The following is a 163,864-nucleotide window of genomic DNA, read 5'->3' on the forward strand; positions in this document are numbered from 1 at the left end:
GCTCATAAGCTTTAACCGCTTCGTCGTGGCCCATCGCCAACGTGAAGGAAACAGCGTAGAAAAAGACGGTAACAAACAGAATACCGAACGCGATGTTCATGGCACGCAGGGCTTTATGGCGCGCCACTTCGATGGATTTGTTGCGTGAACGGTATGAGATAACCATCGGGCTTAAGGTCTGAATAAACAGAATCGAGGTCAGCGTAAACGGCAGAGTGATGATCGCATTTTTGATCAGCAGCGCCATCGGCGGCAGTGAACCTGCGTTATGCAGATGCCACATCCCTACCATCGACACGCCAAGCGCTGCCACAACCAGCAGCTTGGTCATTACCATGCCGGTGGAGATTTTAAACAGCATTTGTTCCCCGCGTGACGAGATAGCCACCAGGATGCAAATCAGTACCAGGCCATAGAACGGGCTGTCGGACAGTAAACCTTCCGTCACACCAAACGTGTGCAGATAGGAGGCGCTGTCATTGGTGATGGCGGTGGAATAAACGAACATCCAGATAACCAGCATCACAAAATACAACGCACCTAACAGGATGCCCCAGTTCTTACCCAGATAGCCGCTGATCACGCTCGGGTAGTCTTTACACTCTGGGGACTCAGCCAGCGTGTTGATAAACAGGCGCTGGAACAGGTACATGGCTGGGTAGCCGATGATAGAGGAGAGCAAGAACACCCACAGCCCCATCAATCCTACCTGGACAGGAAGAAAAACAATCCCCGCGCCAATTGCCATACCGATACTCATAATGACCCAGCCGGTGTCCGTGCTGTCGAATTTAATGGCTTCACGCCATTCGCTTTCGGTCATTCCCGCCCGACGTGCCGGAGCAGATGCGTCGAGTATTACGCTACTATTCGTTGCCGTTTCCATAATTTCCCGCTCAATGTGTAGGTAGAGGTTTTTATATTTTTTTCGTACTGCATCAATGCGATACGCAGTACTTAGGTGCAGGTGAGCTATTGGAGTAATGAAGAAATCATACGCGCAGGATCAGAGAAAAACTTCACAAACAAACCCCTTTAATTTCTAAAAGTTAAGAAATATTTTCTCTTTTATATGCATATTTAGGATTTAAATTCTATTTTTGAAGCAGATCACAACAAAAAATGTGCACCAAAGTGCTAATGCTGATCAGTTAACACCTCACCTTCTGCGTTTTTTGTTAAAACAGCAAAACAGATTTAACTGGAAGTCAGAGCGTTGAAGCGATGACCCCGGTCCGGCTGAAAATCGATGAGGCGTTGACGGCTGACCGGGACTGCCCGCAGGGATGCGGGCAGAGGGGACGGCCTGCATGGATGCAGGCTCGGCCCCGACCCGACAGGCAGACGGAATAAGACGAATAGCTCGCGCAGTGACGATTTTCCCGCCGGGAGCCTGGGATGCAAGGGAGGCGGCGGTGAGCCTCCCTTGCACGTTCACGGGTAACGGCGTTTCAGAGAAATGACACCGCTGAGGTGAACGGAAGCCTGAGCAAGAATCACATACTCACCATACATACTTAGCTGAGAGGTATTACACCAAAGTGCACTTTTTTATCATGCCGTATTGATGAATTCATTGCCGGATGGCGGCGCTTACGCCTTATCCGGCCTACAAACGCACCCTTTCATCTCAGGTACAGACCACTTTAATCGCCAGACCACCGCGTGACGTTTCGCGGTATTTGTCGTTCATATCTTTGCCCGTTTCGTACATAGTCTCGATCACTTTATCGAGCGAAACGCGTGGCTCAGATGTGCGACGTAGCGCCATGCGTGCGGCGTTGACGGCTTTTACCGCGTTGATCGCATTACGCTCAATGCACGGTATTTGCACCTGTCCAGCAACCGGATCGCAGGTCAGCCCCAGGTTATGCTCCATGGCGATTTCAGCCGCAATACAAACCTGCGACGGGCTACCGCCGAGCAACTCGGTCAGCCCGGCTGCCGCCATTGAACAGGCTACGCCAATTTCACCCTGGCAGCCGACTTCGGCACCAGAAATAGAGGCGTTCATTTTATACAGCGCCCCTATCGCCCCCGCGGCCAGCAAGTAGCGGGCAATGGAGTTTGCATTCACCGGACGGCGGAACTTGTCGTAATAGGCCAATACGGCAGGGATAATTCCACATGCGCCGTTGGTCGGTGCCGTCACAACCCGGCATCCGGCGGCGTTTTCTTCGCTCACGGCCAGCGCGAACATGTTGATCCAGTCGATAACGTTCATCGGGTCGCTGGACAGATTATCGCTGGAAACCAGTAACCGACGTAATGCTACGGCGCGACGCGGTACGTTAAGCGGGCCAGGCAGGACGCCTTCGGTGTTCATGCCGCGCTCAATCCCGGCGTGCATGACATCCCAGATGGCGGCAAAGCCAGCATCGATTTCTTCTTTGCTGCGCATCGCCAGTTCGTTCTGCATCATCAGACCGGAAACGGACAGCCCGTTACGCTCACACAGTTTCAGCAGTTCGCTGGCGGAATGAAAATTGTAGGGCACGTGTGCTTCAACATCATGCGCCTGACCAAATTGCTCCTCTTCAACGATAAAACCACCGCCGACGGAGTAATAGGTTTTGCTTAATAGCGTCTCGGTGCCGTTCCATGCGGTGATACGCATGCCATTTTCATGGCGCGGCAGCGTTTCGGTGTGAAAGAGGATATTTTTGTCTGGGGAGAAATCGACAATATGCGTGCCCTCTGCAACCGGTAAACGTCCGGTACGGGCCACTTCCTGAATAAAGCCAGCGATTGAATCTATATTAACGTTTTGCGGACTGTTACCGGCCAGCCCCATCATGATGGCGACATCTGTCGCATGACCTTTTCCGGTCAGGGAAAGCGATCCATAAAGATCGACCACAATATGCGTAGCCTTGGGAAGTTCCCCGCTGCTGACCAACAGATCGATAAAGCTTTTACCTGCGTTCATTGGCCCCACGGTATGGGAGCTGGAAGGTCCAATGCCAATCTTAAAAATATCGAATGCGCTAATCATATCCACACCCTCGGATTGCCGTTCAGTGAAGACCAGGTTTCACACTCATTAAGGATCGGGGCGATCCTGAGATCGCCCCGCAAGGGATTACAGCGTGTCGCCACGTACGGCGATGGCTTCAATCTCCAGCTTCACATCCTTTGGTAAGCGGGCGACCTGTACGCAGCTGCGCGTAGGGTAAATTGCCTTATGCTCATCAAAGAACTGCTGGTACACCTGATTAATGGTGGCGAAGTCGTTCAGGTCAGAAACGAAAACGGTCGTCTTCACGATATCGCTCACTTTCAAACCTGCGGACTCGACGATCGCTTTCACGTTTTCCAGGCTTTGACGCGCCTGATCGGACACGTTTTCAGCCACTTCACCGGTCTGTGGACACACCGGGATTTGACCTGACGTCAACACCATGCTGCCCAGATCCACACCCTGTACGTAAGGCCCAATCGCCCCTGGCGCACATTCGGTTGCAATTACTTTTCTCATAGTCCCTCCGGCGTCAGAGCGCCTGGGTGAAAGTACGTGAAATAACATCCTGCTGCTGTTCGCGGGTCAGCGCGTTGAAGCGCACCGCATAACCAGACACGCGGATCGTCAGGTTCGGATAGTTTTCCGGGTGCTCAATGGCATCCATCAACATTTCACGGTTCATAACGTTAACGTTCAGATGCTGACCACCTTCCACATGTGCTTCATGGTGGAAGTAACCGTCCAGCAGACCGACCAGGTTGGTTTTACGCACTCCATCCTCTTTGCCCAGCGCTGCCGGCACAATGGAGAAGGTGTACGAGATACCGTCTTTGGCATAGGTGAACGGCAGTTTGGCAACAGAGGTTAACGACGCCACCGCACCTTTACGATCGCGGCCGTGCATCGGGTTCGCTCCTGGCGCAAACGGCGTACCTGCGCGACGTCCGTCCGGCGTATTACCGGTTTTCTGTCCGTACACCACGTTGGAGGTAATGGTCAGAATGGACTGCGTCGGCACCGCGTTACGGTAGGTTGGCAACACCTTAATTTTCTTCATAAAGCGTTCGACCAGGTCGCAGGCAATGCTGTCTACGCGCTCGTCGTTGTTGCCGTATTGCGGATAGTCGCCTTCGATTTCGAAATCAACTGCCAGACCATTTTCATCACGAATCGGTTTCACGCGAGCGTATTTGATAGCCGACAGAGAATCCGCCGCCACGGACAGACCCGCCATACCACAGGCCATCGTGCGATAGACATCACGATCGTGCAGCGCCATCAGCGAAGCTTCGTAGCTGTACTTGTCGTGCATGTAGTGGATGATGTTCAGCGCGCTGATGTACTGCACGGCCAGCCAGTCCATAAAGTGGTCCAGGCTCTCCATCACCGTGTCGTAGTCCAGCACGTCATCCATCAGCGGTGCCGTTTTCGGCCCGACCTGGATTTTCAGCTTCTCATCCACGCCGCCGTTGATTGCATACAGCAACGTTTTGGCGAGGTTGGCACGTGCCCCGAAGAACTGCATTTGCTTGCCGATAACCATCGGGCTGACGCAGCAGGCAATGGCATAGTCATCGCTGTCAAAGTCGGCACGCATCAGATCGTCGTTTTCATACTGCAAAGACGAGGTGATGATAGACACCTGGGCGGCGTACTTTTTGAAGGCTATCGGTAGCTGCTCAGACCACAGCACCGTCAGGTTCGGCTCAGGTGCCGGCCCCATGGTGTGCAGCGTATGCAGGTAGCGGAACGAGTTTTTGGTCACCAGCGTGCGGCCATCCAGTCCCATACCGCCGATAACTTCGGTCGCCCAGATTGGGTCGCCTGAGAACAGGGTGTCGAATTCCGGCGTACGCAGGAAGCGCACCATACGGATCTTCATAATGAAGTGGTCGATCAGCTCCTGCGCCTGCTGCTCGTTTAAAATTCCCGCTTTGAAATCGCGCTCAATGTAGATGTCGAGGAACGATGCGGTACGGCCCAGCGACATAGCGCCACCGTTCTGAGATTTCACCGCAGCCAGGTAAGCAAAGTACACCCACTGCACCGCTTCCTGCGCATTACGCGCCGGACGAGAGATATCGCAGCCGTATTTCGCCGCCATTTCCTGCATTTGCAGCAGGGCGCGACGGTGTTCAGACAGCTCTTCGCGAAGACGAATCGTGGCTTCAAGATTCTGGCCCCACTCCAGGTTCGACTGGAGATCGGCAAACTGCAGTTCACGCTCACGCACCAGATAGCGGATACCGTACAGCGCGACGCGGCGATAATCACCGATGATACGACCACGACCGTAACCATCCGGCAGGCCGGTCAGCACGCCGGATTTACGGCAGCGCAGCATATCCGGAGAGTAGGCGTCGAATACGCCCTGGTTATGGGTTTTACGCAGTTCAGTAAACTGGTATTCAAAATCAGCATCCATCTCACGACCATAAGCATCAAAAGAGCTTTTGATCATATTGATGCCGCCAAACGGATGCAGAGCACGCTTGAGCGGCTTATCCGTTTGTAGACCGACGATTTTTTCCAGTTCTTGTTCAATATAACCGGCGTCATGCGCGGTTATCGTGGTCGCAATATTGGTATCGAAATCAACCGGCGCATGCGTCGAGTTTTCAATACGGATGCCCGCCATAACTTTTTCCCACAATGCAGTGGTCGCAGGCGTTGCTTCGGCGAGGAAAGATTCATCCCCTTCATAAGGCGTATAGTTGTGCTGAATAAAATCACGGACATTAATTTCTTCTTTCCAGTCCGTACCTTTAAAGCCATTCCAGGCTTCGGCATACAGCATATCGCTGGTATCGATATTTACCTTCATGAAAAATAATCTCTCTGCTGAAATTTAATTATGCAAATTCTACTGGTGTATTAATTTTGCCTAAGGCAATGGCATCACGCGCAATCATTTTCTCTTCATTTGTGGGAATAACCGCACAAATAACACGAGCATCTTTATTAGAGATAATTCTTTCGCCATGGGAATTTGGCAGGCTATTCATTTCGCTGTCGATATTCACCCCTAAAACGGCGAGATGTTCAATAACCAGACGACGAATTAATACCGAGTTCTCACCAATTCCGCCGGTGAAAATAATCCCATCAAGACGATGCAGCGATGCGGCATGTCCGGCGATATGGCGTGCAATACGATGCACAAACGTTTTAATCGCCAGCTGCGCACGCTCATGTCCTTCGTGCCAGGCTTTTTCTAACGTACGTAAGTCAGAGGACAAACCGGAAATACCCAGTAAACCGGACTCTTTATTCACTACGCGCTCAAGGTCGCCGAGCGTCTGGTTGGTTTCGCTGGCAATCCACGCCATGGCGCCGAAATCGACGTCGCCACTGCGTGTGCCCATCATCAGCCCTTCCAGCGGCGTCATGCCCATTGAGGTATCAACGCTCTGTCCATTACGTACCGCACAGATTGACGCGCCGTTCCCCAGGTGCGCCACAACCAGACCGGAGTCATCACTCTGCAGGTCAAGAAGCTCATGCGCCCGTTGAGAAACATAGCGGTGCGACGTGCCGTGGAAGCCATAACGACGAACGCCCAACTCCTCATAATATTTCCACGGTAAACCGTACAGATAGGCCTCAGGGGCCATCGTCTGGTGGAAGCTGGTATCAAATACCGCGACCTGCTGCACGCCTGGGAAAAGGTGCTGAGCAGATTCAATCCCGCTCAGGTTCGCATAATTATGTAGCGGTGCTAATGGCGATACCCGGCGAATATTGTCGATAACTTCGTCAGTAATAATTGCTGATTCGGTAAAGATATTTCCGCCGTGGGCAATGCGGTGGCCAATTAAGGCCACGCTGTCCATTAAATTACGTTTCTCCAGTTCAACGGCAATTGCTTTTAATGCGTCTTCGTAGCTGTGGTGAGCCAGCTTAGCTGGCTCTCCTCCATTAATTGCTATGAACGCATTTTCAGAGTTAATACCGTCTGCAATTCCCGCCATTAAAACTTCACAGTTTGCTGCATCCAGCACTGAGAATTTAATGGAAGACGAACCACAGTTAATAACCAGTACTACCGGAAACTCATTCATTTCACTACTCCGCTCATCCTGAGCTTAAGGATTAAAACAGTTTGTAGACGATGTTCAGGATGGTCAGCAGACCAATCACGGTAACAAACACGTTATCCAGACGGCCACGGTATTTCGCCAGTGATGGCGCTTTACGGATGGCATACATCGGCAGCAGGCAGAGCAGAGAGGCAATAATCGGCGCGCCCATTGCTTCAATCAGGTCCAGGATGTTCGGGTTGGCGTAAGCCACAACCCAGGTGGAGCCCATGATGAAGATCATGCTGATGGTATTAAGTTTGCCGGCAGAAACTTTCGTTTTATCGCCTTTATAACCAAACTTCAGCACCAGACCGTTCAGACCTTCCAGCGTGCCCAGATAGTGGCCGAAGAAAGATTTGAAGATAGCAACCAGTGCGATGATTGAAGCACCGTACTCCAGAACAGTTGCGAAGGTGGACTTCGTACCGGACAGTGAAGCGAAGTGGTTCGCCAGGTAAGACAGCACAGGAATGTTTTGCGCTTTCGCATCCGCCATGTTTGCCGGAGACAGCGTGAACAGGCAGCTAAAGGCGAAGAACATTACCACCGCAACCATCAGCATACTGGCGCGGGAGATGATTTTGGAACACTTCTGCTCGGTAAATTCACGACCGTAATCTTTCTCATACTCTTCACGTTTAGAGACGACGAAGGAAGAAACGATTGGCGAGAAGTTGAAAGAGAACACCATGATGGAAATACCCAGCCATACGGTAACCAGGATGCCGTCATGGCCAGTCAGGGCGATATTGCTGATATCAACCTGATCGATAACCGCAGAGTTCCAGTAAGGAATCAGTGACAGAGAGATAAGCACCAGGCTGGCAATGAACGGCCATACCAAGTAGCTCATCACTTTAACCATCAGATCTTTACCAAACCAGATGACGAATGCCATCAGCAGCAACAGGAACAACGCCACGAAGCCACGGTTCAGCGCGGGCATTTGCAGCTGGTTTTCCCAGAAGGTCATAAAGGTGTTGGTAATGGTGACGCCATAAATCCACAGCAGCGGACAAATCGCAAAGAAGTAGAGGAACGTGATAACCACGCCGCCCGTTTTACCAAAGTGCTCTTCAACCGTTTCTGTGATGTTGCCGGAAGGGTTAGAACCGGAAAGACACAGGCGTGCCAGCGCACGGTGGCAATAGAAAGCGATGGGGTATGCTAACACCAGCATGATCAGAATGGGGATCAGTCCGCCAAAACCTGCGCGGATAGGGAAGAACAGCACCCCAGCGCCGATGGCTGTACCAAATAAACCCAGTGTCCAGGTGGTGTCCGATTTGCGCCAGGACGACTGTTTTGTCTGGCTGGATACAATGCTATCAGTAGTACTCATATCCTATCCTCAACGAAGTATATTAAGCGTCAACTAAACCAGTAATTTGAGATACACGAGAAAGGTCGATATTACCGCCAGAAATAATGCTGACTGTTTTTCTGTTCTGGATATAGCTATCTAATTTCCCGCTTAATAATGCTGCGCATGCCAGCGCGCCGGCACCTTCAGTCACAACTTTATTTCGCTGAATTAATGCCACCATGCTGTTGCGAATTTCATCTTCGCTGACCAGGACAATGTCATCCACCAACTCACGAACAATTTCATACGTTAAAGTACCCGGGCGGGAAACGTCACAACCATCCGCCAGGGTGCCGGTCGTTCGGTGCGTGGTTATTTCTCCAGCGTGGAAAGAAGCCGCCATGCCGTGAACGTTTTCAGACTGTACGCCAATAATTTTAATGGTCGGGTTAATAGATTTAATTGCCACCGCAATACCAGCAATCAGTCCACCACCGCCAATTGGCACAATCACGTTATCGACATCGTACAAGTCTTCCAGAATTTCCAGACCAATAGTGCCCTGACCAGCAATAACTTTTGGGTCATCATAGGGTGGAATAAAGATGCGGCCTTCAGTTTCCACAATCTCGCTAACCTTAGCGATGGTGTCGTTGAAGTTGTCGCCGTGCAGTACAACTTCTGCGGAATAATCGCAGGTTGCCGCTACTTTAGACTTCGGTGCGCCTTTCGGCATCACCACTTTGCCGTCGATTCCGAGCATAGCGCAGGAGAGAGAAACACCTTGCGCGTGGTTACCTGCAGAGCAAGCCACCACGCCCTTACATCTTTCAGCTTCGGTTAATGAACTGAGCTTGTTAAAAGCACCACGGATTTTAAATGAACCGGTACGCTGCATGTTTTCAAACTTGAGGAAAATTTCCCCTTTGCAACGTTCACTAAAATAGTTAGAGCGAGGCATTCCCGTTTTATAAATTTTCCCCGCAAGTCTTTTTTTCGCTTCGAGGATATCTTCAATTGCAACTGGGAGATCGTATGTAATGTGCATTAGAACCTCTTACCTGGGTATTAAAGTAAATAGATAGCCGTGACCATTGTCAGATATAGACAAATGGCGTTTATTTCGTGTTAAAACAAATTTAATCTTTAATCAATTTCAATTAATTGCCTTCGTCTCCGACAATTATATGATGAATACTCTTTGGCTAATTCCACCAAAATAGATGCTGCTTTTTTAATTCGATAATTTTTCGACCACACGGCGGCATAACGCGCGACGGGTAAGGTTTCTTCTACCGGGATAGTAATAAACTGGTTTGAGCCAAACGGAGTGGTCATATCGCAGGGAATTACTGTTAAGAAATCAGCATTGAGAACAAGATTATAAATCGTAACGACAGAGTCTGTTTTAACGATGTTTTCACTGCTGATGCCATTATTCTGTAACGTGGTAAGAAGTTCGCTGTAGTACCCCATATTCGTTTGTGGCAACACCCACTGTTCGTTTTTCAACGCGCTCAGCGAGGTGATGCCGGTGCATGTTCGGGACTTGCTGGCAACCAGGATAAAGTCTGACTCAAAGAGCGGCTCAACATGCAGATCGTGCAGTTTCATCTCATCACTCAGCGTACCGATGGCGAAATCCAGACGTCCGTCACGGATTGCCGGCAAGAAGGAGGAGAGCTGAGCTTCATACATAGAAACCTGCGCCTTTGGGAACACTTCTTTGAATTTTTTAATCATGCCGGACATGATGGTGAAGGCAATCAGTGAAGGAAAGCCAAACGACACATCAACGACCGCATTGCTCGTCATGCTGTTCATCTCATCAACCATGTTTTTCATTTCACGGGTAATAGATTCAGACCATGAGAGCATCACCTGACCTGCCTGAGTCAATGTCACACCAGTATTTTTACGTACAACTAACTCAATACCGAAATAGGCCTCAACATCATTGATGATTTTACTGACAGCGGGTTGAGTTAAACCTAATTCTTTTGCAGCTGAGCCGATAGAACCGCTTCTAATGACTTCCTGAAAGACCACTAAGTGCTGTGTTTTAGGGAGTGTAATAGTATTCATATCGACCTGCGTTAATTACTTTGTTGACGGCAGGAAGTGTACCAAATTAAGCGAACAAGGATATGTGCTACCCCTCACAAATCCCCTTGACTTACATTTTGTAAGACTATCGTTGAAATTTAAATCACTTAATAATCATATAGATATGAATTATCTATCTCACTTTATCCTGATTTTAGTCAAAAAAAGATGGGGGGATAACGATTTTTTATGGCTATAACCCCCCCATTTTTTCCACTATTTTTTAAAACCATGAAAGGCTATATTTCAATCAATTACAGAACAATTATCAGGCAAGATGGCGCTTAAATTTAATAAACAACTTATCAAATTTAATTATATTTTAATGATTATGGCGATTAAATAACGTTATGCATCACATTTTTTCGCCATATTTGTTTGTAAAGAAACATTGCATTTATTAAAATTCAATCTAAAAAATACAAACAATTATCATATGCAACATTATATTAACACTGATTTTGTGCGATTTATTAGCAAGTAATTTTGTGATGGCGATCGATTGCGTTCGATTATTCTCGATAAAAACGTATCGCACAGTGTTTTGTGTTGGTCGTCACAAAATTAGAAATATCCACCGACACATTCCCCTCAGATAAAAGAAATTCGGTGCATAAATAATAGGGATATAAAAATTAGATAAGAAGGAAATAAGCGCCTGCATCCTCGAAAACCAATCTCAATGCTCGCTGTAAAACCTCTGCCGGATGGCGGTGTAAACACCTTATCCGGCCTACAAAACCAGTCTCTCCCCCAGTAGGCCTGATAAGCGCAGCGCCATCAGGCATGGCAACCTGCCCAGAAAGCAAAAAACCCACCGAAGCGGAGTTTTATTAAAGAGTGAAGCTGACCGATAAGCCGCATTCTTTTGAGCATAGCGTCGTGGACAGTCATTCATCTGTCTTACCCAGAAAGCAAAAACCCCGCCGAAGCGGGGTTTTATTAAAGAGTGAAGCTGACCGATAAGCCGGGTTCTGTCGTGGACAGTCATTCATCTAGGCCAGCAATCGCTCACTGGCTCAAGCAGCCTACCCGGGTTCAGTACGGGCCGTACCTTGTGAACCCCTATTTGGCCTTGCTCCGGGTGGAGTTTACCGTGCCACGGACTGTTACCAGCCGCGCGGTGCGCTCTTACCGCACCCTTTCACCCTTACCTGATCCCACTTGCGTGGGCCATCGGCGGTTTGCTCTCTGTTGCACTGGTCGTGGGTTTCCCCCCCAGGCGTTACCTGGCACCCTGCCCTATGGAGCCCGGACTTTCCTCCCCTCCGCCCGTCTCCCCCGAAGAGGACGACGACGAAGCGGCGACTGTCTGGTCAGCTTCGGCGCGCAGTATAGAGGGTTTGCGGGGCAATGTCACCCCGCACTGCGCATTCCTATCGCTAACGTGGCAGCGATGTTTCTTGAGGCGCGATAAATATTATCAAATGCCCCACGGAAGGCCTCTTCCAGCGTGCTGATGCTGGTCAATACGCTAAACACCGCATCGATACCATATTGATGCACTACCTCCACATCGCGCGTCAGGCTGCCGCCAATACCAATAACCGGCTTGTGGTACTTCTTCGCGACATTCGCCACGCCTACCGGCACTTTGCCGTGAATGCTCTGGCTGTCGATCCGCCCTTCGCCGGTCACCACCAGCGTACAGTCGTGAATATGCTCTTCCAGATTGAGCGCCTGGGTCACAATCTCGATACCGCTGCGTAGCTCGGCGCCTAAAAAAGCCATTAATGCCGCGCCCATTCCGCCTGCCGCACCGGAGCCTGGCACATCTTTCACATCGACCCGCAGAGACTTTTTAATAATGTCGGCATAATGAGACAGATTACGGTCCAGTTCGAGAATGCGTTCTTCCGTCGCCCCTTTCTGCGGGCCAAAAATGCGCGAAGCGCCAGAATCGCCGATGAGTGGATTAGTCACATCACAGGCCACGCGAATGGAACAGGTTTTTAAGCGCGGATCCAGACCCGAGATATCGATGGAGTTCAGACTCATCAGGCTTCCACCACCATAGCCAATTTCTGTCCCGTTGGCGTCGCAAAGTTTTGCCCCCAGCGCCTGCACCATACCCGCGCCACCGTCGTTGGTGGCACTGCCGCCGATGCCAATAATGATGCTCTGCGCACCGCTATCCAGCGCCTGCAAAATCAGCTCTCCGGTACCGCGTGACGTAGTGACTAAAGGGTTGCGCTTTTCAGGAGGCACCAACGCCAGACCGCTGGCTGCCGCCATTTCGATAAACGCAGTTTTACCATCTCCAGACATGCCCCAGCAGGCATTCACTTTTTCGCCCAGCGGCCCCGTTACTTGCGCTGAATGTTCACTCCCTTGCGTCGCGGCAATCATGGCTTCAACCGTTCCTTCGCCGCCATCGGCAACCGGAACAGAAACATATTGCGCATCGGGGAAAATTTCCCGAAATCCTTTTTCTATTGCCTGAGCTACCTCGGTGGCAGAAAGGCTTTCTTTATAAGAGTCTGGGGCAATTACGATTTTCATAGTTATGTAGCCTGACTGTGCCGCGCAAGGCAAGAAATACAGGGCGCACATCCGCGCCCTTCTTGTTAGCGAGTGACTTCCACTTTCGCCAGTTTTTCGTAGTAGCATGTGAGCGCACTGTGATCGGCAGTACCCAATCCATCTGCGCGTAGCGCCTGCATCATCTCCATGACTGCTGCAGTCAGCGGCAACTGAGCGCCAACGCCATGAGAGGTATCCAGCGCGTTCGCCAGGTCTTTGATATGCAGGTCAATACGGAAACCTGGTTTAAAGTTGCGATCCATCACCATCGGCGCTTTCGCATCCAGCACGGTGCTGCCTGCCAGCCCGCCACGGATCGCCTGATACACCAGATCCGGATTCACACCCGCTTTGGTCGCTAGCGTCAGCGCTTCAGACATCGCGGCAATGTTCAGCGCCACAATCACCTGATTCGCCAGCTTGGTGACGTTACCCGCGCCAATTTCACCGGTATGTACCACGGAGCCTGCCATCGCTTTCAGCAGATCGTAGTACTTGTCGAAAATCGCTTTATCGCCGCCGACCATCACCGACAACGTGCCGTCAATCGCTTTTGGCTCGCCGCCGCTGACCGGCGCATCCAACATATCCACGCCTTTCGCTTTCAGCGCGTCGCTAATTTCACGGCTGGCCAACGGTGCAATGGAGCTCATGTCGATAAGCACTGTGCCCGGTTTCGCCCCTTCAATAATGCCGCCTTCACCCAGTGCCACTTCCTTAACATGCGGAGAGTTCGGCAGCATGGTGATGATCACATCACACTGCTCAGCGATATCTTTCGCCGTGGCGGCAGTTTCAGCGCCTGCGGCAATCACTTCCGCAATAGATTCCGGGTTACGGTCAGCAACCACCAGCGAGTAACCTGCCTTGAGGAGGTTTTTACTCATTGGTTTACCCATAATACCGAGGCCAATAAAACCAACTTTCATTGTCATGTCTTTATCTCTCTCTACTGTCGATGGTGGTTATTTCTTAAAAGAATCAGCCAGTTTCTGCGTGGCTGAACGGAACACGCCAAGGTCGCTGCCAACGGCAACAAACGTCGCGCCCCACTCCAGATAACGACGCGCATCCGCCTCTACCGGGGCCAGAATGCCGCTTGGTTTGCCGTGTGCTTTCGCGCGGGAAAAAATGTGCTGGATAGCTTTCTGCACATCAGGATGTGACGCATTGCCGAGGTGGCCTAGCGCCGCAGCCAGATCGCTTGGTCCGACGAAGACACCGTCAACGCCTTCTGTCGCCGCGATTGCGTCAACGTTATCAACGCCCTGCTGACTTTCGATCTGCACGATGATGGTGATGTTCTTATTCGACTGCGCAAAGTAGTCCGGTACGGTGCCAAACATATTGGCGCGATGGGATACGGACACGCCGCGAATACCTTCCGGCGGATAGCGGGTCGACGCCACAGCGTTAACCGCTTCTTCTTCCGTCTCAACGAACGGGATCAGGAAGTTGTAAAACCCGATATCCAGCAGGCGCTTGATAATCACCGGTTCGTTGGTTGGTACACGCACTACCGCCGCGCTGTCGCTGCCTTTCAGCGCCATCAATTGCGGAATAAACGTCGAGATATCATTCGGCGCATGTTCGCCATCCAGTACCAGCCAGTCAAAACCTGCCAGACCTAAAACTTCGGTACTGATTGGGCTGGCCAATGCAGACCAGCAGCCAATCTGAATTTGTTGCGCCGCGAGGGCCGCTTTAAACTTATTCGGGAAAATCGTGTTATTCATCGCCTATACCTTTGTTTATTTCTGCAATTCCATACGTTTAATGTCACCGACAATAAACAGGTAGCAAACCATTGCCATCAGCGCCGAGCACCCTACAAACATCAGCGCAGCATTAAATGAGTGCAGCTCGCTCACCAGATACCCAATCACCAGCGGGGTGACGATGGAAGCCACGTTGCCAAATACGTTAAATACCCCACCGCAAAGACCGACAATCTCTTTCGGCGCGGTATCGGAAATCACCGGCCAACCCAGCGCGCCGAAACCTTTACCGAAGAACGCCAGCGCCATCAGCGCCACCACAAGAGCGGTATTATCGGTGTAGTTACACAGAATAATGGTCGATGCGAGCAACATGCCGAGCACTATCGGCAGCTTACGCGCCAGGGTAATGCTGAAACCACGTTTAATCAGATAATCAGAGAACACGCCGCCGAGCACGCCACCGAAAAACCCGCACAGTGCCGGAATCGAAGCCACCAGGCCCACTTTCAGAATCGACATACCTTTTTCCTGAACCAGGTAAATCGGGAACCAGGTGAGAAAAAACCAGGTAATTGTGTTGATAAAATACTGGCCAAAGAACACACCAAGCATCATACGGTTCGTGAGCAACTGCTTGATATAATGCAGTTTAGGACCACCTGACTTCACATCGCCCGGCTTTTTATGGTCCATATCCACGACCGCGCCGTTTTCAGAGATAAACTTCAACTCTTCTTGCGACATGCGCGGGTGATCGGTTGGGTTATGAATAAACTTTACCCACAGTCCGGTAAGCACAAAACCAATCACGCCCATCACGGTAAAGACGTGCTCCCAGCCCCAGGCGAAGGTCAGCCAGCCGAGCAGCGGGGAAAACAGCGCCAGGGAGAAATACTGTGCGGAGTTAAAAATCGCGGATGCCGTGCCACGCTCTTTCGTTGGGAACCAGGCCGCCACGATACGGGCATTAGCCGGGAAGGATGGCGCTTCCGAGAAGCCCAGCATAAAGCGCATGATGAACATTGAAATCCCCGCCCAGGCCAGCGGGAACATGTCCACAAAGCCCTGCAGGAAGGTAAACAGTGACCAGAAGAACAAACTGTAGGTGTAGACTTTCTTCGAGCCGAATTTATCCAGCAGCCAGCCGCCGGGGATTTGCATCAACAGGTAAGCCCAGCCGAAGGCGGAGAAAATGTAACCCATTGAGATGGCGCTGAGATGTAACTCTTTCGCCACTTCAGTTCCGGCAATAGACAGCGTCGCACGGTCCGCATAGTTAACGGCTGTAACAATAAATATTATCAGCAATATTAAATAACGGGTGTGCGTACCTTTCCTTTTCTCGACAACTGTATCCAATATCATTCTATTTACCTCGGGCACATAAAAGGTTTTTATTATTATTTTGTGGGTGTTTCTCGTGATAAATTACCGATAATAAAAATAGATAATAATTTATCTGACGTTATGAAACCGTGATTTAGTATAATCATCAGCACAACGTTAATCATTGTGCAAACGCTCATTAAATTAGCGTTGTTCAATTAATGTTTTGGGCATACGCACACATGCTTGGGCGCTAATGCACACATTTACGTATTGCTACCCCTGGTGACCCGGCCTTGCTGAGTTTAAGTGATCATCGTCACATTCTTCACGTCAAACTCCTGACATTCTTATTTCACGATACCGAATCTTTATTACTTAAAATTAGATTCAAAATATAAATATCCACACTATTATCACCACCTTGTTGGAGAATACTGGACAATGGCCGACATCGAAATCAGACAAGAATCGCCAACGGCGTTTTATATTAAAGTTCACGAAACAGATAATGTGGCGATAATTGTCAATGACAATGGTCTGAAAGCCGGAACGCGTTTTCCGGACGGACTGGAACTCATTGAACATATTCCCCAGGGTCATAAAGTGGCGCTATTGGATATTCCTGTTCATGGCGAAATCGTGCGTTATGGCGAAGTGATAGGCTATGCCGTTCGCGATATCCCACGCGGCAGCTGGATTGATGAATCAATGGTTGAGCTGCCCAAAGCCCCGCCGCTGGAGACGCTGCCGCTGGCAACTAAAGTGCCAGAGCCGCTGCCACCGCTAGAGGGCTATACCTTCGAAGGTTACCGCAATGCTGACGGTAGCGTAGGTACCAAAAATCTACTCGGTATCTCCACCAGCGTGCACTGCGTAGCGGGCGTAGTGGACTATGTGGTGAAAATCATTGAGCGCGATCTGCTGCCTAAATACCCGAACGTTGACGGTGTGGTGGGGCTCAATCACCTGTACGGCTGCGGCGTGGCGATCAATGCTCCAGCCGCCATCGTGCCGATTCGCACCATTCACAATATTGCGCTTAACCCGAATTTTGGCGGTGAAGTGATGGTCATCGGCCTCGGTTGCGAAAAACTGCAGCCGGAGCGGCTGCTGGAAGGCACGCACGATGTGAAAAGTATTCCGGTCGACAGCGCCAGTATCGTCAGCCTCCAGGATGAAAAGCACGTCGGCTTTCAATCGATGGTCACCGATATTCTGCAGGTGGCCGAACATCATCTGGCAAAGCTCAATCAGCGCCAGCGTGAAACTTGCCCGGCTTCAGAACTGGTGGTCGGCATGCAGTGCGGCGGTAGCGATGCGTTTTCCGGCGTGACGGCCAACCCGGCGGTGGGTTATGCCTCCGACCTGTTAGTACGCTGCGGCGCGACCGTAATGTTCTCTGAAGTAACCGAAGTGCGCGATGCCATCCACCTTCTGACCCCACGTGCGATTAACGAAGAAGTAGGTAAACGCCTGCTCGAAGAGATGGCCTGGTACGATAACTACCTTGATATGGGCAAAACTGATCGCAGTGCCAACCCTTCTCCGGGCAACAAGAAAGGCGGTCTGGCAAACGTGGTGGAAAAGGCGCTGGGTTCGATTGCCAAGTCTGGCAAGAGCGCGATTGTCGAAGTATTGTCGCCGGGCCAGCGTCCAACCAAACGTGGCCTGATTTACGCTGCAACCCCCGCCAGTGATTTTGTTTGCGGTACACAGCAGGTCGCTTCCGGGATCACCGTGCAGGTGTTCACCACCGGTCGCGGTACGCCGTATGGTCTGATGGCCGTGCCGGTGATTAAAATGGCGACACGCACCGAGCTGGCCAACCGTTGGTTTGACCTGATGGACATTAACGCGGGCACCATCGCCACCGGAGAAGAAACCATTGAAGATGTGGGTCTGAAACTGTTCGAATTTATTCTCGACGTCGCCAGCGGGCGTAAGAAAACCTTCTCGGATCAGTGGGGACTGCATAACCAGCTGGCGGTGTTTAACCCGGCGCCAGTGACCTGATTATCGAAACGAAAGCCAACGAAAAAACGGGGATTTATCCCCGTTTTTTATGTCTATGTAACAACAAATAAAGTGATAACGTTCGCATTTTAAGAGGTTTTTTTAAACATCTGTTTTTTTCGATTCAAACCCACAAAATAAACCTAACAACATGAAATTAAACGAAATAACATCACCATTGTTTTATGTTATATTTTCGTTTTGATAAAAGAGAAACCTACCGAAAGACGACCTTGTTTTAATGCGATAATCCCCTATTTTTTACCGCTTTGACTTTCTCCGATGTAAAACAGATTATTCATAGGCTCCTGTAATTTACCTCATAAGCATTCTGACCTGAATAAAGAGGGAAGTTATGTATACCCTGAATAAAAATAATGTCGCTTTGGCCTGTCTTATTTCCTGTTTACTGGCAACTCCTGTCGTAGCGAGTGCTGAAGGCCAATCGGACGCAAAGCCTGTTAAATTACGCTACACGTTATGGGACCGTAATCAACTCCCTGGCGAACAACAGCTCGTTAATGAATTCGAAAAAAACAACCCTGGCATCAAAGTCGAAATTGAATTAACACCTTATGACCAATATTTTATCAAGCTAAGTTCAGCAGTCGGTGGAAATGTAGCACCGGATGTATTCTGGATGAATATGCCTAATTTCCAGCAATATGTTAAAAATGGCATGCTGGAACCACTGAGCAATTATCTGAAAGAGAAATCAGCGCCGAAACTGGATGATTTTGTTAAAAGTTCAGTCGATGCCTATCAATACCAGTCGCAGCAATATGCCATCCCAAGGGATATTGATGCAATTGCCGTCTGGTACAACAAAAAAATGTTCGATCAGGCTGGCGTGAGCTATCCCGATAAAAACTGGACATGGGACGATTTAAAACAAAAATCAGTGCAGTTGCGTAAAGGGCTGGATAAACAGTCTTATCCACTGGCAATGGAATTCAGCAGCGGACAGGACAGTTATTTTAACCTGCTATTACAGGCTGGCGATAAGATTGTCCTGCCTGAGGGCAAAACGGATGTTGCCAATGACAAAGCCATCGCCGTCTATCGCGATGTTCAAGGCATGCTGAACGCGGGACTAATCCAACCGCCAGGCGAGATGGAAGCCTCGGATGTCTTCCAGTCAAACCGGGCTGCCATGGTCTACGCAGGCTCATGGTGGGCATTACCCTTCTCTCAAAATGAGCTGATTAAGGATCACATCGGCGTGGTACCAATGCCTAAAATGGCAGAGCAGGCAGGTGTATCCCATAGCCTGGCATTTGCCATGTCAGCAAAAAGTCAGCATAAAGATGCGGCGTGGAAGTTCATTGAGTTCATGAGTTCTGAGCATGCGCAGCAGACGCTGGCTACGGGAAAAGTCGTGATCCCCGCTAACCAAAAAGTGGCCAAAGAGTGGGCTGAAGGCTTTAAGGGTATTGATGTTTCAGCCTATATCGATTCATTGGCTTTCTCACATAAATATCCAACCGCAGGCTCCAATACCGCCAAGTGGAATAGCATCCTGAATGATGGCTTGAAAAAAGTCTGGACGGGTACTGACCCAGAAAAAGTCATGCCTGGTGTTGCAAAACGCGTTGAACGAGAAATGCAGAAATAATCCTGAGGGAGCCATGCTCCCTCTCGCTTTCGCCCACGCAATATATTTTGGTTGCACAGTGAGCATCCCGGAGTCTGTATGAGCTATTCAGATGAAGCTGCATCCCCACAATTACCAGCCAGGGAAGTGCATAAAAAATCCCTGACCAAGCTGGAAAAAGAAGAACGCTTCTGGGGATGGATAATGATTATGCCGTTACTGGCGGGGTTAATTGTTTTTTACTTTACTCCATTCTTCCAGAACGTTTTTTATAGTTTCACCGACCTGGGCGAGTTTCAGATCTGGACGACGATCAGCTTAGATAACTATATTAATTTATTCAGCGATGATGAGTTTCGTTCAGCAATATATAACACCCTGGCCTATGTTTTTATTTGCGTACCGATAATCACCATTTTGTCATTACTGCTCGCAATTGGCCTGAATCAGGCGATTCGCGGTCAGTGGTTGTTTCGCACACTGTTATTTCTACCCGCTGTCACTATGCCTGCGGCCATTGCTATGGTCTGGCAGTGGTTGATGAACCGAAACTTCGGCTTAATTAATCAGATCCTGGCTTTTTTCGATCTTCCGGCCATCGGTTGGTTATCCGATCCCGATGTCGTCCGTCTGAGCGCCTCGTTGGTTATCATCTGGTCGGCTATTGCGCTGAAGATGATCATTCTGCTCGCTGGATTGCAGGGGATCCCCAAACAAATTTATGAAGCGATGTCGCTGGATGGCATCAGCAAATTGCGTGGATTCTGGTCTATTACCTTACCGCTAATGATCCCAACGCTGTTTTTCGTACTGGTGATCTCTTTTATCGAAACGCTGCAAATTTTCGATGTGGTTTATCTGCTGTTTGGCAGTTCATCCATGGTGGACGATCAGACGATGACCATCGCCTATCTCTTCTATAAATACGCCTTTATCTACCATGAAAAAGGGTATGCCTCAGCAATCGCCGTGGTGATTTTCGTTATCACGATGGTCCTGACGCTGCTGCAAATATGGATTGGTAAACGACTTAAAGCACAGTGAGGCACCACGATGTTCATGACAAAACGTGAAAAATGGCTAATTTACGGCTTGATGATCCTCGCGACGCTGGTAACGGTGGTTCCGTTTATCTGGATGATCATCACCTCTTTTAAAACCCAGGCAGAAAGCATCGCCTTTCCGCCGATACTGCTACCCGCCAACCCAGGGTTTCAGGCTTACGGTAAAATCTTGCATGAAATGCCTTTTGGCAGCTTTTACTTTAACTCGATCGTCTCCACGCTGGTCATCGTCATTTTGCAGACGCTGATTGCGGCAATGGCAGCGTACGGTTTCTCCCGACTGCGTTTCAAAGGACGAGATGTCCTGTTTATGCTGTGTATTTCAATTCTGATGGTGCCCGGTCAGATCTTTTTAATCCCACAGTTTTTAACCGTTGAAAAAATCGGTTTGCTGAACTCAATTCCTGGACTGGTGCTACCGGGCTTATTCAGCATATATAGCGCCTTTTTATTACGTCAGTTTTTTCTGTCAGTACCTAAAGAACTGGAAGAGGCAGCCATTATGGATGGGTATAACCATCTGACTATTTTCTTCAAAATTATGCTGCCATTAATTAAACCGGGACTGATTGCCTGCGTCATTATTAACGGATTGTGGAGCTGGAATAATTTAATGTGGCCGCTGATCGTCAACACCTCCATGGATAAAATGACATTACCAGTAGGATTAGCCTCACTTTCTGGCCGCTCAGGCGTGGAATATCCGATGTTAATGGCGGGCGCATTGCTGGCGATTATCCCGATGTTGTTACTTTATATCTTCTTCCAGCGCTATTTTATTCGCGGCATCGCTGGTGCCGGAATTAAAGGATAAGGGGCAGTGTTATGTCAGGTATTCAATTACAGGCAGTAAGCAAAGTCTATCCCAATGGCTTTCAGGCGATCCATGGCGTTGATCTTGAAATCCACGACGGCGAATTCATGGTGTTTGTCGGGCCATCAGGCTGCGCCAAATCAACGCTGCTACGCATGATTGCAGGTCTGGAAGATATCACTCATGGCCATATCGCAATCGGAGAGAAGTGCGTCAACGACCTGCTACCAAAGGAGCGAGGCGTTGCCATGGTCTTCCAGAATTATGCCCTCTATCCCCACATGACGATTTATAAAAATATGGCATTCAGTCTGTTAGGGAAAATGAGCAAAGAAGAGATTGATATCCGCGTCCGGGAAGCTGCACACAAGCTGGAAATCGAAACATTGCTCGACAAAAAGCCCGGTCAGCTTTCAGGCGGTCAATGCCAGCGCGTAGCCGTTGGCAGGGCCATCGTGCGTAAGCCAGACGTTTTTTTGTTTGATGAGCCGCTGTCCAACCTGGATGCAAAACTGCGTGTTTCAATGCGCGTGCGGCTGACAGAACTGCATCGACAACTGCGTCACGAAGGCGTGAGCGCAACCATGGTGTACGTCACGCACGATCAGATTGAAGCGATGACGATGGGAGACAGGATTTGCGTTCTAAATGGCGGTCGTATTATGCAGGTGGATACCCCAGGGAATATTTACCATCACCCCAGGAATAAATTTGTTGCTGGTTTTATTGGTAATCCGGCAATGAATATTATGCTGCTTGATATTGACCCCAGCACTCGTGGCCTGCGCCTGGCTGATAATTTAATCCTGCCATTAAATACGCGCTTGAGTAACCTACTGGAGCAATATCCGCACTCCAGCGTCTGGTTTGGCATCCGCTCAGAGGCCATTCAGTTAGCCTCGCAGCATGATGCCTCGGCGTTCGATGCGCACATTACCAACGTAGAAAGGATGGGCAACGAAGACCTTCTGCATTTTGATATTGGTGAGCAACATATGATCTTACGTATTAACTCCTCACCCGACTGGACCCCACTTCCCGGTGAATCTATCAAAGTGAAATTTAATCTGGAAGCCGCCTTTTTGTTTGATAAAAAACATGAAGAAAATTTGGTCTGACCGTTATTCAGGCTAAGTGAAAAATGAGAGGTTTATATGTGTGCGAATAAAGTGACCGTATTAGTGGTAGGGGCTGGTGCGCGCGGAGAAATATATTCTCGCTATGCGCTTGAACATCCAGACAGAATGCAGGTGGTAGGCGTTGCCGAGCCCAGAGAGGCATACCGCCAGCAGTTTGTCGCACAGCATAAGATTGACCCAAATAACGTGTTTTGCGACTGGCAAGAAGCTGCGGCCCAACCCAAAATGGCCGATGTGGTACTTATTTGCACGCAGGATAATATGCACAAAGACCCTGCCGTGGCGTTTGCTAATCTCGGCTATCACATTCTGCTGGAAAAACCGCTCGCCCCTACGCCAGAAGATTGCCGGATCATTATTGATGCGGTCAAACGCAACAACGTATTACTGGCCGTCGCGCACGTCCTGCGTTACACCCGCTATACGCAAAAGCTGAAATCACTGCTTGATGATGGCGTAATTGGCGATATTGTCAGCATGCAGCATCTCGAACCCGTAGGTTACTGGCATCAGGCGCACTCGTTTGTACGTGGTAACTGGCGCAATGAAGCAGAATCGTCATTTATGTTGTTACAGAAATCCTGTCATGATTTGGACTGGATCCGCTACATCATGAGCGACAACTGCCAGGACGTAGGATCATTTGGTAGCCTGAGTCACTTTGTGAAAGAGAATAAGCCTGCTGGTGCCGCCGACCGCTGCCTTGATTGTCGGGTTGAAGCAACCTGTCCCTGGTCTGCCTGCAAAATTTATCTGGGTGAAAACCACAAATGCACTCCACACTTCCGTCGGGTGCTGACTGCAGATCCTAGCGAAGAGAATGTTCGCCAGGCGCTGCGCGATGGGCCTTATGGTCGTTGCGTTTATCGTTGTGATAATGATGTGGTGGATCATCAGGTTGTTAACTTACGTTTTGCCCACCAACAGACAGTGACCTTTACCATGACCGCGTTTACCAAAATGGAAGATCGAAAAACGCGCCTGTTTGGCACCAGAGGTTATCTGGAAGGTGATGGCGAGCAAATCCGGGTGTTTGATTTCCTGACAGACAAAGAAACAGTGCATCAGATCGAGGAGATCGCCGCTGGCACACAAACCCAGATGGGGGGGCATGGTGGTGGCGATTACTATCTGATGGATCGCTTTATCCACGCAGTGATGGCCAACGATCAAAATATGATTCTTTCTGGCCCAGATGAATCACTGGAAAGTCACTTAATGGTCTTTGCCGCAGAGCGCGCTCGCAAGGAAAACTGTCTGGTTACGCTGTGAAGCCGGAGGAGATGAGGCATGTTTTACGGTGTTGATATTGGTGGAACCAAAACTGAAATTGTCGCTTTTGATAAGGAAATGCAAGTTTGCTGGCGTAAGCGCGTCGCCACGCCAGTGCAGGATTATGAACTCTTTCTTTCGACCTTTACTTCACTTATTGATACCGCCGACTGGGCGACTGGAACGCAAGGAAAAATTGGCATCGGCATGCCCGGTCTTATGGACAGACATACCGGAAAATTACTGTCATCTAACGTGCCATGCCTCACAGGACGCCAGGTGATGAACGATCTGGCCCACCGCCTCAATCGTTCGGTTGAACTGGACAATGACTGCTGCTGTTTTGCACTCTCGGAAGCCCATACCCAGCAGGCTCGCCAGTTCTCCCGAATTTTTGGTGCCATTATTGGCACCGGCATGGGTGGAGGGTTAGTCATTGACGGTCAGTTGTATCGGGGTCGCAACCGAATGGCCAGTGAGTTCGGCCATTTACCGCTTCCGGCAACGTTTATGCGTCGTTATCACTTGCCGGAGTTGAAGTGCGGCTGTGGCTTACAAGGGTGTCTGGAACGCTATCAATCCGGTCCTGGTTTACTGTGGCTCCACAAACACTTCAGTGGAGAACAACTCAAAATGGAGACCCTGCTGGAGCATTATCGTCATGGCAATGCCAGCGCCGTTACAACCATAGAAGCATGGATTGATATGTTGGGTTGTACGCTGGCGCAATTGCAGTTGATTCTGGATGTCGATGCTTTTGTTCTCGGCGGTGGAGTTTCCAACATCGAGGAAATTTATACGTTGCTGCCGCAGGCCATGTCACGTTACTTGTTCCCGGGATTAGAGCCTGCCCGCGTATTCCCGGCCATCCATGGTGCATCCAGCGGGGTTCGCGGTGCCGCATTGCTGCTGGTTGAACAGGGTACGCTGACCCACTAAAACACTGCTGGCGAGAAAATCTCGCCAGCAATTTCAGTTATTCATCCGCAATCACCACATCCACCCCAAGCTGGATTAACGTCCGGTGATAATTTTCAGGGATACCGCTGTCGGTAATCACCCGGTCAATCCCGCTGATTTCGCTAATCATACAGAAACTTTTGCGGCCAAACTTGCTGGAGTCAGCGACTACCGTGACCTCCTGTGCAACCTCACACATTACCTGATTCAGATGTGCTTCTCCCGGATGTGGCGTGGTAATCCCCGCTTCCAGGCAGAATCCATCAACGCCCAAAAAAAGCTTATCAAACCGGTATTGTCTGAGCTGGTGTTCTGCTGAAGGGCCATACAATGAATAGACGCTTTGCCTGACGTTCCCTCCCAGGATCATGACGTCTACGCGCTCAAAATTCGCCAGTTCCCACGCAATGTTGAGCGCATTGGTCATCACCACCAGATCGCGGCGATTCTTTAACATTGGAGGAATGAGCGTGGTGGTCGAACCGGAATCGAGGATTAACGTGTCACCATCTTTCACAAAGCTGGCTGCTTTTTCGGCAATACGCGTTTTCACATCGCGATTCAGCCGGTCCTTATCCTGCAAAGGCCGGTCAAGGGCGAAGTGCTGATTGAGAACCGCACCGCCGTAGGAGCGCATGACGCATCCTTTCTGCTCCAGATAACGTAAGTCGTTGCGGATCGTGACCGATGACACACCAAAATGGACGCTCAGTGGCTCGACACGAACGCTACCCTGATCGCACAGCAGATCAATTATTTGCTCGCGACGTCTTAAGTTATCCAGCATTTCTATTGCTCCATCAAATATTCATGTTGTTTTGTTTTAGCGCTTTAGCACTTTCGTTTTCTTTTGAATATATTACATCAGAAGCAATAAGGTGAATTTGTGCGCACAGACTCAGCGTTTAATTTAACCAAAACTGACTATTTTCTTTCGTTTTAGCAAACCGAAACGAAGAAAACCGAAAAAATGAAAAGACTCAAAACGGGTAAGATGCGAGAAAGAGACGGGAAGCATGCAAAAAAACGAAAGCGAGCTACTAAAAAAGCTCGCTTATGGTTTGTTTTTGTTTAATTGAATGGGATCACATTTTTGAATTTTAGAGCGGGACTACTCAACAATGATCACTTCAACACCGCTGCGGCGTAGTTCCTGCAAGCTCTCCTCTGGGATATCTTCATCAACAATGATGGTATGGATCCTCTGGGTATCAATGATCTTATGCAGGCTGGAGCGGTTAAACTTCGTCGAGTCGGTAACAACAATAATACGTTCAGCCACTTCACACATCCGACGGTTGAGACGCGCTTCATCTTCGTTGTGCGTACTAACACCACGCTCTAAATCAATAGCATCAACGCCAAGAAACAGCATGTCGAAGTGATAATTTTGTAGCGACTGCTCAGCCTGATCGCCATAAAACGATTGTGACTGACGACGTAAATGACCGCCGGTCATCAGCAGCTCAACCCCTTCGGCTTCCAGTAGCGCATTGGCGACATTCATACCGTTGGTCATAGCAATGACATTAGTATGCTGGCGCATCAGGCGGGCAATTTCATAGGTCGTGGTACCGGAGTCAAGGATCACGCGGTGTCCCGGTTGAATCAGCTCTGCGGCTGCTCTGGCAATACTGCGTTTTACTGCCGTATTAAGTGAACTCTTATCTTCAACAGAAGGCTCCACAACAGGCGCATTGCTTTCGCAAATCAGCGCTCCGCCATAGGCACGTACCGCAATCCCCTGCTTTTCCAGAAAAGCGAGGTCGTTGCGAATAGTGACCGTGGAGACGCCAAAAAATAAGGAGAGATCGTTAACCTGAACGCTTCCCTGCTGCCGTAACCGCTGGATGATCTGCTCACGTCTTTCGCTGGTGCCAATAACGCGCTTATCTGCAGAGGACTCGGTGTTACTCATAAGAAATCCTTTAGTTGAACCTTTCGTTTTATTTCGTTTTATCTATTAACGCCTTTCTTTTACGCGAATGCAAGCCCCGCAAGCAGGGAAGAGCCGGACGAACTTACGCTGAAACCTTTCATTGCGTTTCTTTTGTGAAACAGATCGGAAAACTATTATCTTTCGTTTTATTTTTATAACACCATGATGCAGTATTAAATGAAACAAAACGAAAGATTGATGTCGCAGTAATCTGACCTGGAGAGGAAAGTGAAACATCTAACTAAAATGGTCGAGCAGCATAAACGGGGGAAGGCAAACGGGATTTATGCCGTTTGTTCCGCGCATCCAATCGTACTGGAAGCCGCAATACGCTACGCCCATGCCAATCATACACCGCTGTTGATCGAAGCAACCTCTAATCAGGTTGACCAGTTTGGCGGCTATACAGGTATGACGCCAGCCGATTTTCGCAGTTTTGTCTGCCGATTAGCCGACTCGCTTGATTTTTCTCAGGATATGCTGATTCTCGGCGGAGACCATCTCGGGCCAAACCGTTGGCAAAATCTGCCTGCGGAACAGGCAATGGCCAATGCTGACGATCTGATCAAGAGCTATGTCGCCGCAGGCTTTAAAAAAATCCACCTCGATTGCAGCATGTCTTGTGCCAACGACCCGGTTCCACTGACGGATGAAATCGTCGCTGAGCGCGCCGCACGCCTGGCCAAAGTCGCCGAAGAAACCTGTATGGCACATTTTGGCGAGTCTGACCTGGTCTATGTGATTGGCACAGAAGTTCCGGTTCCTGGTGGCGCACACGAAGCGTTAACCGAACTGGCGGTAACAACGCCGGATGCCGCACGTGCAACGCTGCAGGCCCACTATCACGCCTTTGAAAAGCGCGGGCTGGAAGGTATATGGGCACGTATTATCGCCCTGGTCGTGCAACCTGGCGTTGAATTCGACCACACGCACATCATTGATTATCAACCGCAGAAAGCCGTGGCACTCAGCAAAATGGTGGAAGACTACGACACGCTGGTTTTTGAAGCGCATTCTACCGATTACCAAACGCCACAGTCCTTGCGCCAACTGGTGATAGACCACTTCGCTATTCTGAAAGTGGGACCCGCGCTTACCTTCGCCCTGCGCGAAGCGCTGTTTTCGTTAGCTGCCATTGAAGAAGAATTGCTGCCTGCAAAAGCCAGCTCGGGCCTGCGACATGTGCTGGAAAGCGTAATGCTTGATAGACCAGAGTACTGGCAGAGCCATTATCACGGTGATGGCAACGCACGCCGTCTGGCCCGTGGATACAGCTACTCTGATCGGGTTCGTTACTACTGGCCGGACAGCCAGATTGATGAAGCATTTGAACGTCTGGTACGTAACCTGGCGGACGACCCTATTCCACTACCGCTGATTAGCCAGTATTTACCCTTGCAGTACGTAAAAGTGCGCGAGGGAGATCTCAGCGCCACGCCGCGAGAACTCATCATTAACCATATTCAGGACATACTGCAGCAATATCACTGCGCCTGCCTGGGTGCTCCAGATCGTAACGCATAACAAAAAAGAGAAAAATACCATGCCAAACATTGTATTAAGTCGCATTGATGAACGTCTGATTCACGGTCAGGTTGGTGTGCAATGGGTCGGGTTTGCGGGGGCAAACCTGGTGCTGGTCGCTAATGATGAGGTGGCTGAAGATCCAGTGCAGCAAAACCTGATGGAAATGGTACTGGCAGAAGGGATCGCCGTACGCTTCTGGTCACTACAAAAAGTGATCGACAATATTCACCGTGCCGCCGATCGCCAGAAAATTCTGCTGGTCTGCAAATCGCCTGCGGATTTCTTCCGTCTGGTCGAAGGCGGTGTTCCTGTTAACCGTATCAACGTTGGCAATATGCACTACGCCAACGGCAAGCAACAAATCGCCAAAACGGTTTCTGTAGACGCTGCCGATATTACGGCGTTCAACGGGCTTAAAGCCGCTGGAGTGGAATGCTTCGTTCAGGGCGTTCCAACAGAACCCGCCCAGGACCTCTATAAACTTCTCTGAGGGATTCACAATGGAAATCAGTCTGTTGCAGGCTTTTGCGTTGGGTATTCTCGCCTTTATTGCAGGCCTGGATATGTTCAACGGGTTAACGCACATGCACCGCCCGGTTGTTCTCGGGCCGCTGGTCGGCCTGATTCTGGGCGATCTGCATACCGGTATTTTAACAGGTGGCACGCTGGAACTGGTGTGGATGGGTCTTGCCCCACTAGCGGGAGCTCAACCACCAAACGTGATTATCGGCACTATCGTAGGAACCACGTTTGCCATAACGACCGGAGTGAAACCTGAAGTTGCCGTAGGTGTGGCGGTACCGTTCGCCGTAGCAGTACAGATGGGGATTACCTTCCTGTTCTCTGTGATGTCCGGGGTGATGGCTCGCTGCGATCGCATGGCAGCGAATGCCGATACCGCCGGGATTGAGCGAGTCAACTATCTGGCGTTGCTCGCGCTGGGGACCTTCTACTTTTTATGCGCGTTCCTGCCGATTTACTTTGGCGCGGAACATGCCAAAACCGCGATAGATGTTCTGCCAACGCGTCTGATTGACGGCCTGGGTGTGGCAGGCGGCATCATGCCAGCTATCGGCTTCGCCGTACTGCTGAAAATCATGATGAAAAACGTCTATATCCCCTATTTCATCCTGGGTTTTGTCGCCGCAGCCTGGCTCAAACTCCCTGTGCTGGCGATCGCCGCCGCAGCACTGGCAATGGCGCTGATCGATTTTCTGCGTAAATCACCTGAACCTACAGCTCCCGCAGCACAAAAAGAGGAATTCGAAGATGGCATCTAATCAAACGGCTCTGCCGAACGTTTCCGAAACCGAAGAAACGCTGCTGTCAGGCACCAATGAAAACGTCTACGAAGACCAGAATATCGGTGCCGAACTGACGAAAAAAGATATCAACCGTGTTGCCTGGCGTTCAATGCTGTTGCAGGCCTCTTTTAACTACGAACGTATGCAGGCATCAGGATGGCTGTACGGCCTGTTACCTGCTCTGAAAAAGATCCATACCAATAAGCGCGATCTGGCGCGTTCGATGAAAGGCCATATGGGCTTCTTCAACACGCACCCGTTCCTGGTCACGTTTGTTATCGGGATTATCCTGGCGATGGAACGCTCCAAGCAGGATGTGAACAGTATTCAAAGTACCAAGATTGCCGTGGGTGCGCCGCTGGGCGGCATCGGTGATGCCATGTTCTGGTTAACGTTACTGCCTATTTGCGGCGGTATCGGTGCCAGCCTGGCGCTGCAAGGCTCTATTCTTGGCGCAGTTGTCTTTATTGTTATGTTCAACGTGGTTCATCTTGGTCTGCGCTTTGGGCTGGCACACTATGCTTATCGAATGGGTGTTGCTGCCATTCCGCTGATTAAAGCTAACACCAAAAAAGTTGGACATGCGGCATCCATCGTAGGGATGACGGTGATCGGTGCGCTGGTAGCGACCTATGTTCGCCTGAGCACTACGCTGGAAATCACAGCTGGCGATGCGGTAGTGAAACTGCAAACAGACGTGATAGACAAGCTGATGCCTGCATTTTTGCCGTTGGTCTACACATTGACCATGTTCTGGCTGGTCCGCCGTGGCTGGAGTCCTCTGCGCCTTATCGCCATTACCGTGGTGCTCGGCGTCGTAGGTAAGTTCTGTCATTTCCTGTAAATATAAGGGGTTGTAGATGTTAGGTATTATTTTGACGGGTCATGGCGGGTTTGCCAGCGGAATGGAAAAAGCGATGAAACAGATTCTGGGTGAACAGACTCAGTTCATTGCCATCGACTTTCCAGAAACCTCTACCACTGCCTTACTCACTTCGCAACTTGAACAGGCGGTGAGTGAACTGGATGCGCAGCAAGATATCGTGTTTCTGACAGACCTGTTGGGCGGGACGCCATTTCGCGTCGCTTCCACGCTGGCGATGCAAAGGCAAGGCACTGAAGTGATCACCGGTACCAATCTGCAACTGCTCCTGGAGATGGTGCTGGAGCGTGACGGCCTGAGCAGCGAAGCGTTTCGTTTGCAAGCGCTGGAGTGCGGGCACCGGGGTTTAACCAGCCTGGTGGACGAACTGGGACGCTGCCGTGAGGAAAAGCCCGTTGAGGAAGGGATATGACACAGCTACTGCGCGCCAGACGTCTACTGACAGAACAGGGCTGGCTGGACGATCATCAATTGCATGTTGAAGACGGTATCATTGCGGCAATAGAGCCAATTCCTTCCGGCGTTATGGTCCGCGATGCTGAACTGCTCTGTCCGGCATACATTGATACCCACGTGCACGGGGGCGCGGGTGCAGATGTGATGGATGAAGCACCGGATACGCTCGACAAACTGGCGATGCACAAAGCGCGTGAAGGGGTAGCCAACTGGCTACCCACTACCGTCACAGCACCACTACCGGATATTCATAAGGCGCTTGAGCGTATTGCCCATCGCTACCATTCCGGAGGGCCCGGCGCACAGGTGCTGGGCAGTTATCTTGAAGGCCCGTACTTTACGCCGCAGAACAAAGGGGCGCACCCGCCTGAGCTTTTCAGGGAACTGGAACTCAGTGAACTGGATGAACTGATTGCGATTTCCCAGCAAACATTGCGTGTCGTTGCACTGGCACCAGAAAAACCCGGTGCATTGCAGGCCATCGAACATCTGAAGCAGCGCAACGTACGGGTGATGCTGGGACACAGCGCAGCTACCTGGGAACAAACCCGCGCAGCTTTTGACGCCGGCGCTGACGGACTGGTTCACTGCTATAACGGTATGACCGGCTTACATCATCGGGAGCCAGGAATGGTTGGCGCAGGCTTAACCGACCCTCGCGCCTGGCTGGAACTTATCGCTGACGGACACCATGTCCACCCGGCGGCCATGAAGCTTTGCTGCTGTTGCGCCAAAGACAGACTGGTGCTGATCACCGATGCCATGCAGGCTGCAGGAATGCCAGACGGATGCTATACGCTCTGCGGTGAGGAGGTTGAAATGCACAGTGGTATTGTGCGTACCGCTTCCGGTGGCCTGGCTGGTAGCACGCTCTCGGTTGATGCAGCCGTACGTAATATGGTCGAGCTCACCGGGATAACGGCAGAAGAGGCAATTCATATGGCCTCACTCCACCCCGCACGTTTGTTAGGTATCGATCGCCTACTGGGATCGTTAGCAGTGGGAAAACGAGCCGACGCGATCGCGCTTAATAGCGGGCTATATTTACAACAGATTTGGATTCAGGGTCAGGCTCTCCCCCTTTAGACCTTTCATTTTGCATCCTGTTGGCCTGCGGTCTTCGATCGCAAGGCCTTTCTTTTCCTTTCGCTTATGGAAATACCGATCCACATCGCAATCAACCTCTTCTTTATAGATCAATAAGATAACCATATCCTTCGTTCTCACGATCACAAATTTCGTTTTATTTCCTTTTGGATTATTGCTCTTTCGATTTCTTTCCTATAGATTTTAATCAATCGACAAGATGAACAAGTGAAACGAAACGAAAGATAGCGACATTCTCGCCAGCGTCTTATGTGGAATTTACAAGACTAAGGACTTAAGTTATGCCAGAAACCTATACCCCTGTTACCGCGGTAACGGGCACCTGGACCGAAGAAGAGATCCGTCAACAACCAGCCAGTTGGATCCGTTCCCTTACGAATATCGACAACATTCGATCTGCCATTGACAGCTTTCTCGCACCATTACTGCGCAAAAACGATCTGCGGATCATACTGACCGGGGCCGGAACATCAGCATTCATTGGCGACATCATCGCCCCCTGGCTGGCAAGCTATACCGGTAAAAACATCAGCGCTGTACCGACCACCGATCTGGTCACCAATCCGATGGATTACCTGAATCCCGCACATCCGCTGCTGCTCATTTCTTTCGCTCGCTCAGGTAACAGCCCTGAAAGTGTTGCTGCGGTAGAGCTGGCTAATCAGTTTGTGCCTGAGTGTTATCACCTGCCAATCACCTGTAACGAAGCAGGTAGCCTGTATCAAAACGCAGTTGCAAGCGACAATGCTTTTGCTCTGCTAATGCCCGCGGAGACACATGATCGTGGTTTCGCCATGACCAGCAGCATTACCACCATGATGGCCAGCTGCCTGGCAGTATTCGCCCCGGAGAAAATCAACAGTCAGACCTTCCGCGACGTGGCCGATCGGTGCCAGGCGATCCTGACTTCACTGGGCGATTTCAGCGACGGCGTATTTGGCAATGAGCCCTGGAAACGGATCGTCTACCTCGGTAGCGGTGGATTACAGGGCGTCGCGCGTGAATCGGCCCTGAAAGTCCTGGAGCTGACGGCAGGCAAACTGGCTGCATTCTATGACTCCCCGACAGGTTTTCGTCACGGTCCGAAGTCACTGGTTGATAACGAAACGCTGGTAGTAGTCTTTGTTTCCAACCATCCCTATACACGTCAATACGATCTCGATCTGCTGGCAGAGTTACGCCGCGATCGGCAGGCATTGCGGGTTGTCGCGATTGCCGCACAAACCCATGAGGTGATTGAAGCTGGCCCACATATTCTGCTGCCACCAGCACGCACTTTCATCGATATGGAATTGGCGTTCTGCTTCCTGATCTACGCCCAGGTTTTTGCTTTGACGCAATCCATCAATATCGGCAATACACCGGATACGCCTTCTGCCAGCGGCACTGTGAACCGCGTTGTACAGGGCGTTGTTATTCATCCCTGGAACGCCTAAAAGGATCGTTTTATGAGCATTATTTCCACGAAATACCTCCTGCTGGATGCACAAAAAAAGGGCTATGCCGTACCCGCCTTCAACATTCATAACGCCGAGACGATCCAGGCGATCCTTGAAGTGTGCTCTGAAATGCAATCGCCGGTGATCCTTGCCGGGACGCCAGGCACCTTTAAACATATCGCGCTGGAAGAGATCTACGCGCTGTGCAGCGCTTATTCCATCAGCTACGGAATACCGCTTGCGCTGCACCTCGATCACCATGAGTCGCTGGACGATATCCGTCGTAAAGTGAATGCAGGAGTGCGCAGCGCAATGATTGACGGCAGCCACTTTCCGTTTGAAGAAAACGTGAAGCTGGTGAAATCCGTTGTGGATTTTTGCCATGCCAAAGATTGCAGCGTGGAAGCTGAGCTGGGCCGCCTCGGTGGCGTAGAAGATGATATGAGCGTGGATGCAGAAAGCGCCTTCCTAACCGATCCACAAGAAGCTAAACGGTTTGTTGAGCGTACTGGCGTAGATAGCCTTGCTGTTGCCATCGGCACAGCACACGGTTTGTACACCAAAACACCCAAAATCGATTTCCAGCGGCTGGGTGAAATTCGTGAGGTAGTCGACGTTCCGCTGGTGCTGCATGGCGCAAGCGATGTCCCTGACGAATACGTCCGCCGCACGATCGAGCTTGGCGTTTGCAAAGTTAACGTCGCGACCGAACTGAAAATCGCTTTTGCCGATGCGGTCAAAGCATGGTTTGCGGAAAATCCGCAGGGCAACGATCCTCGCTATTACATGCGGGTCGGTATGGATGCTATGAAAGAGGTGGTACGTAGCAAAATCACTGTATGCGGGTCAGCAAACAAATTGATGGCTGCCTGCGAATCATCATAACCATCGTTATATTTCTTTTTTATTCACGAGTGCTATCTGCGTAATGTCAGGTAGCACTCATTATTCGAATAATAGAGGATATGTATTTTTTAATTATGCTGAATGAATTTTCAAATGTGATACTGCAATAATAATATATTTCAATAATCTATATTATTCAATCTTTTTATGGTGAGGATTTAAGTATGAGTGGTCCAAATATTCTATTAACCCGCATTGATAACCGATTAGTACATGGGCAAGTTGGTGTCACATGGACATCCACAATTGGTGCGAACCTGTTGGTCGTTGTTGATGATGACGTTGCTCAAGATGAGATTCAGCAGAAATTAATGGGCATTACTGCTGAAACTTACGGTTTTGGCATCCGTTTTTTTTCCATAGATAAAACCATAAACGTTATCGGTAAGGCCGCGCCACATCAGAAAATCTTTCTGATTTGCCGAACACCACAAACGGTAAGACGATTGCTTGAAGGCGGTATTCAACTTAATGACGTCAACGTAGGCAATATGCATTTTTCTGAAGGTAAAAAACAGATTAGCAGCAAAGTTTACGTCAACGGACAAGATCTTGACGACCTTCAGTTTATAAAAAAACAGGGTGTTAATATCTTTATTCAGGATGTCCCTGGTGATCAAAAAGAACAGATCCCTGATTAAAAGGCTCGGCAACTTTTTCAAAATAAAAGGATTTATTTACTTGAGGTGATCTATATGCATGAAATAACCCTTATTCAGGGTATATCCCTGGCTGCATTAGTTTTCTTGTTGGGAATTGATTTTTGGCTGGAAGCCTTATTTTTATTCAGACCGATTATTGTATGTACTTTAACTGGCGCAATTCTGGGTGATATTCACATTGGCTTGATAACGGGTGGTTTAACCGAGTTGGCTTTTGCCGGCCTGACCCCCGCAGGAGGTGTACAGCCACCTAATCCAATCATGGCCGGTTTAATGACCACGGTTATCGCATGGTCTACCGGCGTGGATGCCAAAACGGCCATCGGCCTTGGTTTGCCCTTCAGCCTTCTAATGCAATACGTAATATTATTCTTTTACTCAGCATTCTCTCTGTTCATGGCAAAAGCCGATAACTGCGCGAAAGAAGCAAACACAAGCGCATTTACGCGTCTGAATTGGCTGACAACACTGATTGTTGCTTCTTCTTACGCCATCATCGCCTTCCTGTGTACATATCTGGCGCAGGGCGCTATGCAGTCACTGGTAAAAGCCATGCCCGCCTGGTTAACACATGGATTTGAAGTGGCCGGAGGCATTTTACCCGCAGTCGGTTTTGGTTTGTTACTCCGCGTGATGTTCAAAGCACAGTACATACCTTATCTGATTGCTGGCTTCCTCTTCGTTTGCTACATCCAGGTCAACAACCTTCTGCCCGTCGCCGTATTGGGCGCAGGCTTCGCCGTATATGAGTTTTTCAATGCAAAAGCCAAACAGCAGGCTCAACCTCAGCCTGTAGCCAATAAAAACAATGAAGAAGAGGACTATAGCAATGGGATCTGAAATCAGTAAAAAAGACATTACTCGCCTTGGCTTTCGCTCGTCACTTCTTCAGGCCAGCTTTAACTATGAAAGGATGCAGGCAGGTGGTTTTACCTGGGCTATGCTCCCGGTACTAAAAAAAATCTATAAGGACGATAAAGCCGGTCTCAGTGCGGCGATGAAAGATCATTTAGAATTTATTAATACCCACCCTAACCTGGTCGGTTTTCTGATGGGATTGCTGATCTCAATGGAAGAAAAGGGAGAAAACCGCGACACCATTAAAGGCTTGAAAGTCGCGTTGTTCGGGCCTATCGCGGGGATCGGTGATGCTATTTTCTGGTTCACCTTACTGCCTATTATGGCTGGTATCTGCTCCTCTTTCGCCAGCCAGGGAAACATACTGGGCCCCATTTTGTTCTTCGCCGTTTATTTGATGATCTTTTTCCTGCGTGTCGGCTGGACGCATGTCGGTTATTCAGTAGGGATTAAGGCTATCGATAAAGTCCGGGAAAATTCGCAGATGATTGCCCGCTCAGCGACGATTCTTGGGATCACCGTTATTGGCGGACTTATCGCGTCCTATGTGCACATTAACGTTGTAACGTCTTTTGCAATCGATAGCACCCACAGCGTGGCATTGCAGCAGGATTTTTTCGATAAAGTATTCCCGAATATTTTACCGATGGGATACACATTACTGATGTACTACCTGTTGCGGGTGAAAAAAGCACATCCAGTACTGTTAATCGGCGTGACGTTTGTACTGTCTATTATCTCGTCAGCACTTGGCATTCTTTAAACGAAAAGAGGATGAAGCGGCCTGCAACATCCTCCTTCAAAGGACTCAAAAAATGCAATATACCCAGTACTGCGACAATTATGACGTATTAAGCGATCGCGCCAGCGAACAGCTAATTACGCTGATACAGAACAAACCTGATGCAACCATCTGTCTGGCAACAGGAGGCACACCGCTTCTCACCTATCGCTACTTTGTCGAAAAAATTAACCAACGTAAGATCGCTCTTGAGCAGGTAGTCTTTGTGAAACTGGACGAGTGGGTCGGTATTCCGCTGAACTCACCAGCAACGTGTGAATCTTTCCTGCAACAACACATCGCTCAACCGTTGGGTTTACGAGCAGAACAACTGGTCGGTTTTCAATCTGAAAATGTTAACGAGCAGGAATGTAAACGCATCACAGAGATTATTGCCAGCCGGGGCGGCCTCGATTTATGTGTGCTGGGAATCGGAAAAAACGGCCATTTGGGGTTGAATGAACCCGCAGAGCTCCTGGAACCGTTTTGCCATATCAGTGTACTTGATGAAAAAACGCGCCATCATGACATGTTAAAAACGGCTGCCAATCGCGTAACTCGCGGCATTACGTTGGGGTTGAAGGACATCCTGAATGCGAAAGAGATCTTGCTGCTGATAGCCGGTGAGGGGAAGTGCGACGCGGTAGAAAAATATCTGTCCGCCACCATTACTACTACTATTCCTGCTTCATTTTTATGGCTACACCGCAATGTGAGTTGCCTGATTGACGGCTCGCAATATCCTGATAAGTAAAGTTTACAGCACTTACCACATCCCCCTTTGTTGCCCCAACGCGTTGCAGTTTGCCTTTTAGCTGCAACGCTTTCAGTAAGTTCTTCCGACATTTCTTCCGACATTTCTTCCGACAAGCCGGTGTTTACTCCAGGACCTGTTACTCTCCCTGCTGTTCCAGAGCGTGCTTATACAACGCATTCTTTTTCACGCCATGGATTTCAGCAGCCAGCGCGGCGGCCTTTTTCAGCGGCAGTTCTGCCTGCAGTAAGGCCAACGTACGCAGCGCATCGGCAGGAAGGTCGTCTTCCTGCGCTTTATGCCCTTCGACAATCAGCACCATTTCGCCTTTACGACGATTCTCATCTTCCTTGACCCACGCCAGCAATTCACCGACCGGTGCACCGTGAATAGTTTCCCAGGTTTTGGTCAGCTCACGCGCCAGCACCACGTAACGGGATTCGCCCCACACGGCAACCATGTCCTCCAGGCTATCCAGCAAGCGGTGGGTAGATTCATAAAAAATAAGCGTACGTGGCTCGGCCTCAATGGCTTTCATCGCATCACGACGCCCTTTCGATTTGGCAGGCAGAAATCCTTCATAGCAAAAACGGTCTGAAGGTAGACCTGCAGCGCTCAGGGCAGCAATCGCCGCACAAGGACCTGGCAGGGGAACAACGCGGATCCCCGCTTCACGACAGGTACGCACCAGATGGTAGCCAGGATCGTTAATCAGCGGCGTTCCGGCATCGGAAACCAGCGCAATGTTTTGTCCTTCCTTGAGCTTCGCGACCAGCGTTTCGGCCTTTTGCTGCTCGTTGTGGTCATGTAGCGCGAACAGACGCGCGTTAATCGCGAAGTGTTGTAACAATAATCCTGTATGACGAGTGTCTTCAGCGGCAATCAAATCAACGGCTTGTAAAACTTCGAGCGCTCGTTGGGTAATATCAGCCAAATTTCCTATAGGAGTAGGTACAATAAAGAGTTGGCCTTGAGAATTATCCGCCGATTCGTGTTGTTTCATTGTGTCGTCCGTATTGCCGATTTAATATTGAGCATTGAGTAAAAAAATATCACTGGATACAGTATGGTACCCTCAACATTTTCTCGTTTGAAAGCCGCACGCGCGCTACCAGTCATTCTGGCAGCACTGATTTTCGCAGGCTGTGGCACCCAGGCGCCAGACCAGAGTGCAGCCCATATGCAGGGCACTGCGCAGGCTGATTCCGGCTTTTATCTGCAACAAATGCAGCAAAGCTCAGATGATAGCAAGACCAACTGGCAATTACTCGCCATTCGTGCACTGCTGAAAGAAGGCAAGAGCCAGCAGGCTATCGAACTGTTTAACCAGCTACCGCAGAAGCTAAGCGATACCCAGCAGCGTGAGCAGTCACTGCTGGCCGTCGAGATTAAGCTCGCGCAGAAAGATGTCGCTGGCGCACAGGCCCTGCTGGATAAGTTAACTCCCGCCGATTTTGATCAAAACCAACAGGCACGCTACTGGCAGGCGCAAATCGACGTCAACCAGGGTCGCCCGTCTCTGACGCTGCTGCGCGCCCTGATCGCCCAGGAACCGCTGCTGGCCGCGAATGCTAAGCAGAAAAATATGGACGCCACCTGGCAGTCGCTGTCGTCCATGACCCAGGAGCAAGCGCAAGCGCTGGTCATCAATGCTGATGAAAACGTGCTGCAAGGCTGGCTGGATCTCCAGCGCGTCTGGTTCGATAACCGTAACGATCCGGACATGATGAAAGCCGGTATTGCGGACTGGCAGAAACGTTATCCGCAAAACCCAGGGGCAAAACTGTTACCAACACAGTTGGTTAACGTGCAGAGCTTTAAGCCCGCCTCCACCAGCAAAATCGCCCTGCTGTTACCACTGAACGGTCAGGCCGCTGTATTTGGCCGGACTATTCAGCAAGGCTTTGAAGCTGCAAAAAACATGGGCACTCAACCTGTCGCAGCCCCTGTTGCTGTCGCACCTGCCGCAGTTCCAGCTGCCGCGACCACCACAGAACAGCCGCAAACGACTGACGGCGTTGCCAGCCCGTCTCAGGCGTCAGTAAGCGATCTGACCAACGAGACGCCGGCTCAGCCAGAAACACCTGCTGTGCAGCCCGCAGCACCTGCTCAGCCAACAACCGCCAGCGCACCGGCGAATCCATCCGCTGAGCTGAAAATCTACGACACTTCATCACAGCCGCTGAACCAGATCCTGACTCAGGTTCAGCAGGATGGCGCCAGCATCGTGGTTGGCCCACTGTTGAAGAACAATGTTGAAGAGCTGATGAAAAGCAACACGCCATTGAACGTCCTGGCGCTTAACCAGCCGGAATCGGTGAAAAATCTGCCGAACGTCTGTTACTTTGCTCTGTCGCCAGAAGATGAAGCGCGCGACGCCGCGCGCCACATCCGCGATCAAGGAAAACAGACGCCGCTGTTGTTGATTCCACGGAGTTCATTAGGCGATCGCGTTGCCAACGCCTTTGCACAGGAATGGCAAAAACTGGGTGGCGGCGTGGTATTGCAGCAGAAGTTCGGCTCCACCGCTGAACTTAAAATGGGCGTCAACGGCGGCTCAGGGATTTCCCTGACAGGCAGCCCTGTGGCCTCCTCTGTGCCAGCCCAACCCGGCGTGACGATTGGCGGTCTGACCATCCCGGCAGCACCTACCGATGCGCAAATCACCGGCGGCAGCGGTCGTGTTGATGCCGTGTATATTCTGGCGACGCCGGAAGAAATTGCATTTATTAAGCCGATGATCGCCATGCGCAACGGCAGCCAGAGCGGAGCAACGCTGTACGCCAGCTCTCGTAGTGCGCAGGGCACTGCCGGCCCGGATTTCCGTCTGGAGATGGAAGGCTTGCAGTACAGCGAAATTCCGATGCTGGCAGGCGCTAACGCACCTCTTATGCAGCAGGCGCTTGGCGCGGTTCGTAACGACTACTCGTTGGCGCGTATGTATGCCATGGGTATCGATGCCTGGTCGCTTGCCAACCACTTCTCGCAAATGCGTCAGGTGCAGGGTTTCGAAATTAACGGTAATACCGGGGCCTTAACCGCAACGCAGGATTGTGTGATTAACAGGAAGTTATCATGGCTCAAATACCAGCAAGGACAAGTCGTCCCCGCCAGTTAACGAGTAAACAGACCGGTGACGCGTGGGAATCCACCGCGCGTGACTGGCTGCTGAGCAAGGGACTGCATTTTATCGCCGCTAACGTGCGTGAACGTGGTGGCGAAATCGACCTGATAATGCGTGAAGGCAACACCACCGTATTTGTTGAGGTTCGCTACCGACGCTCAGCACAGTTCGGCGGTGCGGCGGCGAGTGTGACCCGGAGCAAACAACACAAATTATTACAGACCGCCCGCTTGTGGCTTGCGCGCCACAATGGGAGTTTTGATACTGTGGATTGCCGGTTCGATGTGTTAGCCTTCACCGGAAATGATGTTGAGTGGTTTAAGGACGCGTTCAACGACCGCTCATAGTTGAAGATTCAGAGCCTGGTTCTTAAGGATTAGCGTGTTAGATAGAATTAAAGTCTGCTTTACAGAAAGCATTCAAACTCAGATAGCTGCGGCTGAAGCACTTCCGGATGCAATCTCCCGTGCCGCCATGACGCTGGTTCAGTCCCTGCTCAATGGCAACAAAATTCTCTGTTGTGGTAATGGGACGTCCGCTGCCAACGCACAGCATTTTGCTGCCAGCATGATCAATCGTTTTGAAACAGAACGCCCAAGTTTACCTGCGATTGCACTAAACACTGATAATGTGGTCTTAACTGCGATTGCCAACGATCGCCTGCACGACGAAGTTTATGCAAAACAAGTCCGTGCGCTGGGACATGCAGGTGATGTTCTGCTGGCAATCTCTACGCGTGGTAATAGCCGCGATATCGTAAAAGCCGTTGAAGCCGCCGTGACACGCGACATGACAATCGTCGCGCTGACCGGGTATGACGGAGGGGAACTGGCCGGATTACTGGGGCCACAGGATGTTGAAATCCGTATACCCTCACACCACAGCGCCCGCGTTCAGGAAATGCACATGCTGACGGTCAACTGCCTTTGCGATCTTATCGATAACACGCTTTTCCCTCACCAGGATGATTAAGGAGTACACATGAAGGCATTTTCGCCGCTTGCTGTGATTATCGCTGCACTGCTGCTGCAAGGCTGTGTCGCTGCCGCCGTTGTTGGAACTGCAGCTGTCGGGACTAAAGCCGCGACGGATCCTCGTAGTGTCGGCACCCAGGTTGATGACAGTACCCTGGAATTACGCGTCAATACGGCATTGTCGAAAGATGCCCAGATCAAGAAAGAAGCGCGAATCAACGTGAGCGCATATCAGGGTAAAGTGCTGCTGGTCGGCCAGTCGCCGAATAGCGAACTGTCTGCGCGAGCAAAACAGATTGCGATGGGCGTAGAAGGTACGACTGAGGTCTTTAATGAGATCCGTCAGGGCCAGCCAATCGGTCTGGGCGATGCGTCCAACGATACCTGGATAACCACCAAAGTACGTTCCCAGTTGCTGACCAGCGATCAGGTGAAATCCTCTAACGTGAAAGTAACGACTGAGAACGGAGAAGTGTTCCTGTTAGGTCTGGTGACCGAGCGTGAAGCGAAGGCGGCGGCGGATATCGCCAGCCGGGTAAGCGGCGTGAAACGCGTCACGACAGCCTTTACGTTTATTAAGTAACACGCCTGTAGATGGTGGCATCTTATCCGGCCTACAGAACGTAATCGTTTGTAGGCCGGATAAGCGTCAGCGCCATCCGGCATTTTTTTATTTAGCCCTTTCGCGTAGCTCGGAAGAGGTCAGGATCGAAACCCCTTCATGCCCAGGCGCCAGCGCTTCTGCCAGCATTGCCCGCGCAACATCGCGCGCTTCAATCGACTTCCAGTTACCCGGTAGCAGCCTGAACAACGGCGCTAAAAACATCTCATTCGTCCGCTGTTTGTCCCTATCACCCAGTAGCATTGAAGGCCGGACAATCGTCAGCCGTGGCCAATTCTGCGCGATCAGCGCCTGCTCCATTTCACCTTTCACCCGGTTATAAAAAAACGGTGAATTCGCATTGGCGCCCATCGAACTCACCACCAGCATATGCTGGGCACCTAACCTACGTCCCGTCAGGGCCGTATCTACCACCAGCGTGTAGTCAGCATGGATAAACGCTTCTTTGCTGCCCGCTTCACGCCGGGTAGTCCCCAAACAACAAAAGACAATATCGACCGGATCGGTGACCTGTGCCAAAGCATCGGTTAGCTGCGGATCATGGGGGTTATAGATACCAACCGTATCTGCCAGCGGTCGACGCGTTGGTGCCGTAATGGCATTGACCCGGGGTTCATTGAGCTGCATACGCAGCAAATGTCCGCCCACCAGCCCCGTGGCTCCCGTTATTAACACCTGACTCATCGCTTATCTTCCCCAGGTCTTCAATCACTCTTCTAACTATAGATCACGCAGCCAGTGCATCTTTTTACCGAAGCCCAGCGTGTTGTCCGTAAATTTGACTTCATCCAGTCGAATCTCCCATACGGGCGCTGGCAGCATTCTGGCAACGGGGAAACGGCGGTTGTAGGCTTTACGCGCGTCTTCGCTCTCCTGCCCCTCAAGACGCCGGATTTCCCCTTTGAACTGTACGCCACGAATCAGAGCGACGGTTTTAGGCTGACCGTTTACTGTACCGGCAATCGGCGCGCGTGGTCCGGACATCTGCGCATGCCGCGTTTTCTCTTCGGTCAGCACATAGAACACCATCTTCTGCGCATCAAACAGGTAAAACGCATTGGCGCACCACAATTCACCTTCATGGTGTACGCACCAGGTCACGACGTGCTGCTTTGCCAGCCAGCGGGTCACCGCAGTCAGTGTTTCCATTTCTATTCTCTTTTATACTGTAGGCCTGAAAATTATCACGTCGATGGTAACAATGACACCCTGGTATCTGTACCTGATCCGTACCGCTGACAACGCCTTATACACCGGAATAACCACCGATGTGCAACGCCGCTATAAGCAGCATCAAAGTGGGAAAGGCGCGAAGGCGCTACGCGGAAAGGGGGAACTCACGTTGGCATTTGCGGCGCAGGTTGGCGACCGTTCGCTAGCCCTGCGCATAGAGTATCGCGTCAAACAGCTCACCAAGCGGCAGAAAGAGCGCCTTGTCGAAGGCGAAGGGTTTGAGGCGCTATTAAGCAGCCTGCAAACCCCGGAAGCTTAAAAGCGATTGAAGTGGTCGTGATATTCCACAAGACCCGTCACGCCATCCAGCGCATCGTCCGCCAGGCGATGAACCTGGAACGCGCTTTCGGTGCCCGGCCAGCGGCAACGCAGGTCATGATGGGCCGCCAGCTCAAAGCCAAAGCGGCTGTACAGGGCCGGATCCCCCAGCGTAACCACCGCGGCGTAGCCAAACTCGTTCAGTGAATCGAGTCCTTCATAGACCAGCTGACGCGCCAGGCCCTGCCCCCGGTAGTTTTCATCCACCGCGAGCGGCGCCATGCCGACCCATTGCAGATCTTCACCCTGAACATCGACAGGGCTGAATGCGACGTAACCCACTACCTGACCTTCGTCATCGGTAGCAACCAGACCCAGCGTTAAGAAACCATCTTCACGCAGGTCGTGCACTAATTTCGCTTCCGCATCGCTCTCAAATGAACGGCGCAGTAGCGCATCAATACCAGGGGCATCAATGGGAATTTCAACTCGAATCAGCATGGCTCACCTACCGAGGTCTGTTTGGTTTCTGGCGACGTTTTCATCCCCGCCTCAACAAAATCCGCCAACTGCATCAGCATGACGCGCAACGCTTTAGGCATCTGCTCCAGTTCGATGGCATCCATCAGATTTTTTACGTATAGCCCTAATTCTGTATCACCTTCAATCACCAGACGACGCTGGAAGAAAAGCGTATCCGGATCCTGCTTGCGGGCCACGATCATCAGCAGATCGCTGGCATCGGCGCTAAAACTCACATCCGCATCTGCATTCTGGCTGACGATAAGTTTATCGTTCTCAACAGAGGTATACCATTTGAGGTCAATGTCACGCACATGAATGCTCAGCCAGCGACCTTCGAGAAACTCCAGCTCCCCATCGGCCAGCGCCTGACTAAACTGCCAGCTCAGGACCTGCTCCAGAACCTGGCGCTTCAGCGCAAAGGGCGTCAGTTTAACTGGTACACTCATCAGAGAAGGACCAAATTGTACTAAGCGTGAACGCAGTTTATCCAACACGAGCTTTACTCCCTGTTTCAATAGTCCTGCTATTTTGCCATATCAAATAAACGACATAGCGGCATAAATCAACAATTCGATGCGAAATTGTTACCTCTTTATTGCTGTCACCAATACGACTTTAACTGCCTCAAATCAAAAATTGTCTCAGCAAGGTTAACTAAAATCCCTCTTCGTTAACATTTCTGCGCCCTTCACGGCGCTACGTTCAGGATAAATTATGGAGCTGCTCTGCCCTGCCGGAAACCTCCCGGCGCTTAAGGCGGCCATCGAGAACGGCGCTGATGCTGTCTACATCGGGCTGAAAGATGATACCAACGCCCGTCATTTCGCCGGCCTTAATTTTACCGAGAAAAAATTGCAGGAAGCGGTGAGTTTTGTCCATCAACACCGTCGTAAGCTGCACATCGCGATTAACACCTTTGCGCATCCGGATGGTTATGCGCGCTGGCAGCGGGCCGTAGATATGGCGGCGCAACTGGGTGCGGATGCACTAATCCTCGCCGACCTCGCCATGCTTGAGTATGCCGCAGAGCGCTACCCGCATATTGAGCGCCATGTCTCTGTTCAGGCATCTGCTACCAACGAAGAGGCGATTAATTTTTATCATCGCAACTTTGATGTCGCCCGCGTGGTGCTGCCGCGCGTGTTGTCTATCCATCAGGTGAAACAGCTTGCTCGCGTCACACCTGTTCCCCTGGAAGTGTTCGCCTTCGGTAGCCTGTGCATTATGGCGGAAGGCCGTTGCTATCTTTCGTCCTATCTGACGGGTGAATCGCCAAACACGGTTGGTGCCTGCTCACCTGCCCGTTTTGTCCGCTGGCAACAGACCCAACAAGGGCTGGAATCCCGTCTTAATGAAGTGCTGATCGACCGCTATCAGGACGGGGAAAACGCCGGTTATCCGACGCTATGCAAAGGCCGCTATCTGGTGGACGGCGAGCGTTATCATGCGCTGGAAGAACCCACCAGCCTGAACACGCTGGAGCTGCTGCCGGAACTGCTGGCAGCCAATATTGCCTCGGTGAAAATCGAAGGTCGTCAGCGTAGTCCGGCCTATGTCAGCCTGGTGGCGAAAGTGTGGCGTCAGGCGATCGACCGCTGTATGGCCGACCCGCAAAACTACGTCCCGCAGGCCGCGTGGATGGAAACGCTCGGTTCTATGTCCGAAGGCACACAGACCACGCTTGGCGCGTATCACCGTAAATGGCAGTGAGAGAAGCAATGAAATATTCCTTAGGGCCGGTGCTGTGGTACTGGCCGAAAGAAACGCTGGAAGATTTTTATCAGCAGGCTGCCGTAAGCCAGGCCGACGTTATCTATCTTGGTGAAGCGGTATGCAGTAAACGCCGTGCCACCAAAGTGGGCGACTGGCTCGATATGGCGAAATCGCTCGCTGGCAGCGGTAAACAGGTTGTGCTGTCAACACTGGCGCTGGTGCAGGCCTCTTCTGAACTGGGAGAGCTGAAGCGCTATGTCGAAAACGGTGACTTCCTGCTGGAAGCCAGCGATCTCGGGGTGGTAAACATGTGCGCCGAGCGTAAGCTGCCGTTTGTCGCCGGGCATGCGCTCAACTGCTACAACGCTGTCACCCTGCGTTTGCTGCTCAAACAAGGCATGGTGCGCTGGTGTATGCCGGTAGAGCTTTCCCGCGACTGGCTGGCAAACTTGCTCAACCAGTGTGATGAGCTGGGTATTCGCAATCAGTTTGAAGTTGAGGTGCTGAGCTACGGGCATCTGCCGCTGGCGTACTCTGCCCGCTGCTTTACCGCACGCTCTGAAGACCGTCCAAAAGACGAGTGTGAAACCTGCTGCATAAAATACCCGAACGGGCGCGATGTGCTGTCGCAGGAGAATCAGCAGGTCTTTGTCCTCAACGGGATCCAGACCATGAGCGGCTATGTTTACAACCTCGGCAACGAACTGACATCGATGCAGGGGCTGGTTGATATTGTGCGTCTGTCCCCTTCAGGCACTGAAACATTCGCCATGCTCGACGCCTTCCGCGCCAATGAAAATGGCAGTGCCCCATTACCGCTTGCCGCCCACAGTGACTGTAACGGCTACTGGAAGCGACTGGCTGGACTGGAGCTGCAGGCCTAGCCGGATGCGGCATAAATGCCTTATCGGGCCTACAAATAGCGATCCCGTAGGCCCGATGAGCGCAGCGCCATCGGGCATGTTATATTCGGTGCCCGCCGTATAAAGCTCACTTTGTTAACAACATTCGCTAATCTTTAATGCAGTATTAAAAGATTAACCGGTAACAAAGTGAGCCGTTATGACTGACAAAACTATTCCGTTCTCGGTGCTGGATCTGGCGCCGATCCCTGAAGGATCCTCGGCAAAAGAGGCCTTCACACACTCGCTTGATCTCGCTCAACTGGCTGAAAAGCGCGGCTACCACCGCTATTGGCTGGCGGAACATCACAACATGACCGGCATCGCCAGCGCAGCAACCTCAGTGCTGATTGGTTTTCTGGCTGCCAATACCACTACGCTGCATCTCGGGTCTGGCGGCGTGATGCTGCCTAACCATTCACCGCTGGTGATCGCCGAGCAGTTCGGTACCCTGAACACGCTATATCCGGGACGAATCGATCTCGGGCTTGGTCGCGCACCGGGCAGCGATCAACCAACCATGCGCGCACTGCGCCGCCATATGAGCGGTGATATCGATAACTTCCCACGCGACGTCGCTGAACTGGTGGACTGGTTCGACGCCCGCGATCCTAATCCCCATGTACGCCCGGTTCCCGGCTACGGCGAGCAGATCCCGGTCTGGTTATTAGGCTCCAGCCTGTACAGTGCACAACTGGCGGCCCAGCTTGGTCTGCCGTTTGCCTTCGCCTCGCACTTTGCCCCGGATATGCTGCATCAGGCGCTGCATCTGTATCGCACCCAATTCAAACCCTCAGCGCGGCTGGCAAAACCGTATGCGATGGTGTGCATCAACATTATTGCCGCCGACAGCAATCGCGACGCCGAGTTTCTTTTCACCTCCATGCAGCAGGCATTTGTGAGGCTGCGTCGTGGCGAAACCGGCCAGCTACCGCCGCCGGTAGAGAATATGCAGCAGCTGTGGTCCGCTTCTGAGCAGTACGGCGTACAACAGGCGCTGAGCATGTCGCTGGTCGGTGATAAGGCAAAAGTGCGGCATGGTCTCGACGCCATTTTGCGTGAAACCCAGGCTGATGAGATTATGGTTAACGGCCAGATTTTTGATCATCAGGCACGTCTACATTCGTTTGATTTGGCGATGGATGTGAAGCAGGAATTATTGGGGTAGTACTATTTGTGCCGGATGGCGGCTGCGCCTTATCCGGCCTACTCAATCTCTGTGGGCCCGGTAAGCGTAGCGCCACCGGGCAATTGTTCTACTGGTATACAGGCAACAGATTCACGCTCGACAGAATATGGATAACCGCGTTGCCGATACCGAATACCAGGATCAGCGCAATCATCGGCTTGCCGCCCCAGACACGGAATTTCGGGCTACCGAAACGCTCGCGGGATTTACGTGCCAGCAGCGCCGGAACAATGGCGGCCCAGATGGTTGCCGCGAGTCCTGCATAGCCAATGGCGTACAGGAAACCGTTCGGCCATAGCAAGCCACCGATAATTGGCGGGACAAACGTCAGCAATGCCGTTTTGAAACGTCCCATTGCCGAGTCATCAAAGCCAAACAGATCCGCCAGATAGTCAAACAGACCGAGCGTAACGCCGAGGAATGAACTCGCCACCGCAAAGTTGGAGAACACCACCAGCAGCAGATCCAGACTGCGGCTGTTTAGTACACCGCTCAGCGCCTGTACCAGCACATCAATGTTACCGCCTTGCTGCGCAATACCGATAAACTCCGGACGCGGAATATTACCCATCGTCCCCAGCAACCATACGGTATACAGCACCAGCGCCAGCAGCGTGCCGTACACCAGACACTTAACGATGGTCTTCGGATCTTTGCCGTAGTACTTCATCAGGCTCGGGACGTTGCCGTGATAGCCGAATGAGGCCAAACAGAACGGCAGCGTCATCAGCAGGTACGGCGTATACGAAGCATTGCTTTCCGCCACGTTAAACAACGTTGTGGGCTGAACGTGTCCCAATAAGCTGCCGAAGGTCAGGAAAAAGGTAATCACCTTCGCGCCCAGCACAATTGCCGTCATGCGGCTCACCGCTTTGGTACTTAACCACACAACAAACGCCACCAGTAACGCAAAGCCAAGACCTGCCGCACGCGCCGGAACGTTCAACGACATCTCGGAGAAGGTGTGATGCAGGATCGACCCGCTCGCCGAGATATACGCGTAGGTCAGAATATAGAGAACGAAAGCAATCGAGATGCCGTTCACCACGTTCCAGCCTTTGCCCAGCAGATCTTTGGTAATGGTGTCGAAGCTGGAGCCAATGCGGTAATTGAGGTTAGCTTCAAGGATCATCAGCCCGGAGTGCAGCATACAGAACCAGGTAAAGATCAGCGCCGCCATTGACCAGAAGAACCACGCCCCGGACATGACCACTGGCAGAGAAAACATCCCCGCGCCAATAATGGTGCCGCCGATGATCACCACGCCGCCGAGCAGCGAAGGTGACGTTTGGGTGGTGGTTAGTGTTGCCATTTAGCCATCTCTCCAGTCATTTATATTGTGACTACATCTCAATGTGCTGCACTGTACCAGTACACGAGTACAATTGAAATAAAAAAAGCCCCGATTGTTGAGATCGGGGCCGTATATTTTACTTTACAGCTATAAAGCTAAAAGGCTTATGCATCACCGCCGAAACGACGACGACCAGCAGAGTCATCACGACGCGGAGCAGAAGAATCGTCACGACGCGGACCACGGTTGCCTTCACGACGTTCGCCGCTGAAACGACGACCATCGCCACGACCGCCTTCACGACGTTCGCCGCTAAAGTTACGACCTTCACCGCGACCGCCTTCACGACGCTCACCGCTGAAACGGCCACCGCCACGACGCTCACCACCGGTGTGCGGAACTGCATCGCCAACCAGCTGCATGTTCATCGGCTTGTTCAGGATGCGAGTACGGGTAAAGTGCTGCAGCACGTCGCCCGGCATACCTTTCGGCAGTTCGATGGTGGAGTGGGAAGCAAACAGCTTGATGTTACCGATGTAACGGCTGCTGATATCACCTTCGTTAGCAATCGCACCAACGATATGACGAACTTCAACACCGTCATCACGGCCCACTTCAATGCGGTACAGCTGCATGTCACCAACGTCACGACGTTCACGACGCGGACGGTCTTCACCACCACGGTCATTACGGTCACGAGGGCCACGATCGTTACGGTCACGCGGACCACGGTCATCACGGTCGCGGAATTCGCGTTTCGGACGCATCGGCGCATCTGGCGGCAGGATCAGAGGACGTTCGCCCTGAGCCATTTTCAGCAGTGCAGCTGCCAGCGTTTCGATATCCAGCTCTTCTTCCGGCTGCATTTTCGCCAGCAGAGCACGGTACTGATCCAGATCGCTGCTTTCCAGCTGCTGCTGTACTTTAGCGGCGAATTTTTCCAGACGGCGTTTGCCCAGCAGATCTGCGTTCGGCAGTTCTACTTCAGGAATAGTCAGCTTCATGGTGCGTTCGATGTTACGCAGCAGACGACGCTCGCGGTTCTCAACGAACAGCAGCGCACGACCCGCACGACCCGCACGACCGGTACGGCCGATACGGTGAACGTAAGACTCGGAATCCATCGGGATGTCGTAGTTAACAACCAGGCTGATACGCTCAACGTCCAGGCCACGGGCCGCAACGTCGGTTGCAATCAGAATATCCAGACGGCCATCTTTCAGACGCTCCAGAGTCTGCTCACGCAGGGACTGGTTCATGTCGCCGTTCAGTGCAGCGCTGCTATAACCGCTACGCTCCAGCGCTTCTGCTACTTCCAGGGTCGCATTTTTGGTACGTACGAAGATAATCGCCGCATCAAAGTCTTCTGCTTCCAGGAAACGCACCAGCGCTTCATTTTTACGCATGCCCCACACAGTCCAGTAGCTCTGGCTGATGTCAGGACGGGTAGTAACGCTGGACTGAATACGTACTTCCTGCGGCTCTTTCATAAAGCGGCGGGTAATACGACGAATCGCTTCCGGCATGGTTGCAGAGAACAGAGCGGTCTGATGACCTTCCGGGATCTGCGCCATGATGGTTTCAACGTCTTCGATGAAGCCCATACGCAGCATTTCGTCAGCTTCGTCCAGTACCAGACCGCTCAGTTTGGAGAGGTCCAGAGTACCGCGCTTCAGGTGATCCAGCAGACGACCCGGCGTACCGACGACGATCTGTGGCCCCTGACGCAGGGCACGTAATTGCACGTCATAACGCTGACCGCCGTACAGGGCAACCACGTTCACGCCGCGCATGTGTTTAGAGAAATCCGTCATGGCTTCTGCTACCTGAACCGCCAGTTCGCGGGTCGGTGCCAGCACCAGAATCTGAGGTGCCTTCAGCTCAGGATCAAGATTGTTGAGCAGCGGTAAAGAGAACGCTGCAGTTTTGCCGCTACCTGTCTGGGCCATACCCAGAACATCGCGGCCGCCCAGCAGATGCGGAATGCACTCTGCCTGGATTGGAGATGGTTTTTCGTAACCCAGATCGTTAAGGGCTTCAAGGATAGGAGCCTTCAGGCCCAGATCTGCAAAAGTGGTTTCGAATTCAGCCATGTAGTACGTGTGCCTCAAAATTAATGGCGGCCAGTCTACATAACTCATCATGAAATTGATCTGCAATTTTCATTGAAAAGTGTGAACCGGCTCAAAGTAGGTGTATTAACGAACAACAACGCCCTCACCCGTAAAGGTGATGGCAATCAAAAAAGATTACGGGCTGATGTGTACGTCAGCTATTGCTGGTCCGATTCTGCCAGGTCATCTTGGTCCTGGCCCAGGAGCGATAATTCCAACAATGCGTATCGGTGCTCAACAAAGTTATGAACGTTGTTAGCCACCGCCAGTTTGAACAATGCCGTAGCGTTGTCCAAATCCCCCAGACTTAGGTAGTACTTACCTAAATAGAAGTTGGTTTCACTGAGATGCTCAGCGAGCGAGGTGTTATCCGTTGCGTCCGCCTTCAGGCGTTCCATCAGCGTTGCTTCGCTAATGTTGCCCAGGTAGAACTCGACAATGTTCCATCCCCATTGCTCTTTATCCGATTTCTCAAAGCGTTGCTTCAACGCTTCTTTAGCCTGCTTCTCATCGAGCTTCTGCTCGGCAAGATAAAGCCACAGACTACGGAAAGGATCATTGGGATCGTCTTGATAAAACGCTAGCAGATCATCTTGCGCTAACTTGTCACGACCGCCGTAATACAATGCGATACCGCGATTTAAGTGCGCGTAGTTGTAAGTTGGATCAAGCTCAAGTACAGAATCAAACGCTTCATAGGCAGCATCAAAATTGCCTGCCTGCGTTAAATATATACCTAAGTAATTGAATACTTCAGGCATATCTGGTCGGATTGCCAGCGCTTGTGAAAAATCATTTCGCGCCAGTGCCCTCAGACCGAGACTATCATACAACACTCCGCGCTCATATAAAAGCTGTGCGCGTTCGTCATCGGTTAAAGCCCGACTGGCAAGAATTTGTTCCATACGTGCCAGAATCACTTCCTGCTGCAAAGTCGGTTGCAATGGTACTGCGAGGACTTCACTCTTTCGCCAGGCGGAATTACTGCATCCAGCCAGCGTGAGTGCTGTCGCAACGAAACACCAGCGCAAAAAAGGCTTCATTTCCCACTCCCGAAGACAACGATTGAATGAACGTCCAGGTTCCCCGGTTGCTAACAAGGCATCCTGCCGGGTTAAAGGCCCTCCGCTTTCACGGAGGGCAATGGCAACCTTACTCGCCCTGGCTTGCCGGAGCTTCCGGTTCGCCTGCAGGCTGAGACTGCTCAGTTGCTTCTTTAATGCTCAGACGTACACGGCCCTGGCGATCAACTTCCAGAACTTTGACCGGTACTTCCTGGCCCATCTGCAGGTAGTCGGTCACTTTCTCAACGCGCTTATCAGCGATCTGAGAGATGTGTACCAGACCTTCTTTACCGCCACCGATGGCAACGAATGCGCCAAAGTCAACGATACGGGTCACTTTACCATTGTAGATACGGCCTACTTCGATCTCTGCGGTGATCTCTTCGATACGACGGATAGCATATTTCGCTTTCTCACCGTCGGTCGCAGCAATCTTCACGGTGCCATCATCTTCGATTTCAATGGTGGTGCCGGTTTCTTCGGTCAGAGCACGGATAACAGAACCGCCTTTACCGATAACGTCTTTGATCTTGTCCGGGCTGATCTTGATAGTGTGGATACGCGGAGCGAACTGAGAAATATCGCCACGCGGAGCGTTGATCGCTTGTTCCATCACACCCAGGATGTGCAGACGCGCACCTTTAGCCTGGTTCAGAGCAACCTGCATGATTTCTTTGGTGATACCTTCAATTTTGATATCCATCTGCAGTGCAGAGATACCGTCGCGGGAACCCGCCACTTTGAAGTCCATATCGCCCAGGTGGTCTTCGTCGCCCAGGATGTCAGACAGAACAACAAAGTTGTCACCTTCTTTCACCAGACCCATCGCGATACCCGCAACGGCTGCTTTGATCGGCACGCCTGCGTCCATCAGCGCCAGGGAAGCACCACATACGGAAGCCATGGAAGAAGAACCGTTAGATTCGGTGATTTCAGAAACCACACGTACGGTGTACGGGAATTTATCCAGTTCCGGCATTACTGCCAGTACGCCACGCTTCGCCAGACGGCCGTGACCAATCTCACGACGCTTCGGAGAACCGACCATACCGGTTTCACCTACGCAGTACGGAGGGAAGTTGTAGTGGAACAGGAAGTTGTCAGTACGCTCGCCCATCAGTTCGTCGAGGTTCTGCGCATCACGAGTGGTGCCCAGGGTCGCAGTAACCAGCGCCTGAGTTTCGCCACGGGTGAACAGTGCGGAACCGTGGGTACGCGGCAGAACGCCAGTACGCACGTCCAGGCCACGGATCATGTCTTTTTCACGGCCATCGATACGCGGCTCGCCTGCCAGTACGCGGCTACGAACAACGTTTTTCTCGATAGCGTGCAGGATTTCACCCAGTTCGTTAGCGTCCAGGGTTTCGTCTTCAGCAACCAGAGTCGCGATGGTTTCAGACTTGATCACGTCAACCTGAGCATAACGCTCTTGTTTGTCAGTGATACGGTAAGCATCGCTCAAGCGAGCTTCTGCCAGTGCGGCAACGCGTGCGTTCAGCGCTTCGTTGACGGCTTCTGGCTGCCAGTCCCAACGCGGTTTGCCAGCTTCTTTCGCCAGCTCGTTGATCGCCTGAATCACAACCTGCTGCTGTTCGTGACCGAACACAACAGCGCCCAGCATCTGGTCTTCGCTCAGCAGTTCAGCTTCGGATTCAACCATCAGTACGGCTGCTTCAGTACCTGCAACAACCAGGTCCAGCTTGCTTTCTTTCAGTTCGTCCTGAGTCGGGTTCAGTACGTACTGGTCATTGATGTAACCAACACGTGCAGCACCGATCGGGCCGTTGAATGGGATACCAGACAGAGTCAGCGCAGCAGATGCACCAATCATTGCCACGATGTCCGGGTTAACCTGCGGGTTAACGGAAACAACGGTCGCGATAACCTGAACTTCGTTAACGAAGCCTTCCGGGAACAGCGGGCGAACCGGGCGGTCAATCAGACGCGCGATCAGGGTTTCGCCTTCGCTCGGACGGCCTTCACGACGGAAGAAGCTACCCGGGATACGGCCAGCAGCGTAGGTACGCTCCTGATAGTTAACGGTCAGCGGGAAAAAGTCCTGGCCTGGTTTCGCTTTTTTCTGACCAACAACGGTAACGAATACCGCGGTGTCATCCATGCTAACCATAACAGCGGCAGTCGCCTGACGCGCCATCATGCCGGTTTCCAGCGTAACGGTATGCTGACCGTACTGGAATTTACGAACGATCGGATTAAGCAAAATAATATCCTTTCTCTATTTTTTGACGGCACATTTTTGCGCCATCGTTAATACCCGATCTTCTGCGCATCCTCGCGACTAATGACAACCCTAACCCATAAGCATGAGTAAAGCCTCTCATTAGCCGCGCGAACCTCTGCAACGGAAGATCATTCATAGCAACAATACATTAGTTTCCAGCGAATTGCTGCCATCTGCTGGAAAAAAGGGGCCATGAAGGCCCCCTCTTTCTGAAACTCGAAAGAATTAGCGACGCAGGCCCAGACGCTCGATCAGCGCGGTGTAACGTGCAACATCTTTACGTTTCAGGTAGTCGAGCAGTTTACGACGCTGAGAAACCATGCGCAGCAGACCACGACGGCTGTGGTGATCTTTTTTGTGCTCTGCAAAGTGGCCCTGCAGGTGGTTAATCTGTGCAGTCAACAGAGCAACCTGAACATCGGTAGAACCGGTGTCGTTTGCATCACGACCAAACTCAGAAACGATTTTAGCGGTAGCTTCAGTACTTAGAGACATTTTAAAACTCCAAAGTGATAAGAATGAAAGGATGCCGATCTCTAATTCAGCTATCCCAGTGTATACACTTTATCCTTCAAACTGGCTCTGCGTTGGCTGCGTCCGCTCACCTCAGTCACTTACCTAAGTAATCTCCTGAGGATCCTCAGACTTGCCGCCTTGATGCAGCTCGAAGGATTTTGTGTATACGCCACGCAGATTGTTAAACAATTCACGCGACGTTAAGCGGCAGTATTCTACTCGCAGCGCCCTTTTATCGCAAGACAGAGAGCGCTATGCAGGATACTCAACCACCAGGCGGCGGGGGGCGACACGACCTTCATCGTCCATCTCCCCCATGCCAATAAACTTGTCGTCATCACCTTCCGTCACGCGTACCAGCCCTTCCAGCGGGGCGCCTGTCGTCCGTACCGGATTACCATTTTTAAAGTAAACCGACGATGTTAAAGGCAAATTAACAACAGGATAGTCCGATGCCGGACTGTCCATTGGCATCAGCAAAGGATCAAGCAGTTGAGCCGCCGGAATGTTCTGCTGTTCTGCCTGTTCGACCAGCTCACGCAGGTGTTCCAGCGTGACCATACGATCCACCGGATACTTGCTGACCGTCAGACGACGCAGATACGTTACGTGCGCGCCGCAGCCCAGCTTCTCACCGAGATCGTCAACGATAGTACGAATATAGGTGCCTTTGGAGCAGTGAACTTCCAGCTCCAGTTCGTTACCCTCGTGACGGATAAACAGCAGCTCATAGACGGTAATCGGGCGCGCTTCACGCGGCACTTCAATGCCCTGACGCGCATATTCGTACAGCTTCTTACCCTGATACTTCAGCGCCGAATACATCGACGGAATCTGCTCGATATCGCCGCGAAAAGTCTCCAGCGCGCTCGCCAGTTGTTCTGCGGTGAAGGTTACCGGACGCTCCTGCACGATCTGCCCATCGGCATCGGAAGTGTCAGTACGCTGGCCCAGACGGGCAACCACGCGATAGCGTTTGTCAGAATCCAGCAAATACTGTGAAAACTTTGTCGCTTCACCAAGGCAGATAGGCAGCATGCCTGTCGCCAGCGGATCCAACGCGCCGGTATGTCCCGCGCGGTTGGCATTGTAGATGCGCTTTACTTTTTGCAGCACGTCATTGCTGGACATGCCCTGCGGCTTATCCAGCAGCAGGACACCATGAATATCGCGACCACGACGACGAGGACGACTCATCAGTCCTCCTTGCTGTCGTCCGCTGGGTTCACACGACGCTCATCGTCATGTTTCACCACGCTGGTCACCAGGTTGGACATGCGCATCCCTTCAACCAACGAGTTGTCGTAGAAGAAGGTCAGCTCAGGCACGATACGCAGACGCATTGCTTTACCCAGCAGAGAGCGGATAAAACCAGAGGCTTCCTGCAGTGCCTTAATGCCGTTTTTCACGGCAGCTTCGTCCTGATCGTTGAGGAAAGTCACGAATACTTTGGCATATGCCAGATCACGGGACATCTCAACACCCGATACGGTGGTCATCATACCAACACGCGGGTCTTTGATTTCGCGTTGCAGGATGAGTGCGATTTCTTTCTGCATCTCCTGCGCGACACGCTGCGGGCGACCAAATTCTTTCGCCATAATAAATTCTCCAGACAAAAAAGGGGCATTCAGCCCCTTTTGAAAATAATTCGGTGATTAGGCTGTAGGCCTGATAAGCGTAGCGCCATCAGGCATTACATTGCCGGATGTCGGCGTAAACGCCTTATCCGGCCTACACCCGAACAACCTTAAGCAATTGTACGTTTGATCTCGATGATCTCGAACACTTCGATCATATCGCCAACGCGAACGTCGTTGTAGTTCTTAACGCCGATACCACATTCCATACCGTTACGGACTTCGTTAACGTCATCTTTGAAGCGGCGCAGGGATTCCAGCTCGCCTTCATAGATAACCACGTTGTCGCGCAGTACGCGGATTGGGTTGTGACGTTTAATCGTGCCTTCGGTAACCATACAGCCTGCGATAGCGCCGAATTTCGGTGATTTGAACACATCACGAACCTCAGCCAGACCAATGATCTGCTGTTTCAGTTCCGGAGACAGCATGCCGCTCATCGCTGCTTTCACTTCGTCGATCAGATGATAGATGACGGAGTAGTAACGCAGATCCAGACTTTCTGATTCGATAACTTTACGTGCAGAGGCATCAGCACGTACGTTGAAGCCAACCAGAATCGCGTTGGATGCCGCAGCCAGGGTCGCGTCGGTTTCGGTGATACCACCTACGCCAGAACCGATGATCTTCACTTTTACTTCGTCGGTAGACAGTTTCAGTAAAGAGTCGGAAATCGCTTCTACAGAACCCTGTACGTCAGCCTTCAGCACGATGTTCACTTCGTGAACTTCGCCTTCGGTCATGTTGGCGAACATGTTCTCAAGTTTAGATTTCTGCTGACGAGCCAGTTTAACTTCACGGAATTTGCCCTGACGGTACAGTGCAACTTCACGCGCTTTCTTCTCGTCACGAACAACAGTAACTTCGTCACCCGCAGCCGGAACACCGGACAGACCGAGGATTTCCACCGGAATGGACGGACCCGCTTCCAGTACTTCCTGACCCAGTTCGTTACGCATCGCACGAACGCGGCCGTATTCGAAACCACACAGAACGATATCGCCCTTGTTCAGGGTACCTTCGCGAACCAGGACGGTAGCAACCGGGCCACGACCTTTATCCAGGAAGGATTCGATAACCGCACCGCTCGCCATACCTTTACGCACAGCTTTCAGTTCCAGTACTTCGGCTTGCAGCAGGATAGCATCCAGCAGTTCGTCGATACCGGTACCCGCTTTCGCAGAAACGTGAACGAACTGGCTCTCGCCGCCCCACTCTTCCGGCATGATGCCGTACTGGGACAGTTCGTTTTTAACGCGATCTGGATCCGCTTCCGGTTTATCGATTTTGTTGACTGCAACAACTACCGGCACACCTGCCGCTTTCGCGTGCTGGATAGCTTCGATAGTCTGCGGCATCACGCCGTCGTCTGCTGCAACAACCAGAACAACGATATCCGTTGCCTGAGCACCACGAGCACGCATGGAGGTAAACGCGGCGTGACCCGGGGTGTCCAGGAAGGTGATCATACCGTTGTCAGTTTCAACGTGGTACGCACCGATGTGCTGAGTAATGCCGCCCGCTTCGCCAGAGGCCACTTTCGTTGAACGAATGTAGTCCAGCAGAGACGTTTTACCGTGGTCAACGTGACCCATGATGGTCACTACCGGTGCGCGCGGTTCAGCCGCAGCGCCGGTGTCACGGTCGCTCATTACTGCTTCTTCCAGCTCGTTTTCACGACGCAGGATAACTTTGTGGCCCATCTCTTCGGCAACCAGCTGTGCGGTTTCCTGGTCGATGACCTGGTTGATGGTCGCCATTGCGCCCAGTTTCATCATTGCTTTGATGACCTGAGAGCCTTTGACCGCCATCTTGTTCGCCAGATCGCCAACGGTGATGGTTTCGCCGATCACAACGTCACGGTTAACGGCCTGAGCTGGCTTCTGGAAGCCCTGCTGCAGAGCGGAACCTTTACGCTGCTTACCGCCTTTACCGCCGCGAACCGCTGCACGTGCTTCTTCACGGTCAGCTTTAGATTCAGCGTGTTTGTTACCTTTCTTCGCCGGACGCGCAGCTTTAGTGCTGCGAGTACGACCACGACCGCCTTCAACTTCACGATCGTTCTCGTCTTCAGCCTGGCGAGCATGCTGAGAGGTGGTGACGTGATAATCACTGGTGTCTTCGACAGGTTCAGCGTTATTCACACCATTTTTCTCGTTTTCTTCCGCCATACGGCGAGCTTCTTCCGCTACGCGGCGCGCTTCTTCTTCAAGCTTGCGACGTGCTTCTTCTTCCGCTTTACGCTTCAGTTCTGCGGCTTCATTTTCACGGCGGGCTTTTTCGGCCTGGGCGGTTTTAGTCATATCGTCGGTCTGTTGATTGCTCACTTTGTCTTTTTCCGCAGCTTCACGTTTCGCTTTATCAGCGGCTTCACGCTTAGCTTGTTCTGCGGCCTCACGTTCGGCTTTTTGTTGCGCCTCGCGTTTGGCAGCTTCTTCTGCCTCACGACGGGCTTGCTCTTCCGCTTCACGCTGCGCCTGCTCTTCCGCGGCAAGGCGTTCAGCCTCTTGCGGATCGCGTTTCACAAAGGTGCGTGTCTTGCGGACTTCGATTTGTACCGATTTGCTTTTTCCACCGGTACCTGGAATATTGAGAGTACTGCGCGTTTTACGCTGCAATGTCAACTTATCCGGCGCTGAGCCGTTTTCACGGTTCAAATGCGCCAGTAAGGTTTGTTTCTCTTGTGCGGACACAGAGTCGTCAGCAGACTTCGGGATACCGGCATCAGCAAATTGCTGTACCAGGCGATCTACGGAAGTCTGTATCTCTGCAGCCAGCGTTTTTACGGTTACATCTGTCATACTGTTCCTTCCTGCTACAGTTTATTACGCTTCGTCGCCGAACCAGCAAATATTACGGGCAGCCATAATCAGCTCACCGGCTTTTTCGTCGGTCAACCCTTCGATATCAGCCAGATCATCAATGCCCTGTTCAGCGAGATCTTCCAGCGTACAAACACCACGGGCCGCCAGTTTGAAGGCCATCTCACGATCCAATCCTTCCAGATTCAGCAGATCGTCAGCCGGTTTGTTATCACCGAGGCTTTCTTCCTGGGCCAGTGCCAGAGTGGTCAGTGCGTTTTTAGCACGCTCGCGCAGCGCTTCAACGGTCTGTTCATCCAGGCCGTCAATTTCCAGCAGTTCTTTCATTGGCACGTAGGCCAGTTCTTCCAGCGTCGCAAAACCTTCTTCCACCAGAACGGTCGCGAAATCTTCATCGATATCGAGATATTTGGTGAAGGTATCGATGGCTGCATGTGCTTCAGCCTGATGCTTCGCTTGCAGGTCATCAACGGTCATCACGTTGAGTTCCCAACCGCTCAGTTGTGAAGCCAGGCGGACGTTCTGACCATTACGTCCAATCGCCTGAGCCAGGTTACCGGCTTCAACCGCGATATCCATGGTGTGTTTGTCTTCATCCACCACGATAGAAGCGACGTCTGCTGGCGCCATTGCGTTAATCACGAACTGCGCCGGGTTATCATCCCACAGGACGATATCGATACGCTCGCCGCCCAGTTCGGTAGAAACCGCCTGAACGCGCGCACCGCGCATACCAACACAGGCGCCGACCGGATCAATACGCTTGTCGTTGGTCTTAACGGCGATTTTCGCACGCGATCCCGGATCGCGTGCAGCCGCTTTAATTTCGATAACTTCTTCGCCGATTTCCGGCACTTCAATGCGGAACAGCTCAATCAGCATTTCCGGCTTGGAACGGGTTACGAACAGCTGTGCACCGCGCGCTTCCGGGCGAACTGAGTACAGAACACCACGAATACGGTCACCAGGGCGGAAGTTTTCACGCGGCAGCATGTCTTCACGCAGGATCACAGCTTCAGCATTGCTGCCCAGATCCAGTGAAATGTTGTCGCGGTTTACTTTCTTCACCACACCGGTGACGATTTCGCCTTCATGTTCGCGGAACTGATCAACAACCATTGCGCGTTCAGCTTCACGTACTTTCTGTACGATAACCTGCTTCGCGGTCTGGGTAGTGATACGGTCAAAGGTGACAGATTCAATCTGATCTTCAACATATTCGCCCACGTTCAGACTTTCGTCTTCGAAGCGTGCCGCTTCCAGCGTAATTTCTTTGGTCGGCTGAGTAACTTCTTCTACGATTACCCAACGACGGAAGGTATCGAAATCACCGCTTTTACGATCGATTTCTACGCGAACGTCGATCTCTTGCTCATATTTTTTCTTTGTTGCTGTAGCCAGCGCACTTTCCAGCGCTTCAAAAATTTTCTCGCGTGGCAGCGCTTTTTCGTTGGATACGGCTTCAACAACAGCCAAAATTTCTTTGTTCATCGCGGGCTTTTCACCTCAATCCAGACTGTTAAAAGTGGGGAACCAGGTTCGCCTTCTGGATATTACTCAGCGCGAACACTTCATCTTTGCCTTCGACTGTGACCGTGATCATCTCACCGTCCACCGCTTTGATAACGCCCTGCCATTTACGACGGTTTTGTACCGCCATACGAAGAACCAGCGTGACTTCTTCACCCAGGAAACGCACGTAGTGTTCAGCTGTGAACAGAGGACGGTCGAGACCCGGAGAGGAGACTTCCAGGTTATAGGCAACGGTGATTGGGTCTTCGACATCCATCACGGCGCTTACCTGATGGCTCACATCAGCACAATCATCAACATTGATGCCATCTTCACTATCAATATAGATGCGCAGTGTGGATGTGCGACCACGAATAAATTCGATGCCGACCAGTTCGTAGCCCAGGGCTTCAACTGGCGCTGTAATCATCTCTGTTAATTTTTGCTCTAATGTGGACAAGCCCACCCCCAAGACATAAAAAAAGGGCCTAAAGCCCAGTTATTCTGTAGTCAGATAACAAAAAACCCCGATAAATCGGGGCTTTAGATAACTGAACCCTATAACCGCACCTGCGGTTCGGAGAACCTTCCGAAAGAATTTTTTTCAAATCCAGCTACGAAGGCCTAAGTCTTCACAGTATATTTGAAAAAGAACTCTAAGGGAAAGTGGTTGCGGGGGCCGGATTTGAACCGACGACCTTCGGGTTATGAGCCCGACGAGCTACCAGGCTGCTCCACCCCGCGCCTGAAACGTGGCAAATTTTACTCGTTTTGGGTAAAAAATGCAAATACTGCTGGGATTTGGTACCGAGACGGGACGTAAAATCTGCGCACAGTATATTGATTCACTATGCGTTATGTCAACCTTGTTACGACTATGCAAATCAATGAATGCTGCCCAGCGCTAGCCCAGCAAGATAAATATGCCGCCCACGCCGTTATTTAACGAAATTATCACTAAACTCTTCCTGTCATCCAGAAAAGATGATTAAATGAAAACTCATTTATTTTGCATAAAAATGCAATTAATATAATAAGCCGACCTCTTCACCAGTCTATCAAGCAGGGTTTTATTTTATGACGACGATTCTCAAGCATCTCCCGGTAGGTCAACGTATTGGTATCGCTTTTTCCGGCGGCCTGGACACCAGTGCAGCACTGCTGTGGATGCGACAAAAAGGGGCTGTCCCATATGCATATACTGCGAATTTGGGCCAGCCGGATGAGGATGACTATGACGCCATTCCTCGCCGTGCAATGGAATATGGTGCTGAGAATGCTCGCCTGGTAGATTGCCGTAAGCAGCTGGTTGCCGAAGGGATCGCTGCCATTCAGTGCGGTGCATTCCACAACACCACCGGCGGACTGACCTATTTCAATACCACCCCGCTGGGCCGTGCCGTGACCGGCACCATGCTGGTTGCCGCCATGAAAGAAGATGGCGTAAATATCTGGGGTGACGGTAGCACCTATAAAGGTAACGATATTGAACGTTTCTATCGTTACGGTCTGCTGACCAACGCCGAACTGCAGATTTACAAACCATGGCTGGATACCGATTTTATCGATGAACTCGGCGGTCGCCATGAGATGTCCGAATTTATGATTGCCTGTGGTTTCGACTACAAGATGTCCGTTGAGAAAGCGTACTCCACAGACTCCAATATGCTCGGCGCGACTCACGAAGCAAAAGATCTGGAATTCCTGAACTCCAGCGTCAAAATCGTTAACCCGATTATGGGCGTGAAGTTCTGGGATGAGAGCGTGAAGATCCCGGCAGAAGAAGTGACCGTGCGTTTTGAACAGGGTCATCCGGTTGCTCTGAACGGTAAAACCTTCAGCGACGACGTTGAGATGATGCTGGAAGCCAACCGTATCGGCGGCCGTCACGGTCTGGGTATGAGCGATCAGATTGAAAACCGTATCATTGAAGCGAAGAGCCGTGGCATCTACGAAGCCCCGGGGATGGCATTGCTGCATATCGCCTACGAGCGTCTGCTGACCGGTATTCACAACGAGGATACCATCGAGCAGTATCACGCGCACGGTCGCCAGCTGGGTCGTCTGCTGTATCAGGGCCGCTGGTTCGACTCTCAGGCGCTGATGCTGCGTGACGGTCTGCAACGTTGGGTTGCCAGCCAGATTACCGGTGAAGTGACGCTGGAACTGCGTCGCGGTAATGACTACTCAATCCTCAACACCGTGTCTGACAATCTGACGTACAAACCAGAACGTCTGACGATGGAAAAAGGCGACTCCGTATTCTCTCCGGACGACCGTATCGGTCAGTTGACCATGCGTAATCTGGATATCACCGATACCCGCGAGAAGCTGTTCGGCTATGCGCAGTCTGGCCTGCTGACCGCCTCTTCCGCAACCGGCCTGCCGCAGGTTGAGAATCTGGAAAATAAGGCGAAGTAAAGATTCACTATCTTAAGGCCGCGAAAGCGGCCTTTTTTATGCGCGGAATATAGGATGTCTGTAGGCCTGATAAGCGTAGCGCCATCAGGCGTTGTAATAATGTCGGATGGCGGCGTTAACGCCTTATCCGACCTACAGGATAGCCACAAATAACAGACAAAAAAAAAGACGCTTTGCAGCGTCTTTTTTTTGGAATTTGGTACCGAGGATGGGACTCGAACCCACAAGCCCGTTAGGGCACTACCACCTCAAGGTAGCGTGTCTACCAATTCCACCACCTCGGTACAGAATACTTAGCGTGGGATATCGCTGGTCGGCTGAGCCGGAGCAGCTGGCTGAGTTTGCTCGGTTTTCGCCGGTGCGCTCAGATTTTCCCACTCACTTCCTTTATTGGTCTTATTGCTGTTCATGTTACCCAGCACCAGACTGATGATGAAGAACAAGGTTCCCAATACAGCTGTCATTCGGGTCATGAAGTTACCAGAACCACTTGAACCAAACAGAGTACCAGAAGCGCCTGCGCCAAAAGAGGCTCCCATATCAGCGCCTTTGCCTTGCTGCAGCATGATCAAGCCTACCAGGCCAATTGCCACAATAAGGAAAACTACTAAAAGAGCTTCGTGCATAATCAACCTGTTCCTTGCGGAGTTGCCGCGTACAATGCTTCGACCATTAAAGCGGGAATATTTACTGTTTCCCACTGAAGCGGGTGTGAATACTAACCAAAGCGAATAACCTTCGCAAGGGCAATTTGTTAGCATTGTATCAACTGCGGAAAAAATCGCCATATCAATCAAAAACGCAGCAACTTCTCCCAGCATCTCTGCATAACGGCACGTTGATCTTCAAGATTCGCCCATACCACAACGGGGATTTCACAAATCAGGTCTGTATTTTCTGGCCAGCAGTGAATAATTTGCTGATTCACCAACTCTTCCGCCACCATCGATTCAGGTAACCAGGCCATTCCCATATGGCGCAGTACCATTTCTCGTATCGTTTCGCTTAAACCACTCTCAAATACTTTTTTTAGCCGTGGGCGGACGCGTTGTTCTGCCGACTCAATAATACGTCTGACAAAGGTGTAGTCGCTGTAGCATAGCCACGGAATCGGAGCATGCGGATCATTAAGCGCATCAGCCAACTGGGCTGAAATAACCGGTATAAATCGCTCATACCGCCATAGGGAACGTTTTAACCCTCCGGCGATCTCCAGCCCCGGCTGGGCAGACGGTAAATCGTAGGTTACCAGTAAATCAATTTGCCGGTTCATCAGGGCATTGAAGTGGTTGTCTATCCCCTGGATACTGGCGTTTACCGTAAAGTTTAACTGCGGCTCACTCTGTCGCAGGTAGTTGATCATATCCGGCAGGATATTCACCGACAGCGTATGCAGGCTGACCATCACCAGCGTGTTATCCGTTGCTGGCGTCATCGCCGACAGCTCATGGCTTGCCTCTCTTAACGTGCTGAGAACGTGCCGGGCATAAGGTTCAAAGCGTTCACCATAGCGCGTCAACGTGACGGGGGTCGTTGTCCGGTCAAACAAAGGTACGCCCAGCACCTCTTCCAGCGCCTTTATACGCCGACTCAGCGCAGGTTGAGTAATATGCCGCTGCGCCGCGGCCTGAGAGTAGTTTCCATGCTGGCTCAAGGCCAGAAAATCTTCCAGCCACTTACAATCCACGTTGTGCTCTCCGCCATGCCATAACCGCATCCTCCAATAACAAATCGGTAATAGTCATAGTTATAGTAATGGCTTTATGGTGGGCATCATAACAACAATATTTCGTTTCACCTGCCGACTCTCACCCTCGACGTTTGACAGGACCGCTATGTTTACTTTATTGACCAATGCCCGTGTTTTTTCTCCTGAGGATTTAGGCCTCTGCTCCCTGCTCATTCATGCCGACCGAATTGTGGCGGTAGAAAAAGATATTTCATTGTTTGATGGCATCAACGAGGTCATCGATTGTCGGGGTAAATGGGTTATCCCTGGTATCATCGATCAGCATGTTCATCTTACCGGTGGCGGTGGTGAAGCCGGATTTGCCAGTCGGACGCCCGCCGTCAAGCTGCGCGATCTGATTCAGGCGGGTATTACCACGGTGGTTGGCGTGTTAGGCACCGATGCCATTTCCCGTTCGCCCAAAGATCTCTACGCTAAAATGCAGTCTCTCAACCTTGAGGGATTACGCGCGTTTATGCACACGGGAGCCTACGCCGTTCCCAGCCCAACTATTACGCGATCCATCCGCGATGATATGGCCTTCATTCCGGCAATTCTTGGTGTAAAAATCGCCCTCGCCGATCACCGCGGTTCTTACCCCTCTTTCCAGGAGTTGCTGAGGATAGTGAGCGATATTCGCGTCGCTTCCCTGCTGGCTGGGAAAAAGGGCTTGCTGCATGTGCACCTGGGGAATCTGCCGGAAGGGATGTCGCAACTTATTGAGCTGTGTGATGCGGGTATTCCGATTCACCATATTTCACCGACGCATGTTGCGAGAACTGAACCCTTGTTCGAACAGGCGATTGCTTTCGCCCACCGCGGCGGCCATATCGACGTTACGTCTGGCGGCAGCCGCTTTACACCTCAGGAACAGGCGATCCTCCACGCCTTGGAAGCGCAGGTTCCGGCGGATCGCATCACGATCAGTTCTGACGGCAATGGCAGCGTTCCGCGCTTTAACGCTCAGGGTATCGTTGAAGGTTTAAGCGCGGCACCGGTCGCAGGCAATCTTAACCTGCTTCCTCGCCTGATTGATGTCGGGATTCCGGTGTCACAGGCCATCGCGATGCTGACGGCAAACGTTGCGCGCTCGCTGGGTATTTCCGGGGGCGTGCTCTGCGCCGGAGAACGTGCTGATATCTGTGTACTCAATGATGACCTCTCGCTGGCCCATCTGTTTGCCGCGGGTAAACCGTTGCTGCGGGATGGCGAGTGCCTGGTTACCGGCAACTTCGAGTAAGGGGGCAAGAATGTCATTGCTACTGGCGCTAATCGCCATCATTTTTGCCGGACGTCTGATCCTCAAAAAATATCACCCCCAGTCGGTTCTGTTATTGACCGGGATTGTGCTGTTGCTTATCGCGCATTTTAGCGGAATGACCTCACTCAGTGGCCTGGTGAAAAAGAGCACCGGATTTGGCCCCTTTGACGCCTTTGAGTTTATTCGCGATACCCTGAGCGTGCGTCTCGGCGGCCTCGGACTGCAAATTATGCTGATTGGTGGTTTTGCCACCTACATGTCAGCCATTGGCGCAAGCCAGGTACTGGTTCGGGTGACGTCTCGTCCTTTGCAACGGCTGAACTCGCCTTATCTGCTGCTGGGGCTGGCACTGCTATTGGGTCAATTCCTGTCGCTGTTTATCAGCAGCGCCACCGGATTGGGTCTGCTGTTGATGGCGACGCTTTACCCGCTGCTTACCCGTCTTGGCTGTAGCCGCGCCGCGGTTGCCGCCGTTATCGCCAGTACCTGTGCGGTTGAGTTTGGCCCCGGTTCCGGCAACTCTGTTCTCGCCGCCAAAACTGCAGGCATCGAGGTCGTGAACTATTTCGTGCAGGATCAGTTGCCAATCGTTGTGCCCGTCATTCTTTTCATCGCCCTACTGCATATTGTTGTGCAACGCTTTTTTGACCGTCGGGAAAGTGGCGACAATGCAGCCCAGCAAATGCAGACATTAACGGCGACTGATGAAGCCGACGCACCTATCGCCTGGCTGTTTCTGCCCATGCTGCCGCTGGTATTGATGCTGGTGTGCAGCGATTTAGTATTCAGCTCTCTCAAGATCACGCTGGATACCGCTGTACTGATAAGCCTCGCTATTACGCTGGTTTGTGAGTACTGCCGTCATCGCAAGGCGCGTGAGGTGATGGCTGGCATACAAAAGGTTTTTGACAGCATGGGCAGCGTTTTTGCCACCGTCGTGACGCTGATTATCGCCGGTGAAGTCTTTTCCGCCGGACTGAAAGCCATTGGTGCCGTTGACGCACTGTTGTCACTTTCCGGTGAATTTGGCCTCAGCGCCGCCTCTATTATCCTGCTGATGACCCTGATCACCTTCGCAATTTCAGCGCTGATGGGCTCCGGGAATGCGGCATTTTTCTCCTTCGCACCCATGGTGCCGGACATCAGCCGTCATATCGGTAGCGATATCGCTGTCATGATGTTGCCTATCCAGATCTCGGCGGGTATTGGTCGTACGCTATCGCCCATTGCCGGCGTAATCATTGCTATCGCGGGAATTGCAGGCGTCTCGCCTGTGGATATTGTTAAGCGTACCGCGATTCCGATGCTGGGCGGTTGGCTACTGATGATTGCGCTAACCTTTGCCCGGTCTGGACATCTGCTGGCGGTTCTGCCGTGGCTGGCAGTCCTTGTGCTACTGATGGTCGGTGGTTACTTCTGGCAGCGCCGACGTAAACAGCAGCTTGCCGTACAGTAAAAAAAAGCCGGAGTCTCAGACTCCGGCTTTCACTTTCTTCGGAATTACGCCGCTTTCACAGCATCGGCAATACGGTGGGCGAATTCAGTCACCTGCGCTTCGTCTTCACCTTCAACCATCACACGAATTAACGGTTCGGTACCAGACTTACGCAGCAGGACGCGTCCACGGTTACCCAGCGCCGCTTCCACTTCCGCCATCACCGCTTTCACGTTTTCATGTTCCAGTGGATCGCCGCTACCTGCTGTGTATCGTACGTTAACCAGCAGCTGTGGGAACATTTTCATGCCGCTGCACAGGTCGTGCAGGCTCATATGGTTGCGTACCATCGCCGCCAGCACCTGCAGACCCGCCACGATACCGTCACCAGTAGTGGTTTTGTCCAGCAGGATCACATGACCAGAGTTTTCGGCACCGATACGCCAGCCTTTTTCCTGCATTTTTTCCAGCACATAACGGTCGCCAACTTTTGCACGGGCAAACGGAATACCCAGCTGTTTTAGCGCCAGCTCGAGGCCCATGTTGCTCATCAGCGTACCTACCGCGCCACCGCGCAGCTGACCCTGACGCAGGGCTTCACGGGCGATGATGTACATGATCTGATCGCCATCGACCTTATTACCTTCGTGATCAACCATAATGACGCGGTCGCCATCGCCATCCAGCGCAATACCCAGATCGGCTTTTTCCGCAATCACGCGCGCCTGCAGGGCACGGACGTCAGTGGCGCCGACTTCTTCATTGATATTCACACCGTTTGGCTCACAGCCAATGGCAATCACGTTTGCACCCAGTTCACGCAGTACATTTGGCGCAATGTGGTACGTCGCACCGTTAGCGCAATCCACCACAATTTTAAGTTCATTCAGGCTCAGTTCGTTCGGGAAGGTGCCTTTGCAAAACTCGATATAGCGACCGGCAGCATCAACGATACGCGTGGCTTTACCCAGTTCAGCGGAATCCACGCAGGTGATCGCTTTTTCCATCTCGGCTTCAATGGCTTCTTCCACTGCATCCGGCAGTTTAGTCCCGTCGGTAGAGAAGAATTTAATCCCGTTGTCATAGTACGGGTTGTGCGAAGCGGAGATAACAATCCCGGCCTCAGCACGGAAGGCGCGCGTCAGATACGCAACGGCGGGTGTTGGCATTGGCCCTGTGAATGAGGCTGAGAGTCCGGCGGCAGCCAGGCCCGCTTCCAGCGCAGACTCCAGCATATAGCCGGAAATACGCGTATCTTTACCGATAATAATTTTACGTGAACCATGACGAGCAAGCACTTTCCCTGCTGCCCAGCCCAGCTTGAGCACAAAGTCAGGAGTAATTGGGGCATCGCCTACGCGACCGCGGATCCCATCAGTGCCAAAATATTTACGATTACTCATAGCGTTTTTTTTCCTTTGCAGACAATGTGGCTTCCACCACACGCATCGCTTCTACGGTTTCTTTGACGTCATGGACACGAACGATCTGCGCCCCCTGCATTGCGGCAATCACCGCGCACGCAAGGCTACCGCTCAGGCGTTCAGATGGCCCCACATTCAGTAACTGGCCAACCATTGATTTTCGTGACATCCCAACCAGCAATGGCAGATTAAAATGATGAAACTCAGACAAACGTGCCAGTAATGTGTAGTTGTGAGTGAGATTTTTACCGAATCCGAATCCGGGGTCGAGCAACAATTTATCTTTTGTGATTCCAGCCCGCTCGCAACGTGCTATTTGCTCAACAAAGTAACGGTTTACCTCAGCAAAAACATCCTCATACTTTGGTGCTTCCTGCATGGTTTTCGGCTGCCCCTGCATATGCATCAGGCAAACCGGCAATCCGGTTTCCGCTGCGGCTTCCAGCGCTCCAGGCTCCGAGAGCGATCGAATATCATTGATGATATGCGCGCCAACTCTGGCGCATTCGCGAATCACTTCGGGTTTTGAGGTATCGACCGAAATCCACACTTCAAAACGCTGAGCAATCGCCTCGACCACTGGGATCACTCGCTGCAACTCTTCTTCCACACTCACATCAGCCGCGCCCGGACGCGTGGACTCACCGCCCACATCAATGATAGTCGCCCCGGCGTTAATCATCAGGTTTGCGTGTTTTACCGCCTCAACCAGAGAGTTGTGCGCTCCACCATCGGAAAATGAGTCTGGCGTGACGTTCAAAATCCCCATGACGTGCGGATGGCTGAGATCCAGTGAAGAACCCTGAGCAAAGAGTTTCATAGTTTTATCCCTGGTAAAATCTTGAATATGCAGATAAGAAAAACCCCGGAGCAAGCCCCAGGGTTTTCAATTAAAACACGGTCATCATCAACGATAACTTATTTGTCGCCCAGTTGCTCTGACATAGTGCCAGAGTCCGGCGCACGCGGTTCATCAACCGGACGCGGTGCACTCGGCTTGCCGGTGCTGCCAGAGTTGTTGTTAGAAGAACCCGGTTCTTCCCAACCCGCTGGCGGACGCACGTCGCGGCGAGCCATCAGATCGTCAATCTGCGGCGCATCGATGGTCTCATATTTCATGAGTGCATCTTTCATCGAGTGCAGAATGTCCATGTTTTCGTTCAGCAAACGACGAGCACGGTCATAGTTACGCTCAATCAGCAGCTTAACTTCCTGATCGATAATGCGAGCGGTTTCATCGGACATGTGTTTCGCTTTCGCCACAGAACGTCCCAGGAACACTTCGCCTTCTTCTTCAGCGTACAGCAACGGACCGAGTTTATCGGAGAAGCCCCACTGAGTAACCATGTTACGCGCCAGGTTAGTCGCGACTTTAATGTCGTTCGACGCACCGGTAGAAACATGTTCAGCACCGTAGATGATCTCTTCCGCCAGACGGCCACCGTACAGTGTGGAGATCTGACTTTCCAGTTTCTGACGGCTGGCGCTGATTGCGTCGCCTTCAGGCAGGAAGAAGGTCACACCCAGCGCACGACCGCGCGGGATAATCGTTACTTTGTGCACCGGATCGTGTTCCGGTACCAGGCGACCGATAATCGCGTGGCCAGCTTCGTGATACGCGGTAGATTCTTTCTGCGCTTCCGTCATCACCATGGAGCGACGTTCCGCACCCATCATGATTTTGTCTTTCGCTTTTTCGAACTCAACCATCGACACTACGCGCTTGTTGCCACGAGCAGCAAACAGCGCCGCTTCGTTCACCAGGTTCGCGAGGTCCGCACCGGAGAAGCCAGGCGTGCCACGTGCAATGATTGCCGCATCGATATCCGGAGACAGCGGTACGCGACGCATATGCACTTTCAGGATCTGTTCACGACCGCGAACGTCTGGCAGACCAACCACAACCTGACGGTCGAAACGGCCTGGACGCAGCAGCGCAGGGTCAAGAACGTCCGGACGGTTAGTTGCTGCGATAACGATAATACCTTCGTTACCTTCGAAGCCGTCCATCTCAACCAGCATCTGGTTCAGCGTCTGTTCACGTTCATCGTGACCACCGCCCAGACCTGCGCCACGCTGGCGACCTACGGCGTCGATTTCATCGATGAAGATGATGCACGGTGCCGCTTTCTTGGCTTGTTCGAACATGTCACGCACACGAGATGCACCGACACCCACGAACATTTCCACGAAATCAGAACCGGAAATTGTGAAGAATGGAACCTTCGCTTCACCTGCGATAGCTTTCGCCAGCAGGGTTTTACCCGTACCCGGAGGACCAACCATCAGGACGCCTTTCGGGATTTTACCGCCCAGTTTCTGGAAACGGCTCGGTTCGCGCAGATACTCAACCAGCTCAGCGACTTCTTCTTTTGCTTCGTCACAACCCGCAACGTCAGCAAAAGTCGTTTTGATCTGATCTTCCGTCAGCATGCGCGCTTTGCTCTTGCCGAACGACATGGCACCTTTGCCACCACCGCCCTGCATCTGACGCATGAAGAAGATCCAGACACCAATCAGCAGCAGCATTGGGAACCAGGAAATGAAGATAGAAGCCAGCAGGCTCGGCTCTTCAGGTGGTTCGCCAACAACCTTGACGTTTTTGGTCAGCAGGTTATCAAGCAGCTTCGGATCGTTAACCGGGATGTAGGTCGTGTAACGGTTACTATCTTTCTTGGTAACGTTAATCTCACGTCCGTTGATCTTCGCTTCACGAACCTGGTCCTGATTGACCTCTTGCAGGAAGGTAGAGTAATCAACCTTACGGCCATTAGACTCGCTGGGCCCAAAGCTCTGGAATACTGACATCAGCACAACGGCAATGACCAGCCAGAGAATTAGGTTTTTCGCCATGTCACTCAAGGGATTAACCTCATATTACAACTGTGTTAAAAACAGCGTCAGGATACTCTATATCCAGTTTCTTTCAAACTTTCGTTTGAAATCTGCCGGTTATGGTTTACGCCCGGTCGCTACAATATACACTTCACGCGAACGGGCGCGAGAAGAGTCCGGCTTACGAACTTTGACCTTCGTAAACAGGGAGCGAATCTCTCTTAGATACTCATCGAAGCCTTCGCCCTGGAACACCTTCACTACAAAACTACCACCTGGCGCTAATACATCACGGGCCATTCCAAGCGCCAGCTCTACCAGATACATGGCCCGGGGAATATCCACCGCCGGTGTTCCACACATATTTGGCGCCATATCAGACATGACAACTTGTACTTTACTGTCACCTACGCGTTCAAGTAACGCTTTCAGGACTAATTCATCACGAAAGTCGCCCTGAAGGAAGTCCACACCAACGATTGGATCCATAGGTAAAAGATCGCAAGCGATAATGCGGCCGGTGTTGCCGATCTGCGTAACTGCATATTGCGACCAGCCACCGGGTGCAGCACCGAGATCAACTATCGTCATCCCCGGTTTAAAAATTTTGTCACTTTGCTGTATTTCATCAAGTTTAAACCAGGCACGGGAACGTAACCCCTTTTTCTGCGCCTGTTGAACATATTTATCGCTAAAGTGTTCCTGAAGCCAGCGACTCGAGCTGGCAGAACGCTTTTTACCTGTCATTTCACATTCCCAAAGGGCAGTTCATCGTAACCAATGGTGTAAATTTCTACACAGCTATTTGGTGATATATGGGAGATGGCGGTAGAATGACCCGTTTTCAATCCCAACGTAAGCAAAAATATACGATGAATCTGAGTACTAAACAAAAACAGCACCTGAAAGGTCTGGCACATCCGCTCAAGCCTGTAGTTATGCTTGGCAATAATGGTTTGACCGAAGGGGTACTGGCCGAGATTGAACAAGCGTTAGAGCACCATGAACTTATCAAGGTGAAAATCGCCTCGGAAGATCGCGATACTAAAACCTTGATCGTGGAAGCTATCGTACGCGAAACCGGCGCCTGCAATGTACAGGTCATCGGCAAAACGCTGGTACTGTATCGCCCGACTAAAGAACGTAAAATCTCGCTGCCACGCTAAGAATATCCCAAAGTTGCACACGAAGTTTGTGTAAAACGCGGGGTTTTCCGCTAGCAGGAGAGCAAAATGCCACGCTCTCTTCGTTGATAAAAGGCCGCTATGCGGCCTTTTTCCTTTCTTTACAATGTATCAACATCTTAACCAAGATGCGAATTATAGGTATTCTACCTTCGTCACTTCATATTCCACTTCGCCGCCCGGCGTTTTGATAACTACGACGTCATCCTGCTCTTTACCGATCAGGCCACGAGCGATAGGCGAGTTCACTGAAATCAGGTTCTGTTTAAAATCGGCTTCATCATCGCCGACAATACGCCAGGTCTGCTCTTCATCGTTATCGAGATTCAGAACGGTAACCGTCGCACCGAAAACAACGCGGCCATTGTTCGGCATTTTAGTAACGTCGATTACCTGCGCGTTGGACAGTTTAGCTTCGATATCTTTAATACGTCCTTCGCAGAAACCCTGCTGTTCGCGTGCCGCGTGATACTCCGCGTTCTCTTTCAGGTCACCGTGCTCACGCGCTTCAGCGATAGCGGCAATAATTTCAGGACGGCGCACAGATTTCAGAAAATCCAGCTCTTCGCGCAGTTTTTCAGCACCACGTAAGGTCATCGGGATAGCTTGCATTTGTTATACCTCTTGAACATTCCTGTAGGGGGTAGTTGCTCTCACCCCGGCTGCTAAGCCCACCCTGGCGTGTGTCATGCCAGAGTCAGAAGCAAAAAAATACCGACCCGGGGCTCAAGGTCCCAGGTCAGCTACAATTCTCTATTTGATGATCATTTTACCCTGGAGTTCCTTATGGGTCATCGTTTACTTTTTGGGGCGTTGCGCCGTAGTATGACGGCCTGTTTCCAGGTTGTTAGCGCGAGATTATGCGATTTTCCAGATTTACCATCGGATTGACTGCCAGTATAGCGTTCAGCGTTCAGGCTGCGAACGTCGACGAGTATATCAATCAGCTCCCTGCCGGGGCCAACCTCGCCCTTATGGTACAGAAGGTTGGCGCACCTGCACCCGCTATTGATTTTCATAGCCAGCAGATGGCGCTGCCCGCCAGTACCCAGAAAGTAATCACCGCGCTGGCGGCATTGATTCAGCTCGGGCCTGACTTTCGTTTTACCACCACGCTCGAGACCAAAGGCAGCGTGGAAGGCGGCGTATTGAAAGGTGACTTAGTGGCACGATTTGGTGCCGATCCTACGTTAAAACGCCAGGATATTCGCAATATGGTGGCAACCCTGAAAAAATCAGGTGTGACGCAAATTGCCGGGAATGTCCTGATCGACACCTCTATTTTTGCCAGTCATGATAAAGCGCCCGGCTGGCCCTGGAACGACATGACGCAGTGTTTTAGCGCACCGCCCGCAGCGGCTATTGTCGATAGAAACTGTTTCTCTGTTTCACTCTACAGCGCGCAAAAACCCAACGATCTCGCCTTTATTCGCGTGGCATCTTATTACCCGGTCACCATGTTCAGTCAGGTGCGAACTCTCGCCCGAGGCTCTGCGGAAGCGCAATATTGTGAACTGGATGTGGTTCCCGGTGATCTCAACCGCTATACGCTGACTGGATGCCTGCCACAACGTGCCGATCCGCTGCCGCTGGCGTTCGCCATTCAGGACGGTGCCAGCTATGCCGGGGCAATTATCAAAGATGAGCTAAAACAAGCAGGTATCACCTACAGCGGTACACTGCTGCGCCAGACGTTGGTCAACGAACCAGGAACGGTGGTCGCCAGTAAGCAGTCGGCACCGCTGCACGACCTGCTTAAGATTATGCTGAAAAAATCGGACAACATGATTGCCGATACCGTTTTCCGTATGATTGGTCATGCCCGATTTAACGTGCCGGGCACCTGGCGGGCGGGTTCTGACGCCGTGCGCCAGATTTTGCGTCAGCAGGCAGGCGTCGATATCGGCAACACTATTATTGCCGACGGTTCTGGCCTCTCCCGCCATAACCTGATTGCCCCAGCGACCATGATGCAGGTGCTGCAATATATCGCTCAACACGATAACGAGCTGAACTTTATCACTATGCTGCCGCTGGCGGGCCACGACGGCTCTCTGCAATACCGTGCGGGTCTGCATCAGGCTGGTGTGGATGGCAAAGTATCGGCGAAGACAGGCTCGCTGCAGGGGGTTTATAACCTCGCAGGTTTCATCACCACGGCAAGCGGCCAACGCATGGCATTCGTGCAGTATTTATCTGGTTATGCGGTAGAGCCAGCTGACCAGCGTAATCGCCGTATTCCGTTGGTGCGCTTCGAGAGCCGGTTGTACAAGGATATTTATCAGAACAACTAAATGGGTAATTTGATTGCCGGCTGGCGGCATTAACGTGCCTTATCCGGCCTACAGTGAGACCTGGAAACAAAAACCCCGGCAACATGGCCGGGGTTTTTAATGCGATTAACGCTTGTAGATGAACTCAACGCCTTCTTCGTCGTCTTCGTCCCAATCGTCATCCCAGTCATCTTCCGCTTCGTCTTCGACTTCAGCGAGCTGCTGGCGGTGATAATCATCCCACATGAACTCAACTTTCTCTGGCTGTTTCGCTTCTTCAGCCTGAACAATCGGGTTCTCGATGATAAAGGTCATCACATCCCAGCAGAGATCTTTCACGCCCAGTTGGCTGGCGGCAGAGATCAGGTAATATTTACCTTCCCAACCCAACGCTTCGGCGATAGCTTTCGCTTTCTCTTCCGCTTCAGCCTTGTCCATCAAATCAATTTTGTTGAACACTAACCAGCGCGGTTTAGATGCCAGATCCTGACTGTATTTTTCCAGTTCGCCAATAATGATACGTGCGTTTTCAACTGGATCAGAGCCATCAATCGGATCGATATCGATGAGGTGAAGCAGTACACGGCAACGTTCCAGGTGTTTCAGGAAGCGGATGCCCAGGCCTGCGCCTTCAGCCGCGCCTTCAATCAGTCCCGGAATGTCGGCAACCACGAAGCTCTTTTCGTTGTCCATACGCACCACGCCCAGGCTCGGCACCAGGGTGGTAAACGGATAATCAGCGACTTTCGGCTTCGCCGCGGACACCGCACGGATAAACGTCGATTTCCCAGCGTTTGGCATGCCCAGCATACCCACGTCCGCCAGCAGCATCAGCTCCAGCATCAGATCGCGCTTATCACCCGGCGTACCCATTGTTTTCTGACGCGGAGTACGGTTAACCGAGGATTTAAAACGGGTGTTGCCCAGACCGTGCCAGCCACCTTTAGCGACCATCAGACGCTGACCGTGTTTGGTCATGTCGCCCATGGTTTCGCCCGTGCCCTGATCGATAACACGCGTACCAACAGGTACTTTAATGGTAACGTCTTTGCCACGCTTACCGGTGCAATCACGGCTCGCGCCATTCTGACCACGTTCCGCACGGAATGATTTTTCAAAACGGTAATCGATCAGCGTGTTCAGGTTTTCGTCGGCTTCCAGCCAAACGTCACCACCGTCACCACCATCACCACCGTCCGGACCGCCTTTTGGGATGTACTTTTCGCGGCGGAAGCTGACGCAACCATTACCGCCATCACCTGCAACGACCAGAATCGATGCTTCATCAACAAACTTCATTTTACTCTCCGTAAATCATTCGCCTGAGCGGGGTTGCGAAACCACCGTTTCATGCTTACGTAAACCGCCCCAAATTCGATGACCAATGGCGGAATACATCGCGCCCGCAACCACGATAAACGCACCGAGATAACCTAATAGGTTTAGCATCGGTCTGGCGAAGAAATCGGGCCAGGCCAGTGATAATAAATCTGAAAATAACAACGTAAACAGCGGTGTGAGCGTGATAAGAGCGCTCACCTGCGCCGCCTGCCAACGCGCCATTGCTTCCGCGAGAGCGCCATATCCTACCAGCGTATTCAGGCCGCAGAATATCAGGCATGCCAGCTGCCAGTCGCTGAGCTGCGTGATGACACCGGGTTTAGCCAGCGGCAACAACGCGATCGTACATAAAGTGTACAGTAAAAACAGGATCTGCGGTGATGCCAGGCGGCGCAATAACACCTTTTGCGCGACCCCATAGCTCACCCAGACCATCGCCGCACCGACACCAAAGATAACGCCCCAGGTGTAATCGGTGAGTCGGGTAAAAATTTCGATCAGACTGGTATTAAAAAACAGGACCAGGCCGCTCAGAAGCATAATGGCGCCAATCACCTGCGTGCCGCGCATCTTTTCTTTCAGGATAAAGACGCTGGCGATCATCATACCAACCGGTGACAGCTGACCGATAACCTGCGAAGCCGTTGGGCTCAAATACTGCAAGGATGAACTAAACAGAATGAAGTTACCGAACAGCCCACCGGTTGCGATAGCCAGCAACACCAGCCAACGCGCTTTGCGAAAAATACGCAACGGAGGGAGCTTTTTTTTAACCGCAAGAATAGCGCCAAGGCCAACGCTTGCCATTAAAAAACGGTAGAACACCACGGTAGGAGGCTCCATCACCTCCAGCACTTGCTTCATTGCTATTGGCAAAGCGCCCCAACATACCGCCGTTGTGAGTGCTAACAGAATACCAATGCCTGCCTGCTGCTTCATGCCGTATTCCCTGCAAGGGCTCGTTTCCGGGTTGTCACGGCGCGACGAGCGTATTTACCGGCCGTCGAATGTAAAAAGCCCCGCAACGTGTTGCGGGGCTTTTATCCGTTACCGGGACGCGAAAAACTTATTCAGCAACGATGCTGATGAATTTACGGTTTTTCGGGCCTTTCACTTCAAATTTCACTTTACCGTCTGCTTTAGCAAACAGAGTGTGGTCTTTGCCGCAACCAACGTTGGAGCCAGCGTGGAATTTAGTACCACGTTGACGAACGATGATGCTACCAGCCAGAACTGTTTCACCGCCGAAGCGTTTTACGCCCAGACGTTTAGCTTCTGAATCGCGACCGTTACGAGTCGAGCCGCCAGCCTTTTTATGTGCCATTTAATCTGCTCCCCTTAACTTAAGCGCTGATGCCAGTGATTTTCACATCAGTGAACCACTGACGATGGCCCTGCTGCTTACGGTAGTGTTTACGACGACGAAACTTAACAATTTTAACTTTCTCGCCACGACCGTGAGCAACGACTTCAGCTTTGATAACGCCGCCATCAACGAAAGGAACGCCGATTTTGACTTCTTCACCGTTTGCGATCATCAGAACTTCTGCGAATTCAACAGATTCGCCAGTTGCGATGTCCAGCTTTTCCAGGCGAACGGTCTGACCTTCGCTTACTCGGTGTTGTTTACCACCACTTTGGAAAACCGCGTACATAAAAAACTCCGCTTCCGCGCACACCTTTTTGATGATTCAGAGTGCGCTATAAATATTCACAATAGGGCGCGAATATTACGCAAAACGCGAGCCTTTGACAAGTGCTACCGTCAATACATGAAGAAAAAAAACACAACACGTACGGTAACGTTTATCTACGGCGTTTTTTCAGTACAATCAGCATATATTTATAACCCTAAACCCGACGTTACCTTCCCACACAGTAAGGTAATCGGGGCGAGAAGCCCGGCTTTTGCGATGAATTTAGAAAAAATCAATGAGTTAACCGCGCAAGATATGGCGGGGGTCAATGCGACAATCCTTGAACAGCTCAATTCCGACGTTCAGTTGATCAATCAACTGGGGTACTACATCGTTAGCGGCGGCGGAAAACGCATTCGCCCAATGATCGCCGTCCTCGCCGCGCGGGCAGTTGGTTACCAGGAAAATGCGCACGTTACGATTGCGGCCCTCATCGAGTTTATCCACACAGCGACCCTGCTGCACGACGATGTTGTGGATGAGTCAGACATGCGCCGTGGGAAAGCTACGGCAAATGCGGCGTTTGGTAATGCGGCCAGCGTGCTGGTTGGCGATTTTATCTATACCCGTGCATTTCAGATGATGACCAGCCTTGGCTCGTTGAAAGTGCTGGAAGTCATGTCGAAAGCAGTCAACGTCATTGCCGAAGGTGAAGTCTTGCAGTTGATGAACGTCAACGACCCGGACATCACCGAAGAAAACTATATGCGCGTCATCTACAGTAAGACCGCGCGTTTGTTTGAAGCGGCAGCCCAATGTTCAGGTATTCTGGCTGGCTGTAGCGAAGAACAAGAAAAAGGGTTGCAGGATTATGGCCGTTATCTCGGTACCGCTTTCCAGTTAATTGACGATTTGCTGGATTACAGCGCAGATGGCGAGCAGCTGGGTAAAAACGTCGGTGATGACCTCAACGAGGGTAAACCAACGCTGCCACTGTTGCATGCCATGCGCCACGGCACCCCAGAACAAGCGCTAATGATTCGCCAGGCCATTGAGCAAGGTAATGGTCGTCACCTTCTGGAGCCGGTTCTGGAAGCGATGAACGCCTGTGGTTCTCTGGAATGGACCCGTCAGCGGGCAGAAGAAGAGGCTGATAAAGCCATCGCTGCGCTTCAGGTGCTGCCCGATACGCCGTGGAGAGAAGCGCTGATTGGTCTGGCACATATCGCCGTGCAGCGCGACCGTTAATTCCCTACAGCATCTTCCCTCATCCCGTGCCCTGCACGGGATTTTCTTATAAGTTCCAGTAATCATTTCCCCCTTCCAGATAATCACGCAGAACCTTGGCATATTCTGAATATACACACACTTTACATGAACATTTTAGAATATTCGTTCTTCGGGCGTTATAGTGTCGGCACAACCGATCGTGAAACCGTAAGCCGTTAACCAAAGGAGAGATGAATTGATGGAAAGCAAGCTGATTGACTGGCATCCGGCCGACATCATCGCCGGACTGCGCAAGAAAGGGACCTCAATGGCCGCTGAATCACGTAAAAATGGATTGAGTTCATCAACGCTGGCCAATGCGTTAACGAGACCATGGCCAAAAGGTGAGTTGATTATCGCCCGGGCACTGGGAACTGACCCCTGGGTGATTTGGCCGTCACGCTATCACGATGCCAAAACGCATGAGTTCATCGACAGAACGCGGATGATGAGGAGTCGCAGAGAGAAAAAGAATCCGGAATGAACATTGAGCTGTAACCCCCGGCCAACTGAACTGGGGGTTACAAGAGACGTTGACGATTACTCGCCTTTCACGCGCTCAATGTTTGCGCCCAGCGCACGCAGTTTATCTTCGATGCGCTCATAGCCGCGATCGATGTGATAAATACGGTCGACTACCGTCGTACCTTCAGCAATACACCCTGCCAGCACCAGGCTTGCAGATGCGCGCAGATCGGTCGCCATAACCTGTGCGCCAGAGAGCGTTTCCACGCCGTGGCAAATCACGGTATTGCTTTCGATTTCTGCGTGAGCGCCCATACGGCTCAGCTCAGGCACGTGCATAAAGCGGTTCTCAAACACGGTTTCCGTGATGAAGCCGGTCCCTTCTGCCACCAGGTTCAGCAATGTAAACTGGGCCTGCATGTCTGTAGGGAACGCCGGATGCGGTGCAGTACGCACATTGACCGCTTTCGGACGTTTACCGTGCATATCAAGGCTGATCCAATCATCACCCACTTCAATATCCGCACCCGCATCACGCAGCTTCGCCAGAACGGCATCCAGCGTGTCCGGCTGTGCATTACGGCAGATAATTTTGCCGCGAGAAATTGCCGCCGCCACCAGGAAGGTACCGGTTTCGATACGATCTGGCAGAACGCGATAAACACCACCGCCAAGACGCTCAACGCCTTCGATGGTAATACGATCGGTGCCCTGACCCGTGATCTTCGCGCCCAGCGCAATCAGGAAGTTCGCGGTATCCACAATCTCCGGCTCGCGCGCAGCGTTTTCGATGATGGTGGTGCCTTCGGCAAGCGTTGCTGCGCACATGATGGTGACCGTCGCGCCGACGCTCACTTTGTCCATGACGATATGCGCGCCTTTCAGACGGCCATCAACGGACGCCTTCACATAGCCTTCTTCCAGCTTAATAGTCGCGCCTAACTGCTCCAGGCCGGTAATGTGCAGGTCAACCGGACGCGCGCCAATGGTACAGCCACCCGGCAGTGAAACCTGGCCCTGACCAAAGCGGGCAACCAGCGGCCCGAGCGCCCAAATGGATGCACGCATGGTTTTCACCAAATCGTACGGCGCACAGAAGACGTTCACATCACGCGCATCGATGTGCACAGAACCATTACGCTCAACTTTCGCACCCAGCTGGCTCAGCAGCTTCATTGATGTGTCAACGTCCTTCAGTTTCGGGACGTTTTGGATCTCTACAGGTTCTTCAGCCAGCAGCGCCGCAAACAGGATCGGCAGTGCGGCGTTTTTAGCGCCTGAAATTGTGACTTCGCCCTGGAGCTTAGTTGGCCCCTGAACCCGAAATTTATCCATTATTCTGTTCTCTGTTAAGAATTTATCTTCGCTACCGGCACATCACCCGTAGCTCAAAAACCGTTAAGTTTGCGATCGCGCGCCCATTCCGCTGGGGTAAACGCCTTAATCGACACGGCATGAATGCGGTTGTCCGCAATGTACTCCATCAACGGGCCATAGACCGATTGCTGCTTCTTGACCCGGCTCATGCCTTCAAACATCTCACCCACGGCAATAACCTGAAAGTGACTGCCGTCGCCAGAAACGTGGACTTCCTGGAGGGAGAGTGCATTCATCAGCACGCTCTGAATTTCATTATTTTCCATGGGCTCTTCATTCGTCAGATAGTGAAAACAGCCCAACATCTTAGAGCAAAGTGGCGCTGTCATAAATAAGCAAAAAGCCTCGCTGATAAATCAGACAAGGCTTTAGTGGCAGATCCCCCTCAGGGGTTTTGCCGGATAGCGGCACAAGACCTTATCCGGCCTGGAAAAATTAACGCGGAAGGACGTCGTCAGGCAGATTGTAAAGCTGCGCCAGCGTGTACACTTTATCGTTAACACCAGTGAGCGAAACGCTGTTTCCCTGCTGCTTGCCCTGATTAATCAGATGCAACAGTAACGCCAGACCGCCGGTATCTACCCGGGATACCTGGTTCAGGTCGATGCAGGATACCCCTTTCATCGCCTCAATTCGCGCATCCCATAATGGGTTTAACACGTCCTGATCCAGCTCCCCCACCAGCACCAGCTTGTCGCCTTCACGCGTCCAGGTGAGTGACTGCGTCATTATTTTTTCTCTTCCAGCGTGATTTTCTGCTGAGCAATAGATTTCAGCTGCGCCGTCAGGCCATCAATACCTTTGGTACGCAGCAGGTCGCTCCACTCATTTTGTTTGGTGGTGATCATACTTACGCCTTCAGCAATCATGTCATAAGCCTGCCAGTTACCGGTCTGGGAGTTTTTACGCCACTGGAAATCCAAACGTACCGGAGGACGACCGTTTGGATCGATGATGGTTACGCGGATAGGCACGATGGTCGCATCACCCAGCGGTTGCTCTGGTGCAATTTCATAAGTCTGGCCATGGTACATCGCCAGAGCCTGGCCGTAGGCCTGCTTCAGATATTCACGAAATGCGGCAAAATAGGCTTCACGCTGAGCAGGGGTCGCATCTTTGTAGTAGCGACCCAGTACCAGCGCACCCGCATATTTAACCTGCACGTATGGCAACAGTTCCTGATCGACAACCTGGCGCAGGTAATCCGGGTTTGCGCGGATTTTAGGTTGTTCATTCTTCAGACGGTCAAATGTCTTCTGCGCCGCCTCATTCATCTGTTTGTACGGGTTCGTTTGGTCGGCTGCAGTTGCTGCGCTAAGCGGGGCAATCACCAGCATAGCCACCATCATCAATCGTTTAAACATACGTTGATTCTCCTGAGATTATTTCGTTGCGCCCGCAGGCGTAGTGGCTTCATTATTGCCGTCAGTTGCGGCTGGCGCATCGCCAGAATTCTTATTGTCATCACCTTTACTGTTGCTGTTGTAAAGGAACTGACCAATCATATCTTCCAGCACCATCGCGGATTTCGTGTCCTGAATCGTACCGCCATCTTTGAGGATAGACGTTCCCAGCTCAGGATCTTCAAAACCCACATTCAATGCCAGATACTGTTCGCCCAGCAGACCGGAAGTACGGATGCTCAGAGAACTGGTGTCAGGAATATGGTTAAAACGCGATTCGATTTCCAGCGTCACGCGCGGCAGGTACGTTTTCGGATCTAACGAGATGTCCGATACGCGTCCAACTACCACCCCGCCAATCCGCACCGGAGAACGCTCTCTCAGGCCGCCGATATTATCAAAGGTCGCATAAATCGTGTAAGTCGGCTCAGTACGCATTGAGGTAACGTTCGCCGCCTTCAGGCAAACAAACAGCGCTGCCAGCAGCGCAACCAGCAGGAATAACCCGACCCAAATTTCATTTTTTTTCGTTTGCATGAACTCAATTCCCAAACATCAGTGCGGTCAGCACAAAATCCAGCCCCAGAACGGCAAGAGAGGCGTGCACAACGGTGCGTGTCGTTGCCCGGCTAATCCCGGCAGAGGTCGGGATCGCATCATAACCATTGAACAATGCAATCCAGGTGACCGTAATGGCGAACACCACGCTCTTAATCAGACAGTTAACCAGGTCCAGACGCCAGTCGACGGCATTTTGCATAGCCGACCAGAAGAAGCCTGCATCAATACCCTTCCAGCTTACGCCAACCAGTGAACCACCCCAGATACCCACTGCGACAAAAATAATCGTCAGCAGCGGCAATGAAATGACGCCAGCCCAAAAACGTGGGGAAATCACCCGGCGCAGTGGATCGACGGCCATCATCTCCAGACTGGAAAGCTGTTCGGTCGCCCGCATCAGGCCAATTTCTGCGGTTAAGGCCGACCCGGCCCGCCCGGCAAACAGCAGCGCCGCAACAACCGGTCCCAACTCACGTAACAATGACAGTGCCACCAGCATACCGAGGCTGGTTTCCGCGCTGTAGGTGGTCAGCACCAGGTATCCCTGCAACCCCAGCACCATACCGATGAACACGCCAGAAACAATAATGATCAGCATCGATAAGACACCGACATTATAGAGCTGGCGTATCAGCAGCGGCGCATGTTTGCGAAACTCCGGCTTGCCGACAACCGCATTGAACAACATTAATCCGGCTCGCCCGAACGTCCTGAGGGTTTTTATTCCCCGATGTCCGAGTGATGCCAGCGCATTTAACAACATGGGTGGCTTAACTCCCTGTTTTGAGTAAATCGATGTGGTAGTCGCCCGCCGGGTAACGGAACGGAACCGGTCCATCGGCAATGCCGTCAAGGAACTGGCGTACGCGCGGATCGGCATTTTCTTGTAGTGCCTGAGCACTACCGTAGGCCACTATTTTTTTGTCCGCCATTATATAGGCGTAATCCGCAATACTCAGTACCTCAGGCACATCATGGGATACCACCACACAGGTGACGCCCAGCGCGCTGTTCAGTTCTGAAATCAGCTTCACCAGAACGCCCATGGTGATGGGATCCTGGCCGACGAACGGCTCATCAAACATGATGAGGTCTGGCTCCAGCGCGATAGCACGTGCTAACGCGGCGCGACGCGCCATCCCACCGGATAATTCAGAAGGCATTAATTTGGCCGCACCCCGCAGGCCGACGGCCTCGAGCTTCATCATCACCGTGCTCTTCAGCAACGGCGCTGGCAACGTCGTATGCTCGCGCAGAGGGTACGCGACGTTGTCAAACACATTCATGTCGGTAAATAGCGCACCAGACTGAAACAGCATACTCATGCGCTTACGCACGGTAAATAAACGCGAACGGGACATGGCCGGGACGTTCTCACCGTCAAACAGGATCTCGCCCTTATCCGGGGGGATCTGTCCGCCAATCAGACGCAACAGCGTCGTTTTGCCGATGCCTGATGGCCCCATGATCGCCGTCACCTTACCGCGCGGTACCGTCAGGGAAATATTATCAAAGATGCAGCGGTCACCCCGGGAAAAGCTGACATCGCGCATATCGACTAGATTCGCCACAGACTGCCCCATTGATTCATCCTTTACTATTGCTTCGTTGATCGAAGAGTTTGGCGCTCAATTTAGCCATGAACTCAACATATTTACAGATTATTGCCTGTCCTGGTTAGCGAAAGCTGGCATTTGTTTTACTTTTTAGCCGCATAAAGTCAAAATTAAGACTTCGTTACGGCTTCCAGAAGATCCTTCAAGTGGACCGGCGAGTATACCTGAAGAAAGGACTTTAGATGCTTTTAGCGACGGCGCTGTTAATAATTGGTTTACTTCTGGTGGTCTACGGTGCCGACCGTCTGGTATTTGCCGCATCCATTTTATGTCGAAATTTCGGTATTCCTCCCATTATCATCGGAATGACCGTGGTCAGCATGGGTACGTCGTTACCCGAGATCATTGTCTCCGTTGCCGCATCGATGAATGGGCAACTCGATCTGGCTGTCGGGACCGCCATAGGTTCTAACATCACCAACATTCTGCTTATTTTAGGCCTGTCGGCGCTGATTCATCCTTTTACCGTGCATTCTGATGTTCTGCGTCGTGAATTACCGCTAATGTTGCTGGTAAGTATTTTAGCTGCATCCGTCCTGTATGACGGGCAGTTAAGCCGCAGCGACGGTTTCTTTCTTCTGCTTCTGGCCGTGCTATGGCTGCTATTCATTGTTAAAATCGCCCGTCTGGCCGAGCGACAAGGCAATGACAGCCTGACGCGTGAGCAGATAGCTGAGCTGCCGCGCGAAGGCGGATTACCGGTCGCATTTTTGTGGTTGGGCATTGCGCTGATTATCATGCCAATGGCAACACGTATGGTGGTGGATAACGCTACCGTACTGGCGAACTATTTCGCCATGAGCGAACTTACTATCGGGCTGACAGTGGTCGCCATTGGTACCAGCCTGCCGGAGCTGGCAACAGCGATTGCGGGTCTGCGTAAAGGTGAAAACGATATTGCCGTCGGTAACATTATCGGCGCAAACATTTTTAATATCGCTATCGTCCTCGGGCTACCGGCGTTGATTACGCCAGGTGAAGTCAATCCAATGGCCTTCACCCGTGACTATAGCGTCATGCTGCTGGTGAGCGTGATTTTTGCACTACTCTGCTGGCGACGTCCGCGCCAGATTGGTCGCGGCGCAGGTGCGCTGCTGACCGGCGGTTTTATCATATGGCTGGCGATGCTGTATTGGTTATCGCCACTTCTCGTTGGATAACTGGAAACGCATTATGTCGCACTTAGAGTTGCAACCGGGTTTTGACTTTCAGCAAGCAGGCAAGGAAGTCCTGGCAATTGAACGTGAAGGCCTGGCGGAGCTTGATCAGTACATCAACCAAAATTTTACCCTCGCATGCGAGAAAATATTCAGCTGCCCGGGCAAAGTGGTGGTGATGGGAATGGGGAAATCCGGCCATATCGGGCGGAAAATGGCAGCCACATTTGCCAGCACCGGCACCCCCTCATTTTTTGTACACCCAGGCGAAGCCGCACATGGCGATCTGGGTATGGTCTCGCCGCAGGATGTGGTCATCGCCATCTCTAACTCCGGTGAATCCAATGAGATAGCGGCGCTGATCCCGGTATTAAAACGTCTTCATGTACCGCTTATTTGCATGACCGGTCGTCCTGAAAGCAGTATGGCGCGTGCGGCAGATGTGCATCTGTGTGTTAAAGTGCCCAAAGAAGCTTGTCCGTTAGGCCTGGCGCCGACCAGCAGTACGACAGCAACACTGGTGATGGGCGATGCCCTAGCGGTGGCATTATTAAAAGCGCGCGGCTTTACCGCGGAAGATTTTGCGTTGTCTCATCCCGGTGGCGCACTGGGCCGTAAGCTTTTACTGCGCGTTAACGATATTATGCATACGGGCGACGAGATCCCGCATGTGACCAAAAACGCCAGCCTGCGTGACGCCTTAATTGAGATCACGCGTAAAAATCTCGGCATGACCGTCATTTGCGATGATGCCATGAAGATTGACGGTATTTTCACCGATGGCGATTTACGTCGTGTCTTCGATATGGGCGTTGATGTACGCCAGTTAGGCATTGCCGATGTGATGACCCCTGGAGGCATTCGCGTGCGTCCGGGTATTCTTGCCGTCGATGCCCTGAACTTAATGCAGTCCCGCCATATCACCTCGGTAATGGTTGCTGATGGCGACCAGTTACTCGGTGTGTTACATATGCATGATCTGCTGCGTGCAGGTGTAGTGTAAGAAACTCAAGGATAACGAAAATGAGTAAAGCAGGTGCGTCGCTTGCGACCTGTTATGGACCCGTCAGCGCAGACGTTATCACCCGGGCAGAAAACATCCGTTTGCTGATCCTGGATGTGGATGGCGTACTGTCTGATGGTCTGATTTATATGGGCAACAACGGTGAAGAGCTGAAGGCTTTTAACGTCCGTGATGGTTACGGAATTCGCTGTGCGCTCACTTCCGGTATTGAGGTTGCCATTATTACCGGACGAAAGGCTAAACTTGTAGAAGATCGCTGTGCCACTTTGGGGATCACCCACCTGTATCAGGGGCAGTCAGACAAACTGGTTGCCTTTGGCGATCTCCTTAGCAAACTGGCGATCGCGCCGGAGAATGTCGCCTACGTTGGCGATGACCTGATCGACTGGCCGGTGATGGCTAAAGTAGGATTGAGCGTCGCGGTGGCAGATGCCCACCCTTTGCTGATCCCGCGAGCCGATTATGTCACCCGCATTGATGGTGGACGTGGCGCTGTGCGTGAAGTCTGCGATTTATTACTCCTGGCGCAGGGCAAACTGGACGAGGCCAAAGGGCAATCGATATGAGCAAAACCAGACGTTGGGTTATCATTCTACTGTCGCTGGCTGTCCTTGTGATGATTGGTATTAATCTGGCAGACAAAGATGACACCGCTCAGGTCGTCGTCAATAACAACGAGCCAACCTATAAGAGCGAACATACTGATACCGTCGTGTATAGTCCGGAAGGCGCGCTGAGCTATCACTTGATCGCACAACACGTTGAATATTATTCGGAACAAGCGGTTTCGTGGTTTACTCAACCGGTATTAACCACGTTTGATAAGGATAAAGTACCGACCTGGACGATCAAGGCCGATAAAGCCAAATTGACCAACGATCGGATGCTGTATCTGTACGGCCATGTTGAGGTTAACGCCCTGGTGCCTGACTCTCAACTACGCAGAATTACGACCGATAACGCGCAGATTAACCTGGTGACACAAGACGTCACTTCCGATGATCTGGTGACGTTGTATGGCACAACATTTAACTCCAGCGGACTGAAGATGCGCGGCAACTTACGCAGCAAGAACGCCGAGCTGATTGAAAAGGTTAGAACCTCATATGAAATCCAAAACAAACAAACTCAGCCTTAATCTTGTGCTTGCCAGCTCACTTCTGGCCGCCAGCATTCCGGCATTTGCCGTCACCGGCGATACCGAGCAGCCGATTCACATTGAATCGGACCAGCAGTCCCTGGATATGCAGGGCAACGTGGTGACGTTTACTGGCAACGTGATTGTGACTCAGGGCACTATCAAAATTAACGCCGATAAAGTCGTCGTGACCCGCCCGGGCGGTGAAGACGGTAAAGAAGTGATTGATGGTTACGGTGATCCGGCCACGTTTTACCAGATGCAGGACAACGGTAAGCCAGTGAAAGGCCGCGCCTCACACATGCACTATGAACTGGCGAAAGACTTCGTCGTTCTCACCGGTAAGGCTTACCTGGAACAGCTTGATAGCAACATCACAGGCGATAAGATCACCTATCTGGTAAAAGAGCAGAAAATGCAGGCCTTCAGCGATAAAGGCAAACGCGTCACCACCGTTCTGGTTCCGTCGCAGTTGCAGGACAAAAACAAGGCTCCGGCAGAGAAAAAAGGTAACTGATTCGTTATGGCAACATTAACTGCAAAGAACCTTGCAAAAGCCTATAAAGGCCGTCGTGTGGTTGAAGATGTCAGTCTGACCGTCAACTCAGGGGAGATCGTCGGTCTGCTCGGTCCTAACGGTGCAGGCAAGACAACAACCTTTTACATGGTAGTCGGCATTGTCCCGCGCGATGCGGGTAACATTATCATTGATGACGAAGACATCAGTCTGCTGCCTCTGCATGCGCGCGCGCGTCGCGGCATCGGCTACTTACCGCAGGAAGCATCGATTTTCCGTCGCCTGAGCGTGTTTGATAACCTGATGGCGGTACTGCAAATTCGTGACGATCTGACCAGCGAGCAGCGGGAAGATCGGGCCAACGAGCTGATGGAAGAATTCCACATCGAACACCTGCGCGACAGCTTAGGCCAGTCGCTCTCCGGTGGTGAACGACGCCGCGTGGAGATCGCCCGCGCACTGGCCGCTAATCCGAAATTTATCCTGCTGGATGAACCGTTTGCCGGTGTTGACCCGATTTCCGTTATTGATATCAAACGGATCATCGAACACCTGCGCGACAGCGGCCTTGGCGTGCTGATTACCGACCATAACGTCCGCGAAACGCTGGCAGTGTGTGAGCGCGCCTATATCGTAAGTCAGGGGCACCTGATCGCGCACGGCACGCCAACAGAAATACTGCAGGATGAGCACGTTAAGCGCGTATACCTTGGGGAAGACTTCAGACTCTGATAGGGTAGAAGACTTCACGTCACTGCAGGAGAAAACAACTCTGAACATGAAGCAAGGTTTGCAACTCAGGCTTAGCCAACAACTGGCGATGACGCCTCAGCTACAACAGGCTATCCGTCTGTTGCAGCTGTCCACGCTGGAACTTCAGCAAGAACTTCAGCAAGCGCTGGAAAGTAACCCACTGCTCGAGCAAACCGATCTTCACGACGAAATTGATACCCAGGAAAAACAGGACAGCGAAACCCTCGACACCGCAGATGCACTCGAACAAAAAGAGATGCCTGAGGAGTTACCGCTTGACGCCAGTTGGGATGAAATATACACCGCCGGGACGCCTTCGGGCACCAGCGGGGATTACATCGACGACGAACTGCCTGTGTATCAGGGTGAGACCACGCAATCACTACAGGATTACCTGATGTGGCAAGTGGAACTGACCCCGTTCTCGGATACCGATCGCGCCATTGCGACATCCATTGTGGATGCGGTAGACGAAACCGGTTATCTCACCGTGACCCTGGACGATATTCTCGAAAGCATGGGCGATGACGACGTCGGTATGGACGAAATCGAAGCCGTGCTTAAACGCGTTCAGCGCTTTGATCCCGTTGGCGTGGCCGCCAAAGATCTCCGTGACTGCTTACTGATCCAACTTTCGCAGTTTGATAAAGCCACGCCGTGGCTGGAAGAAGCGCGTCTGATCATCAGCGATCACCTCGATCTGTTAGCCAACCATGACTTCCGCACCCTGATGCGCGTGACCCGGCTGAAAGAAGACGTGCTGAAAGAAGCCGTCAACCTCATCCAGTCGCTTGATCCCCGCCCAGGGCAATCGATCCAGACCGGCGAGCCGGAGTACGTCATTCCGGATGTGCTGGTGCGTAAGCATAACGATCGCTGGGTGGTCGAACTCAACGGCGACAGCATTCCGCGCTTACAGATTAACCAGCACTACGCCGCCATGTGCAATAGCGCGCGCAACGATGCCGACAGCCAGTTTATTCGTAGCAATCTGCAAGATGCGAAGTGGCTGATTAAAAGCCTGGAAAGCCGCAATGATACGTTGCTGCGCGTCAGCCGCTGCATCGTTGAGCAGCAGCAAGCTTTCTTTGAGCAAGGCGAAGAGTTTATGAAACCGATGGTACTGGCGGATATCGCCCAGGCCGTCGAGATGCACGAATCGACCATTTCCCGTGTGACCACGCAAAAGTATCTGCACAGTCCGCGCGGCATTTTTGAATTGAAGTATTTCTTTTCCAGTCACGTTAACACTGAAGGCGGAGGTGAAGCCTCATCCACAGCTATCCGTGCGCTGGTGAAGAAATTAATTGCTGCGGAAAACCCCGCGAAACCGCTGAGTGACAGCAAGTTAACCTCTATGCTGTCAGAACAGGGTATCATGGTGGCACGCCGCACCGTTGCGAAGTACCGAGAGTCTTTATCCATTCCGCCGTCTAACCAGCGCAAACAGCTGGTGTGACCCAACCGATAAGGAAGACACTATGCAGCTCAACATCACTGGAAACAACGTCGAAATCACCGAAGCCCTGCGCGATTTTGTGAATACAAAATTTGCCAAGCTCGAACAATATTTCGACCGGATTAATCAGGTCTATATTGTGTTGAAAGTGGAGAAGGTTACACATATCTCGGATGCAACACTGCATGTGAACGGTGGCGAAATTCATGCCAGCGCGGAAGGTCAGGATATGTACGCCGCCATTGACGGTTTAATTGATAAACTGGCTCGGCAGTTAACAAAACATAAAGATAAACTGAAACAGCACTAACTTGTCCGGGCAGTTAGCGGGTGCAGGACGGCCTGTTGTGTAGCACAACGGGCCATTTGTACAGTTAGCGCTTAGGTGAAATTATGACAAATAACGATACGACTCTACAACTGAGCACTGTTCTTAACCAGGAATGTACACGCGCAGGCGTTCACTGCCAAAGCAAGAAGCGCGCACTGGAAATCATCAGCGAACTTGCGGCAAAACAGCTTAGCTTGCCTGCTCAGGTGGTATTTGAAGCCATTCTGACGCGTGAAAAAATGGGCAGTACCGGCATCGGTAATGGTATTGCTATCCCGCACGGAAAGCTGGAAGAAGACACGATGCGCGCGGTTGGTGTGTTTGTTCAACTCGAAACACCCATCGCCTTCGACGCCATTGATAATCAACCTGTCGATCTGCTTTTCGCCCTGCTGGTCCCGGCAGACCAAACCAAGACGCATTTGCATACGTTGTCACTGGTCGCAAAACGTCTGGCAGATAAAACCATCTGTCGTCGTCTGCGCGCCGCGCAGAGTGACCAGGAGTTGTATCAAATCATCACGGACACCGAAGGTGGACAGGATGAAGCATAACAACCCAATGGCATCCTTTTTTGTCGTTGTGAGGAGAAACAGTACATGGTACTGATGATCGTCAGCGGCCGTTCAGGGTCAGGTAAATCTGTCGCCCTGCGTGCGCTGGAAGATATGGGTTTTTACTGCGTGGATAACCTTCCCGTAGTGCTGTTGCCCGATCTGGCTCGTACACTGGCCGATCGCCAGATTTCTGCGGCCGTCAGCATTGATGTGCGCAACATGCCTGAGTCCCCGGAAATTTTCGAGCAGGCAATGAATAATCTGCCCGAGGGTTTCTCACCACAGCTGCTGTTCCTTGATGCAGACCGTAACACGTTGATTCGTCGCTACAGCGACACGCGCCGTTTACACCCGCTCTCCAGCAAGAACTTGTCTCTGGAAAGCGCTATCGATAAGGAAAGCGATTTGCTGGAGCCTCTACGCTCTCGCGCTGACCTGATCGTTGATACCTCCGAAATGTCCGTACACGAACTGGCAGAAATGTTACGTACCCGACTGCTGGGTAAACGTGAACGTGAATTGACGATGGTATTCGAATCCTTTGGTTTCAAACACGGTATCCCGATTGATGCGGATTACGTCTTTGACGTGCGCTTCCTGCCTAACCCACACTGGGATCCGAAGCTGCGCCCAATGACCGGTCTTGACCGCCCTGTCGCCGCATTCCTCGACAGGCACACAGAAGTACACAATTTTATCTACCAGACTCGCAGCTATCTTGAGCTATGGTTACCCATGCTGGAGACCAACAACCGTAGCTACCTTACCGTAGCCATCGGCTGTACCGGCGGGAAACACCGTTCGGTGTATATTGCAGAGCAGCTGGCAGACTACTTCCGCTCACGCGGTAAAAACGTGCAGTCACGCCATCGTACGCTGGAAAAACGTAAATCATGACCGTGAAGCAAACCGTTGAAATCACCAATAAGCTGGGCATGCATGCCCGCCCAGCGATGAAACTGTTTGAATTGATGCAGGGTTTCGAAGCAGAAGTTTTGCTGCGTAATGATGAAGGAACGGAAGCCGAGGCCAACAGCGTTATCGCTCTGCTGATGCTGGATTCAGCCAAAGGGCGTCAGATAGAAGTCGAAGCCACGGGACCACAGGAAGTAGAAGCCCTGGCCGCAGTGATTGCCCTGTTTAATTCAGGGTTTGATGAAGATTAATCGAGTACACAGAACGTAGCCAGTAGGCCGGATAAGGCGTTTACGCCGCATCCGGCAATAACTACGCTAATACAGATTATTTTCCCGCATAAACGACTCACCACCTAACTGGCGCATTTGGCGCATAATCCAGGCCTGGCGGTTACGCACATAACCAGAAGGCGCATTCGCCTTAAAACGCAAAGGATTGGGCAATACTGCCGCCAGCAAGGCCGCTTCAGACAGGCTCAACCGACTGGCCGGTTTATGAAAATACCGTTGCGCCGCCGCCTCCACGCCAAATATCCCATCGCCAAACTCGGCGATATTCAAATAGACGGTCAGAATACGTTTCTTACTCCAGACGGTTTCCATACCCAGCGTTAGCCCGGCTTCGAGACCTTTACGCACCCAGCTACGTCCATCCCACAAAAAGAGGTTTTTCGCCGTCTGTTGCGATAACGTTGACGCCCCGCGAATGCGGTTTTCATTGCGTTCATTGTGCGCCAGCGCTTTCTCTATGGCGGTGACGTCAAACCCCCAGTGGTCTGGAAACTTCTGGTCCTCTGCAGCAATCACCGCCAGTCCCATCCACGGTGAGATCTCATCCATGCTCACCCAGTCCGAGTGCGCCACATAGCCGAAATCACCGGACAGCCATGCGCCCAGCTGTCGCTCGACCATTACCGCCGAGAAAGGCACAGGCATCACGCTGAAAAGTGCGATGCCCCCGCCCCAGAATACGGCGAGGACAACCACCACCCGCAGAAAAATACGTCGCAGAAAGGCGGTTACTCCTTTTCTCATTCAGTTAGCACCAGCACACGCGATACCAGTTTATCGATGCCACTCGCAGCCTGAGCGATGTCCTGCGCCAGCATATAGGCAGGCGTGGTGACGATTTTGTTGTCTTCATCGACGACAATGTCATCAACCGGACAAGGCACATGCTCAGCGCCCATCTCTTCCAGCACCTCTGCCGTGTCGATATCAGTGCCGATGGTCAGACGCAGCGGGAAGTCAAAAATTTTTGGTAACATGGCAGGCGCAATGCACATAAACCCCAACGGCTTACCCGCCTGATGCATGGCCACCGCCAGCGCGGCTAAATCGCTGTCAACCCGGCATTCGCTGCCCTGACTGGCAAAATTGCTCAGATTTTTGGCCGCACCAAACCCACCCGGCACGATCAACGCATCCAGTTCCGATGAGACTGCCTGCGCAAGTGGGCGAATATCGCCACGTGTGATACGCGCGGCTTCAATCAGCACATTGCGAGTTTCCAGCATCGGCTCGCCGGTCAGATGATTAATCACATCCGCTTGTTGTTTATCTGGTGCGAAACAGACAGCCTGAGCGCCGTTGCGGGCAATGGCCAGAAGCGTGAGAACAGTTTCATGGATCTCTGCACCGTCATACACGCCGCATCCGCTGAGCACTACACCCACTTTTTTCATCGCAATACTCCTTTCTCAACTGGCTGAAACATATTAGTTATTATGATTTAAATGCTACGCTTCACACATTTAACTGATTCATGTAACAAATTATTTAAGATTTGCTATCTTAACTGCGTGCGGCCTGAAAATTAGGGCTGCGCCCTTGTAAACAATGATAATAATTTACGGCGCAGCCACGATTTCCCTGGTGTTGGCGCAGTATTCGCGCACCCCGGTCAAGCCGGGGTCATTTTTTTTCCACGCTCGCCACCCAGGCTTTTAATACTGCCACGTCGTGCTGCCACTCCTGCTTCATCTCTTCAATCCATTCAGCAACGTTATCTTCCCAAGCAGGAAGATCCGGCGACTGGATTTGCTGACCTAGCTGTTGCAGGTGACGCAGCCCCACTGAACCTGCTGCGCCTTTAATTTTATGGCCTTCCTCAACAACACCTTTTTTATCCCGTGCCGTCAGGTTGGACTCCAGCACGCTCAAATATCCCGGCATCATCTTCTCAAACACCGCCAGCCCGTCGGTAATTAACTTCGGTCCCACCAGCTCGAGGTATTGTTCCAACATAGGAATATCTAACAGCGCTTGCGATTTACTGCTTTCTTCAGATGTCACAGTGCTCTCCTCTTCGTTTCGGGTATCCCAGTATTTTTTGATCATGGCGGTTAGCGCCGGAACCGACAGCGGCTTACTCAGCACGTCGTCCATGCCTGCGTCCAGATACTCTTTTTTATCTTTCAGTACGTTGGCGGTGAGTGCAACCAGCGGTGGCAGATCTTCACGGGCGTATTTTTGCGTGAGCTCCCGCGAGATATCCAGACCGGTCATATCCGGTAGCTGAATATCCAGCAGCACCAAGTCATATTCACCCGGCGTAAACATTTCCAGCGCGGCTTTCCCGGTCATCGCGACATCCACGCTGTTGCCTAATTTTTCCAGCACGGAGCGCGCAACAATAACGTTCAGCTCAATGTCTTCTACCAGCAGCACATTCAGGGCTGGCAGCGGCATTTCATCGTCTTCAAAAGCATCTTCAATCTCTTCCGCTACCGCAGGGGCATGCACGGTTAGCGTAAAGATGGACCCTTTTCCTGCCTGGCTGGAAACCGTAATATCACCGCCCATGTTTTTCGCCAGACGCTTCGACACGGCCAAACCAATCCCTGTCCCCGTTGCCGGTTTACCGCCGTTGCTGTCCTTCACCTGATAATACATAGCGAAGATTTTATCCTGCTCATCCTGCGGAATGCCGATGCCGGAATCTTCAACTTCGAAATGCAGCATATTCCCATGGTCATAGCGCGCCCGCACGGTCACCTGCCCCTGCTGGGTAAACTTCACGGCGTTGCTGATCAGATTCCACAGGATCTGACGCAGACGCGTTCCGTCGGTAATGACCTTATGCGGCAGCGGTAACGTCGGCTCAAGCACAAAACGCAGCCCCTTTTGCTGCGCCTGTAGGCCAGAGAGGTTTTCCAGATCCGCCATAAAACTGGTGAAATCGATCGGCTGGTTATCGAGCTGGACTTTACGTCGCTCCATCTTATCCATGTCGATAATATCGTTGAAAATATTCCCCAGCGTCACAGCAGAGACGTGGATTGTTTTAAGGTATTTTTCCTGCTCCGCGGTCAGATCCGTATCCAGCAGGATCCGGCTTAAGCCGACAATGCCGTTAAGCGGGGTGCGCAGCTCGTGGCTGATAGTAGAAATAAAGGTGGTCTTATCACGGCTGGCGCGCTCAAGCGCATCCTGATAACGCTTACGCTCGGTAATATCGCGCCCAAAGCCCATCAGACCATGTCGCTTACCTACGCGGTCATAGTAAGGCACTTTGCGAATTTCAAAGCAGGCTTTGCGCCCGTCCGGGTAGTCCAGCCACTGTTCGTAGGTGAGCGAAACATTATGGCGGAACACCTTCTCGTCGGTCTCAATCACCTTTTCAGCCGCTTCAGGAGAGTAAACGTCAGCCGGTTTTAAGTTCACCAGCTGCTTTTCGCTTTTGCCGGTCAGCAGCTCCATGGCACGGTTACAGCCGGAAAACTCCTTATCTTCATTGCGATAAAAAACCAGATCCGGCGAGGCATCAAGGAAAGAGCGTAAAAAGGAAGACTGTTGCTCAAGCTGGATCTGCGCCTCTTCGCGCTCTTTGATTTCAACCTTCAGTTGCTCGAATGTTTCCTGGCGCTCTGCTTCGGCTTTTTCACGCTCAACAATTTCCTGATTGAGCTGGGCAATATTATCTTTCAACTGCACATTGAGCTTGAGATCTCGCTCGCGCATCTCTTCCAGCTTTTGTACCAGTCGTGACAGGCGTTGCCGGGACTCCTCAAGTTGCTCCACCACCACAGACAAGAAATAGACGGCCCAGGGGGTAATTAACAGACCAAAAAAGATAGAACGGATGACATCAATGCTTTCTACCTGGCCATGCAGCACCATGGTGACAGCCATCTGCACCACAATTGCCAACACGACCAGAGCCAGCGCCAACAGCAGCGAAAAGCGCACCAGACCTAACTTCATCATCAGGTCGACGTAATATTGCGCCAGCATACGGATTTGCTTCATAGAGGGTTCCTTCACGACAACTTGGCACAATAATACTCAATTCTCAGCGTGACGTTGAAGATTGTGCAAGAAATGCGGAGGTTATCGGTGAAATGACCGCGGAGAGGCCATCGTAGGCCTGATAAGCAAAGCGCCATCAGGCAAGCAGGCGCAGATTTCCGGATGTCGGCTTTGCCTTATCCGGCCTACGGAGAGTTAGTTCTCAGGCTGCACCCATGGCGTACCGAGCGCCGAGCCTTGCACACCGTACTTGTTAAGGTACTTATCCAGTTCGACCATGCCGGTCCAGCGATTTTCACACCATAGCGGCGCCAACAGCGTTGGGCGACGCGCGCTGGCGGAAATACGATGATAAATCACCTCCGGCGGCGTATGGCGGATCATCTCCCCTGCGGTAATCGTGTAGTCGTCCAGTTCAATCCCGTTCAGCCGCCCGGCTTCCCAGGCTTTCGCCATCGTACTGCCTTTCACAATATGCAGCGGATGCAGCTTAATACCGTCAACGCCCGTCTCCACCACACGTTCCATGGTTTGCAGGCATTCTGCCTGCCCTTCTCCCGGCAGACCGACAATCAGGTGTGAGCACACTTTCAGCCCGCGCTCGCGTGCCAGTCGCGTAGTGCGTTGGTAGCAGGCAAAATCATGGCCGCGGTTAATACGATGCAAGGTTTTGTCATGCGCGGTTTGCAAACCGAGTTCCAGCCATACCTCATAGCCGAGGTCTTTATACTCGCAAAGCAGATCGAGTACCGCATCCGGCACGCAGTCGGGGCGCGTCCCAACGCATAACCCGACGATACTGGCCTGGCTAACCGCCTGCTGATACATCGAACGCAGCACCTGCACTTCAGCAAAGGTGCTGGTATAGGCCTGGAAATAGGCCAGATAGCGTTTCGCGCGATTGACCAGATGCGCCTGATGCTCAAGCTGCTCGGCAATAGAATGGTGCTGCTGTGCTTCATCGGCAAACGAGGCGACATTGCAGAAAGTACACCCGCCACGTCCGATGGTGCCATCACGATTTGGACAGCTAAAGCCGCCGTGAAGCGTGAGTTTATGAACCTTTTGCCCGTAACGGCGAGAAAGATCCCCACCAAACATATTGACTAATTTCTGTAACTGCATAATCTGGTAGACCGCGCCTTGAAAAGAGGCCAAAGCCTGCCATTTTTTGCCCCAGTCGGCGATGACCTGGATCAATCGCCCTGGCGTGCTTTTATTCATTGCATAACAAATCAAAATAATCGAAATTTCATTCATTCAAAATAAAATTACTTTTCCTTATATCCGACTGTTTTTTTTATCTTCTTATACTCTCAGCATAAAAACAGTATCTTTAAGACGCCAAAACTCCAAAAACCAGCATAAAATGCCAAGCATAGCGATAAACAAAGGGAGGACGGGGGATATACAGCCTTTCTGACAGTGAGACAGATCACACTTCGCTCCCCATCCCCCTTGCGTTAAATCAATGTAAAAAATCCTTAAATTTCAACATATTCATAAAGTTAATCGCCCTATAGCACATTTTTGCATAAATAAGATTGCCATTTGACCTGTGTGTGGATTCCCGATAACGTGGAAATCCGCTGGAAGCTTTCTGGATGAGCAGTCTGCTCATCATATTTATGCAGTAATTGAGATTCCCTCTGAAGCAAGTCCTCAAACTTGTTTGACCTATGCGAAAAGGATAAAGAGGGCGAATGCGAGGTAAGCGTATGACACGCAAACCCCGTCGCCATGCTCTTGGTGTGCCCGTGCGCAACGGTCCAGATGGGAATCCCGCAGAGCCTGGGGAGGTTCACTGATATGTTGTACGATAAATCCCTTGAGAGGGATAACTGTGGTTTCGGCCTGATCGCCCACATAGAAGGCGAACCTAGCCACAAGGTAGTGCGTACCGCCATACACGCACTGGCCCGCATGCAGCACCGTGGCGCAATTCTAGCCGATGGTAAAACCGGCGATGGTTGCGGTTTGCTGTTACAAAAACCTGACCGCTTTTTCCGTATCGTGGCGCAAGAGCGCGGCTGGCGTTTAGCTAAAAACTATGCCGTCGGCATGATCTTTTTAAATAAAGACACTGAACTGGCTGCAGCTTCTCGTCGCATTGTCGAAGAAGAATTACAGCAGGAGACCCTGTCGATTGTCGGCTGGCGCGACGTGCCGACCAACGAAGGTGTTCTCGGTGAAATCGCCCTCTCCTCCCTGCCTCGTATCGAGCAAATTTTTGTCAACGCCCCTGCGGGCTGGCGTCCGCGTGATATGGAGCGCCGCCTGTTCATCGCGCGCCGTCGCATCGAAAAACGCCTCCAGGACGATAAAGACTTCTACGTGTGTAGCTTGTCGAACCTGGTCAATATCTATAAAGGTCTGTGTATGCCGGCGGATCTGCCGCGCTTTTACCTGGACCTGGCGGACCTGCGTCTGGAATCGGCCATCTGCCTGTTCCACCAGCGCTTCTCCACCAATACCGTACCGCGCTGGCCGCTGGCCCAACCGTTCCGCTACCTGGCGCATAACGGTGAAATCAACACCATCACCGGCAACCGCCAGTGGGCACGCGCACGTACCTATAAATTCCAGACACCGCTGATCCCTGACCTGCACGACGCCGCACCGTTCGTTAACGAAACCGGCTCCGACTCCAGCTCAATGGATAACATGCTGGAACTGCTGCTGGCTGGCGGGATGGACATTATCCGTGCCATGCGTTTACTGGTGCCGCCGGCCTGGCAGAACAACCCGGATATGGACCCGGAGCTGCGCGCGTTCTTTGACTTTAACTCCATGCACATGGAGCCGTGGGATGGCCCGGCGGGCATTGTTATGTCCGACGGCCGTTTTGCCGCCTGTAACCTTGACCGTAACGGCCTGCGTCCGGCGCGCTACGTCATCACCAAAGACAAGCTGATTACCTGCGCCTCTGAAGTTGGGATCTGGGATTATCAGCCGGATGAAGTGGTTGAGAAAGGTCGCGTCGGCCCTGGCGAGCTGATGGTTATCGATACCCGCAGCGGGCGCATTCTGCACTCCGCCGAAACCGATGACGATCTGAAAAGCCGCCATCCGTACAAAGAGTGGATGGAGAAGAACGTCCGCCGTCTGGTGCCGTTCGAAGACCTCGCAGACGATCAGGTCGGCAGCCGCGAACTGGACGATGACACGCTCGCCAGCTATCAGAAACAGTTTAACTACAGCGCCGAAGAGCTGGATTCCGTGATCCGCGTGCTCGGCGAAAATGGTCAGGAAGCGGTCGGTTCAATGGGTGATGATACCCCGTTTGCCGTGCTCTCCAGCCAGCCGCGCATCATTTATGACTACTTCCGCCAGCAGTTCGCGCAGGTGACTAACCCGCCGATCGACCCGCTGCGTGAAGCGCACGTTATGTCGCTGGCCACCAGCATCGGTCGTGAGATGAACGTCTTCTGCGAAGCCGAAGGTCAGGCACACCGCCTGAGCTTTAAATCGCCGATCCTGCTGTACTCCGATTTCACCCAGCTCACCACCATGAAAGAGGAGCATTACCGCGCCGACCGCCTCGATATCACCTTCGACGTGACCGAAACCACCCTCGAAGAGACCGTCAAGGCATTGTGCGATAAGGCGGAACAGATGGTGCGTAACGGTACGGTGCTGCTGGTGCTCTCTGACCGTAACATCGCGAAAAACCGCCTGCCGGTTCCGGCACCGATGGCCGTGGGCGCAGTGCAAACGCGCCTTGTAGAACAAAGCCTGCGTTGCGACGCCAACATCATCGTTGAAACCGCCAGCGCCCGCGACCCGCACCATTTTGCTGTCCTGCTCGGCTTTGGCGCGACGGCCATTTACCCGTATCTCGCGTATGAAACGCTGGGACGGCTGATCGACACTCAGGCGATTGCCAAAGATTACCGGACCGTGATGCTGAACTACCGTAACGGCATCAACAAAGGTCTGTACAAAATCATGTCCAAAATGGGCATTTCGACCATCGCCTCTTACCGCTGCTCGAAGCTGTTTGAAGCGGTTGGTCTGCACGATGATGTCGTGGCGCTGTGCTTCCAGGGCGTGGTCAGCCGTATTAGCGGCGCAGGGTTTAGCGACTTCCAGCAGGATCTGCTGAACCTCTCCAAACATGCATGGCTGGCACGTAAACCTATCAGCCAGGGCGGTTTGCTCAAATACGTCCACGGCGGCGAATACCATGCCTACAACCCGGACGTGGTGCGCACGCTGCAACAGGCGGTACAAAGCGGCGAGTACAGCGACTATCAGGAATATGCCAAGCTGGTCAATGAGCGTCCGGCGGCCACGCTGCGCGATCTGCTGGCGATTACGCCTGGCGATGAAGCCGTAAGCATTAGCGAAGTAGAACCCGCAACCGAACTGTTTAAACGCTTCGATACCGCAGCTATGTCCATCGGCGCATTAAGCCCCGAAGCACACGAAGCGCTGGCCGAAGCCATGAACAGCATCGGCGGCAACTCGAACTCCGGTGAAGGCGGTGAAGACCCGGCGCGCTATGGCACCAATAAAGTGTCGCGCATTAAGCAGGTTGCTTCCGGTCGCTTTGGCGTAACCCCGGCGTATCTGGTTAACGCCGATGTCATCCAGATTAAAGTCGCTCAGGGCGCGAAACCTGGCGAAGGCGGTCAGTTACCGGGTGATAAAGTCACCCCGTACATCGCCAAACTGCGCTATTCGGTGCCGGGCGTGACGCTGATCTCCCCGCCGCCGCACCACGATATTTACTCTATCGAAGACTTAGCGCAGCTGATTTTCGACCTCAAACAGGTCAACCCGAAAGCGATGATCTCCGTGAAGCTGGTTTCCGAACCAGGCGTTGGCACCATCGCCACAGGCGTGGCGAAAGCCTATGCGGATCTGATCACCATTGCTGGCTACGATGGCGGTACCGGCGCAAGCCCGCTCTCCTCGGTGAAATATGCGGGCTGCCCGTGGGAACTCGGTCTGGTGGAAACCCAGCAGGCGCTGGTCGCTAACGGTCTGCGTCACAAGATTCGTCTGCAGGTTGATGGCGGTCTGAAAACTGGCGTGGATATCATTAAAGCAGCGATTCTCGGCGCGGAAAGCTTCGGTTTCGGCACCGGTCCAATGGTCGCGCTGGGCTGTAAATATCTGCGTATTTGCCATCTGAACAACTGCGCAACCGGCGTGGCAACTCAGGACGACAAACTGCGTAAGAACCACTATCACGGTCTGCCGTTCAAAGTGACCAACTACTTTGAATTTATCGCCCGCGAAGTGCGCGAACTGATGGCCGAGCTGGGCGTGAAACGTCTGGTGGATCTGATTGGTCGTACCGACCTGCTCAAAGAGCTGGAAGGGTTTACCGCCAAGCAACAGAAACTGGAACTGTCTCGTCTGCTGGAAACCGCCGAACCGCATCCGGGTAAAGCGCTGCATTGCACCGAGAACAACCCGCCGTTTGATAACGGCGTGCTGAACGCTCAGTTGTTACAGCAAGCGAAACCGTTTGTCGACGAGCGCCAGAGCAAAACCTTCTGGTTCGATATCCGCAACACCGACCGTTCTGTTGGCGCGTCGCTGTCGGGCTATATCGCGCAAACGCATGGCGATCAGGGGCTGGCGTCTGACCCAATCAAAGCGCACTTCAGCGGTACCGCAGGCCAGAGCTTCGGCGTGTGGAACGCGGGCGGCGTGGAGTTGTATCTGACCGGTGATGCCAACGACTATGTCGGTAAAGGTATGGCGGGCGGTCTGCTTGCAGTGCGTCCTCCGGTTGGCTCTGCTTTCCGTAGCCATGAAGCGAGCATCATTGGTAACACCTGTCTGTATGGTGCCACCGGTGGCCGCCTGTTTGCCGCGGGTCGTGCGGGTGAGCGCTTTGCAGTACGTAACTCCGGCGCAATCACCGTGGTTGAAGGTATTGGCGACAACGGCTGCGAATATATGACCGGCGGCATCGTCTGTATTCTCGGAAAAACGGGCGTCAACTTCGGAGCGGGTATGACGGGCGGATTCGCCTACGTGCTCGATGAAGACGGTGAGTTCCGCAAACGCGTGAACCCGGAACTGGTAGAAGTGCTGAGCGTGGACTCGCTGGCTATCCACGAGGAACACCTGCGCGGTTTGATTACCGAGCACGTACAGCATACCGGCTCTTCACACGGCGAAGAGATCCTGGCTAACTGGCCAGCATTCTCGGCGAAATTCGCGCTGGTAAAACCAAAATCCAGTGATGTGAAAGCACTGTTGGGTCACCGTAGTCGTAGCGCAGCAGAGCTGCGTGTGCAGGCGCAGTAAGGGGTAGCAGCAATGAGTCAGAACGTATACCAATTTATCGACCTGCAGCGCGTTGATCCACCTAAGAAGCCGCTGAAGATCCGTAAGATCGAGTTTATCGAGATCTACGAGCCGTTTTCCGAAGGTCAGGCCAAAGCACAGGCAGACCGCTGCCTGTCCTGCGGTAACCCGTACTGCGAGTGGAAGTGCCCGGTGCATAACTACATCCCGAACTGGCTGAAACTGGCGAACGAGGGGCGTATTTTTGAAGCAGCAGAACTGTCGCACCAGACCAACACTCTGCCGGAAGTCTGTGGCCGCGTGTGCCCGCAGGATCGTCTGTGTGAAGGATCCTGTACGCTGAACGATGAGTTCGGCGCGGTGACTATCGGTAACATCGAGCGCTATATCAACGATAAAGCATTCGAAATGGGCTGGCGCCCGGATATGACCGGCGTGCGTCAAACCGACAAGCGCGTGGCGATCATCGGTGCCGGTCCGGCAGGCCTGGCCTGTGCTGATGTGCTGACCCGCAACGGCGTGAAGGCGGTGGTATTTGACCGCCACCCGGAAATCGGCGGTCTGCTGACCTTCGGTATCCCGGCCTTCAAACTGGAGAAAGAGGTCATGACCCGCCGTCGTGAAATCTTCACCGGTATGGGCATTGAGTTCAAATTGAACGTGGAAGTGGGCCGCGATGTACAGCTTGACGATCTGCTGAAAGATTATGACGCCGTGTTCCTTGGCGTAGGTACCTATCAGTCGATGCGCGGTGGGCTGGAAAACGAAGACGCTTCCGGTGTGTTTGATGCCCTGCCGTTCCTGATCGCCAATACCAAACAGTTGATGGGCTTTGGCGAAAGCAGCGACGAGCCGTACATCAGCATGGAAGGCAAACGCGTCGTCGTTCTCGGCGGTGGCGATACCGCGATGGACTGCGTGCGGACCTCGGTTCGCCAGAACGCAGCACATGTCATCTGCGCTTATCGTCGTGACGAAGAGAACATGCCGGGTTCCAAACGCGAAGTGAAAAATGCGCGTGAAGAAGGCGTCGAATTCCAGTTCAACGTCCAGCCTTTAGGCGTGGAAGTGAACGCCAACGGTAAGGTATGCGGTGTGAAAATGGCGCGTACCGAAATGGGTGAACCAGATGCGAAGGGCCGTCGCCGTGCGGAGATCGTCGCCGGTTCCGAACACGTTGTTCCGGCAGATGCGGTGGTACTGGCATTTGGCTTCCGTCCGCACAGTATGGAGTGGCTGGCAAAACACAGCGTCGAACTGGATTCTCAGGGCCGCATTATTGCTCCAGAGCGCAGCGACAACGCCTTCCAGACCAGCAACCCGAAAATCTTCGCCGGTGGCGACATCGTGCGCGGTTCGGATCTGGTGGTCACCGCGATTGCCGAAGGTCGTAAAGCGGCAGACGGTATCCTGAACTACCTGGAAGTGTAATACAGCCTCTTAAGGCATCTCATCTGCCCTGGTGGGTGAGATGCCAAATTCCTGCCGCAATACCGCCAAACCTGCCGATTAAGCCAGTCTGACAACACGTTTAGTAAACAGGGCAAATAACCTTTACACCCCAAACAGATCGACATCATGAATAATAACCATGTAAAAATCAGACGAAAACGTTTGCTTTACGTTGAGAACTGTATATTATGCGGCGGATTTTTTGGGCAAAATTCATGGAGGCGTTGTGTCGCAAGACAACAATTATAGCCAGGGCCCCGTCCCTCTGGCGGCGCGAAAAGGCGTAGTTCCACTAACATTTGTCATGTTGGGACTCACATTCTTTTCCGCCAGTATGTGGACCGGTGGCACACTCGGTACCGGTCTTTCTTATAATGATTTCTTCCTGGCAGTTCTCTTCGGTAATCTTCTCCTCGGTATTTACACTGCATTTCTCGGTTTTATCGGCGCAAAAACAGGGCTCTCAACCCACCTTCTGGCACGTTACTCATTTGGTGTGAAAGGTTCATGGCTTCCCTCTCTGCTGTTAGGCGGCACACAGGTAGGCTGGTTTGGCGTTGGTGTGGCCATGTTTGCTATCCCGGTTGGCAAAGCGACGGGAATTGACGTCAATATCCTGATTGCGATTTCCGGTCTGTTGATGACCCTGACCATCTTTTTTGGCATCTCAGCGCTGACCGTTTTATCTATCATCGCCGTGCCTGCCATCGTCGTACTTGGCAGCTACTCCGTCTGGCTGGCAGTGAGCGATGTCGGCGGTTTGGAGCATTTAAAAACAATAGTGCCGCAAACGCCGCTGGATTTCTCCACCGCACTGGCGCTGGTAGTCGGCTCGTTTGTCAGCGCAGGGACGTTAACCGCTGACTTCGTCCGTTTTGGCCGCAACGCCAAAGGCGCGGTGCTGATCGCCATGGTGGCGTTTTTCCTTGGCAATTCGCTTATGTTCATCTTCGGCGCTGCGGGCGCGGCTGCGGTTGGACAGGCGGATATCTCTGACGTGATGATTGCCCAGGGACTGCTGCTGCCCGCGATCATCGTTCTCGGCCTGAATATCTGGACCACCAACGATAATGCGCTGTACGCATCGGGCCTGGGATTTGCCAATATTACCGGCCTTTCCAGCCGTACGCTGTCAGTGGCTAACGGTATTATTGGCACACTGTGCGCACTGTGGCTTTACAATAACTTTGTCGGCTGGCTGACATTTCTGTCGGCAGCGATTCCCCCGATTGGCGGGGTGATCATCGCCGACTATCTGCTGAACCATCGCCGCTATGCCGACTTCAGCAAAGCGCAATTTATTTCCGTAAACTGGATAGCGATCCTGTCCGTTGCACTGGGCATTGCCGCAGGTCACTATATTCCCGGCATCGTGCCCGTCAATGCCGTACTTGGCGGCGTATTCAGCTATATCCTGCTGAATCCACTTTTCAATCGCAGCCTTGCTAAATCCCCGGAGGTCAGCCATGCAGAATAATAACATCACCATTCATCAGGCGCGTTTACAGGGACGTGAAGGGTTATGGCAAATCACGATTGAAAACGGGCGCTTTAGCCGTATTGAGCCTCAAGACGCAGCGACGTTACCACAGGGTGAAGTGCTTGATGCTGAAGGCGGTCTGGCTATCCCACCGTTCGTTGAGCCACATATCCATCTGGACACTACACAAACCGCGGGCGAGCCGAGCTGGAATCAGTCTGGTACGCTGTTTGAGGGCATTGAACGCTGGGCTGAACGTAAGGCAATGCTCACTCACGAAGACGTCAAAGCGCGCGCCATGCAGACCCTGAAGTGGCAGATGGCCAACGGCATCCAGTATGTCCGTACTCACGTTGACGTTTCCGACCCTACGTTGACGGCGCTAAAAGCCATGCTGGAGGTGAAGCAAGAAGTCGCTCCGTGGGTAGAGCTACAGATTGTCGCGTTCCCGCAAGAAGGCATTCTTTCTTATCCCAACGGTGAAGCGCTCCTGGAGGAAGCCGTGCGTCTGGGCGCCGACGTCATTGGCGCGATCCCGCACTTTGAATTCACGCGTGAATATGGCGTAGAGTCGCTGCACAAGATTTTCGCTCTGGCGCAAAAATACGACAAACTTATCGACGTGCACTGTGACGAAATCGATGATGAGCAATCCCGCTTTGTTGAAACCGTTGCGGCACTGGCACATCGCTACAATATGGGCGAGCGCGTGACCGCCAGCCATACCACGGCGATGCATTCCTACAACGGCGCGTATGCTTCCCGTCTTTTCCGTCTGTTGAAAATGTCCGGCATTAACTTTGTCGCAAATCCACTGGTGAATATTCACCTGCAAGGGCGCTTTGACACTTATCCTAAGCGTCGTGGTGTTACGCGCGTCAAAGAGATGCTGGAAGCGGAGATCAACGTCTGCTTCGGTCATGATGACGTCTTCGATCCGTGGTACCCGCTGGGCACTGCGAATATGCTGCAGGTGCTGCATATGGGATTACACGTGTGCCAACTGATGGGATACGGACAAATTAACGATGGGTTGAACCTGGTCACCAGCCACAGCGCGAAAACCCTGCACCTGCAGGACTACGGTCTGAACGTGGGGAATTCTGCGAATCTGGTGATTTTGCCTGCAGAAAATGGGTTTGACGCGGTTCGTCGCCAGACGCCTGCCCGTTATTCCATTCGTCATGGTCGAGTCATTGCCGAGACGGTCCCAAGCCAAACCACACTGCATCTGACGCAGCCAGAAACGGTGACGTTTAAGCGCTAGGTCGTTACATTCCATGTCGGATGGCGTAAGCCTTGCCATCCGACACAGTCTCTCATTCTCAAGCTTGTAATAAGCTGGCGCGGACTTTGATCACCACTTTTTTGATGTCCATCGGGGCCTGCACCACACAACCCGGTTTATGCGGCTCGCCCGGCATAAAAATCACAAATTTTCCCGGCTTCAGTACCATAGCCTGTTCATCGGCAATCTGGCTGCACAGCTGATAATCATCCTCGATGTGCATCTCTTCACAGTGACGAGCAGAATCGGTAATCCCGAACAGAATCCGTTCTTCGCCGGACAACAGCATCTGAATATCAATGTACTGCTGATGCAGCTCCGCTTTCTTATGCTCTGGGCTCTGCGTTGTAAATTGCATGACATTCATAAAAATATTCTCGCCCTGCAACGTGTAGCGCCCAGGCGTCTTCTCCTGCGGATTCGCCGCAATGGCAAGCGTTAACGCCTGCTGCAAGACCGGATGTAATCCGGCAGAAGGCAGTGAATTCAACGCATCTGATATCATCATCATTCTCCCTGGGCCAACAGCGCGGCCCCCAGTAATCCAGCGTCATGACGGTAATGCGCCGCCAGCAATTCCACGTGATAGGCCAAAGGCTCTTGTGCCAGATAATGTTCCACCAGCGCAAGATACCCTTCAGCCAGCCCAACGCTGCCGCCAATCACAACAATCTGGCAATCGGTCGTGGCCTTCACATCGGCAACAAGCCTTGCCAAAGTACGCGCCGAGCGATGGATCAACCGGCTTGCCTGCTCATCCCCCTGTCCGGCACGGCTAAAAATAGTTTTGGCGTCGAATCCGGCAAGCGCGCCTTCGGCAGCCGCCGCTATTCCACGACCGGATGCGATCGCCTCAACGCAACCCACACGCCCGCAGCCGCAAACAGGCCCATGCGGATCGGCCAGCGTATGTCCCAGATGCCCAGCCAAACCGCCGACTCCGGTCAGCAGTGTCCCACCGCTGACGACTCCCCCGCCCACGCCTGTGGAGACGGTAATAAACACCAGATCGCGGTACTCACCACCAAGCGCATCGTACTCAGCCCACGCCGCTGCCTGTGCGTCATTGACGGCCAGCGTCGGCAGGTCGGTGATTTGCTCCAGCGTTTGTGTCAGCGGAAAATGCATCAACCCGCCGAGGTTATGCGGATTCAGCGCCAGTAAAGCCCCCTCACGAATAATCCCCGTCGAGGCGATCGCCACCCGATTAGCACGCCCCTGTAGCGGTGCAACCAGTGTTTGTAACGCGGCGCGCAGCGCTTGCGGCGTTTTACTGGCAGGCGTCGGCAGTTCACGCCGCTCGCGGACTTGCAGATTGTTCTCTACCAGCGCGGCAGCCAATTTGGTGCCGCCAATATCAATCGCCAGTGTGGTCATGACACCGCCTCATGCATCGTAGTGGCGCTCTGTAGCTCAAAGAACGACATATTCTTCCCTTACGGCTATTGCCCGGTTCAGCACCGGGCAATTGGATTAACTTTTGGATTTCACCATGGTGCTTTTGTCACCGCCGAACGGCACGGCCCCGCTAAACGGTCGACCATCAATGGCATCATGCGTACGCAACGCTTCAGGCCGCAGCCAGCGCTGTACACGGGACGGCATATCAAGACCAATCAGCAGGATCACTACAAATGTCAGGCCGAAAGAGAGCGATCCCAGCGCGGTACCCAGATCCAGACGTTGGGCAATCAGCGCGCCGATGATCGGTGCCAAAGCCCCGCCCAGTGCGCCCACGTTATAGGTGAAGCCCAATCCCGCCGCACGCTGATCGGTATCGAAATAGCCGCCAATCAGTTTTGGTAAGATCCCGGAGATCCCCTGGCCGAGCATTTGTTGGAAAAACAGCAGCAACCCCAATACCCAGACGTTTGAACCGCCTATCGCAAACACCGGAATAATCAGCAACTGCGAGGCCAACAGACTGCAGACATAAGCTTTACGCGTGCCCAGCCAGTCACCAAGAAAACCGCCGACGCAACAACCGACCGCCGCACCAAAGCCGCTAAAGAAGAGCACTCTGGCCACCGTGGAAGGATCGTACAGCAGTTCCGTTTTCAGATAGGTTGGCAACAGCGCCTGAATCGGCCACGAGTACAGGAAGGCGAATAGCACGACCACCATCAGCATCACGCCCGTCGGCCAGCGTTTCCCGCTGCTTTGCACCATAAAGCTAATGAAGATAAAGGCGCATATCAGTCCCAGGACCGCCACGATAGCCGCATTTTGCAGGTTGCCAGCAAAGCAGAACCACAGCGCAGTTGCAGCGGCGAGCGTCATCAGAATATTAATTACCCGATGGTCGCCCCGGTAGAGAATGTCCACCATCGTGCGTACCGGCGCTTTGCCTTCGTGTTTTTCTTTCCAGTCTTCCGCTTCCGGAATATTTTTACGCAGCCAGAGGGCGAAGATAATTGGCAGGATGCCGATGAAGAACAGCGCGCGCCATCCCCAGACCGGGACCACCAGACTGTAGACCTGGGCGGCGATCACGGCACCAACGGAAAAGCCGGAAATCAGGAAACCACTGGCTTTGTTTCGCAGATGTTTAGGCCAACTTTCAATAACATAGGTTGCGCTGGAACCATACTCACCGGCCATTCCCATACCGATAACCAGGCGGGCGATAAACATGGTGGTGTAGCCCGGCGCAAAGCCGCAGGCCAGCGTCCCCACGGAGAACAGAATGATGCTGGTGACCATCGCCAGGCGGCGTCCGTAACGATCGCCCATGGCCCCCAACATTAATCCGCCAAACCAACGGGAGATAAAGGCGGCCGAGATCAGACTGGCAGCCTGCACCGTCGTCAGTCCGAATTCGCCCTGCACTTCTGTCAGCACCAGGGCGATTAACACAAAATCGAAACCATCAAGCAAATATCCCAGCCAGGCGGCGGAAAATGCCCGCCATTGTGCCCGATTGAGATGGCGATACCACGGGATGCTCTGGGTAGAAGTACTCATTTTACTCTCCCGACGATTTTTGTTGTTGTGCCGGGTAGTGGCTTTGCCCTACCCGGCCTACGGTCGAAAATCCAGGCCGGGCAAGCGAAGCGCCCCCGGCGACCCGTGATTACGCCTTTTCCGCCAGCAGTTGGTTTGCCAGCGCTTTCAGTTCCGGCAGATATTGTTCATCTACCGGGGCAAAGGGTTTACGGCACAGTGGGACAGAAACCACATCCATATAGTGCAGTACCGTTTTCAGGCCGCGGAACACGCCAACCTTAATGAGCAGATCGATAACCTTATTGCACTCAGTTTGCAGCTTTTGCGCCGTGCGGATGTCGCCTTCTTTGAGCGCTTTCACAATTCCCTGATAGCGCCACCCCATGATGTTGTAAGTGCTACCGATACCGCCATCTGCGCCCGCGAGCAGTCCGGAAGCGAAGATCTCGTCATAGCCGTTATAAAGCACCAGATCGGGATGAGCGCGGCGGATCTGTTCCATCTGATAGAGATCGCCGGAAGTTTGTTTCAGCGCGCCAACGCCAGGTAGCGTCACCAGCGTGTTGATCTGATCCAGAGTCAGTTTTACACCGCTCAGCGCCGGGATGTTATAGACCACCATCGGCAATCCATTAGCTGAATCAATAATTGCGCGGTAGTGGTCGCAATGCTCTTCAAAGCTGAACGGATAGTAAAACGGCGTGACGGCCGAAACTGCATCAAAGCCGTAACGATGCGCGGCGCTCGCCAGCTGTTGGCTTTCTTCGGTGCACACCGTGCCAACATGAGCGATCAGCGTCACCTTGCCTTTCGCTTCTTCGGCCACAATTTCCAGCACCTGCTCTCTTTCAACGCGGTTTTGGACAAAGGCCTCACCCGTTGAGCCACCGACATAGAGCCCATCGACACCCTGACCAATGTTGAAACGCACCAGGCGGCGCAGACTCTCGATGTCCAGTCTCTGTTGGTTATCGAATGGGGTTAACAACGCTGGCATTACGCCTTTTAAATCTCTTGCCATAACGACCTCTGACGATGATTAGTGTTATCTGACTACATACCTTTATACCTGTTATACCAGATCAAATAAGCAGCAATACAATACAGAACGCTTATAGTGCGATCTACTTCACTAAACACTTCATCCTTCGAGCCGCCTCTGCGTTAGCTGCGTTCGCTCACCCCTGTCACATAGTTATCTATGCTCCAGGGAACTCGCTCTCTTGCCGCCTTGATGCAACTTGAATGATTTTGTGTTTAAACGATCGTCGGGATCGCGATCACTTACGCAATTTTTTACTTTTGCTGAAGGCGTGCCAGGTCGCGGAAACGCTGTTGAGGTGTTCTTGCAGTGCGCGGTCAGCTTCTTCAGGATCGCGCTGGCGAATAGCTTCTACAATCGCGATATGCTGCTGATAACTCACGTTATTGTGTTCATACAACTCTTGATCGGCAACGGTTGGACGGGCGGCAATCAGCCAGTCTAACAGCGCAACATGGATAGCCATAAAGATAGGATTGCCCGGGATCTCAGCCAGTACACGGTGAAAATCAACGTCCGAGCGGATGAACAACGTATTGTCATCGAGCGACTGGCTGTTGATCTCCAGTGCTTTAGCCAGTCTGTCGATTTGCTCATCTGTCGCATGTTCGGCGGCGTATCGTACCAGGCTGGATTCAAAGAAAAGTCGCAACTGCTCGAAGTGGGCAATGCCACCGGGATGTGCGAGGAAATCTTTCGCCATACCAGACAGCTCGCTGATGATGGTATCAGCTGAAGGACGCGAAACGCGGGCGCGCTCGCCGTTGTTGATTTGTACCAGACCTTTGCGTTTTAACGCGGCCAGCGCTTCTCGTACAGAAGGACGGCCCACGTTAAAGAAGGCCATCAGCTCCCGCTCAGACGGCAACTGTTCGCCCTCGCCAAATTCCCGACGACGAATCATCTGCTCCAGTTCTTCTTCAACCATTTCAGACAGTTTTTTACGCGCCAACGGGCGATTGCGTAAGCTACGGCCAATGGTGGATGGAGAGTCTTCAGCTTGCGAATCAAATGCGTTCATAGGGTCCATTCAGCTAAGTCGTGGTGACAAACAACAGCGGGTTTATCCTAACACAGGATCGAAAGCAGGGTGAAATGATGGACGATCTGATCCGGCTGGCCTATTGATAATATACGTAACAGCAATATTATTTTAAGCGAGTATCTTCTGCCTCATTTTAATTGAATGGAGTTAAATAGCTTCATGAAAATTATGAATATGAACGTGATAATTTATCATAACCATCTATTTTATAACGATAAATAATTACACCATCGAATTAAAAATAAGATATTCACTCCATAAAAAATGCCCAGAAAAATATAACATCCGTTTTGACAGCAGCGTTATTACCGGATTTATCTTCTTCTCTGACATGGAGTGAAACAATGTTCGGCATCATTATCTCTGTCATCGTTTTATTAACGATGGGTTACCTGATCCTCAAAAACTACAAACCGCAGGTCGTGTTGGCCGCCGCCGGGATCTTCCTGATGATCTGCGGCGTCTGGCTGGGCTACGGCGCGTTGGTCGCTGACGACAAAAGCAGTGGCTATCTACTGGTCGATATTTACAATGAAATTTTGCGTATGCTCTCCAACCGCGCGGCCGGACTGGGGTTATCAATCATGGCGGTGGGCGGTTATGCCCGTTATATGGACAGGATGGGGGCCAGCAGAGCGATGGTTAGCCTGTTAAGTCGCCCGCTCAAGCTAATCCGTTCCCCCTATGTAGTTCTTGCCGCCACCTATGTGATTGGTCAGATCATGGCGCAGTTCATTACCAGCGCATCCGGGTTAGGTATGTTGCTGATGGTGACGCTGTTCCCAACGCTGGTTAGTCTTGGCGTGAGCCGTTTATCCGCTGTTGCGGTCATTGCCACTTCGATGTCGATTGAATGGGGCATTCTGGAAACCAACTCTATTTTTGCCGCGCAGGTCGCGGGCATGAAAATCGCCACCTATTTCTTTCAATACCAGTTGCCCGTCGCGTCGTGTGTCATTGTCGCCGTCGCCATTGCGCATTTTTTCGTTCAGCGTCAATTTGATAAAAAAGCCGCACCGGAAAGTAACGGATTTGCGGAACATAAGACGCTGGAAAACGTACCCCCGCTCTATTACGCCATTTTGCCGGTGATGCCGCTGATCCTGATGCTGGGCTCGCTTGCCCTTGCACAAATGGGGCTAATGAAAGCTGAGTTGAATCTGGTGGTGGTGATGTTGATGAGCATGACGCTGACTATGTTTGTTGAATTTCTGCATAAACATAATCTGCGCGAAACGATGGATGATGTGCAGGCTTTTTTTGACGGCATGGGGACGCAGTTTGCCAACGTTGTCACCCTGGTGGTCGCTGGTGAAATCTTTGCGAAAGGGTTGACGACTATCGGGACTGTCGATGCCGTAATAAAAGGCGCAGAGCATTCCGGTCTTGGCGGTATCGGCGTGATGATCATCATGGCGGTGGTCATCGCCGCCTGCGCGATCGTTATGGGGTCAGGCAACGCGCCGTTTATGTCTTTTGCCAGCCTCATTCCGGATATTGCCGCCGGGCTGCATATTCCTGCCGTAGTAATGATTATGCCGATGCATTTTGCCACTACGCTTGCCCGCGCGGTGTCACCCATAACCGCTGTAATTGTCGTGACATCGGGTATTGCCGGCGTATCGCCCTTTGAAGTGGTAAAACGTACAGCAATCCCGATGGCAGTGGGGTTTGTGGTGAATATGGTAGCCACCATCGCGCTGTTTTATTGATACCAAAGCCAGAAAACAGAACAGGCCCCAAAGGGCCTGTTTTTTATTTCACTCTTTATTTCACTACGCGCAGCGCTGGACGCCCACCGCGAGGCGGTGGCGGAGTATCATCCGGATCGTTGTCGTCGCCATTATCAGGTTTATCGCCATCAATGACCGACATGACCGTTTCACTCTCAAAACCAGACGCGTCGTTGTCGTCATCATTTAAGCTGGCAACATCTTCGTCGTAGGCGGCTTCCGGTTCGAACATCGTACCGGCGCCATTTTCACGTGCATAAATTGCCAGAACGGCAGCCAACGGCACAGACACCTGACGCGGCACACCACCGAAGCGCGCGTTAAAGCGCACTTCATCGTTAGCCAGTTCCAGGTTGCCCACCGCACGCGGTGCAATATTCAGAACAATTTGCCCGTCACGCGCATATTCCATTGGAACCTGCACGTCCTGGAGCGTCACATCCACCACCAGATGCGGCGTGAGCTGGTTGTCCAGCAACCACTCATAGAACGCGCGCAGCAGATACGGACGGCGTGGTGTTAGCTGTGGCAAATCCATACAGGTTAACCCCGGCCCAGACGCATTTCACGTTCAGGCTCAGTCAGAGAAGCCAGGAAAGAGTCTCGTTCGAAGACGCGAGTCATGTACCCTTTCAGTTCTTTCGAACCTGCACCGTTGAATTCAATACCCAACTGCGGTAAACGCCACAGCAGCGGCGCCAGGTAGCAGTCTACCAGGCTGAACTCATCGCTCAGGAAGTAAGGTTTCTGGCCAAATACTGGCGCGATTGCCAGCAGTTCTTCGCGCAGACGCTTACGCGCGACTTCGGCTTCAGATGCAGAACCGTTCACGATGACGTTCATCAGCGTGTACCAGTCTTTTTCAATACGCTGCATGTACAGGCGGCTTTCACCACGCGCAACCGGGTAAACCGGCATCAGCGGCGGATGCGGGAAGCGCTCATCCAGGTATTCCATAATGATGCGAGATTCCCACAGGGTCAGCTCACGATCCACCAGTGTCGGTACGCTCTGATTCGGGTTGAGGTCGATCAGATCCTGAGGTGGATTGTCCTTCTCCACATGCTCAATCTCGAAACTAACACCTTTCTCAGCCAGCACAATGCGGACCTGATGGCTATAGATGTCAGTAGGACCAGAAAACAGCGTCATTACCGAACGTTTGTTGGCAGCGACAGCCATGAAAACCTCCAGGTATATTCAGAATTTTTACTGCTACCAGCCACTCAGTGGCCAGCCAGAAGTGATGTCACCCAGACTCGGGAAAGTCATTACTGTTCAAAATACAAACAAAAAATGAACGATACCGGACATTTGGGCAGAAAATTGGATGATAGTTTACCAGATTTTGTGACCTTTGTGGTGAGTCGATTCTTGAAATGGGGAAAAAGAGGTGGCAATCAGCGGATTACCGTGGATCTGAGGCGAGAAATAACGATAAAAAAACCCGCCGAAGCGGGTTTTTTCGCAAATTGTCGTCTGCCGAAGCAGAGTACAATTAACGTTTGGAGAACTGAGGACGACGACGTGCTTTACGCAGACCGACTTTCTTACGTTCAACCTGACGAGCATCACGGGTAACGAAGCCAGCTTTACGCAGTTCGCCACGCAGGGATTCGTCGTACTCCATCAGAGCGCGGGTGATACCGTGACGGATCGCACCAGCCTGACCAGAGATACCACCACCTTTAACAGTGATGTACAGATCCAGTTTCTCAACCATGTCGACCAGTTCCAGCGGCTGACGAACTACCATGCGGGCAGTTTCACGACCGAAGTACTGTTCCAGAGAACGTTGGTTGATTACGATTTTACCACTGCCCGGTTTGATGAAAACGCGAGCTGCGGAACTTTTGCGGCGACCAGTGCCGTAGTATTGATTTTCAGCCATTGCCTATAATCCCGATTAGATGTCAAGAACTTGCGGTTGCTGTGCCGCGTGGTTGTGCTCGTTGCCAGCGTAAACTTTCAGTTTACGGAACATAGCACGACCCAGCGGGCCTTTTGGCAGCATGCCTTTAACCGCGATTTCAAGCACACGCTCAGGACGGCGAGCAATCATCTCTTCAAAGGTCGCTTGTTTGATACCACCGATGTGGCCGGTGTGGTGATAGTACACTTTGTCAGTACGCTTGTTGCCGGTTACAGCAACTTTGTCAGCGTTCAGAACGATGATGTAATCACCGGTATCTACGTGCGGAGTGTATTCCGCTTTGTGCTTACCGCGCAGGCGCAGAGCCAGTTCGGAAGCCAGACGGCCCAGAGTTTTACCGGTCGCGTCAACAACATACCAGTCGCGTTTTACGGTTTCTGGTTTAGCTGTAAAAGTTTTCATTAAAAGCTTACCCAAATAAATAAGTTACACGTTGGTGAACACCCAAACGTTTTGTCAGTTGAGGTTCACACGACATTGTCCAGCAAACCTACCCCTTCGAATAGCCTATGCCGGCGCATAGAAAGTTTTGGGAAAAAAACTCTCTCGTAACGTGGGGTCGCAAGATTATAGAGAAGTCAGGGTCAAAGATCGACCCCTTTATGTGATTTGCTGCAGGTTTAACCGGCTAAATGTTCCCGCTTCAGATACTCTTCGCTTTGCATCTCCTGCAAACGCGACAAACAACGCTGAAATTCAAACTTCAGACGCTCGCCCTGATAAATTTCATAGAGGGGTGATGCCGCACTGACCACCAGCTTGACGTGGCGTTCGTAGAACTCATCCACCAATGCGATAAAGCGTCGCGCTTCACTCTCCATCAGCGGGGTCATGACCGGCACATCAGACAACAGCACCGTGTGAAACAGACGCGACAGCGCAATATAGTCATGCTGACTCCGGGCATCGACGCAGAGCGTGGTAAACGACACCGCCAGCGTTTGGTTTTCGACGGCCAGGGTTTGCATCGGACGATGATTGATCTCCAGCGTTGGCGCATGTTCACCTTTGGTTCCCGCTAATGCCAGCCAAAGCTTATCCATCTGCTGGCGGGTTTCCTCATTCAATGGCGACAACCACAAATGCGCCTGCGTTAAGGTACGCAGACGATAATCGACGCCGGCATCGACATTCATGATGTCACAATGCTGTTTGATGGCATCAATGGCAGGAAGAAAACGCGTGCGTTGCAAACCGTTGCGATACAGCTCATCTGGCGGAATATTGGAGGTCGCCACCAGCGTAATACCGCGGGCAAACAGCGCCTTCATCAGGCCGCCAAGCAGCATGGCATCGGTGATATCAGAAACAAAAAATTCGTCGAAGCACAGCACGTCCGTTTCGGCCTTAAAGCGGTCGGCGATGATTTCCAGCGGATCGCTCTGCCCCTGTAAGGCAGTAAGCTCTTCATGCACGCGCAGCATAAAACGGTGAAAGTGCAAACGCTGTTTACGTTCGCCCGGCAGGCTATGGTAAAACAGATCCATCAGCCAGGTTTTTCCGCGCCCAACTCCGCCCCACATATATAAACCACGCACCGGTGCGTTGATCGGTGACTCACGCTTGCCCAGCAATTTACCAAAACGCGCCATCAGTCCACTCTCCTGCGGCGCAGGACGTGCTGGCGTTGTAAGCGCCTGGAAAATTGTTTCCAGTCGCTTCACGGCTTCGAGTTGTACGTTGTCGGGTTGATGACTGCCGTCGTTGAGGGCTTGCTGGTAACGCGATGTCGGGGAAAGGCTTTGCATGATGTTATTGTTATTCCTTGAGAATCGATGTGCCGTCGCTCACGGTTGACGAAAAAAAGGCCGTTCTACATTACGTGATATAAACACGGGATTCCACTTCTACGGGATTAGCGGTTATAGTGGCATAATCAGGCGCAGGCATGGAGCCTAAAGCCAACACCCTACGGAAACACAAGACAACGGGAGATGTTCATGACCTGGGAATATGCGCTAATTGGGTTAGTCGTCGGTATCATTATTGGTGCTGTAGCCATGCGTTTTGGTAATCGTAAATTACGTCAACAGCAGGCATTGCAGTACGAACTGGAAAAAAATAAAGCTGAGCTGGAAGAGTACCGCGAAGAGCTGGTGAGCCACTTTGCCCGCAGCGCTGAATTGCTGGATAACATGGCGGATGATTATCGTCAGATTTACCAGCACATGGCGAAAAGCTCCAGCAACCTGCTGCCGGGTATGTCGCCGGAAAACAACCCGTTCCGTAATCGTCTGGCAGAGTCTGAAGCAGGCAACGATCAGGCGCCGGTTCAGATGCCACGTGACTATTCTGAAGGGGCATCCGGCCTGCTGCGTAGCGGCGCAAAGCGCGACTAACCGCACATCGTTAAGAAATTTATTGGGCGCAGCAATTGCGCCCTCCGCTTCTCTTCCTGTCCCAGCTATTATTTAGTCGTTAGCCGCATTGTGACCTAACCGAAAATTCAATAACATCAACCTGTTTTGAATCATCTTCCGTTTACTCAAGGTACGAGAGCAGGATCCATGAAAAAACAAACCCAGCTGTTGAGTGCATTAGCGTTAAGTGTCGGGTTAACTCTCTCGGCGCCATTCCCGGCCGCAGCGTCTATCCCCGGCCAGGTTCCCGGTCAGGCTGCGCTTCCCAGCCTCGCTCCGATGCTGGAGAAAGTGTTACCTGCAGTGGTGAGCGTAAGGGTTGAAGGTACCGCCACTCAGGGGCAGAAAGTCCCGGAAGAGTTCAAAAAGTTTTTTGGTGATGAACTTCCCGATCAACCGTCACAACCCTTTGAAGGGCTGGGCTCAGGGGTCATCATTGACGCAGCCAAAGGCTACGTTCTGACCAATAACCACGTTATTAATCAGGCGCAAAAAATCAGCGTTCAGCTTAATGATGGCCGAGAGTTCGACGCTAAGCTTATCGGCAGCGACGATCAGAGCGATATCGCACTGCTACAAATTCAGCACCCCAGCAACCTGACGCAAATTGCCATTGCTGACTCCGATAAACTCCGCGTGGGTGATTTCGCGGTGGCTGTGGGTAACCCGTTCGGTTTGGGTCAAACAGCCACCTCCGGCATTGTATCTGCCTTGGGTCGCAGTGGGTTGAACCTGGAAGGTCTGGAAAACTTTATTCAGACTGACGCCTCTATCAACCGCGGTAACTCCGGCGGCGCATTGCTCAACCTGAACGGTGAGCTGATCGGTATTAACACCGCGATTCTGGCCCCCGGCGGCGGCAGCATCGGGATTGGTTTTGCAATCCCGAGCAACATGGCGCGCACGCTGGCACAGCAGCTGATGCAGTTTGGTGAAATCAAACGCGGTCTGTTGGGTATCAAAGGCACCGAAATGACCTCGGATATCGCCAAAGCGTTCAAACTGGACGTACAGCGTGGCGCGTTTGTCAGTGAGGTTCTGCCTAACTCCGGCTCCGCAAAAGCGGGAGTGAAATCTGGTGACGTCATTACCAGCCTCAACGGTAAACCGCTAAACAGCTTCGCCGAGCTGCGTTCACGCATTGCAACAACTGAACCTGGGACCAAGGTCAAACTGGGCCTGCTGCGTAACGGTAAACCGCTGGAGGTTGAAGTCACCCTCGATACCAGCACATCATCGTCCGCCAGCGCAGAGATGATTGCGCCTGCGTTGCAAGGGGCCACGCTCAGCGACGGTCAGTTAAAAGACGGCACCAAAGGCATCAGAATTGATAACGTAGAAAAAAGCAGCCCTGCCGCACAGGCCGGTCTGCATAAAGATGACGTTATCATTGGCGTTAACCGCGATCGCGTAAACTCAATCGCCGAAATGCGAAAAGTGCTGGAAGCGAAACCGTCGATCATTGCTCTGCAGGTGGTGCGCGGTAACGAGAGTATTTACCTGCTCCTGCGTTAACGCATGCAACCGGACATCAGCCCCCGTGTGATGTCCGGTTAACTCGTGATATGCTGCTGCCGTTCCCTTTTTTAATGACGCCGCCATCATGTTTGTGAAGCTTTTACGTTCGGTCGCGATTGGTTTAATCGTCGGCGCCATTCTGCTGGCGGCGATGCCCTCTCTGCGAAAAATTAATACGCTTACCGCACCGCAGTTCGACAGTGCAGATGAAACGCCTGCCAGCTATAACTCGGCGGTTCGCCGTGCTGCTCCAGCCGTCGTTAACGTTTATAACCGCAGTATGAACAGCACAGCACATAACCAGCTTGAGATCCGCACGCTCGGCTCAGGCGTTATCATGGATCAGCGCGGCTATATCATTACCAATAAGCACGTCATTAACGATGCCGACCAAATCATCGTCGCATTGCAGGACGGCCGCGTATTTGAAGCGCTGCTTGTGGGGTCTGATACGTTAACCGACCTTGCGGTGCTGAAAATCAACGCCACTGGCGGGCTGCCAACAATCCCAATTAATAACAAACGCGTGCCGCACATTGGTGACGTAGTACTCGCCATCGGTAACCCGTACAACCTTGGGCAAACCATCACTCAGGGGATCATCAGCGCCACCGGTCGAATTGGCCTGAACCCGACAGGACGGCAAAACTTCCTGCAAACAGATGCTTCCATCAACCACGGAAACTCCGGCGGTGCGCTGGTCAACTCACTGGGTGAATTGATGGGGATTAACACGCTGTCATTTGATAAGAGCAACGATGGCGAAACCCCGGAAGGGATCGGTTTTGCCATTCCGTTTCAGTTGGCGACTAAAATCATGGATAAGCTGATTCGTGACGGGCGCGTGATTCGTGGCTACATCGGTATCAGCGGTCGCGAAATTGCACCACTGCACGCTCAGGGCGGCGGGATGGATCAAATTCAGGGGATTGTGGTTAACGAAGTTTCCCCGGATGGTCCGGCAGCACAGGCAGGCATTCAGGTTAACGATCTGATTATCTCGGTCAATAACAAACCGGCGGTGTCTGCGCTGGAAACGATGGACCAGGTGGCAGAGATTCGACCAGGTTCAGTTATCTCCGTTGTCGTGATGCGTGATGACAAACAGTTGACGCTGCAGGTAACGATCCAGGAATACCCAGCCACCAATTAACCTCACGTCTGGCGGCCTACTGACCATAAAAAAACCGGAGCATGTTGGCTCCGGTTTTTATTAGGCGATATCGTAGAGAGTTAGTACGTAATGCCTGATGGCGCTACGCTTATCAGGCCTACAAATACACGCAGGCCTCTCTCGCGTTACTTAACGAACTCTTCGCCCAGAGTAATATCTTTTTTCAGCGTATCCAGCATGCCTTCCAGCGAGCTTTGTTCAAACGCGCTCAGCTTGCCGATAGACTGACGCTCTTCTACGCCGTTTTTACCCAGCAGCAGCGGCTGAGAGAAGAAACGAGCATACTGGCCGTCGCCTTCAACGTAAGCACATTCAACCACACCTTTTTCGCCGCTCAATGCGCGAACCAGGGACAGGCCGAAACGTGCAGCAGCCTGACCCATAGACAGGGTTGCAGAACCGCCACCGGCTTTGGCTTCCACAACTTCAGTACCCGCATTCTGGATACGTTTAGTCAGGTCAGCTGCTTCTTGTTCGGTGAAGCTTACGCCAGGAATTTGTGACAGCAGTGGCAGGATGGTCACGCCAGAATGGCCGCCAATAACCGGAACTTCAACGTCGCCTGGTTGTTTGCCTTTCAGTTCCGCAACAAAGGTGTTGGAGCGGATGATGTCCAGCGTGGTCACGCCAAACAGTTTGTTCTTATCGTATACGCCTGCTTTTTTCAGCACTTCTGCAGCGATAGCAACGGTAGTATTCACCGGGTTGGTGATGATACCGATACACGCTTTCGGGCAGGTTTTAGCAACTTGCTGCACCAGGTTCTTCACGATTCCGGCGTTGACGTTGAACAGGTCGGAACGATCCATACCCGGTTTACGTGCGACACCCGCAGAGATCAGTACCACATCAGCACCTTCCAGTGCAGGGGTAGCATCTTCGCCGCTGAAGCCTTTGATTTTCACAGCAGTAGGGATATGGCTCAAATCAACGGCCACACCAGGTGTTACTGGAGCGATGTCGTACAGGGAGAGTTCTGAACCTGAAGGCAGTTGGGTTTTTAACAGTAATGCTAGCGCCTGACCGATACCACCAGCAGCGCCGAGGACTGCAACTTTCATCCTAAACTCCTTATTATATTGATAAGCAAAATGTCTATTGCTCCGCGGCGGCGACCTTAATTCACAAATCCAATGAATACAACAACCACGCGTCAAGAATGCGTAGTCACGCAAATTTGGCTTTTATGCATTTAACTTACGTAAAATAAAACCTAAGTTACGTAATTCAAAACCACCCACACAGTAGAGCAACTTTCCAACAGGTGCTGACAATATACCCTACCCGCCTCTCAAAACAACATCAATTTGATAACATTTAATTTACTTTTAACCTTATTTGCGAGCCGTGACACAGGCATGTTTCTTGATAACGAAATTTGATAAAATTCCGCTCTTTCATAACATTATTTCAGCCTTGAACAAGGCAGACTGTTTGCATAAAAATTCATCTGTATGCACAATAATGTTGTTTCTACCGCCATATTACGGGTGACTTATGCGAAGCTCGGCAAAACAAGAAGAATTAGTAAAGGCGTTTAAAGCGCTACTTAAAGAAGAAAAGTTCAGCTCTCAAGGCGAAATCGTCCTCGCGTTGCAGGATCAGGGCTTTGATAATATCAATCAGTCCAAGGTTTCACGCATGCTGACCAAATTTGGTGCCGTGCGTACCCGCAATGCGAAAATGGAAATGGTGTACTGCCTTCCGGCTGAGCTGGGCGTACCCACGACCTCCAGTCCGCTGAAAAATCTGGTGTTGGATATCGACTATAACGATGCGGTCGTGGTTATTCATACCAGCCCTGGCGCTGCTCAGTTGATTGCACGTCTGCTGGACTCATTGGGGAAAGCGGAAGGTATCCTGGGTACGATTGCCGGTGACGATACCATCTTCACCACCCCAGCTAAGGGTTTTACGGTAAAAGATCTGTACGAAGCCATTCTGGAACTGTTCGAACAAGAACTGTAATACCGCCTCCCCGTCGCCTCGCGGCGGGGGAAAACACTCTCTTTTCATCCCCCTCCTTCTCTTTTCCACTGCTATTGATTTAACAAATGGTGCGTTTAACCATCAAAATACATTCACATGGTGAATGTGCAGCCTTAAAAACGCACATTTTGCAAAATAAAGCATCTACATGATTTAATTAAATTTATTTTGTATAAGCTGTTTGAAATGCTCTTTTTAATTCCATTGAGTTATAAAAAATCATTTTCTTAACACTCAAAACCCAATGAAACAATTAGCGTGGTATTAATTTATCGGGTGATTAGTGTATACTTGATTTTGTGATGAGGGTCACGAAACACAGACCCCCAATAAAAGAATTCGACGAGGTAAATATCATGAAAATCAAAACTACTATTGCAACCTTAAGCCTTCTTTCTGTTCTCTCCTTCGGTGCAAGTGCCGCGGTTACTCAGGTGAACTCACAAGAAGCACAGAATCTGCAATCCATCGGTAGCGTCTCCGTCTCTCAGATCGGTAGTTCACCAATGGACATGCGTCAGGCCATCGCCGCTAAAGCTGAAAAAGCAGGCGCCAGCAGCTATCGCGTCACCGAACTCCGTGAAGGTGCTCACTGGCACGCTACTGCAGAACTCTACAAATAAACCCTCGTCGTCTAAGTCCGACGACTTGCCCCCGCCTGCCGGGGGCTTTTTTATGTCTTACATTGAGTGACGAACGTTAAAACGCAACTGCCCTTCCAGCTCTTCTTCCGCTTCATCGAACAGTAAAATCAACGCGCCGTATCGCCTGCGCAGCTTCTCCGGTAAATGGACAAATTCAATCTCCAGCGGCAGCGGCAAGACTTCCCCGATCACCACCTCCCACAGAGAATCCAAATCAACCACCTTTTCCCGGGCCAGACCGAACGTGCGCGTGAACTCGCGATAGAAATCGCCCTGATCTTCTATCTCGTCAAAATCAAATGTATAGATGTTCATCTATAGCCACCATCCCGACGCCAGCTACTCTACAGACCGCCAATATCCAGGGGTCTCTCGCATTTTCAGGTAAGTATAGCCATAAAAAAACCGACGCTTTTAGCGTCGGTTTTCAACTCTTAATTACTGACCAGCGCATGCTGGTATTTGTGCAGCATCCCACTGAGTCGTTTTACCGGCTCGGTCACCTGAGGCGGTGCTTGCCAGATGATTAATTTCTCCTGGTAAACCTCAAGCTCCTCCAGTAACTGGCTAAAGTAGCGTCGGCGCTTGTCGTCATTTCCTGCTGAAATTACGTGATCGGCAGTACGACGAAGCTGACGATGGAATGCGGATAGATCCTCGTTTACCGGTACCGGTGCATCACGCAGGCGCTGGTGCGCGATGATCATCGTCAGCGCCAGGCGAAACTTCGCCAGATCGCCGGGAAACTTGTTCATCAGTAAAAACAGCTGCTGATAAAGTGCCGGAAGATGATTTTCTTTACGACGGACTACATTGGTGGTCATTGCTGAAACCGCCGCCGAAACAAACTGGTTGAGCAATACGCGGCCTGTTCTGTCACGAGAGTTATCACGCACCAGCAGAATGACGATAAACGCCAACACGCAGCCAACAATCTGCCCCAGCGCACTATCAAGGAACTGGCTAAAGTGGAAGGTCATCGGGTTATCCAGCACAATGATATTAATGGTGCTGGCCAGCGCCCCCATCGATCCCAACCGTCGTTTCTGTACCTCAATCCCCAGAAAGAATCCCAGCACCGCCAGGCTCAGGCACAGTAACAGCATGCTTTGTTGCGTATTAGGGATAATCACCAGGAAATAGAGCGCTCCGAGCGGTAACGCTGCCAACGTCCCATAGATAAAGTCTATCGCCACCATGCGAGGATTTGGCAAACGCATTGCCAGCGAGGTGACGACCGCAATCATCACCATTGCACCGCTGCCGGAAGTCCATCCGGTCCATAGCCAGAATAAGGTCCCCAGCACACAAGAAAGCGTGGTACGCCAGAAGTTAACCATCGCATGATGACGCTCGGCAGACTCCACTTTCACCACCGGCTCACCTTGCAGGATCTCTTCTTCCGTAGCGCTAATCTTGGTATTACTCACCACACCACGTTTGAGCAGCAGGTAGCGCGTCGCGGCCCCCGCCCAGCTGTATATGGTGACCGGCGTTTCGCGCTCGCCGGTCCAGGCAATCACCCGACGCATCCGCTTCAGCTGTTTGTGGACATCCTGCACCGTTTCAACCGACGTATCGAACAACTCGCGGAAAGTATCAGTGATCAGTTCCGGGCGGGTGTTCTGAATAAGATAGGTTTCACAGGACTGAGTAATGAGCGTGAGCGACAGCGTGTTTAATGCTTTGAGTCTGCGATTAGCACGCCCCCAGCGTGAAGACTCCATATTCAGGTTACTGCGCATGCCTTCCAGCGCCGCCGTTCGACGGACTAAATCGCCCCAGGCTTTATCCACAACCTCGCTGTCGCCGTGCTTAATGCACAACTGCATCAGTTGATATTGCGCCACCAGCAGGCTATCCAGCTCAACATCAATCTCTTGTTTTATCGAACGGGGAGAAAAAAGCAGATCGGCCACAATGGCACAGACAATCCCCATCACAATTTCACTGCAACGTTCGAGTGCAAATTGTGGCGTCAGCAGCGGTTCAGCCTGAATGGTAATGACGATGATCAGCGCCGTATAGCCCGAAAGCCCCCAGGCATAGGAGTTCTCGATCTTCACCAGTGACGAGATCCAGGTACAAAAACCGGCCCAAATACAGCACACCAGGATCATCAATAACGGAGCGCGGATCATACTGATGATAATGATCAGTCCGGCAATACAACCGATAAATGTCCCGACAATACGCAGCATGCCGCGATAGCGAATAGCCCCTGAATAGGGTTCCCCACCGGCAGCAAAGGCCGGGCCTGCCGCCACAATAGCTGCAGTCAGCACCGCCCAACGCGGAGTTTCAAGTTGGAAGTGAAAACCAACGAACAGCGCCAGTACAATCGCGCACGCCAGTTTTACCGCAAAGCGGATATGCTGGTTGGCAATGGAGAAAATACCCATCACGATTAACCAAACTCGCGCAGGCGGTGCGCCATTTTACGGAAGAAGGACTCCTGGCTTGCATCACGGTCCTGCTTACCGGTAATGACAACGGTAGCCGTTGTCCCGGCAGGCCACAGAGTTCCCTGCTGTTCATCAAGGCGGATTCGCACCGGTACACGCTGCGCCAGGCGCACCCATTCCAGATTTGAATCAATGGTCGCCATACCTTTTGCATCCTGCGTACTGCTGGCATTTGTTACCCCCGCCGCCACGCTATCAACGGTGCCTTTTAAGACATTATTACTGCCCAACGGGGTGATCTCAGCGCGATAACCAGGGCGAACACCTTCCAGTTTGGTTTCTTCCATATAGGCCAGCACATAGAAAGAATGCTGTTTGACCAGTGCCACCGCTGTGGAACCACGCGTAATAAATTCGCCGCTATAGACGTTCAGGTTAGTGACCCAACCGTCTGCTGGTGCGCGAATGACGGTACGTTCCAGATCTAATTTTGCCAGGTCGCGGGTCGCTTGTGCTTTCGCAAGCTGGTGTAATACGGTTTGCAGGACGTTGTTTGACTGGTCAATCTCTTCACGAGACATGGCCTGCACGCCAAGGCGGTTACGACGTCCAGCCTCCTGGCGTTTTTCCTGGGCCAGAACCTGATAATAAGAAACATCAGCTTCGGCCTGCTCAAGGGCTTTCTTGTAGCGTGGCTGATCGATGGTGAACAGAATCTGATCCTTTTTCACCAGTTGGTTATCATGGACGTTAACGTTGGAAATAAGACCCGCAACATCCGGCGCAATAGCGACAACTTCCGCGCTGAAACGCGCATCACGTGTCCATGGCGACTCGGTGTAATACACCCATGCGCGAAAAATAGCGATGAAGGCCAGAATGACCAGTACGAGAGTCGTGGCCGTACGGGAGAGTTTTTTTGTTAGTGTTTTCACTTCAACCTCAAACGAACAGGCGCGTTATTAAATAGAACAGGCAGCAATACAGCGCGGTGTTAAACAGAGCCGGATGCCAGACAAAATCATAGATGCCGGTTGGAACCAGCATCCGGCGCACCAGCCAGAAAATCGCCAGTGACAAAAGTAATTCGAAAAAAATCGGTGGGAAGGACAAACCAAACACCACGATAACGGGAAACAGACTCATGTTGACCTTGGTAACTTAAGAGAGTGCAGGTGATAGATTTTCTAGCGTATGTCACCGCAGAGAAGGGCAAGGATGAGCCAGGCGAGAGCGACATAGCTGTTATTTGAATAATAATATATTAACGTAACTGTTATGCTGTTATCTATATTATGTGATCTAAATCACTTTTAAGCCAGAGTGAACAATGGAACGATTAAAACGTATGTCGGTGTTCGCCAAAGTCGTCGAACTGGGCTCCTTCACCGCCGCCGCAAGACAGCTACAAATGAGCGTTTCATCGATAAGCCAGACGGTCTCCAAACTGGAAGATGAGCTACAGGTTAAGCTGCTAAACCGCAGTACACGCAGCATTGGGCTGACCGAAGCTGGTAAAATTTACTACCAGGGCTGCCGGAGAATGCTGCACGAAGCGCAGGATGTTCACGAGCAGCTTTATGCCTTTAACAACACGCCCATCGGCACGCTGCGCATTGGTTGTTCTTCAACCATGGCACAAAATGTCCTTGCCGGATTGACCGCGACCATGCTGAAGGAATACCCCGGTCTGACGGTAAATCTGGTAACAGGCATCCCGGCACCGGATTTAATCGCCGATGGTCTGGACGTGGTCATCCGCGTCGGTGCGTTGCAGGACTCCAGTCTGTTCTCGCGTCGCCTGGGCGCCATGCCGATGGTGGTCTGCGCGGCTAAAAGCTATCTCGCACAGTTTGGTGCCCCGGAGAAACCCGCCGATCTCAGCAACCACTCGTGGCTGGAATATAGCGTGCGCCCGGATAATGAATTCGAGCTTATCGCTCCGGAAGGAATTTCCACCCGTCTGATACCAGAGGGTCGTTTTGTGACTAACGATCCGATGACATTGGTGCGCTGGCTGGCTGCGGGTGCGGGCATTGCCTATGTTCCGCTGATGTGGGTGATCAATGAGATCAATCGTGGCGAAGTGGAGATCCTCCTTCCCCGCTACCAGTCGGATCCGCGTCCGGTCTATGCGCTATATACCGAAAAAGACAAACTGCCGCTCAAGGTCCAGGTGGTGATTAACTATCTGACGGAGTATTTTGTCGATGTAGCGCAGCTTTTTCAGGGGATGTACGGCCGGGGAAAAGAGAAATAAAAAGAGTATTGGCCGGATAAGGCGTTGACGCCGCGTCCGGAAAGATGCCCGATAGCGCTGGTGCTTATCGGGCATACATCATGATGTTATGCAGTACCACCTACCGTCAGGTTATCCACCTTCAGCGTCGGCTGGCCCACGCCCACCGGCAGGCTCTGCCCTTCTTTACCGCACACACCAACCCCGTTATCCAGCTTCAGGTCGTTACCTACCATCGAAATCTGCTGCATCGCTTCGATACCAGACCCAATCAGCGTCGCGCCTTTCACCGGTTTGGTTACTTTACCGTTTTCAATCAGATACGCTTCAGACGTCGAGAACACAAATTTCCCGGAGGTGATATCCACCTGGCCGCCGCCGAAGTTAGGCGCATAAATGCCGTATTCAACGGATTCGATGATTTCCTGCGGCGTGGATTTCCCCGGCAGCATGTAGGTGTTGGTCATACGTGGCATCGGCAGGTGCGCGTAAGATTCACGGCGACCGTTACCCGTTGGCGCGACGCCCATCAGGCGCGCATTCAGTTTGTCCTGCATGTAGCCTTTCAGAATACCGTTTTCGATCAGCACGTTGTACTGACCCGGTGTGCCTTCATCATCAATAGCCACAGAGCCACGACGGTCCGCCATTGTGCCATCATCCACAACGGTACACAGTTCCGACGCCACCAGCTCACCCATGTGACCGCTGAATACCGAGGTACCACGGCGGTTAAAGTCACCTTCCAGACCATGACCGACCGCTTCATGCAGCAGAACGCCAGGCCAGCCAGCGCCGAGTACTACCGGCAGCGTACCAGCAGGCGCTGCTACCGCGGACAAATTAACTAACGCCATGCGTACGGCTTCTTTCGCCCACGCGTCAGCACGGACTTCACCATCAAGGTCGCCAAGGAAATAGTCATAGCCAAAACGACCGCCACCACCGCTGGCACCGCGCTCGCGCTTACCGTCCTCTTCGACCTGTACGCTTACGGACAGGCGTACCAGCGGGCGAACGTCAGCGGCCAACGTACCGTCGGTCGCTGCTACCAGGATCAGTTCATAAACACCGGTCAGGCTGGCGGTTACTTCCTGGACGCGTTTGTCGGCGGCACGGGCCACGCTATCAACGCGACGCAGAATATCCAGTTTCTCTTCGCGGCTCATGCTCTGTAACGGATCAACCGAAGTGTAAAGCGCCTGATGCTCAACCGCTCCCAGCGTTTTTACTTTGCCGTCACCGCTGTCACGCACGATAGTACGGGCAGCATGAGCACTTTGCTCCAACGCCAGCAGGCTGATCTGGTCTGCATAGGCAAACCCTGTTTTTTCGCCGCTGATGGCGCGCACGCCAACACCCTGATCGATATTGTAAGAGCCGTCTTTAATGATGCGGTCTTCTAAAACCCAGGATTCGTGATAGCTCGACTGAAAATAGAGATCGCCGTAGTCAAGACGGCGTTCGGCCAGTTGGCCCAGAATGGCAAACAGATCCTGATGTTTCAGGCCATTCGCCGCTAGCAATTGTTCACTTACCAGGTTCAGACTCATCGTTTTGGTTACTCATTTAATTCTGCCGGATGGCGGCAAAAACGCCTTATCCGGCCTACGTTGTTAGGCTACTGTAGGCCGGATAAGCGCTGCTCCATCCGGCAATACTATGTACTGAGATTGGGGCAATTACTTGCCCCCGTCAAATCATTGCTGGCTTTCTTTGCGCGGCTGACGCAGAACTTCGTTAATCTGCGGTTTATCGACCGGACCGGTGATGCGATAGCGCAGAATCGAAACTTTGCTCCATAATGGTCCCAGAACCTTACTGGCAGCAAACACCGCCGCACCGACAATCGGGTTGACAGCAAACGCAGCGGCAACCCCTACGGTGGCAGAAATTTCAGGCGCGACAATGGCTTCCATATCCAGCTCCCGACGGACCAGGTTCACTGAGCCTTTCATCGCAATGTCTGCCTCCAGACCATCCACCAGTGTGTCGTCGGTATGCATCACACCATCTTTGATCCACGCCGTGCTGCGAATCGAGTCGAAATAGAAACCTTCACTGAAGGTATCGCTAAAATCAAAACGCAGTTTACGTAGCAACGCATCAAAGCTCAGCAGTCGCAACAGTTGCCCCGCATGCCCAGTACTGAGTTCGGTAAGCTCACCTTTGCCCAACCGGGTACGCAAAATCCCATTCAGCGAAGCTTCGTCCGGATCCCATGGCGGGTTACGCCAGTGCAGGTCATACTCCACGTTGAACGAAGAATTACGAATCGGGGTCGATACGCCAAAGAAACTGGCCGCAGAGTCAATTTTATTACCGCTCAGTTTCCCCTTCAGTGACGTTCGCTCTTTGCCCGGCGCATTCACCCACACGCCATCGGTGGTCAGTCTGGCAAAGCCCGTATCCAACAGACCGTTGCTCAACGTTAGCGTGTCGCCTTTAATTGCTACATCGGCATCAATGCGCCCATATTTCTGTCCCCACATCCAGCACTCGGCACAGCGTAACTGAAGGTCCGGCCAGCCGCGGAAGCTGAAGTTGTCCACTGCGGAAAACGGCGAGGCTGATGTGTTGCCCGGTGACGCTTTCGCCGCGCTGGGGTTGTAATAAAGATACTTAATATTGGCCAGCCATGGCGCATTATTGCGCATAGCCAGCGTGGCATTAATTTCACGACCCTGCGCCTGCACAATGGAGCCATTGCTCGCAGGCTCAGACACAATACTCAAATTATTCCACTGCTGACCGCCCAGGGATAACGATGGCGTACGCACGGTGATGCGTTGTGGGAAGTTGGCATTAGTGCCAACGTTATCCGCTGCGCCTTTTTGGAACAACGCCAGCCATTGCGCGCCATCCATAGGGGGAAGATTAAGCTCAATGCCTTGCTGATCGGGTAACGCGGGCACAGTACGGCTTTCCGACGTCCAGATAGCGCGGTCAAGCGTCAGTTTCTGATTCAGCAGCCAGCGGCTGTTAAAGTGGTTCTTACTGCCAGCATTGCCGGTCAGTTCAAAGCTGCGCAGATTGCCGTTAGCCTTAACGTTTACCGGCAACGCCTCACCGACCGCCTTATTCAGCGGAGCCGGTAAGTGACTACTTACATTCTTCAGGTCACCCTTTAGCTCAATGTCGTAGGTCGGCCCGGCATGATACGGAAGATCGATACCCACTTTGCCATTCCACGCCATGCTGCCGCTTAAGGCGTCGTTGACCTGCGCCGGTAAAATCCCCATGCGGGTTGGCTGCCAGTCGCCTTGCAGGTTCACGGCTACCTGATAGGCTTTCGCCCCTTCGGTGGTGGAGAAGTCGACGTTCAGCGGCTGATTAAACCAGTTCGCCGTCATCGGCTCGCTCTTCAGATCGCCGTTGATAAAGCTGAATTTACCATTCAAATTCTTCAGCGTGCTGTCGAGTGGTTTAATAAACAAGCTGTTATTACGCAGGTTGACGTCGCCTTTGGCGGTAACCAGCGAGCCGTCTAGCGGAATATCAAGATGTAAGCGAGCATTCACATCACCGTCAATTTGCAACTGTTCCAGCGTGGCACCGAGAGAATCATTCAACGGAGTCTCATCAAAATAAGGTCCAACCGCCTTGCCTGACCCGTTGATATCGGCATCAATCAGCAGCTTTTCTTTTGCATAGTCGGGAATATTAGCCGTCAGGTTACTGGCCTTCACGCCGCCTAGATTGACGCTATCCGTCTTCATCCACAGGCCATCGTTAATGAAGTTTAGTTCGATATTAAGATCGGTTAGCGCAGGCCAGTCGGGCTGGAAAGCAAATTTCGCATTGCGTAGCGGCACCAGGACCTGAAACTGCCCTTCATTGTGCAGATACGGGAACAGATTCGGGTTACCGCCATACACCAGCGTGGCGTTATCCGCTTCGCCGCCCTGAATAGCGCCGCTGAGGTAGTCAACCAGATCCTTACCCATCAGGTTTTCCGGGAAATAGCGCCAGGCCTGGGAGCCATCGTCGGTGCTGATACCGGCCAGAATGCCCAACCATGGCTCATCATCAGCCGGTTGCAGATAGCGAAAACCACCGCGCGCATGTACCGCTTTCGCTTTAACATCAATGTTGCGCCCGTCTAACTGGAAGCCTTTATCATTCTTCAGCCAGCTTAGCGTCGCCACGCCGTTCTCTATTTCCAGCGGCGCGCGGAAGACGGTTTCATACGGCATTTTTGCTTGTTTCATGGAGGCGGTAAGCGCCCCATTTTCAACGCTGCCCGCAAGCGTACCGGAGAAATGTTCTGCCCCCGGCAGCAGCTTCCACTGTTTCCAGGCCAAATCGGTCCACGAGGACAGGAAGCGGGTTTTTTCTGTCGCCTGTAACGGGATATCCAGCGCAAGCACATCTATTTTGCCGCTGGGTTGCGTGGCCCGCCAGATATCACCCAGCGCAGGTGATAACCGGGACGCCATCGGACGCAGTCCTTCTAACCCGGCCAGTTCCAGATTACTGGCGCGAATGCGTAGCTCATCACTGCGTTTGTTATTCTCGCCACCGACTTCCTGCTCGGGGATCCAGGCCAGCGTTAATGCCCCGCTCGGCCAGGGCTTATCATCCATGGTGATACGCGTATCGGGAATAGAGAATTGCCAGCCCGGCTCTTCACGGCTGATGTGCGCCGTCAGATTATCGACGGAGAGCGTGTGCGTACGATTTTCACCCAGCCAACTTGCCCCGCCTTTTTTCAGCCAGACATCACCACCAGAAACGACGCCTTTGCTGATCGTCATCCATGCTTCCAGGCTAAAACGCGCGGTTTGTAGCGCGACATTATCCTGCATCCATTTGCCCAGCCACGGTTTGACGTCGATGTCGTCTGCCTGCAGCCAGACTCGACCGTTATTCAACAGCCCTTCGTCATCACGCAGATCCATACGCACCTGCATAATGCCGTGCTGTCCGGTCAGGCTGGAGAGGCTGACCTGACCCTCGGCGCGATGCCGATTTTTACCGTTCAGCCAGGTAAGCTGTGGGATCGCCAGTTCAGCACGTTGACCTGAGAGGGTTATAAAGCTGATATGGCTGTCGCGTAGATCGAAATGATCAAACTGACGCAGGAAGAGATCGCTGAGATGGCCGGTTTCAATCCCATCTCCGCCTTCGCTGCGCTGGATAGGAGTATTGGTGCGCAACTGCAGTTGCCAGAAGGTGAGATCGCGAAACTGCCAGCGCATGTGCAGCAAACTTTGCCAGACATCCAGCGCCAGCGTGACGCGTTTTACCGAAAATTCTCCCCCATCTTTCAGCTGCGCATGGATATTACGCGCTTCAAGCGTAGGACCGAAATTTTGCCAGCTGGCAGAAAGCTGACTAGCGGAAACAGGTAGACCTGTGGCGGATTCAATCTTGCCAAGAATGGCCGGACGCCAGCTATCAAGATGAGGTAACGCAAGGCGCAGTCCACTGACCAGCAGCGCTGCGATGACAACGAATGCGGCTCCAGTGAGCAGTAAAATCCCCGGCAATCGCCTCACGCGCCTCTCCTTGTCTACCAAAAAATATGACTCACACCCCTTGAGTGAATATTGCCGGATAACGGCGCTTGCGCCTTATCCGGCCTACATGCGCGGGTGCCACTACACGATTTACATCATGACGACGTCGAACTGCTCCTGGTTATACAGCGGTTCGATTTGTACTTTGACCTGTTTGCCGACAAAGATCTCAACTTCCGCCAGCGCATGTGACTCTTCACCTTTCAGGGTTTCAGCCACTGCCGGAGAGGCATAAACCAGGAAACGATCGGAGTCATATGCATGGTGTACGCGCACGATTTCGCGCATGATTTCATAGCATACGGTTTCCACCGTTTTCACCGTACCACGCCCATGGCAGGTCGGACACTCGTTGCACAGTACATGTTCCACGCTTTCACGTGTGCGTTTGCGCGTCATCTCCACCAGGCCCAGCTGTGAAAAACCGTTAATGCTGGTTTTTACGCGATCCTTGCTCAGAGCCTGCTCCAGGGAGTGCAGCACCCGGCGACGGTGATCTTCATTATTCATGTCGATAAAATCGATAATGATAATACCGCCGAGGTTACGCAGACGCAGCTGACGAGCAATGGCCTGCGTTGCTTCAATATTAGTATTAAAGATAGTGTCGTCGAGATTACGATGCCCAACAAACGCGCCAGTGTTGATATCCACGGTGGTCATCGCTTCGGTTTGATCGATGATCAAATAACCGCCGGACTTCAGCTCAACTTTGCGTTCCAGCGCGCGCTGGATTTCATTCTCAACGTCAAAGAGATCAAAAATAGGCTGTCGCCCGCTGTAATGTTCCAGCTTGCTGGTCATCTCGGGGATATATTCCGCCGTAAATTCCAGTAACGCCTCATAGGTCAGACGGGAGTCGACGCGGATGCGGTCAAGCTGCGCATCGGCAAAGTCACGCAACACGCGCTGTGCCAGTGCCAACTCACCGTACATCTGGTAGCGCGTTTGCGGGCGCTTTTTACGCTCCATGACTTTCGTCCAGACGCGCTTCAGGTAGGCAGCATCCGAGGCCAGATCCTCTTCGCATACGCCTTCCGCCGCCGTGCGAATGATGAAGCCACCCTGCTCATCGCAGTAATCCGCCACCACTTTTTTCAGGCGTTCGCGTTCGGTTTCGCTTTCGATACGTTGGGATACGCCAACGTGCGAAGCCCCCGGCATAAAGACGAGATAACGGGAAGGCAGCGTGATGTCCGTCGTCAGGCGTGCGCCTTTAGTTCCCAACGGATCTTTTACCACCTGTACCATCAGATCCTGACCCTGGCGCACCAGTTCAGAAATGTCGCGTACGGTGAACTGTTTTTGTTCTTCACCCGCCACGCATTCGGTGTGCGGCATGATGTCAGAAGCGTGAAGAAATGCGGCTTTATCCAGTCCAATATCTACAAAAGCCGCCTGCATACCCGGAAGTACACGACTTACACGACCTTTGTAGATATTGCCTACGATTCCGCGTCGCGCCTCACGTTCAATATGAATTTCCTGCAGAATACCACCATCAATGTAAGCCACCCGAGTTTCCGATGGCGTTACGTTTACCAACAATTCAGCCGTCATGTTTATCCCTTTTCTCACGCAGTGCGTTAAAATTGGTCAGCAACTCATACGTTTCTACCAGCGGTAAGCCGACTACGGCGTGATAGCTGCCATTTATCTTCCTGACAAAACAGCCACCCAACCCTTGAATACCGTATGCACCTGCTTTATCCATTGGTTCACCGCTGGCAACATAGCCCGCGATGTCCTCATCGGTTAGTGCTCTGAATGTCACTTCCGTCACTACCAGGCAGTCCAGACTGTGCTGGCGATCGGCCAGTGCCACGGCCGTCATAACTTGATGCGTTTTGCCCGACAGTTTGCGCAGCATTGCTGCGGCATGGTCGGCGTCGTGCGGTTTTTCCAACACTTCGCCATTAAGGATAACGATGGTATCCGCACCCAATACCGGCAAATCGCGCTGTGCCAGCACTACGCCAGCCTGCGCTTTTTCGCGCGCCAGACGGGAAACGTACTGCTGCGCGCTTTCCTGCGGGTGCCGCTGTTCTTCAATCCCAGGGACCAGTCGTTCAAACGTAACACCAAGCTGAGCGAGCAACTCCTGACGACGTGGAGAACCTGAAGCAAGATACAGAGTATTCATATCAACCTTATTGCACCGCAAACTGCTGACGGACTTTACGCATCAGTAAGAATAGCCATGGCCAAAGCACACCATTCACTACACTACTCCAGAACACTTCAGGTCTGAAAGAGACGTTGATCACTAAAAACTCGGCCCAGAAAACAATAATATCCACGACCAGTGATAACAACATGACCACCAGCGCCTGTTGCCAGAGCGCGAGGTTTCGGAATAGCTGGAATTTCAACGCGACCAGATAAGCAATGATACTCATCGACAATGCGCGCACGCCAAGCGTGGAGCCGCTGATGAGATCCAGTATGGCACCCACCACAAATCCCGTGCCCACATTTACGCGATGCGGCAGTGCCAGGATCCAATACAACAAGATGAGCAGCACCCAGTTTGGCCGGAAAACCAGAATGTCATCCGGCCAGGGCATGACTTGCAGCAACAGTGCAATAAGGAACGAGAGCCAAATCACCCAACGTCCCTGGCTACGATAGCTTGCCACTTACTGTCCTCCCGGCTTACGCGGAGCAGGTTGTGGCGGCGTGGTATCTGCGGGCGCTGGAGCCACGCCTGTTGCAGGTGCTGGCATTGGCGCAGGCGGTCCCATGGTATCTGGTGCAGGCAGAACTTGCGGCATCATCTGCATCAGACGTTCATTAGCAACGCGGTGTACTTCTTCCGGCGTCATCGGGTTTGCGCCATTACGATCGGCACCCCACAACAGCAGCAGATAGCGCAGACGCTGCAGACCCGCAGTCGGGCGAGCCTGAATCACGGTATAAGCACGCTGAGTGTCCAGCTTAACGGAAGAAACAACAGCAACCGGATAACCTTCAGGGAAACGTCCACCCAGACCCGAGGTGACCAGCACATCGCCAACGCGAATGTCGGTGTTGGCTGGCAGGTGTTCGAGCTGAAGATCGTCGGTGCAGCCGTTACCCGCAGCGATCACGCGGATATCGTTACGCAGTACCTGAATGGGCAGCGCATGCGTCGCATCGCAAATCAGCAGCACGCGGCTGGTCAATTTAGCCACCGCCACGACCTGACCTACTACGCCTTTGTCACTAATAACCGGCTGACCTTCATAGACGCCGTTAACGCTCCCTTTGTCGATCACAACCTGATCGCTGTAAGGGTCATTAACCGTTGAGATGACCTGCGTCACCATCTTTTGTTCGTCCTGACGCAATGGCGATCCCAGCAGCTCACGCAAACGCGCGTTCTCCTGTTTGTATTGCCCCAGCATCAGTAGTTCGCTATTTTTCAGCAGCAGTTCCTGACGCAACGCCCGGTTTTCAAGTTCGAGTTGGTCACGCGAAGCCAGCGTTTGCGACACGCCGTCGAGTAATTCACGAGGACCATTTGAGATAAAGTAGAAAGGACTGACGGCGGTATCCATGTACGTTCGGATTTGACTAAACGTACCCAGGCGGCTGTCGGCAATAATAACGCCGAGCGCCACCAGCACCGCCAGAATAAGGCGAATCTGTAGCGACGGGCCACGGCTAAAAATTGGCTTCATAGTCTATGCGTATTCTCGTATCAGAGCGGAAGGGCAACCCGCGGGGGCTACCCAACCTGCATCCGATTACTCTTCGCTGAACAGGTCGCCGCCGTGCATGTCGATCATTTCCAGCGCCTTGCCGCCGCCGCGCGCCACGCAGGTCAGCGGATCTTCAGCAACAACAACTGGAATACCGGTTTCTTCCATTAACAGACGGTCAAGGTTACGCAGCAGCGCACCGCCACCGGTCAGCACCATACCGCGTTCGGAGATGTCAGACGCCAGTTCCGGCGGGCACTGTTCCAGTGCAACCATTACTGCGCTTACGATACCGGTCAGTGGTTCCTGCAGAGCTTCCAGAATCTCGTTAGAGTTCAGGGTAAAGCCGCGCGGAACGCCTTCAGCCAGGTTACGACCGCGAACTTCGATTTCGCGCACTTCGTCACCCGGATAAGCGGAACCGATCTCGTGTTTAATACGTTCTGCGGTCGCTTCACCGATCAGTGAACCGTAGTTACGACGAACATAATTAATGATGGCTTCATCGAAGCGGTCGCCGCCAATACGGACAGAAGAGGAGTAAACCACGCCGTTCAGGGAGATAACGGCAACTTCAGTGGTACCACCACCGATATCAACAACCATTGAACCGGTTGCTTCAGAGACTGGCAGACCCGCACCGATCGCGGCCGCCATCGGCTCTTCGATCAGGAACACTTCACGAGCACCTGCGCCCTGAGCGGATTCACGGATCGCACGGCGTTCAACCTGAGTTGCTCCAACCGGTACACACACCAGTACGCGCGGGCTTGGGCGCATGAAGCTATTGCTGTGCACTTGCTTGATAAAGTGCTGGAGCATTTTTTCAGTCACGAAGAAGTCAGCGATAACGCCGTCTTTCATTGGGCGAATTGCAGCGATATTGCCCGGCGTACGACCCAGCATCTGCTTCGCATCATGACCTACTGCAGCCACGCTTTTCGGCGAACCGGCACGATCCTGACGAATGGCCACAACAGAAGGCTCATTCAATACGATGCCTTGTCCTTTTACATAAATAAGGGTATTCGCGGTACCCAGGTCAATGGACAGGTCATTGGAAAACATGCCACGAAATTTTTTCAACATACTAAGGGATAATCCTGAAAGCTGGGGCGGAAAACAAAATCCGCTTACTTTACCAACCACACGCAGCAGCGACAAGGCGCAAAAATCATCTGCTACGGTGAAAATTAGTGCAGTTCGTTTCCTTTGTTACAAAACCGGCCTGAGTCCATCAGGGCTGAATAAATCAGCAGCACTCCTCGCTTTTGTTTGCAACCTGTCAAAGGTCATTCACCTGCATGTTTGCTGTTACAACCTGGCGAGCAGGCAAGCACACCCCCAGAAGGCACAGCGCGCGTTATTCTACGTGAAAACAAATTAAACGGCAGGTTAAACCGAGTATCTTTGCGAATATTTTTTCACGTTAGTGTCAAGTGGTTGTGATGCGGCAAAAAAATCCCCTTGCCCACCTGCAACTCCGCGTTCTGTCAGCGTATGCCACTCACTACGCGAACGTACGCCCGTGGCGTAAACCTGCGTGGGTGTTCCCGAACAGGCCTCCACCAGGCTTTGAACCAGAAGCTGATTTTCCGTTCGCTTATCAATGTTCCTCACCAGACTTGGATGAAGCTTCAATAACTCAACGTTAAGCTCTTTGATCCAACTGGTGCTCACCAGCGTTAACCCCGCCTGCGTAACGGCAATACGCACGCCCAGCGCATTCATCAATCTGATGACGGGCTGTAACCGGCTGATATGTTGACAGACATCTGCCTCAGCAAGTTCAATAATTATGCGTTTGCGTAATGATTTTTCGCACTGCATCAGCGTATCACGCAGCCAGCGCTGAAAACGTGGGCGAATGAGCGATTCGACCGTTGTCTGCATCGCCAGATTTTCCTGCGGCCAGTAGCCCAAAAGCAGGATCAGACGGCTTATCTGCAAACGGTCATATTCTTCTGCCAGACCAAATTGCAGGACCATCGGCATATATTCCGCCGAAATGACCTCTTCGTTGCCATCAAAAATACGGCACATCAACTCCCGATGGTGCACCCGGCCTTCGCGCGTTACTGCAGGCTTTTGATAAATTCTTGGCCCGCCCCGGCTAAGCATCTGTTCGATCAGCGTTCGCCAGCGTACATTGCCCCGACCTTTTTCCGGCAGCGAGTCATCATAGACCGACCAGCTATTTCCGCCCTGCAATACCGAATTCCGGGTGGCGGCTTCGGCATGATCCATTACTTGCTCCGGCGACTGACCGCTGCGGCAAACGCAAATGCCAATATGAACCATATCGGCACGATCGATCATTTTATTAGCCGGAAGTGCATCTACCGCTTTTAATAATTGCCCGGCGATGCTTTCCGCCTCTTTTAGAGTACGGTGCGGCAGCAGGATAGCAAAATCGCTACGGTGGTAGCGCGCCAGCAACGCGCCCGGATAGCGCGTCATAAAAGTCGACAATAAATTGATCAGCGTCGAGATTTGTTCTTCCGCGAGGGTGATTCCCCAGCTATCGCGCAGCAGCGTAAAGTCCGGCAGGCGCACCATCATCACGACGCCATGCGAGCCTACTTTTTCCTGATCTTCCAGCAGCGTGGCCAGTTGGTTATCAAAGAACAAGCGGTTGCTTAGCCCGGTTTTTGTATCCTGCGCGACATAGGAACGAATCAGCGTATCCAGGCGGCTGCGTTGCTCGCGGGCATTTTGAATTTCAGTCAGCAGCATATCGAGCGCACTGCTGGTACGCGCAGGCCATTCATAGACCGTTCCCCGCACGTTCGGTCCACGTTCGCCGTTCAGAATACGCGTAGAACGGATCTCTAGCAGCTCCTGACCCGAAAGCTGGCGCTGAAGCCAGCGCACAGACAAAAAGAGCATCAGAATAATGAAAGCAATGGCTATCGTGAGCGGTGCGGTGGTCAGTAGCGAATGGAAATAGTTACCCATCGGATCCTGATAAACCAGACGCAATGACATACCTGGATGCTTAACCAACGGTACGGTAATCTCGCGGTAGAGATTGTTTGTCCCTGCCGGTCGGTAGCTGCTGGTCCGTGAGTGGTCATACACCACGTTTTCGCCCTGCAACAGTTCGATGCGCACGATATCAACAGAAACCATCAGTTCATCTATTTGCGGAGTTAACGCAACGACATCTCTGGAGACCAGATGCGTATCAATCGCCGTCGCGACTGCATGAACGCGCGTGGTGAACTTATATTGAATAGCGTTGTAGAAACTCAGCGAACAGCCGATCAGAGTCACGAAGATCGTTAACCCAGTAAGCAGCGTGACAAAAGCTGAAAATTTCGTCGTTAATCGCATCCTTGTGTTAACTCCGACAGTTATGAAACAGGCCTGAAAGTGATAAATCGACTCTAAAATGCAAAACTGACCACAAAATCCGCCAATTTATACAAACTGTGAGGGCATACTACCAAATCAGGTATATCTGGCAATTTATTGCGCAGAATCGGCATCATGTTTTGATTAGCGAGTATAGTCTTCATTATTAATTTTCCAATCCACTATACGAATTGAGGACAGGTTATGCAGGCTTTGATCTTAGAACAGCAGGACGGAAAAACCCTCGCATCCGTTCAACCCCTCGACGAAAATCAGCTACCGGAAGGCGATGTGACGGTGGATGTCCACTGGTCAAGCCTGAACTATAAAGACGCCCTGGCTATCACCGGCAAGGGAAAAATCATTCGTAATTTTCCGATGATTCCTGGTATCGATTTCGCTGGTACCGTGCGAGCAAGCGAAGATCCCCGTTTTCATGCGGGTCAGGAGGTTTTACTGACCGGTTGGGGCGTAGGTGAAAATCATTGGGGTGGACTGGCAGAACGCGCACGCGTGAAAGGCGACTGGCTGGTTGCGTTGCCAAAAGGGCTGGATGGACGTAAAGCCATGGTCATCGGTACCGCTGGCTTTACCGCCATGCTTTGCGTCATGGCGCTTGAAGATGCAGGAATTCGTCCGCAAGACGGTGAGATTGTCGTCACTGGCGCCAGCGGAGGCGTGGGCAGCACGGCCGTTGCGTTACTGCATAAGCTGGGTTATCAGGTTGCGGCGGTTTCGGGTCGTGAAAGCACCCACGACTACCTGAAAAGCCTGGGCGCTAACCGCATTCTTGGCCGCGATGAATTTGCTGAATCTCGCCCGCTGGAAAAACAGCTGTGGGCTGGCGCGGTGGATACCGTTGGCGACAAAGTTCTGGCGAAAGTCCTCGCGCAGATGAACTACGGCGGCTGTGTTGCCGCCTGCGGCCTGGCGGGCGGTTTCGCTCTGCCAACCACCGTGATGCCATTCATTCTGCGTAACGTTCGTTTGCAAGGAGTGGACTCGGTGATGACCCCGCCGGCACGCCGTGCAGAAGCCTGGGCGCGTTTGGTTAAGGATCTGCCGGAATCGTTCTATGCTCAGGCTGCAACGGAAATTACGCTGGCGGATGCGCCGAAGTTCGCCGATGCCATCATCAATAACCAGGTACAAGGCCGTACGCTGGTGAAGGTGAAGTAACAGACTCTGGCGCAGAAATTTACACTTAATTAACGAAATTTCGCGGCACATCTACAGACTCCCTGCCATATTAACTACGCGTCCCCTGTCAGTTATGACGCGTAAGCCGGGAGTCTGTTATGAAGAAATTACGTCCATTTACAGAAGCCGACGTCACTGACGAGTCGGCTTTTTTTATGCAGCGTCGCCAGGTGCTGAAAGCATTAGGGATCAGCGCAGCCGCGTTGTCTTTACCCCACTCTGCGCAGGCTGACCTTCTGAGTTGGTTTAAGGGTAATGACCGCCCGCCCGCGCCTGCGGGAAAGCCGCTTGATTTCAGCAAGCCCGCCGCCTGGCAAAATTCGCTTCCTTTAACCCCAGCGGATAAAGTTTCTGGCTACAACAACTTCTATGAATTCGGTCTCGACAAAGCGGATCCGGCAGCCAACGCGGGTAGCCTGAAAACCGATCCGTGGACATTAAAAATCAGTGGTGAGGTCGCCAAACCACTCACTCTCGATCACGATACCTTGACCACCCGTTTCCCGCTGGAGCAACGGATTTACCGCATGCGCTGCGTGGAAGCCTGGTCAATGGTCGTGCCGTGGATTGGCTTTCCGTTACATAAACTGTTGGCGCAGGTGGAACCCACCAGCAATGCGAAGTATGTCGCGTTCGAAACGCTGTACGCACCGGAGGAAATGCCAGGGCAAAAAGATCGCTTTATTGGCGGCGGGCTGAAGTATCCCTATGTTGAAGGGTTGCGCCTGGATGAAGCGATGCACCCACTCACACTGCTTACCGTGGGGGTTTATGGTAAGGCCCTTCCGCCACAAAATGGCGCGCCCATTCGCTTAATTGTGCCGTGGAAATATGGATTTAAAGGCATTAAGTCGATTGTGAGTATCAAACTCACGCGCGAACGCCCTCCGACAACCTGGAATCTGGCCGCGCCCAATGAATACGGGTTTTATGCCAACGTGAATCCGCATGTCGATCATCCCCGCTGGTCCCAGGCCACTGAGCGTTTTATTGGCGCTGGCGGTATTCTGGACGTACAGCGTCAGCCCACGCTGATGTTTAACGGCTATGCCGAAGAGGTTGCGTCACTGTATCGCGGACTCAATTTGCAGGAGAATTTTTAAGTGCGACTGACCGCAAAGCACATTACCGGGCTGAAATTTTGCCTGCATCTTGCCGGTTTTTTGCCGTTTATCTGGCTATTTTGGGCGATAAATCACGGCGGTCTGAGCGCGGATCCGGTCAAAGATATCCAGCACTTTACCGGTAGGACAGCTCTGAAATTCTTGCTGGCAACCTTGCTGGTCTCTCCACTCGCGCGCTACGCTAAACAGCCATTATTGATACGCACACGTCGCCTGTTAGGGCTATGGTGTTTCGCCTGGGCAACACTGCATTTAACCAGCTACGCGTTACTGGAACTGGGCATTAATAATCTGGCGTTGTTAGGGCGGGAATTAATTACGCGGCCTTATTTAACCTTGGGCATTGTCAGTTGGGTCATATTATTCGCCCTCACCTTAACATCCACGCAGGCTGCGCAGCGAAAGCTGGGTAAAAACTGGCAGTCTTTGCACAACTTCGTCTATCTTGTGGCGATCCTGGCACCCATACATTATCTGTGGTCGGTAAAAATTATCTCCCCTCAACCGATTATTTATGCAGCGCTCGCTGCGGTGCTATTAGCGTGCCGTTACAAGAAGTTTCGCCAGTGGTGGCGGTAGTTTCACGATATGTGCAGTGCGTTGCAAAACACGGACGATCCGATTTTCTTTACATGTTAACGGTTGATTATCTTCCCTGATAAGACCAGTATTTAGCTGCCAATTGCTACGAAATAGTTATAATGTGCGACTTTGCTATCCCCGATAGCGTTTTTAAGGCGCTGAAAGGGTGACAATCGCATATTGAAGGTATATTTTGTCTTTTACCCGAAAATGGCAGAAGATAGCCGCACAATGACTAACAAGTCTGGCAATCTCACTTAATGGCAGCAGCACCCAGTGCAGCGCCTGAGATGCGTGGCATCTTGTCACTCACTGTTATAAAAATGCTATACAGACGGCGGTAAAACGCCTGTCACAATCTCACTAAACAAAGAGTACGGAACCCACTCATGGATATTCGTAAGATTAAAAAACTGATCGAGCTGGTTGAAGAATCAGGCATCTCCGAACTGGAAATTTCTGAAGGCGAAGAATCTGTACGCATCAGCCGTGCGGCGCCAACTGCAAGTTTTCCGATGATGCAACAGGCTTATGCTGCACCAGTGATGCAGCAACCAGCTCTGTCTAACGCTGTCGCACAAACTGCCTCTCCAAGTATGGAAGCTCCGGCAGCAGCGGAAATCAGTGGTCACATCGTACGCTCCCCAATGGTTGGTACGTTCTACCGCACCCCGAGCCCGGATGCTAAAGCGTTCATCGAAATCGGACAGAAAGTGAATGCGGGCGATACCCTGTGCATCGTTGAAGCCATGAAAATGATGAACCAGATCGAAGCCGACAAATCCGGCGTAGTTAAAGCGATCCTGGTAGAAAGTGGTCAACCGGTAGAATTTGACGAGCCGCTGGTCGTCATCGAATAACGAGGCGAACATGTTGGATAAAATTGTTATCGCCAACCGCGGCGAGATTGCCCTGCGTATTCTTCGTGCCTGTAAAGAACTGGGCATCAAGACTGTCGCTGTGCATTCAAGTGCGGATCGCGATTTAAAACACGTATTGCTGGCGGATGAGACGGTCTGTATCGGCCCGGCTCCGTCCGTAAAAAGCTATCTGAACATCCCGGCTATCATCAGCGCCGCTGAAATCACCGGCGCGGTGGCAATTCACCCGGGCTATGGCTTCCTCTCTGAGAACGCCAATTTTGCTGAGCAGGTAGAGCGTTCTGGCTTTATCTTCATCGGCCCGAAAGCCGACACCATCCGCCTGATGGGCGACAAAGTGTCCGCAATCACCGCGATGAAGAAAGCGGGCGTACCGACAGTCCCAGGCTCTGACGGCCCGCTGGGCGATGACATGGACGCTAACCGCGCTCATGCTAAACGCATCGGCTACCCGGTTATCATCAAAGCCTCCGGCGGCGGCGGCGGTCGCGGTATGCGCGTCGTGCGCAGCGATGCCGAACTGGCACAATCCATCTCCATGACCAAAGCGGAAGCAAAAGCCGCTTTCAATAACGACATGGTCTACATGGAGAAATACCTGGAAAACCCACGCCACATTGAAATTCAGGTGCTGGCTGACGGTCAGGGTAACGCAATTTATCTGGCAGAACGTGACTGCTCCATGCAGCGTCGTCACCAGAAAGTTGTCGAAGAAGCACCAGCGCCAGGCATTACCCCGGAACTGCGTCGCTACATCGGCGAGCGTTGCGCCAAAGCGTGTGTTGATATCGGCTATCGCGGGGCGGGTACTTTCGAGTTCCTGTTCGAAAACGGCGAGTTCTACTTTATTGAGATGAACACCCGTATTCAGGTTGAACACCCGGTAACCGAAATGATCACCGGCGTTGATCTGATCAAAGAGCAGCTGCGCATCGCAGCGGGCCAACCGCTGTCCATCAAGCAGGACGAAGTTGTGGTTAAAGGCCATGCGGTAGAATGCCGTATCAACGCCGAAGACCCGAACACCTTCCTGCCAAGCCCGGGTAAAATCACGCGTTTCCACGCGCCGGGTGGCTTTGGTGTGCGTTGGGAGTCTCATATTTACGCAGGCTACACCGTACCTCCGTACTATGACTCAATGATCGGTAAGCTGATCTGCTATGGCGAAAACCGCGACGTCGCTATCGCCCGTATGAAAAACGCATTGCAGGAACTGATCATCGACGGTATCAAAACCAACGTTGACCTGCAGATCCGTATCATGAATGACGAGCACTTCCAGCACGGTGGAACCAATATCCACTACCTGGAGAAAAAACTCGGACTTCAGGAAAAGTAAGCGTGCGTTAACCGAAAAGGCCGGAAATTCCGGCCTTTTGTTTTTCTCCCCTCCCGCACGTGCCATAAGGTACAATCCCCGCTTTCTTTATCCACAAGGGACAAAAAATGGACGCTCGTTTTGTTCAGGCCCATAAAGAGGCGCGCTGGGCGCTGTGGCTAACCCTTTTATATCTGGTCACATGGTTAGTGGCCGCTTACTTACCAGATTCAACGCTGGGTTTTACCGGCTTACCGCACTGGTTCGAAATGGCCTGCCTGCTAACGCCGCTGGTTTTTATCGTGCTGTGCTGGGCGATGGTGAAGTTTATCTATCGCGACATTCCGTTGGAGGATGACGATGCAGCTTGAAGTTATTTTACCGCTGGTCGCCTATCTTCTGGTGGTCTTCGGTCTCTCAGTTTATGCCATGCGCAAGAGATCGACCGGTACCTTCCTGAATGAATATTTCCTCGGCAGCCGCTCCATGGGCGGCGTCGTGTTAGCGATGACGCTAACGGCAACCTACATTAGCGCCAGCTCGTTTATTGGCGGTCCTGGTGCCGCTTACAAATACGGACTGGGATGGGTGCTGCTAGCGATGATCCAGTTGCCCGCCGTATGGCTCTCATTGGGAATTCTTGGTAAGAAATTCGCCATTCTGGCACGCCGTTATAATGCTGTTACCCTCAACGATATGCTATTTGCGCGCTACCAGAGCCGCCTGCTGGTATGGCTGGCGAGCCTCAGCCTGTTGGTCGCGTTTGTCGGGGCAATGACCGTACAGTTTATTGGCGGCGCACGTTTGCTGGAAACCGCAGCGGGTATCCCCTACGAAACCGGTCTGCTGATTTTTGGCGTCAGCATCGCGTTATACACGGCGTTCGGCGGCTTTCGCGCCAGCGTACTGAACGATACCATGCAGGGCATGGTGATGCTGATTGGTACTATCGTTTTGCTGGTCGGCGTCGTTCATGCTGCCGGTGGCCTTAGCAATGCGGTGGTAACCCTGCAGGCTATCGACCCTAAACTGGTCTCGCCGCAGGGCGCTGATGACATTTTGTCACCCACGTTTATGACCTCATTCTGGGTGTTGGTATGCTTTGGCGTGATTGGCTTGCCGCATACGGCGGTACGCTGCATCTCTTATAAAGACAGTAAAGCGGTACACCGCGGCATTATCATCGGCACCATCGTAGTGGCGATCCTGATGTTTGGTATGCATCTGGCGGGTGCCCTGGGACGGGCGGTAATCCCTGACCTGACGGTACCGGATCTGGTTATCCCTACGCTGATGGTCAAAGTGTTGCCGCCGGTCGCTGCCGGGATTTTCCTCGCCGCGCCCATGGCCGCGATCATGTCGACGATCAATGCCCAATTGCTGCAAAGTTCCGCTACGATCATTAAGGATCTGTACCTGAACCTTCGCCCGGAACAGCTGGAAAACGAAACCCGGCTGAAGCGCATGTCGGCAGTGATTACCCTGCTGCTGGGCGCGTTACTGCTGCTGGCCGCCTGGAAACCGCCAGAGATGATTATCTGGTTGAATCTGCTGGCGTTTGGCGGGCTGGAAGCCGTCTTCCTGTGGCCGCTGGTGCTGGGCCTCTACTGGGAGCGGGCAAACGCGTCAGGCGCATTGAGCGCGATGATTGTCGGCGGCGTGCTTTATGCTCTACTCGCCACTTTTAACGTTCAGTTCCTGGGCTTCCATCCGATCGTGCCCTCGTTACTGATAAGCTTGCTGGCTTTCCTGATCGGCAACCGTTTCGGTTCCGCCGTCCCGCAAGCCGCCATATTGACTACTGATAAATAAAGAGTTTTGCCATGCCATGGATCCAACTGAAACTGAACACGACCGGTGCCAACGCTGAAGAGTTGAGCGATGCGCTGATGGAAGCGGGCTCCGTTTCCATTACTTTCCAGGATACGCATGATACGCCGGTATTTGAACCTCTGCCGGGCGAGACTCGCCTGTGGGGTGATACCGACGTTATCGGCTTGTTCGATGCAGAAACCGACATGAAAGAAGTGGTTGCCTTCCTGGAACAGCATCCACTGCTGGGCGAAGGTTTCGCGCATAAAATCGAACAGCTTGAAGACAAAGACTGGGAACGCGAATGGATGGATAACTTCCACCCGATGCGCTTTGGCGAACGTCTGTGGATTTGCCCGAGCTGGCGCGATGTCCCGGATGAGAATGCCGTCAACGTGATGCTGGACCCGGGTCTGGCGTTTGGTACAGGCACGCACCCCACCACCTCTCTGTGCCTGCAATGGCTGGACGGTCTTGATCTTAACGGTAAAACGGTTATCGACTTTGGCTGCGGCTCCGGCATTCTTGCCATTGCGGCGCTGAAGCTGGGTGCGGCGAAAGCCATTGGCGTAGATATCGATCCGCAAGCGATTCAGGCCAGCCGTGATAACGCCCAGCGTAACGGTGTTTCTGAGCGTCTGGAGCTTTATCTGCCGAAAGATCAGCCAGAGGCGATGAAAGCCGACGTGGTGGTCGCCAACATCCTTGCTGGCCCATTACGTGAACTGGCTCCGTTAATCAGCGTACTGCCCGTTGAGGGCGGCTTGCTGGGGCTTTCTGGTATTCTTGCCAGTCAGGCAGAAAGTGTCTGTGAAGCCTATGCCGATCTCTTTACGCTCGATCCGGTTATCGAGAAAGAAGAGTGGTGTCGCATTACCGGCCAGAAAAAATAATCCCTTCCGGCGTGGTTATCTGACCACGCCATTTTCAGACAATAGACCAGCATACCGACACTTTCCTCAGCGATATAATAATCAATTGATTTTGTTATTTTTTATATTGATTTTCATTGAGTAAACGTATGCGTTTCAACTGTTTTACAACAACTTTGCTGGCAGCATGCATGATGCCACTGACCACGCTGGCCGTACCATGGGGATATACCGAAGAAAACGGCCCCGCACGGTGGGGAGAAATCAGCAAAGCGTATGCAACGTGCCAGACGGGCATAAACCAATCCCCCATAGACATCCAGACCACCACTGCCAGTAAACTCGGTCTTCCCGCGCTCAACATGCAGTACGTCGATGGCCCAACCAGATTTCGGAGCATTAACCATACGTTGCAGGCAACGATGAGTAGCTATGCATCTAATTCTATTGAAATTGATGAAACGCTTTATTATTTAAAACAATTTGATTTTCATGCCCCGAGCGAACATACGCTCAACGGTAAAACCTATCCGCTGGAGCTGCAGTTACTCCACAAAAATCAATCCGGAGACATCGCTATCGTAGCGGTTATGTTTGACGTCGGTGAACCGAACCAGGCGATTCAAAATTTGTGGGAGTCCTTTCCAACCATGGAGGACAGCAGTATGCCCATCTTCTCACCCGTTAATATCAATCAACTTTTACCCGACAATAAAACCTACTGGCTCTATCGTGGTTCGTTAACAACGCCTCCCTGCACCGAAGGTGTCACCTGGGCTGTCCTGAAAACGCCTGTTGCTCTTTCAGCCGAACAGTTGGATAAATTTCACTACATTGTTGGGCCTGCAAACAATCGCCCGCTGCAGCCGTTGAATGAACGCAAGATTACGGACAGCTATTCTGGGGATACCGAGATCCTGTACTAAAATGAGGTAGCGATCACACAATGACGAGGTAATTTGCTGATTAATTCAGCAGAATATCTTGTCAGTACCGTCTGCAGCTGAAGAAAAAATGAGAAGTTACGCAAAATTATATGTGTATATAAAATCGACACATTTTTATAATGCGATGATTTATATGATTAAATATTTTCATGCGTTCACATTTACGGCAATTCATTGATCCACCTCAGTGGATTGGTCAAAGTTTGGCCTTTCATCTCGTGCGAAAAATGCGTAATATACGCCGCCTTGCAGTCACAGTATGGTCATTTCTTAACTCATGCGCATCGGACAATACCAGCTCAGAAATCGCCTGATCGCAGCACCTATGGCTGGCATCACTGACAGACCATTCAGGACGCTGTGCTATGAGATGGGAGCAGGATTGACAGTATCCGAGATGATGTCTTCTAACCCGCAGGTTTGGGAAAGTGACAAGTCTCGTTTACGGATGGTGCACGTTGATGAGCCAGGAATTCGCACGGTGCAAATTGCCGGTAGCGACCCTGTTGAGATGGCCGATGCCGCACGTATTAACGTGGAAAGCGGCGCCCAGATTATTGATATCAATATGGGGTGTCCGGCTAAAAAAGTGAATCGCAAGCTCGCAGGTTCAGCCCTCTTGCAGTACCCGGATTTAGTGAAATCGATACTAACCGAGGTCGTCAATGCAGTGGACGTTCCTGTCACACTCAAGATTCGCACCGGCTGGGCTCCGGAACACCGTAACTGCGTAGAGATTGCCCAACTGGCTGAAGACTGTGGCATTCAGGCTCTGACCATTCATGGACGCACCCGCGCCTGTTTGTTCAATGGAGATGCTGAGTACGACAGTATTCGGGCAGTTAAGCAGAAAGTTTCCATTCCGATTATCGCGAATGGCGACATTACTGACCCGCATAAAGCCAGAGCTGTACTCGACTATACGGGGGCGGATGCCCTGATGATAGGACGTGCAGCTCAGGGAAGACCCTGGATCTTTCGGGAAATCCAGCATTATCTGGACACTGGGGAGCTGCTGCCCCCGCTGCCTCTGGCAGAGGTGAAGCGCTTGCTTTGTGCGCACATTCGGGAACTGCACGACTTTTATGGTCAGGCAAAAGGGTACCGAATTGCGCGTAAACACGTATCCTGGTATCTCCAGGAACACGCTCCGGATGACCAGTTTCGGCGCACATTCAACGCCATTGAAGATTCCAGCGAACAGCTGGCGGCGTTGGAGGCATACTTCGAAAATTTTGCGTAAACAGAAATAAAGAGCTGACAGAACTATGTTCGAACAACGCGTAAATTCTGACGTACTGACCGTTTCTACCGTTAACTCTCAGGACCAGGTAACTCAAAAGCCCCTGCGTGACTCGGTTAAACAGGCACTGAAGAACTATTTTGCTCAATTGAATGGTCAGGATGTGAATGATCTCTATGAGCTGGTACTGGCTGAAGTAGAACAGCCCCTGTTGGACATGGTGATGCAATACACCCGCGGTAACCAGACCCGTGCTGCCCTGATGATGGGCATCAACCGTGGTACGCTGCGTAAAAAACTGAAAAAATACGGCATGAACTGATACTAATCAGTTAAATGTTTGTTTTAAAAGGCGCTACTCGGCATGGGGAAGCGCCTTTTTTATTGACGTCACACGGGAGGCTTTGGCGATGAACGCGAGATGTGAACCTGTCTATTTTGGCGATGAATCTAAAAAGATAATCCTGGGCGATGCGCTAACTGAACTGAAAAAACTGCCGTCTGAAAGCGTCGAACTCATTTTTGCTGACCCTCCTTATAACATCGGGAAAGACTTTGACGGGATGGTTGAATCCTGGGACGAAGAGACCTTTCTGGCGTGGTTGTTTGAGTGCATCGACGAGTGCCATCGCATCCTCAAACCACACGGCACCATGTACATCATGAACAGTACGGAGAACATGCCGTACATCGACCTCAAATGCCGCCCGCTTTTTACCATCAAGAGCCGTATCGTGTGGTCATATGATAGCTCGGGGGTACAGGCCAAAAATTACTTTGGTTCGATGTATGAACCGATCCTGATGATGGTCAAAGATCAGAAAAACTACACGTTTAATCGTGACGATATTCTGGTTGAAGCCAAAACTGGCGCTAAACGCGCGCTAATAGACTACAGAAAGAATCCGCCCCAGCCATACAATCAGAAAAAAGTGCCGGGCAATGTCTGGGAGTTCCCACGCGTACGCTATCTGATGGACGAATACGAAAACCACCCCACCCAGAAACCCAAAGCCCTCCTGGAGCGTATAATTCTGGCGTCCTCGAACCCAGATGACAAGGTACTGGATCCGTTTGCCGGCAGCTTCACCACCGGAGCTACCGCCGTGGAATTGGGTCGCAAGTTTGTCGGGATTGAGATCAATACTGAATACGTAAAAATGGGACTCAGAAGACTGAGTATCGGTTCTCATTTTTCAGAAATTGAGCTTGCCAAGGTGAAAAAACGTAAGACAAAAAACCTGTCTAAAAAGAGTCGATTGACGGCAAAGAGTGGCGATCTTTCAACAAAGTAAAGGCATTGTAAGTCTGCTTTTCAGCTTAAAAATTTCGTGTATATTCCCTGCACACTTGGGCATGAATACACAGGGTTTAGGAATGATTCGCAAGTATTGGTGGCTGGTTGTTTTTGCGGTCTTCGTTTTTCTTTTTGATGCGCTGCTCATCCAATGGATAGAGCTGATGACAACAGAGCACGACAAGTGCCGGAATATGAACTCAGTGAATCCCCTTAAGCTGGTCAACTGCGTCGACCTCGAATAGCACCTCAGATAACACTTCGACAGCCGTCAGCCTCTGGCGGTAAAAACTATCCGACCTGGTTTTCACTCTGCATTAATTGCATGACGCTACCGTCTGGGCTTAACATTTTTAGTACATTATCAACTAATACTGGAGCTTGCCCATATAGATCATAACTCACTGGATTCATTAACCAGTTTTTTATAATTCCGCTAAAACTACCGTGCAGAATAATGATGATGACATCTAAATCAAGAGTGGTGGCAATCAAATTGTCATCGACACATTTTTGCAGGGAATCACGAATGCTTTGATGACTGATACCTATTTTATCGCGAATAGCCTGCTCAGATATCATATCGTTATGAAATTCACACTTATGATATAAAATCTGCATTAATGCCTGCTGACGAGGGTTCTCTGCAATATATTGTAACCCCACCACAAACTTTTCTCGCAATCGCTGTAAAGGGTTATCACCCCAACGACCAATTAACTTGTCCTGAATAAGATCGCGTAAAGGTGGTTGTTGTAACCATAGCTCATTAAACAATTGAGTTTTATTTTCGAAATGCCAATAGAGCGCGCCACGCGTCACGCTGGCGGCATCCGCAATGTCGTTTAGCGTCGTATTGCTTACGCCACGTGCGGCAAACTGTACAATTGCCGTTTCTATCAGGTGCTGCCGCGTTTTGAGGGCATCAGCTTTCGTTTTTCTGGCCATGGTTCCGACTGTCTGAGGTAGAGTAGAGAATGATTAACTTTCTTATCTAATATTTGCGATACGGAACAAATGTATCACTTAGCATTTATTTAGACGAGGTCTAAAGTATTTAATTGCGGACATTACACACGAATAGATAAAACAAATAACAAAAACAAATATATTCACCATTCAGATGATCATTTCAAAATGTATTTATCAGCATCATGGTGTTGCTATAAATATCACAATGAAACGGTAGCTGATTAATCTTTTTTTGCTTTTATGTGCCGTGAACCCCGCCCATAAATAAGTATTGCTTACATCGCAAGCTAATAATTTGTAGGATAGCCAACTATTATTTTTTCTTGTGCGCGTTATCACCCCTATTGTTACTCGGTTAATAACGAGCGTTCGGTTTTTTAAGGAATAGAAATGACGAAAAATGCCAGGTTTTCACTCCTGCCCTCATTCATCATCATCTCCGCTGCATTACTCGCCGGTTGTAACGATCAGGGAGAAACACAAGCACATCCCGCAGAGCCGCAGGTGACTGTCCATGTCGTCGAAAAGGCCCCTTTAGCCGTGACGACCGAATTACCCGGACGCACCACAGCATTTCGTATTGCAGAAGTCCGTCCTCAGGTTAGTGGAATTGTACTTAAACGGAATTTCACTGAGGGAAGCGATATTGAAGCCGGGCAGTCACTTTATCAGATCGATCCAGCGACTTACCAGGCTGACTATGACAGCGCCAAAGGTGAACTGGCGAAGAGTGAAGCGGCGGCTGCAATCGCGCATTTAACGGTGAAACGCTATGTGCCGTTGGTTGGCACCAAGTACATCAGCCAGCAAGAGTACGATCAGGCAATTGCTGATGCTCGTCAGGCCGATGCCTCCGTGATCGCAGCAAAAGCGGCGGTCGAAAGCGCGCGTATCAATCTGGCCTACACCAAAGTGACATCGCCAATTAGCGGACGCATCGGTAAATCCAACGTCACCGAAGGTGCATTAGTCACGAATGGCCAGGCTACAGAGCTTGCTACCGTTCAACAGCTCGATCCCATTTACGTCGACGTGACACAGTCCAGTAACGACTTTATGCGCCTCAAACAGTCCGTTGAACAAGGGAGTCTGCATAAAGACAGCGCCAGCAGTACTGTCGAACTGGTGATGGAAAATGGTCAGTCATACCCGCTAAAAGGCTCTTTGCAGTTTTCTGATGTGACGGTTGATGAAAGCACCGGCTCAATCACCCTCAGAGCCGTGTTCCCTAACCCACAGCACACGCTGTTGCCGGGCATGTTTGTGCGCGCACGCATTGATGAAGGCGTCCAGCCGAATGCCATTCTCGTTCCGCAGCAAGGGGTAACGCGTACTCCTCGCGGTGATGCCACCGTAATGGTCGTTAACGACAAGAGTCAGGTTGAGTCTCGCGCAGTCGTTGCCGCACAAGCTATTGGTGACAAGTGGCTCATCAGCGAAGGCCTGCAACCGGGTGACAAAGTTATCGTGAGCGGCTTACAGAAAGCACGTCCAGGCGTTCAGGTTAAAGCAACCGCCGATACCGAAACCCCTGCCACGAAAGCCCAATAAGGTAACCGGACATGGCTAACTTTTTTATCAGGCGTCCTATCTTTGCCTGGGTATTGGCTATCATTCTGATGATGGCGGGTGCTCTGGCAATCATGCAACTGCCCGTGGCACAGTACCCGACCATTGCGCCTCCTGCGGTCGCCATTTCTGCCACCTACCCTGGTGCAGATGCACAGACGGTTCAGGATACAGTCACACAGGTTATCGAACAGAATATGAATGGTATCGATAACCTGATGTATATGTCCTCCACCAGCGACTCGGCCGGGAGTGTGACTATTACACTGACTTTCCAGTCCGGTACCGATCCCGATATCGCGCAAGTGCAGGTGCAAAATAAACTGCAGCTCGCCACTCCGTTACTGCCGCAAGAAGTTCAGCAGCAAGGGATCAGCGTTGAGAAATCCAGCAGCAGCTTTTTGATGGTTGCGGGTTTTGTTTCTGACAACCCACAAACCACACAGGATGACATTTCCGACTACGTCGCTTCGAACGTTAAAGACTCAATCAGCCGTCTGAATGGCGTGGGTGACGTGCAGCTGTTTGGTGCACAGTACGCCATGCGCATCTGGCTGGATGCAAACTTATTGAACAAATATCAGCTCACGCCGGTTGATGTGATCAATCAGTTGAAGGTACAGAACGATCAGATTGCCGCAGGTCAGTTAGGGGGTACGCCTGCATTACCTAACCAGCAGCTGAACGCCTCTATCATTGCGCAAACGCGACTGAAAGACCCTGAAGAGTTCGGCAAAGTGACGTTACGCGTGAACAGCGATGGCTCGGTTGTTCACCTGAAAGACGTCGCGCGTATCGAGTTAGGCGGGGAAAACTACAACGTCGTGGCGCGTATTAACGGTAAGCCTGCATCCGGCCTTGGGATCAAGCTGGCAACCGGGGCAAACGCGCTGGATACTGCTAACGCGATTAAAGCCAAGCTGGTTGAACTGCAGCCATTCTTCCCACAGGGAATGAAGGTGGTCTACCCGTACGACACGACGCCGTTTGTGACCATCTCCATTCATGAAGTGGTAAAAACGTTGTTTGAAGCGATCGTGCTGGTGTTCCTGGTCATGTATTTGTTCCTGCAAAACATCCGGGCAACGCTCATTCCAACCATCGCCGTACCTGTCGTATTGTTGGGCACATTTGCCGTGCTTGCTGCGTTTGGCTACTCAATAAACACCCTGACGATGTTCGGCATGGTACTCGCCATCGGTCTATTGGTCGATGATGCGATAGTGGTGGTGGAAAACGTAGAACGCGTGATGATGGAGGATCATCTGCCGCCCAAAGAGGCGACGGAAAAATCCATGTCACAAATACAGGGAGCACTGGTTGGTATTGCCATGGTGCTGTCTGCGGTATTTATCCCGATGGCCTTCTTTGGCGGTTCAACCGGGGCTATCTATCGGCAATTTTCCATCACCATCGTTTCCGCCATGGCGCTTTCAGTACTGGTCGCGCTGATCCTGACTCCCGCACTTTGTGCAACGTTACTGAAGCCCGTATCAGCTGAACATCACGAGAAAAGAAGCGGTTTCTTTGGCTGGTTCAACGCCAAATTCGATCACAGCGTCAATCATTACACCAATAGCGTCAGCGGTATTGTGCGTAAAACTGGGCGTTACCTGGTCGTCTACCTGATAATCGTCATCGGGATGGCGGTGCTGTTTATGCGCCTGCCAACCTCCTTCCTGCCAGAGGAAGATCAGGGCGTCTTCCTGACGATGATTCAACTTCCTGCAGGCGCCACGCAAGAACGCACCCAGAAGGTGCTGGATCAGGTCACCCACTACTACCTGAACAATGAAAAAGCCAACGTTGAAAGCGTCTTTACGGTTAACGGCTTTAGCTTCAGCGGCCAGGGACAAAACTCAGGGATGGCGTTCGTCAGCCTCAAGCCCTGGGAAGAACGTAGCGGTAACGAAAATAACGTTGAATCAATTATCGCCCGCGCTACCCGAGCGTTTAGTCAGATTCGTGATGGTCTGGTGTTCCCTTTCAACATGCCAGCCATTGTTGAACTGGGTACCGCAACCGGCTTCGACTTCGAACTGATTGACCAGGGCGGGTTGGGACATACCGCGTTAACGCAAGCGCGTAACCAACTGCTGGGCATGGTTGCCAAACACCCTGACCTGCTGGTTCGCGTGCGTCCAAACGGTCTCGAGGATACCGCACAGTTCAAGCTGGATGTCGATCAGGAAAAAGCTCAGGCCCTTGGCGTCTCGCTGTCCGATATTAATGAAACCATCTCCGCTGCGCTGGGTGGCTATTACGTCAATGACTTCATTGACCGTGGCCGCGTGAAAAAAGTGTACGTACAGGCCGATGCCAAATTCCGTATGTTGCCGGAAGACATCAATAATCTGTATGTTCGTAGCGCCAATGGCGAAATGGTTCCGTTCTCCACGTTCAGTTCCGCACACTGGATCTACGGCTCACCGCGCCTGGAGCGCTATAACGGTATGCCTTCTATGGAACTGCTGGGAGAAGCTGCGCCTGGCAGAAGTACCGGTGAAGCAATGGCGCTGATGGAAAGCCTGGCGGAAAAACTGCCAAACGGTATTGGTCATGACTGGACGGGGATGTCCTATCAGGAACGACTGTCGGGTAACCAGGCTCCTGCGCTGTATGCCATCTCGCTAATCGTTGTCTTCCTTTGCCTTGCCGCATTGTATGAAAGCTGGTCTATTCCTTTCTCGGTGATGCTGGTTGTACCGCTCGGTGTTGTGGGCGCATTGTTAGCAGCATCACTGCGTGGTATGAATAACGATGTGTATTTCCAGGTTGGCTTACTAACCACAATCGGCCTCTCGGCTAAGAACGCCATCCTGATCGTCGAGTTTGCCAAAGACCTGATGGATAAAGAAGGCAAGGGGTTGGTTGAAGCGACGCTGGAGGCATCGCGCATGCGTCTTCGTCCTATCCTGATGACATCCCTGGCCTTTATTCTGGGGGTTATGCCTCTGGTTATCAGTCACGGTGCAGGTAGTGGTGCGCAGAATGCGGTCGGTACCGGTGTTATGGGAGGAATGCTGACCGCAACATTGTTGGCTATCTTCTTCGTCCCCGTCTTCTTCGTTGTCGTGAGACGGCGTTTTAGTCGGCACAACGATTAATTTGTAAAATAAAGGCGTCTACGGACGCCTTTTTCACCCATGTTACGCCTCTTTATTTATTAATAAGATAGCCATTTATTTCATTTAAAGCATTTCTTTAAACGCGCCCGCGACCTTTCTTTTTATCCATTATTTTTACAATCCACATGAATTGAGATTATTCCTCATGTCAGTCCTTTTTTAAGAAGTGGTAAAATAATCGCCGAGTTCGCAGATGGCTTAGCGTTTGTCTTTGCTCGATTAGCGAAACGCTTATTTTTGAGGTAACACCATGAAAAGATTAATATCCGTTGCACTGCTTACCGCATTCCTGGCTGGCTGTGCACACGATTCTCCTTGCGTACCTGTATACGACGATCAGGGACGCCTGGTTCATACCAATACCTGTATGAAAGGCACCACCCAGGATAACTGGGAAACAGCCGGGGCCATCGCCGGTGGTGCTGCAGCCGTTGCCGGACTGACGCTTGGGATTGTCGCCCTGACCAAATAAATCATCTTAAAAGCGCGGTTATTACCGCGCTTTTAGCAATAAGCATAAAATCTGCATATAAGACAAAACGTTGCTTAATAGAACCTGACATGTAATAAAATTATTATAGATTTCACTCACACATCCGCGATTTGAAATTAGCATTTTTTCTGTTTTTCGTAACACCACATTTTCTTTTCATTATTCTCACGCCATTAATATTAACGCCAGAAATCGTTATCACGCGTCCTGTCTGATTTTTAAATTTTTTGCGCCGAAATGTGGCTTACGTTTCAATTTTGCACCACTTCAGGGCGCTGCATTTATTTTTTCCTGTCTACACTCTGCATATTGCGTCGAATAATCAGGCGCAAAAAACTGGCACTACCTTTGCTTAAAAGAGTATGGCCAAAGCCACAGAAAGGTAAAAGACGTTTTCAGAACGTTTCCATAACAATAATTCCTCCACACAGGATGCTCTATGAAAAAGATGATAATCGCCAGCCTGGCTGCGGCCGGTGTGCTGCTTGCTGTTGCAAATCAGGCACATGCCGGCGCAACACTTGATGCCGTAAAGAAAAAAGGGTTTGTGCAATGTGGGATCAGCGACGGCTTGCCTGGCTTTTCTTACGCCGATGCAAGCGGCAAGTTCTCGGGTATTGATGTTGATGTATGTCGTGGCGTTGCCTCCGCCGTATTTGGCGATGATAGCAAAGTAAAATATACCCCGCTCACCGCCAAGGAACGCTTTACCGCATTACAGTCTGGTGAAGTCGACATGCTCTCTCGTAATACCACGTGGACCTCTTCTCGTGATGCCGGTATGGGCATGTCCTTCACTGGTGTAACGTATTACGACGGCATTGGTTTTCTTACCCACAATAAAGCAGGCCTGAAGAGCGCTAAAGAGCTGGATGGTGCAACGGTCTGTATTCAGGCGGGAACCGATACCGAACTAAACGTGGCCGACTACTTTAAAGCCAACAAGATGAAGTACACCCCCGTCACCTTTGACCGTTCGGATGAATCAGCCAAAGCTCTGGAATCTGGACGTTGCGATACGCTGGCTTCCGACCAGTCTCAGCTGTATGCCCTACGCATCAAGCTGAGCAATCCTGCGGAATGGATCGTCCTGCCAGAAGTTATTTCTAAAGAACCTCTGGGACCTGTCGTACGTCGTGGGGACGATGAGTGGTTCTCCATTGTTCGCTGGACGCTGTTCGCCATGCTAAATGCGGAAGAAATGGGTGTTAACTCGAAAAACGTCGATGACAAAGCGGCTAATCCAGCAACACCGGATATGGCACACCTGTTGGGTAAAGAAGGGGATTATGGCAAGGATCTGAAGCTTGATAACAAATGGGCCTACAACATTATCAAGCAGGTTGGTAACTATTCGGAGATCTTTGAACGTAACGTTGGATCGGAAAGTCCGCTGAAGATCAAACGTGGACAGAACAACCTCTGGAATAACGGTGGCATTCAGTATGCGCCACCGGTGCGCTAATGCGTAGTGATGTAACGGGCGCCGCAACTGCGGCGCTCAGCCCAGAGTCATAGTTACTGAGGTTTTCTTATGTTCCATCGCCGCTCAACCGTAAAAGGATCGTTATCCTTTTCTAACCCTGCGGTCCGCGCCTGGTTATTTCAAATACTCGCCGTCATTGCGGTTATCAGCATTGCGGTCTATCTCATTCATAACACGATAAATAACCTGAACAATAGCGGTATTACCTCGGGGTTTTCTTTTCTCGATCGCAGCGCCGGATTTGGCATTGTCCAGCATCTGATCGATTACGAGCAAGGCGATACGTATGGTCGTGTCTTTGTGGTCGGCCTGCTCAATACGCTGTTAGTTTCAGCACTGTGCATTGTTTTCGCATCAATTCTCGGTTTCTTTCTCGGGCTGGCACGCCTGTCAGATAACTGGTTATTGCGAAAGCTCTCGACGATCTACATCGAAACGTTCCGCAATATACCGCCGCTGCTGCAGATCTTCTTCTGGTATTTCGCCGTATTACGTAATCTGCCCGGCCCACGCCAGGCCGTTAACGCGCTGGATTTGATGTTCCTGAGTAACCGGGGGCTCTATATTCCGTCCCCGCAAATGGGAGAAGGTTTTTTTGCCTTTTGCACCGCTGTCGTTATCGCTATCGTCGTCACCATCGGATTATTTCGCTTCAACAGAATGCATCAGACCAAAACCGGTCAGCTACGTCGGACCTGGCCCACAGCTCTGGCGTTGATCGTACTTTTACCGGTGATTTCACAGTGGATGTTTGGCGCTGCGCTTCACTGGGATATTCCCGAGCTCCGTGGTTTTAACTTCCGTGGCGGTATGGTGCTTATTCCTGAACTGGCGGCACTAACTCTGGCGCTTTCGGTATATACCTCGGCATTTATTGCAGAAATTATTCGGGCGGGCATTCAGGCCGTTCCTTACGGCCAACATGAAGCCGCACGCTCGCTGGGTCTGCCAAATCCGGTGACGCTACGCCAGGTAATCATCCCACAGGCGCTACGCGTCATCATTCCCCCACTGACCAGCCAGTACCTGAATATCGTCAAGAACTCTTCTCTTGCAGCCGCCATTGGCTACCCGGACATGGTTTCACTGTTTGCCGGCACGGTACTCAATCAAACAGGGCAAGCCATTGAAACGATCGCCATCACCATGTCGGTATACCTGATCATCAGTCTGAGTATTTCTTTGCTGATGAATATTTATAACCGCCGTATTGCACTGATTGAGCGCTAAGGAGCCATGATGACAAAAGCACTGCTGTCTCACCCCTCGCGCCAGCGCAGCAATCCGGCAAGCCGCTGTCTACTCTGGGTGCGTAAAAACCTGTTCTCCAGTTGGTCAAATAGCCTGCTCACCCTGCTATGCGTATGGCTGATTTGGTCATTTCTCCCGCCACTGTTGAACTGGGTATTCTTTCAGGCCAACTGGGTCGGTTCTACCCGGGCAGACTGTACCAAAGCCGGAGCCTGCTGGGTGTTCATCCATGAACGCTTCGGGCAATTCATGTATGGGCTTTATCCACACGATCAGCGTTGGCGTGTAAATCTGGCCCTGATAATTGGTCTGGTTTCTATTGTTCCGATGTTCTGGAAAACCATTCCCCACCGAGGCCGTTATATCGCCATCTGGGCAGTCATATATCCGATTGTCGTCTGGTGGCTGATGTACGGTGGTTTTTTCGGGCTTGAACGCGTAGAAACCCGGCAGTGGGGTGGATTAACACTGACGCTTATTATTGCATCCGTGGGGATTGCAGGCGCGCTTCCATGGGGTATTTTACTGGCGTTGGGACGTCGTTCCCATATGCCAGTCGTGCGGGTTTTATCCGTCATTTTCATTGAGTTCTGGCGCGGTGTACCGTTGATTACCGTTCTGTTTATGTCCTCGGTCATGCTTCCTCTGTTTATGTCCGAAGGAACCAGTATCGACAAGCTTATCCGGGCGCTGGTCGGCGTTATTCTTTTCCAGTCGGCCTATGTCGCAGAAGTGGTTCGCGGAGGGTTACAGGCCCTACCGAAAGGTCAGTATGAGGCCGCGGAATCACTGGCGCTAGGGTACTGGAAAACTCAGGGGCTGGTCATTCTTCCGCAAGCCCTCAAGCTGGTTATCCCGGGTCTGGTTAACACGATTATCGCCCTGTTCAAGGATACCAGCCTGGTCATCATCATCGGTCTGTTTGATCTCTTCAGTAGCGTGCAGCAGGCAACTGTGGACCCTGCGTGGCTGGGTATGTCGACAGAAGGATATGTTTTCGCTGCACTGATTTACTGGATCTTCTGTTTCAGTATGTCGCGTTACAGCCAACATCTGGAAAAACGTTTTAACACCGGGCGTACACCGCACTGAGGAATTTATGAGCCAATTATTAATGCCGTCTACCGACGCGATGATTACGCTGGAAAACGTCAACAAATGGTACGGACAGTTTCATGTCCTGAAAAACATCAACCTGAAGGTAAAACAGGGAGAGCGCATCGTATTATGCGGGCCTTCCGGTTCGGGTAAATCGACAACTATCCGCTGTATTAACCATCTGGAAGAACATCAGCAAGGACGCATAGTAGTGGATGGGATTGAGCTCAATGAAGACATCCGCAATATTGAGCGCGTCCGACAAGAAGTTGGCATGGTCTTTCAGCACTTTAATCTCTTTCCTCATTTAACTGTCTTGCAAAACTGCACGCTGGCGCCTATCTGGGTGCAAAAGATGCCGAAAAAAGAGGCTGAAGTACTGGCAATGCACTACCTTGAGCGGGTCCGCATTGCCGAACATGCACATAAATATCCCGGGCAAATCTCTGGTGGACAACAACAGCGCGTGGCCATTGCACGCTCGCTGTGTATGAAACCCAAAATCATGTTATTTGATGAACCCACATCAGCGTTGGATCCTGAAATGGTAAAAGAAGTGCTGGATACCATGATAGGTCTGGCGCAATCGGGCATGACCATGCTATGTGTAACCCATGAAATGGGCTTTGCCCGCACAGTAGCTGACCGGGTGATCTTTATGGATCTTGGCGAGATTGTGGAACAGGCACCACCGGATGAGTTTTTTGCTCACCCCAAATCGGAACGCACTCGCGCGTTTTTATCGCAGGTTATTCATTAAATATATATATGCCGGATACAGTTCCGGCTGATTTCCGCGTATAAATGCAAAAAGGCCATCCTTTCGGATGGCCTTTTCACTTATTTGATGTCTGGCAGTTTATGGCGGGCGTCCTGCCCGCCACCCTCCGGGCCGTTGCTGCGCAACGTTCAAATCCGCTCCCGGCGGATT

The 163,864-nt window shown here is 51.9% G+C and carries 152 protein-coding genes, 2 tRNA genes and 1 other RNA gene (1 of these 155 only partly in view); 76 read left to right on the forward strand and 79 right to left on the reverse strand.

What is annotated here, in order from left to right; genetic code table 11:
- The 13 genes from OGX86_RS21490 to garP all read right to left on the reverse strand — a co-directional run.
- Nucleotides 1–886, reverse strand: partial view of an SLC5/6 family protein gene (locus OGX86_RS21490; protein WP_048215483.1) — the 5' portion only. It extends 446 nt beyond the left edge of the window; the window shows 886 of its 1,332 coding nt (coding positions 1–886); it begins with the start codon at nucleotides 884–886; its stop codon lies beyond the left edge, outside the window.
- Between the two features lie 744 nt (nucleotides 887–1,630).
- Nucleotides 1,631–2,995, reverse strand: a complete 1,365-nt coding sequence (tdcG, locus tag OGX86_RS21495) for an L-serine ammonia-lyase (protein WP_128317124.1) — start codon at nucleotides 2,993–2,995, stop codon at nucleotides 1,631–1,633.
- A gap of 87 nt (nucleotides 2,996–3,082) precedes the next feature.
- Nucleotides 3,083–3,478, reverse strand: coding sequence for an enamine/imine deaminase (locus OGX86_RS21500; protein ID WP_003024870.1), 396 nt, complete (start codon nucleotides 3,476–3,478; stop codon nucleotides 3,083–3,085).
- A gap of 13 nt (nucleotides 3,479–3,491) precedes the next feature.
- Nucleotides 3,492–5,786, reverse strand: coding sequence for a formate C-acetyltransferase (gene pflB, locus OGX86_RS21505; RefSeq protein WP_043017750.1), 2,295 nt, complete (start codon nucleotides 5,784–5,786; stop codon nucleotides 3,492–3,494).
- Nucleotides 5,787–5,814: 28 nt separating this feature from the next.
- Nucleotides 5,815–7,023, reverse strand: a complete 1,209-nt coding sequence (tdcD, locus tag OGX86_RS21510) for a propionate kinase (protein WP_008785885.1) — start codon at nucleotides 7,021–7,023, stop codon at nucleotides 5,815–5,817.
- Nucleotides 7,024–7,054: 31 nt separating this feature from the next.
- Nucleotides 7,055–8,386 (reverse strand): threonine/serine transporter TdcC, encoded by a 1,332-nt coding sequence (gene tdcC, locus OGX86_RS21515; RefSeq protein ID WP_008785886.1) that lies wholly within the window; start codon nucleotides 8,384–8,386, stop codon nucleotides 7,055–7,057.
- A gap of 22 nt (nucleotides 8,387–8,408) precedes the next feature.
- Nucleotides 8,409–9,398 (reverse strand): bifunctional threonine ammonia-lyase/L-serine ammonia-lyase TdcB, encoded by a 990-nt coding sequence (gene tdcB, locus OGX86_RS21520; RefSeq protein ID WP_003828594.1) that lies wholly within the window; start codon nucleotides 9,396–9,398, stop codon nucleotides 8,409–8,411.
- A 98-nt stretch (nucleotides 9,399–9,496) separates the two neighbouring features.
- Nucleotides 9,497–10,435 (reverse strand): transcriptional regulator TdcA, encoded by a 939-nt coding sequence (gene tdcA / locus OGX86_RS21525; RefSeq protein ID WP_003828596.1) that lies wholly within the window; start codon nucleotides 10,433–10,435, stop codon nucleotides 9,497–9,499.
- A gap of 968 nt (nucleotides 10,436–11,403) precedes the next feature.
- Nucleotides 11,404–11,780, reverse strand: an RNA gene (rnpB, locus tag OGX86_RS21530) — RNase P RNA component class A.
- Between the two features lie 32 nt (nucleotides 11,781–11,812).
- Nucleotides 11,813–12,958, reverse strand: coding sequence for a glycerate 2-kinase (garK, locus tag OGX86_RS21535; protein WP_032934186.1), 1,146 nt, complete (start codon nucleotides 12,956–12,958; stop codon nucleotides 11,813–11,815).
- A gap of 65 nt (nucleotides 12,959–13,023) precedes the next feature.
- Entirely contained in the window at nucleotides 13,024–13,914 is an 891-nt protein-coding gene (garR, locus tag OGX86_RS21540) for a 2-hydroxy-3-oxopropionate reductase (RefSeq protein ID WP_286640651.1), read from the reverse strand.
- Between the two features lie 30 nt (nucleotides 13,915–13,944).
- Complete coding sequence (gene garL, locus OGX86_RS21545) at nucleotides 13,945–14,715, reverse strand: 2-dehydro-3-deoxyglucarate aldolase (RefSeq protein WP_071445990.1); 771 nt, start codon at nucleotides 14,713–14,715, stop codon at nucleotides 13,945–13,947.
- 15 nt (nucleotides 14,716–14,730) lie between these two features.
- A complete protein-coding gene (garP, locus tag OGX86_RS21550; protein WP_284106149.1) occupies nucleotides 14,731–16,065 on the reverse strand; it encodes a galactarate/glucarate/glycerate transporter GarP in 1,335 nt (444 codons plus the stop codon).
- 405 nt (nucleotides 16,066–16,470) lie between these two features.
- Here garP and garD point away from each other — a divergent pair, with 405 nt between their 5' ends.
- The 7 genes from garD to OGX86_RS21585 all read left to right on the forward strand — a co-directional run bounded on the left by garD (nucleotide 16,471) and on the right by OGX86_RS21585 (nucleotide 24,864).
- Nucleotides 16,471–18,042 carry a galactarate dehydratase gene (gene garD / locus OGX86_RS21555; protein WP_048215479.1) on the forward strand — a complete coding sequence of 524 codons (1,572 nt, stop codon included), beginning with the start codon at nucleotides 16,471–16,473 and terminating at the stop codon, nucleotides 18,040–18,042.
- A 355-nt stretch (nucleotides 18,043–18,397) separates the two neighbouring features.
- Nucleotides 18,398–19,657: an ABC transporter substrate-binding protein gene (locus tag OGX86_RS21560; RefSeq protein WP_048225679.1), complete on the forward strand. Its 1,260-nt coding sequence runs from the start codon at nucleotides 18,398–18,400 to the stop codon at nucleotides 19,655–19,657.
- Nucleotides 19,658–19,735: 78 nt separating this feature from the next.
- Nucleotides 19,736–20,680: a carbohydrate ABC transporter permease gene (locus OGX86_RS21565; protein ID WP_048215478.1), complete on the forward strand. Its 945-nt coding sequence runs from the start codon at nucleotides 19,736–19,738 to the stop codon at nucleotides 20,678–20,680.
- Nucleotides 20,681–20,689: 9 nt separating this feature from the next.
- Complete coding sequence (locus OGX86_RS21570; protein WP_003024907.1) at nucleotides 20,690–21,514, forward strand: carbohydrate ABC transporter permease; 825 nt, start codon at nucleotides 20,690–20,692, stop codon at nucleotides 21,512–21,514.
- Between the two features lie 11 nt (nucleotides 21,515–21,525).
- Nucleotides 21,526–22,632 (forward strand): ABC transporter ATP-binding protein, encoded by a 1,107-nt coding sequence (locus OGX86_RS21575; RefSeq protein ID WP_042311210.1) that lies wholly within the window; start codon nucleotides 21,526–21,528, stop codon nucleotides 22,630–22,632.
- A 36-nt stretch (nucleotides 22,633–22,668) separates the two neighbouring features.
- On the forward strand, nucleotides 22,669–23,925 hold the full coding sequence (locus OGX86_RS21580; protein ID WP_048225681.1) for a Gfo/Idh/MocA family protein: 1,257 nt from the start codon (nucleotides 22,669–22,671) through the stop codon (nucleotides 23,923–23,925).
- Between the two features lie 18 nt (nucleotides 23,926–23,943).
- The gene (locus OGX86_RS21585; protein ID WP_008785896.1) at nucleotides 23,944–24,864 is read left to right on the forward strand and encodes an ROK family protein; all 921 of its coding nucleotides are present in this window, start codon (nucleotides 23,944–23,946) and stop codon (nucleotides 24,862–24,864) included.
- A gap of 37 nt (nucleotides 24,865–24,901) precedes the next feature.
- On the opposite strand, the gene agaR is transcribed toward OGX86_RS21585, so the two are convergent.
- Nucleotides 24,902–25,672 (reverse strand): transcriptional repressor AgaR, encoded by a 771-nt coding sequence (agaR, locus tag OGX86_RS21590; protein WP_003024920.1) that lies wholly within the window; start codon nucleotides 25,670–25,672, stop codon nucleotides 24,902–24,904.
- A 324-nt stretch (nucleotides 25,673–25,996) separates the two neighbouring features.
- Nucleotides 25,997–26,803, reverse strand: coding sequence for a DeoR family transcriptional regulator (locus OGX86_RS21595; protein WP_048225683.1), 807 nt, complete (start codon nucleotides 26,801–26,803; stop codon nucleotides 25,997–25,999).
- Nucleotides 26,804–27,052: 249 nt separating this feature from the next.
- Between OGX86_RS21595 and kbaZ the strand changes: the two genes are divergently transcribed.
- From kbaZ to OGX86_RS21655, 12 genes are all read left to right on the forward strand, one after another.
- On the forward strand, nucleotides 27,053–28,348 hold the full coding sequence (kbaZ, locus tag OGX86_RS21600; protein WP_020996349.1) for a tagatose-bisphosphate aldolase subunit KbaZ: 1,296 nt from the start codon (nucleotides 27,053–27,055) through the stop codon (nucleotides 28,346–28,348).
- Between the two features lie 19 nt (nucleotides 28,349–28,367).
- On the forward strand, nucleotides 28,368–28,841 hold the full coding sequence (gene agaV, locus OGX86_RS21605) for a PTS N-acetylgalactosamine transporter subunit IIB (protein ID WP_003024925.1): 474 nt from the start codon (nucleotides 28,368–28,370) through the stop codon (nucleotides 28,839–28,841).
- A gap of 10 nt (nucleotides 28,842–28,851) precedes the next feature.
- Entirely contained in the window at nucleotides 28,852–29,631 is a 780-nt protein-coding gene (gene agaW, locus OGX86_RS21610) for a PTS N-acetylgalactosamine transporter subunit IIC (protein ID WP_003839998.1), read from the forward strand.
- A complete protein-coding gene (gene agaE / locus OGX86_RS21615; protein WP_003024929.1) occupies nucleotides 29,621–30,499 on the forward strand; it encodes a PTS N-acetylgalactosamine transporter subunit IID in 879 nt (292 codons plus the stop codon). Before agaW ends, agaE begins: the two co-directional genes overlap by 11 nt.
- 16 nt (nucleotides 30,500–30,515) lie before the next feature.
- A complete protein-coding gene (gene agaF / locus OGX86_RS21620; RefSeq protein WP_038634146.1) occupies nucleotides 30,516–30,950 on the forward strand; it encodes a PTS galactosamine/N-acetylgalactosamine transporter subunit IIA in 435 nt (144 codons plus the stop codon).
- Nucleotides 30,947–32,080: an N-acetylglucosamine-6-phosphate deacetylase gene (nagA, locus tag OGX86_RS21625; protein ID WP_168978922.1), complete on the forward strand. Its 1,134-nt coding sequence runs from the start codon at nucleotides 30,947–30,949 to the stop codon at nucleotides 32,078–32,080. The genes agaF and nagA overlap by 4 nt, the downstream gene beginning before the upstream one ends.
- A 302-nt stretch (nucleotides 32,081–32,382) precedes the next feature.
- Nucleotides 32,383–33,537 (forward strand): AgaS family sugar isomerase, encoded by a 1,155-nt coding sequence (locus OGX86_RS21630; RefSeq protein WP_048225688.1) that lies wholly within the window; start codon nucleotides 32,383–32,385, stop codon nucleotides 33,535–33,537.
- Nucleotides 33,538–33,549: 12 nt separating this feature from the next.
- Entirely contained in the window at nucleotides 33,550–34,425 is an 876-nt protein-coding gene (gene kbaY / locus OGX86_RS21635; RefSeq protein ID WP_284106148.1) for a tagatose-bisphosphate aldolase subunit KbaY, read from the forward strand.
- 185 nt (nucleotides 34,426–34,610) lie between these two features.
- Nucleotides 34,611–35,087 carry a PTS galactosamine transporter subunit IIB gene (agaB, locus tag OGX86_RS21640; RefSeq protein ID WP_048225693.1) on the forward strand — a complete coding sequence of 159 codons (477 nt, stop codon included), beginning with the start codon at nucleotides 34,611–34,613 and terminating at the stop codon, nucleotides 35,085–35,087.
- A 54-nt stretch (nucleotides 35,088–35,141) separates the two neighbouring features.
- Nucleotides 35,142–35,948 (forward strand): PTS galactosamine transporter subunit IIC, encoded by an 807-nt coding sequence (gene agaC, locus OGX86_RS21645; protein ID WP_048225694.1) that lies wholly within the window; start codon nucleotides 35,142–35,144, stop codon nucleotides 35,946–35,948.
- Entirely contained in the window at nucleotides 35,938–36,729 is a 792-nt protein-coding gene (gene agaD, locus OGX86_RS21650; protein WP_048225696.1) for a PTS galactosamine transporter subunit IID, read from the forward strand. The genes agaC and agaD overlap by 11 nt, the downstream gene beginning before the upstream one ends.
- 52 nt (nucleotides 36,730–36,781) lie before the next feature.
- Complete coding sequence (locus tag OGX86_RS21655; protein ID WP_048225698.1) at nucleotides 36,782–37,501, forward strand: galactosamine-6-phosphate isomerase; 720 nt, start codon at nucleotides 36,782–36,784, stop codon at nucleotides 37,499–37,501.
- 139 nt (nucleotides 37,502–37,640) lie between these two features.
- Here OGX86_RS21655 and rsmI read toward each other — a convergent pair whose 3' ends face one another.
- On the reverse strand, nucleotides 37,641–38,504 hold the full coding sequence (gene rsmI, locus OGX86_RS21660; protein WP_003024942.1) for a 16S rRNA (cytidine(1402)-2'-O)-methyltransferase: 864 nt from the start codon (nucleotides 38,502–38,504) through the stop codon (nucleotides 37,641–37,643).
- A 63-nt stretch (nucleotides 38,505–38,567) separates the two neighbouring features.
- Here rsmI and OGX86_RS21665 point away from each other — a divergent pair, with 63 nt between their 5' ends.
- From OGX86_RS21665 to dolP, 4 genes are read left to right on the forward strand one after another with little or no spacing between them, the layout of a single operon-like run.
- Nucleotides 38,568–40,619 (forward strand): penicillin-binding protein activator, encoded by a 2,052-nt coding sequence (locus tag OGX86_RS21665; RefSeq protein WP_286640664.1) that lies wholly within the window; start codon nucleotides 38,568–38,570, stop codon nucleotides 40,617–40,619.
- On the forward strand, nucleotides 40,577–40,972 hold the full coding sequence (locus tag OGX86_RS21670; protein ID WP_003828625.1) for a YraN family protein: 396 nt from the start codon (nucleotides 40,577–40,579) through the stop codon (nucleotides 40,970–40,972). The genes OGX86_RS21665 and OGX86_RS21670 overlap by 43 nt, the downstream gene beginning before the upstream one ends.
- Nucleotides 40,973–41,006: 34 nt before the next feature.
- Entirely contained in the window at nucleotides 41,007–41,597 is a 591-nt protein-coding gene (gene diaA, locus OGX86_RS21675; protein WP_003024948.1) for a DnaA initiator-associating protein DiaA, read from the forward strand.
- A gap of 9 nt (nucleotides 41,598–41,606) precedes the next feature.
- The gene (gene dolP, locus OGX86_RS21680; RefSeq protein WP_008785904.1) at nucleotides 41,607–42,182 is read left to right on the forward strand and encodes a division/outer membrane stress-associated lipid-binding lipoprotein; all 576 of its coding nucleotides are present in this window, start codon (nucleotides 41,607–41,609) and stop codon (nucleotides 42,180–42,182) included.
- Between the two features lie 87 nt (nucleotides 42,183–42,269).
- Here the strand turns inward: dolP and OGX86_RS21685 are convergent, their stop codons facing one another.
- Both OGX86_RS21685 and OGX86_RS21690 read right to left on the reverse strand, forming a co-directional pair.
- Nucleotides 42,270–42,905: an NAD(P)H-binding protein gene (locus OGX86_RS21685; protein ID WP_286640667.1), complete on the reverse strand. Its 636-nt coding sequence runs from the start codon at nucleotides 42,903–42,905 to the stop codon at nucleotides 42,270–42,272.
- A gap of 36 nt (nucleotides 42,906–42,941) precedes the next feature.
- On the reverse strand, nucleotides 42,942–43,370 hold the full coding sequence (locus OGX86_RS21690) for a YhbP family protein (RefSeq protein WP_048225701.1): 429 nt from the start codon (nucleotides 43,368–43,370) through the stop codon (nucleotides 42,942–42,944).
- A 52-nt stretch (nucleotides 43,371–43,422) separates the two neighbouring features.
- Here OGX86_RS21690 and OGX86_RS21695 point away from each other — a divergent pair, with 52 nt between their 5' ends.
- A complete protein-coding gene (locus OGX86_RS21695) occupies nucleotides 43,423–43,713 on the forward strand; it encodes a GIY-YIG nuclease family protein (protein ID WP_032945094.1) in 291 nt (96 codons plus the stop codon).
- Here the strand turns inward: OGX86_RS21695 and OGX86_RS21700 are convergent.
- Nucleotides 43,710–44,213, reverse strand: coding sequence for a GNAT family N-acetyltransferase (locus OGX86_RS21700; RefSeq protein ID WP_008785907.1), 504 nt, complete (start codon nucleotides 44,211–44,213; stop codon nucleotides 43,710–43,712). The genes OGX86_RS21695 and OGX86_RS21700 overlap by 4 nt on opposite strands.
- Complete coding sequence (gene ubiT / locus OGX86_RS21705) at nucleotides 44,207–44,731, reverse strand: ubiquinone anaerobic biosynthesis accessory factor UbiT (RefSeq protein WP_003828637.1); 525 nt, start codon at nucleotides 44,729–44,731, stop codon at nucleotides 44,207–44,209. The genes OGX86_RS21700 and ubiT overlap by 7 nt, the downstream gene beginning before the upstream one ends.
- Nucleotides 44,732–44,951: 220 nt before the next feature.
- Here ubiT and ubiU point away from each other — a divergent pair, with 220 nt between their 5' ends.
- The 3 genes from ubiU to OGX86_RS21720 all read left to right on the forward strand — a co-directional run bounded on the left by ubiU (nucleotide 44,952) and on the right by OGX86_RS21720 (nucleotide 48,020).
- Entirely contained in the window at nucleotides 44,952–45,947 is a 996-nt protein-coding gene (gene ubiU, locus OGX86_RS21710; RefSeq protein ID WP_286640669.1) for a ubiquinone anaerobic biosynthesis protein UbiU, read from the forward strand.
- 8 nt (nucleotides 45,948–45,955) lie between these two features.
- Nucleotides 45,956–46,834: a U32 family peptidase gene (locus tag OGX86_RS21715; RefSeq protein ID WP_128317291.1), complete on the forward strand. Its 879-nt coding sequence runs from the start codon at nucleotides 45,956–45,958 to the stop codon at nucleotides 46,832–46,834.
- Between the two features lie 178 nt (nucleotides 46,835–47,012).
- Complete coding sequence (locus OGX86_RS21720; protein ID WP_103284674.1) at nucleotides 47,013–48,020, forward strand: luciferase-like monooxygenase; 1,008 nt, start codon at nucleotides 47,013–47,015, stop codon at nucleotides 48,018–48,020.
- 88 nt (nucleotides 48,021–48,108) lie between these two features.
- Here OGX86_RS21720 and mtr read toward each other — a convergent pair whose 3' ends face one another.
- The 12 genes from mtr to OGX86_RS21780 all read right to left on the reverse strand — a co-directional run bounded on the left by mtr (nucleotide 48,109) and on the right by OGX86_RS21780 (nucleotide 61,989).
- Nucleotides 48,109–49,353, reverse strand: a complete 1,245-nt coding sequence (gene mtr / locus OGX86_RS21725) for a tryptophan permease (RefSeq protein WP_003828642.1) — start codon at nucleotides 49,351–49,353, stop codon at nucleotides 48,109–48,111.
- A gap of 146 nt (nucleotides 49,354–49,499) precedes the next feature.
- Entirely contained in the window at nucleotides 49,500–51,428 is a 1,929-nt protein-coding gene (locus tag OGX86_RS21730) for a DEAD/DEAH family ATP-dependent RNA helicase (RefSeq protein ID WP_003828643.1), read from the reverse strand.
- Nucleotides 51,421–51,501, reverse strand: a complete 81-nt coding sequence (gene yrbN, locus OGX86_RS21735) for a protein YrbN (protein WP_010723222.1) — start codon at nucleotides 51,499–51,501, stop codon at nucleotides 51,421–51,423. The genes OGX86_RS21730 and yrbN overlap by 8 nt, the downstream gene beginning before the upstream one ends.
- Nucleotides 51,502–51,607: 106 nt before the next feature.
- Complete coding sequence (gene nlpI / locus OGX86_RS21740) at nucleotides 51,608–52,492, reverse strand: lipoprotein NlpI (RefSeq protein WP_003024982.1); 885 nt, start codon at nucleotides 52,490–52,492, stop codon at nucleotides 51,608–51,610.
- A 109-nt stretch (nucleotides 52,493–52,601) separates the two neighbouring features.
- Nucleotides 52,602–54,734 carry a polyribonucleotide nucleotidyltransferase gene (pnp, locus tag OGX86_RS21745; protein ID WP_008785911.1) on the reverse strand — a complete coding sequence of 711 codons (2,133 nt, stop codon included), beginning with the start codon at nucleotides 54,732–54,734 and terminating at the stop codon, nucleotides 52,602–52,604.
- Between the two features lie 246 nt (nucleotides 54,735–54,980).
- Entirely contained in the window at nucleotides 54,981–55,250 is a 270-nt protein-coding gene (gene rpsO / locus OGX86_RS21750) for a 30S ribosomal protein S15 (RefSeq protein ID WP_000059465.1), read from the reverse strand.
- Nucleotides 55,251–55,523: 273 nt separating this feature from the next.
- A complete protein-coding gene (gene truB / locus OGX86_RS21755) occupies nucleotides 55,524–56,468 on the reverse strand; it encodes a tRNA pseudouridine(55) synthase TruB (protein ID WP_048225707.1) in 945 nt (314 codons plus the stop codon).
- Entirely contained in the window at nucleotides 56,468–56,872 is a 405-nt protein-coding gene (rbfA, locus tag OGX86_RS21760; RefSeq protein ID WP_003024988.1) for a 30S ribosome-binding factor RbfA, read from the reverse strand. Before rbfA ends, truB begins: the two co-directional genes overlap by 1 nt.
- Nucleotides 56,873–57,021: 149 nt before the next feature.
- A complete protein-coding gene (gene infB / locus OGX86_RS21765) occupies nucleotides 57,022–59,712 on the reverse strand; it encodes a translation initiation factor IF-2 (protein WP_003828710.1) in 2,691 nt (896 codons plus the stop codon).
- Between the two features lie 24 nt (nucleotides 59,713–59,736).
- Nucleotides 59,737–61,224, reverse strand: coding sequence for a transcription termination factor NusA (gene nusA, locus OGX86_RS21770; RefSeq protein ID WP_003024992.1), 1,488 nt, complete (start codon nucleotides 61,222–61,224; stop codon nucleotides 59,737–59,739).
- A gap of 28 nt (nucleotides 61,225–61,252) precedes the next feature.
- Nucleotides 61,253–61,705: a ribosome maturation factor RimP gene (rimP, locus tag OGX86_RS21775; protein WP_003024996.1), complete on the reverse strand. Its 453-nt coding sequence runs from the start codon at nucleotides 61,703–61,705 to the stop codon at nucleotides 61,253–61,255.
- 207 nt (nucleotides 61,706–61,912) lie between these two features.
- Nucleotides 61,913–61,989: transfer RNA gene (locus OGX86_RS21780), tRNA-Met, on the reverse strand.
- Between the two features lie 333 nt (nucleotides 61,990–62,322).
- On the opposite strand from OGX86_RS21780, the gene argG reads away from it, so the two are divergent.
- On the forward strand, nucleotides 62,323–63,666 hold the full coding sequence (gene argG, locus OGX86_RS21785) for an argininosuccinate synthase (protein WP_005131837.1): 1,344 nt from the start codon (nucleotides 62,323–62,325) through the stop codon (nucleotides 63,664–63,666).
- 197 nt (nucleotides 63,667–63,863) lie between these two features.
- Here argG and OGX86_RS21790 read toward each other — a convergent pair.
- The 3 genes from OGX86_RS21790 to OGX86_RS21800 all read right to left on the reverse strand — a co-directional run bounded on the left by OGX86_RS21790 (nucleotide 63,864) and on the right by OGX86_RS21800 (nucleotide 65,353).
- Nucleotides 63,864–63,950, reverse strand: a tRNA-Leu gene (locus tag OGX86_RS21790).
- A 9-nt stretch (nucleotides 63,951–63,959) separates the two neighbouring features.
- Entirely contained in the window at nucleotides 63,960–64,292 is a 333-nt protein-coding gene (secG, locus tag OGX86_RS21795; RefSeq protein WP_003025000.1) for a preprotein translocase subunit SecG, read from the reverse strand.
- A gap of 167 nt (nucleotides 64,293–64,459) precedes the next feature.
- A complete protein-coding gene (locus tag OGX86_RS21800) occupies nucleotides 64,460–65,353 on the reverse strand; it encodes a LysR family transcriptional regulator (RefSeq protein WP_103014950.1) in 894 nt (297 codons plus the stop codon).
- A gap of 148 nt (nucleotides 65,354–65,501) precedes the next feature.
- Here OGX86_RS21800 and iadA point away from each other — a divergent pair, with 148 nt between their 5' ends.
- Both iadA and dcuC (OGX86_RS21810) read left to right on the forward strand, forming a co-directional pair.
- Nucleotides 65,502–66,635 carry a beta-aspartyl-peptidase gene (gene iadA / locus OGX86_RS21805; protein ID WP_103014949.1) on the forward strand — a complete coding sequence of 378 codons (1,134 nt, stop codon included), beginning with the start codon at nucleotides 65,502–65,504 and terminating at the stop codon, nucleotides 66,633–66,635.
- 10 nt (nucleotides 66,636–66,645) lie between these two features.
- Nucleotides 66,646–68,112: a C4-dicarboxylate transporter DcuC gene (dcuC, locus tag OGX86_RS21810; RefSeq protein ID WP_286640673.1), complete on the forward strand. Its 1,467-nt coding sequence runs from the start codon at nucleotides 66,646–66,648 to the stop codon at nucleotides 68,110–68,112.
- 44 nt (nucleotides 68,113–68,156) lie between these two features.
- On the opposite strand, the gene glmM is transcribed toward dcuC (OGX86_RS21810), so the two are convergent.
- The 4 genes from glmM to rlmE all read right to left on the reverse strand — a co-directional run bounded on the left by glmM (nucleotide 68,157) and on the right by rlmE (nucleotide 73,097).
- Entirely contained in the window at nucleotides 68,157–69,494 is a 1,338-nt protein-coding gene (gene glmM, locus OGX86_RS21815; protein ID WP_008785919.1) for a phosphoglucosamine mutase, read from the reverse strand.
- Nucleotides 69,487–70,335, reverse strand: a complete 849-nt coding sequence (gene folP / locus OGX86_RS21820) for a dihydropteroate synthase (RefSeq protein WP_048225717.1) — start codon at nucleotides 70,333–70,335, stop codon at nucleotides 69,487–69,489. Before folP ends, glmM begins: the two co-directional genes overlap by 8 nt.
- A gap of 98 nt (nucleotides 70,336–70,433) precedes the next feature.
- Nucleotides 70,434–72,368: an ATP-dependent zinc metalloprotease FtsH gene (ftsH, locus tag OGX86_RS21825; RefSeq protein WP_003025013.1), complete on the reverse strand. Its 1,935-nt coding sequence runs from the start codon at nucleotides 72,366–72,368 to the stop codon at nucleotides 70,434–70,436.
- A 99-nt stretch (nucleotides 72,369–72,467) separates the two neighbouring features.
- A complete protein-coding gene (gene rlmE, locus OGX86_RS21830) occupies nucleotides 72,468–73,097 on the reverse strand; it encodes a 23S rRNA (uridine(2552)-2'-O)-methyltransferase RlmE (RefSeq protein ID WP_003025015.1) in 630 nt (209 codons plus the stop codon).
- Between the two features lie 125 nt (nucleotides 73,098–73,222).
- Here rlmE and yhbY point away from each other — a divergent pair, with 125 nt between their 5' ends.
- On the forward strand, nucleotides 73,223–73,516 hold the full coding sequence (gene yhbY, locus OGX86_RS21835) for a ribosome assembly RNA-binding protein YhbY (protein ID WP_003025016.1): 294 nt from the start codon (nucleotides 73,223–73,225) through the stop codon (nucleotides 73,514–73,516).
- Nucleotides 73,517–73,669: 153 nt separating this feature from the next.
- On the opposite strand, the gene greA is transcribed toward yhbY, so the two are convergent.
- A complete protein-coding gene (greA, locus tag OGX86_RS21840) occupies nucleotides 73,670–74,146 on the reverse strand; it encodes a transcription elongation factor GreA (RefSeq protein ID WP_003025019.1) in 477 nt (158 codons plus the stop codon).
- A gap of 248 nt (nucleotides 74,147–74,394) precedes the next feature.
- Here greA and dacB point away from each other — a divergent pair, with 248 nt between their 5' ends.
- Nucleotides 74,395–75,828: a serine-type D-Ala-D-Ala carboxypeptidase gene (gene dacB / locus OGX86_RS21845; protein ID WP_032945109.1), complete on the forward strand. Its 1,434-nt coding sequence runs from the start codon at nucleotides 74,395–74,397 to the stop codon at nucleotides 75,826–75,828.
- Between the two features lie 105 nt (nucleotides 75,829–75,933).
- On the opposite strand, the gene cgtA is transcribed toward dacB, so the two are convergent.
- The 4 genes from cgtA to rplU form a co-directional block, all read right to left on the reverse strand.
- Nucleotides 75,934–77,106 carry an Obg family GTPase CgtA gene (cgtA, locus tag OGX86_RS21850; RefSeq protein WP_003828732.1) on the reverse strand — a complete coding sequence of 391 codons (1,173 nt, stop codon included), beginning with the start codon at nucleotides 77,104–77,106 and terminating at the stop codon, nucleotides 75,934–75,936.
- A gap of 15 nt (nucleotides 77,107–77,121) precedes the next feature.
- A complete protein-coding gene (locus OGX86_RS21855; RefSeq protein ID WP_008785922.1) occupies nucleotides 77,122–78,087 on the reverse strand; it encodes a DMT family transporter in 966 nt (321 codons plus the stop codon).
- 127 nt (nucleotides 78,088–78,214) lie between these two features.
- The gene (rpmA, locus tag OGX86_RS21860) at nucleotides 78,215–78,472 is read right to left on the reverse strand and encodes a 50S ribosomal protein L27 (RefSeq protein WP_003025030.1); all 258 of its coding nucleotides are present in this window, start codon (nucleotides 78,470–78,472) and stop codon (nucleotides 78,215–78,217) included.
- 19 nt (nucleotides 78,473–78,491) lie between these two features.
- Nucleotides 78,492–78,803, reverse strand: a complete 312-nt coding sequence (gene rplU, locus OGX86_RS21865; protein WP_003025032.1) for a 50S ribosomal protein L21 — start codon at nucleotides 78,801–78,803, stop codon at nucleotides 78,492–78,494.
- Between the two features lie 258 nt (nucleotides 78,804–79,061).
- Between rplU and ispB the strand changes: the two genes are divergently transcribed.
- Nucleotides 79,062–80,033 carry an octaprenyl diphosphate synthase gene (gene ispB / locus OGX86_RS21870; protein WP_003839953.1) on the forward strand — a complete coding sequence of 324 codons (972 nt, stop codon included), beginning with the start codon at nucleotides 79,062–79,064 and terminating at the stop codon, nucleotides 80,031–80,033.
- A gap of 220 nt (nucleotides 80,034–80,253) precedes the next feature.
- Complete coding sequence (sfsB, locus tag OGX86_RS21875; protein ID WP_003025035.1) at nucleotides 80,254–80,538, forward strand: DNA-binding transcriptional regulator SfsB; 285 nt, start codon at nucleotides 80,254–80,256, stop codon at nucleotides 80,536–80,538.
- A 56-nt stretch (nucleotides 80,539–80,594) separates the two neighbouring features.
- Here sfsB and murA read toward each other — a convergent pair whose 3' ends face one another.
- The 7 genes from murA to mlaF all read right to left on the reverse strand — a co-directional run bounded on the left by murA (nucleotide 80,595) and on the right by mlaF (nucleotide 85,443).
- Nucleotides 80,595–81,854: a UDP-N-acetylglucosamine 1-carboxyvinyltransferase gene (gene murA / locus OGX86_RS21880; protein WP_003839949.1), complete on the reverse strand. Its 1,260-nt coding sequence runs from the start codon at nucleotides 81,852–81,854 to the stop codon at nucleotides 80,595–80,597.
- Nucleotides 81,855–81,907: 53 nt separating this feature from the next.
- On the reverse strand, nucleotides 81,908–82,162 hold the full coding sequence (gene ibaG, locus OGX86_RS21885) for a BolA family iron metabolism protein IbaG (protein ID WP_003025040.1): 255 nt from the start codon (nucleotides 82,160–82,162) through the stop codon (nucleotides 81,908–81,910).
- Between the two features lie 169 nt (nucleotides 82,163–82,331).
- A complete protein-coding gene (gene mlaB, locus OGX86_RS21890) occupies nucleotides 82,332–82,625 on the reverse strand; it encodes a lipid asymmetry maintenance protein MlaB (RefSeq protein WP_003025045.1) in 294 nt (97 codons plus the stop codon).
- Entirely contained in the window at nucleotides 82,625–83,260 is a 636-nt protein-coding gene (mlaC, locus tag OGX86_RS21895; protein WP_008785928.1) for a phospholipid-binding protein MlaC, read from the reverse strand. Before mlaC ends, mlaB begins: the two co-directional genes overlap by 1 nt.
- 18 nt (nucleotides 83,261–83,278) lie before the next feature.
- Nucleotides 83,279–83,836 carry an outer membrane lipid asymmetry maintenance protein MlaD gene (gene mlaD / locus OGX86_RS21900; RefSeq protein ID WP_003828747.1) on the reverse strand — a complete coding sequence of 186 codons (558 nt, stop codon included), beginning with the start codon at nucleotides 83,834–83,836 and terminating at the stop codon, nucleotides 83,279–83,281.
- A 4-nt stretch (nucleotides 83,837–83,840) separates the two neighbouring features.
- Nucleotides 83,841–84,623 carry a lipid asymmetry maintenance ABC transporter permease subunit MlaE gene (gene mlaE / locus OGX86_RS21905; RefSeq protein ID WP_003025053.1) on the reverse strand — a complete coding sequence of 261 codons (783 nt, stop codon included), beginning with the start codon at nucleotides 84,621–84,623 and terminating at the stop codon, nucleotides 83,841–83,843.
- Nucleotides 84,624–84,630: 7 nt separating this feature from the next.
- On the reverse strand, nucleotides 84,631–85,443 hold the full coding sequence (mlaF, locus tag OGX86_RS21910; protein ID WP_003828749.1) for a phospholipid ABC transporter ATP-binding protein MlaF: 813 nt from the start codon (nucleotides 85,441–85,443) through the stop codon (nucleotides 84,631–84,633).
- A gap of 215 nt (nucleotides 85,444–85,658) precedes the next feature.
- Between mlaF and OGX86_RS21915 the strand changes: the two genes are divergently transcribed.
- From OGX86_RS21915 to npr, 11 genes are all read left to right on the forward strand, one after another.
- Nucleotides 85,659–86,636 (forward strand): calcium/sodium antiporter, encoded by a 978-nt coding sequence (locus OGX86_RS21915; RefSeq protein ID WP_048215460.1) that lies wholly within the window; start codon nucleotides 85,659–85,661, stop codon nucleotides 86,634–86,636.
- A 13-nt stretch (nucleotides 86,637–86,649) separates the two neighbouring features.
- Entirely contained in the window at nucleotides 86,650–87,636 is a 987-nt protein-coding gene (gene kdsD, locus OGX86_RS21920) for an arabinose-5-phosphate isomerase KdsD (RefSeq protein ID WP_003025063.1), read from the forward strand.
- A gap of 20 nt (nucleotides 87,637–87,656) precedes the next feature.
- Nucleotides 87,657–88,223, forward strand: coding sequence for a 3-deoxy-manno-octulosonate-8-phosphatase KdsC (kdsC, locus tag OGX86_RS21925; RefSeq protein ID WP_079938264.1), 567 nt, complete (start codon nucleotides 87,657–87,659; stop codon nucleotides 88,221–88,223).
- A complete protein-coding gene (lptC, locus tag OGX86_RS21930; protein ID WP_003828757.1) occupies nucleotides 88,220–88,795 on the forward strand; it encodes an LPS export ABC transporter periplasmic protein LptC in 576 nt (191 codons plus the stop codon). The genes kdsC and lptC overlap by 4 nt, the downstream gene beginning before the upstream one ends.
- On the forward strand, nucleotides 88,764–89,312 hold the full coding sequence (lptA, locus tag OGX86_RS21935) for a lipopolysaccharide ABC transporter substrate-binding protein LptA (RefSeq protein ID WP_042311295.1): 549 nt from the start codon (nucleotides 88,764–88,766) through the stop codon (nucleotides 89,310–89,312). Before lptC ends, lptA begins: the two co-directional genes overlap by 32 nt.
- 6 nt (nucleotides 89,313–89,318) lie before the next feature.
- On the forward strand, nucleotides 89,319–90,044 hold the full coding sequence (gene lptB, locus OGX86_RS21940; protein WP_003828761.1) for an LPS export ABC transporter ATP-binding protein: 726 nt from the start codon (nucleotides 89,319–89,321) through the stop codon (nucleotides 90,042–90,044).
- Nucleotides 90,045–90,090: 46 nt separating this feature from the next.
- On the forward strand, nucleotides 90,091–91,524 hold the full coding sequence (rpoN, locus tag OGX86_RS21945) for an RNA polymerase factor sigma-54 (protein WP_032945120.1): 1,434 nt from the start codon (nucleotides 90,091–90,093) through the stop codon (nucleotides 91,522–91,524).
- A 22-nt stretch (nucleotides 91,525–91,546) separates the two neighbouring features.
- Nucleotides 91,547–91,834, forward strand: coding sequence for a ribosome hibernation promoting factor (hpf, locus tag OGX86_RS21950; protein WP_003025078.1), 288 nt, complete (start codon nucleotides 91,547–91,549; stop codon nucleotides 91,832–91,834).
- Between the two features lie 83 nt (nucleotides 91,835–91,917).
- A complete protein-coding gene (ptsN, locus tag OGX86_RS21955) occupies nucleotides 91,918–92,409 on the forward strand; it encodes a PTS IIA-like nitrogen regulatory protein PtsN (RefSeq protein WP_032945121.1) in 492 nt (163 codons plus the stop codon).
- 45 nt (nucleotides 92,410–92,454) lie between these two features.
- Nucleotides 92,455–93,309, forward strand: coding sequence for an RNase adapter RapZ (rapZ, locus tag OGX86_RS21960; protein ID WP_003025085.1), 855 nt, complete (start codon nucleotides 92,455–92,457; stop codon nucleotides 93,307–93,309).
- On the forward strand, nucleotides 93,306–93,578 hold the full coding sequence (gene npr / locus OGX86_RS21965; protein WP_003828770.1) for a PTS phosphocarrier protein NPr: 273 nt from the start codon (nucleotides 93,306–93,308) through the stop codon (nucleotides 93,576–93,578). The genes rapZ and npr overlap by 4 nt, the downstream gene beginning before the upstream one ends.
- 66 nt (nucleotides 93,579–93,644) lie before the next feature.
- Here npr and mtgA read toward each other — a convergent pair whose 3' ends face one another.
- From mtgA to mnmL, 4 genes are all read right to left on the reverse strand, one after another.
- The gene (gene mtgA / locus OGX86_RS21970; protein WP_048215457.1) at nucleotides 93,645–94,364 is read right to left on the reverse strand and encodes a monofunctional biosynthetic peptidoglycan transglycosylase; all 720 of its coding nucleotides are present in this window, start codon (nucleotides 94,362–94,364) and stop codon (nucleotides 93,645–93,647) included.
- Nucleotides 94,361–95,014, reverse strand: coding sequence for an isoprenoid biosynthesis glyoxalase ElbB (gene elbB / locus OGX86_RS21975; RefSeq protein ID WP_003828774.1), 654 nt, complete (start codon nucleotides 95,012–95,014; stop codon nucleotides 94,361–94,363). The genes mtgA and elbB overlap by 4 nt, the downstream gene beginning before the upstream one ends.
- A gap of 229 nt (nucleotides 95,015–95,243) precedes the next feature.
- Nucleotides 95,244–97,580, reverse strand: a complete 2,337-nt coding sequence (gene arcB / locus OGX86_RS21980; RefSeq protein WP_286640677.1) for an aerobic respiration two-component sensor histidine kinase ArcB — start codon at nucleotides 97,578–97,580, stop codon at nucleotides 95,244–95,246.
- Between the two features lie 195 nt (nucleotides 97,581–97,775).
- The gene (gene mnmL / locus OGX86_RS21985) at nucleotides 97,776–98,705 is read right to left on the reverse strand and encodes a tRNA modification radical SAM protein MnmL/YtqA (RefSeq protein ID WP_168978938.1); all 930 of its coding nucleotides are present in this window, start codon (nucleotides 98,703–98,705) and stop codon (nucleotides 97,776–97,778) included.
- Between the two features lie 684 nt (nucleotides 98,706–99,389).
- Here mnmL and gltB point away from each other — a divergent pair.
- From gltB to OGX86_RS22005, 4 genes are all read left to right on the forward strand, one after another.
- Entirely contained in the window at nucleotides 99,390–103,850 is a 4,461-nt protein-coding gene (gltB, locus tag OGX86_RS21990; protein ID WP_286640678.1) for a glutamate synthase large subunit, read from the forward strand.
- A gap of 12 nt (nucleotides 103,851–103,862) precedes the next feature.
- A complete protein-coding gene (locus OGX86_RS21995; protein WP_008785940.1) occupies nucleotides 103,863–105,281 on the forward strand; it encodes a glutamate synthase small subunit in 1,419 nt (472 codons plus the stop codon).
- A gap of 247 nt (nucleotides 105,282–105,528) precedes the next feature.
- A complete protein-coding gene (codB, locus tag OGX86_RS22000; RefSeq protein ID WP_235126464.1) occupies nucleotides 105,529–106,779 on the forward strand; it encodes a cytosine permease in 1,251 nt (416 codons plus the stop codon).
- Nucleotides 106,769–108,049: a cytosine deaminase gene (locus OGX86_RS22005; protein ID WP_008785942.1), complete on the forward strand. Its 1,281-nt coding sequence runs from the start codon at nucleotides 106,769–106,771 to the stop codon at nucleotides 108,047–108,049. The genes codB and OGX86_RS22005 overlap by 11 nt, the downstream gene beginning before the upstream one ends.
- Before the next feature lie 58 nt (nucleotides 108,050–108,107).
- On the opposite strand, the gene nanQ is transcribed toward OGX86_RS22005, so the two are convergent.
- From nanQ to nanR, 5 genes are all read right to left on the reverse strand, one after another.
- The gene (gene nanQ / locus OGX86_RS22010; RefSeq protein ID WP_286640740.1) at nucleotides 108,108–108,575 is read right to left on the reverse strand and encodes an N-acetylneuraminate anomerase; all 468 of its coding nucleotides are present in this window, start codon (nucleotides 108,573–108,575) and stop codon (nucleotides 108,108–108,110) included.
- A 2-nt stretch (nucleotides 108,576–108,577) separates the two neighbouring features.
- Nucleotides 108,578–109,447 carry an N-acetylmannosamine kinase gene (nanK, locus tag OGX86_RS22015; protein ID WP_286640680.1) on the reverse strand — a complete coding sequence of 290 codons (870 nt, stop codon included), beginning with the start codon at nucleotides 109,445–109,447 and terminating at the stop codon, nucleotides 108,578–108,580.
- A 96-nt stretch (nucleotides 109,448–109,543) separates the two neighbouring features.
- A complete protein-coding gene (locus OGX86_RS22020; RefSeq protein ID WP_286640682.1) occupies nucleotides 109,544–111,034 on the reverse strand; it encodes an MFS transporter in 1,491 nt (496 codons plus the stop codon).
- A gap of 109 nt (nucleotides 111,035–111,143) precedes the next feature.
- Nucleotides 111,144–112,037 (reverse strand): N-acetylneuraminate lyase, encoded by an 894-nt coding sequence (gene nanA, locus OGX86_RS22025; protein ID WP_286640683.1) that lies wholly within the window; start codon nucleotides 112,035–112,037, stop codon nucleotides 111,144–111,146.
- A gap of 259 nt (nucleotides 112,038–112,296) precedes the next feature.
- Nucleotides 112,297–113,088 (reverse strand): transcriptional regulator NanR, encoded by a 792-nt coding sequence (gene nanR / locus OGX86_RS22030; protein ID WP_126317335.1) that lies wholly within the window; start codon nucleotides 113,086–113,088, stop codon nucleotides 112,297–112,299.
- Between the two features lie 359 nt (nucleotides 113,089–113,447).
- Between nanR and dcuC (OGX86_RS22035) the strand changes: the two genes are divergently transcribed.
- The gene (dcuC, locus tag OGX86_RS22035) at nucleotides 113,448–114,815 is read left to right on the forward strand and encodes an anaerobic C4-dicarboxylate transporter DcuC (protein ID WP_286640685.1); all 1,368 of its coding nucleotides are present in this window, start codon (nucleotides 113,448–113,450) and stop codon (nucleotides 114,813–114,815) included.
- A 55-nt stretch (nucleotides 114,816–114,870) separates the two neighbouring features.
- Here dcuC (OGX86_RS22035) and sspB read toward each other — a convergent pair whose 3' ends face one another.
- The 5 genes from sspB to zapE all read right to left on the reverse strand — a co-directional run bounded on the left by sspB (nucleotide 114,871) and on the right by zapE (nucleotide 118,517).
- Entirely contained in the window at nucleotides 114,871–115,374 is a 504-nt protein-coding gene (gene sspB / locus OGX86_RS22040; RefSeq protein ID WP_003025130.1) for a ClpXP protease specificity-enhancing factor, read from the reverse strand.
- Between the two features lie 5 nt (nucleotides 115,375–115,379).
- A complete protein-coding gene (gene sspA, locus OGX86_RS22045; protein WP_003025132.1) occupies nucleotides 115,380–116,018 on the reverse strand; it encodes a stringent starvation protein SspA in 639 nt (212 codons plus the stop codon).
- Nucleotides 116,019–116,334: 316 nt separating this feature from the next.
- The gene (gene rpsI / locus OGX86_RS22050) at nucleotides 116,335–116,727 is read right to left on the reverse strand and encodes a 30S ribosomal protein S9 (protein WP_003025138.1); all 393 of its coding nucleotides are present in this window, start codon (nucleotides 116,725–116,727) and stop codon (nucleotides 116,335–116,337) included.
- 15 nt (nucleotides 116,728–116,742) lie between these two features.
- Nucleotides 116,743–117,171 (reverse strand): 50S ribosomal protein L13, encoded by a 429-nt coding sequence (rplM, locus tag OGX86_RS22055; protein WP_003025141.1) that lies wholly within the window; start codon nucleotides 117,169–117,171, stop codon nucleotides 116,743–116,745.
- A 218-nt stretch (nucleotides 117,172–117,389) separates the two neighbouring features.
- On the reverse strand, nucleotides 117,390–118,517 hold the full coding sequence (gene zapE, locus OGX86_RS22060) for a cell division protein ZapE (protein ID WP_274659969.1): 1,128 nt from the start codon (nucleotides 118,515–118,517) through the stop codon (nucleotides 117,390–117,392).
- A 192-nt stretch (nucleotides 118,518–118,709) separates the two neighbouring features.
- Between zapE and zapG the strand changes: the two genes are divergently transcribed.
- From zapG to degS, 3 genes are all read left to right on the forward strand, one after another.
- Nucleotides 118,710–119,108: a Z-ring associated protein ZapG gene (gene zapG / locus OGX86_RS22065; RefSeq protein ID WP_003025147.1), complete on the forward strand. Its 399-nt coding sequence runs from the start codon at nucleotides 118,710–118,712 to the stop codon at nucleotides 119,106–119,108.
- A gap of 168 nt (nucleotides 119,109–119,276) precedes the next feature.
- The gene (gene degQ, locus OGX86_RS22070; protein WP_008785951.1) at nucleotides 119,277–120,644 is read left to right on the forward strand and encodes a serine endoprotease DegQ; all 1,368 of its coding nucleotides are present in this window, start codon (nucleotides 119,277–119,279) and stop codon (nucleotides 120,642–120,644) included.
- Nucleotides 120,645–120,732: 88 nt separating this feature from the next.
- Nucleotides 120,733–121,800 carry an outer membrane-stress sensor serine endopeptidase DegS gene (degS, locus tag OGX86_RS22075; RefSeq protein ID WP_032945146.1) on the forward strand — a complete coding sequence of 356 codons (1,068 nt, stop codon included), beginning with the start codon at nucleotides 120,733–120,735 and terminating at the stop codon, nucleotides 121,798–121,800.
- 146 nt (nucleotides 121,801–121,946) lie between these two features.
- On the opposite strand, the gene mdh is transcribed toward degS, so the two are convergent.
- Nucleotides 121,947–122,882 carry a malate dehydrogenase gene (gene mdh, locus OGX86_RS22080; RefSeq protein WP_008785953.1) on the reverse strand — a complete coding sequence of 312 codons (936 nt, stop codon included), beginning with the start codon at nucleotides 122,880–122,882 and terminating at the stop codon, nucleotides 121,947–121,949.
- Nucleotides 122,883–123,318: 436 nt separating this feature from the next.
- On the opposite strand from mdh, the gene argR reads away from it, so the two are divergent.
- Both argR and yhcN read left to right on the forward strand, forming a co-directional pair.
- Nucleotides 123,319–123,789, forward strand: coding sequence for a transcriptional regulator ArgR (argR, locus tag OGX86_RS22085; protein ID WP_003025162.1), 471 nt, complete (start codon nucleotides 123,319–123,321; stop codon nucleotides 123,787–123,789).
- Between the two features lie 377 nt (nucleotides 123,790–124,166).
- Complete coding sequence (gene yhcN / locus OGX86_RS22090; RefSeq protein WP_003828812.1) at nucleotides 124,167–124,433, forward strand: peroxide/acid stress response protein YhcN; 267 nt, start codon at nucleotides 124,167–124,169, stop codon at nucleotides 124,431–124,433.
- Nucleotides 124,434–124,490: 57 nt separating this feature from the next.
- Here the strand turns inward: yhcN and OGX86_RS22095 are convergent, their stop codons facing one another.
- From OGX86_RS22095 to aaeX, 4 genes are all read right to left on the reverse strand, one after another.
- The gene (locus OGX86_RS22095; protein ID WP_008785955.1) at nucleotides 124,491–124,769 is read right to left on the reverse strand and encodes a barstar family protein; all 279 of its coding nucleotides are present in this window, start codon (nucleotides 124,767–124,769) and stop codon (nucleotides 124,491–124,493) included.
- Between the two features lie 119 nt (nucleotides 124,770–124,888).
- On the reverse strand, nucleotides 124,889–126,856 hold the full coding sequence (aaeB, locus tag OGX86_RS22100; RefSeq protein ID WP_153752138.1) for a p-hydroxybenzoic acid efflux pump subunit AaeB: 1,968 nt from the start codon (nucleotides 126,854–126,856) through the stop codon (nucleotides 124,889–124,891).
- Nucleotides 126,857–126,861: 5 nt separating this feature from the next.
- Entirely contained in the window at nucleotides 126,862–127,794 is a 933-nt protein-coding gene (aaeA, locus tag OGX86_RS22105; RefSeq protein WP_003828814.1) for a p-hydroxybenzoic acid efflux pump subunit AaeA, read from the reverse strand.
- A 7-nt stretch (nucleotides 127,795–127,801) separates the two neighbouring features.
- On the reverse strand, nucleotides 127,802–128,005 hold the full coding sequence (gene aaeX, locus OGX86_RS22110; RefSeq protein ID WP_003828816.1) for a p-hydroxybenzoic acid efflux pump operon protein AaeX: 204 nt from the start codon (nucleotides 128,003–128,005) through the stop codon (nucleotides 127,802–127,804).
- Nucleotides 128,006–128,189: 184 nt separating this feature from the next.
- On the opposite strand from aaeX, the gene aaeR reads away from it, so the two are divergent.
- Nucleotides 128,190–129,119: an HTH-type transcriptional activator AaeR gene (gene aaeR / locus OGX86_RS22115; protein ID WP_008785957.1), complete on the forward strand. Its 930-nt coding sequence runs from the start codon at nucleotides 128,190–128,192 to the stop codon at nucleotides 129,117–129,119.
- 86 nt (nucleotides 129,120–129,205) lie between these two features.
- On the opposite strand, the gene tldD is transcribed toward aaeR, so the two are convergent.
- From tldD to csrD, 8 genes are all read right to left on the reverse strand, one after another.
- Nucleotides 129,206–130,651 (reverse strand): metalloprotease TldD, encoded by a 1,446-nt coding sequence (tldD, locus tag OGX86_RS22120; protein ID WP_003025183.1) that lies wholly within the window; start codon nucleotides 130,649–130,651, stop codon nucleotides 129,206–129,208.
- A 147-nt stretch (nucleotides 130,652–130,798) separates the two neighbouring features.
- Nucleotides 130,799–134,599 carry an AsmA2 domain-containing protein YhdP gene (gene yhdP / locus OGX86_RS22125; RefSeq protein ID WP_048225743.1) on the reverse strand — a complete coding sequence of 1,267 codons (3,801 nt, stop codon included), beginning with the start codon at nucleotides 134,597–134,599 and terminating at the stop codon, nucleotides 130,799–130,801.
- Nucleotides 134,600–134,710: 111 nt separating this feature from the next.
- Complete coding sequence (gene rng, locus OGX86_RS22130; RefSeq protein ID WP_003025190.1) at nucleotides 134,711–136,180, reverse strand: ribonuclease G; 1,470 nt, start codon at nucleotides 136,178–136,180, stop codon at nucleotides 134,711–134,713.
- The gene (locus OGX86_RS22135) at nucleotides 136,170–136,763 is read right to left on the reverse strand and encodes a Maf family protein (RefSeq protein WP_057067977.1); all 594 of its coding nucleotides are present in this window, start codon (nucleotides 136,761–136,763) and stop codon (nucleotides 136,170–136,172) included. Before OGX86_RS22135 ends, rng begins: the two co-directional genes overlap by 11 nt.
- 7 nt (nucleotides 136,764–136,770) lie before the next feature.
- Nucleotides 136,771–137,259: a rod shape-determining protein MreD gene (gene mreD, locus OGX86_RS22140; protein WP_003025196.1), complete on the reverse strand. Its 489-nt coding sequence runs from the start codon at nucleotides 137,257–137,259 to the stop codon at nucleotides 136,771–136,773.
- Complete coding sequence (mreC, locus tag OGX86_RS22145; RefSeq protein WP_003828827.1) at nucleotides 137,260–138,282, reverse strand: rod shape-determining protein MreC; 1,023 nt, start codon at nucleotides 138,280–138,282, stop codon at nucleotides 137,260–137,262. It lies immediately after the preceding gene.
- 66 nt (nucleotides 138,283–138,348) lie between these two features.
- Nucleotides 138,349–139,392, reverse strand: coding sequence for a rod shape-determining protein MreB (mreB, locus tag OGX86_RS22150; protein ID WP_000913396.1), 1,044 nt, complete (start codon nucleotides 139,390–139,392; stop codon nucleotides 138,349–138,351).
- A 306-nt stretch (nucleotides 139,393–139,698) separates the two neighbouring features.
- Nucleotides 139,699–141,639 (reverse strand): RNase E specificity factor CsrD, encoded by a 1,941-nt coding sequence (gene csrD, locus OGX86_RS22155; protein ID WP_048215442.1) that lies wholly within the window; start codon nucleotides 141,637–141,639, stop codon nucleotides 139,699–139,701.
- Nucleotides 141,640–141,864: 225 nt separating this feature from the next.
- On the opposite strand from csrD, the gene acuI reads away from it, so the two are divergent.
- The 13 genes from acuI (at nucleotide 141,865) to OGX86_RS22220 (ending at nucleotide 153,181) form a co-directional block, all read left to right on the forward strand.
- Nucleotides 141,865–142,839 carry an acrylyl-CoA reductase (NADPH) gene (acuI, locus tag OGX86_RS22160; protein ID WP_003828832.1) on the forward strand — a complete coding sequence of 325 codons (975 nt, stop codon included), beginning with the start codon at nucleotides 141,865–141,867 and terminating at the stop codon, nucleotides 142,837–142,839.
- 119 nt (nucleotides 142,840–142,958) lie between these two features.
- Nucleotides 142,959–143,963, forward strand: a complete 1,005-nt coding sequence (gene msrP, locus OGX86_RS22165) for a protein-methionine-sulfoxide reductase catalytic subunit MsrP (RefSeq protein WP_048236875.1) — start codon at nucleotides 142,959–142,961, stop codon at nucleotides 143,961–143,963.
- Nucleotides 143,964–144,563 (forward strand): protein-methionine-sulfoxide reductase heme-binding subunit MsrQ, encoded by a 600-nt coding sequence (gene msrQ, locus OGX86_RS22170; RefSeq protein ID WP_128317543.1) that lies wholly within the window; start codon nucleotides 143,964–143,966, stop codon nucleotides 144,561–144,563. It abuts the gene before it with no gap.
- A 392-nt stretch (nucleotides 144,564–144,955) separates the two neighbouring features.
- Complete coding sequence (accB, locus tag OGX86_RS22175; protein WP_181635166.1) at nucleotides 144,956–145,426, forward strand: acetyl-CoA carboxylase biotin carboxyl carrier protein; 471 nt, start codon at nucleotides 144,956–144,958, stop codon at nucleotides 145,424–145,426.
- Nucleotides 145,427–145,436: 10 nt separating this feature from the next.
- Complete coding sequence (gene accC / locus OGX86_RS22180; protein ID WP_003828838.1) at nucleotides 145,437–146,786, forward strand: acetyl-CoA carboxylase biotin carboxylase subunit; 1,350 nt, start codon at nucleotides 145,437–145,439, stop codon at nucleotides 146,784–146,786.
- Nucleotides 146,787–146,893: 107 nt separating this feature from the next.
- Nucleotides 146,894–147,136 carry a YhdT family protein gene (locus OGX86_RS22185; RefSeq protein WP_003828839.1) on the forward strand — a complete coding sequence of 81 codons (243 nt, stop codon included), beginning with the start codon at nucleotides 146,894–146,896 and terminating at the stop codon, nucleotides 147,134–147,136.
- The gene (gene panF / locus OGX86_RS22190) at nucleotides 147,126–148,577 is read left to right on the forward strand and encodes a sodium/pantothenate symporter (protein ID WP_286640689.1); all 1,452 of its coding nucleotides are present in this window, start codon (nucleotides 147,126–147,128) and stop codon (nucleotides 148,575–148,577) included. Before OGX86_RS22185 ends, panF begins: the two co-directional genes overlap by 11 nt.
- A gap of 11 nt (nucleotides 148,578–148,588) precedes the next feature.
- Nucleotides 148,589–149,470, forward strand: a complete 882-nt coding sequence (gene prmA / locus OGX86_RS22195; RefSeq protein ID WP_128317542.1) for a 50S ribosomal protein L11 methyltransferase — start codon at nucleotides 148,589–148,591, stop codon at nucleotides 149,468–149,470.
- Nucleotides 149,471–149,640: 170 nt separating this feature from the next.
- Entirely contained in the window at nucleotides 149,641–150,375 is a 735-nt protein-coding gene (locus OGX86_RS22200) for a carbonic anhydrase (RefSeq protein ID WP_240498900.1), read from the forward strand.
- 298 nt (nucleotides 150,376–150,673) lie between these two features.
- Entirely contained in the window at nucleotides 150,674–151,639 is a 966-nt protein-coding gene (gene dusB, locus OGX86_RS22205; RefSeq protein WP_008785970.1) for a tRNA dihydrouridine synthase DusB, read from the forward strand.
- A 25-nt stretch (nucleotides 151,640–151,664) separates the two neighbouring features.
- A complete protein-coding gene (fis, locus tag OGX86_RS22210) occupies nucleotides 151,665–151,961 on the forward strand; it encodes a DNA-binding transcriptional regulator Fis (RefSeq protein ID WP_000462905.1) in 297 nt (98 codons plus the stop codon).
- 88 nt (nucleotides 151,962–152,049) lie between these two features.
- On the forward strand, nucleotides 152,050–152,934 hold the full coding sequence (yhdJ, locus tag OGX86_RS22215) for an adenine-specific DNA-methyltransferase (RefSeq protein ID WP_032945161.1): 885 nt from the start codon (nucleotides 152,050–152,052) through the stop codon (nucleotides 152,932–152,934).
- 82 nt (nucleotides 152,935–153,016) lie between these two features.
- On the forward strand, nucleotides 153,017–153,181 hold the full coding sequence (locus OGX86_RS22220) for a DUF2556 family protein (RefSeq protein WP_003025279.1): 165 nt from the start codon (nucleotides 153,017–153,019) through the stop codon (nucleotides 153,179–153,181).
- 46 nt (nucleotides 153,182–153,227) lie between these two features.
- Here the strand turns inward: OGX86_RS22220 and envR are convergent, their stop codons facing one another.
- On the reverse strand, nucleotides 153,228–153,884 hold the full coding sequence (gene envR / locus OGX86_RS22225; RefSeq protein ID WP_048225757.1) for an acrEF/envCD operon transcriptional regulator: 657 nt from the start codon (nucleotides 153,882–153,884) through the stop codon (nucleotides 153,228–153,230).
- A 414-nt stretch (nucleotides 153,885–154,298) separates the two neighbouring features.
- Between envR and OGX86_RS22230 the strand changes: the two genes are divergently transcribed.
- From OGX86_RS22230 to OGX86_RS22260, 7 genes are all read left to right on the forward strand, one after another.
- A complete protein-coding gene (locus OGX86_RS22230) occupies nucleotides 154,299–155,459 on the forward strand; it encodes an efflux RND transporter periplasmic adaptor subunit (protein ID WP_032945162.1) in 1,161 nt (386 codons plus the stop codon).
- 11 nt (nucleotides 155,460–155,470) lie between these two features.
- Nucleotides 155,471–158,584, forward strand: coding sequence for an efflux RND transporter permease subunit (locus OGX86_RS22235; RefSeq protein ID WP_286640692.1), 3,114 nt, complete (start codon nucleotides 155,471–155,473; stop codon nucleotides 158,582–158,584).
- 271 nt (nucleotides 158,585–158,855) lie between these two features.
- Nucleotides 158,856–159,077 (forward strand): lipoprotein, encoded by a 222-nt coding sequence (locus tag OGX86_RS22240; RefSeq protein ID WP_003025292.1) that lies wholly within the window; start codon nucleotides 158,856–158,858, stop codon nucleotides 159,075–159,077.
- Nucleotides 159,078–159,537: 460 nt separating this feature from the next.
- Nucleotides 159,538–160,563 (forward strand): amino acid ABC transporter substrate-binding protein, encoded by a 1,026-nt coding sequence (locus OGX86_RS22245; protein ID WP_048225761.1) that lies wholly within the window; start codon nucleotides 159,538–159,540, stop codon nucleotides 160,561–160,563.
- A gap of 69 nt (nucleotides 160,564–160,632) precedes the next feature.
- Nucleotides 160,633–161,814 (forward strand): amino acid ABC transporter permease, encoded by a 1,182-nt coding sequence (locus tag OGX86_RS22250; protein WP_048215433.1) that lies wholly within the window; start codon nucleotides 160,633–160,635, stop codon nucleotides 161,812–161,814.
- A 9-nt stretch (nucleotides 161,815–161,823) separates the two neighbouring features.
- Nucleotides 161,824–162,927 carry an amino acid ABC transporter permease gene (locus OGX86_RS22255; RefSeq protein WP_048215432.1) on the forward strand — a complete coding sequence of 368 codons (1,104 nt, stop codon included), beginning with the start codon at nucleotides 161,824–161,826 and terminating at the stop codon, nucleotides 162,925–162,927.
- 7 nt (nucleotides 162,928–162,934) lie between these two features.
- Entirely contained in the window at nucleotides 162,935–163,693 is a 759-nt protein-coding gene (locus OGX86_RS22260) for an amino acid ABC transporter ATP-binding protein (protein WP_003025300.1), read from the forward strand.
- Nucleotides 163,694–163,864: the final 171 nt, after the last annotated feature.

The sequence above is a fragment of the Citrobacter sp. Cpo040 genome, assembly GCF_030332915.1.
Taxonomy (GTDB): domain Bacteria; phylum Pseudomonadota; class Gammaproteobacteria; order Enterobacterales; family Enterobacteriaceae; genus Citrobacter; species Citrobacter portucalensis.

Excerpts from the sequence above, each read along its gene's own strand:
- OGX86_RS22255 (WP_048215432.1), top strand. The coding sequence starts at position 161,824 with ATGACAAAAGCACTGCTGTCTCACCCCTCGCGCCAGCGCAGCAATCCG.
- pflB (WP_043017750.1), bottom strand. The coding sequence starts at position 5,786 with ATGAAGGTAAATATCGATACCAGCGATATGCTGTATGCCGAAGCCTGG.
- OGX86_RS21670 (WP_003828625.1), top strand. The coding sequence starts at position 40,577 with ATGGCTCAAATACCAGCAAGGACAAGTCGTCCCCGCCAGTTAACGAGT.
- mlaC (WP_008785928.1), bottom strand. The coding sequence starts at position 83,260 with ATGTTTAAACGATTGATGATGGTGGCTATGCTGGTGATTGCCCCGCTT.
- degQ (WP_008785951.1), top strand. The coding sequence starts at position 119,277 with ATGAAAAAACAAACCCAGCTGTTGAGTGCATTAGCGTTAAGTGTCGGG.
- dolP (WP_008785904.1), top strand. The coding sequence starts at position 41,607 with ATGAAGGCATTTTCGCCGCTTGCTGTGATTATCGCTGCACTGCTGCTG.
- mlaD (WP_003828747.1), bottom strand. The coding sequence starts at position 83,836 with ATGCAAACGAAAAAAAATGAAATTTGGGTCGGGTTATTCCTGCTGGTT.
- agaD (WP_048225696.1), top strand. The coding sequence starts at position 35,938 with ATGGGATCTGAAATCAGTAAAAAAGACATTACTCGCCTTGGCTTTCGC.
- OGX86_RS21595 (WP_048225683.1), bottom strand. The coding sequence starts at position 26,803 with ATGAGTAACACCGAGTCCTCTGCAGATAAGCGCGTTATTGGCACCAGC.
- garK (WP_032934186.1), bottom strand. The coding sequence starts at position 12,958 with ATGAAAATCGTAATTGCCCCAGACTCTTATAAAGAAAGCCTTTCTGCC.
- rlmE (WP_003025015.1), bottom strand. The coding sequence starts at position 73,097 with ATGACAGGTAAAAAGCGTTCTGCCAGCTCGAGTCGCTGGCTTCAGGAA.
- OGX86_RS21690 (WP_048225701.1), bottom strand. The coding sequence starts at position 43,370 with ATGGAAACACTGACTGCGGTGACCCGCTGGCTGGCAAAGCAGCACGTC.
- acuI (WP_003828832.1), top strand. The coding sequence starts at position 141,865 with ATGCAGGCTTTGATCTTAGAACAGCAGGACGGAAAAACCCTCGCATCC.
- rplM (WP_003025141.1), bottom strand. The coding sequence starts at position 117,171 with ATGAAAACTTTTACAGCTAAACCAGAAACCGTAAAACGCGACTGGTAT.
- agaC (WP_048225694.1), top strand. The coding sequence starts at position 35,142 with ATGCATGAAATAACCCTTATTCAGGGTATATCCCTGGCTGCATTAGTT.
- ptsN (WP_032945121.1), top strand. The coding sequence starts at position 91,918 with ATGACAAATAACGATACGACTCTACAACTGAGCACTGTTCTTAACCAG.
- yhbY (WP_003025016.1), top strand. The coding sequence starts at position 73,223 with ATGAATCTGAGTACTAAACAAAAACAGCACCTGAAAGGTCTGGCACAT.
- nlpI (WP_003024982.1), bottom strand. The coding sequence starts at position 52,492 with ATGAAGCCTTTTTTGCGCTGGTGTTTCGTTGCGACAGCACTCACGCTG.
- murA (WP_003839949.1), bottom strand. The coding sequence starts at position 81,854 with ATGGATAAATTTCGGGTTCAGGGGCCAACTAAGCTCCAGGGCGAAGTC.
- yrbN (WP_010723222.1), bottom strand. The coding sequence starts at position 51,501 with ATGAAAATTGCAGATCAATTTCATGATGAGTTATGTAGACTGGCCGCC.
- dacB (WP_032945109.1), top strand. The coding sequence starts at position 74,395 with ATGCGATTTTCCAGATTTACCATCGGATTGACTGCCAGTATAGCGTTC.
- rpsI (WP_003025138.1), bottom strand. The coding sequence starts at position 116,727 with ATGGCTGAAAATCAATACTACGGCACTGGTCGCCGCAAAAGTTCCGCA.
- OGX86_RS22005 (WP_008785942.1), top strand. The coding sequence starts at position 106,769 with ATGCAGAATAATAACATCACCATTCATCAGGCGCGTTTACAGGGACGT.
- tdcD (WP_008785885.1), bottom strand. The coding sequence starts at position 7,023 with ATGAATGAGTTTCCGGTAGTACTGGTTATTAACTGTGGTTCGTCTTCC.
- garR (WP_286640651.1), bottom strand. The coding sequence starts at position 13,914 with ATGACAATGAAAGTTGGTTTTATTGGCCTCGGTATTATGGGTAAACCA.
- aaeB (WP_153752138.1), bottom strand. The coding sequence starts at position 126,856 with ATGGGTATTTTCTCCATTGCCAACCAGCATATCCGCTTTGCGGTAAAA.
- rpmA (WP_003025030.1), bottom strand. The coding sequence starts at position 78,472 with ATGGCACATAAAAAGGCTGGCGGCTCGACTCGTAACGGTCGCGATTCA.
- sspB (WP_003025130.1), bottom strand. The coding sequence starts at position 115,374 with ATGGATTTGCCACAGCTAACACCACGCCGTCCGTATCTGCTGCGCGCG.
- rpoN (WP_032945120.1), top strand. The coding sequence starts at position 90,091 with ATGAAGCAAGGTTTGCAACTCAGGCTTAGCCAACAACTGGCGATGACG.
- nusA (WP_003024992.1), bottom strand. The coding sequence starts at position 61,224 with ATGAACAAAGAAATTTTGGCTGTTGTTGAAGCCGTATCCAACGAAAAA.
- secG (WP_003025000.1), bottom strand. The coding sequence starts at position 64,292 with ATGCACGAAGCTCTTTTAGTAGTTTTCCTTATTGTGGCAATTGGCCTG.
- tdcC (WP_008785886.1), bottom strand. The coding sequence starts at position 8,386 with ATGAGTACTACTGATAGCATTGTATCCAGCCAGACAAAACAGTCGTCC.
- lptC (WP_003828757.1), top strand. The coding sequence starts at position 88,220 with ATGAGCAAAACCAGACGTTGGGTTATCATTCTACTGTCGCTGGCTGTC.
- rpsO (WP_000059465.1), bottom strand. The coding sequence starts at position 55,250 with ATGTCTCTAAGTACTGAAGCTACCGCTAAAATCGTTTCTGAGTTTGGT.
- iadA (WP_103014949.1), top strand. The coding sequence starts at position 65,502 with ATGTTTACTTTATTGACCAATGCCCGTGTTTTTTCTCCTGAGGATTTA.
- OGX86_RS21695 (WP_032945094.1), top strand. The coding sequence starts at position 43,423 with ATGACACCCTGGTATCTGTACCTGATCCGTACCGCTGACAACGCCTTA.
- ibaG (WP_003025040.1), bottom strand. The coding sequence starts at position 82,162 with ATGGAAAATAATGAAATTCAGAGCGTGCTGATGAATGCACTCTCCCTC.
- OGX86_RS21915 (WP_048215460.1), top strand. The coding sequence starts at position 85,659 with ATGCTTTTAGCGACGGCGCTGTTAATAATTGGTTTACTTCTGGTGGTC.
- OGX86_RS22135 (WP_057067977.1), bottom strand. The coding sequence starts at position 136,763 with ATGAATACTCTGTATCTTGCTTCAGGTTCTCCACGTCGTCAGGAGTTG.
- agaV (WP_003024925.1), top strand. The coding sequence starts at position 28,368 with ATGCCAAACATTGTATTAAGTCGCATTGATGAACGTCTGATTCACGGT.
- fis (WP_000462905.1), top strand. The coding sequence starts at position 151,665 with ATGTTCGAACAACGCGTAAATTCTGACGTACTGACCGTTTCTACCGTT.
- zapE (WP_274659969.1), bottom strand. The coding sequence starts at position 118,517 with ATGCAAAGCCTTTCCCCGACATCGCGTTACCAGCAAGCCCTCAACGAC.
- aaeX (WP_003828816.1), bottom strand. The coding sequence starts at position 128,005 with ATGAGTCTGTTTCCCGTTATCGTGGTGTTTGGTTTGTCCTTCCCACCG.
- argR (WP_003025162.1), top strand. The coding sequence starts at position 123,319 with ATGCGAAGCTCGGCAAAACAAGAAGAATTAGTAAAGGCGTTTAAAGCG.
- agaW (WP_003839998.1), top strand. The coding sequence starts at position 28,852 with ATGGAAATCAGTCTGTTGCAGGCTTTTGCGTTGGGTATTCTCGCCTTT.
- dusB (WP_008785970.1), top strand. The coding sequence starts at position 150,674 with ATGCGCATCGGACAATACCAGCTCAGAAATCGCCTGATCGCAGCACCT.
- OGX86_RS21580 (WP_048225681.1), top strand. The coding sequence starts at position 22,669 with ATGTGTGCGAATAAAGTGACCGTATTAGTGGTAGGGGCTGGTGCGCGC.
- lptA (WP_042311295.1), top strand. The coding sequence starts at position 88,764 with ATGAAATCCAAAACAAACAAACTCAGCCTTAATCTTGTGCTTGCCAGC.
- tldD (WP_003025183.1), bottom strand. The coding sequence starts at position 130,651 with ATGAGTCTGAACCTGGTAAGTGAACAATTGCTAGCGGCGAATGGCCTG.
- OGX86_RS22185 (WP_003828839.1), top strand. The coding sequence starts at position 146,894 with ATGGACGCTCGTTTTGTTCAGGCCCATAAAGAGGCGCGCTGGGCGCTG.
- OGX86_RS22245 (WP_048225761.1), top strand. The coding sequence starts at position 159,538 with ATGAAAAAGATGATAATCGCCAGCCTGGCTGCGGCCGGTGTGCTGCTT.
- sspA (WP_003025132.1), bottom strand. The coding sequence starts at position 116,018 with ATGGCTGTCGCTGCCAACAAACGTTCGGTAATGACGCTGTTTTCTGGT.
- rng (WP_003025190.1), bottom strand. The coding sequence starts at position 136,180 with ATGACGGCTGAATTGTTGGTAAACGTAACGCCATCGGAAACTCGGGTG.
- nanR (WP_126317335.1), bottom strand. The coding sequence starts at position 113,088 with ATGGACCCTATGAACGCATTTGATTCGCAAGCTGAAGACTCTCCATCC.
- OGX86_RS21500 (WP_003024870.1), bottom strand. The coding sequence starts at position 3,478 with ATGAGAAAAGTAATTGCAACCGAATGTGCGCCAGGGGCGATTGGGCCT.
- OGX86_RS21565 (WP_048215478.1), top strand. The coding sequence starts at position 19,736 with ATGAGCTATTCAGATGAAGCTGCATCCCCACAATTACCAGCCAGGGAA.
- mreC (WP_003828827.1), bottom strand. The coding sequence starts at position 138,282 with ATGAAGCCAATTTTTAGCCGTGGCCCGTCGCTACAGATTCGCCTTATT.
- nanA (WP_286640683.1), bottom strand. The coding sequence starts at position 112,037 with ATGGCAAGAGATTTAAAAGGCGTAATGCCAGCGTTGTTAACCCCATTC.
- hpf (WP_003025078.1), top strand. The coding sequence starts at position 91,547 with ATGCAGCTCAACATCACTGGAAACAACGTCGAAATCACCGAAGCCCTG.
- agaR (WP_003024920.1), bottom strand. The coding sequence starts at position 25,672 with ATGCTGGATAACTTAAGACGTCGCGAGCAAATAATTGATCTGCTGTGC.
- cgtA (WP_003828732.1), bottom strand. The coding sequence starts at position 77,106 with ATGAAGTTTGTTGATGAAGCATCGATTCTGGTCGTTGCAGGTGATGGC.
- OGX86_RS22235 (WP_286640692.1), top strand. The coding sequence starts at position 155,471 with ATGGCTAACTTTTTTATCAGGCGTCCTATCTTTGCCTGGGTATTGGCT.
- arcB (WP_286640677.1), bottom strand. The coding sequence starts at position 97,580 with ATGAAGCAAATCCGTATGCTGGCGCAATATTACGTCGACCTGATGATG.
- msrP (WP_048236875.1), top strand. The coding sequence starts at position 142,959 with ATGAAGAAATTACGTCCATTTACAGAAGCCGACGTCACTGACGAGTCG.
- argG (WP_005131837.1), top strand. The coding sequence starts at position 62,323 with ATGACGACGATTCTCAAGCATCTCCCGGTAGGTCAACGTATTGGTATC.
- OGX86_RS21575 (WP_042311210.1), top strand. The coding sequence starts at position 21,526 with ATGTCAGGTATTCAATTACAGGCAGTAAGCAAAGTCTATCCCAATGGC.
- kdsC (WP_079938264.1), top strand. The coding sequence starts at position 87,657 with ATGAGTAAAGCAGGTGCGTCGCTTGCGACCTGTTATGGACCCGTCAGC.
- infB (WP_003828710.1), bottom strand. The coding sequence starts at position 59,712 with ATGACAGATGTAACCGTAAAAACGCTGGCTGCAGAGATACAGACTTCC.
- mreB (WP_000913396.1), bottom strand. The coding sequence starts at position 139,392 with ATGTTGAAAAAATTTCGTGGCATGTTTTCCAATGACCTGTCCATTGAC.
- kbaY (WP_284106148.1), top strand. The coding sequence starts at position 33,550 with ATGAGCATTATTTCCACGAAATACCTCCTGCTGGATGCACAAAAAAAG.
- yhdJ (WP_032945161.1), top strand. The coding sequence starts at position 152,050 with ATGAACGCGAGATGTGAACCTGTCTATTTTGGCGATGAATCTAAAAAG.
- mdh (WP_008785953.1), bottom strand. The coding sequence starts at position 122,882 with ATGAAAGTTGCAGTCCTCGGCGCTGCTGGTGGTATCGGTCAGGCGCTA.
- OGX86_RS21855 (WP_008785922.1), bottom strand. The coding sequence starts at position 78,087 with ATGAAGCAGCAGGCAGGCATTGGTATTCTGTTAGCACTCACAACGGCG.
- nanQ (WP_286640740.1), bottom strand. The coding sequence starts at position 108,575 with ATGATATCAGATGCGTTGAATTCACTGCCTTCTGCCGGATTACATCCG.
- OGX86_RS21685 (WP_286640667.1), bottom strand. The coding sequence starts at position 42,905 with ATGAGTCAGGTGTTAATAACGGGAGCCACGGGGCTGGTGGGCGGACAT.
- tdcA (WP_003828596.1), bottom strand. The coding sequence starts at position 10,435 with ATGAATACTATTACACTCCCTAAAACACAGCACTTAGTGGTCTTTCAG.
- OGX86_RS22220 (WP_003025279.1), top strand. The coding sequence starts at position 153,017 with ATGATTCGCAAGTATTGGTGGCTGGTTGTTTTTGCGGTCTTCGTTTTT.
- prmA (WP_128317542.1), top strand. The coding sequence starts at position 148,589 with ATGCCATGGATCCAACTGAAACTGAACACGACCGGTGCCAACGCTGAA.
- envR (WP_048225757.1), bottom strand. The coding sequence starts at position 153,884 with ATGGCCAGAAAAACGAAAGCTGATGCCCTCAAAACGCGGCAGCACCTG.
- yhcN (WP_003828812.1), top strand. The coding sequence starts at position 124,167 with ATGAAAATCAAAACTACTATTGCAACCTTAAGCCTTCTTTCTGTTCTC.
- OGX86_RS21730 (WP_003828643.1), bottom strand. The coding sequence starts at position 51,428 with ATGGCTGAATTCGAAACCACTTTTGCAGATCTGGGCCTGAAGGCTCCT.
- OGX86_RS21715 (WP_128317291.1), top strand. The coding sequence starts at position 45,956 with ATGAAATATTCCTTAGGGCCGGTGCTGTGGTACTGGCCGAAAGAAACG.
- OGX86_RS21700 (WP_008785907.1), bottom strand. The coding sequence starts at position 44,213 with ATGCTGATTCGAGTTGAAATTCCCATTGATGCCCCTGGTATTGATGCG.
- OGX86_RS21570 (WP_003024907.1), top strand. The coding sequence starts at position 20,690 with ATGTTCATGACAAAACGTGAAAAATGGCTAATTTACGGCTTGATGATC.
- OGX86_RS22200 (WP_240498900.1), top strand. The coding sequence starts at position 149,641 with ATGATGCCACTGACCACGCTGGCCGTACCATGGGGATATACCGAAGAA.
- agaB (WP_048225693.1), top strand. The coding sequence starts at position 34,611 with ATGAGTGGTCCAAATATTCTATTAACCCGCATTGATAACCGATTAGTA.
- mnmL (WP_168978938.1), bottom strand. The coding sequence starts at position 98,705 with ATGCAGTTACAGAAATTAGTCAATATGTTTGGTGGGGATCTTTCTCGC.
- OGX86_RS21665 (WP_286640664.1), top strand. The coding sequence starts at position 38,568 with ATGGTACCCTCAACATTTTCTCGTTTGAAAGCCGCACGCGCGCTACCA.
- sfsB (WP_003025035.1), top strand. The coding sequence starts at position 80,254 with ATGGAAAGCAAGCTGATTGACTGGCATCCGGCCGACATCATCGCCGGA.
- greA (WP_003025019.1), bottom strand. The coding sequence starts at position 74,146 with ATGCAAGCTATCCCGATGACCTTACGTGGTGCTGAAAAACTGCGCGAA.
- garL (WP_071445990.1), bottom strand. The coding sequence starts at position 14,715 with ATGAATAACACGATTTTCCCGAATAAGTTTAAAGCGGCCCTCGCGGCG.
- degS (WP_032945146.1), top strand. The coding sequence starts at position 120,733 with ATGTTTGTGAAGCTTTTACGTTCGGTCGCGATTGGTTTAATCGTCGGC.
- rsmI (WP_003024942.1), bottom strand. The coding sequence starts at position 38,504 with ATGAAACAACACGAATCGGCGGATAATTCTCAAGGCCAACTCTTTATT.
- OGX86_RS22250 (WP_048215433.1), top strand. The coding sequence starts at position 160,633 with ATGTTCCATCGCCGCTCAACCGTAAAAGGATCGTTATCCTTTTCTAAC.
- mlaB (WP_003025045.1), bottom strand. The coding sequence starts at position 82,625 with ATGACGCAGTCACTCACCTGGACGCGTGAAGGCGACAAGCTGGTGCTG.
- ftsH (WP_003025013.1), bottom strand. The coding sequence starts at position 72,368 with ATGGCGAAAAACCTAATTCTCTGGCTGGTCATTGCCGTTGTGCTGATG.
- nanK (WP_286640680.1), bottom strand. The coding sequence starts at position 109,447 with ATGACCACACTGGCGATTGATATTGGCGGCACCAAATTGGCTGCCGCG.
- rbfA (WP_003024988.1), bottom strand. The coding sequence starts at position 56,872 with ATGGCGAAAGAATTTGGTCGCCCGCAGCGTGTCGCGCAGGAGATGCAG.
- csrD (WP_048215442.1), bottom strand. The coding sequence starts at position 141,639 with ATGCGATTAACGACGAAATTTTCAGCTTTTGTCACGCTGCTTACTGGG.
- zapG (WP_003025147.1), top strand. The coding sequence starts at position 118,710 with ATGACCTGGGAATATGCGCTAATTGGGTTAGTCGTCGGTATCATTATT.
- glmM (WP_008785919.1), bottom strand. The coding sequence starts at position 69,494 with ATGAGTAATCGTAAATATTTTGGCACTGATGGGATCCGCGGTCGCGTA.
- gltB (WP_286640678.1), top strand. The coding sequence starts at position 99,390 with ATGTTGTACGATAAATCCCTTGAGAGGGATAACTGTGGTTTCGGCCTG.
- elbB (WP_003828774.1), bottom strand. The coding sequence starts at position 95,014 with ATGAAAAAAGTGGGTGTAGTGCTCAGCGGATGCGGCGTGTATGACGGT.
- ubiU (WP_286640669.1), top strand. The coding sequence starts at position 44,952 with ATGGAGCTGCTCTGCCCTGCCGGAAACCTCCCGGCGCTTAAGGCGGCC.
- rapZ (WP_003025085.1), top strand. The coding sequence starts at position 92,455 with ATGGTACTGATGATCGTCAGCGGCCGTTCAGGGTCAGGTAAATCTGTC.
- mtr (WP_003828642.1), bottom strand. The coding sequence starts at position 49,353 with ATGGCAACACTAACCACCACCCAAACGTCACCTTCGCTGCTCGGCGGC.
- mlaE (WP_003025053.1), bottom strand. The coding sequence starts at position 84,623 with ATGTTGTTAAATGCGCTGGCATCACTCGGACATCGGGGAATAAAAACC.
- mlaF (WP_003828749.1), bottom strand. The coding sequence starts at position 85,443 with ATGGGGCAGTCTGTGGCGAATCTAGTCGATATGCGCGATGTCAGCTTT.
- OGX86_RS21560 (WP_048225679.1), top strand. The coding sequence starts at position 18,398 with ATGTATACCCTGAATAAAAATAATGTCGCTTTGGCCTGTCTTATTTCC.
- OGX86_RS21995 (WP_008785940.1), top strand. The coding sequence starts at position 103,863 with ATGAGTCAGAACGTATACCAATTTATCGACCTGCAGCGCGTTGATCCA.
- OGX86_RS22020 (WP_286640682.1), bottom strand. The coding sequence starts at position 111,034 with ATGAGTACTTCTACCCAGAGCATCCCGTGGTATCGCCATCTCAATCGG.
- accC (WP_003828838.1), top strand. The coding sequence starts at position 145,437 with ATGTTGGATAAAATTGTTATCGCCAACCGCGGCGAGATTGCCCTGCGT.
- OGX86_RS21585 (WP_008785896.1), top strand. The coding sequence starts at position 23,944 with ATGTTTTACGGTGTTGATATTGGTGGAACCAAAACTGAAATTGTCGCT.
- agaE (WP_003024929.1), top strand. The coding sequence starts at position 29,621 with ATGGCATCTAATCAAACGGCTCTGCCGAACGTTTCCGAAACCGAAGAA.
- truB (WP_048225707.1), bottom strand. The coding sequence starts at position 56,468 with ATGAGTCGTCCTCGTCGTCGTGGTCGCGATATTCATGGTGTCCTGCTG.
- OGX86_RS21630 (WP_048225688.1), top strand. The coding sequence starts at position 32,383 with ATGCCAGAAACCTATACCCCTGTTACCGCGGTAACGGGCACCTGGACC.
- nagA (WP_168978922.1), top strand. The coding sequence starts at position 30,947 with ATGACACAGCTACTGCGCGCCAGACGTCTACTGACAGAACAGGGCTGG.
- OGX86_RS22260 (WP_003025300.1), top strand. The coding sequence starts at position 162,935 with ATGAGCCAATTATTAATGCCGTCTACCGACGCGATGATTACGCTGGAA.
- accB (WP_181635166.1), top strand. The coding sequence starts at position 144,956 with ATGGATATTCGTAAGATTAAAAAACTGATCGAGCTGGTTGAAGAATCA.
- OGX86_RS21720 (WP_103284674.1), top strand. The coding sequence starts at position 47,013 with ATGACTGACAAAACTATTCCGTTCTCGGTGCTGGATCTGGCGCCGATC.
- aaeR (WP_008785957.1), top strand. The coding sequence starts at position 128,190 with ATGGAACGATTAAAACGTATGTCGGTGTTCGCCAAAGTCGTCGAACTG.
- folP (WP_048225717.1), bottom strand. The coding sequence starts at position 70,335 with ATGAAACTCTTTGCTCAGGGTTCTTCACTGGATCTCAGCCATCCGCAC.
- tdcB (WP_003828594.1), bottom strand. The coding sequence starts at position 9,398 with ATGCACATTACATACGATCTCCCAGTTGCAATTGAAGATATCCTCGAA.
- dcuC (WP_286640685.1), top strand. The coding sequence starts at position 113,448 with ATGTTCGGCATCATTATCTCTGTCATCGTTTTATTAACGATGGGTTAC.
- mtgA (WP_048215457.1), bottom strand. The coding sequence starts at position 94,364 with ATGAGAAAAGGAGTAACCGCCTTTCTGCGACGTATTTTTCTGCGGGTG.
- OGX86_RS22240 (WP_003025292.1), top strand. The coding sequence starts at position 158,856 with ATGAAAAGATTAATATCCGTTGCACTGCTTACCGCATTCCTGGCTGGC.
- OGX86_RS21655 (WP_048225698.1), top strand. The coding sequence starts at position 36,782 with ATGCAATATACCCAGTACTGCGACAATTATGACGTATTAAGCGATCGC.
- panF (WP_286640689.1), top strand. The coding sequence starts at position 147,126 with ATGCAGCTTGAAGTTATTTTACCGCTGGTCGCCTATCTTCTGGTGGTC.
- OGX86_RS22230 (WP_032945162.1), top strand. The coding sequence starts at position 154,299 with ATGACGAAAAATGCCAGGTTTTCACTCCTGCCCTCATTCATCATCATC.
- agaF (WP_038634146.1), top strand. The coding sequence starts at position 30,516 with ATGTTAGGTATTATTTTGACGGGTCATGGCGGGTTTGCCAGCGGAATG.
- tdcG (WP_128317124.1), bottom strand. The coding sequence starts at position 2,995 with ATGATTAGCGCATTCGATATTTTTAAGATTGGCATTGGACCTTCCAGC.
- dcuC (WP_286640673.1), top strand. The coding sequence starts at position 66,646 with ATGTCATTGCTACTGGCGCTAATCGCCATCATTTTTGCCGGACGTCTG.
- ispB (WP_003839953.1), top strand. The coding sequence starts at position 79,062 with ATGAATTTAGAAAAAATCAATGAGTTAACCGCGCAAGATATGGCGGGG.
- OGX86_RS22095 (WP_008785955.1), bottom strand. The coding sequence starts at position 124,769 with ATGAACATCTATACATTTGATTTTGACGAGATAGAAGATCAGGGCGAT.
- garD (WP_048215479.1), top strand. The coding sequence starts at position 16,471 with ATGGCCGACATCGAAATCAGACAAGAATCGCCAACGGCGTTTTATATT.
- kdsD (WP_003025063.1), top strand. The coding sequence starts at position 86,650 with ATGTCGCACTTAGAGTTGCAACCGGGTTTTGACTTTCAGCAAGCAGGC.
- garP (WP_284106149.1), bottom strand. The coding sequence starts at position 16,065 with ATGATATTGGATACAGTTGTCGAGAAAAGGAAAGGTACGCACACCCGT.
- rplU (WP_003025032.1), bottom strand. The coding sequence starts at position 78,803 with ATGTACGCGGTTTTCCAAAGTGGTGGTAAACAACACCGAGTAAGCGAA.
- lptB (WP_003828761.1), top strand. The coding sequence starts at position 89,319 with ATGGCAACATTAACTGCAAAGAACCTTGCAAAAGCCTATAAAGGCCGT.
- npr (WP_003828770.1), top strand. The coding sequence starts at position 93,306 with ATGACCGTGAAGCAAACCGTTGAAATCACCAATAAGCTGGGCATGCAT.